Origin of the sequence: Citrobacter enshiensis (assembly GCF_029338175.1) — a bacterium.
In the GTDB taxonomy this organism is placed as follows: domain Bacteria; phylum Pseudomonadota; class Gammaproteobacteria; order Enterobacterales; family Enterobacteriaceae; genus Citrobacter_D; species Citrobacter_D enshiensis.
The window spans coordinates 3,795,683-4,026,368 of record NZ_CP119862.1; the positions used below are offsets into that span (position 1 = coordinate 3,795,683).

General features: G+C 52.2%; 174 protein-coding genes, 4 tRNA genes, 3 rRNA genes and 30 pseudogenes (2 of these 211 cut by a window edge). 71 read left to right on the forward strand and 140 right to left on the reverse strand.

Translation table 11 applies throughout. The features are described 5' to 3' along the window. The 6 genes from P2W74_RS18125 to P2W74_RS18150 all read left to right on the forward strand — a co-directional run. Positions 1-721 carry the 3' portion of a FliH/SctL family protein gene (locus P2W74_RS18125; protein ID WP_276292714.1) on the forward strand. 146 nt of this gene lie to the left of the window's left edge, so the window shows 721 of its 867 coding nt (coding positions 147-867); its start codon lies beyond the left edge, outside the window; the stop codon is at positions 719-721. A 4-nt stretch (positions 722-725) separates the two neighbouring features. After that, the gene (locus tag P2W74_RS18130) at positions 726-2,057 is read left to right on the forward strand and encodes a FliI/YscN family ATPase (protein WP_276292715.1); all 1,332 of its coding nucleotides are present in this window, start codon (positions 726-728) and stop codon (positions 2,055-2,057) included. After that, positions 2,054-2,482: a flagellar FliJ family protein gene (locus tag P2W74_RS18135; protein WP_276292716.1), complete on the forward strand. Its 429-nt coding sequence runs from the start codon at positions 2,054-2,056 to the stop codon at positions 2,480-2,482. Before P2W74_RS18130 ends, P2W74_RS18135 begins: the two co-directional genes overlap by 4 nt. Before the next feature lie 49 nt (positions 2,483-2,531). Beyond that, a complete protein-coding gene (gene parM, locus P2W74_RS18140) occupies positions 2,532-3,575 on the forward strand; it encodes a plasmid segregation protein ParM domain-containing protein (protein ID WP_276292717.1) in 1,044 nt (347 codons plus the stop codon). Beyond that, positions 3,568-4,227, forward strand: coding sequence for a hypothetical protein (locus P2W74_RS18145; RefSeq protein WP_276292718.1), 660 nt, complete (start codon positions 3,568-3,570; stop codon positions 4,225-4,227). Before parM ends, P2W74_RS18145 begins: the two co-directional genes overlap by 8 nt. 116 nt (positions 4,228-4,343) lie before the next feature. Further along, positions 4,344-4,724, forward strand: coding sequence for a FliO/MopB family protein (locus tag P2W74_RS18150; protein ID WP_276292719.1), 381 nt, complete (start codon positions 4,344-4,346; stop codon positions 4,722-4,724). A gap of 11 nt (positions 4,725-4,735) precedes the next feature. On the opposite strand, the gene P2W74_RS18155 is transcribed toward P2W74_RS18150, so the two are convergent. The 8 genes from P2W74_RS18155 to P2W74_RS18190 all read right to left on the reverse strand — a co-directional run bounded on the left by P2W74_RS18155 (position 4,736) and on the right by P2W74_RS18190 (position 12,168). Beyond that, positions 4,736-5,920: a transglycosylase SLT domain-containing protein gene (locus tag P2W74_RS18155; protein ID WP_276292720.1), complete on the reverse strand. Its 1,185-nt coding sequence runs from the start codon at positions 5,918-5,920 to the stop codon at positions 4,736-4,738. Then, a complete protein-coding gene (locus P2W74_RS18160) occupies positions 5,883-7,892 on the reverse strand; it encodes a flagellar biosynthesis protein FlhA (protein WP_412767243.1) in 2,010 nt (669 codons plus the stop codon). Before P2W74_RS18160 ends, P2W74_RS18155 begins: the two co-directional genes overlap by 38 nt. Before the next feature lie 91 nt (positions 7,893-7,983). Continuing rightward, positions 7,984-9,099 (reverse strand): flagellar biosynthesis protein FlhB, encoded by a 1,116-nt coding sequence (gene flhB, locus P2W74_RS18165; protein ID WP_276292722.1) that lies wholly within the window; start codon positions 9,097-9,099, stop codon positions 7,984-7,986. Then, positions 9,096-9,875, reverse strand: a complete 780-nt coding sequence (gene fliR, locus P2W74_RS18170) for a flagellar biosynthetic protein FliR (RefSeq protein ID WP_192611217.1) — start codon at positions 9,873-9,875, stop codon at positions 9,096-9,098. Before fliR ends, flhB begins: the two co-directional genes overlap by 4 nt. Before the next feature lie 2 nt (positions 9,876-9,877). After that, on the reverse strand, positions 9,878-10,129 hold the full coding sequence (locus P2W74_RS18175) for a flagellar biosynthetic protein FliQ (RefSeq protein WP_276295222.1): 252 nt from the start codon (positions 10,127-10,129) through the stop codon (positions 9,878-9,880). A 14-nt stretch (positions 10,130-10,143) separates the two neighbouring features. Beyond that, entirely contained in the window at positions 10,144-10,878 is a 735-nt protein-coding gene (fliP, locus tag P2W74_RS18180) for a flagellar type III secretion system pore protein FliP (RefSeq protein WP_276292723.1), read from the reverse strand. Between the two features lie 4 nt (positions 10,879-10,882). Next, positions 10,883-11,263: a FliM/FliN family flagellar motor switch protein gene (locus tag P2W74_RS18185; protein ID WP_276292724.1), complete on the reverse strand. Its 381-nt coding sequence runs from the start codon at positions 11,261-11,263 to the stop codon at positions 10,883-10,885. A 20-nt stretch (positions 11,264-11,283) separates the two neighbouring features. Further along, positions 11,284-12,168, reverse strand: coding sequence for a FliM/FliN family flagellar motor switch protein (locus P2W74_RS18190; protein WP_276292725.1), 885 nt, complete (start codon positions 12,166-12,168; stop codon positions 11,284-11,286). 746 nt (positions 12,169-12,914) lie between these two features. Between P2W74_RS18190 and pspE the strand changes: the two genes are divergently transcribed. Next, positions 12,915-13,238 carry a thiosulfate sulfurtransferase PspE gene (pspE, locus tag P2W74_RS18195; RefSeq protein WP_276295223.1) on the forward strand — a complete coding sequence of 108 codons (324 nt, stop codon included), beginning with the start codon at positions 12,915-12,917 and terminating at the stop codon, positions 13,236-13,238. A gap of 408 nt (positions 13,239-13,646) precedes the next feature. Continuing rightward, positions 13,647-15,179, forward strand: coding sequence for an EAL domain-containing protein (locus P2W74_RS18200; protein WP_276292726.1), 1,533 nt, complete (start codon positions 13,647-13,649; stop codon positions 15,177-15,179). Between the two features lie 61 nt (positions 15,180-15,240). On the opposite strand, the gene P2W74_RS18205 is transcribed toward P2W74_RS18200, so the two are convergent. From P2W74_RS18205 to P2W74_RS18225, 5 genes and pseudogenes are all read right to left on the reverse strand, one after another. Further along, complete coding sequence (locus P2W74_RS18205; protein WP_276292727.1) at positions 15,241-16,038, reverse strand: anti-sigma factor family protein; 798 nt, start codon at positions 16,036-16,038, stop codon at positions 15,241-15,243. Then, entirely contained in the window at positions 16,035-16,565 is a 531-nt protein-coding gene (locus P2W74_RS18210; protein WP_276295224.1) for a sigma-70 family RNA polymerase sigma factor, read from the reverse strand. Before P2W74_RS18210 ends, P2W74_RS18205 begins: the two co-directional genes overlap by 4 nt. A gap of 2 nt (positions 16,566-16,567) precedes the next feature. After that, a complete protein-coding gene (locus P2W74_RS18215) occupies positions 16,568-17,116 on the reverse strand; it encodes a tetratricopeptide repeat protein (protein ID WP_276292728.1) in 549 nt (182 codons plus the stop codon). 554 nt (positions 17,117-17,670) lie between these two features. Beyond that, positions 17,671-17,923: pseudogene (locus P2W74_RS18220) on the reverse strand (hypothetical protein); the annotation flags it as partial. 13 nt (positions 17,924-17,936) lie between these two features. Next, positions 17,937-18,065, reverse strand: a pseudogene (locus P2W74_RS18225) (carbon starvation induced protein CsiD); the annotation flags it as partial. A 431-nt stretch (positions 18,066-18,496) separates the two neighbouring features. Here P2W74_RS18225 and P2W74_RS18230 point away from each other — a divergent pair. Together P2W74_RS18230 and patD are read left to right on the forward strand one after the other, a co-directional pair. Continuing rightward, positions 18,497-19,978, forward strand: a complete 1,482-nt coding sequence (locus P2W74_RS18230; protein WP_276292729.1) for an APC family permease — start codon at positions 18,497-18,499, stop codon at positions 19,976-19,978. A 40-nt stretch (positions 19,979-20,018) separates the two neighbouring features. Then, the gene (patD, locus tag P2W74_RS18235) at positions 20,019-21,446 is read left to right on the forward strand and encodes an aminobutyraldehyde dehydrogenase (RefSeq protein ID WP_276292730.1); all 1,428 of its coding nucleotides are present in this window, start codon (positions 20,019-20,021) and stop codon (positions 21,444-21,446) included. 24 nt (positions 21,447-21,470) lie between these two features. On the opposite strand, the gene P2W74_RS18240 is transcribed toward patD, so the two are convergent. Further along, on the reverse strand, positions 21,471-21,773 hold the full coding sequence (locus P2W74_RS18240; protein WP_412767198.1) for a hypothetical protein: 303 nt from the start codon (positions 21,771-21,773) through the stop codon (positions 21,471-21,473). 362 nt (positions 21,774-22,135) lie between these two features. On the opposite strand from P2W74_RS18240, the gene P2W74_RS18245 reads away from it, so the two are divergent. The 4 genes from P2W74_RS18245 (at position 22,136) to P2W74_RS18260 (ending at position 26,632) form a co-directional block, all read left to right on the forward strand. Further along, positions 22,136-23,491, forward strand: coding sequence for a tyrosine-type recombinase/integrase (locus P2W74_RS18245; protein ID WP_276292731.1), 1,356 nt, complete (start codon positions 22,136-22,138; stop codon positions 23,489-23,491). Between the two features lie 30 nt (positions 23,492-23,521). After that, positions 23,522-24,211, forward strand: a complete 690-nt coding sequence (locus tag P2W74_RS18250; protein WP_276292732.1) for a hypothetical protein — start codon at positions 23,522-23,524, stop codon at positions 24,209-24,211. Between the two features lie 551 nt (positions 24,212-24,762). Continuing rightward, positions 24,763-25,032 (forward strand): helix-turn-helix domain-containing protein, encoded by a 270-nt coding sequence (locus tag P2W74_RS18255; RefSeq protein ID WP_276292733.1) that lies wholly within the window; start codon positions 24,763-24,765, stop codon positions 25,030-25,032. A 4-nt stretch (positions 25,033-25,036) separates the two neighbouring features. Next, the gene (locus P2W74_RS18260) at positions 25,037-26,632 is read left to right on the forward strand and encodes a replication endonuclease (RefSeq protein ID WP_276292734.1); all 1,596 of its coding nucleotides are present in this window, start codon (positions 25,037-25,039) and stop codon (positions 26,630-26,632) included. Between the two features lie 89 nt (positions 26,633-26,721). Here P2W74_RS18260 and P2W74_RS18265 read toward each other — a convergent pair whose 3' ends face one another. The 8 genes from P2W74_RS18265 to P2W74_RS18300 form a co-directional block, all read right to left on the reverse strand. Further along, positions 26,722-29,382 carry a DEAD/DEAH box helicase gene (locus P2W74_RS18265; protein ID WP_276292735.1) on the reverse strand — a complete coding sequence of 887 codons (2,661 nt, stop codon included), beginning with the start codon at positions 29,380-29,382 and terminating at the stop codon, positions 26,722-26,724. Continuing rightward, complete coding sequence (locus tag P2W74_RS18270; RefSeq protein ID WP_276292736.1) at positions 29,379-36,887, reverse strand: sacsin N-terminal ATP-binding-like domain-containing protein; 7,509 nt, start codon at positions 36,885-36,887, stop codon at positions 29,379-29,381. The genes P2W74_RS18265 and P2W74_RS18270 overlap by 4 nt, the downstream gene beginning before the upstream one ends. Before the next feature lie 195 nt (positions 36,888-37,082). Next, the gene (locus P2W74_RS18275; protein WP_276292737.1) at positions 37,083-38,183 is read right to left on the reverse strand and encodes a PDDEXK family nuclease; all 1,101 of its coding nucleotides are present in this window, start codon (positions 38,181-38,183) and stop codon (positions 37,083-37,085) included. A 10-nt stretch (positions 38,184-38,193) separates the two neighbouring features. Next, positions 38,194-39,963, reverse strand: coding sequence for a restriction endonuclease subunit S (locus P2W74_RS18280; protein WP_276292738.1), 1,770 nt, complete (start codon positions 39,961-39,963; stop codon positions 38,194-38,196). Further along, positions 39,963-41,435 (reverse strand): N-6 DNA methylase, encoded by a 1,473-nt coding sequence (locus tag P2W74_RS18285; protein ID WP_276292739.1) that lies wholly within the window; start codon positions 41,433-41,435, stop codon positions 39,963-39,965. The genes P2W74_RS18280 and P2W74_RS18285 overlap by 1 nt, the downstream gene beginning before the upstream one ends. A gap of 72 nt (positions 41,436-41,507) precedes the next feature. After that, positions 41,508-43,949: an EcoAI/FtnUII family type I restriction enzme subunit R gene (gene hsdR / locus P2W74_RS18290; RefSeq protein ID WP_276292740.1), complete on the reverse strand. Its 2,442-nt coding sequence runs from the start codon at positions 43,947-43,949 to the stop codon at positions 41,508-41,510. 221 nt (positions 43,950-44,170) lie between these two features. Next, positions 44,171-44,512: a hypothetical protein gene (locus tag P2W74_RS18295; RefSeq protein WP_276292741.1), complete on the reverse strand. Its 342-nt coding sequence runs from the start codon at positions 44,510-44,512 to the stop codon at positions 44,171-44,173. 543 nt (positions 44,513-45,055) lie between these two features. Continuing rightward, positions 45,056-45,400 (reverse strand): hypothetical protein, encoded by a 345-nt coding sequence (locus P2W74_RS18300; RefSeq protein ID WP_276292742.1) that lies wholly within the window; start codon positions 45,398-45,400, stop codon positions 45,056-45,058. A 201-nt stretch (positions 45,401-45,601) separates the two neighbouring features. Between P2W74_RS18300 and P2W74_RS18305 the strand changes: the two genes are divergently transcribed. Next, complete coding sequence (locus P2W74_RS18305) at positions 45,602-45,895, forward strand: helix-turn-helix domain-containing protein (protein ID WP_200041654.1); 294 nt, start codon at positions 45,602-45,604, stop codon at positions 45,893-45,895. A 459-nt stretch (positions 45,896-46,354) separates the two neighbouring features. Here the strand turns inward: P2W74_RS18305 and P2W74_RS18310 are convergent, their stop codons facing one another. From P2W74_RS18310 to proB, 7 genes are all read right to left on the reverse strand, one after another. Continuing rightward, positions 46,355-47,662, reverse strand: a complete 1,308-nt coding sequence (locus P2W74_RS18310; protein ID WP_276292743.1) for a WD40 repeat domain-containing protein — start codon at positions 47,660-47,662, stop codon at positions 46,355-46,357. After that, on the reverse strand, positions 47,659-48,852 hold the full coding sequence (locus tag P2W74_RS18315; RefSeq protein WP_276292744.1) for a hypothetical protein: 1,194 nt from the start codon (positions 48,850-48,852) through the stop codon (positions 47,659-47,661). Before P2W74_RS18315 ends, P2W74_RS18310 begins: the two co-directional genes overlap by 4 nt. A gap of 371 nt (positions 48,853-49,223) precedes the next feature. Beyond that, a complete protein-coding gene (locus P2W74_RS18320) occupies positions 49,224-49,751 on the reverse strand; it encodes a hypothetical protein (protein ID WP_276292745.1) in 528 nt (175 codons plus the stop codon). A gap of 116 nt (positions 49,752-49,867) precedes the next feature. Beyond that, entirely contained in the window at positions 49,868-50,437 is a 570-nt protein-coding gene (locus P2W74_RS18325) for a DUF4145 domain-containing protein (RefSeq protein WP_276292746.1), read from the reverse strand. A 432-nt stretch (positions 50,438-50,869) separates the two neighbouring features. After that, positions 50,870-50,945: transfer RNA gene (locus tag P2W74_RS18330), tRNA-Thr, on the reverse strand. 114 nt (positions 50,946-51,059) lie between these two features. Continuing rightward, complete coding sequence (gene proA, locus P2W74_RS18335) at positions 51,060-52,313, reverse strand: glutamate-5-semialdehyde dehydrogenase (RefSeq protein ID WP_276292747.1); 1,254 nt, start codon at positions 52,311-52,313, stop codon at positions 51,060-51,062. A gap of 11 nt (positions 52,314-52,324) precedes the next feature. After that, on the reverse strand, positions 52,325-53,428 hold the full coding sequence (proB, locus tag P2W74_RS18340) for a glutamate 5-kinase (protein ID WP_192611198.1): 1,104 nt from the start codon (positions 53,426-53,428) through the stop codon (positions 52,325-52,327). A 288-nt stretch (positions 53,429-53,716) separates the two neighbouring features. Here proB and phoE point away from each other — a divergent pair. Then, a pseudogene (gene phoE, locus P2W74_RS18345) lies at positions 53,717-54,772 on the forward strand (phosphoporin PhoE). Between the two features lie 45 nt (positions 54,773-54,817). Here phoE and crl read toward each other — a convergent pair. The 3 genes from crl to gpt all read right to left on the reverse strand — a co-directional run bounded on the left by crl (position 54,818) and on the right by gpt (position 57,076). Further along, positions 54,818-55,216 (reverse strand): sigma factor-binding protein Crl, encoded by a 399-nt coding sequence (crl, locus tag P2W74_RS18350; protein WP_276292748.1) that lies wholly within the window; start codon positions 55,214-55,216, stop codon positions 54,818-54,820. A 57-nt stretch (positions 55,217-55,273) separates the two neighbouring features. After that, positions 55,274-56,518, reverse strand: coding sequence for an esterase FrsA (gene frsA / locus P2W74_RS18355; RefSeq protein WP_276292749.1), 1,245 nt, complete (start codon positions 56,516-56,518; stop codon positions 55,274-55,276). 99 nt (positions 56,519-56,617) lie between these two features. Continuing rightward, positions 56,618-57,076 (reverse strand): xanthine phosphoribosyltransferase, encoded by a 459-nt coding sequence (gene gpt / locus P2W74_RS18360; protein ID WP_276292750.1) that lies wholly within the window; start codon positions 57,074-57,076, stop codon positions 56,618-56,620. Between the two features lie 260 nt (positions 57,077-57,336). Here gpt and pepD point away from each other — a divergent pair, with 260 nt between their 5' ends. Then, a complete protein-coding gene (pepD, locus tag P2W74_RS18365; RefSeq protein WP_276292751.1) occupies positions 57,337-58,794 on the forward strand; it encodes a cytosol nonspecific dipeptidase in 1,458 nt (485 codons plus the stop codon). A 41-nt stretch (positions 58,795-58,835) separates the two neighbouring features. Here the strand turns inward: pepD and P2W74_RS18370 are convergent, their stop codons facing one another. Beyond that, positions 58,836-59,294 carry a GNAT family N-acetyltransferase gene (locus P2W74_RS18370; RefSeq protein WP_276292752.1) on the reverse strand — a complete coding sequence of 153 codons (459 nt, stop codon included), beginning with the start codon at positions 59,292-59,294 and terminating at the stop codon, positions 58,836-58,838. A gap of 2 nt (positions 59,295-59,296) precedes the next feature. Next, positions 59,297-60,352 carry a DNA polymerase IV gene (gene dinB / locus P2W74_RS18375; RefSeq protein WP_276292753.1) on the reverse strand — a complete coding sequence of 352 codons (1,056 nt, stop codon included), beginning with the start codon at positions 60,350-60,352 and terminating at the stop codon, positions 59,297-59,299. A gap of 257 nt (positions 60,353-60,609) precedes the next feature. Here dinB and dpaA point away from each other — a divergent pair, with 257 nt between their 5' ends. Continuing rightward, complete coding sequence (dpaA, locus tag P2W74_RS18380) at positions 60,610-61,350, forward strand: peptidoglycan meso-diaminopimelic acid protein amidase (RefSeq protein ID WP_276292754.1); 741 nt, start codon at positions 60,610-60,612, stop codon at positions 61,348-61,350. Here dpaA and P2W74_RS18385 read toward each other — a convergent pair. Together P2W74_RS18385 and lpcA are read right to left on the reverse strand one after the other, a co-directional pair. Continuing rightward, positions 61,321-62,088 (reverse strand): class II glutamine amidotransferase, encoded by a 768-nt coding sequence (locus P2W74_RS18385; RefSeq protein WP_276292755.1) that lies wholly within the window; start codon positions 62,086-62,088, stop codon positions 61,321-61,323. The genes dpaA and P2W74_RS18385 overlap by 30 nt on opposite strands. Positions 62,089-62,133: 45 nt before the next feature. Further along, complete coding sequence (lpcA, locus tag P2W74_RS18390; RefSeq protein ID WP_103776897.1) at positions 62,134-62,712, reverse strand: D-sedoheptulose 7-phosphate isomerase; 579 nt, start codon at positions 62,710-62,712, stop codon at positions 62,134-62,136. Positions 62,713-62,951: 239 nt separating this feature from the next. Here lpcA and fadE point away from each other — a divergent pair, with 239 nt between their 5' ends. The 3 genes from fadE (at position 62,952) to P2W74_RS18405 (ending at position 66,869) form a co-directional block, all read left to right on the forward strand. After that, positions 62,952-65,396, forward strand: coding sequence for an acyl-CoA dehydrogenase FadE (gene fadE / locus P2W74_RS18395; protein WP_276292756.1), 2,445 nt, complete (start codon positions 62,952-62,954; stop codon positions 65,394-65,396). A gap of 110 nt (positions 65,397-65,506) precedes the next feature. Further along, positions 65,507-66,277, forward strand: coding sequence for an amidohydrolase (locus tag P2W74_RS18400; RefSeq protein WP_276292757.1), 771 nt, complete (start codon positions 65,507-65,509; stop codon positions 66,275-66,277). A gap of 181 nt (positions 66,278-66,458) precedes the next feature. Next, positions 66,459-66,869 carry a Spy/CpxP family protein refolding chaperone gene (locus P2W74_RS18405; RefSeq protein ID WP_192611187.1) on the forward strand — a complete coding sequence of 137 codons (411 nt, stop codon included), beginning with the start codon at positions 66,459-66,461 and terminating at the stop codon, positions 66,867-66,869. Between the two features lie 71 nt (positions 66,870-66,940). Here P2W74_RS18405 and P2W74_RS18410 read toward each other — a convergent pair whose 3' ends face one another. The 9 genes from P2W74_RS18410 to P2W74_RS18450 form a co-directional block, all read right to left on the reverse strand. Further along, a complete protein-coding gene (locus P2W74_RS18410) occupies positions 66,941-67,660 on the reverse strand; it encodes an EAL domain-containing protein (protein ID WP_276292758.1) in 720 nt (239 codons plus the stop codon). Position 67,661: 1 nt separating this feature from the next. Then, positions 67,662-69,329, reverse strand: a complete 1,668-nt coding sequence (locus P2W74_RS18415; protein ID WP_276292759.1) for an O-antigen ligase family protein — start codon at positions 69,327-69,329, stop codon at positions 67,662-67,664. Position 69,330: 1 nt separating this feature from the next. Further along, positions 69,331-69,873, reverse strand: a complete 543-nt coding sequence (locus tag P2W74_RS18420; protein WP_276292760.1) for a fimbrial protein — start codon at positions 69,871-69,873, stop codon at positions 69,331-69,333. Between the two features lie 9 nt (positions 69,874-69,882). Further along, positions 69,883-70,947, reverse strand: a complete 1,065-nt coding sequence (locus P2W74_RS18425) for a fimbrial protein (protein ID WP_276292761.1) — start codon at positions 70,945-70,947, stop codon at positions 69,883-69,885. Next, positions 70,944-71,549 (reverse strand): fimbrial protein, encoded by a 606-nt coding sequence (locus P2W74_RS18430; protein WP_276292762.1) that lies wholly within the window; start codon positions 71,547-71,549, stop codon positions 70,944-70,946. Before P2W74_RS18430 ends, P2W74_RS18425 begins: the two co-directional genes overlap by 4 nt. 13 nt (positions 71,550-71,562) lie before the next feature. Further along, positions 71,563-72,339 carry a fimbrial biogenesis chaperone gene (locus tag P2W74_RS18435; RefSeq protein ID WP_276292763.1) on the reverse strand — a complete coding sequence of 259 codons (777 nt, stop codon included), beginning with the start codon at positions 72,337-72,339 and terminating at the stop codon, positions 71,563-71,565. A gap of 26 nt (positions 72,340-72,365) precedes the next feature. Further along, a complete protein-coding gene (locus P2W74_RS18440) occupies positions 72,366-74,837 on the reverse strand; it encodes a fimbria/pilus outer membrane usher protein (RefSeq protein WP_276292764.1) in 2,472 nt (823 codons plus the stop codon). 42 nt (positions 74,838-74,879) lie between these two features. Further along, complete coding sequence (locus tag P2W74_RS18445) at positions 74,880-75,374, reverse strand: fimbrial protein (RefSeq protein WP_238929166.1); 495 nt, start codon at positions 75,372-75,374, stop codon at positions 74,880-74,882. 123 nt (positions 75,375-75,497) lie between these two features. Continuing rightward, positions 75,498-76,046, reverse strand: a complete 549-nt coding sequence (locus tag P2W74_RS18450) for a fimbrial protein (protein WP_276292765.1) — start codon at positions 76,044-76,046, stop codon at positions 75,498-75,500. A 642-nt stretch (positions 76,047-76,688) separates the two neighbouring features. On the opposite strand from P2W74_RS18450, the gene P2W74_RS18455 reads away from it, so the two are divergent. Then, positions 76,689-77,477 (forward strand): winged helix-turn-helix domain-containing protein, encoded by a 789-nt coding sequence (locus P2W74_RS18455; RefSeq protein WP_276292766.1) that lies wholly within the window; start codon positions 76,689-76,691, stop codon positions 77,475-77,477. A gap of 1 nt (position 77,478) precedes the next feature. Next, complete coding sequence (locus P2W74_RS18460; RefSeq protein ID WP_276292767.1) at positions 77,479-77,997, forward strand: hypothetical protein; 519 nt, start codon at positions 77,479-77,481, stop codon at positions 77,995-77,997. A 327-nt stretch (positions 77,998-78,324) separates the two neighbouring features. On the opposite strand, the gene P2W74_RS18465 is transcribed toward P2W74_RS18460, so the two are convergent. Both P2W74_RS18465 and dnaQ read right to left on the reverse strand, forming a co-directional pair. Then, positions 78,325-78,401 (reverse strand) — tRNA-Asp (locus P2W74_RS18465). Between the two features lie 133 nt (positions 78,402-78,534). Next, positions 78,535-79,263 carry a DNA polymerase III subunit epsilon gene (gene dnaQ / locus P2W74_RS18470; RefSeq protein ID WP_276292768.1) on the reverse strand — a complete coding sequence of 243 codons (729 nt, stop codon included), beginning with the start codon at positions 79,261-79,263 and terminating at the stop codon, positions 78,535-78,537. 65 nt (positions 79,264-79,328) lie between these two features. On the opposite strand from dnaQ, the gene rnhA reads away from it, so the two are divergent. Next, a complete protein-coding gene (rnhA, locus tag P2W74_RS18475; RefSeq protein WP_276292769.1) occupies positions 79,329-79,796 on the forward strand; it encodes a ribonuclease HI in 468 nt (155 codons plus the stop codon). Here rnhA and P2W74_RS18480 read toward each other — a convergent pair. Beyond that, positions 79,793-80,515 carry a class I SAM-dependent methyltransferase gene (locus P2W74_RS18480; protein ID WP_162383333.1) on the reverse strand — a complete coding sequence of 241 codons (723 nt, stop codon included), beginning with the start codon at positions 80,513-80,515 and terminating at the stop codon, positions 79,793-79,795. The two genes, rnhA and P2W74_RS18480, sit on opposite strands and share 4 nt — an antisense overlap. Positions 80,516-80,547: 32 nt before the next feature. On the opposite strand from P2W74_RS18480, the gene gloB reads away from it, so the two are divergent. Continuing rightward, positions 80,548-81,303: a hydroxyacylglutathione hydrolase gene (gene gloB, locus P2W74_RS18485; protein ID WP_276292770.1), complete on the forward strand. Its 756-nt coding sequence runs from the start codon at positions 80,548-80,550 to the stop codon at positions 81,301-81,303. Positions 81,304-81,374: 71 nt separating this feature from the next. After that, on the forward strand, positions 81,375-82,739 hold the full coding sequence (mltD, locus tag P2W74_RS18490) for a murein transglycosylase D (RefSeq protein WP_276292771.1): 1,365 nt from the start codon (positions 81,375-81,377) through the stop codon (positions 82,737-82,739). Positions 82,740-82,786: 47 nt separating this feature from the next. Here the strand turns inward: mltD and P2W74_RS18495 are convergent, their stop codons facing one another. The 3 genes from P2W74_RS18495 to P2W74_RS18505 form a co-directional block, all read right to left on the reverse strand. Continuing rightward, positions 82,787-83,554, reverse strand: a complete 768-nt coding sequence (locus tag P2W74_RS18495) for a class I SAM-dependent methyltransferase (RefSeq protein ID WP_276292772.1) — start codon at positions 83,552-83,554, stop codon at positions 82,787-82,789. A 74-nt stretch (positions 83,555-83,628) separates the two neighbouring features. Next, positions 83,629-84,429: an endonuclease/exonuclease/phosphatase family protein gene (locus P2W74_RS18500; RefSeq protein ID WP_203358844.1), complete on the reverse strand. Its 801-nt coding sequence runs from the start codon at positions 84,427-84,429 to the stop codon at positions 83,629-83,631. 131 nt (positions 84,430-84,560) lie between these two features. Continuing rightward, the gene (locus tag P2W74_RS18505; RefSeq protein WP_276292773.1) at positions 84,561-85,736 is read right to left on the reverse strand and encodes an MFS transporter; all 1,176 of its coding nucleotides are present in this window, start codon (positions 85,734-85,736) and stop codon (positions 84,561-84,563) included. Positions 85,737-85,840: 104 nt separating this feature from the next. Here P2W74_RS18505 and yafC point away from each other — a divergent pair, with 104 nt between their 5' ends. Next, positions 85,841-86,752, forward strand: a complete 912-nt coding sequence (gene yafC / locus P2W74_RS18510; protein ID WP_276292774.1) for a DNA-binding transcriptional regulator YafC — start codon at positions 85,841-85,843, stop codon at positions 86,750-86,752. Here yafC and dkgB read toward each other — a convergent pair. The 7 genes and pseudogenes from dkgB to gmhB all read right to left on the reverse strand — a co-directional run bounded on the left by dkgB (position 86,749) and on the right by gmhB (position 93,828). After that, on the reverse strand, positions 86,749-87,552 hold the full coding sequence (gene dkgB / locus P2W74_RS18515) for a 2,5-didehydrogluconate reductase DkgB (protein WP_276292775.1): 804 nt from the start codon (positions 87,550-87,552) through the stop codon (positions 86,749-86,751). The two genes, yafC and dkgB, sit on opposite strands and share 4 nt — an antisense overlap. A gap of 163 nt (positions 87,553-87,715) precedes the next feature. After that, a tRNA-Asp gene (locus P2W74_RS18520) sits at positions 87,716-87,792 on the reverse strand. A 50-nt stretch (positions 87,793-87,842) separates the two neighbouring features. After that, a 5S ribosomal RNA gene (rrf, locus tag P2W74_RS18525) occupies positions 87,843-87,958 on the reverse strand. Between the two features lie 94 nt (positions 87,959-88,052). Beyond that, positions 88,053-90,969 (reverse strand): 23S ribosomal RNA (locus tag P2W74_RS18530). Positions 90,970-91,186: 217 nt separating this feature from the next. Then, positions 91,187-91,262 (reverse strand) — tRNA-Glu (locus tag P2W74_RS18535). Between the two features lie 87 nt (positions 91,263-91,349). Then, positions 91,350-92,893 (reverse strand): 16S ribosomal RNA (locus P2W74_RS18540). The 16S, 23S and 5S rRNA genes sit together here with 2 tRNA genes alongside, the layout of an rRNA operon. A gap of 367 nt (positions 92,894-93,260) precedes the next feature. After that, positions 93,261-93,828, reverse strand: a pseudogene (gmhB, locus tag P2W74_RS18545) (D-glycero-beta-D-manno-heptose 1,7-bisphosphate 7-phosphatase). 186 nt (positions 93,829-94,014) lie between these two features. Between gmhB and metN the strand changes: the two are divergent. The 6 genes and pseudogenes from metN (at position 94,015) to proS (ending at position 99,739) form a co-directional block, all read left to right on the forward strand. After that, a pseudogene (gene metN, locus P2W74_RS18550) lies at positions 94,015-95,045 on the forward strand (methionine ABC transporter ATP-binding protein MetN). Next, positions 95,038-95,691, forward strand: coding sequence for a methionine ABC transporter permease MetI (locus tag P2W74_RS18555; RefSeq protein WP_276292776.1), 654 nt, complete (start codon positions 95,038-95,040; stop codon positions 95,689-95,691). Before metN ends, P2W74_RS18555 begins: the two are co-directional and overlap by 8 nt. 44 nt (positions 95,692-95,735) lie before the next feature. After that, positions 95,736-96,553, forward strand: a pseudogene (gene metQ / locus P2W74_RS18560) (methionine ABC transporter substrate-binding lipoprotein MetQ). Between the two features lie 118 nt (positions 96,554-96,671). Further along, positions 96,672-97,059, forward strand: a pseudogene (rcsF, locus tag P2W74_RS18565) (Rcs stress response system protein RcsF). A 13-nt stretch (positions 97,060-97,072) separates the two neighbouring features. Then, positions 97,073-97,784 (forward strand): annotated as a pseudogene (tsaA, locus tag P2W74_RS18570) (tRNA (N6-threonylcarbamoyladenosine(37)-N6)-methyltransferase TrmO). 234 nt (positions 97,785-98,018) lie between these two features. Further along, positions 98,019-99,739 (forward strand): annotated as a pseudogene (gene proS / locus P2W74_RS18575) (proline--tRNA ligase). Between the two features lie 61 nt (positions 99,740-99,800). Here the strand turns inward: proS and nlpE are convergent. From nlpE to P2W74_RS18590, 3 genes and pseudogenes are all read right to left on the reverse strand, one after another. After that, a complete protein-coding gene (nlpE, locus tag P2W74_RS18580; protein WP_276292777.1) occupies positions 99,801-100,505 on the reverse strand; it encodes an envelope stress response activation lipoprotein NlpE in 705 nt (234 codons plus the stop codon). Positions 100,506-100,537: 32 nt separating this feature from the next. Beyond that, positions 100,538-100,963: pseudogene (gene arfB / locus P2W74_RS18585) on the reverse strand (alternative ribosome rescue aminoacyl-tRNA hydrolase ArfB). Beyond that, a complete protein-coding gene (locus P2W74_RS18590) occupies positions 100,960-101,505 on the reverse strand; it encodes a YaeQ family protein (RefSeq protein WP_276292778.1) in 546 nt (181 codons plus the stop codon). Before P2W74_RS18590 ends, arfB begins: the two are co-directional and overlap by 4 nt. 199 nt (positions 101,506-101,704) lie before the next feature. Here P2W74_RS18590 and P2W74_RS18595 point away from each other — a divergent pair, with 199 nt between their 5' ends. Together P2W74_RS18595 and rof are read left to right on the forward strand one after the other, a co-directional pair. Further along, a complete protein-coding gene (locus tag P2W74_RS18595) occupies positions 101,705-101,905 on the forward strand; it encodes a YaeP family protein (RefSeq protein ID WP_203358855.1) in 201 nt (66 codons plus the stop codon). Next, positions 101,892-102,152: a Rho-binding antiterminator gene (rof, locus tag P2W74_RS18600; RefSeq protein WP_276292779.1), complete on the forward strand. Its 261-nt coding sequence runs from the start codon at positions 101,892-101,894 to the stop codon at positions 102,150-102,152. Before P2W74_RS18595 ends, rof begins: the two co-directional genes overlap by 14 nt. A gap of 91 nt (positions 102,153-102,243) precedes the next feature. Here rof and tilS read toward each other — a convergent pair. The 24 genes and pseudogenes from tilS to rpsB all read right to left on the reverse strand — a co-directional run bounded on the left by tilS (position 102,244) and on the right by rpsB (position 125,779). After that, a pseudogene (gene tilS / locus P2W74_RS18605) lies at positions 102,244-103,540 on the reverse strand (tRNA lysidine(34) synthetase TilS). Positions 103,541-103,604: 64 nt separating this feature from the next. Further along, positions 103,605-103,994, reverse strand: a complete 390-nt coding sequence (locus P2W74_RS18610; RefSeq protein ID WP_271442933.1) for a VOC family protein — start codon at positions 103,992-103,994, stop codon at positions 103,605-103,607. 61 nt (positions 103,995-104,055) lie between these two features. Beyond that, a pseudogene (gene ldcC / locus P2W74_RS18615) lies at positions 104,056-106,192 on the reverse strand (lysine decarboxylase LdcC). 98 nt (positions 106,193-106,290) lie between these two features. After that, a pseudogene (accA, locus tag P2W74_RS18620) lies at positions 106,291-107,252 on the reverse strand (acetyl-CoA carboxylase carboxyl transferase subunit alpha). 12 nt (positions 107,253-107,264) lie between these two features. Next, a pseudogene (gene dnaE / locus P2W74_RS18625) lies at positions 107,265-110,750 on the reverse strand (DNA polymerase III subunit alpha). Positions 110,751-110,786: 36 nt separating this feature from the next. Further along, a pseudogene (gene rnhB / locus P2W74_RS18630) lies at positions 110,787-111,392 on the reverse strand (ribonuclease HII). After that, positions 111,389-112,315 carry a lipid-A-disaccharide synthase gene (gene lpxB / locus P2W74_RS18635; RefSeq protein ID WP_276292780.1) on the reverse strand — a complete coding sequence of 309 codons (927 nt, stop codon included), beginning with the start codon at positions 112,313-112,315 and terminating at the stop codon, positions 111,389-111,391. Before lpxB ends, rnhB begins: the two are co-directional and overlap by 4 nt. Beyond that, entirely contained in the window at positions 112,291-112,539 is a 249-nt protein-coding gene (locus P2W74_RS18640) for a hypothetical protein (RefSeq protein WP_276292781.1), read from the reverse strand. Before P2W74_RS18640 ends, lpxB begins: the two co-directional genes overlap by 25 nt. Beyond that, a pseudogene (lpxA, locus tag P2W74_RS18645) lies at positions 112,539-113,308 on the reverse strand (acyl-ACP--UDP-N-acetylglucosamine O-acyltransferase). The gene P2W74_RS18640 and the pseudogene lpxA overlap by 1 nt, the downstream one beginning before the upstream one ends. A gap of 25 nt (positions 113,309-113,333) precedes the next feature. Beyond that, a pseudogene (fabZ, locus tag P2W74_RS18650) lies at positions 113,334-113,788 on the reverse strand (3-hydroxyacyl-ACP dehydratase FabZ). Between the two features lie 105 nt (positions 113,789-113,893). Next, a complete protein-coding gene (lpxD, locus tag P2W74_RS18655; protein WP_276292782.1) occupies positions 113,894-114,919 on the reverse strand; it encodes a UDP-3-O-(3-hydroxymyristoyl)glucosamine N-acyltransferase in 1,026 nt (341 codons plus the stop codon). 3 nt (positions 114,920-114,922) lie between these two features. Continuing rightward, complete coding sequence (skp, locus tag P2W74_RS18660) at positions 114,923-115,408, reverse strand: molecular chaperone Skp (protein ID WP_276292783.1); 486 nt, start codon at positions 115,406-115,408, stop codon at positions 114,923-114,925. A gap of 122 nt (positions 115,409-115,530) precedes the next feature. Then, positions 115,531-115,868: pseudogene (locus P2W74_RS23645) on the reverse strand (BamA/TamA family outer membrane protein); the annotation flags it as partial. A 119-nt stretch (positions 115,869-115,987) separates the two neighbouring features. Further along, positions 115,988-117,805, reverse strand: a pseudogene (gene bamA, locus P2W74_RS18665) (outer membrane protein assembly factor BamA); the annotation flags it as partial. Continuing rightward, positions 117,756-117,968: a hypothetical protein gene (locus P2W74_RS23650; RefSeq protein WP_412767199.1), complete on the reverse strand. Its 213-nt coding sequence runs from the start codon at positions 117,966-117,968 to the stop codon at positions 117,756-117,758. The gene P2W74_RS23650 and the pseudogene bamA, both read right to left, overlap by 50 nt. 29 nt (positions 117,969-117,997) lie before the next feature. Continuing rightward, complete coding sequence (rseP, locus tag P2W74_RS18670) at positions 117,998-118,504, reverse strand: RIP metalloprotease RseP (protein WP_276292784.1); 507 nt, start codon at positions 118,502-118,504, stop codon at positions 117,998-118,000. A gap of 46 nt (positions 118,505-118,550) precedes the next feature. Further along, entirely contained in the window at positions 118,551-119,351 is an 801-nt protein-coding gene (gene rseP, locus P2W74_RS18675) for an RIP metalloprotease RseP (RefSeq protein WP_276292785.1), read from the reverse strand. Between the two features lie 11 nt (positions 119,352-119,362). Continuing rightward, entirely contained in the window at positions 119,363-120,220 is an 858-nt protein-coding gene (gene cdsA, locus P2W74_RS18680) for a phosphatidate cytidylyltransferase (RefSeq protein ID WP_276292786.1), read from the reverse strand. A 12-nt stretch (positions 120,221-120,232) separates the two neighbouring features. Then, positions 120,233-120,991, reverse strand: a complete 759-nt coding sequence (ispU, locus tag P2W74_RS18685) for a (2E,6E)-farnesyl-diphosphate-specific ditrans,polycis-undecaprenyl-diphosphate synthase (RefSeq protein WP_162381150.1) — start codon at positions 120,989-120,991, stop codon at positions 120,233-120,235. A 188-nt stretch (positions 120,992-121,179) separates the two neighbouring features. Next, positions 121,180-122,378 (reverse strand): annotated as a pseudogene (gene ispC, locus P2W74_RS18690) (1-deoxy-D-xylulose-5-phosphate reductoisomerase). A gap of 95 nt (positions 122,379-122,473) precedes the next feature. Then, a pseudogene (gene frr, locus P2W74_RS18695) lies at positions 122,474-123,035 on the reverse strand (ribosome recycling factor). Between the two features lie 153 nt (positions 123,036-123,188). Then, positions 123,189-123,915: pseudogene (gene pyrH, locus P2W74_RS18700) on the reverse strand (UMP kinase). Positions 123,916-124,066: 151 nt separating this feature from the next. Further along, positions 124,067-124,917: pseudogene (tsf, locus tag P2W74_RS18705) on the reverse strand (translation elongation factor Ts). A 136-nt stretch (positions 124,918-125,053) separates the two neighbouring features. Next, a complete protein-coding gene (gene rpsB / locus P2W74_RS18710) occupies positions 125,054-125,779 on the reverse strand; it encodes a 30S ribosomal protein S2 (RefSeq protein ID WP_276292787.1) in 726 nt (241 codons plus the stop codon). Between the two features lie 321 nt (positions 125,780-126,100). On the opposite strand from rpsB, the pseudogene map reads away from it, so the two are divergent. The 4 genes and pseudogenes from map (at position 126,101) to P2W74_RS18730 (ending at position 131,049) form a co-directional block, all read left to right on the forward strand. Beyond that, positions 126,101-126,896, forward strand: a pseudogene (map, locus tag P2W74_RS18715) (type I methionyl aminopeptidase). Between the two features lie 113 nt (positions 126,897-127,009). Then, positions 127,010-129,685: pseudogene (glnD, locus tag P2W74_RS18720) on the forward strand (bifunctional uridylyltransferase/uridylyl-removing protein GlnD). A gap of 30 nt (positions 129,686-129,715) precedes the next feature. Then, positions 129,716-130,540, forward strand: a complete 825-nt coding sequence (gene dapD, locus P2W74_RS18725) for a 2,3,4,5-tetrahydropyridine-2,6-dicarboxylate N-succinyltransferase (RefSeq protein ID WP_276292788.1) — start codon at positions 129,716-129,718, stop codon at positions 130,538-130,540. Positions 130,541-130,650: 110 nt separating this feature from the next. Then, positions 130,651-131,049 (forward strand): annotated as a pseudogene (locus P2W74_RS18730) (DUF3461 family protein). Here the strand turns inward: P2W74_RS18730 and P2W74_RS23655 are convergent. The 4 genes and pseudogenes from P2W74_RS23655 to dgt form a co-directional block, all read right to left on the reverse strand. Continuing rightward, positions 130,977-131,318 carry a helix-turn-helix domain-containing protein gene (locus tag P2W74_RS23655; protein WP_412767244.1) on the reverse strand — a complete coding sequence of 114 codons (342 nt, stop codon included), beginning with the start codon at positions 131,316-131,318 and terminating at the stop codon, positions 130,977-130,979. The pseudogene P2W74_RS18730 and the gene P2W74_RS23655 overlap by 73 nt on opposite strands. Then, positions 131,292-131,537, reverse strand: a pseudogene (locus P2W74_RS18735) (sugar diacid recognition domain-containing protein); the annotation flags it as partial. The pseudogene P2W74_RS18735 and the gene P2W74_RS23655, both read right to left, overlap by 27 nt. A gap of 161 nt (positions 131,538-131,698) precedes the next feature. Next, positions 131,699-133,125, reverse strand: a pseudogene (gene degP, locus P2W74_RS18740) (serine endoprotease DegP). A gap of 133 nt (positions 133,126-133,258) precedes the next feature. After that, positions 133,259-134,755: pseudogene (dgt, locus tag P2W74_RS18745) on the reverse strand (dGTPase). A 136-nt stretch (positions 134,756-134,891) separates the two neighbouring features. On the opposite strand from dgt, the pseudogene mtnN reads away from it, so the two are divergent. The 3 genes and pseudogenes from mtnN (at position 134,892) to P2W74_RS18760 (ending at position 136,998) form a co-directional block, all read left to right on the forward strand. After that, a pseudogene (gene mtnN, locus P2W74_RS18750) lies at positions 134,892-135,544 on the forward strand (5'-methylthioadenosine/S-adenosylhomocysteine nucleosidase). Continuing rightward, positions 135,537-136,337, forward strand: a complete 801-nt coding sequence (gene btuF / locus P2W74_RS18755; protein ID WP_276292789.1) for a vitamin B12 ABC transporter substrate-binding protein BtuF — start codon at positions 135,537-135,539, stop codon at positions 136,335-136,337. The pseudogene mtnN and the gene btuF overlap by 8 nt, the downstream one beginning before the upstream one ends. 37 nt (positions 136,338-136,374) lie before the next feature. After that, positions 136,375-136,998: a TRIC cation channel family protein gene (locus P2W74_RS18760; RefSeq protein ID WP_203358879.1), complete on the forward strand. Its 624-nt coding sequence runs from the start codon at positions 136,375-136,377 to the stop codon at positions 136,996-136,998. 44 nt (positions 136,999-137,042) lie between these two features. On the opposite strand, the gene erpA is transcribed toward P2W74_RS18760, so the two are convergent. From erpA to clcA, 3 genes are read right to left on the reverse strand one after another with little or no spacing between them, the layout of a single operon-like run. Continuing rightward, on the reverse strand, positions 137,043-137,387 hold the full coding sequence (gene erpA, locus P2W74_RS18765) for an iron-sulfur cluster insertion protein ErpA (protein ID WP_006686771.1): 345 nt from the start codon (positions 137,385-137,387) through the stop codon (positions 137,043-137,045). Then, positions 137,380-137,544: a small protein YadW gene (gene yadW, locus P2W74_RS23660; RefSeq protein WP_370552279.1), complete on the reverse strand. Its 165-nt coding sequence runs from the start codon at positions 137,542-137,544 to the stop codon at positions 137,380-137,382. Before yadW ends, erpA begins: the two co-directional genes overlap by 8 nt. Then, positions 137,468-138,889 (reverse strand): H(+)/Cl(-) exchange transporter ClcA, encoded by a 1,422-nt coding sequence (clcA, locus tag P2W74_RS18770; RefSeq protein WP_276292790.1) that lies wholly within the window; start codon positions 138,887-138,889, stop codon positions 137,468-137,470. Before clcA ends, yadW begins: the two co-directional genes overlap by 77 nt. A gap of 151 nt (positions 138,890-139,040) precedes the next feature. On the opposite strand from clcA, the gene hemL reads away from it, so the two are divergent. Then, complete coding sequence (gene hemL, locus P2W74_RS18775) at positions 139,041-140,321, forward strand: glutamate-1-semialdehyde 2,1-aminomutase (protein ID WP_276292791.1); 1,281 nt, start codon at positions 139,041-139,043, stop codon at positions 140,319-140,321. Positions 140,322-140,437: 116 nt separating this feature from the next. On the opposite strand, the gene fhuB is transcribed toward hemL, so the two are convergent. The 6 genes from fhuB to hrpB form a co-directional block, all read right to left on the reverse strand. Then, a complete protein-coding gene (gene fhuB / locus P2W74_RS18780; protein ID WP_276292792.1) occupies positions 140,438-142,420 on the reverse strand; it encodes a Fe(3+)-hydroxamate ABC transporter permease FhuB in 1,983 nt (660 codons plus the stop codon). Then, entirely contained in the window at positions 142,417-143,307 is an 891-nt protein-coding gene (fhuD, locus tag P2W74_RS18785; RefSeq protein ID WP_276292793.1) for a Fe(3+)-hydroxamate ABC transporter substrate-binding protein FhuD, read from the reverse strand. The genes fhuB and fhuD overlap by 4 nt, the downstream gene beginning before the upstream one ends. After that, the gene (fhuC, locus tag P2W74_RS18790; RefSeq protein WP_276292794.1) at positions 143,307-144,104 is read right to left on the reverse strand and encodes a Fe3+-hydroxamate ABC transporter ATP-binding protein FhuC; all 798 of its coding nucleotides are present in this window, start codon (positions 144,102-144,104) and stop codon (positions 143,307-143,309) included. Before fhuC ends, fhuD begins: the two co-directional genes overlap by 1 nt. A gap of 48 nt (positions 144,105-144,152) precedes the next feature. Continuing rightward, the gene (gene fhuA / locus P2W74_RS18795; protein WP_276292795.1) at positions 144,153-146,396 is read right to left on the reverse strand and encodes a ferrichrome porin FhuA; all 2,244 of its coding nucleotides are present in this window, start codon (positions 146,394-146,396) and stop codon (positions 144,153-144,155) included. Positions 146,397-146,616: 220 nt separating this feature from the next. Then, complete coding sequence (gene mrcB, locus P2W74_RS18800; protein WP_276292796.1) at positions 146,617-149,148, reverse strand: bifunctional glycosyl transferase/transpeptidase; 2,532 nt, start codon at positions 149,146-149,148, stop codon at positions 146,617-146,619. 121 nt (positions 149,149-149,269) lie between these two features. Then, complete coding sequence (hrpB, locus tag P2W74_RS18805) at positions 149,270-151,699, reverse strand: ATP-dependent helicase HrpB (RefSeq protein WP_276292797.1); 2,430 nt, start codon at positions 151,697-151,699, stop codon at positions 149,270-149,272. 73 nt (positions 151,700-151,772) lie between these two features. Here hrpB and thpR point away from each other — a divergent pair, with 73 nt between their 5' ends. From thpR to panD, 9 genes are all read left to right on the forward strand, one after another. Continuing rightward, positions 151,773-152,303 (forward strand): RNA 2',3'-cyclic phosphodiesterase, encoded by a 531-nt coding sequence (gene thpR / locus P2W74_RS18810; RefSeq protein WP_276292798.1) that lies wholly within the window; start codon positions 151,773-151,775, stop codon positions 152,301-152,303. A gap of 13 nt (positions 152,304-152,316) precedes the next feature. Beyond that, entirely contained in the window at positions 152,317-153,021 is a 705-nt protein-coding gene (sfsA, locus tag P2W74_RS18815; protein ID WP_276292799.1) for a DNA/RNA nuclease SfsA, read from the forward strand. Between the two features lie 177 nt (positions 153,022-153,198). Beyond that, on the forward strand, positions 153,199-153,654 hold the full coding sequence (dksA, locus tag P2W74_RS18820) for an RNA polymerase-binding protein DksA (protein ID WP_003829221.1): 456 nt from the start codon (positions 153,199-153,201) through the stop codon (positions 153,652-153,654). Positions 153,655-153,726: 72 nt separating this feature from the next. Next, positions 153,727-154,623, forward strand: coding sequence for a tRNA glutamyl-Q(34) synthetase GluQRS (gene gluQRS / locus P2W74_RS18825; RefSeq protein ID WP_276292800.1), 897 nt, complete (start codon positions 153,727-153,729; stop codon positions 154,621-154,623). A gap of 59 nt (positions 154,624-154,682) precedes the next feature. Beyond that, on the forward strand, positions 154,683-156,080 hold the full coding sequence (gene pcnB / locus P2W74_RS18830) for a polynucleotide adenylyltransferase PcnB (RefSeq protein WP_276295225.1): 1,398 nt from the start codon (positions 154,683-154,685) through the stop codon (positions 156,078-156,080). Then, positions 156,077-156,556, forward strand: coding sequence for a 2-amino-4-hydroxy-6-hydroxymethyldihydropteridine diphosphokinase (gene folK, locus P2W74_RS18835; RefSeq protein WP_276292801.1), 480 nt, complete (start codon positions 156,077-156,079; stop codon positions 156,554-156,556). Before pcnB ends, folK begins: the two co-directional genes overlap by 4 nt. Before the next feature lie 119 nt (positions 156,557-156,675). Beyond that, entirely contained in the window at positions 156,676-157,467 is a 792-nt protein-coding gene (panB, locus tag P2W74_RS18840; RefSeq protein ID WP_276292802.1) for a 3-methyl-2-oxobutanoate hydroxymethyltransferase, read from the forward strand. Between the two features lie 112 nt (positions 157,468-157,579). Beyond that, on the forward strand, positions 157,580-158,434 hold the full coding sequence (panC, locus tag P2W74_RS18845) for a pantoate--beta-alanine ligase (RefSeq protein WP_276292803.1): 855 nt from the start codon (positions 157,580-157,582) through the stop codon (positions 158,432-158,434). A 93-nt stretch (positions 158,435-158,527) separates the two neighbouring features. After that, positions 158,528-158,908: an aspartate 1-decarboxylase gene (gene panD, locus P2W74_RS18850; protein WP_203358894.1), complete on the forward strand. Its 381-nt coding sequence runs from the start codon at positions 158,528-158,530 to the stop codon at positions 158,906-158,908. Positions 158,909-158,914: 6 nt separating this feature from the next. On the opposite strand, the gene P2W74_RS18855 is transcribed toward panD, so the two are convergent. The 4 genes from P2W74_RS18855 to P2W74_RS18870 all read right to left on the reverse strand — a co-directional run bounded on the left by P2W74_RS18855 (position 158,915) and on the right by P2W74_RS18870 (position 162,443). After that, entirely contained in the window at positions 158,915-160,144 is a 1,230-nt protein-coding gene (locus P2W74_RS18855) for a polysaccharide deacetylase family protein (protein ID WP_276292804.1), read from the reverse strand. 62 nt (positions 160,145-160,206) lie between these two features. Further along, positions 160,207-160,647 (reverse strand): PTS sugar transporter subunit IIA, encoded by a 441-nt coding sequence (locus P2W74_RS18860; RefSeq protein WP_276292805.1) that lies wholly within the window; start codon positions 160,645-160,647, stop codon positions 160,207-160,209. Between the two features lie 102 nt (positions 160,648-160,749). Beyond that, positions 160,750-161,520 (reverse strand): ABC transporter permease, encoded by a 771-nt coding sequence (locus P2W74_RS18865; RefSeq protein ID WP_276292806.1) that lies wholly within the window; start codon positions 161,518-161,520, stop codon positions 160,750-160,752. After that, entirely contained in the window at positions 161,517-162,443 is a 927-nt protein-coding gene (locus P2W74_RS18870) for an ABC transporter ATP-binding protein (RefSeq protein WP_203358898.1), read from the reverse strand. Before P2W74_RS18870 ends, P2W74_RS18865 begins: the two co-directional genes overlap by 4 nt. Positions 162,444-162,551: 108 nt before the next feature. Between P2W74_RS18870 and can the strand changes: the two genes are divergently transcribed. Further along, complete coding sequence (can, locus tag P2W74_RS18875) at positions 162,552-163,214, forward strand: carbonate dehydratase (RefSeq protein ID WP_192611114.1); 663 nt, start codon at positions 162,552-162,554, stop codon at positions 163,212-163,214. Between the two features lie 104 nt (positions 163,215-163,318). Here can and hpt read toward each other — a convergent pair whose 3' ends face one another. The 3 genes from hpt to P2W74_RS18890 all read right to left on the reverse strand — a co-directional run bounded on the left by hpt (position 163,319) and on the right by P2W74_RS18890 (position 166,963). Beyond that, positions 163,319-163,855: a hypoxanthine phosphoribosyltransferase gene (gene hpt, locus P2W74_RS18880; RefSeq protein ID WP_276292807.1), complete on the reverse strand. Its 537-nt coding sequence runs from the start codon at positions 163,853-163,855 to the stop codon at positions 163,319-163,321. A gap of 347 nt (positions 163,856-164,202) precedes the next feature. After that, positions 164,203-165,507 carry a glycoside hydrolase family 28 protein gene (locus tag P2W74_RS18885; RefSeq protein WP_276292808.1) on the reverse strand — a complete coding sequence of 435 codons (1,305 nt, stop codon included), beginning with the start codon at positions 165,505-165,507 and terminating at the stop codon, positions 164,203-164,205. 28 nt (positions 165,508-165,535) lie between these two features. Continuing rightward, positions 165,536-166,963, reverse strand: coding sequence for an MFS transporter (locus tag P2W74_RS18890; RefSeq protein WP_276292809.1), 1,428 nt, complete (start codon positions 166,961-166,963; stop codon positions 165,536-165,538). A gap of 325 nt (positions 166,964-167,288) precedes the next feature. Between P2W74_RS18890 and P2W74_RS18895 the strand changes: the two genes are divergently transcribed. Continuing rightward, positions 167,289-167,561, forward strand: a complete 273-nt coding sequence (locus tag P2W74_RS18895) for a SemiSWEET transporter (RefSeq protein WP_276292810.1) — start codon at positions 167,289-167,291, stop codon at positions 167,559-167,561. A gap of 171 nt (positions 167,562-167,732) precedes the next feature. Here P2W74_RS18895 and cueO read toward each other — a convergent pair whose 3' ends face one another. Then, positions 167,733-169,316 carry a multicopper oxidase CueO gene (cueO, locus tag P2W74_RS18900; RefSeq protein ID WP_276292811.1) on the reverse strand — a complete coding sequence of 528 codons (1,584 nt, stop codon included), beginning with the start codon at positions 169,314-169,316 and terminating at the stop codon, positions 167,733-167,735. A 166-nt stretch (positions 169,317-169,482) separates the two neighbouring features. On the opposite strand from cueO, the gene P2W74_RS18905 reads away from it, so the two are divergent. The 3 genes from P2W74_RS18905 to speD all read left to right on the forward strand — a co-directional run bounded on the left by P2W74_RS18905 (position 169,483) and on the right by speD (position 171,612). Beyond that, positions 169,483-169,830 (forward strand): YacC family pilotin-like protein, encoded by a 348-nt coding sequence (locus P2W74_RS18905; RefSeq protein ID WP_000846617.1) that lies wholly within the window; start codon positions 169,483-169,485, stop codon positions 169,828-169,830. Positions 169,831-169,936: 106 nt separating this feature from the next. After that, on the forward strand, positions 169,937-170,797 hold the full coding sequence (gene speE / locus P2W74_RS18910; protein ID WP_192611108.1) for a polyamine aminopropyltransferase: 861 nt from the start codon (positions 169,937-169,939) through the stop codon (positions 170,795-170,797). A 20-nt stretch (positions 170,798-170,817) separates the two neighbouring features. Beyond that, the gene (speD, locus tag P2W74_RS18915; RefSeq protein ID WP_276292812.1) at positions 170,818-171,612 is read left to right on the forward strand and encodes an adenosylmethionine decarboxylase; all 795 of its coding nucleotides are present in this window, start codon (positions 170,818-170,820) and stop codon (positions 171,610-171,612) included. A gap of 25 nt (positions 171,613-171,637) precedes the next feature. Here speD and P2W74_RS18920 read toward each other — a convergent pair whose 3' ends face one another. After that, entirely contained in the window at positions 171,638-172,636 is a 999-nt protein-coding gene (locus P2W74_RS18920) for a LacI family DNA-binding transcriptional regulator (protein WP_276292813.1), read from the reverse strand. A gap of 243 nt (positions 172,637-172,879) precedes the next feature. Between P2W74_RS18920 and P2W74_RS18925 the strand changes: the two genes are divergently transcribed. Continuing rightward, positions 172,880-174,283 carry a sugar porter family MFS transporter gene (locus P2W74_RS18925; protein ID WP_276292814.1) on the forward strand — a complete coding sequence of 468 codons (1,404 nt, stop codon included), beginning with the start codon at positions 172,880-172,882 and terminating at the stop codon, positions 174,281-174,283. 140 nt (positions 174,284-174,423) lie between these two features. Continuing rightward, positions 174,424-176,352: a glycoside hydrolase family 36 protein gene (locus tag P2W74_RS18930; RefSeq protein ID WP_276292815.1), complete on the forward strand. Its 1,929-nt coding sequence runs from the start codon at positions 174,424-174,426 to the stop codon at positions 176,350-176,352. A 104-nt stretch (positions 176,353-176,456) separates the two neighbouring features. On the opposite strand, the gene yacL is transcribed toward P2W74_RS18930, so the two are convergent. Both yacL and acnB read right to left on the reverse strand, forming a co-directional pair. Then, a complete protein-coding gene (gene yacL / locus P2W74_RS18935; RefSeq protein WP_276292816.1) occupies positions 176,457-176,819 on the reverse strand; it encodes a protein YacL in 363 nt (120 codons plus the stop codon). A gap of 220 nt (positions 176,820-177,039) precedes the next feature. Then, complete coding sequence (acnB, locus tag P2W74_RS18940; RefSeq protein WP_276292817.1) at positions 177,040-179,637, reverse strand: bifunctional aconitate hydratase 2/2-methylisocitrate dehydratase; 2,598 nt, start codon at positions 179,635-179,637, stop codon at positions 177,040-177,042. Positions 179,638-180,037: 400 nt separating this feature from the next. Between acnB and P2W74_RS18945 the strand changes: the two genes are divergently transcribed. Together P2W74_RS18945 and P2W74_RS18950 are read left to right on the forward strand one after the other, a co-directional pair. After that, the gene (locus P2W74_RS18945) at positions 180,038-181,717 is read left to right on the forward strand and encodes a DUF3300 domain-containing protein (RefSeq protein WP_276292818.1); all 1,680 of its coding nucleotides are present in this window, start codon (positions 180,038-180,040) and stop codon (positions 181,715-181,717) included. A gap of 12 nt (positions 181,718-181,729) precedes the next feature. Continuing rightward, positions 181,730-182,521, forward strand: a complete 792-nt coding sequence (locus P2W74_RS18950; RefSeq protein ID WP_276295226.1) for a DUF2950 family protein — start codon at positions 181,730-181,732, stop codon at positions 182,519-182,521. A gap of 88 nt (positions 182,522-182,609) precedes the next feature. On the opposite strand, the gene traT is transcribed toward P2W74_RS18950, so the two are convergent. The 5 genes from traT to pdhR all read right to left on the reverse strand — a co-directional run bounded on the left by traT (position 182,610) and on the right by pdhR (position 190,638). Then, complete coding sequence (gene traT / locus P2W74_RS18955) at positions 182,610-183,341, reverse strand: conjugal transfer complement resistance protein TraT (RefSeq protein WP_276292819.1); 732 nt, start codon at positions 183,339-183,341, stop codon at positions 182,610-182,612. A 194-nt stretch (positions 183,342-183,535) separates the two neighbouring features. Continuing rightward, positions 183,536-184,960: a dihydrolipoyl dehydrogenase gene (lpdA, locus tag P2W74_RS18960; protein WP_203361317.1), complete on the reverse strand. Its 1,425-nt coding sequence runs from the start codon at positions 184,958-184,960 to the stop codon at positions 183,536-183,538. A 199-nt stretch (positions 184,961-185,159) separates the two neighbouring features. Then, positions 185,160-187,034: a pyruvate dehydrogenase complex dihydrolipoyllysine-residue acetyltransferase gene (gene aceF, locus P2W74_RS18965; protein ID WP_276292820.1), complete on the reverse strand. Its 1,875-nt coding sequence runs from the start codon at positions 187,032-187,034 to the stop codon at positions 185,160-185,162. Positions 187,035-187,048: 14 nt separating this feature from the next. Continuing rightward, complete coding sequence (aceE, locus tag P2W74_RS18970) at positions 187,049-189,712, reverse strand: pyruvate dehydrogenase (acetyl-transferring), homodimeric type (protein WP_276292821.1); 2,664 nt, start codon at positions 189,710-189,712, stop codon at positions 187,049-187,051. Between the two features lie 161 nt (positions 189,713-189,873). Further along, positions 189,874-190,638 carry a pyruvate dehydrogenase complex transcriptional repressor PdhR gene (pdhR, locus tag P2W74_RS18975; protein WP_192611100.1) on the reverse strand — a complete coding sequence of 255 codons (765 nt, stop codon included), beginning with the start codon at positions 190,636-190,638 and terminating at the stop codon, positions 189,874-189,876. 593 nt (positions 190,639-191,231) lie between these two features. On the opposite strand from pdhR, the gene aroP reads away from it, so the two are divergent. The 3 genes from aroP to P2W74_RS18990 all read left to right on the forward strand — a co-directional run bounded on the left by aroP (position 191,232) and on the right by P2W74_RS18990 (position 195,117). After that, the gene (gene aroP / locus P2W74_RS18980) at positions 191,232-192,605 is read left to right on the forward strand and encodes an aromatic amino acid transporter AroP (RefSeq protein WP_276292822.1); all 1,374 of its coding nucleotides are present in this window, start codon (positions 191,232-191,234) and stop codon (positions 192,603-192,605) included. Positions 192,606-192,760: 155 nt separating this feature from the next. Continuing rightward, the gene (locus P2W74_RS18985; RefSeq protein WP_276292823.1) at positions 192,761-194,167 is read left to right on the forward strand and encodes a glycoside-pentoside-hexuronide (GPH):cation symporter; all 1,407 of its coding nucleotides are present in this window, start codon (positions 192,761-192,763) and stop codon (positions 194,165-194,167) included. Then, on the forward strand, positions 194,167-195,117 hold the full coding sequence (locus P2W74_RS18990; RefSeq protein ID WP_276292824.1) for a glycoside hydrolase family 43 protein: 951 nt from the start codon (positions 194,167-194,169) through the stop codon (positions 195,115-195,117). The genes P2W74_RS18985 and P2W74_RS18990 overlap by 1 nt, the downstream gene beginning before the upstream one ends. Before the next feature lie 82 nt (positions 195,118-195,199). Here the strand turns inward: P2W74_RS18990 and ampE are convergent, their stop codons facing one another. Next, positions 195,200-196,054: a beta-lactamase regulator AmpE gene (ampE, locus tag P2W74_RS18995; RefSeq protein WP_276292825.1), complete on the reverse strand. Its 855-nt coding sequence runs from the start codon at positions 196,052-196,054 to the stop codon at positions 195,200-195,202. Further along, positions 196,051-196,614 carry a 1,6-anhydro-N-acetylmuramyl-L-alanine amidase AmpD gene (gene ampD / locus P2W74_RS19000; RefSeq protein ID WP_276292826.1) on the reverse strand — a complete coding sequence of 188 codons (564 nt, stop codon included), beginning with the start codon at positions 196,612-196,614 and terminating at the stop codon, positions 196,051-196,053. Before ampD ends, ampE begins: the two co-directional genes overlap by 4 nt. An 86-nt stretch (positions 196,615-196,700) precedes the next feature. On the opposite strand from ampD, the gene nadC reads away from it, so the two are divergent. From nadC to hofC, 4 genes are all read left to right on the forward strand, one after another. Then, entirely contained in the window at positions 196,701-197,594 is an 894-nt protein-coding gene (gene nadC / locus P2W74_RS19005) for a carboxylating nicotinate-nucleotide diphosphorylase (protein WP_276292827.1), read from the forward strand. A 244-nt stretch (positions 197,595-197,838) separates the two neighbouring features. Beyond that, positions 197,839-198,276, forward strand: coding sequence for a prepilin peptidase-dependent pilin (gene ppdD / locus P2W74_RS19010; protein ID WP_276292828.1), 438 nt, complete (start codon positions 197,839-197,841; stop codon positions 198,274-198,276). Positions 198,277-198,285: 9 nt separating this feature from the next. Then, complete coding sequence (gene gspE / locus P2W74_RS19015; RefSeq protein WP_276292829.1) at positions 198,286-199,671, forward strand: type II secretion system protein GspE; 1,386 nt, start codon at positions 198,286-198,288, stop codon at positions 199,669-199,671. Next, positions 199,661-200,860, forward strand: coding sequence for a protein transport protein HofC (gene hofC / locus P2W74_RS19020; protein ID WP_276292830.1), 1,200 nt, complete (start codon positions 199,661-199,663; stop codon positions 200,858-200,860). The genes gspE and hofC overlap by 11 nt, the downstream gene beginning before the upstream one ends. A gap of 38 nt (positions 200,861-200,898) precedes the next feature. Here hofC and P2W74_RS19025 read toward each other — a convergent pair whose 3' ends face one another. Then, the gene (locus tag P2W74_RS19025) at positions 200,899-201,942 is read right to left on the reverse strand and encodes a GMP reductase (RefSeq protein ID WP_276292831.1); all 1,044 of its coding nucleotides are present in this window, start codon (positions 201,940-201,942) and stop codon (positions 200,899-200,901) included. 226 nt (positions 201,943-202,168) lie between these two features. On the opposite strand from P2W74_RS19025, the gene coaE reads away from it, so the two are divergent. From coaE to yacG, 3 genes are read left to right on the forward strand one after another with little or no spacing between them, the layout of a single operon-like run. Then, entirely contained in the window at positions 202,169-202,789 is a 621-nt protein-coding gene (coaE, locus tag P2W74_RS19030; RefSeq protein WP_276292832.1) for a dephospho-CoA kinase, read from the forward strand. Continuing rightward, positions 202,789-203,532: a cell division protein ZapD gene (gene zapD / locus P2W74_RS19035; RefSeq protein ID WP_276292833.1), complete on the forward strand. Its 744-nt coding sequence runs from the start codon at positions 202,789-202,791 to the stop codon at positions 203,530-203,532. Before coaE ends, zapD begins: the two co-directional genes overlap by 1 nt. Positions 203,533-203,554: 22 nt before the next feature. Beyond that, on the forward strand, positions 203,555-203,749 hold the full coding sequence (gene yacG / locus P2W74_RS19040) for a DNA gyrase inhibitor YacG (RefSeq protein ID WP_276292834.1): 195 nt from the start codon (positions 203,555-203,557) through the stop codon (positions 203,747-203,749). Between the two features lie 83 nt (positions 203,750-203,832). On the opposite strand, the gene mutT is transcribed toward yacG, so the two are convergent. The 23 genes from mutT to leuO form a co-directional block, all read right to left on the reverse strand. Beyond that, on the reverse strand, positions 203,833-204,225 hold the full coding sequence (gene mutT, locus P2W74_RS19045; protein ID WP_276292835.1) for an 8-oxo-dGTP diphosphatase MutT: 393 nt from the start codon (positions 204,223-204,225) through the stop codon (positions 203,833-203,835). A gap of 59 nt (positions 204,226-204,284) precedes the next feature. Continuing rightward, on the reverse strand, positions 204,285-206,990 hold the full coding sequence (gene secA, locus P2W74_RS19050) for a preprotein translocase subunit SecA (protein WP_276292836.1): 2,706 nt from the start codon (positions 206,988-206,990) through the stop codon (positions 204,285-204,287). A 65-nt stretch (positions 206,991-207,055) separates the two neighbouring features. Beyond that, entirely contained in the window at positions 207,056-207,562 is a 507-nt protein-coding gene (gene secM, locus P2W74_RS19055) for a secA translation cis-regulator SecM (RefSeq protein WP_276292837.1), read from the reverse strand. A 282-nt stretch (positions 207,563-207,844) separates the two neighbouring features. After that, the gene (gene lpxC, locus P2W74_RS19060) at positions 207,845-208,762 is read right to left on the reverse strand and encodes a UDP-3-O-acyl-N-acetylglucosamine deacetylase (protein WP_164563127.1); all 918 of its coding nucleotides are present in this window, start codon (positions 208,760-208,762) and stop codon (positions 207,845-207,847) included. A gap of 100 nt (positions 208,763-208,862) precedes the next feature. Continuing rightward, a complete protein-coding gene (gene ftsZ / locus P2W74_RS19065) occupies positions 208,863-210,014 on the reverse strand; it encodes a cell division protein FtsZ (protein WP_003018753.1) in 1,152 nt (383 codons plus the stop codon). 61 nt (positions 210,015-210,075) lie between these two features. After that, on the reverse strand, positions 210,076-211,338 hold the full coding sequence (gene ftsA / locus P2W74_RS19070) for a cell division protein FtsA (RefSeq protein WP_003018755.1): 1,263 nt from the start codon (positions 211,336-211,338) through the stop codon (positions 210,076-210,078). Further along, a complete protein-coding gene (gene ftsQ, locus P2W74_RS19075) occupies positions 211,335-212,165 on the reverse strand; it encodes a cell division protein FtsQ (RefSeq protein WP_276292838.1) in 831 nt (276 codons plus the stop codon). Before ftsQ ends, ftsA begins: the two co-directional genes overlap by 4 nt. Before the next feature lies 1 nt (position 212,166). Next, positions 212,167-213,087, reverse strand: a complete 921-nt coding sequence (locus tag P2W74_RS19080; RefSeq protein ID WP_276292839.1) for a D-alanine--D-alanine ligase — start codon at positions 213,085-213,087, stop codon at positions 212,167-212,169. Then, positions 213,080-214,555 (reverse strand): UDP-N-acetylmuramate--L-alanine ligase, encoded by a 1,476-nt coding sequence (gene murC / locus P2W74_RS19085; protein WP_276292840.1) that lies wholly within the window; start codon positions 214,553-214,555, stop codon positions 213,080-213,082. Before murC ends, P2W74_RS19080 begins: the two co-directional genes overlap by 8 nt. Before the next feature lie 53 nt (positions 214,556-214,608). After that, positions 214,609-215,676, reverse strand: coding sequence for an undecaprenyldiphospho-muramoylpentapeptide beta-N-acetylglucosaminyltransferase (gene murG / locus P2W74_RS19090; RefSeq protein WP_276292841.1), 1,068 nt, complete (start codon positions 215,674-215,676; stop codon positions 214,609-214,611). After that, the gene (ftsW, locus tag P2W74_RS19095; protein WP_276292842.1) at positions 215,673-216,917 is read right to left on the reverse strand and encodes a cell division protein FtsW; all 1,245 of its coding nucleotides are present in this window, start codon (positions 216,915-216,917) and stop codon (positions 215,673-215,675) included. Before ftsW ends, murG begins: the two co-directional genes overlap by 4 nt. Continuing rightward, complete coding sequence (gene murD, locus P2W74_RS19100) at positions 216,917-218,233, reverse strand: UDP-N-acetylmuramoyl-L-alanine--D-glutamate ligase (RefSeq protein WP_276292843.1); 1,317 nt, start codon at positions 218,231-218,233, stop codon at positions 216,917-216,919. Before murD ends, ftsW begins: the two co-directional genes overlap by 1 nt. A 2-nt stretch (positions 218,234-218,235) precedes the next feature. Continuing rightward, positions 218,236-219,318 carry a phospho-N-acetylmuramoyl-pentapeptide-transferase gene (gene mraY / locus P2W74_RS19105; protein WP_203358930.1) on the reverse strand — a complete coding sequence of 361 codons (1,083 nt, stop codon included), beginning with the start codon at positions 219,316-219,318 and terminating at the stop codon, positions 218,236-218,238. Continuing rightward, positions 219,312-220,670: a UDP-N-acetylmuramoyl-tripeptide--D-alanyl-D-alanine ligase gene (murF, locus tag P2W74_RS19110; protein WP_276292844.1), complete on the reverse strand. Its 1,359-nt coding sequence runs from the start codon at positions 220,668-220,670 to the stop codon at positions 219,312-219,314. The genes mraY and murF overlap by 7 nt, the downstream gene beginning before the upstream one ends. Beyond that, entirely contained in the window at positions 220,667-222,154 is a 1,488-nt protein-coding gene (gene murE / locus P2W74_RS19115; protein ID WP_276292845.1) for a UDP-N-acetylmuramoyl-L-alanyl-D-glutamate--2,6-diaminopimelate ligase, read from the reverse strand. Before murE ends, murF begins: the two co-directional genes overlap by 4 nt. After that, positions 222,141-223,907, reverse strand: coding sequence for a peptidoglycan glycosyltransferase FtsI (ftsI, locus tag P2W74_RS19120; protein WP_276292846.1), 1,767 nt, complete (start codon positions 223,905-223,907; stop codon positions 222,141-222,143). Before ftsI ends, murE begins: the two co-directional genes overlap by 14 nt. A 15-nt stretch (positions 223,908-223,922) precedes the next feature. Then, complete coding sequence (ftsL, locus tag P2W74_RS19125; protein WP_276292847.1) at positions 223,923-224,288, reverse strand: cell division protein FtsL; 366 nt, start codon at positions 224,286-224,288, stop codon at positions 223,923-223,925. Continuing rightward, complete coding sequence (gene rsmH, locus P2W74_RS19130; protein WP_276295228.1) at positions 224,285-225,226, reverse strand: 16S rRNA (cytosine(1402)-N(4))-methyltransferase RsmH; 942 nt, start codon at positions 225,224-225,226, stop codon at positions 224,285-224,287. The genes ftsL and rsmH overlap by 4 nt, the downstream gene beginning before the upstream one ends. Positions 225,227-225,228: 2 nt before the next feature. Beyond that, the gene (gene mraZ / locus P2W74_RS19135; protein ID WP_276295229.1) at positions 225,229-225,687 is read right to left on the reverse strand and encodes a division/cell wall cluster transcriptional repressor MraZ; all 459 of its coding nucleotides are present in this window, start codon (positions 225,685-225,687) and stop codon (positions 225,229-225,231) included. A 604-nt stretch (positions 225,688-226,291) separates the two neighbouring features. Continuing rightward, positions 226,292-227,296 carry a catabolite repressor/activator gene (gene cra / locus P2W74_RS19140; protein WP_203358935.1) on the reverse strand — a complete coding sequence of 335 codons (1,005 nt, stop codon included), beginning with the start codon at positions 227,294-227,296 and terminating at the stop codon, positions 226,292-226,294. Between the two features lie 180 nt (positions 227,297-227,476). Beyond that, positions 227,477-227,968, reverse strand: a complete 492-nt coding sequence (gene ilvN, locus P2W74_RS19145) for an acetolactate synthase small subunit (protein WP_162380992.1) — start codon at positions 227,966-227,968, stop codon at positions 227,477-227,479. A gap of 2 nt (positions 227,969-227,970) precedes the next feature. Further along, positions 227,971-229,695 carry an acetolactate synthase 3 large subunit gene (ilvI, locus tag P2W74_RS19150; protein WP_276292848.1) on the reverse strand — a complete coding sequence of 575 codons (1,725 nt, stop codon included), beginning with the start codon at positions 229,693-229,695 and terminating at the stop codon, positions 227,971-227,973. A gap of 316 nt (positions 229,696-230,011) precedes the next feature. Further along, positions 230,012-230,686, reverse strand: the 3' portion of a protein-coding gene (gene leuO, locus P2W74_RS19155; RefSeq protein ID WP_276292849.1) for a transcriptional regulator LeuO. 267 nt of this gene lie beyond the right edge of the window; 675 of the gene's 942 nt are visible here — the last part of the coding sequence; the start codon falls outside the window, past its right edge — the gene reads right to left on this strand; the stop codon is at positions 230,012-230,014.

Genomic DNA, 230,686 nt, shown 5'->3' on the forward strand with positions numbered 1-230,686 from the left:
AGAGGGTCGCGATGCCGGTTTTGCGCAAGGGCTGCGCCAGGGGCTGGAGCAAGGCCATCCTCTGGGCCAGGAGCGTGGATTTCAGGTGGGCATGCAGGAAGGGCGAGAAGCCGGGAGCCAGCAAGCTTACGAAGAGAGCAAACCTAAACTGGATGACGCGTTTCATCAGGTCGGCCAGCTCTATGATTCCCTTGAGGCCACACTGCAAGAGACGCTGACCGGGCAAAGGGAAACCCTCTGTCGCCTGATTTCACAGATCTGCCGACAGGTACTGCGCGCCGAACTCGCGCTCAATCCGACGCAGATCCTTGGGCTTATCGAAGAGACCCTGGCGATGTTACCGAAGCCGCAGGGCGCGATTTCCATCCGCCTGGATCCAGGCACCCACACGCTGCTCAAGGCATGTGCGCCGGACGCACTGAAACACTGGGATCTGCAATCCGATCCCCTGCTTTCCGCCGGTAGCTTCCATATTCAGACGGGGCTTGCTGAAGCGGAAAGCCAACTGGATGCACGCATCGATCTGTGTGTCGATCAGTTGCGTCGTCAGTTGGTCGATACCCCAGAGCTGAACGCGTTAGAGGCGCCCGCCATCACCGCGAAAAGCCCGACGATATCCTCCACAATCACGCCGCATAACTTGCCCTGGCGCCAGGAAGAGACCTTCTCTTCCCTTTCGCTGCCCGCAGACAAGTTCAGCGACGAAGACTTAAAAGCTTAACCCCATGCGCGCCCTGAAAACGTTGCTTAATCAACTTGAAAAGGACGAGTATCGGGTGCCTCCCGCCCGGATTTACGGGCGGCTGGTGCGCGTCACGGGCCTGCTGCTGGAGGTGACAGGGTGCCCCCTTTCTATTGGGCAACGCGCACTCGTTGAAACCAGCAATAGCACCTGGATCGAGAGCGAAGTGGTGGGTTTTAATCAGGATCGCACCTTTCTGATGCCCGTCGAGCAAGTTACCGGCCTGTTCCCTGGCGCCCGCGTCTCACCACTGCAAGAAGACAGCGAACTGGTGGTCGGGCCCGCGCTGCTCGGCCGCATCCTGGATGGTCTGGGTCGCCCTCTGGACGGTCTCGGCCCTCTGACGGGAGAACGCATTTCTTTGCATCAACCGCCGCTGAATCCGCTCGCACGCCAGCCCATCACCACCCCTCTGGATGTCGGCGTGAAGGCCATCAACGGCATATTGCCGCTGGGTCGCGGCCAACGAATCGGACTGTTTGCGGGCAGCGGCGTGGGCAAGAGCGTGCTGCTCAGCATGATGACCCGTTATACCGATGCTGACGTGGTGGTGGTCGGTCTGATCGGGGAGCGCGGACGCGAAGTTGCCGAATTCCTGCAACATACGCTCGGGGAAGCGGGACGCCGTAAGGCGGTTGTCGTGGTCGCCCCTGCCGACGTTTCTCCCTTGCTCAGACTCAGAGCCTCCCAGGTCTGTCACCGGATTGCCGAAAGCTTTCGCGATCAGGGCAAGCACGTGCTGCTGCTGATGGACTCCCTGACCCGTTATGCCATCGCCCAGCGCGAAATCGCCCTGTCGTTGGGTGAACCGCCAGCCACCAAAGGATATCCCCCTTCTGTCTTCACCCAGTTGCCGCAACTGGTGGAACGGGCAGGCAATGGCTATCACCCGGAAGGTAGCCTCAGCGCCATCTACACCGTGTTGGTCGAAGGGGATGACCACAACGATCCGATCGCGGACGCCGCGCGGGCGATCCTCGACGGTCACATTGTCCTGCGCCGTGATATCGCCGAACAGGGGATTTATCCGGCCATTGATGTCGCCGCATCGGCCAGTCGCGTCATTCCGTTAATCTGCGCCACCGCCCAGGTTCAGCAAATCCAACGGTTTCGCCGCTATTACAGCCTGTATCAACAGGTGCGCGAACTGATCCCGCTGGGCGGCTATCAGGCCGGTCACGACGAGGAAATGGACAAAGCCGTGACCCTGTTCCCGCAGATGCTGGAGTATTTACAGCAGCCTGCCCAAGAGGGGGTAAACCTGCAACAGACCCAGACGTTGCTACAGGCGCTAATGGAGGAAGATAAACGATGAAATCCTTGAATACATTGCACCGCCTGCAAAGCCACAAGCTGGACAATGAGAGCAAAGCGCTGACGACGCTGGAGACGCGCAACGTCGAACTCCAGCGTTCCCTCGACGTCCTCGGGCAGTATCGCCGCGAGATGTCGCGACTGCCCACCTACGGCTCGGCCTTTGCCCTGCATAACCGCAACATCATGCACCGCCAGTTGGGCGACCTCATTGATAAGCAGCACGAAGAAAAAGTCGCGCTCAAGCTCTCCATCGCGCAACAGAAGAAAGTCGTGCTGGATGCCTTCGTCGCCAGAAAAAGCAGCGAGATAATCCTCGAACGACAGCGGGTCCGGCAGTCCTTTGAAACGCAAAGGCAAGAACAAAAGATCCTGGATGAGCTGGCGCTCAACCAGGTGCGGCTCGCAGCGCGGGATAAGCGCTAAGCCGTAAACCCATCACAACCCTTTTTGAACCCTATTGAGACACACAACCATGCGTAAGCCACTTAAGATCGCCATCGATGACGGTTCGACCAACGTCAAGGTCAGCTGGATAGCCAACAAAACCCTGAAAAGCATCATCTCGCCCAACTCATTTCGCAAAGACTGGAAGAGTGCTGCCCTGCTCAAAGGCAAGATGGTCTACAACTACGAAATCGGGATCAACAAATACACCTACGATCCGACGTCAGAGAAGTCCCTCTCCACCACCCACATCGACTATCAGTATGGCGATCTCAACCTGCTGGCGGTGCATCACGCCCTGCTACAGACCGGTCTTCCTCCCTGTAATGTCGCGATCACCGTGACGCTGCCCATTACCGAGTACTATCAGCAAGATGACTGTCAGCGTAACGAAGCGAACATTGAGCGCAAAAAGCAGAACCTGATGCGTCCCATCAGTCTGAATAAAGGGGAGCTGTTCAGCATCGTCAGCGTTGATGTGATGCCCGAAAGCCTGCCCGCCATCCTTACCCGACTGGTGAATTCAGGGGTCAACCCGTACACCAAAACGCTGGTTATCGACTGTGGCGGAACGACCCTGGATATGGGGCTGATCGTTGGTGAATTTGACGAAGTTTCCGAGGTCTACGGCAACCGCGCGCTCGGTGTCTCCCTGATCACGGATGCCGCCCGCACCGCGCTGGCCGCCGCCGACAGCGACTCCAGCTATCTGGTGGCAAACGAACTGATCAAGCACCGCCACGATGATGTTTTTGTGCGTGAAGTGATCAACGATGAGTCGCAGATCCCCCGAATTCTGGAGAAACTTGAGCGAAAAATTGAGGAGTTGGGGCACTTCGTTGCAGAAGAGGCGAAAAAGTTTGCCCGTAACCCCAACAGGGTCTATCTGGTCGGCGGCGGCGCAAATCTGATCTACCCCACCATTCAGGCCAGTTATCCTACCCTGGGCAAACGCGTGATCCTGGTCGAAGAGTCCCAATTCGCGCTCTCTCGCGAAATCTGCCTCTACATCAGCGATGAAGATAAAGTGTTCAGCGAAACGCCGGTCGAGTCAGAGGCAAGCAATGACTAATTCAGTCAGAGAAGTCCAGGTAACCCTCACGCTGGATCCACAGCAGGCGAGTGATAATCTGGCGCTGGCGACATTACAGCGCTGGTATCAGCGCGCTGAAATCCTGAACAAAGAGACGGACAATTTTGATTTCTTCAGTCTGCCGTTGCACAAAGACATCTATCTCTCAGGGTTGCTGCTGTGCCTGCTTGACCCCAATCTGGTCAAATTTCTCTCCCGAAATCTGCAAGTTAACAATCTGAACAGCGAGTTTCTCCAGCACAGTCTGGAGGAGCACCGGCTCATCGCCGGTCGCGAGGCGTCAACGGCGGAACCGTCCGGACAGTTGACGCCGGACGAGCTGGCCACCCAGATTGCCGATAAGCTCAACCCGTTGCTCAGCGCGCTGGGTAAAGCGACGGGTCAACGTAAGCTGCGAGATGCGTTGCAAGCCAGCGTCGATATGCTGGCGCAGCAGTTGCAGGAACAAAACGGGCTTTTACAACAGCAGGCACACCTCCTCGACAAACTGACGCATGTGGGTGGGCAAGTTCAGTCAGCCCCGGCACCGGGTCATTCCCCGGCTCCCCAGGTTTCCGGAGAGGTCCAGCGGCATGATCTTTCGGAAACGGCAGCCAAAGTGCGCAAAGTCAGGGCCAAAGGCATCTTCTGATGCCCAATCCCATCAACCGCGTCGCGTGCCCTGCCGTTTGACCCCATGCGCAAGGCAAACATTGTATGACTCACGATGTTTGCCGTCGTCTCCCTACTATGATCCGGAGTTCCATCATGTATCTACTCTGTCTGTTGCTGTTACCGCTGCCCGCGCTGGCGGCGCCGCTGAACCAGGACATTAGCGCCTTCAAGCCGTGGTTTATCACCTGCCTGGCCGTTCTGCTGATCGGTGCCGTGGTATTTCTGCTGGCGAGGAAGAGAGCGCGCGCAAACTGGCGAAGCGGAGGTGAGATGCGAGTGCAGTCGGTACTTTCATTGGGCATGAAAGAGAAACTGGTGCTGGTACAGGTGGAAGACCAACGTTTACTGCTGGGAATCACCCAACAGCAGATCACCCTAATCAGCAACCTGACCCGGGAAGATCCACAGCCGCCGCCTGCGGAGTTTGCGCACGTCTTTGAAACCCTCGGCGCATCCGACAGCGATAAAAAATAGTCCAGGACGGCTCAGGGCAACTTCGTTTCCGGTGTGGCGGGGTTCTCCGTCTTCACCCGATTCCACTGACTCAGTGGCTCAATGCTGGCACGCCAACCGAGAGACGTCGTCTGCGGCAACGCCGCTTTCTTCGCCCCCTCATCCTGGGTGCTCTTTTTGTCGTTCGCCGGACGCGCTGAATAGAGATCCGCCGCCCCCGGCGTTCTCTGCCACAGCCCAACGCCCCATCCCAGGGTTTCCAGATCCTTGTCGGGGAGCGCTCGCCGCTTTGCAATCTGGGGAGGCGCTTTCTCTTGCAACTGGGGGAGATTGTCACTGCGCGCCCCCAGCACCTGACGCGCCCGTTTACCCCATCCCGCTGGCAGCAACAGGGCAATGCGGCTGCCCCGGGGCGCTACCGCATTTTCCAGCCCCGCATTGTAAAAACCCAGTTCTTCCGTGCTGCGCCCGAGTTTTCTGGCCAGCCAGGCCAGACTGACGCCATCTTCAACAGGCAGAGCGACCAGACGGGACGCCTCGGGTACTGCGGGCAACTGAAGATGACCGGTCCGGTATAAGCGCACCAACGCCAGTAACCTGGGCACATACTGTCTGGTCTCGTTTGGCAAAGAGAGGGACCAAAAATCGGTCTGTCTGCCCTTCGCTTTGTTTTGCTCGATAGCATTCTGAACCGTCCCTTCCCCGGCATTGTATGCAGCCAGTGCCAGTAACCAGTCACGTCCGAACAAGTTATACAGATAACTCAGATAATTGAGCGCTCCACGGGTGGAGGAGATCAAATCCTTGCGCCCGTCGTACCAGTCATAGCGGATCACACCATACTGCTTCGCCGTTTTGGGCATCAACTGCCAGGGGCCGACCGCCCCCGCAGGCGATTCGGCATACGGGTCGTAGCCGCTCTCGACAAGCGGCACAAACAGCAGTTCCAGCGGCAATTTGCGCCGCTGGAGTTGGGTGACGATGAAGCGGATGGAGGGGGCTGAGCGCGTCATCAGCCCCTGGATCCTGACCGCTTCTTTGCGATAAAGACCCTCATATAACGCCACGTTCGGGTGACGCGACTGCCAGTTCATGGCCTTCCCTTCCCCCTGTTGGGGAGTGACGTCCTGCGACATGAGCGGGGCTGACAGGGTCAACAGCCCCCCGGCCAGCATCGCCTTAACCCAGGATCCCTTTGACTTCAATGTGGAGTTCATCGGGAACCTCGTTAAATGACAGAACGTGCAGCCCTTTGGCAAAGGTGCGGGCATAACGGGCGAGCAGAGGACGTAATTGTGGTAGCACCAGCAAGATTGGCGACCACCCCTGCAACGACATCTGCTCCTTCACACTGGGCATACGGTTTTGCAACTGCGCCAGTAACTGAGGCTCGATGGGGAAGCTGTCAGCCGGTACGCCGCCGTTGCGTTGCGCCTGCGTCGCGGCATTGAGCAGAATGTTCTCCAGCTCGTCAGAAAGGGTGAAGACTTGTACCGTCGTCGTCGTCCCGATCAACCCGTGCAGGATCGTGTGGCGCAGGGCGCAGCGAACTTCCGCCGCCAGTAACATCGGGTCTTTGGTGATTTCGGCCCCATCCACCATGCTCTGAGCGATCGTCCGCACGTCCATCAGGGAAACCTGATCGGTCAATAAATTGCGGTAGACCTTCAACTGCTGGTTTGCCGTCAACTTAGCAGTAAGATCCTCGGCCAGTTTGGGGGCCATCTGACTGAGCCTCTGCTGTAGATGGTGCACATCGTCAAGCTGCAACAGGACGCCGATATTGCTACGGATTACCTTACTGATGTGAGTACCAATGATGGTCGCCACATCGACGACGGAATAACCTAAGTTGAGCGCTCTGGCTTTGTCGGCAGGCAGGATCCAGACCGCATCCATGCCATAAACCGGCTCCTTGGCCAGATAGCCAGGGATCTCCCCCAATAACTCCCCCGAGTTGATCGCCAGCAGTCTGTCCAGCATGACGTCCGCCACGGCGACCTTGACCCCGTTAAGGTAGATAGCGTACTGGTTTGGTTTGAGCCCCATGTTGTCCCTGACCCGGACTTCGGGCAGCAGAAAACCGGCTTGTTCGGAAAGCGTCTGGCGCACACCGCGCAGGCGTTGCAGTAATTCAGCCCCCTTGTCCCTGTCGACGAGGTAGATCAGTTGATAACCCAACTCCAGCCTGAGCAAATCGGTATACGGGATGTCCCCCCACCCCAGCTCATTCTCGATGGGGCGGGTAAAGCGCTCCATCTGCTCCTGATCGGCAGGTGCGACTTTTTCTGCTTTTTGTTTTCGACTGCGCCAGGCGGCATAACCCAGGATACCGGCAAACAGCAGGAAGACCAGGGTCGGCATTCCCGGCACCAGCCCCATCACCAGCATAACGGCGGCTGCGGTCATGATAACCGGTGGAGAAGCCAGCAACTGATCCCGGAACTGGACGGTGATATCTTCGTCAGAATCTGAGACGCGGGTGACCACGATGGCCGCAGACACAGCCAGCATCAGCGAAGGAATCTGCGCCACCAGACCGTCACCGATGGAGAGCAGGCTATAGACGCTCATGGCCTCAGAGAAGCTAAGCCCATGCTGAAAGACCCCGATGGCAACCCCACCGAAGAGGTTGATAAACAGGATCAGAAGACCGGCGATCGCATCCCCTTTGACAAACTTGGAGGCACCGTCCATCGAACCATAGAAGTCGGCTTCCCGGGCTATCTCGTCCCGTCGCTCCTTGGCCTGGCGCTGATCGATCATCCCGGCATTCAGGTCGGCATCGATAGCCATCTGCTTACCGGGTAACGCGTCGAGGGTGAAGCGGGCAGCGACTTCCGAGATACGCTCGCTGCCCTTGGTGATGACAATAAAGTTAATGATCATCAGGATGAAGAACACCACCATCCCCACCACATAGTTGCCGCCAATCACCACCTTACCGAACGACTCGACGACCTTACCGGCGGCATCGGGAGACTCATGACCAAACTGCAGCACCACGCGGGTTGATGCCACGTTCAGACACAGACGCAGCAACGTGGCAATCAGCAATACGGTCGGGAAGATCGAGAAGTCGAGTGGCCGCCGGACAGACAGGGCAACCAGCAGCACGATGATGGAGAGCACGATGTTGAAGGTGAAAAAACCATCCAGCAAAAACGCGGGCAATGGCAGCACGATCATCGCCAGCAGCGACAGGATAAGCAAAGGTATCGCAATAAAACTGCGCGAAGTACCGGAAAAAAGAGTGGTCAAACGTTTCACGGGGTCACCATCAATATCTTAATGAGTCAGGGATCTCAACTGACGAGAGCGGCGCTGGCTGGTCGCCCTTGCCCTGACGAAAGGCCTTCAGACGCAGCACATGGTGCAGCAATTGCGCCATGATGACGTACAGGCCGGGGGGGATCTGTTGGTTCACACGGGTCGTGTGATAGACGGAACGGGCCAGGGCTGGGATCTCCAGAACCTCCACGCCCAATGACTGCGCCAGAGATCGCATCTGCAGCGCCATATAGTCTTCCCCCTTGGCAATCACAAAAGGCGCATCGCAGCGCGCCGGATCGTATTTGATAGCAACCGCATAGTGGGTCGGGTTCATCAGCAGCAGATCGGCGTCGGGTAAGGTCCGACGCATTGAACGCATCGCCATCGACATCTGGATCCGCCGGATACGCCCTTTTATTTCCGGGTTACCCTGCAGATTTTTGTGCTCCTCCTTCAGCTCCTGTTTGCTCATCCGAAGGCCGCGCAGATGGTTCCATTGCTGGTAGGGAGCATCAAGAATACCGATCGCCAACATCGCCAGCGCCATATAAAAAATGCCATCGACCAGGATGGCCATTCCCATTCTGACGGAATCCTTCAACCCGATATAATAGAGGGCGGTAATGGTGTCTGATTCGGTCCTGACGTACAGCAGAACGGTGGCGGAAATCACCACTATCTTCAGTACCGACTTGGTAAATTCCGCCAACGACTGCATGCCAAAGATCCGCTTAAATCCCTTCATTGGACTTACCCTGGAGAATTGAGGAAGCAGGGGTTCCAGTGAAAAATTCCATCCTCCCATCACGATGTGCGCCAGTACGCCGACGGCAATAATGAGTCCCGCCAGCGGTAACAGCGCCAGCAGTGTCTCAATGAGACTTTGACCCAGATGGCTGAGCATCTGAGCGGGATCGTGAACCTCCTCGTGGGTCAGGGACAAATTAAACGTCAGTATCTGACTCAACGCGTTACCCAACCGGGCAAACAGCGGCAGCGCCAGAGACGCGATGACGACCAGGATAATCGCCATGCCCAAATCTTTGGAGCGTGGAATTTGCCCTTTGTCGCGCGCTTTGCCAAGCCGGTGCGACGAGGGCTTCTCGGTTTTTTCCGCACTCATCCCTCACCCCCGTAATAGCCGCGCACGCTGAGAAATATGCTGTGCGCCAGATCGGAAAATCGATCCGGTAATCCACTGATAATCAACAAAATACAAAACAACCCGCATAACAGGGCCATAGGAAAGCCCAGCACAAAAATATTGAGGGACGGCGCGACCCTTGAGAGCACCCCAAAGGTGAAGTTGACCAGATACATCGCCACCATCGCCGGCAACGACAGCATCAGCGCGGCCGCCAGCAGCCAGGAAAACAGCTGGATCACGCTGGAAGAATCCACGTTGAACGGACCAGAACCTACCGTCCAGACCCTGAAACTCTCTACCAGCACCTCCAGCATCACCAGGTGGCCGTTCATACTGGCGTAGAGCAACAACCCCATATTGCTGAAGAAACTGCCCAGCACCGGAATGGCAAGGCCATTAACGGGGTCATTCATACGCGCCATGCTCAGGCCCATCTGCATGGAAAGCAGTTCGCCAGCCATGACCAGCACCTGAATCAGACACACCGGAAAGAGCGCCATCATCGCCCCGAGAAAGATCTGCTCCAGGCTCAGCAAAACGGCATTCAACGACAGAGGATCGACAGCAGGCATGGCGGGCAGCAAGGGCGCCGCCAGCACGGCGATCAGAAACGCCAGCAAGACGCGAACCTGGATGGGGATCAGCGGGTATCCCAGCAACGGCAGGACGGCAAAGGCGCTGCCAATTCGTAAGAATGGCCACCAGACACGCCCCCATGCCTGCAATAATTCCGCAGCAGATATCTCAAGCATGGTCAGCGCAGGGAGTAAAGAATGTACTGATTGATGCTGGAGAAAAGCTCCAGCACTTGTCTGACCATCCACTGTCCCGCAAAGACGATCATCAGCATCGTCACGACAAAGCGGGGCAGGAAACTCAGGGTCTGCTCCTGGATTTGGGTTACCGCCTGAATAACGCTCACCAGCAACCCCACCAGCATGCCAGGCAGAACAATGATGCAGACCAGCATGATGATGGTCCAGGTCGCCTCCACCATCATCGCCATCAGGTTATCGGGCGTCACTGAATCCCCCCGAAGCTCATCGAGAGGGTGTTAACCACCATACTCCAGCCATCAGCAAGGACAAACACCATCAATTTGATCGGCAAAGAGATGATGATGGGAGAAAGCATCATCATCCCCATCGACATCAGTACCGTAGCCACCACCATGTCAATGACCACAAACGGAATGAACAGCATGAATCCTATCTGAAATGCCGTCTTCAATTCGCTCAGTACGAATGCGGGCATCAGAATAAAGAAATTGACCTCTTGCGCCGAGGTCGTACGCGACTCTCCCGCCACCCTCAGCATCAGATCCAGATCGGTCTTTCTCGTCTGCGCCAGCATAAATTTACGCAGCGGTTGCTCAGCCCTGGATACCGCCTGCATTAGCGTCATCTTGTCTTCGTCGTAGGGAACGAAAGCATTTTGATAAATATCCTGCCAGACGGGTTTCATCAGCAACAGGGTCATACTGAGCGCGATAGAGATCAGCAGACGATTTGGGGGAGAACTCTGCAAACCGATTGCCTGGCGCAGGATCCCCAACACAATAATGATCCGGGTGAAACAGGTCATCAACAACAGCATGGAGGGAAGCAGCCCCAGCACGGTCATCAACAGCAGGACCTGTAACTTGACCGAAAAATCCTGCTGGCCCTCGCCACCGGTAATGGTCAGGAGAGGGACGTCGCTGGCAAAGGCGGATGCTGGCACCAGGGTGAACAACAGGAGAAGCACTGTTTTCATTACATCACGCCAGCTTTGACCAGTTGATGTCATCAAACAACTCGGTCATCCGCAATCCGTAGTGACCCTCGACGATGACCACTTCGGCGGCACCGATCAACACCCCATTGACCTTCACATCCAGCGGCTGGTGGCTCAGCTTATTCATTTGAACGACAGCCCCTTCGGCCAGCGTCATCAACTCTTCCAGCGAGATCTCAACGCTTGCGACTTCGAGGGAAAGCGTCACCGGCAAGCGATGGAAGAAAGATAAAGGACGCTTTTCAACGACTCTCTCTTCAGGCGCACTCTCGTTGAGTACGTCACCTTCGCTGGCAAACAGATCGTCAAATCCCTCAACATCCAATCCGGCCATATCCAGATCCATTTTCGATTCTTTAGCCATTCAAAACCTCCAGAGGGTATTTAAGGTGTCTGTTGAGACACGTCATGCAGTTGAAATGCCAGGTGCCCATTGCGATCATAGAGTTGACCGACACCGATTGAGAAACTCCCACAGCCCAGCGTCACCCGCTCCAGCGGCGCAACGGGAAGCACCTCCCCTCGCAGGAATTGCTCCAGCTCGACCATCGTCAGTTTGGTACTGAACAATGTCGTCTTGAGCTGGACAGGAATTTTTAGCAATGATGCTTCCAGCTGTGACCTGGAGATGGACGAAACCATCTGTTTTTGTTCACTCACCTTCTCCAGGAGTTCGGAAAACGCCATGTGCCAGTGGAGGGTAAGCGGCCAGGATTGCTCCTGAAAAACCAGGCGCAACGTCAGGCATAACCCTTTTTTTTCCGGGGAATCCGTAGATTGCTGCTGCCAGTCCAGATCTTGCAAAATGGGATATTCTGTTCTGACCCCCTGGGTCAGGGCATGCCCCATCCGATTCAGAAAACGTCGCTCAGTTTCACTTGGCGGCTGATCGCCGTTCGCGTCAATCTGAGTACCCGGCTTGAGGCCCAGCGCTGTTTCCGTCATCGCGGTCACCGCAGCCCGATGCACGCCAAACCGGAACATTTTTCTGGCACGACCGCCGTGCGGCGCAAGTGCAGCGCACCACACCCACTGCTCATTCTCGACGGGGGATAATTCACGAAACTCCAGCTCAAGCGGCTCAACTCGAAGACAGCCTACGGATCGCAAAAATTGCTCCAGTATCCTCGAGATCTTCTCCATTGCGCCGTCCACATAGGCTTGCAATAAGCGGAGTTCCTGTACCTGCCCTAATTCTATCGTGGAGTAAAGATTGCCTTGCTCAGGTGCAATGACTTGACCTTTATTCTTTTGTGTCTTGTTAGCCATGAAATTTACTTATCATTAACAATGAGTATGCAATACCAATGATTCAGGAGGATAGCCGGCAAGTTTTCGCTGTTTTAGAAGTGAATAAACTCACTATCTCCCATTCCTCTTTTACTTTGAGGCCTCATGCATAGGCGCTAAAACAAACCCGCGCATCACAATGCAACCAGAGGCTCTTGAGTTCGTGCTGGAACGGTTTTAAAAACCAAACTTGCCTTGTGAACCTCATTCGGCAGGGCGTTTCTATCTTTTAAGAAATGTTGTATTGCTTAAGGTCCTGTACATGAAAAATGCCAGGTGATTGAACTGATAAAAACCACATCAAAATACATACCACCACGCAATGCTTTGGGTGCAACTTACAATATTAAAATCGGTAAATTCTGAATGACAAATACCTAACAGGAGCTGTACGGCACGTGACTTTTTCGAAATCGCTATCGATTTAAGGGGTTGCACTGATGCAAACGCCCTTTGATACATCAGCCCCTGACGGACGTGAGTTCGGAGGGCCCGAAAAGGCCTCGCAGTGTAGAGAAAAAAGGTCTGCTGTCGTGGGTCAGTCCGGCCGATAAAAGTGATTTAAAATAATCCGTGCGCCTGCAATGTTTTTTCCTTTTTGTTCCTGTAATGTTTTCATCGTCAGAATCGAGCCCGTTAATTGTTATGACATCACACTTGAATTTGATGGCAATATTTAACCTAAACCATAAAGGAAACCCATTAAGATGGTTCACCAAACCCGAATGATGAAAAAACTTCTCCTTGCCAGCAGCCTGCTGATAGCGTCCACCTCCTTGTTCGCGGCTGAGCATTGGATTGATGTTCGTGATGCCGGGCAGTATCAGGAAACCCATGTCAGCGGCGCAGTGAATATTCCCCTTTCCCAGATAGACCAACGCATCAGTGAAGTCACTCAGGATAAAAACGACACCCTGCATCTGTATTGCAATACGGGCAATAAGTCCGGCAAAGCCGAAGCCCTGCTCAAAGATATGGGCTATACCAATGCTGTGAATGAAGGTGGTCTGAAGGATGTTGAAAAAACGCAGACGATGACAAAAGAGTAATGCCGGAAATCGGTTGAATATTCCTTATTCTGGTGGTTTTTGAAGCTTATCGCTTCATAATGACCACCACTCTACCCGCCTAAAAACCCCACGTTAATTTGACCATTCCACGCATTAAAAGCTGTCTGGCCCAGCCCCCGGAAAGACGCTCCGCCCTATCGTTTGAATAAGGGGGAGCAGAGTGGCACACCAAAATTTACCGCTGAATTTAAGGAAGCAGCAGCTCGTCAAATCACAAAACATGGCTATTACCAGGCTGATATTTCTGATCCGAAGGGCGTTTTCGCCTACAGCCTGACTGAATAGCCGCACTGATAATGTTTTTTAAACAATAACAGATTCGGTCACCCTCTTTTGATGGCAAGATGGTAAAACGATAAAGTTAACTTGCGGTACAGAGACAATGTTATGCCGTTTGGTCTGCTAAAGAAGCGTCGATTCAAATACCGACTGGTTCGCGCCATTCTTGTGGGTTTATTTTGTATTCTGTTAGGGTTAATCAGCACCTTCTGGCAGACGGCATCCAATCTCAAGCGAACCACCACCCTCCGGATGACCCATGCCCGGCAACTGGTCGAAGGGACGCTGGACAGCGCCAAATATGCGGCGTTAGCTGTAAAAGATAATCTCGGCAAACCCTGTCTTGAGCCAGTGGAATTCCAGCTCAGGATGCAGGTGGCATACTCACAGGACGTGCGTAGCGTCAATCTGGCTCAGGGAAACAAAATTTACTGCTCATCTCTGTACGGTAGCAATCTAGAAAATATCAGCTTTGATAATTATACCAACGGGATGCTGTACCTGATGAGCGACACCCGGGTCAGGAAAGGACAGCCATTGATTATCTATCGGATGGTCATCGGCAATGACAGTATTGTGGTCAGGCTCTATGGCGATCATATTCTTTCTGAACTCAATGTGATCAGCATCAATTTACCGCTGAGCCTGGCTGTGGGTCGACAGCAATGGCAGACATCTGCGGTTCCTCCGTTCTCATCCAGCATGTCGGGGTATCTGGAGCAGGCCTCGACCCGATATCCTTTCCGGATAGTGACCGTTATTTCCCCGGCGAATTATGTCCATTACTTCTGGATTTTCTCCCGGTTCACGCTTTTCGCCTGGTTCTTACTGGCCGTTATTGTGGGCTTTGGCGTATTTCGCTGGTCAGGTCGATATATCACGCCAGAACATGAATTGCGTCAGGCGCTGGAACTCCAGGAGTTTATTCCCTATTTCCAGCCGGTGGTCTCCGGAGAGCATACGCACTGGGTAGGCTGCGAGATTTTGATGCGCTGGTCACATCCCACACTCGGCGTTATCCCACCGGACCGTTTCATCCCGTTGGCTGAAAGCTGTAACCTCATTATGCCGATGACCCAGATGCTGATGACCCAGGTACGTAAACAGTTTGTGCCGCTGGTACATTTGCTGCCGAAGGATTTTCATTTCGCCTTCAATATAAGCGCCAGTCAATTAAAAGACTTCAATCTGGTGGAGGACTGCCGGGTCTTCATCCAGGCATTCAGTGACAATCCTGTTAAGCTGGTTCTGGAGCTCACCGAGCGGGAATTACTGGTCACTGATGGTGCAACGGAAAGACTGGTGGCAGAGCTGCACAAACTGGGGGTACTGATCGCCATTGATGATTTCGGCACGGGTAATTCCAGCCTCAAGTATTTGCAAAGCTTCAACGTTGATATCCTTAAAATCGACAAGAGCTTTGTCAGCAATATTGGCGTTGATTCGCACTCAGTCCATATCATCGACAATATCATTGATCTGGCCACCCGATTACACCTGCAAACCGTGGCGGAAGGGGTAGAAAATGAAGTTCAGGCCGCTTATCTGAAAGCGCGCAACGTGACGTCTCTACAGGGGTATTTATACGGCAAGCCCATCCCCATGGAGGATTTCGCCAGACAATTTTACGCGTCTGTTTAAGGGGTTCTGGTGAACACGGGGCGCGAAAACACCGCCCAGAGACAACGGATGACACACGACCCTACCGCGTTTTAAAGGCATCATGAGAAAGCGCAGCGTGCAGTTGGCGCGCGCTTTTCTGTAGTTGTGGCATCGGGTTGCGACCAATCAGGACAAACTGATATCCCCATCGGCTCCACCAGGCGATATTCATGCTATGGTGTGTCTCATGGGTAATCTCCGTCGAGCTTCCTGCTTCCTGCGGCGAAATACACAGCGCCATTGGGCCGTAATCGACATGCACCCAGGCAATCTGGACGATAGGCATTTTGTCGTAGCGCAGCATCCGCACCATTTTCAGCTCCGCGCCATGAAGTTCGAGCTGCTGCTCACGCAGCTGCAGCCCAATATCCTGAGCGGCGCGGGCCAGCCCGCGCTGCAAAACCGGCGCCGAACTGTCCATATCCAGCAGCGTCTCAACACTGTAAAGCGCCATGTATTGCGCCTCAAGATCGCGAATATGTTCGTTTTCGCTTAGTACGCGGTTCACCGGACGCACCAGATAACCAAACCCCGCCCCCATCACCAGAAAACTGATCGAAGCTGCCACCAGCGCACGTCGACTAACGCCGGAAGCTGGCGCATGGGTTTTATCCAGATGCCTTTCCAGGTTTTCCTGCATCCGCGCGAGCGGAGCCTCATCGAGCAAGGGGGCAAACGCGCGTTTAAAGTCCTGATTGCTTTTCATCAGTTCCGCGGTGCGTTCGGACAGTTGCTCATCACTTCGCAGCCGCGCCTCGAACTTACGCGCATCGTCCTGGCTCATCTCACCGTCAAGCCAGGCAACAATGGCATCGTCGTTATACGGAGAATGCATCATGGACGTTTCTCCCTTGCCGGAGACAGCGCATCAGCGGATTTAGCCAGCGTTGCCCGTGCCGTCGCCAGTCGGCTCATTATCGTGCCAATGGGAACCGCTAACGTCTGGGCCGCCTCCTGATAGGTAAGCCCTTCAACATAGACTAAAAATACCGTATTGCGTTGCGCTTCCGGCAACGCATTTACCCGCTGCATGATGGTCTGGTAATGCAGGCGAGCCTCATCCTGCTCACGGTAATCCGGGGCAATTAAATCTTCGCTGGCGACGAACCCCTGCCCCATTCGCACATGCCGCGAGCGCAGTTCAGAGATCCAGATGGAATGTAGGATGGAGAACAGCCATCTATCGATACGCGTGCCAGACGTGTACTGCGCGCCCCTCTCGAGCGCGCGTACGCAAGTGGACTGAACCAGTTCTTCAGCAAGATCCCGATCGCGCGACAATACCAGTCCATAACGCCAAAGACGCGGCAGATGAGCGGTAAGCTGCTGGCGAACGTCGCTGGTGGTAATGATTTTGCCCTCAATGATCAGGATTCTGGATGACCGTTGATCGCGGCCTGAAGATCGCGATATTCCTCGCAGCTCTGCCCGCAAATTCCGGCAATTATCTTAAGCTGCTCTTTTGCCAGATCCGGACGCCCTTTCACCATCCAGGCCTCGCCGAGATATTCCCGTGCTTTAGCATAGTTGGGTTCAAGCGCCAGCGAGCGCTGATAATAGCCAATGCCTTCATCCGTGCGGCCAAGCTTACGCGTGGCGTAACCGCGATAGTTCCAGGCCTCAGCCGTATTGCTATTTTTGAGCGTATCCAGCAGGTTTAACGCCGCCTGATACTCGCCTTTTTTCGCCAGGTGATAGGCATAATTCGTTTTATCCTCGTCACTCAGGCTACCGGTTTTTTCAGGCACGCACTTCTTGCTGACGCTGTCATAGACCTGCCCTGACGGGCAGTCAGGCGTTTTGCTATTGCTATCATTATTACCCATTGCCAGCACTTGTGGCGTTTGCAGGCAAAATAGCAACAGAGGAAGAACCATAAAAGGGACATTACGACGGGGAAAAACGTTAGCGTTCATTTTCAACTCCTGGATGAGTGCGGCAGGTGAACGATGAGTAAACGCCTGAGCACCGCTTTCTATTCGTGGGAAATGAAGTCACAAGGTAAAACGCTGAATAAACTGATCGCCTACAAAAAAAGGGACTGTACGGTATTACCCCCTCAATTTAACCACTTAACCGACATTTTGGTTCCGTTACTCCTCACGCCTCTTCAGACGCATTTTTCGCGCCAGGGTGGTGAGGCGCTGGGTGCGGCAGTAGATAACAAACAGCACAAACCCCCGGCTATTGAATACCATCCGGCAACCAAGCAGAGCGAGGACGGCAATCGCCAGTGTCCCCCCCTCCTCCCTTCGGCCAGCAGGTGGTATAGCCCCTGCAACACCGTCAGCGCCAACAAGATGACGAACAGTGTTAAAAATCCTGCCAGGCCGGCGGTAAAGCCGCGAGCCAGAAGCACGCTTGCAGTAATTAGCGAGACAATCATCGCCAGCGACGGCGCAAAGAAGCTCAACGCATGTAGCGGTGGTGATAAATTTGTCAGATTGTGCAGAAAGGGCAGCAGGTCAATCGGCTGTTGGCAAACCCAGCTCTTCATTATTCTGCCAGCAGGCCAGCGCCCCATACGGAAGCCTCTGAGCATTGCTCATTGTGGCGATACTTTTTGCCCCGGTAGGGCCAAGACTAATGTTATGAAGTTCCAGCATCTGCCGACGTAACGTTATCCGTCAGCCATCTTGTTCGGATGGCATTTTCCAGTATTGTTCGACAACCAACTGAGCTGATTCACGTTTAAATTCTGCACCAAAATTTCGTCTTTTCATTGGGCCCTACTGGCGGCTGGAGCGGGTTGTCGCACATGTCGTTGAGGATCTTCGCGATTTTGAAGCGCAGAAAGGATTTGTATTCCAGCGCCTGCACGGGCCACTGCTCTACCTCCCGCAGGAATTGCTGCGTGACCTCTGCGGAGACTGCACGGATGGCGCGATACTGAAGTACGGGATAACGCATCGTCAGGCTGTTTTACGGCAGTAAGTGCATTCATCAGAATCAATCCTCTCAGAAAGTCTTCAGGAGACAGGGCAGTGCATTTCGCCGCCATAAATTAAAAATATCTACATTTTTGAGAAATGGGCATATAGCGCTCAAATTGTTTGAATTTTGTGACGCAGGTGTAAAAATTAGCGAGGAAAGGGAGCAAAAAACGCGGTTTTCTGTCGATGCAAAGGCGATAGCGTGATAAGCCTCACGGAAAAAGCAGAAAAACAATAACAAAAACGTGACATATACTTACAAATCTTAACAAATAACGACAGCGAGACTGTACGGCCTCCTGGCGCTCCTCTATACCTTGATCCGTGTTACCTGCGACACATCAACAACACAGAGAAAAACGTATGGAACAGACTTCTGGCAAGAAAAGTGAAGCAATTCATAGCGATACTAAACCGCAATTTAACCGCTCCATCGGACTCATCTCTAACTTTTCGCTCGGGTTCACCTACCTCTCGCCGCTAACGGCGGTCTATTCCCTGTTTGCGCTGGCGGTGACGCTGGCGGGGCCGCCGGCGATCTGGTGGATCCCTATTGTGGCCTGCGGGCAACTTCTCGTGGCGCTGGTGTTTGGTGAAGTGGCCTCGCAATACCCGATTACCGGGGGGCTTTACCCGTGGGCACGTCGCCTGTGGGGCAAAAAATATGCGTGGATCGCCGCCTGGATTTATCTGTGGGCGTTGGTCGTGACCATCACCTCGGTAGCGGAATATACCGCCACCTTCGTGGGCTCGCTGTTCGGTTTTGCGATCTCGGCAGGCAACATGCTGATCACCTCGGTGGTGCTGTTGCTGCTGATGATGGCGGTGAACATGTCGGGCACCAAAAACCTCGCGCGGGTCGCCCGTATTGGCTTCTGGTGTGAAATCGTCAGCGTGATTGCGCTGGGTATTTATCTGCTGCTGTTCCATCGCGCGCAGCCGTTCTCGGTGCTGTTTGACTCCATGGGCGTGCTGGCAAAGGACGGCAGCTACCAGCCTGCGTTTATGGCGGCGGCGCTGATCGGCCTGTTTATGTTCTTCGGCTTTGAAGCCTGCGGCAACGTGGCGGAAGAGGTGAAAAACCCGAGCAAGAAGATCCCGATCGCGATGATCCTGAGCATCGTGTTTGGCGCCCTTTCGGCGATGGTGTCGATCCTCGGCTACCTGCTGGCGTCGCCGAACCTGATGAACATCGTCAACGGCAAAATCACCGATCCGATCCCGGCGATCCTCAACGAAGCCCTCGGTGAAACCGGTGCCACGGTGTTTATCATCATCGCGGTGATTGCCATGTTGTCGTGCATTTTGTCGCTGCAGGCTGCTTTAAGCCGCCTGATCTTCTCCTTCTCTCGCGACCAGATGCTACCGGGTAGCACCTGGATGTCGAAACTGTCGAAAAACAGCGTGCCGGACAACGCGATGATCGTCAGCTGCCTGCTGCCGGTGACCATCTGCGTGTGGGTTTATTTCCAGCCGGATAACCTCGCGCGCATCACCGCCTTTGCGGTTATCGGGATCTACATTTCCTTCCAGATGGTGGTACTGGCTGCCCTGCGCCAGCGCCTAAAAGGCTGGAAACCTGCCGGGGAGTGGAGCGTGGGTGGCTGGGGAATGCTGGTTAACGTGCTGGCGCTGGCCTATGGCCTGTGTGGGATCTGGCTGCTGGCGCAACCTGCCGAGAGCAGCAGTTTTATCGACCGCTGGACGGTGCTGGTTGGGCTGGCGGTGGTGATGGTGTCCGGGCTGGTGTACATGGTGCTGGCGCGACCGTTCGGGCGTTCAAACGCACCGGAAGATGATGCCATTGAACATGCGAAACGACTGAACGCAGAACAATCTCTGTAACTAACTCAGAACATAACAACGATCACTGATGGAGTCGGCTATGCAACACAACTTATTGATAAATGGCGAACTGGTGGTGGGTGAAGGTGAACTGCAGCCCGTGTATAACCCGGCAACCGGCGAGGTGCTGGTGGAGATTGCCGAAGCCACCCCTGCCCAGGTGGATGCCGCCGTGCAGGCTGCCGATCGTGCGTTTCAGCAGTGGGGGCAGACTACGCCAAAAGCGCGTGCCGAGTGCCTGCTGAAGCTGGCTGATGTGATTGAACAGAATGCCGAAACTTTTGCCAGAATTGAATCGCTGAACTGCGGCAAACCGCTGCACTGCGTGCTTAACGATGAAATCCCGGCCATCGCCGATGTGTTCCGCTTTTTTGCCGGTGCAACCCGCTGCCTGAACGGCCTGGCCGCCGGGGAGTACATGGAAGGTCACACCTCGATGATCCGCCGCGATCCGGTGGGCGTGGTGGCGTCGATCGCCCCGTGGAACTACCCGTTGATGATGGCCGCCTGGAAGCTGGGTCCGGCGCTGGCGGCGGGCAACTGCGTGGTGATCAAACCCTCGGAAATCACCCCACTGACGGCGCTGAAACTGGCCGAACTGGCGAAAGATATCTTCCCTGCCGGGGTGGTGAACGTGCTGTTTGGTCGCGGTAAAACCGTAGGTGACCCGTTGACGGGCCACGAAAAAGTGCGCATGGTATCGCTGACAGGCTCCATCGCCACTGGCGAGCACATTATTTCCCACACCGCGCCGTCGATTAAGCGCACCCATATGGAGCTGGGCGGTAAAGCCCCGGTGATCGTCTTTAACGATGCGGATATCGATGCGGTGGTGGAGGGCGTGCGCACCTTTGGCTTCTACAATGCCGGGCAGGACTGCACCGCTGCCTGCCGGATCTATGCCCAGAAAGAGGTTTATAACACCCTGGTCGAAAAACTGGGTGTCGCCGTGGCCAGCCTGAAAATGGGTGCGCCAGACGATGAAACCACCGAGCTGGGTCCGGTCAGTTCCGCTGCCCACCTGGCGCGCGTCAGCGAAGCGGTGGAGCGCGCCAAAGCGCTGCCGCACATTCGGGTAGTGACCGGTGGTAACAAGGCTGGCGGCAAAGGCTACTACTACCAGCCAACTCTGCTGGCCGGGGCGAAGCAGGGCGATGAAATTATCCAGCGCGAGGTGTTTGGCCCGGTGGTGAGTGTCACTGTGTTCGACGACGAAGAGCAGGTGCTGTCGTGGGCCAACGATTCCCAGTACGGACTGGCGTCATCGGTCTGGACCCAGGATGTGGGTCGTGCCCATCGTCTCAGCGCCCGCCTGCAGTACGGTTGCACCTGGGTAAATACCCACTTTATGCTGGTCAGCGAAATGCCGCACGGCGGGCAGAAGCTCTCTGGGTACGGCAAGGATATGTCAATGTATGGGCTGGAAGATTACACCGTGGTGCGTCATGTGATGATTAAGCACGGATAACAGCTATGTGGCTGCAATAGTAAATTATATTGCAGCCACTGCTTTATGAAGTGGCAAGCCATCAGCCGCGACTCCCGCGCAATCATGGGCTAATTCCAGTAATTGTCTTTTAATTGTTTTGGCATCTACCGCCATATCTACCGTAGCAAAATGGATCTTATGTCCCTGAGTGACAACATACTCATTGAGCATATAGCCAACGGCGGGATGAAGCAGAAGGCCAGCATCAATACCATGCTGAGGATGATGTAGTGGCACACTGAATTTGGCCTGACCTGCTCCCCGTTGATTAACATAGACTGATTTAGCAACTTCCGCTTCTGGCACTCAACGGACATATAAACTTTGGTGGCTGGTGGCTGGTGGCTGGTGGCTGGTGGCTGGTGGCTGGTCAGGACTACAGGCATACATTGCGGATGCTTACACAGTGCTTACATGACTGGTTGGTATTCAGAGGAGAGTGGAATTTTAAGGGCTAACTGCTTGATTTCATGGTGCCGATAAGAGGAGTCGAACCTCCGACCTTCGCATTACGAATGCGAAGGGTCATTGTTTAACCTGCTATTACTATCTTTTATAAACCACTATAAAACAATAAATTGCAATCAAACTCACATTAATGACGTTATCTATGGTTATATGATTTTATACCTAAAACGTAACCCAGAAGTAACCCCAAGGATGGCCATATGGCGGCTAACAATCGAATATCATTCAGCAAGGAAAAGCTGTTGAATCTCCCTCTACCAGCCTCAGGACAACGATCGACCTGGCATGATACGAAAGTTGTTGGGCTTCAGCTTCGAGTCTCCCCTACAGGCATCAAAACTTACTCTGTTTATCGCCGAATTAAGGGCGGTCAGCCAGAACGCGTCACTCTGGGGCGGTTTCCAGCAATGACGATTGAACAAGCTCGTAAAGCCGCCGCAGCAGTCAATGCAGAAATTGAATCAGGGGCGAACCCCGCTCAGGTACGCAGAGCCGTACGTGATGAACCATCTTTGGCAGAAATGTTCACTCTGTTTCTCAAAAGCAAACGTAAACGCGATGGTTCAGGATTAGGGGTGAAAACAAAGAGAGACTATCAGGATGTACTGCGGTTATATCTCGGTGCAATAAGTAAATATAAACTCTCGCAGATCACGAGACACCAGGTAAAGTCAATTCACCAGAATGTATCCCGTACAAGCCCTTCTCAGGCTGACAGATGTCTGGCGCTCATTTCATCCGTATATACTTTTGCTCTTGATCAAGAGCTCTTTAGTGGCGAAAACCCAGCTAGCCGAGTTCAAAAAAATCCAGCCCCCTCCCGCGATCGGTTCGCTCAGGCAAACGAATTACCCTATCTGCTTGAAGCCATAAATGAATCAAGTAACCGCGACTATTTTCTCCTCGCATTACTGACCGGAGCACGCCGCTCTAATACCCAGTCAATGGCCTGGCATGACCTTGATCTCAATGCTGGTGTCTGGCGAGTTGAAATGACGAAAAATGGAACGCCACAGAATGTCACTTTATCTCCAGAGGTAATAGAGATATTGAAGAAGCGTAAACAGTTGGGTGGAAAGTCACCTTTTGTCTTCCCTGGAACAGGGAAAACAGGGCATTTGGTGGAACCAAAAAAAGGATGGGCAACACTCCTAAAAAGAGCCACCTTACGTAAACTACTGGATTTGCTGGTGGAAAAAAACATGATATCGCCAGACGATGAGGCAATGTACAAAGATGAATTAGTACAGAGCCCAAACAAAGCTATGGAGTTGTTACTTAGAATGGCCGATGACATCGCTTTGCCTGAATCGGCGTATAATATGTCAGACCTTAGAATTCATGACTTACGTCGCACACTTGGTAGTTGGCAGGCCAAAACAGGTGCATCTCTGAGCATAATAGGGAAAAGCCTGAACCATAAAACTCACCAGGCAACTGCCATTTATGCACGGCTGGATTTGGATCCTATAAGGCACTCAGTTAATACTGCGACCCAAGCTATGCTGGAGGCTGCTGGGATGGGGACGTATCTTTTACCTAAAGCTGAGCTTTGATTATAACATTTCACTCAAGGACGATGGTTGATGAAAATAAATGTGGCATCCAGAGAAGATGATGATTCTCTTGGAACAGATCTCGATTTTACCGGGATTCCGGACTCTCTAAAATTTACACGTTCAGACTTTTTACAAATGGCTGAGCCCGATGACAGCGGCACTATAAATTTGAATGATTTCGGTGGCTGGTTAAGAATTAAAGAAGATGGGCTGTATGTCAACATTGACCATGAGAGATCTGTGAAACTTACCCCTATGGAAGCCGGGGAACTTTCGGTTCATCCCTCAGGCAACCTTTTGGAACCTGCATTAGCTTTCCCCTTCACGATAGGTAAGTTGAAAAAATTTCTCAAATTCACAGCAAAAGAAGGCTGGGATTTTCCTTTATCAAACGATAAGTTTATGGAATTAGTTAATGAGAAGAAAAAGATACCATCTCATACGGATACATTCCCGCATGGAATTACTGGCAACTCAAATTTAATAGACAAAAATAGATCACGTAGAAAAAAATATCTCCTCAATCAAGCCAAATCAGTATGGGAGTCTAATCCAGATGATAACTTCAGAGTATCTGAAGTAGCAGATATATTATTAAATGACATAAAATCAAAAGGGCAATATGAGCCTCTTTCAAGAGAGACAATTAAAAATATCATAAGATCTTTCGCTCCTGAGCGTTGCAAAAAACCAGGAAGACCGTCGAAGAAAAAATAAATCTTCCCCATTAGCGTCAATCCGACCTTCAAATGACGCAGAACAATATGAAACCTGCTCGCTAACGGCCTAACCTCATGCGAAAAGGCCAATAAGTAAATCAGAGAGCTTCTGCGCCTTCTGAGTAAAAAGACTATGGAATCCGAGATACTTAATTCGGCCGTACATTGTACATACTGCTTGTAGCCCAAGAAGGATGAATAACCCACGTTTGCCAAAAATATCGGTGTGTCACATGCTCAGAAGAGCACAGACCCCATCGCCCCTCATACTGACAGGATCGCTGCAGCCCGATGTTACGCATAACGGGTTCATCGCATTATGAATAGGCATCATCTGCTTCTATGGTGTAAGCCTGCTGCGCATAACCGGAATCGAGAATACCTCCCCACACAGCGCGCTTGGTGTAGCTCACCATGGGAATACCATAAGTGTCCCTTAAAAACGTACCAGTCAGCGATAATCATGTTAATCAACGACTGATTACTTTTTTCTTTGTGAAACAATACCAATAATCCTCGCACTATCCTTTACCGCACCGGGGATTACCCATGAACACAATTCAACATGATGATGTATCAATAGTCATCGACGATATTCTTCTTTCACTTGGTTGCACTGAAGGTGCTCCACTACACCAGCTTACAGACAAGCAAGCAGCACAAGTGCTGGGAGTCAAAACGTCAACACTTGCAGTATGGAGGTCTACGGGTCGCTACAATCTGCCATACGTGAAAGTAGGAAGACTGGTTCGCTACCGAATACGCGATTTAGCCACTTTCCTGGCAAAACGTTCAATCACTCATACCAGTGAGGAGTAAAACTATGCACTCCTCTCAGTCCACGCCCACGGATATGGAAAGCCTTAAACTGGTATCTTTCTATCTCCAACATAAACACCCCCCAGGGGAATGGAAAAGTACAGCCTTAAATCTCAAACAGGATGCTTTATCTGATCGCCTCTCTCGCGTTCTAACTCATTTATATACGCTCAAAAAACATCCTTTTTTGCCTTTGATTAATTTAAGCGATTACGACGTATCTCACCTTGCCGAAAGATGTGCATCTCCGACAGATAAAAACCCAAATAGCTCAATCGTCATGGTGAAAGAACTCATACTAGAACAGGTATCAGAGAATAAGCGTTATTCTCCGCGATTATATTCCCCACTATGGTGGGAAACTCGATTAAGAAAAGAGATCAACAGATTAAAAGAAAAATTATTAATTTCCTTAGGATTAGTGCAAAAACGCATATCAGCTTACATTAGCCGTGATATGTATGCATCAGGTCAGCAAAAAATAAATGACAGAATACATTTCCTGAGCAACCGTTGTGTCCTTAACGCAGAAAGTCAGAAAGACATTGCAACATTGTTTCAGATGGCAATGTCTGGCATTGCTAATCCTCGAGTACAAAAAAGCGAGCTTGCACAAATATTATTCGGCACATATAAATATTCCATCCAGTGTAACCATATATCCAGATTATTCACCATCACTCTTCCTTCGAGCTACCACTCAACTAAAATTGATGGTACCCCCTGCGATAACTGGAACGGTTTATCTCCGAAAGAATCGCAAGCAAAGCTTGAAGAGCGCTGGAAAAAAGCTCGCGCAGCGCTTTCAGAAGTGTCAGTTTACGGGACTCGTATTGTTGAGCCACATCATGATGCGACACCACACTGGCATATCATTGTTTACATGCCACGGGACTATGATGAAAAGGTTATTTCAGTTTTTGAGAAATATTTCTCTGATGAGAGTGACAGCCTATCAGAAAATAGGATGTTATCTCACGAAATAGTCAGAAATGAAGCTGCCCTTCACTATTTAATGAAATATATGGTTTCTTCTATTCCCGGCTTAGCGGATGAAAAGGCTATTTGTGACTCCACTGGCGATTTGTATTCGCGGATAGCCATAAGGGTAAAAATTTGGGCATCATTGTGGGGAATAAGAAGATTTCAACATTTTGGCTTACCTGAAATTGGTGTTTGGCGTGAGTGCAGACGTATCAGAAGCACCAATATTACCCATGATTTGGGTCAAAAGGCAGAAGCAGTCAGGCACGCAGCCGACCATAGTGATTTCGCAAAGTATATTGAAATGCAGGGTGGCGCGGGGATTAAACGGTCTGGACGGACGCTGCAAGTCGCACGTGAAAAGTCTCCATTTGAAAACATTTGGGGAGAAAATAAAATTATCTGTATCGGCATAAAAACAGCTGCCTCGAATGGCTTTAAGATTTATAGAACTCGATCGGTATACTTCGCACAACAGCCAGTCAGCTATCCTGGCCACTCATTATTTTCCTCTATACCTTGTAATATTGTCAATAACTGTAGGATACCAACTATATTATCATTCTCTCCAACCGAAGAGTTTGAAGCTAAAGTAACACAGTGGGGTAATTGGTAAATGCTGATGATAATATGAACTATGGTGCCAGCGTTCTTGCTCAGCACCATTTATACAGGCATATTCATTGTAAAAAGTTATGCTGAGCACTACTGCGGCAGAAACGTTGCCGTATGGTGCCAGACTACCTGCTCATAGGGTAAATTCAGCTCAGGTATAAAGAGTTCTAATGCAGCCTCAGCCCGCCTGATATCCCTTTCCAGATTGACCTGGAATGTACTATCTAATTTTACGACTGTTGAAGCTTTAGGCATATTGTCGTATATGAAAGCCAGCCTGTTAACCAACTCATCGTTGACCAGTATCTGAATGTTATCTTCCAGAACAACGCCTACGACTGAAAATGATTGGACGTTGCTATCACCGGTAATCTGATCTCTCAATGTGTAAATCAATAAAGCAGAGGAAATACCTCGAGCTACCGCTGTAGATGCATTAAATTTTTCAGCCTGATTAATAGCATTGTTAATAATGACATGCCCTACCCCAAGCACTTCTAACGATTTCTCTGCAGGAACACGCTCAAAAGTCATGTTGCTATATTTCTTCTTGATACCAAACTGTGTGATCCAGTCTCTGGGAGTGACAAAGCTCAGAACGCCATCATCATTCTCCAGACGGTGACCGTTCAACTTCAGCATGTTCTCGAGAAAATCATACATATGGTTAAGATCCAGCTTCGGGACTTCATCCAGGTTCTGATACTCAAATTTATCAGCATGCCCAACCAGACCCTTTACAACACTAACGGCAGACTGCCCCCCAAAGGTCCCCGCTCTGGAATCAAACCATGTGTTTAGCGTCTCCGATTTCTGAGTCAGACCATCGGCAAAAAGTGAGTTGAAGAATCCTTTATCACTCATCCCCAGGATAAGCTGTAATAGATCTTCCGGTTCTTCCATTGCATCACCTAAAGAGCGCATGACCGTAGTTATTTTGCTGTTTAATAGATCCCAAATTCTGGACTCTACAGTGTCGGGGTTGCGTAAGGTAATAACTTCAACCTGATGTTTTTGGCCATAGCGGTTGAGTCGCCCTACACGCTGGTGGAGACGCATCGGATTCCAGGGCAGATCAACATGAATCATGGAATAACAGTTGTCCTGCAAATCAATACCTTCACCACCAGCTTCAGTACAAACTATAAAGCGTACCAGCCCACTCTTAAACTGCTCGGCGGCATGGTAACGATCCATACTCCATGACGTTTTGACTCCCTGTTTATTGTAAATCCCTTCCAGGCGCCCTTCGCCATTGATAAAGCTGACACAACCATAGCCAAAGCGAGCATTCAGGGTATTTATCAGCAAAGCCTGAGTCGCTTTATATTCAGTAAAGAATACGACGGTGCGATTAAGAAACGTGGTTTCCAGCACATTAAGTAGGGTCTGGATTTTCGTTTCCGATTCTACATTCCCCGCCAACGCCTGCAGCTCTTCAAGCATGGGCAGCTCATTCTGCATAAGTTGAACCGAAGCAGACATTTCAACATATTCGCTTTCAAGCGCAATGTAGGCATCATCGAGATCCGGGGCCTGAGAATCACTCATGATGGCATTCATTTCATCACTCAGCACCTGCAGCTTTTTCTGATTTTCCCCGAGCCTGGCGATACGCCCATTTATTGCGGCATAAATTGCCGCTACCGAACTTGCCGCCAGTTTCTGCATTGCCGTTAACACCAGTTGCACAGCCTGCTGGTTTGCGGAGCTCAGCGACGAAGCGTAGGCCTGCCCTGAAAGAATAAATCGTGTGAGCCGGTCATAGAATGACTGTTCAGCCTCAGAAAAATGATAGGTCTGTGAGGTCACGTTGACGGTCTTGAACAAACGCTCACCGTCCATATTCGTGACGGTTTGCTTATTATTGCGAATCACAACATCCCGAACATGATGCTGCTGAGTTTCAAATGGCTTATTCACGTCAAACAAGTCTGGACGTAAAAGCCTCAACAGGGCAAAGAAGCCGTAATTTTTCCCGCGATGCGGGGTAGCTGTGAAAAAAAGCCGCGAGGCGAACTTACCGTGATCGATAAGCTTCTGCACAAATCGATAGCCCTGAGTCGCCCCCGAATCTTCTAGCGAGTTAAGGTGATGTGCTTCATCGATGATCAGCAAGTCCCAGTCGTCTGCTTTGAGCATTCGCTCGTGCCTGCCATTAATATCTTTTCGCAGTGTCGGCAATGAAGCGACCACCCAGGGATGCGTATTCCAGTAATCTGAACGCTCAGTATCAATTTCCGCAGAGTAGAGGGACAAGCGAATATCAAACATCTGCCGCAAACGCTCCTGCCACTGCGGTACTAACGATGCAGGCGCTAAAACCAACAGACGCTGCACGCGTTTTTTGGCCAGCAGCGGCCAAAGGATCAGCCCCGCCTCTACTGTTTTCCCAAGCCCTACATCATCAGCAATTAGCTTTTGTACCGGCCATTGCCTTAACACGCGATGACATACCCATAACTGATGCGGCAACAGGTTGATACGTGATGTAGAAAACACCCCCCAACTATCATTGATGGAGCGGATCGCAAGCGCCTGGCTGCGTGCCAGGACTTCACGCAGATCGTCATAATTACCTTCAGCTAAAGCATCTTGTGCGCTGCGTACTGGTTCCAGCTCGGAAAGAGGACGCTCTTCAAAACTCGACTCGAAACGAATGAGTGCGGTATTTTCCCTCAAGAGTTCAATCGTCCCCAGCCCAAAGCGTTCATGCCGTACTTGTTGGCCCTGCTGAAATGTCATTTTCATACGTACTCCAGGGGATCCTGCCCAAATATTTCAATGCGAAGCGAGCTTTTCTCGTCACTGGTTAAAATGCGCAGCGGTATGTCGAAACAATGATTAAAGGTCGCATTTTCCTCACCAAGATGTTTGCTGAAAAACGTCCACAACAGAATAGAATCACTGGCAGACGACTGCTTAACATTTATTTCTTCAAACTCCATCGCCCACAACAGACGTCTGACGCGCTCTGGTGCAGAGAAGCAATATTGATGAATATTAGAGTCGGTAAACACGTTATTACGCACGAGTTCACGGAAAATGAAGTTCACCCCGGTTCCAAGCGTTGCACGTAATTCTGGAACGACACCTATCCCGGTTCCCGAAAGCTTGGGACTGGATGCCGGTCGCAGTAAATCGCCAATATCCTCAAGGAATACTTCCGACATATCCAATAGTTCGCGATAGGTATCTAAATGCTTGGAAAAACGATACAACGGCAGTATTTGCAACCAGATACGATACTTATCGCTATCAAAAGACTCGTTGAGATAATCATCCATCACATCCAGCCACTGCTGTGCAGCATCAGGATTAACAAACGTCTCCCACCAACCTTTCTCCTCAAAATAGTTGATCGCAGCACAATGTTGCTCTTCCTGAGTCCGGCCAATGGTCTGGCACGAACCAAGATAAAGCAGTTTCAATAACGCCATGCGCGAACGCTGATCGTCAGAGCCATTTCTCAAAGCCTCCCAGTCAAACCAACCTTCTGGGTAGAGTCGGGTATTGTATTTCGCCAACTCTTCCTGCTTGTTCTCTTCCCACCAGCGGTAAATTTTTTGCACCGCCTCACCAGGAGTCACCAACGGTTTGTATTCTTCTGGTGTCTCGCAAATTTCGCGCTCCAATGCCCTTGTTCTGTCGCTATTAGTCAGTAACCTTCCCTGCAGGAGAGAGGCAATATCATTATTGCTCCAGTGCCAGTCTGCCGGGAACGCGCCTGGGCGCAGTTTAAGTTCAAGTAACCAGCCTGGAGGTATTTCTTCCATTAGCTTACCCGCCAGTTTATCTCCTTCCAGACCTTCAATCAGAAAACGACAAAATGCTTGTTGCTTTTGATTATCAGCCGCCAGGTCATTGCGACCTGCCCATTCAAGTAAATCGTCAAAAACATATCCCTGACTTCTGCGTTTGCAATAAACAATAAATTCACAGGCCTGCTTAGAATATGATGACGAAATGATGGTACCGGCAGGTGCAAACCCAGATATCAACCGTTCATTTTTTTCGGCACAAGGAATGTTACCGAGCAAAATTTGGCTAATCGGACGTGTGGAACCTGCTTGTGTTTGCACATGAAGGTTCGCCAGCTGTTTTCTGAAAGCCTCAATTTTATCCTGCCAGCCTGTCAGTTCACCTAGTCGCTTATCGAACTCTTCGTTAAATACGACTGCCAGCTTTTCCGCATCCCGCTGTGCCAGATGCTGGATATCAACGCCCTGTTTATCCGGCAATGACGCGTTTAATAACGATTCAAGCGACAGTTTACTTTCGACTTTAAGTTTGCCTCCCGTCGTGTCTGCTACCAGGCACTGTGCACTGTGCAATGCCTGAAACGCAGGGAGATGAATCAGTGAACTCGCCAGACGAGAAACCAGTTCATCCGCACAACGCACTCTGTCACTCCACTTTATCAGCCCGGCAGCCTGCTCTTTAAATCCGTTGGGCAGCGCGGGATATGAGCGATAGAAGCTCATGATGCCGTTTTCGCTTTCGTAAAGTTGCTGTAGCAACTTTTCATTTTCCATCGCGGTAGCGTCGTTACTGATGCCTGTAGACATTACGTCCCAGATGCTTTCCCAGAACTGACTATGAGTTAATTCTGGGCTTAGTTCCCACTCAGCAACCAGCGCCTCCCAGTTATACTCAGTTTCACGCCAGAGCAATTCCAGCAGAGAATGAACTTTCGCTCCTGCTTTCTGAATGATGCCCCGGTTACGTTCAGCTTCAATAGCCAACTGGCGTCGACCAATATCAACCTCAAATCCAGCGTTAATCAAAAAACCCTGCCGGGTATCACTCATCAACGGAGACAAATTCCACAGTCGCGGAATATGAGTGTCAAAACCTCTCAGGCCCCTGCGCGTGACCTGGAAAACTAGATGGCAGCGTTCATCATCGATTTCGGTCTGGTAAACCGCCACTCGCACTGGTGACTGAACACCCTTGCTGTTCGGCAACATAACCTTGCCCAATGACAGACCAGGAATACGTTTATACTGAGCAGGCTCCCAGCGCCATTCATGCTCATCAATGACAATCTGCCGCAAGTTACGTGCATAAAGACTTAGTAAACCTGCATACAGAGTAAAATCTTTTAACACCATTTCTGCTTGCATATGCTGGCGCAGTGGCAAATACACAAGAGTTGGTGACAAGCCATTTATCGCGGCACTTTCAGTGAGTTGATTTAGTTGTTTATAGCTTTCAGCGTCACAGGACTCGGGCACAATTCCACCCGCTATTTTAGTCGCCAGCCGCCCCGACAATAGGTAAGGATGATCAGACACCAGCAGACAGCTTTTGAAGCCAAGACCGAACTTGCCGGTAACGCCCTGCTCTTTATCTGACTGGTAAAGCGCCAGCATTTTTTTCAGATCGTTTTTGTAGCCATCATGAACATTCTCGACTTGCTCATTTTTCACGCTCTGGAAGCGGTTTATTTCTCGACCCCAGTTGAAGAACGACAACCCGCCGTTTTGCTCTTTCACCATAAATTTCTGGTGCAGCCGCTCATGACGGGCATCGCTATCCAGCTTAAACAACTCTTCTACTGCATCATCGGCATTCTGGAACAGCTCAAAAGGAACGCTTGATGGCTGATACTGAGCATCCTCTATACGCTTTCTGACCGCTGTTAATATTTCAGCCTGCAGCTCAGGGCGATCCCGGATGGCATTCGCAATGTCATAGACAATTTCAGTGAGCCTCGGGCTGTGGAGCGACTTGCCGTCACTACTTTCAGCAAGAGAGTGAAGCTCACTCTCATAGGCTCTCATTAAAACGTTAAGCTGAGAGTTTTTAAGGCCCAGCGTTTTCAGGCGCTCAACGATGCTGTTCAGGATAGTGACTCGCGCGATATTCACGTCAAGTTGCTCGGCCTGCTCAAAGGATTGCCAGAGCGTATCCAGCCTTGCTCGCTGCAGATAAATGCCTTCCTGCAGCCAGCTAGTACTGCGCTTTAAAATTGCCAGGAGCTGCTGAGAGGTGTACTGGTCTGGGGAAAATCGGCGAATGAAGATTTGCGGTGCCTGGCCGGTATAAAAAGCGTAGCCGTGCTGACCCACAAAGATTGTATCCAGATCAGTTGCCAGCGCCACGGTCAAACGTTCCTGGAACAGTGAATGAACCTGCAACGTGTTTTCTTCGTAAACCTTCACGGCAAAGGCATATTTCTCAATGCACTGTAAGAGCGTTAACCCCGCAAAGTGAGCTTCATGGTTAGTTAAAGGTTTACTGTCTTGCGACAGTTCTTTCACAAACAGGGCATAACTTTGCAGCCCCAGATAGCTCTCACACAGCGTACGAACCTTACGATTCCCCGCCAGTAAAGCCAGCAGCGCAGCGATTGCCTTACGTGGAACCCAGCGTTCCCATGGAGCAAAGTAGTCCCTTAAGACATTGGCTGAATGCTCCACATGAGTGAGATGCCCTTCAGACTCAGTGCTGTCTACCGTCAAATCACTAGCCTGCAGCCAAGGCTGCAAATACGCCCAGTCGTCTTCATGCAGTACAGCACTACGCTCTGCCCCCGTTACGCCATAACAGAGATCGGCGGCTAGCGCCCAGGTATCCGCTGCCGTTCTGAGCGACATTGAACGCAATACACTAGTAGGTGCTGAATGGGTATGACACAACGAGCTCAACAGCGCTTTACGCAATTCACCGCTTTGGGCTGGACTCATGCTATCGACTAGACGCCGGTAGCTTGCAACTATCTTGTCCGTCACTGGATGCGCAAAACTCAGCGCATTGATGGCCTCATTTCCCTCAAGTGACTCAGCACCTTTAAGGCACTCAATTAAAAGCCGCCAGCCTTCAAAGTTCTCAAACGCGTAAGACCTGTCGCTGGCCTGAAGAATAACCGTATCAGTGAGACGTAAGCTGATGCCGATAGCATAAAGCGGAAGTGTGCCTGCCACATTGAGCGCTTTATAAAACGCAGACTTGCCCTGCAAGATAAATTGGCTCAGCGCGCGGTTAGCGTCTTCTGGTAGAGCAATATCCTCAAGCAGCGCTATCAGCGGTGTGGCTTCCGTCAGCTTCGCTATCTCCGGGTAGTCTGCCGCTTTGATATCCAGAATATTTTCTGGAGCTATCGCAACACCACGGTGCAAAAGCCATTTTTGACTGCGTAGGTTGTTGAATACTCTCTCTGAAGACAAGTCATTCGTCGGCTGCATTAACAACTGCAGGATAAAGTCGCAGTATCGCTCCGGGTGAAGCTCAGATAAGGCCAGCATGACCGCATGTTCAGCGTTCACCATCGGCAGGAATTTACGCTGCTGTTCCTGCACCTCTGGCTGACTGGCGGATTGGATGAACGTCACGTTGTCATTCAATTCAGTGGGCAGTTCAATGCGCCCCCCACGCAAGAAACAACGCTCATCAAGGGATATATACCCGTCTTTGCCTTCCCTACGATGAAGTGCCATCTGCCGCCACATTGTTTCGCCCATAGAGCGACCAATGTGCATCAGAACTTCTTCCGCATCTTCTGCAGATAAGTCATCAAACTCCAGATATTCAAGGCTTTCTTTGAAGCGGTGAATCACATGATCCGGCGTAACACTATCAAGCCTTAGAGCCTTCTCGAATCCGGGAGTCAGCCCAAGATTCTGCTCTATTTCTGGCGAAATAATAGTCCACTTAACCTGCTGCGAATCGGCATCAGAAAGAATTTTTGCCCATACGGGATGCGCTTTACCCGCCTTCCACAATTCAGCTTCACCAGTATCATCCGAATTACCGTGCATCAGATAGCGATACGCAAGCCGCTCTCTGGGGCCAAATTTGTCCCCATCGGCAGCCATTTTATTGAGCAGGTCAATGCGTTTTGCCGGAAAATCCAGGCGAGGATGAAGCTCAAGCAAATGGACCACGCCTGCGCTGTCACACTCCTGTGCTTCAGAATATTCAGAACCACCAAAAAGGGTCTGGTTAGTTTTATTAGCGATCAGTACGATTTCTTTTTCAAACAGTGCCTGCTGCAACAATGCACTTAAACCCATACCAAAGTTGGCGCTCCCGCCAAGTTTGAAGATCCTTCGCTTTTGTTTTAGTTCAAGCAAGTGACGGCGCGTCTCCAGGTAAGGTTTCCCTGTTGGCTGTGAAACCTTAAAGATCTTCAACGTATCAAACCGGCGGTACAATTCCTGTTGATCGGGAACTGAGAGTTTGTCGATAAAATTCTGCACCAGTTTTTCAAAGTCATCGCTGGCAGAAGCCTGCGCCTGCATCGCCTGTAGCAGGCTGCCAACCGTCTCCCAGTTCAAAGAAGCACTGGCGGGCTCTTTACTGTTATCGAGAAAAGCGGGCACCAGCAGCGTATCCATAGCAGTACGTCCAAGTGCTTCCCACAGGGCTTGCTCCTGACGATCAATGGCAATCCTGTAACGCCAGGTCGGACGAATAAGCGCCATCAACTCACCGATCGCAGTCTGGTTACGTGAGAGCTCCACCAGCGGCACGTTAAAAAACGTTTTCCTGAGCAATGCAATCAGCTCAAGCACAAAGCTGTCTGATTGAATCGGCAGTTCTTTCAGCAATTGATTGAGATAATTTGTAAGCTTTAAGCTAGTGAACACCATTGCGGGTACGCTATGCAGCAACGCCTGAATCTCTGACAATTGCCACGCATTCTTTCGCCAATTGTAGATATTTTGCTGCGTCTCATCGATGAATTTGTGCGTCACACCGAGGCTTTCCAAAGCAGGCAGCACTTCCCAGGGGCGATGCGCTTCGCTTGAAGGTGTGGCAGGCAATGGACGAATGGGGGTGTTCGCATCAATTAAACACCAAAGATTTCCATCCGGCGTCAATTCGCATACCCAGAGCTGATGCAACGTCATCCAGTCGAGCCAGGTACAATTGCGGTTTAAAACACTACGCACACCACTCGCGATTGCCGCTTTTTCCGCATCCCCGGCGTGAATAAGCGACATAAGAGAGGCAAGCGCTTTCGGTAATAACGGCAACGTTCCCTGAGTAGCAAGACAGCGGTTCCATTCCTGAACCAGTTGTTCCTGGCCTGGAGAATCTGGGGCATTGAATAACGGCGTGGCGCTGGTGAGTGTAGCCAGCCCCTGGATACCCACTCGCCCGGCATCGATGAAAAAGTAACCGTGCAGAATAATTTGATACGAGTACTGACCAGAAAGAGAGAATGTTTGTTTCTGCGCATGCTGCGCGGTGTCCTGCTCACCCAAAGGTAAAAACACCGCCCACTCCACCGTCAGCGTTGCCTCTCCTTCATGTACTTTCTCCGCCAGCATCACCACAGCGGCATGAGGCAGCGCTTTATCCGCGGTCTTCTTACCTTCTCGTGAATAACTGAATGGCCAGGTGCGTTGTGATTTCAGGGCAGAAAACTCAGGCGTATTCAGCAAAACCTCATGCCCGACGTAGAATTTTTGCTGAGGGTCCGGCAATCCAGCATGCTGAACGGTAATGTGGCCTTGCCATTCCCCAGCACCATTAAGATTGGTAAATTGTGGGCGAGTTGCCTTTTCAGGCAGCGAGATATGTATTTGACGCTGATACCCCTGCCCTGTTTTCACGACCAGCTCAATGTCCTGCAAGGTTTTCATCAGCGGTAACAGGCTGGCGAGCTTATCCCCTAATCGCCGGTCAGTGATAAAATCAGGCACCTCATAACGATAGTCTTCGCCAACAATAATAAAGTTTTCATCATCCTGGCGGGCCTGATAGATACTCTCTGAACGCAGCGGAACCCAGACAACGAAATAACCATCACACTCATTTTGGGTAATTGCGCGGACTTCATCCTCAAGACGAACTTTATCTTGCTCGCTCACCTCGGCCCAGGCAGATCTGTAACTGTCCCAGGGGTTAAAAACGTCTGATTTGGCCGAAGCGGTATGCCAGTCAAAAGACTGGTAAAAGAATACTTCACCAAGATGGAACAGGCTTTTCATACCGAGCCCAAATTTTCCCACCGCATTTTCGTCACCCGGTTTGGTGCCAATGCCAATGGAGAGGATCCCCTCTACATCTTCGAGTGTCAGCGGCGCATTATTGATAAAGAAAAGCGCGGGATCGCCCAATAAAGGATGATCTGCCCCGGTAATGCCTGGGCTCCAGCCAAAGATTAATGATGACGCCTGTGCGTCATCTGCGTTTTGCACAATTTCTTTCAGAACAGGGAAGCCGTTTTTATAACGGTCTTTTAAATTCGCAGCGATAATCGCAATATCGTTGAGCGGCGTGGAGTGCGCTTTAGCCATCATTAACCTCTGTGTGCAATTTACGCCCCTCGGTAGGACGTTAAACACGGTCAGCTCACTCCCTGCGAGCTGGCTGTCACTAGCAGAGCGCTAGCGTAAAAACAGGCGGGCGCGACTCTCCCTTGCGCGTCTCGATAAGAATCCATCCGGTGAAGAAATGACAAAAGGCCTTTTCAGGCCTCTCGTTAGTCTGGGATTTTACACTTGAACATCCCAGTTTTTAAAATAGAGCTTTAATTTTTCGACGGTGTGACGCCATTTCGGCGTTGTGGGCTTACACACTGTGTTTTGATTACCGAAGAATCCGACCTCGTTCACCGCCTCTTGCTCACTGCGGGTTTCCAGCCATTTAACGGGAACAAAATACTCGGACTTTTCGGGGTCATCTGCGTTCCGGTGATAGAGATCGCTGTACTTAAGCACATCCATCGCCCGCTTTTCACCGTCGTCAGTGTTGATGGTGAAGCTACTGGCAGGCTCAACGGCGCTCTGCACAATCCCTACGCCGACGTAACCTGTTGCCGGAATTTTCACCCAGACGCGGTTGCCAGGCTGAAGCTGTTTTAACGTCTGACTGTACCAGCTTCCGCCACCTGCGCTGATAAACCCGTAGCGTCGCGCCTCTTCCCAGACGCGACTGTTTGAATCGCCAAACGAGACATAAAACTCACCGTTCCAGGGTTCCTTCGCATTGGCACTTGTAGCAGTGGCCTGTGCGGCATTGGTTTGCGTTTCGCTCGGATCAATAAGCCAGGCACGGCTTAAGAACTGTTCGTCACCGTGCTGGAACACTTTAAAGAACAGAACGTTAATCGAGATGCCGTTCTTACTCAGATAGTCGACGATGCGTTCGGTGGAGGGATCCAGCTCCGCTGCGACAATAATGATTTGATGTGACTTGTTGATGGAATCATCTTCCAGCTCGGCGTTGAAGCGTTGTCTGAATGCGTCACCCAAGTTTCCACCACCGGAAAATCTATCGTAAATCTGCGACAGACGCTCGGCACTTAAATCATCCACCCAGGAGGCGTAATCCAGCGCCTGAGCAACCACTTCACGCGGCGTGCGGTCGCGTTTCAGTTCTATCAGAATCAGAGAGGCATCCGGCGCAATCGCCAGCAGATCGATTCGCCCTTTATCGAGCGTATTTTCCTGATGCCCAATAATCATCCACTGGTCAGAGAGAATAGTGGGGTCGTTTAAAATCATCTTCTCCAACAGTTGCTCGCTGGCGAGTTTGCTGATGGTTAGCGGCTGGGGATTCTCCCCTATCCGCCAGATTGCATGATGAACCGGCATCGTCTGTTCCTTAGTTCAATGCTGCGTCAGTAAGGGCATCCGCCAGGTGGAGCTGGGTTTGTTGGGCAGATTGCAGGCGGGATTTGAGATGGCTGCAAATATCACTCAGTTGCACGACTTTAAGCAGTATTCTCTTCTGTTCAGCGAACGGAGGAATAGCTACAAGCATATTTTTCATTATTGTGCCATTAACGTTAGCTTGCCCACATTGCTGCTTAACATATGGATTTATTTGAGTAAGTCTAAAAAATGGTGCCTGCATATTCAAATTGATAAATTCTGGCATGCTTCCATTTTTATCCGTGCGAATTCTAATTAAATAAGAGGCATAAGTGTAAGTATTATCCTTACCTAAGTAGATGCCAGCCTTTCCAACAAGCTCTGCACTGTTTGTTCGATTATATAAAATATCTCTATTTTCCAAATACAAATATGGTAATTCTTCAATATCAGAATCTATAACTTGCTGCCCACCTAACTTTACCTCCCCGCTTTGAATATCACCCATTTTTAAAACGGGTACTCCTTGCGAAGATTTAGATGTTTTATGAGATATTCCATATTCGGTAGACAAACTACAATCACCGATACGACACCATTCCCACCCCTGTGGCAACTCAAACGGTTTTTCCTCATCACTCACTGGTGGTAACGATTTTTGTTTTTTGATTTTCCCTTCTTTCACCAGTTGCAATTTTTCCTGCTCAATACGTTTAAGCAGTTCAGAAGCCGGTTCGTCGTTAGCATCTTGCGGCACCAGTTTCCCCATCACCGCCAGCTGCAGAATGGTTTGCTTAAGCGTATCGATACTCGCTTCGGTGGTAAACAGGGTGTCGAAATGCTGACTGATTCGCGCCCAGTTTCCGGCGAGCTCTTTGGCATTTTGGCTGTCGGTCAGCGTCGCCAGCAGGGTTTCCACCAGTTGCTGATGGGCATCCAGACTGGTCAGAGATTGCTGTTCTAGTTGGTCGCAGAGGGACATTAACTCTTCAACTTTTGCTACTATTCTGGCTTGCATACACTCAGATGGAAGAGCAATAACAATATTGCCAATCACGCTCTGATTTATAGCAGGTACAGATGTTCCTGATTGATACTTCGCCATATCAATGGCGTTCAGGATTAAAAAAAACCACTCAATATTTATTCGTTCAAAAGGTCTTATCCCTAAGCAGTTATTATCAATGGCTGTTTTTTTGACAAGTATCCGTCTTTTATTTGTAGCAATAGCCCCACCAATTTTAGGAAATATTACCGTTCCGGGTTCGGAAACATTTATTTTCCGCTGAATAGCCGATTCCTCGGAGATAGTATTGTTTGTAGCTTTAATATATTTTTCATTTCCTTGAAGATTCATGTCACTAACTTTACACATCAGGATATCTTCAGAGGTAATGCCTTGAATAGAAGTTGGAAACCCTGAGCCTATAGCCCATGAACCCAACTCGATCAATCTTTGCCACTCCCACCCCTCCGGCAACTCAAACGGCTTTTCATCCTCGCTAATCTCAGGCAGCGGCTTCTGTTTTTTAATTTTACCCTGCTTCACCAGCTCCGCTTTCTCGGCAGCAATACGTTTCAATAACACAGACGCCGGTTCATCATTCGGGTCCTGCGGCAGCAGTTTGCCGCGTACCGCCAGTTCCAGAATCAGCTCGCGCAGTTTCTTAATGCCATAGAGGTCGATTTTACCGTTACTACCCCGCCCGGCCGTGGAGCGGGTTTGCAGCGCAGAGGACCAGATATCGATATGGTCGGTAATCAGCTTCTCAACAGTCATCAGTTCGTCTCCTTGCTGCCCGCCAGAGCCGCACCAAGAATATCGCGTAACTGATTACGCAGCTCGCTGATTTCCATCTGCTGTGTCTGGTACTGTGCCAGCAGCTCATCCGGATCGTGGCTGATGGTTTCGCCCTGATACGGGTTCTTGATATCAAGGTTGAAGTTGCGAGCGATGATGTCGTCGATGCTGACTTTCCACGCCTGATTATTCTCTTCGCGGCTGGCAAAACCATCAGCTTCACAGCCCCACCAGTCGATTTCCGCCTGGAACTCTTCAAACTTCATCGGCTTGGTTTTACTGTAGTTCTTCACGCCGTCCGGGTACGGATGCTCGTAGAACCAGACGTCTTTGGTTGGCTGACCTTTGGTGAAGAACAGGATATTGGTTTTGATGCCGGTGTACGGGTTAAACACGCCGTTCGGCAACCGCACGATGGTGTGCAGGTTGCACTCTTCGGTGAGCAGTTTTTTGATTTTAGTTTTTACGCCTTCGCCAAACAGCGTGCCGTCCGGTAACACCACCGCCGCACGGCCTTTGTCTGCCAGCACTTCGATAATCAGTTGCAGGAACAGATCGGCGGTTTCACGGGTCTGCATCTCTGCCGGGAAGTTTTTCTCAATGCCGTCTTCTTCTGTGCCGCCAAACGGTGGGTTGGTAACAATTACATCGACCTGCTCATCCCAGGAAGAGAGCGGTTTATTCAGCGTGTTGTCGTGACGGATTTGCACCGGCACTTCAATGCCGTGTAAAAGCATATTGGTCGTACACAGCAGGTGCGGAAGTTGCTTCTTCTCTACGCCATATATCTGCTGTTGTAGGGTTTTATGATCTTCAGTCGTTTTGACGTAATTGTCTTTCACATGGTCGAAGGCGCAAGCGAGGAAGCCGCCGGTGCCGCACGCCGGATCCATAATCGACTCGCCCAACTTCGGATCTATGCGGTTGACCATAAAACGCGTGACCGCACGCGGGGTATAAAACTCACCCGCATTCCCGGCGCTTTGCAGGTCGCGCAGGATCTGTTCGTAGATATCGCCAAACAGATGGCGTTCCTGGCTGCTGCTGAAGTCGATTTCGTTGAGCTTGTTGATCACCTGACGCAGCAGCGTGCCGTTTTTCATGTAGTTGTAGGCATCGCTGAACGCCTGTTTGACCACAAAGCCACGCGGGTTCTTATCGATCGGCGCGGTGAGGTTTTTCAGGGTCGGGAACAGGTCGTCGTTCACAAATTCCAGCAACGCATCACCGGTGATGCCTTCGCTGTTCGCCGCCCAGTTACGCCATAAATAGCGCTGGGGGATCGGGAACTGGTAGTCATCCTGCTCCAGTTCCAGCTCTTCTTCCTGGGTATCAAAAATCTTCAAAAACAGCAGCCATGAAAGCTGCCCCAGACGCTGGGCATCGCCGTCCACACCAGCGTCTTTACGCATAATGTCCTGAAGGGATTTAATGACTGAGCTAATCGACATGTTTTCTTTCCATACTTAAAAAAGGATGCCACCGGTCGCAGACGCGGCCAGTGGCAATATATTTATAGGTTATCAGGCTGAGCGTGGCGGTAACTGGTAGATTTCATTTTCCAGTTCATTGATGGCTTGCTCATACGCCTTTTTGTCACCAAAGCGGGTTTTGATGATTTCTATCGGACGACCCAGCGTATCGAACGGCTTCAGTTTGAGTACCTGAACATCCTCAATTTCCTGCACGCCTTCATCGGCGTATTTATCCAACAACGTGTTAAGCACCTGCTGTGCTGGCTCGGCGTATTTGGTGAAGTAATTACGCTTACGCACATTGGCCACGCGTTCCTGACGGGTTAACGGCGGCTGACCGTACACCACATGACAGAGCAAATCAAACGGGTCGAGATCTTTACCCACCTCTTCGGCCAGCACGTCCCACAGAATCCCCAGTTGCTCCAGTTCTTCGATGATGACCTGTTTGCGTGGTGCATCCTGCCATTTGCGCACGAAGCTATCCAGTGAAGCGTATTCGCTGTCTTTGAGCATCGTTTTACGGGTGTAATCCTGGAAGGATTCGGTCACCAGTTTGCCATCAGAATCGTAATACTGAACGCGCTTAGCCAGCACTTTTACATCCACGCCATTCACATAGAATTTGCGGACTTTGTTTTCATCATCGTCATGGAACTCACCGTTGCCCGCTTGCTTATCACGATTGACCTGATAGTCAGCGACGTCTTCTCGCGCTTCACTGGCATCATTATCGTCGTCATCCGCGTTATTTTCCGCATCCAGTTGTTCATTGAAGTCTGAATCTTTGTCAGAAATATCACCGGGTTTTACCACCAGCACTTTTTCTGGCAGGCCATCAAAGCGTGGGTCGGCAAACAGTTCAGTCGCTTTTTTGAAATCGAGAATAGTGAACCACAGCTTGCCGTGTTTTTCGTTGATACGCGTGCCGCGCCCGATGATCTGTTTAAACTTGGTCATCGACTGAATGTTTTGATCCAGTACCACCAGCTTACAGGTCTGCGCATCAACGCCGGTGGTCATCAACTCTGACGTTGTCGCGATAACCGGGTAGGCTTTTTTAGGATTGATAAAGTTATCCAGTTGCGCCTTGCCGATATCATCGTCGCCGGTGATTTTCATCACGTACTTTTCGTTCTTCAACACCTGCTCGGGGTTGAGCACCACCAGCGCATGGCGCATTCGATCGGCGTGATCGATGTCGTTGCAGAAAACGATGGTTTTATCCATCGGGTTGGTACGTTTCAGGTAATCGGTGATGGTCTGCGCCACCAGCATGGTGCGCTCATCAATCACCAGCGTGCGATCAAAATCTTTCAGGTTGTAAATACGGTCCTCAATCTCTTCACCGTATTTATCCAGTTGACCTTTGACAGGCCGCCAGCCCTGGACGTCAACGTCGATATCAACGCGCACGACTTTGTAAGGGGCGAGGAAACCGTCTTCAATGCCCTCTTTCAGTGAATAGGTGTAAACCGGCTCACCGAAGTAATCGATATTGGAGACGTCTTCCGTTTCTTTTGGCGTTGCCGTCAGACCGATCTGAGTGGCGCTACCGAAATACTCCAGAATCTCTCGCCAGGCAGAATCTTCAGACGCGCTGCCGCGGTGGCATTCGTCAATCACAATCAGGTCAAAGAAATCCGGGGCCACCTGCTTATACGCTTTTTGATGCTCTTCCGGTCCGGTAATCGCCTGGTACAACGCCAGATGCACCTCATAGGCCGGATCGATGGTACGCCCGGTGACTTTAGTCATCGCCGTACCGAAAGGTTGAAAATCGTTATTTTTAGTTTGATCGACCAGAATATTGCGGTCCGCGAGGAAGAGGATGCGTTTTTTGTTTTTGGCTTTCCACAGCCGCCAGATTATCTGGAATGCGGTATACGTTTTGCCCGTACCCGTGGCCATGACCAGCAGAATACGGTTCTTACCTGCCGATACGGCATCCACCGTTCGGTTAATCGCCTGCATCTGATAGTAACGGGGAGCTTTCCCGCTACCGTCGTCAAAATAGTCCTGACTGATAACGGGCAACTGCTCCTGAGTGAACCCTTTCCAGACACAGTATTTTTGCCAGAGTTGTTCAGGTGTTGGGAAGTCGCTGAGGGCAATTTCGGATTCGAGCTGCTGTGGATTGGTTTTATCGTGGAAGATAAACCCATCACCGTTGGAGGCAAATACAAAGGGAACATCGAGCAGGCTAGCGTAGTCCAGTCCCTGCTGCATCCCTTTACTGATGGCGTGCTTGTTAGCCTTGGCTTCGATAACTGCCAATGGCAAGTTAGGCTTGTGATACAGAACGATATCGGCAGACTTAACTTTGATACGTGAGGCCAATTTTCCGCGAACCACAATCTTACCATCTCGCAGTTTCACTTCCTGACGAATCTGCGCCAAATCATCCCAGCCAGCATCCTTAACCGCAGGCAGGATAAATTTGCTGATGATATCCGTTTCAGTCAGATGCGTTTTGTTTATGCCAGCCATAGCAACTATCTCACGAAAAAGAGGAAGCATGAATTTTGACATATAACCCAGCGCTACGTCTTGGCTTAAAAGATGGTTTTAAATATTCACTAAAGAAATTAAAAGCCTCTTCAACGTTGTACGGCATGAAATAGAACATCGAGGGTCAGACAGCAGGGGGAACCCTTTTCTTATGGGAAGCTTACCCCCTTTATGGTCAGTAATACCGCATACCTGGCTTACTAAACACCAGCGACGAGAGGCCCGGGTTTGCTCAGGTCCTGCTCTTCCGGAAACGACATCAGTTGATTTACTTCCTGCATCAGCTTCGCACCCTTGTTGTTCATCGGTTCCTCGACGCCCGGTTCCTCTGGCGGAAACAGGTACTTCTCCCGCGTCATCTGCCACGCGTCCTCAGTCGAATAGCCCTGGTCCTCCAGTTCGCACATCTCGAGGTGCGTTTGCTCTGCTGCCTGTTGCAATGCTTCACCCAGCTTGTGGAGCTTCACGAGTGCCTTGTACCGCTTCGGTGTGAACTCCTTCCAGTGTTGCTTAGCTTCGCTCTTCCAACTGTTCAGGTTCATCAAATATCCCTTCATTAACTTACTGTTTTTCAATTACAACTTTGGGTTCCGTACTATAAGTAGGACGATGTAATTCGGAGTCACCATGCTGTAGGCAGCGGAACGTTATATCTATATTGTCACCGGGAAGCGAGCTACGGCCACCAGTTCCAATATTGGTCACCATCAGCTCTTTTCTTTGAGACCGGCAGTATTCAGATGCCTCCGTAAGCGCTGTTTTCCTGGCTCCAGCTTCACCTCTCACAGGTGCTGCGTGTACTGATAAGGAGTACGTATCAGGTCCAAGTGGTAGCACCCCACTCGACTGAATACAGCCTGCCAGCATCGTAGTTGATAAAATCATTAAGCAACTATATCGATTCATTTTTCCATTTCCTTATGTCATTTCGGTAGGGGTACTTCTCGCATATATCGCCAGCAAATAAACCCGACTTGATCAGGTGAAATGTGCGTTATTTAAGCAAAAACATTAGCGATCCTTAGCGAGTTGCGTATTTTTCGACCAAATCACATTTCCCTTTGCAAACATCATCAGACGCAGAGTTAGAGAATATGGATCAGCGAAATAACGTATCCTGATAGTGATGCAACAATGCCAATCAAATGGCCTGCAAACAGTATGATTGGATGAAAGAAAAGGAAACGTCGGGTTTGTATAGCAAACCAGAGGCCTGTTAGTACCCCCAGTAATACTCCCCACCAGGGAGTCGCTCCCAAAAAGATTTCGTACAAGGGAAACAACCAGGTCCCGACTGCGGCGGGAAAATAAACAACCATGAGAAACAAATGCATTCCAGGGCCATATTGCCCCGATTCATCCACAGAAAGGCACTGTGATATGGAGGCCGCTGACCACCATAAAACCATGATGAGAACAAACTGCCACATAGATCATCCCTGAAACTTTAACGTTTAAATCCTGCCCTCCAGTCAGTTCAGTGACTCGATAAGGCTCCCTTTTCTTCAAACCAGACCAGTCCCGCTAAGTCACTTATCATCAACAAAACAAAATTCCAACTATAGTTGGAAGACAAAATAGCACCAAACAGTGAGATTTCCAACAATTGTTAGAATTAACTGGAGAGATCATTGGACTTAGAAATTACGTTCGGAAAGGTGCTGCGCCAACTTCGTAAAAAGGCGGGCCTGACACAAGAGCAACTGGGTTTTGAGGCGGGTCTGGAGCGCAATTACATCAGCATGCTTGAACTCGGCCAGCGTCATCCATCCCTGGCAACTATTTTCAAACTCTCTCCCCCACTGAATGTTACGCCTTCACATATTGTTGCTCTTATGGAAACAACAATCTCTTCAGAAAGCGCAGACCTGACGACCGACCCAGAGACTGAAAGAGCTATCTCAAAGCCTAAATCACTAAGCTAATGCGGTACTATTACGATAGTGACGATTCGTCGTTTTGTAATGGATACAAACGCCTTAAGCAGAGACAGAAATGACATACACCCTGTCGCTCCTGTAAGAACAAACTGCCGACGAGGAGCTCCTGTAATAGCAAGAGCTTAAAAAGTCACCCTTTTATAACGCTCTAAATGCGATCTGCCTCAATAGAAGATGGGGGAGAAGTCAGCTAATCTCCGGGTAGGTAGCATACATGAAGAGCAGACCGCCTGATGGAACAGATGTCTGCTGTGAGCGAGAAGCAGAAGTACGAAATTGTTCTCACTACCGAGGGTTTATTACTAACATTGCTGTATTGGCAATCCCCCCCATTTTTAACGGAGGTGATAAGTAGAATCAGGTCATGCGTTGAAAATTCAGATGAAAATACCAATAAAAAAAGAGCTGTTGTTGTGTTAAGAAAAGCTCCGGTATTTACCTAATTTATTTGCAATCTGTACTCATCTTGGTTTTGGTCTTAGAGTTTCTCAAGCCAAGACGCCCACTTATCGTAAAGTCTGGCAATTTTAAAAAAAATATTTCGCCTCCTTCGTATATGGCAAGAGTACCATGTGCACGATCTATAGCGGCAACAGAGAAAAAAGCCTTATTGGTTTTGTTACAAACCCTATTAGATTCGTATATTTCACCCTTTACTATATTCCACGCAACATAATTTTTAGCATCACCCGTTACAACTAAACCACTAATAGGATCATAATCAATGTACGAATAATTTCCTCGTTCAGTTTGCCCGCCTTTCTTGATCATCGTCACATCAGTATTATCCCAGATCTGAAGAGATCCCTGGCTCGTTGTGGAAAGCGCTGTGATGAATTGAGTACCCGCTACACAAAGAAGGTCGGTACGCTCTGCATGCTCCGTAATGGCATTCTTTAAAATTCTGACATGGTTTTTACTACCGGTAGAGTTCCAGATTACAAGTCGACCACTGCCAGACACCGCGACCACATTCTGACCACAAAAACGAATTGCATCAAATTTATCCTGACCACTACTTGTGTACAAATATATGTTGCTAGCTGCCGGGCTCTTCTCAAGCCCAGTTTTTATCATAATCATAAAAGACGTCGGCGGATTCACTTCATACCGTGCCAACATATCTTCGAGCACTATCATTGAAGTCTGGTCATCACTAAAAGCCTTCGATAAATCAATAGTATATACTTCATTCATCAACGCACCAGTAATAACAAGTTTATCGGTCGCTGAGTCATAGTCTGTATCACCAAGGGTTTCAAGTTGCTGTCCCTTGAGAACTGAAAAAAATACACCCAAAGTGTTAATGAGGCTCCCATCTGACGCTTGATATAGCCGGATACCACCAAATCGTTCCGTAACTAATATCTGATTTTCATTTTCCCTAAAAAATATCCTTTGAACGGGAAGTTTATCTCGAAAAGAAGAAAGACTTTTTGGTTTTTTTTCTTGGGCCGCTATCACTATTCTGTCATCAATTCTTTTTTTACCTAATTTGATAGCAAGCGGCTGCGTTTGCTGCCAATTACTATCTGCTTCCCATATTTTTTTTTGATTTTTAACATCCCAAAATGTTATCTTACCACTTGCAAAACCGACAACTAAGCGGGAACCATCAGCATTGAAATGAAGCGCTGTCACAATCGATACTTCATCTCTCTTTGCTTCGGCTAACGTAGGATAAGATGACACCACGAGCGCCATAATCACTACAGAAAACCATGCATGCAATAACAGCCTTATTAGTTTCACTTGATCACACCTTCACGATTCAAATAAAGTTGAAAAAGCGATGTTTCAGCAACCTCACCGCTAGCCCCAATGATTTTGACCCTAAGTAACCAGCCAAGTCCTGGTTGCTCCTCTTCTGTGGAGAGGCGGATATTAAAAGAACGTGTCTCACCTGGAGGAATATTGAAAGGCGGACGCAGATCCATTGACTGATCACCGCGTACATGCACCAATCTATGATCATAGGTATGCTCGGGATACACTGGCCCACCCGGCCCCAGACCTAATACTTGTCCAACTTTCTCGATTACATAAACAACTTTCACTATGTCTATTCCAGCTTTACCTGAGTTTTTTAGCACGATGGTAAAAACAGGCTGATAAATACCAATACACTCAAGAATATATTTTTTTGCAATTTCATAATCCTTCGGCACAGTATCTCGAAGATTATCAAGTTCACCTGTTGTAAAAATCACCTTCTGAAATATGTCCCCACGCTCTCGTGCTAATCTCCCTAGAGAATCCGAGTCTGTTAAGTATGATAGTAGCTGAGGAGTATTACGTTCTTGAACAAGACGTCGAAGAATTGGAAAAACATCGCTTTGCGGTTTTTCACCATCAACCCCAGAACATTGACCTTGCTTGAATGCTTGATATACATCTCTGGATGCAGAGTAAGTTTTGTACTTCTTTCCAAAACCAAATAGTGGCTCATTAGTCTCAACAAAACTGGAGAGATCTTCATTCAAGTAGAATGTAACTAATTTAAGAGAAGGTGAAACCGGAGCTGCAAATGCTTCAGACAATCCAAAGAAGCTCCCTAACTTTAAAATTGGGGGGTTAGCGGGAAATGTCACTCTAATATTGTGCTCATAATAAGTCCACGAATTGGCAATGATATACCCAGCCGTCAAGGCAATCTGTACAATAATTTTTGGCGCAACTGTCTTAATTGCAAAAACCTTTGGGGTATAACGGCCAGCTAGCACTAGACCAGCAAGCCATAGAATAGTTGTCGCTAAATAGAACTGTACTTCAATTAGATTTAAGATTTTTAGCAAGTTGTCGATAGCAGCTAAAATAATTCCCAAAGCACTAGCCGCCAATGCAATTGGACCTAGCACTTGTTCAGCCGATAAGTGGGGATTGCCATTTGATTCTTTCTTGCTGGTTTGTAATTTTTCCTTTTTTCCTAGGCACCTGAACATTTTGACTCCCTTGCGACTGTGACATGGAGGGCATAATAAATGTAGATTAGCCGGAAAATCGTAACGGCGAGGTAATACGTTTGATGTAGTTAGGACATGGGAACATCAGTCAACTATAGGGCAGTTTCATCTACCGGGGCGGGGGAGTCCAAATGTAAGTATCCCACCCAAGCGGACCATGCGCTTTTAGATATCGGACCTAACGTGCCCTAACGTTCACAATGTCTGCTGATGGCACTAAATCGCCCGCAGGAAGGACTTCGGTCAGTGATGAGCGAAGAGCGGACCCAAAACTTATGGTGTGTTGAGTAATTGAAAATGAGTCAATCGAATACAATGTGCATTTAAGACATGATCATTATGTAACCCTGTTAAAGGATAAAGTCAGGGCGTTGTGTTGCAATGCATACAGAGACTTTTTCAATGAGTTCAAGGCAGTTTTCAATAAAATCATCATCGACTCTTACAAGTCCAATAACACCGGAAACATCACCCTCTTCAAAAGTTGGTGTAGACGGTGTTTCCACAACGAAATTAAGCGTACTAATTTTACCAACAAGTTTCGCGTAACTTACACCATCTCCATGTTTTAACGCATTGATTGCAAGGTAACAGTTATGGAAATCTTCTTTTAAAGTTTGCTTACCTGCCTGATCAAGTATCAACTCAGCTTCTATAAAACCATTTTTGCAATTAAGTCCTCGTTGCAAGTGTGCTTCAAAAATTGAAAACATTCCTACTGCATGAATGATCCTTTGTAGATTTAGTGCTTGGAGATTTTTGACGGGGGGAGTTGAGCCAGTTTTCGACAGTTCATTCGCTGTTTTTTCATAGGCTTCGTTTATCATGCTTAACGAAAAATGAGTACATCTGTATGCGAGATCATGGAAGTGGTGCATCTTTTTGAGTTCCTTTAGATGTGGGCAATGTCAGTATCTGGCACACCCAGCCCTGCAGGAGGCAAGATGCTATCATTTCCGGTGGCCACCATTAGAATCTGGCTATTATAGCTATTTTACATGTCGGGCAATTCCGGCTCGATAATAAGTAGAGAGATTTGAACGGCTATTTTTAGATATCGTTCAGCTTCATCTTTTGTGAGTTCGAAATCTCCTAGGTGAGCCGCTTCATTTCGTAGCTTTCTCATCTTGTCCACCAAGATAGCTGTGGATTTCTCAATTTTTCCTTCTCTCACTAACCAGTCAATAAACAATGCAGGATTAATTCGCGGAACAGATGCACCTTGGACAAATCCCGCCCTTCCTGCCGCTTCTTCAATCAGTAACCATGACTCCATAATCGCAGCTCTGGGTGAAACATCAGCAATTCGTTCCAGTTGTGCCATCCGTTTAGAAAATTCAATATCTTCCTCAGGTAAATTGGTTGATGATTCAACCAAGGGAGACTCGTTCGCTAAGTCTTCAACAGCTTTTAATCCCAAAGTAAATTCAGCTTCAGCATTTCCAAGTTTTACCTTAGATAATCGTAGGATCAACTCCTTTACATCATTACCATATTTATGAACAAACCATACAAAAGCCAATGGCCAAGCTAAAGCTGATACCAATTCTGCAACAGTAGACATTTTAATCTCTCACGCTCTCGATTCTCTTATGCATTAGATTACATAGTATTGAAATAAAACAATATGAGTTCAAGCGCCCATTCTGGACAACCCTAACCAGTAGCATTTTGTAGCCAGCGCGATAAACGTCCGCACTTGGCACTCAACGGACATATAAACTTCGCTGGCAACGGTGTTTGAACTATCCATCCATCGGAATACTTCAGCATCACAAATCATCACTCTTATTCGGGTCTTGAACGCCTCTCAGAGCCCAGAATATAGAGCGGACGATGGTGAACAACAGAAGTTCGCTTTCAGGTAAGAGTGTAAAATGCAAAAAGCCAAGTCGTCGGAGTGTTTATACGAGGCGGTGGAGCGTGGGAAAAGTAACCCCAGCGTAACCCTGAGCATTTAGAAAGGAAGAATTAAAACTGTAACTGCTTGATATCATGGTGCCGATAATAGGAGTCGAACCTACGACCTTCGCATTACGAATGCGCTGCTCTACCAACTGAGCTATATCGGCCCTGATGAGGACATGTCCACAAGTGTGAACACGGGGTAGAAGGTTAAAACTAACCGGGCGATGCGTCAATGGCCTTGCGAATCAAACGCCTATTTTTGCATCACCCAGCATCAATTATGCACGAATGGTGTCGTCACCAATGCCAATCCACTTGTAAGTGGTCAGTGCTTCCAGTCCCATCGGACCGCGCGCGTGTAATTTTTGCGTGCTCACGGCCACTTCCGCACCGAGACCAAACTGGCCGCCATCAGTAAAGCGTGTCGAGGCGTTAACATACACAGCAGATGAATCCACCTCGTTTACGAAACGATCGGCGTTGCGCAGCGTACGCGTCAAAATGGCGTCGGAGTGCTGGGTGCCATGCTCACGAATATGGGCAATAGCATCATCGAGGTCAGTCACGATTTTGACATTCAGGTCCAGCGACAAAAACTCGTCGTCGTACTCTTGCTCTTTCACCGCTACCACGTTCGCCGGTCCCGCGTTCAGCAATGCCAGCGCCACAGGGTCAGCGTGCAGCGTAACGCCGCTCTGCGCCATCTGCTGGCTCAGGGCAGGCAGAAAGCGCTCCGCGATATCCTGATGCACCAGCAGCGTTTCCACCGTGTTACAGGTGCTCGGGCGCTGGGTTTTGGCATTGACGATGATCTTCAGCGCCGGAGCAATTTCTGCGCTGTCATCAACATAGATATGGCATACGCCAATCCCGCCCGTGATCACCGGGATCGTGGCGTGCTCGCGGCACAATTTGTGCAGCCCTGCGCCGCCGCGCGGGATCAGCATGTCGATATATTTATCCATGCGCAGCATTTCGTTCACCAGCGCACGATCCGGGCTGTCGATCGCCTGTACGGCGGCTTCTGGTAGACCGCAGGCTTTTAATGCCTGCTGGATCACGCGTACCGTTGCCGCATTGGTGCGATACGTCTCTTTCCCACCGCGCAAAATCGCGGCATTGCCTGTTTTCAGGCACAGAGACGCAACATCAACGGTGACGTTAGGACGCGCTTCGTAAATGACGCCAATGACGCCCAGCGGCACGCGACGGCGCTCCAGACGCAGGCCGCTGTCCAGCAAACCACCGTCGATCACCTGTCCGACCGGATCGGCCAGATTACAAACCTGACGAACGTCATCGGCGATAGATTTCAGGCGTGCAGGCGTTAACGCCAGACGATCCAGCATGGCTTCGCTGAGACCATTTTCGCGCGCCTGGGCAACGTCCAGCGCATTCGCACTCAGGATACTTTCAGTTTGCGCTTCCAGTTCATCGGCTATTTTTTCCAGCACGCGGTTTTTTTCACGACTGGAAAGCAGCGCCAGCTTATACGACGCTGCTTTGGCAGCAATACCCATTTGTTCCAGCATACGTCGGCTCCTTAGCGGGTGATCATGTCATCACGATGGACGGCAACCGGGCCATATTCATAGCCAAGAATAGCGTCAATCTGTTGGGAATGGTGACCCGCAATACGGCGCAGCGCGTCGCTGTTATAGCGGCTAACGCCATGGGCGATATCACGCCCTTCCAGATTGCAGATGCGGATCACTTCACCACGCGAGAAGTTACCTGTCACGCTTTTAATGCCTTTTGGCAATAATGAGCTGCCGCGTTCCAGAATCGCTGAAGAGGCCCCTTCATCAACGGTAATTTCACCGGCGGGCGGCGCACCGAAGATCCAGCGCTTACGGTTCTCCAGTGGAGAGGCTTGCGCGTGGAAGCGTGTGCCGACGGAAACGCCTTCCATCACATCGCCAATCACCCCCGGTTTGCTACCTGCGGCAATAATCGTGTCAATGCCTGCGCGGCAAGCCACATCCGCCGCCTGCAGCTTGGTTCCCATTCCGCCAGTGCCAAGGCCAGAAACGCTGTCCCCGGCAATCGAACGCAGCGCGTCATCAATACCGTAAACGTCTTTGATTAACTCGGCTTGCGGGTTGGTGCGAGGATCGGCGGTGAACAGCCCCTGCTGATCGGTCAGCAACAGCAGTTTATCGGCACCGGCCAGAATCGCCGCCAGCGCAGAAAGATTATCATTGTCGCCGACTTTAATTTCAGCGGTAGCGACCGCATCGTTTTCATTAATAACAGGGACGATATTGTTGTCCAGCAACGCACGCAGCGTGTCGCGGGCGTTAAGAAAACGCTCTCTATCTTCCATATCCGCACGCGTCAGCAGCATCTGCCCGACATGAATGCCGTAAATAGAGAAAAGCTGTTCCCAAAGCTGGATCAGTCGACTCTGCCCTACCGCCGCCAGCAGCTGTTTAGACGCAATGGTCGCCGGGAGCTCGGGATAACCAAGATGCTCACGTCCGGCGGCAATCGCCCCCGAGGTAACGATAACAATACGATGCCCCGCGGCATGTAGCTGCGCACATTGGCGAACAAGTTCAACGATATGGGCACGGTTCAGGCGGCGCGATCCGCCTGTTAGCACACTGGTGCCAAGTTTTACCACCAGCGTCTGACTGTCACTCATGATTCTCTGCCGTTCAAAGTGGGAAAAATGATATCAAACGAACGTTTTAGCAGGACTGGCGGCGGTTGCCAATAACCAGAACACAAAGCATGAGACTTTGTTGAGCAGGATCAGCAAGCGTAGCGGCAGTTTTTGACGTTTTTATTGCTGCAATAATAAATCACTCTTTTTTAAAAATAGTCTTAATTTGTCATAAATCCTTCACTGCCAGACGTTAAAAATCCTTCTGTTTTTTCACGGGGATCGCACCCAGCAAATTTTAGCGCGTTATTTAAATCAGGAATGAAAATGAAAAAGAGCTCTCTGGCATTAATGGTGATGGGTATTGTTGCATCGGCATCCGTACACGCAGCAGAAGTCTATAACAAAGACGGAAATAAACTGGATGTGTATGGCTAAGTGAAAGCGATGCACTATATGAGCGACAATGACAGTAAAGATGGCGACCAAAGTTATGTGCGTTTTGGTTTTAAAGGTGAAACGCAAATTAATGACCAGTTGACCGGTTATGGTCGCTGGGAAGCGGAATTTGCCGCCAACAAAGCCGAAAGCGATTCATCACAACAAAAAACGCGTCTGGCCTTCGCGGGGTTGAAATTAAATAATATGGGTTCCTTTGATTACGGCCGTAATCTGGGTGCACTGTATGATGTCGAAGCCTGGACAGATATGTTCCCGGAGTTTGGCGGTGACTCTTCCGCACAGACCGATAACTTTATGACCAAGCGCGCCAGCGGTCTGGCGACGTACCGGAATACGGACTTCTTCGGCGTAGTTGATGGCCTCGATATCACCCTGCAATATCAGGGGAAAAACGAAGACCGTGATGTGAAAAAACAGAACGGCGACGGTTTTGGCACGTCTCTGACCTATGATTTCGGCGGCAGTGATTTCGCTATCAGCGGCGCGTATACCAACTCTGACCGGACTAATGAGCAAAATCTGCAAAGCCGCGGTACCGGTGATAAAGCGGAAGCCTGGGCGACCGGTTTTAAATATGATGCCAACGATATTTATCTGGCGACCTTCTATTCCGAAACCCGCAATATGACTCCCATTTCGGGTGGTTTTGCGAATAAGACACAAAACTTTGAAGCCGTGGCCCAGTATCAATTTGACTTTGGTCTGCGCCCGTCTCTGGGGTATGTCCTGTCAAAGGGTAAAGATATTGAAGGTGTAGGCGATGAAGATCTGGTGAATTATATTGATGTCGGCGCGACATATTACTTCAACAAAAATATGTCCGCATTTGTTGATTATAAAATCAACCAACTGGACAGCGACAATAAGCTCGCGATCAACAACGATGATATCGTTGCTGTGGGGATGACCTACCAATTCTGATGAGATGGCCGGATGGCGACGCGAAGCCATCCGGCAAAATATCTATTACGCTGATAATTTAACCGGCTCTTTAAAATTCTCAGCAGGTTCCAGCGCCAGATTTAAAGACTTCAGCAACCCTCGTAATTTTTCATGAAACTCGCGTAAGGTGTATTCCAGTCGGTCTTCAACCTCTGCCTCTTTTATGGGTACGGCGGTCCAGTTACCGTCTTTGTCAAACAGACCAAACTGGTAGCTGTAGGTAAAGCGCTTCTCTTGCGCTTCCAGTTCCATCCACCATCCCCAAAACTCACGCTTTTCAGGCGCGGGCTTCACGTTGACGCAAACTGCCAGACAATCGAAAAAAAATCGATTATCTTCGCACTGCCCTTCACGGATGTAAGGGCCGAGCGCGGTGAATTTCTTAATCAACCTACTTCTCGGGTGTCCACTCGGTAACGTCATTGCGATCTCCTTAGGTGAAGCAACTGTTTTACCAAATCGATAAAATTTAGCAATCTCTTAACACAATCTCTGATTGATCCACTCAGCAATTTCTTTCAGTGCTTTGTCAAAATTGCGATACACCGGATTAAACGGGATCTCCATCAACTTACCATCCGTAGATGAAGACGTGATTAAGCGCGATTCCTCTTCCGGGCTAAACGGATCGTTTTTCCAGAAACCCGATAACATCGGTGTAGGACAACGTCTGCCCAACAATCCCTGAACCTTCAGGGAGTAGCGATTCAGTTCGACCCGCAGTGCGTCATCGGACGCATCGTGCATTCCTAAACGGCTGGCCAAAACGTCAAGATACATTTCCGGTACTGCGCCCTGCCGTTGCGGATCGCTCAACAGCGCATGTACCACTGGCCCCAGACACGCCACCGCTTTGAGACGAGGTGCTTCGAGATAGGCCAGGCGCACCGCGACGTTAGCGCCAAAGCGAAAACCAAATGCCGCTACGCGGGTGTGATCAACCCAGGCAACGTCAGGCAACGCTTTCAGGACATGCTGATGCAATTGACTGGAGTCCTGCGTCAATTTCCATTTTGAGGAGAAGCCAACCGAGGGCATATCCAGCGTTAACATGGCGATGCCGCGCGGAGCGAAATAGCGCTCATACAACGTGTAATAATCGGTTTGCATGGCATCGAGGCCCCCACACATCAACACCGTTGGAAACGGACCTTCACCTTGTGGCATATGCAAAAAACCCGTTATCGGCGCGCCGCCGGGAATGGCAAATTCCATTTCACGTAATGTACCGGGTAATCTTTGCGCGGCCTCTTCATAGGCACGGTTCGCCAGAGCCTGAGCCTGCTCCGCCAGATCGTCGCCTTTCAAATGCGGATAGGCGGCAATATTGTATAAGGTGGCCGCATGTAACCAGTGGCGGCCGCTAAGCTGCGCGTCCTGCTCCTGGCAGGCCTTCTGCTGCCACTCCATCGCCTGTTTTGCCCATTCATAGATCCAGTTGCCGCCACGATAGCCGATCACCGTGTCGTACAACTCCTTGTCCGTCCGCTCAGCCTCGCTCATGACAATGCGGGCCTGCACGTCCAGGATTTCACGCGGATCAACACCGCGCCAGATCCACATCAGACGGTTAATCATGCGATACCAGTGTGGGATGGTTTTACCATCCAGCGTGGACTGCACAGACGACGACGGCCCGTTATTGAATCGACGGACAAGCGTTGACGTTTCAGGGTGTTTGAAGCGGGGTTTAAACAGGGTTTCGCTGAGGTTAGCCTGTGACATTCGTGCAGCCTCCATAAATACTTACTGAGGCCTATTGTAACGCGTGTGTGAGTAAAAAGAACAACGCCCGGCATTACCGGGCGTTGAAAATGTCAGGGATTAGCGACCGGAAATCGGCGGAATGAACACTACGCCCATATCCCACGGCTGCTCAATCCAGGTATCCTGAGGAATATCAACGACATAATCGTTCACCAGCGGACGACCAGCCGGTTTCGCGAAGATGGTGACAAAATGTGCCTTAGGATACATTTCACGGATCGCCACGGCGGTGCCACCGGTGTCGACCAGGTCATCGATCACGATGAAACCTTCGCCGTCGCCTTCCGCACGTTTCACCACTTTCAGCTCGCGCTGGTTGTCGTGGTCATAGCTGGAAATGCAAACGGTATCGACATGACGAATACCCAACTCACGTGCCAACAATGCGCCCGGTACCAGACCACCACGGCTAACGGCAATAATGCCTTTCCATTGTTCTGAAGGCATCAGGCGGCTTGCCAGTTTGCGTGCGTGAATCTGCAACATGTCCCAAGTGACGACGTATTTTTCGCTCATGTGAAGTGTCCCAGCCTGTGTATCTACGGCTTAAAAAGTGTTCGAGGGGGAAATAGGTTGCGCGAGATTATAGAGATCTGACGCGCTAAAAACCAGTGTTTCGCTGAATCCGCCCCTCTTTTACGTGCTTTCTACTACCCGCCGCCGGATAAAGTGGTATTCTCAATTGCATCTCGCAAGCCTGACTTGTGGTGTTTTTTATTCTGCTAACCCTGTGGCCTGCAAGAAAGTTTCGCAGGACATCGCCAAGGAGACTCATCGTGTCTGAACTGTCTCAATTATCTCCACAACCGTTGTGGGATATTTTTGCAAAAATTTGTTCTATTCCTCATCCTTCTTACCATGAAGAACAACTCGCTGAGCACATTGTCGGCTGGGCAAAAGAGAAAGGCTTGCACGTAGAGCGCGATCAGGTCGGGAATATCCTGATCCGTAAACCTGCCACTGCAGGGATGGAAGACCGCAAGCCGGTTGTTCTGCAGGCGCACCTCGATATGGTACCGCAGAAGAACAACGACACCGTACACGACTTCGCCAAAGATCCTATTCAGCCGTATATCGACGGCGAATGGGTGAAAGCGCGCGGCACTACGCTTGGGGCAGATAACGGCATTGGTATGGCTTCCGCTCTGGCGGTGCTCGCCGATGATACTGTGGCGCACGGCCCGCTGGAAGTGCTGCTGACCATGACCGAAGAAGCGGGTATGGATGGCGCATTTGGCCTCCAGGCGAACTGGCTGCAGGCAGACATTCTGATCAACACCGACTCCGAAGAAGAAGGTGAGATCTACATGGGATGCGCCGGTGGTATCGACTTCACTTCTAACCTGCCACTGACCCGTGAAGCGGTTCCGGCGGGTTTCCAGAGCTTCAAACTGACCTTAAAAGGGTTGAAAGGCGGTCACTCCGGCGGCGAAATCCACGTCGGTCTTGGCAACGCCAACAAGCTTCTGGTTCGCTTCCTGGCGGGCCATGCTGAAGAGTTAGATCTGCGTCTGGTCGATTTCAACGGCGGTACTCTGCGTAACGCTATCCCGCGTGAAGCCTTTGCTACCGTTGCCGTTGCCGCTGATAAAGTCGATGCCCTGAAAACCCTGGCGAACACTTATCAGGAAATCCTGAAAAATGAGCTGGCGGCAAAAGAGAAAAATCTGGTTGTTCTGCTGGATGCCGTTGCCACCGAGAAAGCGGCGCTGACCACTTCCTCTCGCGATGGCTTCATCCGTCTGTTGAACGCCACGCCAAACGGCGTGATCCGTAATTCCGACGTGGCGAAAGGCGTCGTCGAAACCTCCCTGAACGTGGGTGTGGTTACCATGACCGACGACAACGTGGAAATCCACTGCCTGATCCGCTCGCTGATCGACAGCGGCAAAGACTACGTGGTCAGCATGCTGGATTCTCTGGGCAAACTGGCTGGCGCGAAAACGCAGGCGAAAGGCGGCTACCCAGGCTGGCAGCCGGATGCAAACTCCCCGGTTATGCACCTCGTGCGTGAAACCTATCAGCGTCTGTTTAACAAGACGCCGAACATCCAGATCATTCACGCCGGTCTGGAATGCGGTCTGTTTAAGAAACCGTACCCGGATATGGACATGGTTTCTATTGGGCCAACCATTACCGGTCCGCACTCCCCGGATGAACAGGTTCATATCGAAAGCGTGGGTCACTACTGGACCCTGCTGACCGAACTGCTGAAAGCGATTCCGACTAAGTAAGTTGCTCTCCTGCCCGGTAGGTTCCGCTTACCGGGCAGTATTCACATCGCGGCTTTTCGCATGACGAAATTGGTAAAAACCGCACCTCTCGCCTCTACCTGTTGCTGTTTGACTATCTGATAACCTTGCCCAATAAAAAATGGTCTTGCGGTGATGCTGGCCTCGACCCGAAAAGCCGTGTCAGGGTGCCGTTGTTCCAGATGGTGAAGCAAACGGGTCGCGACGCCCTGGCGTTGTGCGATCGGTGAGACAAATAGCAGGTCGATATAATCCTGTCTGGCCGTGATGAATCCCACAATTCTCTGCTGGCAAACCGCCACCAGCCCCTCCGATTGCAGCAGTTTTCGGTGCCAGGCAATCTCATCAATTTGCGCCCACGCGGCTATCTGTTCCGGCGAGTAATCCTGGCTAGCGATCTCCTTGATAGCACTGAGGAAAATCTCGCACAGCGCATCGAAATCATCAGGGTGGTATTCCCGAATGCATACGTCAATCGTCATTATTAAAGTCCCAGCAGCAGTTGTCTTTCCAGTTGCGGATCCAGCAGCGTCACGTGTAATCCGACCAGCCGGACGCCGCGTCCGCCCCGACGTTCGTCCCAGGTTTTTCTGGCCGTGGCGATCAGGTCTTCTTTATTTAACCGCGGCCAGACATGTTCCTGCGTGGTCTGCTGAAAATCATTAAACTTTAATTTGATGCCCTGGCGGGCGATGAGCAAATCCGGTTTTACCTTTGTCAGACGTCGTTCGAGTTCAGGATACAGTCGTTCAATGATCGCCTCGCACTCGGTCCACTCATGAATATCTTCAGCCAGCGTACGCTCAACGCCTACCGATTTACGCAGCCGTTCATTGTTCACATCCCGCTCATCAATGCCCTGACTGCGCTCCCACAGCACCCGACCAAACTTGCCGAAGCGTTTGAGTAACATCGCCAGATCGTAGCACTGCACATCCCCACAGGTGCGTAGCCCCATCGACTCCAGTTTGGCGGCAGACACCTTCCCGACTCCCGGAATTTTTGCCAGCGGCAACGTTTTGAGAAAAGCAGGCACATCGGTGGGAGCAATCACATATTGCCCATTCGGTTTATTGAGATCGGAGGCGATTTTAGCCAGGAATTTCACCGGGGCAATTCCCGCAGAGGCCGTCAATTGCAGCTCGTTAAAGATCGTCTGACGAATTTCCTGGGCAATCAGCGTGGCGGAACCCTGGCAGTGGGTGCTGTCGGTAACATCCAGATAGGCCTCATCCAGCGAAAGCGGTTCGATCAACGAGGTATAACGCGAGAAGATCGCCTGAATTTGGCGAGAGGCCTCTTTATAAGCCTCATAGCGCCCCGGCAATAACGTGAGATGAGGGCACAGTTTAAGCGCCATTCCGGTGGGCATGGCGCTACGCACACCAAATTTACGCGCCGGATAGTTCGCGGTGCTGATCACTCCCCGGCGCTCACGACTGCCGCCGATAGCAACCGGAATATCGCGCAGCGCAGGGTTGTCGCGCATTTCAACCGCAGCGAAAAAGCAGTCCATATCGACATGTATGATTTTACGCATCTCCCCTCTCCCACGCATATTACTGTTTAAGTATACAGTATTAATGAGCAATAAAAAGAGAGTAAATCCGTCCGTTTCCGACTGAACTTTCCTTTAGTGTCTTATATAAAGGAATACTAAATTGTAAACGCAGCACGAGAGACTTGCGAAAAACTTCCGTGGTGCTAATGTGAGCGCTCCAAATCCAGATTAGTCCGATTTGGGGACTCTTTTTGCCGTTCTGGCATGTGTAACCGTTTTATCAAGGAAAAAGCAGTATGCGTAAAATCGCATTATTTATTGCGATGCTTTTGATCCCGTGCGTCTCATTCGCCGGTTTGCTGAGCAGCAGCAGCCCAACCATGCCAGTCAGCAAAGAGTATAAGCAACAGTTGATGGGGTCGCCGGTCTATATTCAGATCTTCAAAGAAGAGCGCACCCTTGATCTCTACGTCAAGATGGGCGAGCAGTATCAATTGCTCGACAGCTACAAAATTTGTAACTATTCCGGTGGATTAGGCCCTAAACAACGCCAGGGCGACTTCAAAAGTCCTGAAGGCTTCTACAGCGTTCAGCGCAGTCAGCTCAAACCGGACAGCCGCTTCTACAAAGCCATCAATATCGGTTTCCCCAATGCTTATGACCGCGCTCACGGTTATGAAGGGAAATATTTGATGATTCACGGTGCCTGCGTTTCCGTCGGCTGTTATGCCATGACCGATAGCAGTATTGATGAGATTTTCCAGTTTGTCACCGGCGCTCTGGTCTTCGGCCAGTCCAGCGTTCAGGTCAGCATTTACCCGTTCCGCATGACCGATGCAAACATGGAGCGCCATAAGTACTCCTATTACAAAGATTTCTGGGCGCAGTTAAAACCGGGATACGATTACTTTGAACAGACCCGCAAACCACCGACTATTTCGGTTACCGGTGGCCGTTACGTGGTCAGCAAGCCGTTGAGCCACGAAGTGGTCCAGCCGCAACTGGCATCAAACTACGCGCTCCCCGAGACAAAATAATCGCCATTCGCCTGGCATGATCTTTTGCCAGGCTTCATTCCCTGTCAGCGGTTGGGTGGCAATCACGGTGACCACATCATTGGGTGTGGTTTCCGAGCTAAAGTCGATCTCAACGTCCTGATCTAACAATGTCGCCACGCCAAACGGCGCACGACGCGTGATCCAGTATAAATTCGTTGAACAGAACGCCATCACATAGCGCCCGTCTGACAGCAGCATGTTAAAGACGCCCTTCTCGCGTAATTCCCCTGCCAGCGCGGCAATATATTTAAAGACTGACGTCATATTGCCCGGCGTTCGCGGGTAGCGGGCGGTCAGTTTGTGTAACAGCCAGCAAAACGCCTTTTCGCTGTCAGTTTCGCCGATGGGGCGGAAATTGCCGGTCTCAAGAGATTTATACCCGTTGAGTTGCCCGTTGTGGGCGTAACTCCAGTTTCTCCCCCACAACTCACGCGTAAAAGGGTGGGTATTTTCCAGCGCCACTTCCCCACGATTCGCCTGACGAATATGCGCAATCACGGAACACGATTTAATCGGGTAGTCTTGCACCAGTTTCGCAATGGGAGAATTAAAGCTGGGTTGCGGATCTTTGAAGGTGCGACAGCCTTTACCCTCATAGAAGGTAATTCCCCAGCCGTCTTTATGCGGCCCGGTTCCTCCACCACGCTGAACCAGCCCGGTGAAACTAAAACAGATATCGGTGGGCACATTGGCGCTCATCCCGAGCAGTTCGCACATACTTCACCTCTACAACAGCGGGGGCACAACGCCCCCAGCGAAGATTTATTTAACCATCTCTTTTTCGATTAACTGAATCAGGATATGGATAACTTTGATATGGATTTCCTGGATACGATCAGCATAGCCAAAATGCGGTACGCGGATTTCGATATCCGCACTGCCCGCCATTTTGCCGCCGTCTTTACCGGTCAGGGTGATGACTTTCATTCCCTTTTCACGCGCCGCAGCAATCGCCTTGATCACGTTGCCTGAATTTCCTGACGTGGAGATCCCCAGCAGAACATCACCTTCGCGCCCAACGGCTTCAACGTAGCGGGAGAAGACATAATCGTAACCAAAATCGTTACTGACGCAGGAGATATGGCTGACATCAGAGATAGCAATGGCCGGATAACCCGGGCGGTTTTCACGATAACGACCGGTCAACTCTTCAGCAAAATGCATTGCATCGCAATGGGAGCCGCCGTTACCACAGGAAAGTACCTTGCCGCCCGCTTTGAAACTGTCTGCCAGCAGGACCGCTGCGCGCTGAATGGCGTGAATATTGGCATCATCTTTTAAAAAATTAGCCAGCGTTTCCGCCGCTTCGTTCAGTTCGTTACGAATAAGATCCTGGTACATGAGGATATCCTTCAGCATAAATGTAAATGACAGGATGCAGTGTACCGGATACCACAGAAAGCGAGAAGTCCAGGCCACCGGAAGCCCCCTGTCTTTTGATTTTTTGTGCCGGAGAAAACGGCAACAATGTGAGCTTTGTTGTAATTATTTTGTAAAAATATTGCTAAAAGAAATGACATCCACTACAACCATATCATCACAAGTGGTCAGACCTCCTACAAGAAAGGGAGCTTTTCGTTATGATGATTTTGAGTATTCTCGCAACAGTTGTTCTGCTCGGTGTACTGTTCTATCACCGCGTAAGCTTATTTCTCAGCAGTCTTATCCTGCTCGCCTGGACAGCCGCGCTTGGCGTCGCTGGCCTGTGGTCAGTCTGGCTGCTGGTTCCTCTGGCCATTATCCTCGTACCGTTTAACTTTACGCCGATGCGTAAATCGATGATTTCTGCCCCGGTGTTTCGCGGTTTTCGTAAAGTGATGCCGCCAATGTCACGCACCGAGAAAGAAGCTATCGACGCGGGTACGACCTGGTGGGAAGGCGATTTATTCCAGGGCAAACCCGACTGGAAGAAACTGCACAACTATCCACAGCCTCATTTAACGGCTGAAGAGCAGGCGTTCATTGATGGTCCGGTGGAAGAAGCCTGCCGCATGGCGAACGATTTCCAGATCACCCATGAACTGGCCGATCTTCCTCCCGAGCTGTGGGCCTATCTGAAAGAACATCGCTTCTTCGCGATGATCATCAAGAAAGAGTACGGCGGCCTCGAGTTCTCCGCCTATGCGCAATCTCGCGTACTGCAAAAACTCTCTGGTGTCTCCGGGATCCTGTCGATCACCGTGGGCGTCCCTAACTCGTTAGGCCCGGGCGAGCTGCTGCAACATTACGGTACTGAAGAACAGAAAAATCATTACCTGCCGCGTCTGGCGCGGGGTCAGGAGATCCCTTGCTTTGCGTTGACCAGCCCGGAAGCCGGTTCTGATGCTGGCGCGATTCCAGATACGGGAGTGGTTTGCATGGGCGAATGGCAGGGCCAGCAGGTGCTGGGTATGCGCCTGACCTGGAACAAGCGTTACATTACGCTGGCGCCTATCGCCACGGTGTTGGGTCTGGCGTTTAAACTCTCGGACCCGGAAAAACTGCTGGGCGGCGAAGAAGATTTGGGCATCACTTGTGCACTGATCCCCACCACCACGCCTGGCGTTGAAATCGGTCGCCGCCACTTCCCGTTAAACGTTCCGTTCCAGAACGGTCCGACACGCGGAAAAGATATTTTCGTGCCGATCGATTACATCATCGGTGGACCGAAAATGGCCGGTCAGGGCTGGCGTATGCTGGTGGAATGTCTGTCGGTTGGCCGTGGCATTACCCTGCCGTCTAACTCTACCGGTGGTGTTAAATCGGTAGCCCTGGCGACCGGCGCCTACGCGCATATTCGCCGTCAGTTCAAAATTTCTATCGGTAAAATGGAAGGGATTGAAGAACCGTTGGCGCGTATTGCAGGCAATGCCTACGTGATGGACGCGGCGGCGTCGTTGGTTACGTACGGTATTATGCTGGGTGAAAAACCCGCCGTGCTCTCTGCCATCGTGAAGTACCACTGTACCCACCGCGGACAGCAGTCTATTGTCGACGCAATGGACATCACGGGCGGTAAAGGCATCATGCTGGGCGAAAGCAACTTCCTGGCACGTGCTTATCAGGGCGCCCCTATCGCCATTACCGTTGAAGGCGCGAACATTCTGACCCGTAGCATGATGATCTTCGGACAAGGCGCCATTCGCTGCCATCCTTACGTCCTCGAAGAAATGGCTGCTGCGCAGAAAAACGACGTCAATGCCTTCGATAAATTGTTGTTCAAACACATTGGTCATGTCGGCAGCAATAAAGTGCGCAGTTTTTGGCTGGGCCTGACTCGCGGGCTGACCAGCCAAACGCCGACAGGGGATGCCACGAAGCGTTACTATCAGCATCTGAACCGCCTGAGCGCCAACCTGGCACTGCTTTCCGATGTCTCAATGGCGGTACTGGGCGGTAGCCTGAAACGTCGTGAACGCATCTCTGCACGCCTGGGCGATATTTTAAGTCAGCTGTATCTCGCCTCTGCCGTGCTGAAGCGTTATGACGATGAGGGCCGTCACGAAGCCGACCTGCCGCTGGTTCACTGGGGCGTCCAGGATGCGTTGTACCAGGCTGAACAGGCGATGGACGATCTGCTGCAAAACTTCCCGAACCGTTTGGTGGCAGGTTTGCTGAACGTAGTGATCTTCCCGACAGGTCGCCACTACCATGCACCTTCCGACAAACTGGATCATAAAGTCGCGAAGATTCTGCAAACGCCGAGCGCAACCCGTACCCGCATTGGTCGTGGCCAGTATCTGACGCCAAGCGAACATAACCCGGTCGGCTTGCTGGAAGAAGCTCTGCTGGATGTCATGGCCGCAGATCCTATCCACCAGCGTATCTGCAAAGAGCTGGGTAAAAACCTGTCCTTTACCCGTCTGGACGAGCTGGCGCATAACGCACTGGCAAAAGGGTTGATTGACAAAGATGAAGCGGCGATTCTGATCAAAGCCGAAGAAAGCCGCCTGCGCAGTATCAACGTTGATGATTTTGAACCCGAGGAGCTGGCGACACAGCCGGTAAAGTTGCCAGAGAAGGTGCGTAAAGTCGAAGCCGCATAAACATCCGCTCACCGTTCCAGCCCCGCTTTTAGCGGGGCTTTTTTATTGCCACCTATCCGTCGTGGCGCATGCTACAGTGTAAAAATGCTGCTTAACGAGGAACCACGATCGTGCCCGGTTTGAAAATCACGCTTTTGCAACAACCTCTGGTCTGGATGGACGGCCCTGCCAATTTGCGCTACTTTGACCGGCAACTGGAAACCATCGCCGGACGTGACATCATCGTATTACCCGAGATGTTTACCACTGGCTTTGCCATGGAAGCGGCAGCCCGCTCACTCTCTCAGGACGCCGTCATCGAGTGGATGCGCACAAGGGCTGAACAGACCAATGCCCTGATTGCAGGCAGTGCGGCACTACAGTCAGAACGCGGGCCGGTTAACCGGTTTTTACTCGTTGAACCGCAAGGAACCGTTCATCATTATGATAAACGCCACCTGTTTCGAATGGCGGAGGAACATCACCATTATGAACCGGGTACTGAACGCGTCATTGTGAACTGGCGCGGCTGGCGTATCCTGCCGCTGATCTGTTACGACCTGCGTTTTCCGGTGTGGTCCCGCAATCTCAACGATTATGATCTGGCATTGTTCGTGGCTAACTGGCCTGCTCCGCGTTCATTACACTGGCAGGCGTTGCTTACCGCGCGGGCGATTGAAAATCAGGCATATGTTGCAGGCTGTAACCGGGTTGGTACTGACGGCAACGGTCACCACTACCGAGGAGACAGTCGGGTGATTAGCCCGCAGGGTGAGATTATCGCTACGGCCGAACCCCATCACGCAACACGCATTGACGCAGAGTTATCACTCAGCACACTGCGGGAATACCGGGAGAAGTTCCCGGCATGGCAGGACGCCGATCCGTTCACGCTGCAATAAATCCGTTCCCCCCTTCCGCTATGGCGAAACGTTTCCCATAGCGGGGATTGTTTCACTCAGTAACCTCCCGTAAAACAAATTCGCGTGGCGCCCCTCACCTTTCAACGTATCCTGAGCGAGATATTCACTCGTCGTTTACGATGGTAAGCACAGTTCAAAATTTCTTTATCAGGATGAAATAATGAAGAATTTCGTACGTATGACCTTAGTCGCTGCCGCGCTGGCCGGTGCCTCTTTTAGTACTTTTGCATCAAACGTGTCTGATACACCCGTTCCTTCCCAGGATCCGGTGGTGCAACAGCTTAAGCTGACCGACGCTCAGGTTGAGCAAATTAAAAAGTTGCACAGCGAGCTGGAAGCAAACGTGAGCAAGATTTCCATGAAGGACATTAAAGACGGCGAACTGATCAATGTCATTAGATCCGGGAAATGGGACGAGTCCGCAATAAAAAAACAGCTGACGGCGATCGGCAGTGTTGAACAACAGTCCCGCTACTACCGCGTGAAATACTACTTTGAGCTGAACAAAGTCTTAACCCCGGAACAGCGTAAACTGGTACAAAATGAGATTGCCCAGACGCTGAGCGAATAATGTCGATAGCCCGTTGCGCCAGGTAGCGGGCTTTCCTGATTTTATTAGCATGAAAATAACGAAGCCCTGCCTCATTGCGGATTAAAGTCTTCAGGCAAAACTTCCTGCTCAAACAGATATCCCTGTACGGCATCAGCGCCGCTTACACGGCAAATGGCATAATCCTCTGGTGTTTCAACCCCTTCAATCACCACCCGTCCCCCCAGTCCACGAAACTGATTGACCAGAATAGTCAGCTGCGATCCCGATGTCCTGAACTGATGAAACAATCCGGTTTCGATTTTGACCGCATCAAATTGAATGCCAGCCTGCCGCCAGATAAAAAACTGCGCCGGTGAAACGTCATCCAACCAGATGCGAAACCCATACCGTATGAGAGTGTTTAATGCAGCGCACACCACCTGCTGTTCTGCCTTTTCCAGACGCATCATCGTGCCAGGATCCTGAATTTCGATAATGATCCGCCCCTCATGCGCCTGTTCAGTAAGCAGGCTTACCCACCGCTGGCAAGTCAGCATCCTGACAGATAAATTCAGCGAAAAGCATCCCCGCAGCGCCAGTACCCGCTGCATTTGCCACAGAAAGAGCTGCTGCTTCGCCGTGACGGAAAGGCGCTGGAAAAACAGATCCAGATGCATCGGTGTCTGTACCAGGCTCAGCACTTCACGGACATCCCGCGCTGCATCATGAAAAAAATGGATACGCTGCAGGCGGATCCCGGTGATCTGCGTCAGTTCGGCATTGCGGGGAAGCTCTGGCGTATAAAGAGCCGGTTCACTGAGTCTGTTCATGTCATTCCATTTTTTGATTAAAAGGGCGTCGTGCATCCTGCAACCAGGGGATACGGCGATCGTTCGGGTAGTCGAGGTAAAAGCGTGCCGCCAGACGACGCGCCGCGGGCATGTCGCGCTGCTGCTGCGCAAGCAAGATTTGCGTGAAAGAGATATTCGGGTCCGGGTGAACACGCACGTATTCAGGCGCCCAGCAGCGAACCGGCGTCAGCCAGCGGGCGTCCCGGGTTCGCTGATAACGTTGCAGATAACCCATTTCGACATCAAACCGGTAACGCGTGGCCAGTAGCCAGCCGCCCACAGGAAGCGATTCGGCAAGACGCCACTGTTCTGACTGCCGCTCCGCCGCCGTCAGTCGTTGTTGCGTTTGCAGCGTGAGGAGCAACAACGGCGTCAAGGCCAGCGTCGCGATAAACGCCGCCACGCGAACAAAGTCCGTCGCCGGAAGCGCCAGTCGGCGCCTGCTCACCGCACTGTCTGCACAACGTAGCAACAGAATCAGCAGCAGCCAGTGAGGTGTCGACTGTCTGACAGGGTATTCCGTCAGCATATGAATCACCACCGGCAGCGCTGCCACCAGGCATGCACGCCGCCAGTGATTTCCACTGATCCAAAGCCAGAAACCGCCCGCAATAAAACAGACCGCGCCAGGCAGACCGACCAGGCCGCCCTCCACCATCCACAGCACCAGTTCATTGTGCGGATGCGACATACTGCTCAGCCCAAAACGTCCCGCTCGTTCAAGAAAGACGGCGGCAAAACTGCCCACACCCCAGCCGATCCACGGTCGTTCTACAAACAGCGCCAGAGACGTTTTCAGCACCGACCAGCGAACATGAGATGACGTCAGGTGATCCACTGTCGCAACAGAGAGAAAATGGCGAGTGACTTCCCCCATCGCCATTCCCGCCGCCAGCAGCACCAGGAGTCGAAGCAACGTCCGCCGTTGCGAAGGAAAAATGGCCAGCAGCAATACTTCGCCAACGGCCAGAGACAAATAACCGGTTTGCGACTGACATTCATGCAGCACAAATCCCATCAACACACAGGCAAACCCAATGACTATCCGGGATCGGCCATGGATCCGTAAAAAGAGTAGCGCTGACAGCAATACGCCGCAGGCGGTAAAACTGGCCATCAGATTGACCTGCTGAAAAATGCCGTAAGGCCGCGTACTGCGCCACCAGGCAAACTCCCAGTACTCCACGCCCGGCAGATGCAAATACTGATACACGAACGCGAGGCATTCGAGGAGACAGGCACCCCATATCAGGGTCAGCAACGCTGTCAGGACGTGGGTCGTTAGCGGGATTTGCAGCACAGCCAGGTATAAAAGTGTGCCCCCCAACAATGCGCCAGCCACCAGAAATGCCTCCGTTTTCCAGACCACGGGCGTCAGCAGGCAAAGCAGTGTCAGAATGAGCGCTCCCGCCATAAACCCGGCGGCAGGCAAAGTAAGCCGCCAGCGTCGACGGGGCAGCAACACGGACACGCTCCCTGCCAGCACAACGGCGTAGACCCAGGACAGAATATTGAGCGGTAACGACAGACCGCTGCCGCCGTTATTCGGCCAGTAAAGATGCATACCCCCACACCAGAAAAGCAGACTGGCAGCGAGTAAGAATTTCTGCGCGGGCAACGGGACCAGGCGATTGAGTGTGTTCATCATGCTACTGGTAATTCAGCGTCCAGGTTCCGCTGGCGCTGAACGGACCGTATTCCAGAGACTGGTTTTTTATCGCCGTCGGCTCTGCCGCGACCCATGCCAGAAAATTCAGCGTCATCGACCCTTCAGTAATCTCTTTCACTGACGTGCTCTCACCGAGCCGGATTGCCGTACCATTCTCTTCACTCATCCCTATGCCGATCCCCGACGCACCGCCTTGCTCACTGCTGTCCAGCGCCAGATGATCGGGCAACTCCGCATCTTCGGTGCCACCGAAGGTGACGGAGATCCCGCGAAAAACCTCTGGGTTACAGTCGCGCAACTGAATACTGAATTTTTCTGGCTTACTGCGCCCTGACGAATAGAGATCCTGGGTGGCTATCTGCCCAAAATCGACCTCGATTTTGTCGCCGCCCGGAGGAAGGCTGCAGGCGAGCGCCACGACGGTGCCGTGGAAATACATATCGCCGCCGACCAGTTTAGTGTCAGCTTGCGTCGTACCGCTGAGCAACAATGCACTAGCCGCAATTAACGTCCTGAATCTCATGACATCATCCTACTGAAACTGCGCAACAACGGTGGCAGAGGCTTCAAACTCACCCTCCTTAACGCTACCCACGCCCGGCTTTGCCACCGGTGCGGCAGTGAGATTCCAGTCGCCCTGGTTCTGGTAGAAGCCCTTCACGTTGTAAAACTGATTCGGCACCACGGGGCTTCCGCTCTCGTCCTTAATGACGATCCCGAGATCGTCGCGTTTTTGCCCATTGCTGAGAGTACCGAGTAAATGATCGTTAAACCCCGCGGTACCTGAGGCCGTGCTGGTTTGTACGCCGAGATCGATATTCAGCGCGCCCTTGTCAAAGCTGCCGCCTTCACAGACCACGTGTATGGGGATCGACTTGCTGAAATTGGTGCCGTTGAGTTTTGCGGCGGAACCGGGCAGATCGCCAAATTCAATACTGATCTTGTCGCCCCGGTTAAAGGTGCATTTATCCGGCACGGTAATCAGCCCGGATTTAATCACCACGCGGGAAATCGCTGTTGTTGGCGTTGGGCCAGCGTTACCCATGCGCCCGGCAACCTCCAGCAGGGACTGCGAAGCAATATTGATGCCGTTAATTATTGGTTTGGTGACAATAAACGTCACTTTTCCTTTCGAACCACTTTTAACGTTAGTGGCGCGTACGTAGCCTTTACGCTTCTTGCAACTGTTATTGCTGTTGCGGTTAGAAACATTGGTAAAAGGTGCCTGAGCATAATTGTTATAGCGTCCGGCGACCCACACCTGCACTTCCACATCCAGATACTCGTTCAGACGAAAACGGTTCGGTCCCTGGTTTGAGAGAGGCATCGTCGAGGTCGTGGTGTAGTAAATCGGCTGTCGGGAGATATCCGCCTGCTCGCAGTGAAAATCCACCACATACAAGCTTCCCAGATTCCAGGTAAACGGGTTCGTTCTTCCGCCCGCGTGGTTTTTGCTCACATCCAGCGACTTCAACTCAATTTCATATTGATGTGGCACACCCCCTTGCGGCTCCCCTTCCCCCTGAGTAAACGCCTGCGCTGCCAGCGGGCAGCCTGCCAGTGCTAGCCACAACAGCGTTTTGTGCAATACGCTCATAGATACTCCAGCTTAAGTCTGACCAGACCGTTAAATTCGCCAGCGGTCACCTCGCGCCCGATGGATTCCAGCGCCGCGAGAAAGTGTATGGCGTTGTCTCCCGGTTTAAGGATCCACATACGCTGCGGTTGGCTGAGGTGGATCAACTGATTACGTTCAGTCAACAACCGGATGCCCGCTCCCCGCACATCGCCATGAATACGGCCCAGATCGCTGTTTTCCGGCGCGCTTTCGGCCATCAGCGTCATCGAAACGCCGCGTTCCACCGTGCTGTGCGTCCGTTCAGGCATTTCACTTGTCTGCCCGGGGAAATCCCGCAGGGGATGACCGGAACCTTTTAAGCAGTCGTTCAGGTACAGCGTGACCAACACCGGATCGCTTCGATCGCCGCCCTGGCGAAACCGGCTGGCGGAAATATCACCAAGATCGATGGTCTGGTCGCGTGACGCCATATCCAGCACACACGGCGAAACGAAGACCCGACCGTGAAAACGGACGTTGCCATACTCGCCGGACACGTTGCTCATATCCTGGCGCCCGCCTTTGGCCTGAACCGTACAGGCCACTCCCGCCATCAGCAGAGCGCAAAGCATCTTTTTCATTTACCGAGTCCTGTTACCGGGGCTGCTTCTCCATTGGCAATGCCTTACACACATTGCCTGTGCAGCTGAAATTCAGTTCGGGATGACCACCAAAATCGTTCACGTACATCATGCTGAACTGGCTGACGCTGCCGTCAGTGACGATGAAATCGTGAGAGGATTTTGGCGATACCATAATTCCGGGGAAGTCCGTCAGCTTGCCGCCACCTTGCGCTTCCGGCTTACGGCTCAGGCCGATGAGGGTGACGAAATAAGGTGTTGGGTTATCCACGGTCCAGTGGGTGCCCTGCTTGCGAAAGACCACCCAGTTCTGCCACACAGCACCGGGGGTTTCCGGCACGATGGCGGTCGGACGGTAAAACAGCTTGATACGCGACTGCATCGCCAGCTGCAGTACGTTCGGCTTGTCCGGTTTGGGCGGAATTTCGCGAACGTTCAGGTAGAAGAGACTCTCGCGATCCTGCGGCAACGCGTTAATGCCACCGGTTTTTGTGACGCGGGCAATGCCCTTTTGCCCGCCGTTGATGCGTTGCAGCGGCGGCAGGACCATCAACGGCGAGGTGATTTTTGTCCCGCTGGCATCTTCCACCCACGACTGCGCCAGAAACGGGATACTCGGGCTGGTGTTGGTTAAGTTCGCACTGACGGAGCGGGCATCACCGGTGATGATCAGCCGGGTGCGGTCGAGTGCAATGCCCGCCCATGAGGTATTGATCTCTGCGGCAAACAGCAGGCCGCAGGCCACAGGTTTCAGCCAGCGCTGCACGGAGTAAAAAGCTTGGTTTTTCATGACACGATTCATTCAAGTTATGGAAGTTATTCACAAGGCAACAGCACGTTGCCTTCCGGATTGAGTTGTTGCGGCACCTGTAAGTGGCACTGCGCACGACCGCCCCAGGCAACGGAAAGACGTTCGGCAGGATTCACACCGGCAATCCAGGCCATGCCGTTCTCCATCACCATGGCGACGCTGACGCCATTAGCGTTAAACACTTCGGCGCCAAACGGCGGTACCGAACCATCTTTCAAACGCAGCAGCGCCATCATTTTTTCCCCCTGCGCCACGGCAAAGCGCTGATAACCAATCGCCCCTTCCGTCAGGGTATTGGTGACGATGGCTTTGGTGGCGGAAATGTCTTCATCCATCGCGTCCACGTCGATGCGGGTATCAAAGCTGTGATAACTCACGACATCCGGCACCACGGCAATGCCGAAGCGGTTGGAGTGCGCCTGCTCGCCGTTCAGCGGCACGTTAGCGACACCGTCGGTATCAACCATCACGCGGGCGGTGTTCATCGACGCCTGGCTGTTGTGCAGCGCCGCGCCGTGACGCGTTGCGGTAAAGCCGCCACGCATCGTGCCGCCAACTGAGAGGTAGCGTGACTGCTGCCAGCTGACGTTCGATTCCAGCTCCGCCATCATGCTGCGGTGCTTGTAGTAGCCATCAAACGCAGTGCGTCCTTCACCAGAGACCCCGGCGCGCAGACGCCACGGGTTGTTGCTGTCGCGGTTATCGGAATACGAAACCATCTGGCTGGTATGGTTGCCGCTGTTTTGCAGCTCATAATCCATTGAACGGCCATCGCTCCACGGAATTGAGAGGGAGAGCGAGAGGCTGTCATCCCGTTTTCCCTGATACTCAGAGCGGTATGCCGCGAGGTTGGCGCTGATACCCCGAATCCCGGCGAACGAAAAGCTGTGACCCATCGACATCCCGTAGCGATCCTGTGAACGGCGATCCCAGTAGTTCTGGTGGGTGTAGGTCAGGTACAGCGTCGTGGCTAAGCGCGGGTCATCAGCAAAAAAGGTCTTGTTGCCGGTGATGGTGTACATCTCTTTCTCGTTCCCGACGCTGTCGTTATTCTCATATTGTTCGTCGAGGAACTGCGAGAAAGAGCGGAAGTTTCGCTGCGAAAAGCGGTAACCCGCAAAGGTGATAGCACTGTTATATTCATCAAAGGTTTTGGCATAGCTGAGCTTAAAGGACATGCCTTTTTTCTCATTCTGATGCTTCACCCGGCTCACGGATTGCGTCGCATCAGCCGACAACGCGCCCAGCCAGCTCAGATCCCGCCCGATACCCATCGACCAGGCGTTATAGCGCTCACCGGCCAGCAGCGCGCCGCCATACAGAGACCATGCATTGCTGACCCCCCATGAAAAATCGCCGCTGTAAAACGCCGGTCCCTGAACGTCGTGGTTATAACGCGAAGGTTTACCGACGGCGGTGTTATAACGCACGTAACCCGGACGCGTCAGATAGGGAATATCGGCCGTGTTGACCTGAAAGGTTTGTACGGCGCCATCTTGCTCTTCGACACGCACATCCAGCGTGCCGCGTACCGAGCCGTGCAGATCCTGAATATTAAACGGCCCCGCAGGGACGGTGGTTTGATAGATGACTCGCCCCTGCTGGCTGACGGTCACTTTTGCGTTGCTGCGGGCGATACCGTGAACTTCAGGCGCGTAGCCCTGCAAATTCGGCGGTAGCATGCGCTCGTCGCTGGCGAGGTTAACGCCTGTGAAACGCACCGAATCAAATACCTGAGAATTCAGGTAGATTTCGCCTACCGTCAGCTTAGCGGCCTGCATCGGCAACGGGCGATAGGCGTAGATCTGGTCCCAGTCAATACTTCCCCGATTATTATCCGAGGAGTAATCAGCCTGATACTGTCCGCGAAAACGCCAGCCGCCGAGGTTAAACCCTGTCTGCCCGTAGCCCGACAGAGAGCGGTAATGACCGCCGCCTTGTTCGTAGTGTGTGGTCTGACCCGAGATGCTGTAGTCAAATATCAGCCCCGCCACGCCATTATCCCAACGTTCCGGCGGCGTCCAGTCAGGATCGGTATATTTCATCCATGCCTGCGGCACGGTAATGTCCAGCACCCCGGCGCTGTTATTTAATGCCGCCCCCGGCAAACGGGAAATGTCATAGCAGGTCGCAGTAACCGGACGAATATGCACCAGCGCCTCTTCTTTGAGCGCCAGTAATTCGAGCTGTTCCGGCGTCAGGCATGCCATGGATTTATGTTTATTTTCAGGATCGACGATATAGCGGATCGACTGCTGTGGGATCTCCTGACCATTAATGCGAACATCCAGAAGATATTCGCCGGGTGTGACAAAGTTGCCTTCAGAAAAGCGCTGCAAATCTACATTCTGCCTGTCGCTGGCATCCAGAACGTCGGTATTAAATTCAATTGACTCATCCGCTTCAACCCATGAAGAAGCGCAGACCAGAGCAATAAAAAGCGCCAGACGTGTTTTATCTGTTTTCAGCGTAATCATTTTCGTTCGCAAACCTTCAGATACCCGAATTGCCAGTGCGGCTCAGAGATAATTCACAACAAAATGCGTGGCCGCGGTAAATTCACCGGATGTCATTCGTCCGTCGCGGGAGATCAAATAAGCCGTAAAATTGAGCGTATTTTTTCCTGGGTTAAGCGCATAGTCCGGTGACGGTTCGCCCAGATGAATTTGCTGTCCTTTGCTGTCATATATTTCTATCGCTAAATTTTCAGTTTCCGACTGCACGCTCAGATAATCGGGATTATCGCGATCGGATGCGCCGGAAAAGGTAATGTTTGCGCGTTGAAACACATTCCCTGGGTGTTGAGAATCCCCTAATGAACATCCCAACAAATGAATACTGAAATCGTGCGCCGATACTTTTTCGGGCTTCCCGGAAATATCCCTGGCGGATAGGTCGTCAAATTCGACTAGCAGCGAGCGGTCCCGCGGATCGACATAGCAGGCAGCCTCAATAATATTTCCCCGCATCCGCATTTTGCCGGGCGTACTGGCGATATGATCTGTGCCAGCCATAACCCATGCAGGCGATATAAAGATAAAAAGCAGTAACGTTCGCCATCCAGGCATAACCGCATTTCCTTTCAGTGAATCGCAGGAAGGGTTAAGCAGGCGCAATAATGCGCCCGCAGCAGATCATTACTGATAGTCGATCTGGAAATTAACGGTGGATTCGAAATCACCTGGAGTCACCACAGCAGAGGCGTTGCTCGCCTGCAGGTAAGCCACGAAATCGATATCGGTTTCGCCGTCGGTGATGTTGACCTCGGAAGCGGCTTCGCCCCATTTCACTTCCTGGTTGCCGCTGTCAATCATACCGATGCCCGCACCCTGCGCAGTACCAGAGGTGAATGCAGCCAGCGCGTTGTTGTCCTTGTCAATTGTTGCCGGGGTGTAGGTCACGGTAGCGGTTTTCGCGACTGTCGTATCACAACCCTGCAGAACGATTTTGGCATGCTTAACACCGGCACGCTGATTGTCTTTTAACTGAGACGTCGGGATCTCGCCAAAATTTACCTGTACTGGGCTAGATTCAGGAGCCAGACCGCATGCGGAATTCACCAAAGAACCGGTGAAATGAATTTTACCGTTAGTCGGTTCTACCTTCTCAGCAGCAAAACTAGAAGCGGCAGTAAAAGTCATTCCCGCCATCAGCGCACAGGCCATAGCCACGTTTTTCATTTTCATATTAAATCTTAACCTTATATCTATTTTTGGTTATTTCGACGTTCTATTCCCGCAGACGATTTTTGTCTGGGAAATCCTGATATTCAGGTAGCAGCGGTGCATTTCCTTGCAGATAATCCCTCTCAAGCTACTCCTTATTTTGAACTTCACAGGCATTACATACGGAATACCCTCCACAGCCGTTCACGCTGTTTCGGGGTTTATATTAATTCGTTGAAAAAATGAGACAACGAGAAAACCTGCTCTCCATCAAACTCAGGGAATCGTGTTGTTTCACAGCCACTGAACGGATCGATCACGAAAAACAGACCAAACAAAACACAAAAACTAGCATAAAACACTACTTTTTATATTATTTATAATATTTTTATCTGTTCTGTATTTTTTAATTTAGCTTAAATGATAAAAAAAAGTATTTATGAATATTTTGTAAAAATGACAATGGATATCAAATGTGAGCCATGACAATAAGATAGCGAAGACGAGAAGAAGAATTGGTAATTTCAGAAAGGGATATTAAAATATTGTTATGAAAACATTAAAAAAACGTTCTTTGGTACAACCATTTTTTATAAATGAATTATGTTATGCTATTGCCTTAACCACTCGAATGCGAGATTTCCTGCCTTAAAGGAGACATCAGTGATTTCTCATATACCAATAAAAAAAATCAAATCCGTAATTATCGGTGATGGCCTTATTTTTAGACCGCATAAAAATACGCTAAAAGACCTAACCTCTGGTGAAACGGCCACACTGAATAATGTAGCATCACTATTACTGCTGTATTTATTGCAAAATGGTAAAGAGATTTCCACGCGCGACGAGATTCTGCTGAATGTTTTCCAGCGCAATGGAGCCAGAGCGACAGATGCTAATCTCAACCAGCATATTTCATTTCTACGCAAAGCAATAACGTCAACGGGACACCCTGCAGAATTCATCGTGACGATTCCCCGTATGGGATTTCGAATGGGCGATGTCAGTATCAATATTCAGCAACGGGAAGAGGTACAGATTCCTGACAAAACTCCCACCTCGATGCCGGCACAAAAGAAGAAGAAGCATAACCGATGGCCTGTTGCGATAACCGCATTAATTACCGGCATTGCTGTGCTGGCGACGGCCTGGTTGACCTGGATACCTAATGAAATCTACATGACGGATGCTTCTATTCTCAGGACGATCAACTATGAGAAATGCCGTGTGCATATTTTAGGTAATGCCCTCACCGACACCATTACCGAAAAGAAGGCGCGTGATATTTTCCAGTCCGTTGGCATTAACCCGGACTGTTCACACACGAAAGATCTCTATCTCAATACCTGGTCGAGCAACCATAACCTGATTGACTGGTCGTTTGCTGCTGAATGCGGTCTTAACCTCGGCTATTACCACTGTGCCAGCCTGTATCGTCATCATGAGGAATGATATGAAGCCGGAAAGCGATCACTCTCCTCTATTGTGGTCAGTCGTGATTACCATTTGTGGGCTGGCGGCTATCGCCTTCCTCATCATTACCGGAGATGCTAAGAAAAAAGAGATCAGTTTTTCCTGCTCTTCGGAATTCACGTCGATACTCGACGTCCATAACTCGAAAAAGGTACTCAATGGGATCCTGTTGATAACCAGCTACAACTCCGGGCACCTTTCACTGTCAGTGCAAGGGAAGTTCAAAAGCGATGAGGGCGAGTTCACTGTTGACCGTAAACTGTTCTTTCGCTACACCAGCCCACTCGGCCATACCGCAGGCGTTTTCACTCTCACCCCCGACGGACGTGAAAAAGCCCCCGATGATGATGCAGCAGATGAAATCGATTATCTTTTTTTCGACGCCTACAAACGCGTCGACAAACTGTACATGCTGAAACGTATTAATAAAGAAACGATCATTATCGGTGATAGCTTTTCACCCCGCTTAGCCTGCGTGATGAATCGCTTTTCAGGTTAACCGCTCAGCAATCTTCGTCAGATTAAAGATGACATGATGTGCTGTCTTTACCAGCGCCTTCCCTGCCGTGTTCGCTGGCAGGAAGTCGTCGGGCGAGAGTCTACTCCATGAAAGCGCAACAATTGTTTTAAGGGATAGATCGGCACGACAATAACGTTAGTCAGCAGAGAGGAAACCCGAAATGCATCTGCGCGATGGTGTTGCCGAGTTCAGTGAGCGGCTCCAGGAGGAAGGTAACAAACCAAAGGGGAATGGCATACCGGAGGAAAATACAAATATGAAAACGACGAAGGCCTGAATCATTTCTGATTCAGGCCTTCTGAATAGTGGCGGAATGGACGGGACTCGAACCCGCGACCCCCTGCGTGACAGGCAGGTATTCTAACCAACTGAACTACCACTCCGCGTTGTGTTCCGCTTGGGAACGAAGCGAATATTACGGATTGCTTCGCACCTCGTCAACGCTTTTTCTCACGTTTCGAATCGTTTGCTGTAAAAATCGCCCGAGCGGTTATTTTTAGCGCGTAAAAAGGCGAACTAGGCTCGCCAGAGGCAACTTCCGCCCTTCTTCTGAACAAGGTCAAGACGCGACTCATGCGCCGCCAGCTCTTCATCAGTGGCTAAAACAACGCGTAACCCACTGGCCTTGCGAACAATACGCTGGATCCCCGCCTCACCCTGCTGCTGGCTTTCCCCTTCCATCGCAAAAGCCATCGTCGTCTGGCCGCCCGTCATCATCAGATAAACGTCGGCCAGAATCTGGGCATCGAGCAATGCGCCGTGCAGGGTTCGTTTGCTATTGTCTATTTCATAACGTGAGCACAACGCATCGAGGCTGTTACGCTTGCCTGGAAACATCTTCCTCGCCAGCGCCAGGCTATCGGTCACTTTGCAGAAGGTATTCGTTTTCGGGATGTCGCGATTGAGTTTACTGAACTCATAATCCATAAAGCCGATATCAAACGACGCGTTATGAATAACCAGTTCAGCGCCCCGAATGTAATCGAGGAACTCATCGGCTACCTCGGCAAACGTCGGTTTATCGAGCAAAAATTCATCTGCAATACCGTGTACCCCAAACGCTTCCGGGTCCACCAGCCGATCGGGTTTAAGATAGACGTGGAAGTTATTCCCCGTCAGACGACGATTGACCACCTCGACAGCACCAATTTCAATAATCTTGTGCCCTTCGTAATGCGCGCCGATCTGGTTCATACCCGTGGTTTCGGTATCCAGGACGATCTGTCGTGTAATTGCAGTGCTCATAGCGGTCATTTATGTCAGACTTGTCGTTTACAGTTCGATTTCAAATTACAGGAAGTCTACCAGAGATGCTTAAACAGGTAGAAATTTTCACCGATGGTTCTTGTCTCGGCAATCCAGGACCTGGCGGTTATGGCGCTATTTTACGCTATCGCGACCGCGAAAAAACCTTTAACGAAGGGTATACCCTCACGACGAATAACCGCATGGAGTTGATGGCGGCCATTGTCGCGCTGGAAGCACTGAAGGAGCACTGCAACGTTGTGCTCAGTACTGACAGTCAGTACGTTCGCCAGGGGATTACGCAGTGGATCCACAACTGGAAAAAACGTGGCTGGAAAACCGCAGATAAAAAACCGGTGAAGAACGTTGATCTCTGGAAACGTCTCGACGCGGCGTTGGGCCAGCACCAAATTAAATGGGAATGGGTAAAAGGCCATGCCGGTCATCCGGAAAACGAACGCTGCGATGAGCTAGCTCGTGCTGCCGCAATGAATCCCACTCAGGAAGACACCGGGTATCAGCCGGAAGCTTAGGCGTCGGGTTTACGGTAATGGCGGGTCGCACCGACGGCTTGCCGAATCCGCGCGGTGTTTTTATTTTGTTTCATTGGGTTAAGCGTGAGCGGAATGGTTCGCTTGCGCGCAACAATAAGCTGCAGACAACCTAATGCCGGAACATGCGCACTCAACAGTTTCCCTCCCTGCTTTGCCCAGGGCAAGACGTGAAAGCGGCTATAATGCAACACTTCAAAATTCAGCAGGGATAACCAGTCGAACTGACGCATAAGCGTAAACATCCGGCTGTTATAGGGGCTCGTTTTACGTAATACCGGCACCAACTTGCGTAATCCCATCAGGCTTACAGGATTGAACCCGCTTAAGACAAGCCAGCCATCATCAATTAACACGCGGTCGGCTTCATGAAGTAAACGATGCGGATCGGCGCACCAGGGCAACGTATGCGCCAACAGGCACACATCAACAGACTTGTCGGCAAAGGGAAGATGCAATGGGTCGGCCTGAACCTGTACCGGTGAACCTTGTGCGGAAACATTTACCTGGTGGGAGACAGCGCACGCTTCCGAGTTGATTTCTGCGCTTAAATTGCCAACCTTAAGCAGGTGAAAACCATACATTTTAGCGAACCACGGGTTAAGTTGTTGTTCCAGCGCCTCACGATAGTACTCACCCCAGGGCAAATCGCCCCAGCATTCAGGTGCTATAGCAGTTTGAGGGATCCTTGCCGGTTTCATCACGACCTTCCGCTACGTTTGAGAGGTAATCTATGAATCTTAACAGTATTCCCGCGTTTCAGGACAATTACATCTGGGTTCTTAGTAATAATGAAGGACGTTGCCTGATTGTCGATCCTGGTGATGCAAAACCGGTGTTAGACGCGATTGCGGAACATCACTGGCAACCGGAAGCGATTTTGCTCACTCACCATCATCAGGATCACGTGGGTGGCGTGGAAGAACTCTGTGAGCATTTTCCTAATATTGTGGTTTACGGACCGGCAGAGACACAAGATAAGGGAACGACCCACGTAGTCAAAGATGGCGAAACTGCCTTCATTTTAGGTCATGAATTTAGTGTATTTGCTACACCGGGTCACACTTTAGGACATATCTGTTACTTTAGCCACCCTTACCTATTCTGCGGTGACACTCTGTTTTCAGGGGGATGTGGGCGTTTGTTTGAAGGCACTGCACTTCAAATGTATCAATCACTTAAAAAAATATGTGCACTTCCTGATGATACTCTGGTGTGTAGCGCGCATGAATATACTTTATCAAATATTAAGTTTGCACTAAGCATCCTACCGCACGATTCGTTCATTAATGAATATTATCGTAAAGTTAATGAGTTACGCGCAAAAAACCAAATGACACTACCCGTAATTCTGAAAAATGAGCGGCAAAACAATATTTTTCTCAGAACGGAAGATATTGATTTAATTAACGAAATAAACAAAGAAACAATATTGCAACACCCTGAAGAACGTTTTGCCTGGTTAAGGTCAAAGAAAGACAGGTTCTGACAATTCCTACTTGTCATTCGCAAACTTCACCGTTATGATCGGTCGTCTTTTAAGCAACTATTGACACACACATGAAGGCAAAAGCGATATTACTCGCCTCTGTCCTGCTCGTGGGGTGCCAGTCGTCTCAGAACGCTGGTGTCCAACAACACGCACAGAGCCTTTCTGCAGCTGGTCAAGGGGAAGCAGGAAAGTTTACGAGTCAGGCTCGATGGATGGACGATGGGACGTCTATCGCGCCAGATCAAGACTTGTGGGCTTTCATTGGTGACGAGCTAAAGATGGGAATTCCGGAAAATAACCGGATTCGCGAACAGAAACAGAAATATTTACGCAATAAGAGCTATCTCCACGATGTAACTTTACGGGCAGAGCCGTATATGTACTGGATAGCCGGGCAAGTTAAAAAACGTAACATGCCTATGGAACTGGTACTACTACCCATAGTGGAGAGCGCTTTTGATCCTCACGCGACGTCTGGCGCCAATGCAGCTGGCATTTGGCAGATCATTCCGAGCACGGGGCGCAATTATGGTTTAAAACAGACGCGCAGTTATGATGCTCGTCGCGATGTTGTGGCATCCACAACGGCGGCGCTGGACATGATGCAACGTCTGAACAAAATGTTTGACGGCGACTGGCTGTTGACCGTAGCGGCTTATAATAGCGGCGAAGGTCGCGTGATGAAGGCGATGAAAGCGAATAAAGCTCGTGGCAAAGCGACGGACTTTTGGTCACTTCCATTACCTCAGGAAACGAAGCAGTACGTGCCAAAAATGCTGGCTTTGAGCGATATTCTCAAAAACAGCAAACGCTATGGCGTGCGTCTGCCTACGACAGACGAAAGTCGGGCGTTGGCGCGTGTTCGCTTGAGCAGCCCGGTAGAAATGGCACAGGTTGCAGATATGGCGGGTATTTCCGTCAGCAAGCTAAAGACGTTTAATGCTGGCGTGAAAGGCTCTACGTTGGGTGCAAGCGGCCCGCAATACGTGATGATCCCAAAGAAGCATGCAGCACAACTGCGTGAATCTCTGGCTTCCGGCGAAATTGCGGCAGTACAGTCAACGTTAGTTGCAGATAATACGCCACTGAACAGCCGTAGCTACACTGTTCGCTCTGGTGACACGCTTTCGGGCATCGCTTCACGTCTTGGCGTGAAAGCAAGCGATCTGAAGCAGTGGAACAACCTGCGTGGTTCCAGCCTGAAAGTTGGGCAAAGTTTGACGGTTGGCGCGGGCAGCAGTGCGCAGCGACTGGCCAACAACAGCGACAGTATTACCTATCGTGTGCGTAAAGGGGATTCTCTTTCGAGCATCGCTAAACGTCACGGCGTCAACATCAAAGATGTGATGCGCTGGAACAACGATACGGATAATCTGCAGCCCGGCGATCAACTAACGTTGTTTGTGAAAAACAACGGTATGCCAGACTCCTGATCAGCATGATGCGAAAAAGGCACCGATTCCCCCGGTGCCTTTTTTATTTACGCTTTACGCGCTTCAATCATGATGGTGTCGCTGGTAAAGGAACCATCCTCCTGCAACGCAAAGTAGCCCTTCACCTCCCCCGATGCGCTCTCCTGATACATGCGTATGGCTTGTGCTAATGCGGCCGGTGTGCGCATCCGTGCTACCCATGAGCTGAATTCCAGGGGTAAACGATCGGTCAGCAGCGTGTCGACGACCAAATTCGCGTTATTAATGAAAGACAGCCACTCGCCGCTTGAATAGTTACGCACGTGCGAGGTATCGCGTAACGCTTCAACCGTCTGCAACCAGATGTCACGAACCGGATGCCCCGGCGACATCACATCCATCATTATCAGCCTGCCGCCCGGTTTCAATACACGGCCCACCTCACGCAGCGCTATGCCAACATCATGCCAGTGATGGGCAGAATAGCGGCTGATAACCACATCAAACGATTGATCGTCGAAGGGTAACTTTTCGGCATAGCCCTGCCGCGTAGAAATATTGCGCAACCCTTTCTCGCTCGCGGCTTGCGCAACCACATCCAGCATTTGCGAGGATAAGTCGTACGCCACCACGTGCTGCACATTCTGCGCGGCAATAAAACTGGCATGTCCCGCCCCGCACCCCATGTCCAGAACGTGAGCCAGAGGAAACGCAGACAGTCTTTCTGCCAGACGCTGCAAATCGCGGCCAGTGGCGTGTACGGCGCTGGTTAAATAGGCATTCGCCTGCGAGCCGAACTGCTTTTCGACGTTGTCATGATGAGAGTGTGTTGTCATTGTGTTGCCCTTTGCTGGTTGGAAGGTAAAGGGCAGTACCGCTACAGGCCTGCCCTACGGCAGACCTGACACACCTATTGCTCAGGTTTGCCGGGACTGAATTCAACGAGTAGTGGGTTATGATCGGACGCGCGCGTGACCAGCACAGAGGCTTCGCTAACGTTCAGACCACGATAAAAGACAAAATCGAGAGGACGGCCAAAGGCCCGACGGCGCTGATCATCCGTAAAGCGCACCTGACGAAGCGACATTTCACGCGCAAAGCGGTACAGCGCATTCATACGCTGGCGGCTCCAGGCATTGAAATCGCCCGCCATTATCACCGGGCCGCTGTGATGTGCAATCTGGTCGCCGATAGGAAGTAACTGCTTACTGTATACATCGACCCCCAGGCTGAAATTAACCGCATGGATATTTACGACCATCAATAATCGCGAGTCAGGCAACGGATAGACCGTTACCAGCGCAGATTTCGCCAGGCGTAAGATCGGCTCACGTTCGCGCAGTGGGCAGCAGTAAACAGGGTGAGCGGCTGAAAGCGTCATCACGCCAGAAGGATGTTGAGGCAGAACAAACGCCGGAACCTGGTCGGCTGCCAGATAGTTCGCCGTTGCAAACTGCACCAGCTCTGGCGTGGTTTGCGCTTCTTGCAGTAAAACAAGATGCGCATCTTTGCCGAAGTTCTTCAGCACCGACAGCCATTCGGCACGCTGCTGTTTGAAGATATTCCACACCAGGATCCGAATGCGGTCTTCACTGCTTAACGGTTCACCGGCGGGTAATGCCTGGCCGATACTCGCAAACGACCCTGGCGGTAAAATCCGTTCTGCAGGTTGTCCGGCGACATAGCGCATGGCATAGGTGTTTTTTCGCACTTTTGACTTTCAAACCTCTATAACGTCAACCAGCCCGGATCCGGACTGGTTCTTCTGTTATAGGGATTTTAGCTCACACTTTCAACGGACAATTGCATATTGTTTTGTAAGCGAGCGCTCACATCAATAGCTTAGCCCAGGGCAATGCGTGACGGTTTATCCAGTCTTCCACTCACCCCCATGAGTAAGAAGGCCCCCAGGACGATCACCGCGCCAATCCACGGTGTTTGCGCTAACCCAAAGTGCTGTACGGTTTGCCCACCCACGACGGACCCTATTGCAATCCCAATGTTGAATGCCGCAATATTCAGGCCTGAAGCGACATCCACGACACTTGGCGTAAATTGTTCCGCTTTTTGTACCACATACACCTGTAATCCTGGCACGTTGCCAAAAGCAAAGATCCCCATCACCAGAATGGTCGCCAGCGCAGCATATTGCACTGATGCCGTGAACTGGAAGACCATCAACAACACAACCAGTGCGGCAAAGATAAATTTCAACGCCGGAACTGCGCCATGCTTATCCGCCAGCTTGCCGCCCCAGATATTGCCGATTGCAACAGAAACACCATACCCCAGCAAAATCCAGCTCACGGCTGCCGGTGAAAAACCTGCCAGATTCTGCATCATTGGCGCCAGAAAGGTAAACGCGGTAAATACGCCACCGTAACCTAAAGCGGTGATGGCATAGATAATCAGCAGGCGTGGGTGCGTTAACACGCATATCTGATCTCGAATCGTCGCGGCAGCACGGCCTGGTATATTCGCCGGAATCAGAATCAGACTGCTGATAAGGGCGATGATACCGAGCATTGAGACGGCAAGGAACGTTTCACGCCAACCAAAATGCTGACCGATAAATGTTCCCAGAGGAACGCCGGTGACCAGGGCAACCGTTAAGCCGCCAAACATAATGGCAATGGCTGACGCAGCTTTCTCTTTTGGCACCAGACTCGTCGCAATTGTCGAGCCAATAGAGAAGAACACCCCATGCGCCAGTCCCGTCAGCAGACGAGCAACGACCAGTGTCATGTACCCAGGAGCCTGCCATGCCAAAATATTCCCGGCAGTAAACAGAACCATCAATGCAACCAGTAACTGTTTACGCGGCAAATGTCCGGTTAATGCTGTCAGCACCGGAGCGCCTATCGCAACTCCCAGAGCGTAGATTGAGACCAGCAACCCCGCAGAAGGCAACGAGATCGACAGTTGTTCGGCAATGGTAGGCACCAGACCCACGATCACAAATTCGGTTGTGCCAATTGCAAAGGCACTGATTGTCAGTGCAAGTAACGCCAAAGGCATAAGTCACTCCATATCATCAGTAAGTAGATGACACGTAGTATGCAGTGGTGCTTTAATAACAAAAATATCCAAAATTTCAATATAATTTTGCTTCAGGTGCAAAAATGAAAGCAACATCGGAAGAACTCACGATTTTTGTTGCTGTGGTGGAAAGTGGTAGCTTCAGCCGCGCCGCAGAGCAACTTAGCCAGGCTAACTCTGCCGTTAGTCGTGCAGTCAAAAAACTGGAAATGAAATTGGGTGTGAGTTTGCTTAATCGCACAACACGCCAGTTAAGCCTCACGGAGGAAGGCGAACGTTATTTCAGGCGCGTACAGTCAATATTGCAGGAAATGGCCGCCGCCGAGACGGAAATTATGGAAACGCGCAATACCCCACGTGGATTGCTGCGTATAGATGCTGCAACGCCAGTGACGCTTAACTTTCTGACGCCGCTGATCAAGCCTTTCCGCGAGCGTTATCCGGAGGTAACTCTTTCGCTGGTCTCCTCGGAAACGTTTATCAATCTTATCGAGAGGAAGGTTGATGTGGCGATCCGCGCCGGTACGCTAAGTGATTCCAGCCTTCGCGCTCGTCCGCTGTTTACCAGTTACCGTAAAATTATCGCTTCGCCGGATTACATTGCACAGTATGGCAAGCCCGAAACCGTCGCCGATCTGAAAGATCATCTCTGTTTGGGCTTTACCGAACCGGCTACGCTGAATACCTGGCCGGTCTCCTGCTGCGATGGGCAGCTTCATGAGATTACCAGCGGACTTTCTTCTAATAGCGGAGAGACGATAAAGCAGCTGTGCCTGAGCGGCAACGGGATCGCGTGTCTGTCAGACTATATGATTGCGAAGGAGCTGAAGCGGGGAGAATTTGTTGAACTGCTTACCGAACATCGTGTTCTGGTCGAGATGCCGTTTAGTGCGGTGTACTACAGCGATAAGGCGGTCAGCCCGCGTATTCGCGCGTTTATCGATTTTCTCAGTGAACATGCGGGTAGCTTTGCCACCCGCACGCAGGTGAGTTAATCCCAGTTCGGCGCCAGTCCTTCCGGGCTCACCAGGCGATCGTTGCAATCCAGTGCGGCGATCGCTTTTTTGTCCTCAGCATCCAGTTGCAGATCCAACGCCTGTAGGTTGCTTGCCAAATTTTCACGCCGGGTTGAGGACGGGATCACTGAATAACCTTCACCCATCGCCCATGCCAGAATCACCTGAGCAGGAGTGGCGTTATGCTTCGTTGCAATACGGGTAATCGTCCCATCTTTCAACGCCTTGCCATAAGCCAGTGTCATGTAAGAGGTAATGTGAATACCGTGTTCGCTCGCCCAATCCACCACTTTACGGTTTTGCAGATACGGAGAGAGTTCGATCTGGTTCGTTGCGATATTCCCGGCACCGATCGCGCTAATCGCTTTCTCCATGAGTGGAATAGTGAAGTTCGAGATACCAATTTCGCGAGTCAGCCCTTGTTTTTTCGCATCCAGCAGCGCCTGCATAAACTCTTCTACTGACACCGCATCATTAGGTGACGGCCAGTGAATCAGGGTTAAATCAACATAGTCCGTGCGCAGTTTTTTCAGGCTCTCTTTGAGGCTTGGGATCAGCCTCTCTTTGCTCAGGTTTTCTGTCCAGATCTTGGTGGTGATATAGAGTTCGCTGCGCGGTACATTGCTTTCTGCGATTGCCTGGCCAACAGCGGCTTCATTATCATAGATTTGTGCGGTATCGACCGCACGATAACCCAACTCAATGGCGGTTTTTACGGATGCGATTACAACGTCGTCTTTCAGGCGAAAAGTGCCTAAACCAAATGCAGGGATTGTCATTGAATTCCTCTTTATTAATGTTGTTCATTAGCAGAGGAAAATTATCGCTGTGGCAGATATGAGGAAAAAGGGGGTAAAACGCAGAAGATTTTTGCGAATTTAGCAATAATCAAATCGCAGATAAAGAAAAAGCCCTGAGTGTTAACTCAGGGCTCTTAATAAGTGGCGGAACGGACGGGACTCGAACCCGCGACCCCCTGCGTGACAGGCAGGTATTCTAACCAACTGAACTACCGCTCCACCGAATTTTTCTACAACTACCGGAGACTCCGGTTACTGCTTAATTTGATGCCTGGCAGTTCCCTACTCTCGCATGGGGAGACCCCACACTACCATCGGCGCTACGGCGTTTCACTTCTGAGTTCGGCATGGGGTCAGGTGGGACCACCGCGCTACAGCCGCCAGGCAAATTCCTGTTTATTAACCCGCTTTTCGCCGGTTAATCTTATCTGTATCAAGCTGAATCTGATGTCTCTTCGCCAAAACACCTTTGGCGTTGTAAGGTTAAGCCTCACGGTTCATTAGTATCGGTTAGCTCAATGTATCGCTACACTTACACACCCGACCTATCAACGTCGTAGTCTTCAACGTTCCTTCAGGAGACTTATAGTCTCAGGGAGAACTCATCTCGGGGCAAGTTTCGTGCTTAGATGCTTTCAGCACTTATCTCTTCCGCATTTAGCTACCGGGCAATGCCATTGGCATGACAACCCGAACACCAGTGATGCGTCCACTCCGGTCCTCTCGTACTAGGAGCAGCCCCCCTCAATTCTCCAGCGCCCACGGCAGATAGGGACCGAACTGTCTCACGACGTTCTAAACCCAGCTCGCGTACCACTTTAAATGGCGAACAGCCATACCCCTTGGGGACCTACTTCAGCCCCAAGGATGTGATGAGCCGACATCGAGGTGCCAAACACCGCCGTCGATATGAACTCTTGGGCGGTATCAGCCTGTTATCCCCGGAGTACCTTTTATCCGTTGAGCGATGGCCCTTCCATTCAGAACCACCGGATCACTAAGACCTGCTTTCGCACCTGCTCGAGCCGTCACTCTCGCAGTCAAGCTAGCTTATGCCTTTGCACTAACCTCCTGATGTCCGACCAGGATTAGCTAACCTTCGTGCTCCTCCGTTACTCTTTAGGAGGAGACCGGCCCCAGTCAAACTACCCACCAGACACTGTCCGCAACCCGGATTACGGGGTCTACGTAGAACACCAGCCATTAAAGGGTGGTATTTCAAGGTTGGCTCCATGCAGACTGGCGTCCACACTTCAAAGCCTCCCACCTATCCTACACATCAAGGACCAGTGTTCAGTGTCAAGCTATAGTAAAGGTTCACGGGGTCTTTCGTCTTGCCCGCGGGTACACTGCATCTTCACAGCGAGTTCAATTTCACTGAGTCTCGGGTGGAGACAGCCTGGCCATCATTACGCCATTCGTGCAGGTCGGAACTTACCCGACAAGGAATTTCGCTACCTTAGGACCGTTATAGTTACGGCCGCCGTTTACCGGGGCTTCGATCAAGAGATCTTCTCCTTACGGATAACCCCATCAATTAACCTTCCGGCACCGGGCAGGCGTCACACCGTATACGTCCACTTTCGTGTTTGCACAGTGCTGTGTTTTTAATAAACAGTTGCAGCCAGCTGGTATCTTCGACTGATTTCAGCTCCACGAGCAAGTCGTTTCACCTACATATCAGCGTGCCTTCTCCCGAAGTTACGGCACCATTTTGCCTAGTTCCTTCACCCGAGTTCTCTCAAGCGCCTTGTATTCTCTACCTGACCACCTGTGTCGGTTTGGGGTACGATTTTGTGTTACCTGATGCTTAGAGGCTTTTCCTGGAAGCAGGGCATTTGTTACTTCAGCACCGTAGTGCCCTCGTCATCACACCTCAGCGTTAATAAACGACCGGATTTACCTAATCGTTCCGCCTACATGCTTAAACCGGGACAACCGTCGCCCGGCCAACATAAGCCTTCTCCGTCCCCCCTTCGCAGTAACACCAAGTACAGGAATATTAACCTGTTTCCCATCGACTACGCCTTTCGGCCCTCGCCTTAGGGGTCGACTCACCCCTGCCCCGATTAACGTTGGACAGGAACCCTTGGTCTTCCGGCGAGCGGGCTTTTCACCCGCTTTATCGTTACTTATGTCAGCATTCGCACTTCTGATACCTCCAGCAACCCTCACAGGCCACCTTCAACGGCTTACAGAACGCTCCCCTACCCAACAACACATAGTGTCGCTGCCGCAGCTTCGGTGCATGGTTTAGCCCCGTTACATCTTCCGCGCAGGCCGACTCGACCAGTGAGCTATTACGCTTTCTTTAAATGATGGCTGCTTCTAAGCCAACATCCTGGCTGTCTGTGCCTTCCCACATCGTTTCCCACTTAACCATGACTTTGGGACCTTAGCTGGCGGTCTGGGTTGTTTCCCTCTTCACGACGGACGTTAGCACCCGCCGTGTGTCTCCCGTGATAACATTCTTCGGTATTCGCAGTTTGCATCGGGTTGGTAAGTCGGGATGACCCCCTAGCCGAAACAGTGCTCTACCCCCGAAGATGAATTCACGAGGCGCTACCTAAATAGCTTTCGGGGAGAACCAGCTATCTCCCGTTTGATTGGCCTTTCCACCCCCAGCCACAAGTCATCCGCTAATTTTTCAACATTAGTCGGTTCGGTCTCCCAGTTAGTGTTACCCAACCTTCAACCTGCCCATGGCTAGATCACCGGGTTTCGGGGTCTATACCCTGCAACTTAACGCCCAGTTAAGACTCGGTTTCCCTTCGGCTCCCCTATTCGGTTAACCTTGCTACAGAATATAAGTCGCTGACCCATTATACAAAAGGTACGCAGTCACCCCATAAAAGAGGCTCCCACTGCTTGTACGTACACGGTTTCAGGTTCTTTTTCACTCCCCTCGCCGGGGTTCTTTTCGCCTTTCCCTCACGGTACTGGTTCACTATCGGTCAGTCAGGAGTATTTAGCCTTGGAGGATGGTCCCCCCCATATTCAGACAGGATACCACGTGTCCCGCCCTACTCTTCGAGTTCACAACACATGCAGTTTGGTGTACGGACTATCACCCTGTACCGTCGGACTTTCCAGACCGTTCCACTACCACACATGCTGATTCAGACTCTGGGCTGCTCCCCGTTCGCTCGCCGCTACTGGGGGAATCTCGGTTGATTTCTTTTCCTCGGGGTACTTAGATGTTTCAGTTCCCCCGGTCGCTTCATTACGCTATGTATTCACGTAATGATAGTGTGACGGATCACACTGGGTTTCCCCATTCGGAAATCGCCGGCTATAACGGTTCATATCACCTTACCGACGCTTATCGCAGATTAGCACGTCCTTCATCGCCTCTGACTGCCAGGGCATCCACCGTGTACGCTTAGTCGCTTAACCTCACAACCCGAAGGTGTTTCGTAAAACACATCGTGTTGCGAAAATTTGAGAGACTCGAACACACCGCTTATCTGTTCTTATTACGGAGAACAGACACAGTGTGTCGTTTCAATTTTCAGCTTGATCCAGATTTTTAAAGAGCAAATATCTCAAACATGACTCGGAAGTCAGTTTTGAGATACTGAGGCAGGGTGACTTTCACTCACGAACCAGCAAGTGGCGTCCCCTAGGGGATTCGAACCCCTGTTACCGCCGTGAAAGGGCGGTGTCCTGGCCTCTAGACGAAGGGGGACACTTAAGTCTCAATCGCAAGACGCCTTGCTTAATTTACTTTTCATCAGACAATCTGTGTGAGCACTACAAAGGCAGGTTCTTTAAGGTAAGGAGGTGATCCAACCGCAGGTTCCCCTACGGTACCTTGTTACGACTTCACCCCAGTCATGAATCACAAAGTGGTAAGCGCCCTCCCGAAGGTTAAGCTACCTACTTCTTTTGCAACCCACTCCCATGGTGTGACGGGCGGTGTGTACAAGGCCCGGGAACGTATTCACCGTGGCATTCTGATCCACGATTACTAGCGATTCCGACTTCACGGAGTCGAGTTGCAGACTCCGATCCGGACTACGACATACTTTATGAGGTCCGCTTGCTCTCGCGAGGGTCGCTTCTCTTGTATATGCCATTGTAGCACGTGTGTAGCCCTACTCGTAAGGGCCATGATGACTTGACGTCATCCCCACCTTCCTCCAGTTTATCACTGGCAGTCTCCTTTGAGTTCCCGGCCGAACCGCTGGCAACAAAGGATAAGGGTTGCGCTCGTTGCGGGACTTAACCCAACATTTCACAACACGAGCTGACGACAGCCATGCAGCACCTGTCTCACGGTTCCGAAGGCACTAAAGCATCTCTGCTAAATTCCGTGGATGTCAAGAGTAGGGTAAGGTTCTTCGCGTTGCATCGAATTAAAACCACATGCTCCACCGCTTGTGCGGGCCCCCGTCAATTCATTTGAGTTTTAACCTTGCGGCCGTACTCCCCAGGCGGTCGACTTAACGCGTTAGCTCCGGAAGCCACTCCTCAAGGGAACAACCTCCAAGTCGACATCGTTTACGGCGTGGACTACCAGGGTATCTAATCCTGTTTGCTCCCCACGCTTTCGCACCTGAGCGTCAGTCTTTGTCCAGGGGGCCGCCTTCGCCCACCGGTATTCCTCCAGATCTCTACGCATTTCACCGCTACACCTGGAATTCTACCCCCCTCTACAAGACTCTAGCCTGCCAGTTTCGGATGCAGTTCCCAGGTTGAGCCCGGGGATTTCACATCCGACTTGACAGACCGCCTGCGTGCGCTTTACGCCCAGTAATTCCGATTAACGCTTGCACCCTCCGTATTACCGCGGCTGCTGGCACGGAGTTAGCCGGTGCTTCTTCTGCGGGTAACGTCAATCGACACGGTTATTAACCGTATCGCCTTCCTCCCCGCTGAAAGTACTTTACAACCCGAAGGCCTTCTTCATACACGCGGCATGGCTGCATCAGGCTTGCGCCCATTGTGCAATATTCCCCACTGCTGCCTCCCGTAGGAGTCTGGACCGTGTCTCAGTTCCAGTGTGGCTGGTCATCCTCTCAGACCAGCTAGGGATCGGTCGCCTAGGTGAGCCGTTACCCCACCTACTAGCTAATCCCATCTGGGCACATCCGATGGCAAGAGGCCCGAAGGTCCCCCTCTTTGGTCTTGCGACATTATGCGGTATTAGCTACCGTTTCCAGTAGTTATCCCCCTCCATCGGGCAGTTTCCCAGACATTACTCACCCGTCCGCCACTCGTCACCCAAGAAGCAAGCTTCTCTGTGCTACCGTTCGACTTGCATGTGTTAGGCCTGCCGCCAGCGTTCAATCTGAGCCATGATCAAACTCTTCAATTTAAGTTTGATGCTCAAAGAATTAAACTTCGTAATGAATTACGTATGTTCACTCTTGAGACTTGGTATTCATTTTTCGTCTTGCGACGTAAGAATCCGTATCTTCGAGTGCCCACACAGATTGTCTGATAAATTGTTAAAGAGCAGTGCGACGCGCTTCAGCGCTCTGTCGCGAGGTGGCGTATATTACGCTTTCCTCTTTCAGAGTCAACCCTGATTTTCAGGATTTTTCTCTTCAACCGAACCGGCTGTTTGTGTGAAGTGATTCACATCCGCCGTGTCGATGGAGGCGCATTATAGGGAGTTATTTCGGGCTGACAAGTCAAAAATAGAAAAAAAACGTCAACCGTTCACCTTTTCACCATAACGCCTATTTTTGCTGCTTTTTGATGGCCTGAGGCAGGTCTGCAAGGCTATTTATCACCCAATCTGCTGCATTTTCCGCTTCAGGGGTGACAGGTTTACCTGTACGCACCAAAACTTTTGTCCCTACATTAGCTGCAGCCGCTGCCTGCATGTCTTCTACTTTATCGCCGACCATATAAGAAGCAGCCATATCGATGTGCAGGAAATCACGAGCGGAGATAAACATACCTGGATGCGGTTTACGGCAGTCGCAGACCTGGCGGAACTCGTTCTACACTCCCCTGCGGGTGATGCGGACAATAATAGATACCGTCCAGTTCAACATCCCGGTCGGCCAGAGACCAGTCCATCCATTCAGTTAACGTTTCAAACTGCGCTTCGGTAAACTTACCGCGTGCAATACCCGACTGGTTGGTGACAACCACAAGCGCATAACCCATCTTCTTAAGTTCACGCATTGCGTCGATAACGCCATCGATAAACTCAAACTCGTCTATTTCATGTACGTAGCCATGATCCACATTGATTGTGCCATCGCGGTCGAGAAAAATTGCAGGTACTGATTTTGCCACCGGTTTACTCCTGAATAAGGTATATGCCGCTAGTATCGCATGTTTCCGCAAGCAAGAAAGTGCTCATCGTCGAAAGCCGGATTGATTTAGACGTCTGGATGCCTTAACATCCATCTGTTGACGGCTTCGACCGTATCAGGCAGAAGAAAATGCCACGGCTAACTTAATTACGATAATAAATAATCAATGATTAAACTTTCGAATATCACCAAAGTGTTCCAACAGGGGACTCGCACCATTCAGGCTCTGAATAATGTCAGCCTGCATGTCCCTGCCGGGCAAATTTATGGCGTTATGGCGCCTCCGGTGCGGGTAAAAGTACATTAATTCGCTGTGTTAACCTGCTTGAGCGTCCAACCGAGGGCAGTGTTCAGGTTGGCGGCCAGGAACTGACTACGCTGTCAGAATCTGAGCTGACAAAATCCGTCGCCAGATAGGCATGATTTTCCAGCATTTTAACCTGTTATCTTCACGTACCGTATTTGGTAACGTCGCTCTGCCGCTGGAACTGGACAATACGCAGAAAGACGAGATTAAGCGTCGGGTGTCAGAACTGTTAGATCTGGTTGGACTCAGTGATAAACATGACAGCTACCCGGCCAATCTCTCCGGCGGTCAAAAGCAACGTGTCGCGATTGCCCGCGCACTGGCCAGCAATCCGAAAGTTTTACTGTGCGATGAAGCCACCAGCGCACTGGATCCGCGACGACGCGCTCCATTCTGGAGTTATTGAAAGACATTAACCGTCGTCTCGGTCTGACTATTCTTCTTATTACGCATGAAATGGACGTGGTTAAGCGTATCTGTGACTGCGTTGCGGTGATCAGTAACGGCGAGCTGATTGAACAGGACACGGTGAGCGAAGTGTTTTCACACCCGAAAACCCCGCTGGCGCAGAAATTTATTCAGTCCACCCTGCATCTGGATATTCCGGAAGATTATCTGGAGCGTTTAAAACCCGAGCCGCATGCAGACAGCGTCCCAATGCTGCGTATGGAGTTTACCGGTCAGTCGGTTGATGCCCCTCTGCTCTCAGAGACGGCCGCCGCCGCTTCAACGTGAATAACAACATTATTAGTGCGCAGATGGATTACGCAGGCGGTGTGAAGTTCGGCATCATGCTGACGGAAATGCACGGTACGCAAGAAGAAACGCAAGCCGCCATTGCCTGGCTGCAGCAACACCATGTAAAAGTAGAGGTACTGGGTTATGTCTGAGCCGATGATATGGTTGCTGGTGCGTGGAGTATGGGAAACGCTGGCGATGACTTTTGTGTCGGCCTTTTTTGGTTTTGTCATTGGACTGCCAGTAGGTGTGCTGCTGTATGTCACACGTCCAGGGCAAATTATTGAGAACGCAAAGCTTTACCGTACGCTTTCTGCGCTGGTCAATATTTTCCGTTCCATCCCTTTCATTATCTTATTAGTGTGGATGATTCCATTCACGAGAATGATTGTTGGCACCTCAATCGGTCTGCAGGCGGCCATTGTACCGCTGACGGTTGGCGCCGCGCCGTTCATCGCACGTATGGTAGAAAACGCCCTGCTGGAAATCCCTGCCGGGCTGATTGAAGCCTCGCGTGCAATGGGCGCTACGCCCTTGCAGATCGTGCGTAAAGTGTTACTGCCTGAAGCGTTACCGGGCCTGGTGAATGCGGCGACGATTACGCTGATTACGCTGGTCGGCTACTCGGCAATGGGCGGTGCAGTCGGCGCAGGTGGCCTTGGGCAGATTGGCTATCAGTACGGTTATATTGGATACAATGCTACCGTGATGAATACGGTGCTGGTATTACTGGTGGTTCTGGTTTATTTAATTCAGTTATCCGGCGATCGCATCGTCCGGACTGTCACGCACAAGTAACGTTGCACACAACACAAAAAACTCATTAAGAAAAGGAAATAAGCATGGCGTTCAAATTCAAAACCTTTGCGGCAGTAGGAGCCTTGATCGGATCTCTGGCACTTGTGGGTTGCGGTCAGGATGAAAAAGATCCGAACCACATCAAAGTGGGCGTGATTGTCGGCGCGGAACAACAAGTAGCTGAAGTGGCCCAGAAAGTGGCAAAAGAAAAATACGGTCTGGATGTTGAGCTGGTCACGTTCAACGACTACGTTCTGCCAAACGAAGCGCTGAGCAAAGGTGATATCGATGCTAACGCGTTCCAGCATAAACCTTATCTGGATCAGCAGATCAAAGATCGTGGCTACAAACTGGTGGCAGTAGGCAACACATTCGTTTACCCGATTGCAGGCTACTCCAAAAAAATCAAATCGCTGGATGAGCTGCAGGATGGTTCACAGGTTGCTATCCCAGAATGACCCGACTAACCTTGGTCGTTCCCTGCTGCTGCTGCAAAAAAGTGGGCTTGATCAAGCTGAAAGAGGGTGTTGGCCTGTTGCCGACGGCGCTGGACGTTACCGAAAACCCGAAAAACCTGAAACTGGTTGAGCTGGAAGCGCCACAGCTGCCGCGTTCTCTGGACGATGCACAGATTGCACTGGCAGTGATCAATACGACCTATGCAAGTCAGATCTACCTGACCCCAGCAAAAGACGGTATCTTTGTTGAAGACAAGGACTCCCCGTACGTTAACCTGGTCGTCACTCGCGAAGATAACAAAGATGCTGAAAACGTGAAGAAATTCGTTCAGGCTTACCAGTCTGACGAAGTCTACGAAGCAGCAAATAAAGTCTTCAATGGCGGCGCGGTTAAAGGCTGGTAATTTTTAGGCTGTTTGCACAATCTGTAATATTATTCAGGACGGGCGAAAGCCCGTCTTGTCATTTATGCAGGCAACTGATTCAATATCTGACAATTAGATCATTCATTGAGGAAATATTATGCGTGCTTTACCGATCTGTTTAGTAGCACTCATGCTGAGCGGCTGTTCTATGTTAAGCAGATCCCCTGTTGAACCCGTTCAAAAGCACCGCAACCCCGCCTAAAGCGGAGCCGGAAAAACCAAAAGCACCGCGCGCGACACCGGTCAGAATTATTACCAATGCTGAAGATTTAGTGGGTAAACCGTTCCGCGATCTTGGCGAAGTCAGCGGAGAATCCTGCCAGGCATCAAATCAGGACTCCCCTCCGAGCATTCCAACCGCACGCAAACGCATGCAGATTAACGCATCTAAAATGAAAGCTAATGCGGTACTGCAGCACAGCTGCGAAGTCACCAGCGGTACGCCAGGTTGCTACCGTCAGGCGGTTTGTATTGGTTCGGCCTGAACATTTCGTCTAAATGAGCCATTTTCAGTTCGAGCAAATAGGCGTTATCCGCTCTCCTTATAAAGAAAAGTTCGCTGTTCCGCGCCAGCCGGGTCTGGTGAAAAGCGCCAACGGCGAACTGCATTTGCTCGCACCTTATAACCAGGCCGATGCTGTTCGCGGCCTGGAAGCGTTTAGCCATTTGTGGGTAATTTTTTGTCTTTCACCAGACAATGGAAGGTGGATGGCGCCCCACAGTGCGGCCACCTCGCCTGGGCGGCAACGCCAGAATGGGTGTTTTCGCCACGCGTTCCACTTTTCGTCCGAATCCCATCGGGATGTCGCTGGTCGAGCTAAAAGGAATTCATTGCCAGAAAGACAACGTCATCCTGAGATTAGGCAGTCTGGACCTGGTGGACGGGACGCCAGTCATCGACATCAAGCCCTACCTGCCGTTTGCTGAGGCGCTGCCGGATGCCACAGCCAGCTATGCGCAACATGCGCCCATAGCCGAAATGAAAGGTCAGCTTTACTGCCGAGATTGAGCAGCAACTTCTGTCACACGAAAAGCGTTATCCGCACTTAAAAGCGTTTATTCGTGAAGTGCTGGCGCAGGATCCGCGGCCCTGCCTATCGTAAGGGTGAAGAGACGGGCAAAACTTACGCCGTGTGGCTACACGATTTCAAACGTGCGCTGGCGCGTCACTGAAGAGGGTTTTGAAGTCTTTGCGCTGGAACCACGGTAATTTCGCGGCCTTCTCTTTTGACATCCCTTTCTCGCTGGTAAACTAGCCCCTAAATAATTCGAGTTGCAGCAAGTTAGCGACGCAGTGAATCCCCTGGAGCGTACACCGGTACGTGACTGGGGTGAACGAGGAAAGCCAACGCACATGCAACTTGAAGTATGACGGGTAAATCACTTTTTTTGTGTCAGGCTCGCGTTGGAGCCTGTTCGATCGTTCAACTGGAACCGTAACAACATGCGTACTAGCCAATACCTGCTCTCCACTCTGAAGGAGACACCTGCCGACGCCGAGGTTATCAGCCACCAGCTGATGCTGCGCGCCGGGATGATCCGCAAGCTGGCCTCCGGGTTATACACCTGGCTGCCGACCGGCGTGCGCGTCCTGAAAAAAGTCGAAAATATCGTGCGTGAAGAGATGAACAACGCCGGTGCCATCGAGGTGTTAATGCCGGTTGTTCAGCCATCTGAACTGTGGCAAGAGAGTGGTCGTTGGGAACAGTATGGCCCGGAACTGCTGCGTATTGCAGACCGTGGCGATCGTCCGTTCGTACTCGGTCCGACTCACGAAGAAGTGATCACCGACCTGATTCGTAACGAACTGAGTTCTTACAAACAGCTGCCGCTGAACTTCTACCAGATCCAGACCAAATTCCGTGACGAAGTTCGCCCGCGTTTCGGCGTGATGCGTTCTCCGCGAATTCCTGATGAAAGATGCTTACTCTTTCCATACATCTCAGGAATCCCTGCAGGAAACCTACGGACGCCATGTACGCGGCTTACAGCAAAATCTTCAGCCGTATGGGTCTGGATTTCCGTGCTGTGCAGGCTGACACCGGTTCTATCGGCGGTAGCGCATCCCATGAATTCCAGGTGCTGGCGCAGAGCGGCGAAGATGATGTGATCTTCTCTGACTCTTCTGACTACGCAGCAAACATCGAATTCGCTGAAGCCGTCGCGCCGAAAGAGCCACGCGCTGCGGCGACTCAGGAGATGACGCTGGTTGATACGCCGAACGCGAAAACCATCGCTGAACTGGTTGAACAGTTCAATCTGCCGATCGAAAAAACCGTGAAAACCCTGCTGGTAAAAGCAGTGGAAGGAAGCGCTTACCCGCTGGTTGCGCTGCTGGTTCGTGGCGACCACGAGCTGAACGAAGTAAAAGCAGAAAAACTTCCGCAGGTTGCCAGCCCGCTGACCTTCGCGACCGAAGAAGAAATTCGTGCCGTGGTGAAAGCAGGTCCGGGTTCTCTCGGTCCGGTGAACATGCCGATTCCGATGGTTATTGACCGTACCGTGGCTGCGATGAGCGACTTCGGCGCAGGCGCGAACATCGACGGTAAACACTACTTCGGCATCAACTGGGATCGCGACGTTGCGACCCCGGAAGTCGCGGACATCCGTAACGTGGTCGCTGGCGATCCAAGCCCGGACGGTAAAGGCACGCTGCTGATTAAACGCGGTATCGAAGTCGGCCACATCTTCCAGTTGGGTACGAAGTACTCTGAAGCAATGAAAGCGGCCGTGCAGGGCGAAGATGGCCGTAACCAGATCCTGACCATGGGTTGCTACGGTATCGGGGTCACTCGCGTTGTGGCGGCGGCGATTGAGCAGAATTACGACGATCGCGGCATCGTATGGCCTGACGCCATCGCCCCGTTCCAGGTCGCGATTCTGCCAATGAACATGCACAAATCCTACCGCGTGCAGGAGCTGGCCGAGAAGCTGTACGCAGAGCTGCGTGCGCAAGGTATCGAAGTGCTGATGGACGACCGTAAAGAGCGTCCGGGCGTGATGTTCGCCGACATGGAGCTGATTGGTATTCCGCACACCATCGTGCTGGGCGACCGTAACCTCGACAACGACGATATCGAATATAAATATCGTCGTAACGGCGAGAAGCAGCTGATCAAAACCGGTGACATTCTTAACTATCTGGTGAAAGCCATTAAAGGTTAAGCCATAAAAAAACCCCGCAAGTGCGGGGTTTTTTCTATCGTTATTAGCAAGGGGTCACGCGTTATTTACTGCCGCAATCCTGACCAGGAATAAATTTCATCGCTTTATCCGCCATCAGTGTTTTTACCTTCTCACCCGTATCCGGATTGGCTTCCAGCGTAAAGTGACCTTCAACCGTCAGTAGAACGGGTTTGCCCGTTTCCCCACGCGCCGATAAATAGTCTCGTTCCAGTTGGGCATTATTCGCTACCGGCATCCGTTTTCCGGTTGCACAATCGGTAAAGGTCGCCGCGTCAGCCATATAGAAATACATGCCGCGCATGGGCATTGGCGTTACCGGCAGACTGGCAGACACAAACTCAAGCGTGTAGTTGAACTGCGACTCAATCGGATTACCTTCACGATCGAGCATCTCCAAGGCATCGCCTTTCGCGCGATAGTAAGACTTCTCGCCTTTACTGTCCGTCAGCACCAGCTTATCAGCGGTACGTGCCCATGTGCCGTATGAAGCAAATGATGACGGCTCTTTACGCACGCCCTGATAGCGTTCGTTCATCACCCATGTTCCGTCTTTTTCAAGAAACAGAGACGTTTCAATACCTTCGCAATCCGCGCAGGGCAATACACCGCGCCAGCTTTGCTGCATTGGTTTTAATTCTGCTGCCTGTGCGGGCTGTAACGCCTCCACGTCGTGACGATTATTACACCCCATTAATGAAAAGAGTGTACAGGCTGCCACGACGGACAAAATCGCTGTTTTCACCATGAATTCCTTATAAAAATTTTCAATCTCGCTCGTCAATCCTGAGAATGGCGAACTTTACCGCGTAGCGCTTTCACTGAAGACTTTTGCGCCTTCGACGACAACCGACGCTCCTTTGCAGCGCGCCCAGGGTCGCGTCGCCCAGACGGCTTTTCTGTACTGCGGTTAATTCTTTTATGACCGCCACTAACCGGGCAATTGCGGCTTCCCGATTTAGCTCCTGGCTGCGGTATTCCTGCGCCTTGATAATAATGACACCCTCCTGACTAATCAGATGGTGACTGGCGCTTAAACAGGCGTTCCTTATAATACTCTGGCAGCCCGGAGGCCCGAATGTCAAAACGCAAATGGATAGCCGTCGACGTCTTATTAACGTGCTGCCCACCCGCTCCCTGAGCACGAATCGCCGTGATCTCCAGCTCATTGTCGGGAATAGAGACGTTTCGGGAGATAACGATCATGAAGCCTGTTGCCACGCAGTCAGATGAATTTCCAGATTATTCTGAGCATCCGACAGCCAGATAGCACCATCTTGTATGGTCGCCTGCAATGTCATGGTACGACCGGCAAAATCGCTCAGTTGCGCTAGCTGTTCATCATCCAGATACCACACGGACAAGTTAGAGAACTGCGCGCACTTACTCTGGTTTTGTTGCCACCAGATTTGTGCAGCGCGGCTATTGTAAGTAAACAGCGCGACCTCTGCGGCCTGAGTACAGGCTTTCTTGACACGGCGCTCATCGGGGAGTCCAAGCTCAATCCACAGATCAACACCGAGGTGATCGTTACGCAGCCACGCTTCAGGCTCATCTTCCGCACTCAGGCCGCGCGTAAACTGTAGCCGTTCGTCGGCATATTTAATCCACGCCAACAAGCGCAGCATCATGCGCTCCTGCGTTTCAGAGGGGTGACGCGCCAGCGTTAATGTCGCATCAAGGAACTGGTTGCGATCCAGGTCCGCCACATTGACAACAGCTTTATAAATTGTCGCTTTAAGCGCCATGAGAGAGCTCCTTTCGAATCAGGCGCACATTGTAACGAAATCGGCGCCAAAAGGCTGTTAACGGATGCCTTATGTCTCCGCTATCAAGACGCTGATATTGCTTGAATGAGTATGGTATAGTCACCTTGCTAAACAGAGTTTATCTTCGTAGGCTTAGACTTGCATCCACGGTTAAGTCAGAATGCTGACAGGAGGGCATGTGGAAAAATATTGTGAGTTAATACGCAAGCGGTACGCGGAAATCGCCAGCGGAGACTTAGGGTATATCCCGGATGCGCTGGGTTGCGTATTAAAAGTGCTTAATGAAGTGGCGGAAGACAGCGCCATTTCAGAGTCGGTCAGGGAAAAGGCGGCCTATGCTGCCGCGAACTTACTGGTGAGCGATTATGTCAATGAATGAAACATATCAACCCATCAATTGCGATGACTACGACAATCTCGAGCTCGCCTGCCAGCATCATTTAATACTGACGCTGACGCTGAAAGATGGCGAAGTTCTGCAGGCAAAAGCCAACGATCTGGTCTCTCGTAAAAATGTGGAATACCTGGTTGCAGATGTCTCAGGCGAAACGCGTGAGCTACGTCTCGACAAAATTTCCAGCTTCAGCCACCCACAAATTGGAACCGTGGTGGTCAGCGAATCCTGAATATGTGTTGCCGGATGGCGGTGCAAGCACCTTATCCGGCCTACTCTCCATGCGATATGTAGGCCTGATAAGCGCAGCGTCATCAGGCATTTCAGATGCTCTTATTCCACACCAATTTCACCCCCGATTCACCCTCTGCAAACCCCTCACGCGTCACAAATACTCCAGCAGCCGCAATCAGCATTTCGCCGTAAAACAGCATCGGCGTTGTATCCCGTCGCCAGGAGGGAACGCCCAGCTCCTGCCAGATTTTCTTCAACTTGCGTCCACCGTTGCGTCCCACAATGTGCAGCAGGCCCGGGGCTTTGAAGCGCACAGTAACCGCCTCACCAGCGTGCGGTGCGCGGAGATCGCCGCCAGGGAGCAACGCTATACTCCCCAGCCCGGCGGGTAATTCCAGCGGCGTTTGCCACGACAACCAGCTCAGAACCGTATCACTTTGCCCTGCAATGGATTTAACCCACCACAGTTGTGACTGGTAACGACGGATTTCATACTCGCCAAAACGCAAACACGGGGACGCATCCTCACGCGCCAGCGCCGCTTCCTGCCAGATTCGCTCCAGCCCGTCACGCGAGGGCATCGGCGCCATTCTGCCCCGCCAGCCAACGACGTAATATTGCAGCTCGTCGGGCATCGCTCATCGCCATGAGCGGTTCCAGTTGTAGCGAGCCCTGCGGCGTGGTGCAGTCAGCGACCTCGTCAGCTAACAACTCATCCAGCAGGCTCTCCTGCTCAGCGCACAATGCCGCGCTACGGGCTGTCGCCCCGGCAAAGTGCGGCCAGCGTTGTTGCAGGAGCGGAATGATGCGCAGCCGTAAAAAATTACGATCGTAGGCATCATCCTGATTGCTTTCATCTTCAATCCAGCGCAGCTCATGCGCTTGCGCCCACTGTTCAAGCGCGCCACGCGTTTCCATCAGCAGCGGACGAATAAGAGACGAACCAGCAAACGACGAACGTTCCCCCATCGACGAAAGACCTGCCGGGCCGCTGCCGCGTTTAAGCGCCAGCAGAAAGGTTTCGCACTGGTCGTCGAGGTGTTGGGCGGTCACCAGCACTTCACCGGGCAGTAATGTCCGGGCAAAAGCGTCATATCGCGCGCGGCGAGCCTGCGCCTCAATCCCTAGCCCTTCATCCTGAAGCTGGACGCGTTCAACCACCAGCGGCACCTGCCATTGCTGGCAAACTGCTTCACAGTGTGCCACCCAGCTGTCGGCATGGGGACTGAGTCCATGATGAACATGAATCGCGCGCAGAGTGAGACCTGGGCTCTGTTGCCGCCACTGCACCAGTTGATGCAGAAGCACTGTGGAATCCAGACCACCGCTAAAAGCCACCAGAATCTGGCGGCAGGTCAGGAGTGAAGTGTTCAGGGTGAGTGTCATCATGATGCTTACTTACTGTGGCGTTGCCCGGCACGTTACCGGGCAGAAGCCGTAATGACAAGTCTTACTGCTCGTACAACTCAAGCGGCAACCCGTCAGGATCATTAAAAAAGGTAAAACGTTTGTGGGTAAACGGATCAATACGCACTGGCTCGCATTTCACGCCGTTTTCCTCCAGATGCGCAATGGCTTTTTCCACATCATCCACGCTAAAGGCAAGATGACGCAAGCCACAGGCTTCTGGTCGACTGGGGCGCGCTGGCGGGAAGGGAAACGAAAACAGTTCAATGACATACTGCCCGTTTAACGCCAGGTCACCTTTCCAGGAGTCTCGCTCCTCTCTGTACGCTTCGCTCATCAGCGTAAATCCCAGCACATCGCAATAAAATGCCTTACTGGCGGCATAGTTTGTCGCGATAATCGCAATATGGTGAACCTGTTTTAATCCCAGCATAGCGTCTCCTTTAGGCATGTTATCAGCACGTTACCCGTCAAACACCGGCGAAAGCAAGCGGTTAGACCGTTTTTAGGACTCTCACACGGTATACCCCATCGTCATCCTGCTTCGCACCATGAATATCCGTTTCGAACCCAGGATAATGATGGCCGATTGAACACAGCATGAACAGAAAATCGAGCACTGCCCGGCTCTCTTCAGTGATCATTTCCCCCGGCATCAGGAGCGGTACTCCCGGTGATAAGGCAACACCATATTGGCCGAAATTCGCCCCACCAGTTGATCAATCGCGATAGTTTCGACTTCACCTTTGATTTGCCGCTGCCAGGCTTCGTGAGGCGTCATTTTCACTTCAGGCAATGTATCGAACGCCCGCAGCATCAGGCCAGAAAGATCGTGCTGACGGATCAGGGTATGGATCCCCTGAGCCAGATCCTGAATCCGCATATTTCGATAAAAATCGGGATCTTCCGCGTACAGATCCGGCAGCATATTTTTAACGCGAAGGTTAAGATCATAGGAGCGCTTGAACTCCGTCAGACCACGCAGCAATCCCATCGCCCGCGTTTTATCGATACCGATGCTAAACAAGAACAACAGGTTATACGGTCCTGTTTTCTCAACGACCACACCGCGTTCATCAAGGAATTTCGCCACCAGCGCCGCCGGTATCCCTTCCTCGCTCATGGTGCCCTGCTCATCCATCCCCGGCGTCAGGATCGTGACTTTGACCGGGTCGAGAAACATGTGATCGCTATCGGCATCGGAAAATCCATGCCACGCTTCCCCTGGCGCGACGGGCCAGCACTGCGCGTCATCAACTTCTTCCGGCTGCCAGATATCAAAGAACCAGCTATCCGATTCTTCCCGTAGTCGCTGCACCTCTTTACGGAAATGGAGCGCGCGTTCCACAGAACGGTTGATTAACCGCTTGCCCGGGTTTCCGCGCAGCATTGCCGCCGCCGTCTCGATGGATGCCACAATGGGATAGCTGGGTGACGTTGAGGTGTGCATCATAAACGCTTCATTAAAGGTGTCCTCATCGTACTCACCTTTAATATGGATGAGGGATGCCTGAGATAAGGCCGCTAACATCTTGTGCGTAGATTGCGTTTCGAAAATCACTTTCCCTGGTACCCGCTCACCGCTCATTCCGCTTTTACCCTGATAGATCGGATGAAAATGGGTGTACGGTACCCAGGCAGAGTCAAAATGAATCGAAGGCACCTCCAGCGTTTGCTTAATCCAGTTAGTGTTATACAGCAAGCCGTCGTAGGTCGAGTTGGTAATGACCGCATGCACCGGCCACTGCGCCCGTGCCGTTTCGGCACTTTGCGTTCAATGTTCGTACGGGTGAACTCTCGTCGGGGATCCCCACCGAGGATGCCGAGCGCATTTCGCGTAGGTTTCAACCAAATGGGGACCACATCGCTCATCATCAGCAAGTGAGCGAGGGATTTATGGCAGTTGCGATCGATAAGCAGCGTACTGCCTGCCGGAGCCGCATACATCCCGACAATTTTATTCGATGTCGAGGTTCCGTTCGTCACCATGTAACTCTGTTCTGCCCCAAATGTGCGGGCAATATATTCTTCAGCTTCCAGATGTGGGCCCGTATGATCCAGCAAAGATCCTAACTCGGTAACAGAGATAGAGACGTCGGCTTTCAGCGTATTGCCGCCGAAGAAATCATAGAACAGGCAGCCTACAGGACTCTTTTGGTATGCCGTCCCCGCCATATGGCCTGGCGTACAGAAGGTGTACTTCCCCTCTTTCACATACGTAAACAGCGCTCGGGTAAACGGCGGCGTAATGTTTTCCAGGTATTCGTTAGTGTACTGGCGAATGCGCGTTGCGATATCGTCGGACTGACCAAGCGCATACTCAAAAAACCACAGCGCCATACGCATATCCTGCGCACTCACATCCATGGTCGAGTGCGTATTAATAAACGCGTAAAGGGGAAGATATTCGTTCAGTTGATTTATATCGCTACACAGATCGAGGCTGTACTCATCCCAGTCAAAAATTACGCCGCAGATCCGTGGGTTGTGTTCGATAAACTTGAGCAGGTCAACGCTATTTTGTGGCCAGATAATCTGGAACCCCAGTGATTGCAGGGAGTGTTCAAGTTCCTTGATCGGCTCGTCTTTATAAAAAACCCCGTGCGGTCCCATTATGGCAATGATATTCATGCGTTCCTCCTGGAAAATCCTTAGCTAATCATAGCCTGGTCAAACCGCAGGTAAAAAAAGGGCCACAGAAAGTGGCCCTTTTCCAGAAAAGTAGCGAGTTACGCGTAACCGTAGCTCATCAGACGCTGATAACGACGGTTTTTCAAATCTTCTTTGCTCAACACATCGAGATCGGCCAAATCAGACAGCAATTGCGCTTTCAAAGAAGCCGCCATTGTTTCTGGGTTGCGATGCGCGCCGCCCAGCGGTTCTGGAATGATCGAATCAAATCAGCTTCAGCTCTTTCAGACGCGGGGCGATGATGCCCATTGCTTCTGCAGCCAGCGGTGCTTTGTCTGCGCTCTTCCAGAGGATAGAGGCGCAACCTTCCGGAGAGATAACGGAATAGGTGCTGTACTGCAGCATGTTAACCTTATCACCCACGCCAATCGCCAGTGCGCCGCCTGAGCCACCTTCACCGATAACGGTACAAATCACCGGAACGCTCAGACGCGACATTTCACGCAGATTGCGTGCAATGGCTTCAGACTGACCGCGCTCTTCCGCACCGACGCCAGGGTATGCGCCTGGGGTGTCGATAAAGGTAATGATCGGCATGCTAAAACGCTCGGCCATTTCCATCAGGCGTAGCGCCTTACGGTAGCCTTCTGGCGCTGGCATACCGAAGTTACGACGGATTTTCTCTTTTGTCTCGCGGCCTTTCTGATGACCAATGATCATCACTGGACGACCTTCCAGACGTGCGATGCCGCCGACGATAGCTTTATCATCTGCATAAGCGCGATCGCCCGCCAGTTCGTCAAATTCATCAAACGCCAGACGGACATAATCCAGGGTATATGGACGCTGTGGATGGCGTGCCAGTTGGGCAACCTGCCATGCGCCAAGATCGGCGAAGATTTTGCGCGTCAGCTCTACGCTTTTTTCACGCAGACCGATGTACTTCTTCATCGATGTTAATATCCAGTTTCTCGTCCAGGCGGCTCACCGCAGTCAGAGAATCGATTTTCGCTTCCAGCTCTGCAATCGGCTGTTCAAAATCAAGGAAATTCAGACTCATAGTATTCCTGTATTAGTCAAACTCCAGTTCCACCTGCTCCGAACCAATGAGGCACGGAGATCGTTTAGCAAACGATCGCTCGGAGAGACACGCCACGACGCGCCAAAGCGCAACCGCGCACGTGCATCCGCCCTCTGATAGTAGAGATGTACTGGAATTGTCCCCGAGCGGTGGGGTTCCAGAGACTGACGGAGTCGGTTTAAAAGCTGGTCATCAATTTGCCTGTCCGTCAGCGAGATAGCAAGCCCGCGAGCATATTTTTTCCCGGGCTTCGTCAATATCCATCACTTCGCGGGCGGTCATTTTAAGCCCCCCACTGAAGTCATCAAAGCTGACCTGTCCGCTGACGATAAGTATGCGGTCTTTTTCCAGCAATTGCTGGTATTTATCCAGAGCATCGGTAAACAACATCACTTCCAGACGTCCGGAACGGTCATCCAGGGTACAGATGCCGATACGATTGCCGCGCTTGGTGACCATAACCCTTGCGGCAATGACGAGCCCCGCAGCCGTAGTGACTTTACCACGTTCTGTCGGATGCATGTCTTTCAGCCTGTAGCCTCCGACATAGCGCTCAATTTCTTTTAAATACTGGTTGATGGGGTGTCCCGTCAGGTACAAACCTAACGTTTCTCGCTCCCCATCTAACACCACCTGCTCAGGCCATGGCTGGCAGCTGGCGTAGGATTGCTCAATTTGTTCCGGTTCTTCCGCCAGAACGCCAAACATATCCGCCTGGCCGATGCTTCCTGCTTTCGCATGCTGATCGGCGGCTTTCAGGGCATCGCCCAACGCGTTCATCAGTGCGGCGCGATGCGGCCCAAGGCGGTCAAACGCCCCGGACATGATCAGCTTTTCCAGCACCCGGCGGTTAAGCTTTTTGGTGTCCGTACGCGCACACAGATCAAACAGCTCCCGGAAATAGCCGCCTTCGTTACGCGCTTCAATAATAGCTTCAATCGGGCCTTCACCCACACCTTTAATCGCACCGATACCGTAAACGATCTCACCGTCATCATTGACGTGGAAATGATACAGTCCGGAGTTGATATCCGGCGGCAGGATCTTCAGCCCCATGCGCCAGCACTCATCCACCAGGCCAACCACCTTCTCGGTGTTGTCCATATCAGCGGTCATTACCGCGGCCATAAACTCAGCCGGGTAGTGTGCTTTCAGCCACAGCGTTTGGTACGAAACCAGTGCATAGGGCGCGGAGTGAGATTTGTTAAACCCGTAACCGGCGAATTTCTCCACCAGGTCAAAGATTTTCATTGCCAGTTCGCCGTCGACGCCGCGTTTTCTCGCACCTTCTTCAAAGGTACCGCGCTGCTTGGCCATCTCTTCCGGCTTTTTCTTACCCATCGCACGACGCAGCATATCCGCGCCGCCGAGCGTATAGCCAGAGAGTTCCTGGGCAATCTGCATCACCTGTTCCTGGTACAGGATGATGCCGTAGGTTGGCTCCAGAACCGGTTTCAGACACTCATGCTGCCATTGAACATCCGGATAGGAAATCTCTTCGCGGCCGTGCTTACGGTCGATAAAGTTATCTACCATCCCTGATTGCAACGGACCAGGGCGGAACAGCGCCACCAGAGCGATCATATCTTCAAAGCAGTCAGGCTGTAGACGTTTGATCAGGTCTTTCATGCCGCGCGATTCAAGCTGGAAGACCGCGGTGGTCTCCGAGCGCTGCAGCATGTCGAAGCTTTTCTTGTCGTCTAACGGAATCGCGGCGATATCCAGCGGCGGCTCGCCGTTTTTCTCGCGGCGGGCGTTGATCATCTCCAGTGCCCAGTTGATGATAGTGAGCGTACGCAGGCCAAGGAAGTCGAACTTCACCAGCCCGGCATATTCCACGTCGTTTTTATCAAACTGGGTGACCGGATGCAGCCCCTGTTCATCACAATACAGCGGTGCAAAATCGGTAATTTTGGTTGGCGCGATCACCACACCACCGGCGTGTTTACCGGCGTTACGTGTGACGCCTTCCAGCTTACGCGCCATATCAATTAGCGCTTTAACCTCTTCATCTGCCTCGTAAATTTCCGGCAGCTGTGGTTCGGCTTCAAACGCTTTTTCCAGCGTCATGCCCGGATCGGGAGGCCACCAGCTTAGAAATTCGATCCACAAATCCGTACGGATGCCCCAGCACGCCGGCCGACATCGCGGATAACCGCTTTTGCCGCCATCGTACCGAATGTAATGATCTGCGAGACCGCATCGCGACCATACATATCCGCCACGTGCTCGATCACCTGATCGCGTTTCTCCATACAGAAGTCAACGTCGAAGTCAGGCATGGAGACAACGTTCCGGGTTAAGGAAACGTTCGAACAGCAGGTCAAATTCCAGCGGATCAAGGTCGGTAATTTTTAGCGCATAGGCCACCAATGAGCCCGCACCGGAACCACGTCCTGGCCCGACCGGCACGCCATTATCTTTCGACCACTGGATAAATTCCATAACGATCAGGAAGTAACCCGGGAACCCCATCTGTTGATAACCTGAAGTTCAATATCCAGGCGTTCATCGTATTCAGGGCGCTTTTCCGCGCGCACGGCGGGATCGGGGAACAGGAACTCAAGACGCTCTTCCAGCCCCCTCTTTCGATTTTTTGACCAGATAATCTTCGGTGGTCATGTCTCCGGTCGGGAACTGCGGCAGGAAGTATTCGCCCAGGCGCACCGTGACGTTACACCGCTTGGCTATCTCAACGGTATTTTCCAGCGCTTCCGGGATGTCGGCAAAAAGCTCGCACATCTCCTCTTCGGTACGCATATATTGCTGCGGCGAATAGTTACGTGGACGCTTTGGATCGTCAAGGGTAAAGCCATCGTGGATGGCGACGCGAATTTCATGCGCGTCAAAATCGTCGCTGTTGATAAAGCGCACGTCATTTGTCGCCACGACCGGCAAGCCGCGCGTTTCAGCCAGCCCAACCGCCGCATGCAGGTACGTCTCTTCATCGGGTCTGCCGGTGCGAATCAGCTCAAGGAAGTAGCGATCGGGAAAATGTTCTTCGTAAAACGCAACACATTCGTCAGCCAGCGCGCTGTTACCGCGCAGCAGGCAACGTCCTACATCGCCCATCCGCCCGCCAGAAAGCAGGATCAATCCCTCTTTTAATTCGACCAGCCAGTCACGATCGATAATCGGCCCGGCTGCGCCATAACCGCGCTGGTACGCTTTAGAGATCAACAACGTCAGATTCTGATAACCCGTATTGTTCGCCGCCAGTACCGTTAGTTGGGTGAGTTCATCGCCCAACTGCTCGCTCTGAACGTGAAAATCAGCGCCGATGATAGGTTTTATCCCCGCGCCGTGGCCCGCTCCGTAGAACTTCACCAGACCGCAAAGGTTTGTGAAATCGGTGATCGCCAGCGCAGGCATGCCCAACGCGGCCGCCTTTTTCACCAGCGGTCCGGTTTTCGCCAGCCCATCGATCATAGAGTAGTCGCTGTGCACCCGCAGGTGGACGAAACGTGGTTCAGACATCTTCAGATTCCGGTTTACTTATTCTCGACGCAAGAATCAGGACGCAAGTCCCAGTGCACGTTTGACAGGAGCAAAGCTGCGTCGGTGATGCTCCGTCGCACCATGTTCAGCAAGCGCCTCCAGATGAAAAGCGGTTGGATAACCTTTGTGTTGCGCAAAGCCATATTGGGGAATTACGGCGTCCAGCGCGGTCATCTCAGCATCTCGCGTGACTTTTGCCAGAATGGATGCGGCACTTATTTCCGCCACCCGGCTATCGCCTTTCACCACTGCCATAGAGGGCACCGGCAGCGCCGGACAGCGATTACCGTCCTATCAGCACATATTCCGGCCACAATATGCAGGCCCGCAACGGCCTCGCTGCATCCGCCAGCATGGTCGCGTGCAAAATATTCCAGCTCATCGATTTCATGCGGCTCCGCACGTCCCAGGCTCCAGCTCTTAACGCTTTTTCTTTAATTTCGTCATACAAGCGCCAGGCGGCGCTTTCTGAAAGCTTTTTTGAGTCGTTGAGCCCTACAATTGGGCGAGCCGGATCAAAGAATGACGGCGGCGGTAACGACCGCGCCGACCAGCGGTCCGCGCCCAACTTCATCCCACACCGGCCACTAAATGGGTATGCGGATAAACAAATTCAATCATCGTGCTAACTCCAGAACTGCATCCGCCGCCTGCTCATCGGCATTGCAACGGATCTGCTGATGCAGTGTGCGGGAACGTGTCGTGCATTGCGTGGCTGTTTTACCGTTTGCCAACAGGGGCAATAATGCTTCCGCCAACGCATGCGGTTCACACTCTTCCTGCAACAGCTCTTTGACTAACTCTCTTCCTGCCAACAGGTTAGGCAGCGAAACATAGTCGGTTTTTACCAGTCGTTTCGCTAACCAGAACGTGAAGGGCTTCATGCGATAGCCCACCACCATCGGACATTTCGCCAGCATACACTCCAGCGCCGCCGTACCCGAAGCCAGCAGGGCTGCGTCGCTCGCCACCATGGCTTCACGTCCCATCCCATCAAGCAAGTGAACAGACAGCTCAGGTGCCACTTCAGCTTTGATTCGCTCGAACTGCTCGCGGCGTTTAGCATTGACCAACGGCACCACGACTTCAAGATCGGGATAGTGCTGTCGCAACAGCTGCGCGGTTTTCAGGATAGTCAGCACTGAGCATTTCGACTTCACGCGCACGGCTGCCAGGTAACAATGCGAGGCAATGGGCATCATGAGGGATCCCCAGCACATCGCGCGCCGCATTTTTATCCGGGTCCAGCGGCATGGCATCCGCCATCGTGTGACCAATAAAGCGGCACGGTACATTAAATTTGTCGTAAAACGCTTTTTCGAAAGCAGAAACGCCAGCACCATATGGGTGGATCTGCCTATTTTGAAAACGCGTTTCTGTCGCCACGCCCAGACGGACGGACTGACGTAATGAATGGTTTTAATACCCTGCTTTTTGAGGTTGCCCTCAAGGGTGATGTTAAAATCCGGGGCATCAATGCCAACAAAGACATCCGGCTGCAGTTCAGTAAAACGCGTCGTCAGATCGGCTCGAATGTGCAGCAAAACGGCGCAGGCGTCCCGAGCACTTCAACAATGCCCATCACCGCCAGCTCTTCCATTTCGTACCAGGCTTCGCAACCTTCGGCCTGCATCAGCGGGCCAGCAACCCCCACAAAACGGGCGTTGGGCACACGTAATTTGAGAGCACGGATTAAACCTGCACCAAGAATATCGCCGGAGGTTTCTCCGGCGACCAGGGCAATCGTTAAAGGGCGCTGCTCAGCCATTAACGAATCAGACCGCGCGTTGAGCGGGCAAAGAAATCGCTGAATAGCTGAACTTCCGGGTACTGCTTCGCCAGTTCGGCGATTTCCGGTTTGGCTTCTTCCAGCGTTTTGCCGCTACGGTACAATGCTTTGTAGGCGTTGCGGATCGCAGTGATCGCTTCGCGGGTGAAACCGCGGCGCTTCAACCCTTCGATGTTGACGCCAAACGGCGTCGCGTGGTTGCCCTGAGCAATAACATACGGCGGAACGTCCTGAGCAACGCCAGAACAACCGCCAACCATCACGTGCGCACCGATAATGCAGAACTGGTGCACAGCGGTCATGCCACCGATGATGACAAAATCATCCAGCGAAACATGACCCGCAAGGGTGGCGTTATTGGCCAGAATACAGCGGTTACCTTATCGTACAATCGTGCGCCACGTGGGCATTGATCATCAGTAAGTTATCGCTGCCCACCTTCGTCAACCCACCGCCCTGCACTGTGCCACGATGAATGGTGACGCTTTCGCGAATGCGGTTACGATCGCCAATTTCCACACGGGTCCGGTTCACCCGCATATTTCAGATCCTGGTTAACTTCACCGATAGAGGCGAACTGATAAATCTCATTATCGCGACCAATTTTAGTATGGCCATTCACGACAACGTGAGACTTCAGTACGGTACCCTCACCAATTTCTACATGGGGTCCAACAATACAAAAAGGACCAATGTGAGCGTTAGCGCCAATAGAGGCGCCTTCTTCCACAATGGCGGTAGGATGAATAAAGGCGGATTTATCAAATCACGTATCAGGCCTCCCGGCTACGGGCACACATCATAGTTGCTTCGCAAACGACTTTACCGTCAACCAGAGCAACCCCTTTAAAGCGGGTCAGGCCACGGCGTGTTTTCTCGAAGTGACTTCCATGATCATCTGATCGCCTGGCACGACAGGACGCTTAAAGCGTGCTTCGTCAATACCCGCGAAGTAATACAGCTCACCCGGCTCCAGTTTTCCTACGCTTTTAAATGCAAGGATACCTGTTGCCTGTGCCATCGCTTCCAGAATCAGCACGCCCGGAAAAATCGGTTTGCCAGGGAAATGCCCCTGGAAAAATGGCTCGTTAACGGAGACATTCTTCACTGCGCGCAGAAAACGACCTTCTTCAAAATCCAGCACACGATCAACCAGCAAAAACGGAAAACGGTGCGGCAGAAGTTCTAAAATCTCTTCAATATGCAGAGTATGAGTGTTAGTAGTCAAAATACTCTTCCTGTCTAAATATACTAAAAGGCAATAATAACACGGCCTGCCGCAATCGAAAGAATGCTGACAGGCCGGAAAGTTTGGCACGCAAAAGGTGAAGCGTTAGTCTTGCTGATTAACCTTGCGCTCAATCGCTTTGAGACGCTTGCTCATATCATCAATGTTCAACACCAGCGCAGCGGTTTTACGCCATACTTTATTAGGTTGCAACGGAATGCCTGAGGAATAGACGCCAGGTTCAGTGATGGGACGCATCACCATACCCATGCCAGTCACCGTGACTTTGTCGCATATTTCCATATGCCCGTTGATCACGCTGGCGCCGCCAATCATGCAGTAACGGCCAATCTTCAGGCTGCCCGCCATAATGACGCCACCGGCAACCGCCGTATTGTCGCCAATCACGACGTTATGTGCAATCTGACACTGATTATCAATGATCACACCATTCCCGATAATGGTATCGTCCAGCGCACCACGATCGATAGTAGTACAAGCGCCGATCTCCACGCGATCGCCGATAATAACGCGACCAAGTTGCGGGATCTTCACCCAATTACCACGATCGTTGGCATAGCCAAAACCGTCTGCACCCACAACCGTACTGGACTGGATCAAACAATTTTCGCCAATCTGAATGTCGTGATAAATCGTCACATTCGCCCACAAGCGTGAACCTGCGCCGATTTTTGTATTCTTTCCAACGAAGCAACCCGGACCGATAACCACGTTATCGCCGAGCGTTACGCCAGATTCGATCACCGCGTTTGCACCAACGGAGACATTACTACCCAGCGTTGCCGTCGCATCAATCACTGCACTGGGTGCAATGTTTTGCGCGGGCTGCGGCGTGGTATCCAAAATTTGTGCCATTCGCGCATACGTCAGGTAGGGATTCTTCACTACCAGGGCGGCACTCTTAGCAAAAGGAAGATCATCCTGCGTCATCACGACAGCAGAAGCCTGACATAAAGCCAGATGTTCACGGTACTTAGGATTCACCATGAACGTGATATTACCTGTTTGCGCAGATTGCATGGACGCAACGCCGGTGATGACGATATCGCCATCACCGTGTAATTCTGCATCCAACTGCTCTGCTAAATCAGCCAGTCGAATTGAAGGCATTACTTATTTAACCTGTTTCAGTACGTCAGCGGTGATATCTTTCACTTCATTGCTGTTGTAAGCAACGGTGTTAGCATCAACGACCAGATCGATATCCTGGCTGTTAGCGACGGATTTCACAGCAGTCTGGATACGGGTAACCAGTTTGCCACGTTCTTCGTTGGAACGGCGCGCACGATCCTGCTCAAAAGCCTGTGCTTTCTGAGCAAAAGTCTGGCGTTGAGCCATTACTTCTTTTTCCAGCTTAGTACGATCGCTACCTGCTTTCATAGACTGCAGACGTTGCATTTTAGATTGCAGATCGGATTCCATACGCTGCAGTTCGCTGGCGCGGCCTTTGAACTCATTTTCCAGCGTGCTGGAAACACCCGTCTTCTGCGCAACCTGCTGGAACAGACTGCCCATGTTGACGATTGCAATTTTGTCAGCAGCCTGTGCGGACGTAACCATCGCTAAACCGAGACCTGCAGCTAATAACCACTTTTTCACAATAAACTCCTTACCATCCCATTTGCACCCGAAGGTACAGTTCTTTGCGTGGCCAGGCGATCCTTGATGAGATCGCCAAAAGTCATCGCTACACTACACTTACATTCCTTTGCGAAGAACAGTTACCAGGTTTTACCAATGTTAAACTGGAACTGCTCTTTTTTGTCTCCATCGTAATCCTTAAACGGCTGGGCATAGGAGAAGACCAACGGCCCCAATGGGGACATCCATTGTAATGCGATACCTTGCAGACATACGGATATTGCTTGGGATCGCTGTAGTCCGGATAACGGCATACTTGCTGGAATCCCAAGTTAGTATCCCACACGGTACCCATATCCCAGAAGAACGAGGTACGGACCGAGTTGGCGTATTTTTCACTAATGAACGGCGTTGGGGTAATGAACTCCAGGCTGGCGACAGCCATCGCGTTACCGCCCACTGCATCATCAGATTCGCACGGCGCTGTGTTAGTGCTTGCGCACTCATTTTCGAAATCATCGTCGCCGTCATGACGGCTGTTTGCTGGTAAAATACAGTGCCTTCGGGACCAATGGTATTGGACTGGAAACCACGCACGGTGCTTGAACCACCCGCATAGAAGTTCTCATAGAACGGCATTTTCTTTACCGCCTAAGCCATCACCATAACCCAACGGGTACGCCCCCAGGAACCACCCATTTGTGATCATCATCAATCGGGCACATAGGTCGCCGTATCCAATGTCGCTTTGTAGTATTCGTTGTCAGAACCCGGAATGGTCACTTTACCGTTCAGGTTGATACGCGTCCCTTCCGTCGGGAAGTACCCGCGGTCAAGTTTGTTGTACGTCCAACCATAGTTGAAGGTGAAGTCATCTGCAGCAAAACTGTTGTTATCATTCGTCGGGTCTGGATTTTCTCCCATCGAATCAAGATAACGCCACATCGCTACCTGCGGCTGCATGTTAGACAGTTTGTTATGCACATAGCCTAACCCTGCACGCAGCGTGTTGTATTCGTTGATTGGGAAGCCCAGCGTGACGTCCGTACCATAACTTTTGTTGGTATAGTCGGACAGGTCAGCATCATCAGCTTCAAAGTCGTTATAGAAGACACGACCACCGAGGCTAACGCCATCAACGGTGAAGTACGGGTTCGTTACAGACAACTCAGTATAGGTTTGATAGTCGTTTTTGGTACCGTTAATCCCAACGGAATAACCCGTACCCAACCAGTTGTCCTGCTGAACGCCGGCCTGGAAGCTGACGCCGCTTTCCGTACCGTAACCCACACCGAAGTTGAAGCTACCGGTATTACGTTCTTTGACCTTGTAAACCACATCAACCTGATCCGGACTGCCCGAAACACGCTGTGTATCAGTGTCGACGGTTTCAAAGTAACCCAGACGGTTCAGACGCTCTTTACCCTGATCGACCAGATCGCTACCTAACCATGCCCCTTCCATCTGACGCATTTCACGGCGCAATACGGAATCTTTGGAGGTATCGTTACCTTCAAAACGGATCTTACGCACATAGAAACGGTTACCCGCATCCACGTTCACACGTAATTTTACGGTTTTGTCAGCGTCGTTGATTTCAGGCTGCGACTGTACACGCGGATATGCATAACCATAGCGACCCAGAAGCTTCTTGATATCATCTTCCATTTTGGTCACTTTGGTGCCGTTATAGAGTTCGCCCGGCTCGATCTTCGTCAGGCTCTCAATTTCAGCTGAATGCCCCGCCAGGTTACCGCTCACCTCAACGCCCGAAAGCTTGTACTGATCGCCTTCAGTGATGTTAACAGTGATGTAGATCCCTTTCTTGTCCGGGGTCAGACTTACCTGGGTAGAGTCGATGTTGAAACGCGCGTAACCGCGATCCAGATAGTAGCTGCGCAGCGTTTCGAGGTCGCCCGCCAGTTTCTGTTTCTGGTACTTACGATCACCCACGACGTTCCACCACGGTACTTCATCCCGCAGTTGGAAGTGAGAAATGAGTTCGTCAGTGCTGAAGGCATGGTTACCGACGATATTGATCTGTTGGATCTTCGCCGATACGCCTTCCTGGAACACCAGTTTGAGGTCAACACGGTTACGCGGCAACGGTGTGACAACCGCTTTCACGCTGGCACTGTATTTACCGACGCTATAGTAGAAGTCTTCCAGTCCTTTTTCGATATCAGCCAGAGTGGTGCGATCCAGAGATTCGCCAACACGCACGCCAGACGCCTCGAGGTTTTGCTTAAGCATTTCTTCTTTCACCGATTTGTTACCGGAGAAAGTAATGCTGGCAATCGTCGGACGTTCTTTTACCTGAACCAGAAGGGTATCACCGTCGCGCAGGACACGGACATCCTCAAAGTTACCGGGTGGCAAACAGAGCGCGAATGGTATTACTGATATCTTCATCATTAACCGTGTCGCCTGTGCGCACCGGCATACTTAGGAGGGCCGCACCAACAGCGACTCGCTGCAGGCCTTCGAAATGAATGTCCTTCACTACGAACCCTTCAGCACCGTATACGGTGGCGCTGCTAAACAGCAGCGACGCTATGAGCAACTTTTTCATCGCCATCGTTATTATGCGTTCTTCCTAACACTCTCTTACAACCGAGAGAAATCATTGAAAAGTGCAAGCCCCATTAACAACACCAGCAAAATCGAGCCAATGCGATAACTAAAGTCTTGAACCCGCTCGGATACCGGACCGCCCTTCAGCTTTTCAATCGCCAGGAACAGCAGATGCCCCCCGTCAAGAACGGGCAACGGAAACAGGTTGATTATCCCTAAGTTCACGCTGATAAGCGCAAGAAACATCAGGTAATAAATGCCCCCAAACTCCGCTGACATCCCAGCCCCCTGGGCGATAGAAATCGGCCCACTGAGGTTGTTCAGTTTCACATCACCGGTAATCAATTTTCCCAGCATACTGACCGTCAGCTTCATCAACTGCCACGTTTTGTCCGTGGCCTCGAGGATGGCGCTGAATGGCCCATACTGGCGTACTGTCTTGTACTCATCTGGCAGAGGAATAATTTTAGGCACCACGCCCGCAAAACCTTCTGCTTTACCGTTAACCGGTTTTGTATCCGGAATTAACGTCAAAGACAAGGAACTCCCCTGTCTTTCGATTTCGAGTGCTAACGGCTTACCTGGATTATCGCGCACCAGCGTCCACGAACATCATCCATTGCGTTAGCGATTGACCATCGACTTTAACGATCCTGTCGCCAGCTTGCAAACCCGCCTTACTTGCTGCGGAGTTCGTTTGCACTTCTGACAACACGGGTTCAATCTGCGGACCGCGTGGTCGAATCCCTAAAGACGATACAGGATCTTCTTTGTCTGGCTCAAATGCCCACTGACGCAAATCCAGCGTTTTGTCCCTGTCGTTGGTTGCTACCAAACGGCGCCACGCTGATTGTCGTATGCTCATCACCGATTTTCGACACCAATTGTAAACGGACGCATCCCAATCAGGGTTTCGATACATCAACGGCTTTAAGTTTCCGTTCCTGGATGAATTTGCGCAATGGGCAGCAATTGAATTGGGCGTTATTTCGCCAACCACCGGACGCACACCAGGGACACCGATGATAAAGACCAGCCAGTAAGCAAATATAGCGAAAAGGAAGTTTGCAATCGGACCTGCGGCGATAATCGCCGCCCGCTTGTCCAACGGTTTTATTGTTGAATGCATGATGACGCAGTTCCGAATAACCGGCTCTGCACGCTCATCCAACCATTTTGACGTAACCGCGAGGGGGATAAGAGCGATGACATACTCAGTGCCAAAACGATCGGTGCGCCGCCAAAGCGCTTTACCAAAACCAATGGAACAGCGCTCGACACGAACGCCGCAGCGCCGGGCAACCCAGAAATGACCAAATTCATGCACGGTGATAAGCACACCCAGTGCGATGATGAATGCAGCCAGATTCCAGAGAATACTCAGCATAATACCTTCCGTTAAAGCGTCCTGAATACCAGCAACAGCAGGCACGCAAAGACCGGTACTGCAGCCGTCAGGCTATCAATACGATCCAGAATACCACCATGTCCAGGGATCAAATGACCGCTATCCTTAATTCCCGCTTCACGCTTAAACATACTCTCAGTTAAGTCACCCAGCACAGAGGCCAACGCTGCAACAATAGAGCATATGAACAAGGTTGAAGGCGCGACATCAAGGTTAGCCCACATACTGTAACCCCATGAGATCACCGCAGCGGTCACCAGACCACCAATGAAACCTTGCCATGTTTTACCGGGAGAAACCTTTGGTGCCAGCTTATGTTTGCCAAACAGTTTGCCAAACATATACGCCCCGGAGTCTGCTCCCCAGACGAGGATCATGACATAGAGCAGCCACACGGCGCCACTGTAATGATTCTCATCATAGTGCCAGGCGCGAAGCGCCAGCATTCCCCAAAAGAAGGGAACGATGGTCAATACGCCGAAAATAACGCGTAATGTCTTCGAATTACGCCACATTGCGGCTGAGCCCGGATAAAATAACACCAGCAACAACGCCACAACCCACCAGCCTAACGACAGCCAAAGCGAGGCTTCAACCAGCGGTTGGCGAATATTGTGATGATATTCGGGTAATAAAAATAGCATTAGTGCCAGCAATAACCCGCACAGCACCGCCAGCCAGACCCGTTGTGTACGAGTGGCAAAACCGCTTAACTGTCCCCATTCCCAGGCGGCCAGCATACAAACGACCAGCGTAACATGGGCGAACCCCACCGGCGGCAACAAAAAAAGCGCCGCGATGACAACAGGTATTAAAACAAAAGCAGAAATCAGGCGATACTTCAGCAAAAGCGACCCCCATCAGGCTTTGTCATCACCGGGCTCGGTGCCGCCGAAACGACGCTCTCGATTAGCAAAGGCATGCAGCGCACCTTCAAAGTCTTGTTCATCGAAATCGGGCCAAAGAACATCAGTAAAGTAAAGTTCGGCGTAGGCAATTTGCCACAGCAAAAAATTACTGATGCGATGCTCTCCCCCAGTCCTAATTACTAAATCCACAGGAGCCAGCTCATGCATGCAGATTTGCTGACTTAGCATTTCTTCATCAATCTGATCAGGGCGCAGCAGACCTTCCTGCACCTGTTCTGCCAGTTGCCTGACTCCCTGGACAATATCCCAACGTCCGCCGTAGTTCGCGGCAATATTCAGCGTCAGCCCGGTATTCTGGGCCGTTAGCGCTTCAGACTTGCGAATACGTTCTTGCAAACGCGAGTTAAATCGACTGGTATCTCCAATAATGCGCAGTCGAACGTTATGGCGATGCAGGCTTTTTACTTCACTATCAAGCGCCCACACAAACAGCTCCATTAACGCACTGACTTCCTGCGCTGGTCGGTTCCAGTTCTCACTACTAAAGGCATACAGCGTTAACGCGTCAATACCGTTATTGGCAGCGAAAGACACAGCACGGCGGACGGATTTTGCTCCGGCCTTGTGCCCAAAGGCTCGAATCTTCCCTTGTTTCTTCGCCCAGCGACCATTGCCATCCATAATGATCGCAACATGACGACAGCCATGTGCTGGCAAATTTTCGCTTAATGGTTGAGTAGCAGACAACATAACGCGTTTTTGGTCCCTGAAAGGATTTAATGGTACTCAGGAATACTGAAGCCTTTACAAAAAAAAACCGTGTCAAACCACGGCTTACCTGACCCAAAAAAGCCAAATACCTCCGATCAGGTGGCGCAGACTATATCACTGAAGCACAACGCTAACAAATAGCACGATTTACTGTAGATGGATTATCGTCATACGGAGAGTCGCTTCACGTGTTTTCTGGCGACGTCACGTGCGACTGCATCAACCCTCAGCACATCGTCTACGCTTTGCGGCTCCTGCAGATCCATGTTATCCAGTACCGATAAATTCAGATCGGCAATATCGGTAAAACGGATCTGCTGTGCAAGAAATGCGGCGACCGTTACCTCATTCGCCGCATTAAGCGCGGTTGTGGCAGCCTGCCCCTGCTCGAAGGCGTCCATGGCCAGTTTCAGGCACGGATAGCGCTGATAATCCGGCGCGGAAAACGTCAACGCACTGAGCGAGCAAAAATCAAGCGGCTTCACGCCAGAGGAAACACGATTCGGCCATGCCATCGTATGGGCAATTGGCGTGCGCATGTCCGGTTCTCCCAATTGCGCCAGGGACACTACCGTCCTGATAACGCACCATGGAGTGAATCACAGACTGCGGATGAATCAGCACTTCCATCTGGCTTGCGCTGGCATTGAATAACCAGCGCGCTTCAATGTATTCCAGACCTTTATTCATCATAGTGGCCGAATCGACAGAGATTTTTCTCCCCATCGACCAGTTCGGATGACGGCATGCCTGATCGGGCGTCATCGCTGCCAGATCGTGCAATGCCGTTTCACGGAACGGGCCACCAGACCCGGTGAGCCAAAATCGACATCACGCCATTTTGCTCCAGGTCAGCGTATCCCAGGTTGTGCTGAATAGGTTGCGGTAAACTCTGAAAAATCGCGTTATGTTCGCTATCTACCGGTAAAAGCTGGGCTTTACTGTGTTTCACCGCATCCATAAACAGACGCCCGCAGGTCACCAGCGACTCTTTATTCGCCAGCAGGATAGTTTTCCCCGCGTGGATAGCCGCCAGCGTTGGCAACAGACCGGCAGCGCCGACAATCGCCGCCATCACCTGATCAACGTCATCAAGCGCCGCCATATCACAGGCCGATTGTTGCCCGCTCAGCACCTCAGTACGGCTGCCATGCTGCAAAAGCGCAGCTTTCACCTGACGGGCGCTATTCTCATCGTCCATCACTGCGTAACGCGGGGTGAATTCCAGGCACTGCTCGACCATACGGGTAATATTTTTCCCCGCCACAAGTGCAACAATACGGAAATTGTCTGGGTTATGGCGCACCACATCCAGTGTGCTGCAACCAATAGAGCCGGTTGAGCCCAGAATGGTTAAATGCTTCATAAGACGTCCAGAAGAATTGAGATACGATAAAAAGCAAAACGCCGCCAGCCAACCCTTACAGGTTTTCTGTGCGGCGTTTTAGTCGTACAGGGAAATCAGAACTGCATCAGTTCTGTTTCTTTTTCTGCCAGCGCCGCATCAACTTTCTTGATGGCTGCGTCAGTCAGTTTCTGCACGTCTTCCTGAGAACGACGATCGTCATCTTCGCTGATCTCTTTCTCTTTCAGCAGAGCTTTCACTTTGTCGTTCGCATCGCGACGTACGTTACGTACGGCAACACGTGCTTGTTCCGCTTCACCACGAACGATTTTCGTCAGATCTTTACGACGTTCTTCCGTCAGCGGCGGCAGCGGGACACGAATATCGCTGCCTGCAGAGCTTGGGTTCAGGCCGAGGTCAGAAGCCATAATCGCTTTCTCAACAGCAGGCCCCAAAGAACGGTCAAACACGTTGATTTTCAAAGTACGGGGAAATCTTCTACCGTTACGCTTGCCAGCTGACGCAGCGGCGTCGGCGTGCCGTAATATTCCACGACAATGCCATCCAGCAGGGCTGGGAGAAGCAACGACCCGTGCGTATTTTGCTGATTTGGTTTTTGAACGCTTCGACGCATTTGTCCATGCGTACTTCAGCATCTTTTCTGATTTCGCTAATCACGTTACGAATCCTTGAAAACTTGTCTCAGTCAGACCAGACAAGTCGCACACAGTGGCAGTGTGCTAAGTATAGCCCTGATTAATTCATATACGGGTAAGAGCCTCTCCCGCGACGGTAAAGCGGAATATTACCTGTATTTGGACATCACGGGAATTATTCCGTGATTAAAGTCCCTTCTTTTTCGCCCATCACAACACGACGCAGCGCACCAGGCTTGTTCATGTTGAATACACGAATCGGCAATTTGTGGTCACGAGCCAGCGTGAACGCGGCCAGATCCATCACTTTCAGCTCTTTATCCAACACTTCATTGTAGGTCAATTGCTCGTACATGGTCGCGGTTGGATCTTTCGCAGGATCGGCAGTAAATACGCCATCCACTTTGGTGGCTTTCAGTACAACATCGGCTTCAATTTCAATACCGCGCAGGCACGCCGCGGAATCGGTAGTGAAGAACGGATTACCCGTACCGGCAGACAAAATAACCACACGGTTATTACGCAGGCAGACTAATCGCTTCTGCCCAGCTGTAATTGTCACATACGCCGTTCAGGGGAATTGCAGACATCAGGCGGGCGTTCACATAGGCGCGGTGAAGCGCATCGCGCATTGCCAGACCGTTCATTACGGTGGCCAGCATGCCCATGTGGTCGCCCACAACGCGGTTCATACCCGCTTTCGCCAGACCAGCACCACGGAACAAGTTACCGCCACCAATCACCACACCAACCTGAATACCCAGTTCAACCAGCTCTTTGATTTCCTGAGCCATACGATCCAGTATGCTTGCGTCGATACCGAAGCCTTCCGTACCCTGCAGAGCTTCGCCACTCAATTTAAGCAGAATGCGTTTATAGACGGGTTTTGCATTGTAAGCCATGTTTCTTTCCTGAGACTGTCAACGATTAAGATGGGGGTTAATTCTGGCGACATATGATATGTCGCATATCAGCACAGAAACGCCTGGAGTCTGTCTGAATTTTGCATGACGGACACAAAAAGAAGCCGCCCTCAGGCGGCTCCTTATGAAATTAAGACTGCTTGGACATCGCAGCAACTTCTGCTGCAAAGTCAGTCTCAACTTTCTCGATGCCTCGCCCACTTCAAAGCGGATGAAGCCAGTAACGTCAGCGTTGTGCTCTTTCAGCAGCTGAGCAACAGATTTGCTCGGCTCCATGACGAACGGCTGGCCAGTCAGAGAAACTTCGCCGGTGAATTTCTTCATGCGGCCTTCAACCATTTTCTCTGCGATTTCTTTCGGCTTACCGGACTGCATCGCGATATCCAGCTGAACCTGGTATTCTTTCTCTACCACTTCAGCAGACACGTCTTCCGGCTTAACGAATTCAGGTTTGCTTGCAGCAACGTGCATTGCCAGCTGTTTAACCAGTTCTTCGTCAGCGCCAGTTGCAGCAACCAGAACACCGATACGCGCACCGTGCTGGTAGTTACCCAGAACTTCGCCTTCCAGGGAAGCAACGCGACGGATGTTGATGTTCTCACCGATTTTAGCAACCAGAGCAACACGTTCTTCTTCGAACTGTGCTTTCAGAACTTCAACGTCAGTGATTTTGCCAGCAACGGCAGCGTCCAGTACTTTGTCAGCAAATGCCTGGAAACCAGCATCTTTAGCAACGAAGTCAGTCTGGCAGTTAACTTCCAGAATGAAAGCGATGTTGCCGTCGATTTTGGTTTTGATCACGCCGTCAGCAGCAACGTTGCCTGCTTTTTTCGCCGCTTTGATCGCGCCGGATTTACGCATGTTTTCGATTGCCAGCTCGATGTCGCCATTAGCTTCAGTCAGTGCTTTTTTGCAATCCATCATGCCTGCGCCGGTACGCTCACGCAGCTCTTTTACCAGGGATGCGGTAATTTCAGCCATTCTAAAATCCTCGGAAGATTTGATCTGCCCGGCCATAAACCGCACAGATTTAAAAGTGAAAAAGGGGGCCATATACAGGCCCCCTAACCAAACGTGATACTACCTGGTCTATAAGGGCTCTAACGAGCGTGCCTTATTATTCAGCTTCTACGAAGCTTTCTTCCGCCTGGGAAGCCAGATCCTGAGAACGGCCTTCACGAACGGTTGCAGCTACAGCGCCCAGGTACAGGCTAACAGCACGGATTGCGTCGTCGTTACCCGGGATAACGAAGTCAACACCGTCCGGATCAGAGTTGGTATCACGATAGCAAATACCGGAATACCCAAGGTTGTTTGCTTCTTTGATAGCAATGTGCTCGTGGTCAGCATCGATAACGAACAGAGCGTCCGGCAGACCGCCCATGTCTTTGATACCGCCCAGGCTGTTTTCCAGTTTCTCAAGCTCACGAGTGCGCATCAGCGCTTCTTTCTTGGTCAGCTTTTCGAAAGTACCGTCCTGAGACTGAGTTTCCAGGTCTTTCAGACGTTTGATGGACTGACGAACGGTTTTCCAGTTAGTCAGCATGCCGCCCAGCCAGCGATGGTTCACGAAGAACTGGTCGCAGCTATTAGCAGCGTCTTTCACCGCTTCGCTTGCAGCGCGTTTAGTACCAACGAAAAGGATTTTGCCTTTGCGAGAAGAGATCTTGTTCAGTTCAGCCAGAGCTTCGTTGAACATCGGTACAGTTTTCTCAAGGTTGATGATGTGAACTTTGTTACGCGCACCGAAGATGAATGGCTTCATTTTCGGGTTCCAGTAACGGGTCTGGTGACCAAAGTGAACACCAGCCTTGAGCATGTCGCGCATGGAAACAGTTGCCATGATTAAAACCTCTATATATAAAGTTGGGGTTATGCCTCCACGTATCCCATATTACCGACCCCAAAGGGCACCCCGGAATATGTGCCGATACGTGTGTGTTGTTACACAAAGTGAGATTTGTCGCTTCCGTCTATCTTGTGTATCTGAGAGAGAACGGAAGTCCGGCGCGCTTTATACCACAAATACGCCGCAGACACCAATAATTGTTGGCAGTCCGTGCTGTTAATGATTCTCAATTTGGCAGCGTGTGCCCCAGACTGATACCATTGGCAGCACTTACACAATTATTGTCGAAATAATCGACACTGATGGACAGAATTCATGGCTATCTCAATCAAGACCCCTGAAGAAATCGAAAAAAATGCGCGTCGCTGGTCGTATGGCCGCTGAAGTGCTGGAAATGATCGAACCGTATATCAAACCGGGCGTCAGCACCGGTGAACTGGATCGTATCTGTAACGACTATATCGTCAATGAGCAGCATGCTATTTCCGCATGTCTGGGCTATCACGGCTACCCGAAATCCGTCTGCATCTCCATTAATGAAGTGGTGTGCCACGGGATTCCGGATGACGAAAAACTGCTGAAAGATGGCGATAATCGTCAACATCGACGTGACCGTCATTAAAGACGAATACCATGGCGATACCTCAAAAATGTTTATCGTCGGCAAACCTACCATTCTGGGTGAACGTCTGTGCCGTGTGACTCAGGAAAGCCTGTATCTGGCGCTGCGGATGGTAAAACGGGCATCCGTCTGCGTACGCTGGGCGCCGCCATTCAGAAATATGCGGAAGGCGAAGGCTTCTCCGTGGTGCGTGAATACTGCGGTCATGGCATTGGTCGTGGTTTCCATGAAGAACCGCAGGTTCTGCACTACGATGCTGATGACGGTGGCGTTGTGCTGCAAACCGGGATGACATTCACCATTGAACCGATGCTGAACGCCGGTGATTATCGTATCCGTACCATGAAAGATGGCTGGACGGTAAAAACGAAAGATCGCAGCTTGTCCGCACAGTATGAGCATACTATTGTGGTGACAGAGAATGGCTGTGAAATTCTGACGTTACGCAAGGATGACACCATCCCGGCGATCCTCTCGCACGACGAATAATTTTTTGCCTGATGGCGATGCTCCCGCATCTTATCAGGCCTACAAATTGCTCTATCCCGTAGGCCGGATAAGGCGCTCGCGCCGTCATCCGGCTTTTTAATGGGTGGCATACGATGAATACTCTTCCAGAACAACATGCGAACACGGCCCTCCCCCACCCTACCTGGCCAACCGCAAAACCCGGGCGTCTGGCCTCAGCACGAGCTAACCTGCGCCGACATCAAAGCGCACCTTGATGTCTTTCAGCGTTGGCTGGGCGAGGCCTTTGACGAAGGCGTTTCCGCCGAAATGCTCCATTGAAGCCCGTACCGAATTTATCGACCAGCTCCTGCAGCGACTGTGGATCGATTACGGTTTTGGGCAAATTAGCGATGTCGCGCTGGTGGCGGTTGGCGGCTACGGTCGCGGCGAACTTCATCCGCTTTCCGACATCGACCTGCTGATCTTAAGCCGTAAAAAGTTGCCCGACGCGCAGGCGCAAAAAATTGGTGAATTGCTGACCCTGCTGTGGGACGTCAAACTGGAAGTTGGGCACAGCGTGCGGACTCTGGAAGAGTGCCTGCTGAAGGTTTGTCGGATCTCACCGTCGCCACCAACCTGATCGAAACACGTTTGCTCATCGGCGATGTCGCGTTATTTCTTGAATTGCAGAAACACATCTTCAGCGAAGGGTTCTGGCCGTCTGAAAAATTTTTCGCCGCAAAAGTTGAAGAGCAACACCTGCGCCATCATCGCTATCACGGTACCAGTTACAATCTGGAGCCTGACATCAAAAGCAGTCCCGGCGGTCTTCGCGATATTCATACTCTGCAATGGGTGGCGCGTCGCCATTTTGGCGCGACATCGCTAGATGAGATGGTCGGTTTCGGCTTTTTAACGCAGGCGGAACGCGCCGAGCTAAACGAGTGCCTGCATATTCTGTGGCGCATTCGCTTTGCACTGCACCTGGTGGTCAGCCGTTACGATAACCGCCTGCTCTTTGATCGTCAGCTGAGCGTTGCGCAGCGTCTCAACTACCGTGGCGAAGGCAACGAGCCGGTCGAGCAGATGATGAAGGACTACTTCCGTGTGACCCGGCGGGTCAGCGAGCTGAACCAGATGCTGCTGCAACTGTTTGATGAAGCGATCCTCGCGCTGCCTGCGGATGAAAAACCACGCCCCATTGATGACGATTTTCAGTTACGCGGTACGCTGATCGATCTGCGCAATGAGGATCTGTTTATCCGTGAACCGGAAGCGATCCTGCGGATGTTCTATACCATGGTGCGCAACAGCGCGATCACGGGCATCTATTCCACCACGCTGCGTCATCTGCGCCACGCGCGTCGCCATCTCAATCAGCCACTGTGCCTACATCCCGGAAGCGCGATCGCTGTTTCTGAGTATGCTGCGCCATCCCGGCGCCGTCAGTCGCGGTCTGTTACCAATGCACCGCCACAGCGTACTGTGGGCCTATATGCCGCAATGGTCGCACATCGTCGGTCAAATGCAGTTTGACCTGTTCCACGCCTATACCGTGGATGAGCACACATTCGGGTCATGCTGAAGCTGGAGAGCTTCGCCAAAGAAGAGACGCGTCAGGCTCACCCGCTGTGTGTGGATCTCTGGCCTCGCCTGCGACAACCCGAGCTGATTTTTATCGCCGCGCTGTTTCATGATATCGCCAAAGGACGCGGCGGCGACCACTCGGTGCTGGGCGCGCAGGACGTGCTAAAATTCGCCGAGCTGCACGGTCTGAACTCACGCGAAACGCAACTGGTTGCCTGGCTGGTACGTCATCACCTACTGATGTCTGTCACCGCGCAGCGACGCGATATTCAGGATCCGGAAGTGATCAAGCAATTCGCCGAAGAGAGAGTGCAAACAGAACACCGTCTGCGTTTCCTGGCCTGTCTGACGGTAGCCGACATTTGCGCCACCAATGAAACGCTGTGGAATAGCTGGAAGCAGAGCCTGTTGCGTGAACTCTATTTCGCCACCGAGAAACAGCTCCGCCGGGGAATGCAGAATACGCCAGATATGCGCGAGCGTGTGCGTCATCACCAGTTGCAGGCCCTGGCGTTGCTGCGTATGGATAATATTGACGAAGAGGCGCTGCATCACATCTGGTCACGCTGTCGCGCCAACTATTTTGTCCGCCATACCCAAAATCAGTTGGCCTGGCACGCACGACATCTGTTGCAGCATGACCTCAATAATCCATTAATTCTGCTCAGCCCGCAGGCCACGCGCGGCGGAACCGAAATTTTTATCTGGAGTCCGGACAGACCGTATCTGTTTGCCGCCGTCTGTGCCGAGCTGGACAGGCGCAATCTGAGCGTTCACGACGCGCAGATTTTCACCACTCGCGACGGCATGGCGATGGATACGTTTATCGTTCTGGAACCCGATGGCAGCCCTCTTTCGTCGGATCGCCACGAAGCCATCCGTTTTGGACTGGAACAGGCGATCACGCAGCGCAGCTGGCAGCCGCCGCAACCGCGTCGACAACCGGCCAAGCTCCGCCATTTCACCGTCGAGACCGAAGTGAATTTCCTTCGACTCATACCGACCGGAAATCGTTCCTGGAATTGATAGCACTCGATCAACCGGCCTGTTGCGGCGGGTCGGGCAAATTTTTGCCGATCTGGGAATTTCGCTTCATGGCGCCCGAATTACAACCATTGGTGAGCGAGTAGAAGATTTATTCATAATCGCCACAGCCGACCGGCGTGCGCTTAATAATGAGCTGCAGCAGGAAGTGCATCAACGGTTGGACAGAGGCCCTCAATCCAAACGATAAAGTGTAGTGTGTTTATTTATATGGAAAGAGTTTAACAATGCAGCAGTTACAGAACGTTATTGAGTCAGCTTTCGAGCGTCGTGCCGACATCACTCCGGCAAATGTAGATACCGTGACCGTGAAGCGGTTAATCAGGTCATTTCTCTGCTGGATTCCGGCGTGCTGCGTGGTCGCAGAAAAGATTGATGGCCAGTGGGTCACCCATCAGTGGCTGAAGAAAGCGGTACTGCTCTCTTTCCGTATTAACGATAACCAGGTTATCGACGGTGCGGAAAGCCGCTACTTCGATAAAGTGCCAATGAAATTCGCCAACTACGATGAAGCGCGTTTCCAGAAAGAAGGCTTCCGTGTGGTTCCGCCTGCGGCAGTGCGTCAGGGCGCGTTTATCGCTCGCAACACCGTGCTGATGCCATCCTACGTGAACATCGGTGCTTACGTTGACGAAGGCACCATGGTTGATACCTGGGCGACCGTCGGCTCCTGCGCGCAGATTGGTAAAAACGTTCACCTGTCTGGCGGCGTTGGCATCGGTGGTGTTCTGGAGCCGCTGCAGGCAAACCCAACCATCATCGAAGACAACTGCTTTATCGGCGCGCGTTCAGAAGTCGTTGAAGGGGTGATCGTGGAAGAAGGTTCCGTGATCTCCATGGGCGTGTACATCGGTCAAAGCACCCGTATTTATGATCGCGAAACCGGTGAAGTGCATTACGGTCGCGTACCTGCCGGTTCTGTTGTCGTTTCCGGCAACCTGCCGTCTAAAGACGGGAAATACAGCCTGTACTGTGCCGTGATTGTGAAAAAAGTGGATGCGAAAACCCGCGGCAAAGTGGGCATCAACGAGCTGCTACGCACCATCGACTAATCATGATTAGAAAAAGCGGGGGCAACCCCGCTTTTTTTATATCTTCTGGTGGCGGAAAAAGAACTTTTCGTTAATTATTCAAAGGTTATGTTGAGATTAAGGGTACCGCTATGTACGACAATCTGAAAAGTCTGGGCATTACCAAATCCTGAAGAAATCGAATTCGGTTACAGCCTGCGGGCAAGAAGCCAGACAACGATATCCTGAAAATCTAGTTTCCAGAAGGGATAAAGGGCGAATCTTTGCCAAGAGGCGGTGTAGAGTTAAATATCCTCGCCAGCGCAAAACGGTCGTCGCTGATGGTGTGGGTCAAGGGTACAAAGAGGTTCAGGAGATCAGCCCGAATCTACGTTATGTGATCTGACGAACTGGATCAGATCTGCCAGCGTGACCGCACCGAAGTCGATCTTAAACGTAAGATCCTCGACGATTTACGTCACCTGGAATCGGTAGTGACCAATAAGATCAGCGAGATTGAAGCCGATCTAGAGAAGCTAACTCGTAAGTAACAGCGTGTGGATACATTCACAGGCCGGGTACGGCGAAGCCGCACCCGCTTTATTTTGCTGATGGCACTACGTTTATCAGGCCGACAAAACAAATCCCGCCTACCGTTGTTCATCCAGTTGCAATGCACATACAACAACAACCGATCGTCAAAATTCCCCAAATCCAGCCGGTTTAATTCAGAGATACGATTCAGGCGATACCCCAGCGTATTACGGTGGATAAATAACCCTTTTGACGTCGCCAGCGGCAGGTTTATCCCCAGACGCACGCCATGCATATGCCGGGCCTCCGCATCATCAATATCGACAACGCGCCCTTGCGACAACACCAGCAATGCACCTTCGTGCAATTCACCAATACGTTCGCGATCGCCGCTGCCGATAAGTACGCCACGGGCATCCATTACGCTGATATTGGTATCAATGATGCGCATGGTCCGCGACACGATACCCTGCGCCATGTTGGTATCCAGATGCCAGCCATAAATCCTCCGGTGAGCGGAACTCAAGCATAGGGAAGATGTTAGCCTGCAACATTGTGCAAATGCACAAACTGACCGGGGGATATATGGAGCTGTGGGAAACTTCACAAAACGAGGGAGAACCCTTTCCCGGCGGGGAAAGGGGTTTTTGCGAGAGCGTTACTGCATCAGCAGGTATAGATGGAGCTATCGCCACGCTGAATGTTCAGCGCCAGCACCGACGGTTTGCTGTCGAGGATTTTACGCAGTTCAGCGATGTTTTTAATCGACTGCTGGTTTGCCCCAACGATCACGTCCCCTTTCTTCAGGCCAATCATGGCAGCCGGAGAATTTGCTTTGACGTTATTCACGACAACGCCCTTATCCTGGCCTTTATTACTCATCTCAGCACCTTCAATACCGCTGAAGATAGTGCTGGAATCGACCTGATTCTGGCTGCTTTGCTGCAGTTCCAGGCTTACCGTCACTGGCTTACCTTCGCGCAGCAGGCCAAGGCTGATTTTGCTACCGATCGGCATTGTTCCTACCTGAGCGCGCAGTGCGGCAAAGCTGCTGATCGGCTTTACCGTTCAGCGACGTAATGACGTCACCCGCTTTAATGCCCGCTTTCGCCGCCGAAGAATTCGGCAGGACCTGGCTCACGAATGCGCCACGCTGAGCATCGACTTTCATTGCTTTTCGCCAGCTCAGAGCTCAGTTCGGTCCCCAAAAATCCCCAACTCGCCGCGTTTCACCTGACCGTATTCCCACCATCTGGGCCGTCAGGTTTTTCACCATGTTGCTTGGGATGGCAAAACCGATACCGATATTGCCGCCGTCCGGCGCAAGAATTGCGGTATTAATACCGATCAGTTCGCCGTTCAGGTTCACCAGCGCCCCACCGGAGTTACCCCGGTTGATGGCGGCGTCAGTCTGGATAAAGTTTTCATAGTTTCTCTGCGTTCAGACCGCTACGGCCCAGCGTACCGGACGTTACCGTTCTCACCCAGCCCGAACGGGTTACCGATAGCAACGGTATAATCCCCCACGCGCAGCGCGTCAGAGTCCGCCAGCTTAATCGCCGGTCAGATTTTTCGGATCCTGAATCTGGATCAGCGCGATATCGGAGCGCGGATCTTTACCGACGACCTTTCGCATCGAATTTGCGGCCATCGCTCAGTTGTACTTTGATTACGCTGGCTTTGTCGACCACGTGGTTGTTGGTCACAACATAGCCTTTTGCAGCGTCAATGATGACACCGGAACCCAGCGCCATGAATTTTTGTTGCTGAGCGCCGCCGTTACCGCCGCCCTGCACCCCGCCATGACAGAAAGGCGAGCTCTGGAATGGCGAACCATCCTGACAGAACGGAGAATCTTCACCGAAAAACTGCTGGAAGTTACGCGGCATACGCGGCGTATTCACCGTCGTGCTGCCTTCCACGTTAATACTCACCACCGATGGCATCACTTTTTCGAGCATCGGCGCCAGACTTGGCATCTGCTGGGCTGTTGTTGCTGAAGACGCTGTCTCAGCCGCCGTTGCAGACAGGGGGGACAACGCCAAACCTAAACTCAGAGCCAGTGCACTCATTGCTAATGTGGTTTTTTTCATGGTGTTTCGATCTCGATTAACAGATAACGCAAAATTGCTGTGTACATCAGATTCGTTTTATAGCGCGAAGTTCCGGTATAAAGTTTCTGGAAACGGTAAATATTTATTGTTCATCTTTACAAAAGGTTGAATATTATTCAACCGCCATCAGACGGCGGTATTCATCCCAGGCATACAAATCGGTCATCCCGCTGATATAATCCTGGATCAGACGGCAACGATAATAATATTCCAGCGTGGCGTATTCCGGTGAATCTGATGCTAATTTACCCACCACCTCAACATAGGCCAGACGGTGACGCGTAGAGAGCTTCTGGAATAGTCTGGACTCAATAGGAAATCGTTTCCAGTCGTTCGTTATCCACCAGCTCAGAAAAATCTAATAGCGGACATTTTTAATAGCGGCTGATAAATCTCCAGCAACCCGCTGATCACCCGATATCCTTGTAATTCCAGCTGTTCGACATCCGGGTGGCTAAACACGTGCTTTACCGCGACATTTTTATATAATTCAAGCAACTGACTGAAGCTACTGGCATCTTCCAGCAATGCGTGATTGAAATTCCCGTCAAAGATTTGCGGCAAATTATCAATAAAGCGTTGGGCAGCATACGGCACCAGTTTATTAAGTGTATTCACGCGTAAATACATAAAAAACTGGTCTTCCGTGCTGCGACTTAATGAATTCGAGCGCGATTTCTCCCAGGCATTCTCAACCACCTGTGTGAACAGTGAGCCTTTTTCATGATGGCCCCAGGCCTCATAAAGATGATGATAAAGCTGCTCCACGCTGAAGATTCTTTTCTCAACAGCATCCTCAAGATCGGCCACGCAATATGAAATGTCGTCAGCTGCCTCCATAATCCACGCCAATGGGTATCGGCTGTAAGGTGCCATTTCAAGCTCTTTAACGGTAACCTCTCAATATAGGGTTCTTCAGAAAGATAGTAGCCCGGTTTTTTCATTAAATAGGTATGCGAAGACGGTGTTTCCCCCCGCCACCAGGCGGGTCGCGTATATTTTAAAATACCGCCCACCTGCGCCCAGGTCAGATTCATTCGCATCAATGTATGAACCAGACGTGATCCCCTGTGCATTACCTTTCAAACTGACATAAGTCCTGGCGCACTTTACGACGAAGATGATTCACTGACTCTTCGCCCTCACGTAATCGCAGCGCCGCAACTAACACAACGATCGTCACTGAGTGGCTGGCTTTCCGCATCTGCCGGGAACAAGCGCTGGCGAAACCAGTCGTTAATCGCCGCCTCGCATAAATGCCCAAACGGCGGATTGCCAATATCATGCATCAGGCAAGACATCTCCACGATGCTCTCAAAAGGGCCGTGTCAACTCATCAGAGCCGTACTTCTCTAAGAGTTTCAGCTCTTTGAGGCGACTCAGTATCTCTTTAGCGATATAACGCCCAACCTGTTGCACTTCCATAGAGTGCGTCAGTCGCGTCCGCACACGCCGCATTGCGGCTCAAGGGGGAACACCTGGGTTTTCTGTTGCAGACGGCGAATGGGCGGAGAATTGATGATCCGACACGATCGCTCTCAAAGATCCGTAGAATTTCATGCTCAGACTTCGTGCCCTGCGGTGAGCGATAACGACGGTGCCAGTTAATTTATTTCGGAAATCGTGATCTGTGCCATGTTCTCTCCCGCCTGAGCAATGCGCTTCACCTTAACGGCATGATAGACTATGCCCTCAAATCTGGCTTATCGCGAGTAAATCTATGAAAATCCGGCATCATTGGTGCAATGGAAGAAGAAGTTACGCTACTGCGTGACAAAATCGAAAACCGTCAGACAATTACCCTTGCGGGTTGTGAAATTTACACCGGCCAACTGAACGGAACCCGAGGTTGCGCGGCCTGTCGCTTGGGAGCGCAACCCTGCTTCTCGAGCGCTGCAAGCCGGATGTCATTGTTAACACCGGCTCTGCGGGCGGCCTGGCGCCGACGCTGAAAGTCGGTGACATCGTGGTTTCTGACGAAGCGCGTTATCACGACGCCGACGTCACCGCGTTTGGTTATGAATTTGGTCAGCTTCCGGGTTGCCCGGCAGGTTTTAAAGCGGATGACAAGCTGATCACGGCTGCCGAATCCTGCATCGCAGAACTGAACCTGAATGCGGTTCGCGGGTTGATCGTCAGTGGTGACGCCTTCATTAATGGCTCAGTCGGTCTGGCGAGGATCCGCCAAAACTTCCCGAACGCGATTGCCGTGGAGATGGAAGCGACCGCTATCGCGCACGTTTGCCATAACTTTAACGTGCCTTTTGTGGTGGTTCGCGCCATTTCTGACGTCGCCGATCAGCAGTCTCACCTCAGCTTTGACGAGTTCCTGGTGGTTGCCGCCAAACAGTCCAGCCTGATGGTGGAAACGCTGGTCCAGAAACTGGCACATGGCTAAATCATTCCCCAGGGCGCTGGCCGCCCTGCTTTTCGCTCTTCCGGTGTGGCTGTCTGCCGCACCGCGTGTCGTTTCTCTGTCCCCCGCCAACACCGAGCTCGCCTTTGCCGCAGGCATTACCCCCGTTGGCGTCAGCAGCTACTCCGACTATCCCCCGGAAGCGAAAGACATCGATGAGGTTTCCACCTGGCAAGGGATGAATCTGGAACGGATTGTGGCGCTAAAGCCCGATCTGGTTATCGCCTGGCGTGGCGGGAATTCAGAGCGGCAGGTCAATCAACTGACCTCTCTGGGCATCGACGTCATCTGGATAGACGCGGAGACCATCGAGCAGGTCGCTGGCGCGTTGCAACAGTTGGCTGCCTGGAGCCCCGATCCCGAGAAAGCCAATCGTGCGGCGCAAACCTTGTTGGATGAGTATGCTCAGCTAAAATCTCAGTATGCAGAGAAACCGAAAAAACGGGTGTTTCTCCAGTTTGGCATCAATCCGCCCTTTACCAGCGGAAAAAACTCGATTCAGAACCAGGTTATTGAGCTTTGTGGCGGAGAAAATGTCTTTGCCGATAGTCGGGTTCCCTGGCCGCAGGTGAGTCGCGAACAGGTGCTGGCAAGGGCTCCCCAGGCGATCGTCGTCGCAGGAGATTCGGGCGAAATTCTCAAAATCAAACAATACTGGGGAAATCAGCTAAAAATTCCGGTTATTCCACTCACCAGTGACTGGTTTGAACGCGCAAGCCCGCGTATTATCCTCGCCGCAAAACAACTCTGTAATGCGCTTTCACAAGTGAAATAGAGCCAGGCCCCGCCAGGCTCTCAGTGGGGATTCGACAATGCTCGTCTATTGGCTCGATATTGTAGGCACAGCGGTATTTGCTATCTCTGGCGTATTACTGGCCGGAAAACTGCGCATGGACCCTTTTGGCGTTCTGGTTCTCGGCGTTGTCACGGCCGTTGGCGGGGGAACCATTCGCGATATGGCGCTGGATAACGGGCCGGTATTTTGGGTAAAAGATCCGACCGACCTGGTGGTGGCGATGATCACCAGCATGCTCACCATTGTGCTGGTGCGTCAGCCCAGACGACTGCCTAAATGGATGCTCCCGGTGTTGGATGCCGTTGGCCTTGCGGTGTTTGTGGGTATCGGCGTGAACAAAGCCTTTATTGCCGGAAGCGGTCCACTGGTTGCCATTTGCATGGGCGTGATTACCGGCGTCGGCGGCGGGATTATTCGTGATGTGTTAGCCCGCGAAGTCCCCATGATTTTACGTACCGAAATTTATGCAACGGCCTGCATCATCGGCGGTATTGTGCATGCTACTGCGTATTATACGTTTGATATTCCACTGGAGACGTCCAGTATGATGGGGATGGTCGTGACATTGCTCATTCGGCTTGCCGCCATTCGCTGGCACCTGAAGTTGCCGACCTTTGCACTGGATGATCGCACCAGATAGCAAAAAGCCGTGTCTATGACACGGCTTTTTCATGTTCAGTACAATCAGATACTGAAGGACGAGCCACACCCGCAGGTGCTTTTTGCGTTCGGGTTGGTCACGACGAAACGAGAACCTTCCAGACCTTCGGTGTAGTCAACGGATCCGCCCACCAGATACTGCAGGCTCATCGGATCGACAACCAGACCGACGCCCTGTTTCTCAATGGTCATATCGCCATCGTTCACCTGATCATCAAAGGTGAAACCGTACTGGAAACCGCTGCAACCACCACCGGTGATATACACACGTAATTTCAGATTCGGGTTATCTTCATCAGCGATCAGGCTTTTTACTTTATTGGCTGCTGCTTCAGTAAATTGCAGTGGCAGCGCTACGTCATCACTCATTTTTTGCTCCAAACGACATTGGCAATTGGGCAAATTCTAACCCAATACTCTTGTCATTATCTAATACCCTGGTATTTCGTTCAAGTATTCTCGCCAGCGGTAACGCCCTGGCTTTTTGCCGCCTGCTCTGCGTCCTGCTTTGCCAGCGTGCGGGCAAGGATTGTAGAGTATAGCGGCTTTCCGCCCATAAATTGCGCTAACAGTGTTGCGCCAAGACAGGTAATAATCATTGGCAAAATGAGCTGATAGTTATCGGTCATTTCCAGCACCAGCACAATCCCCGTCAACGGCGCACGCACAGATGCCGCCAGCAGAGCTCCCATTCCGGCAATCGCAAACGTCCCCGCCTCAAGATGATATTGCGGGAAAAATACCGCCGCCGCCATGCCAAACGCGGTGCCCAGTAACGTCCCCAACGCCAGCATCGGCGCAAAAATACCGCCAGGCGCGCCAGATGAAAAACAGAGCAGCGTGGTAATGACCCGGGCGATAAAAATAAACAGCAGGAGTCCAACGCTGAAATTACCGGCTGCGGCAATGGGGATCAGGTTAAATCCTCCGCCGGCCGCCTCCGGTTTAATCAGCCCGAGAATACCGCACAGCCCGCCGATAGCGCCGCCCATCAATACCCATTTTTTGATATCGCCGCCATGAAAGCGTTGGAACATATCCTGGGTACGCAACACCAGGGTATTGAAGACCGGCCCCACGCAGCCAAAAACCATCCCGAGGATCAAATAGAGCCACAGGGTGTTAACCGGCGCATTCGACAGTTTCCCCACCTCAATGATCGGCGCTTCACCGTTGAAGATTCGAAACACGATGCTGGACATGATAACCCCAGTGAACACCGCCTTGATCGAAATAAGGTTGTAACGAAACTGCGGACGCATCTCTTCAATAATGAATAAAATGCCCGCCAACGGCGCGTTAAAAGCGGCAGACAGCCCCGCAGCCGCACCGGTTGCCAACAACGTGTGGCGCGCTTCGGCGCTGCGCATGCGAAACACATCCAGCACCATGCGACCAATATTACCGCCGATCTGCACCGTGGGCCCTTCGCGTCCGAGCACCATCCCTGCGCCGAGCGTCCCCATGCCTCCAACAAACTTAACGGGCAGTACGCGCCACCAGCGCACGGGACGCAGCTCTTCCAGAGCGCCTTCAATTTCTGGAATACCTGAACCACCGGCCTCCGGCGCAAATTTACGCACCAGAAAATAACCGACCATCGCCAGCAACGCAGAGAGAATAAAGGCCAGCGGCCAGACCAGCAACGCATGGTCTGCGACATGGGCTAATGACCCGAGACGCTGGTTCTGGACCCAGGTCACCGCTTTTTCGAACGCCACGCCAACCAACCCAGTGACTGTGCCGACAACGGCCGCCATCAACAAAATCGCCAGCGGCGTTTTATCGCGCTCAACGAGTCGGCGGATCAGATCCCTGCGCCGTAAGCGCAAAACGTGCTGTGCTTCAAAAGAGGGAGTGTCTGTTTTCATTGGATGATCATTAATTGGTAATACAAATGCAGAGACGGCATTCTACTCGCCTCTTCAGTGAAAATCCCCTGTAAATCGTGTTGTTTCAAATGCGGATAACTTTACATAGAATAGCGGGCATTCACTTTTTCTACGAACCAGGAACCCATCCATGAGTAAGTCTGAAAACCTCTACAGCGCAGCACGCGAGCTTATCCCCGGCGGCGTTAACTCCCCTGTTCGCGCCTTTACTGGCGTGGGGGGAACGCCGCTGTTTATCGAAAAAGCAGACGGCGCGTATCTGTATGATGTCGATGGCAAAGCCTACATCGATTACGTCGGTTCCTGGGGACCGATGGTGCTGGGTCACAACCATCCGGCGATCCGTAACGCGGTGATTGAAGCTGCCGAACGAGGTCTGAGTTTCGGTGCCCCTACCGAGATGGAAGTGAAAATGGCGGAGCTGGTCACCAATCTGGTGCCAACCATGGACATGGTACGTATGGTGAACTCAGGTACCGAAGCCACCATGAGCGCCATCCGTCTGGCTCGCGGCTTTACGGGCCGCGACAAGATCATCAAATTTGAAGGCTGCTACCACGGTCACGCCGACTGCCTGCTGGTCAAAGCCGGTTCCGGCGCGCTGACGCTGGGTCAGCCGAACTCACCGGGCGTACCGGCAGATTTCGCTAAACATACCCTGACCTGCACTTACAACGATCTGGACTCTGTTCGCGCGGCGTTCGAACAGTATCCGCAGGAGATTGCCTGCATCATCGTTGAGCCTGTCGCAGGTAACATGAACTGCATCCCGCCACTGCCGGAATTCCTGCCAGGCCTGCGCGCATTGTGCGACGAATTCGGCGCCCTGCTGATTATCGATGAAGTGATGACCGGTTTCCGCGTCGCGCTGGCTGGTGCACAGGATTACTACGGCGTGACGCCGGACCTGACGTGCCTGGGCAAAATCATCGGCGGCGGTATGCCTGTCGGCGCTTTCGGCGGTCGCCGCGATGTGATGGATGCGCTGGCCCCGACCGGTCCGGTTTACCAGGCGGGCACGCTTTCCGGTAACCCTATCGCGATGGCAGCCGGTTTTGCCTGTCTGACCGAAGTCGCCCAACCGGGGATCCATGAAACGCTGAATGAGCTGACCACGCGACTGTCAGAAGGTCTGCTGGAGGCGGCACAGGAGGCGGGAATTCCGCTGGTGGTGAACCATGTTGGCGGTATGTTCGGGATTTTCTTCACCGATGCCGAATCCGTGACCTGTTATCAGGACGTGATGGCGTGTGATGTGGAGCGCTTTAAGCGTTTCTTCCATCTGATGCTGGATGAAGGCGTTTATCTGGCGCCGTCAGCGTTTGAAGCGGGCTTTATGTCCGTGGCGCACAGCATGGACGATATCAATAACACCATCGATGCCGCGCGTCGGGTGTTCGCGAAGCTGTAAGTTTCGCTGCAACATCGTAGGCCTGATTAGTGTCAGCGCCATCAGGCAATAAAATGCCGGGTGGCGGCTGACGCCTTACCCGGCCTACAGATACAACATTTAAGCGTGTCGCATTATTATCGGCTCTGCTTTCTCAACAAATAAATAAAGTACGGCGCGCCAATAAACGTCGACAGTAATCCCGCCGGGATCTGATACGGGAACAGTACCATCCTGCCGCACCAGTCAGCGAAGACTAACAGCACGCCCCCCGCCAGCGCCGACATAATCATATGCGGCATCGTCCGACGAAAACCTAACATCCGCGCAATGTGTGGCGCCATCAGTCCGACAAAACTCAGCGGACCAATGGTCATCGTCGCCGTCGCCGTCAGACACGCGGCCAACATCAGCAAGCCAATGCGCGAAGGCGTCAGCGCCATCCCCACAGCCCGTGCGGTATCGCCGCCTAACGGTAAGATAGTCAGCCAACGACGGCACAGCGGCGCAATCGCCAGCAAAATCACCATCACGATCCCGGTATGCAGCACTTGCTCACCCGAGGCGTTATAAGTCGAACCTGAGATCCAGGTTAACACTTCCGCCATTCGCGGATCGCCGCTTGCCTGCAACATCATCAATAGCATGGTGAATGCCGTACTGAGCGCCATCCCCGCCAGTAACATACGGTGTGGAGAGAACCCTCCGCGCCCCGCGGCGATCATAATGATCAGCAACGTCACTGCCGCGCCAACACTTCCGGCAGGCAGTAGCCAGCCGAACGCATTTCCCGGCACCAGAAACAGCATTAATACCACGCCAAACGCCGCACCGGAGCTGATCCCCAACACTTCCGGGCTCGCCATCGGGTTTCCGGTCAGGCGTTGAATAATGCACCCGGCGACCGCCAGCATCACACCGGCAATCATTGCGGCCAGAATACGTGGCCAGCGCCAGGGCATTAACTCATCCAGCATTGCGCCACTGGCCCACGTCCAGCCGTGTACATCACGCCCTAGCGAGAGCGCCACAATCACCACCGCCAGCAACACCACGCCGCCAGCCAGTGCAAAACCCAGCACATGCTGTCGTTCGGCTGCAATCCTGTCATTCGCATTCATCGCCGGCATGCTCATGCTACGCAGGCGCGGCAGCAGCCACAGAAGCAGCGGCGCGCCAATCAGCGCGGTTGCCGACCCGGTGGACACTTCCATCCACACCCGCGTCAGCCAGAGAATGATTTGATCGGAAAGCCAGAGGATCAGCGCCCCAATCAGCGGTGCCAGCATCAGACGCGCCAGCAGACGCCGCGCGCCGAGCATTTTCGCGAGCAGCGGCGCAAACAGACCGATGAAACCGATAATCCCCACCGCGTTCACCAGTAGCGCACTGAGCACAATCGCCAGTGACAGCACCGCCAGCCGCGCCAGCGACAAGGCCAGTCCCAGATTACGCGCCACGCCATCGTCTAACCCCATCAGGGTCATAGGGCGTAACAGCAGCAAGGTGAGCATCACCCCGCCTAACAACTGCGGCCACAGACGCTGCACGCCGCCCCAGTCCGTTTGCGTCAGCGTCCCGGAACTCCAGAGAAACATACTTTGCAGTTGATCATGATGGAAAAGGACCATCAGTTGATTGATTGCCCCGCAATACAAGCTGACGACCAGCCCGGCGAGGATTAACGTTACCGGGGACAGACGTTTACCCCACGCGACGCCAAACACCACGGCACCGACGACACAGGCTCCCGCCAGTGCGGCGAATTGCGTTGTCAATGCGCCGGGGAGCGCCCACAGGGTGGTGATGGTGATCCCCAGTTGCGCACCGGTTGCCACACCCAACGTCGTCGGCTCCGCCAGCGGGTTACGCAGCACCTGTTGAAAGAGTACGCCCACCAGACCCAGCCCGGCGCCCACCAGCAAAGAGATCGCCAGACGCGGCAGCAAGCTGTAGTGGAACAACATCTGCTCAACCACATCAATATTGGGTGACCACACAGCCTGCAGCCACTGGCTACGCGGTAGCGCAATCGAGAAGTTAGTCCAGGTTAGTCCGGCGGCGACAATCAGCAGCACCGACAGAAATAACGCCGGAAACAGCGCAAAACGTTTACTCACGCCTTGCCTCCCAGCGCATTACCCAGAATACGAACAAAACTCATGGTTGAAAGCGTTGCACCATAGAACCAGACCGCAGGCACCTGCTGAAAACGCCCGGCACGCACAAACGGCATCGCCTGCCACAGCGGTGTGGCAATCAATGCTTCCATCTCACGGTGATTACCGTGATCAAAGCAGACAACATCAGCCTCTTTATAGGCCGCCAGACGATCAATACCTACCACGGTGCTTCCCCAAAAATTGGTTTCACCCTGCCAGGCATTACGAATGCCATACTCGTCCAGCACCGGTTGAAAGAGGCAGTTCGGCCCGAAGATCAGCATATGACGCGAATCCAGCAGGCTCGTGATCAGCAACGGTCTCTCCCCGCGCTGCGTAAAGCGTGTTTTCTGGCTTTCAATAAAGCTGTCGAACTCCGCCAGATGGCGTTGGGCTGCGGGTTCTACATTGAGAAGTTGCGCCATCTCCGTGAGCGACTGGCGCGCCACTGATAAGGGATTTTTGCCGTCGCTGAAGTTAAACCCACGCCCTGGCGCAATACGAGCCAGCTTCTCAGGCGAAGGGCCGTATCCTGCCGACCAGACCATAAAGGAGGGTTTCATCTCGGTCAGCAGTTCCAGATTCGGCTCAGTACGCAGGCCCACATCAATCACGGAATCCGGCAACGGCGGTTCGTTAACCCACAAACGGTAGTTAGGAATATCTGCCACGCCGTAAGGTGTAATACCCAGCGCCAACAGAAGCTCTACCGGCAGCCATTCCAGCGCCACGATACGCTGCAGATCGACTGAGGCGGCGCGCGCCTGCCCCATTTTCCAGAGCAACGGAGAAAGCGCCATCGCGGTTAATAAGCGACGGCGAGAAAGAGGATATAACCCACTCATTAATAAACAAAACTCACAGGTGCGGCGCCCGCAGGGTGCGGTAAAATCCCCATCGGGATGCCGTAAATCTGTTCCAGCGTTTCACCACGCATCAGTTCGGCAGGCGTTCCCTGCGCAATCATTTCACCGCCACGCAGCGCGACCAGATAGTCGCAGTAGCGCGCAGCCATGTTGATATCATGAAGCACGGCAATCACGGTCAGGCCGCGCTGCTGGCTTAAACGGTGCACCAACGCCAGCACATCAACCTGATGCGCAATATCCAGCGCCGAGGTGGGTTCATCAAGCAACAGGCAGCGACTATCCTGCGCCACCAGCATCGCTATCCATGCCCGCTGACGTTCGCCACCGGAAAGACTATCCACCAGCCGATGCGCCAACGGTTTTAAACCGACCAGCGCAATGGCTTCTTCCACTTTCTCTCTGTCGGCCACGCCAAAACGACCCAATGCGCCATGCCACGGATAACGCCCAATCGCGACTAGTTCACGCACCGTCATCCCTTCAGCCTGCGGCAACTGCTGGGGCAGGTAAGCGACTTTGCGCGCAAACGCTTTACTGCTCCAGTTTTCGAGCGGCAGCTCATCCAACAGAATCTCACCTTCCGAAGGCGGCTGATGTCGCCCCAGCATTTTCAGCAGGGTGGATTTACCTGAGCCGTTATGCCCGATAAGTCCGGTCACTTTGCCGACAGGAAAAGTAAGAGAAAGAGGATGCAGCAGCGTGCGCCCAGGCACGCGAAAGGAGACACTGCGTAACGCAAACGTCGTGTCGGGATGGGTTGTGTTTTCCTGCATAGCGGCCAACTTGTATAGCGGGCACGGAAAGCCGTGCCCTAAGAGAAATTAGAAACGGAAGGTTGCGGTTGCAACAACCTGACGTTCCGCGCCCCAGAAGCAACCATACGTGTTGAAGCAGCTGGCAACGTATTCACGATCAAGCAGGTTGTTGACGTGGAGCGCCACGTTGGAACCCGCCATACCCACGCGAGCCAGGTCGTAGCGTACTAACGCATCCATAACGGCATAACTCCCCACTTTAAAGGAGTTTGCCGGGTCACCATAGCTTGAGCTGCTAAAACGTCCCCCGGTACCCAGCGTCAGACCAGACAATGCGCCATCATAAAAGGTGTAATCCCCCCACAGTGACGCCATGTGTTCCGGCACCTGTGCAGGCGTGTTGCCTTTGTATTTGGTGTCTGTCGTGTATTCAACATCGGTATAGGTGTATGAACCGACGATGTTGACACTCGCTGACAGCGCCGCTTTCGCTTCGATCTCAACGCCACGCGCACGAATCTCACCACCGTCAACCGAGAAGAATGAACCCGACGGGTCAGCCATCAGGTTGTTGGTTTTCGTCAGTTGATACAGGGCACCGGTAATCACGATCGGGCGATCTTTCGGTACATACTTCACGCCGACTTCGTACTGTTTGCCTTTTGAAGGGGCAAACAGATTGCCTTGCGCATCAGTCTGTGAAGACGGTTCAAACGATTCGCTATAACTGAAGTAAGGTGTCACACCGTTATCGAACAGGTAGTTTACACCGCCACGCCAGGTGAACTGGTTGTCATCACGCTCAGAGGTCGTTCCGGAAACGCGGTTGAACGACTCCTGATCGGCCCAGTCATAACGACCGCCCAATGTTACCAGAACTTTATCCCACTGAGCCTGATCCTGAATATACAAACCCGTCTGTTTCTGCTTGTTCAGCACCTGATAAGGACCAGAGGTGGCCGGATCTTTCGAATTAAAATCGAAGTCGCCGTTCACCGGATTGTACAGGTTCAGCAGCGGAACAGAGTCGTCATAACCGAACCAGGAGTTGATGTCATTACGCATACGCATAAAGTCAACACCAGTCAGCAGGACATGATCGACGTCGCCGGTCGCGAAGTTGCTCTGCAACTGGGTATCAACAGCGAAGTTCTGTAATTTCTCATCATCAACAACGTACTTACGCGCGAGGTAGTGGCCTTTGTCTGCCGGTGCCAGCGCCGCACATTGTTTGCTGCCCGCGTTCGCAGGGTCGGAGCAGACGCCATAGCCGTAGACACTGTTTTGCGAGGTTTTATTTTCCGCAAAGCGCAGGTTCTGACGCACGGTAAAGGTGTCGTTAAATTCGTGATCGAAGCTGTAGCCAACCATTTTCTCGTTACGAGAGTAGGTATTGTTGTCAGCACCTTCGTTGAAATCGGTAGGCAGACGTTTACCGTTAGGCAATTCAGACACGGTCCCCTCTTTTGGCAACCAGCCGTAGTAACCGGTCTCCGGCTCGTTCTGGAAGTAAGAGAGGAAAGTGAAGTTGGTCTTGTCATCCGGACGCCAGGAGAAAGACGGCGCGATGGTATAGCGCTGCTCTTCCGCGCCCTGCTGCTGCGCATCGGCGGAACGCGCCAGGCCGGTTAAACGATAGGAGTAAACGCCATCGTCATCCAGCGCATCGCTGAAGTCAAACCCGGTCTGGAACAGGTTGTCGGTGCCCATTTTAAACTGAACTTCTTTCAGGGGCTCCGTGGTTGGACGCTTGCTGACCATGTTCAGTAAGCCGCCCGGGTTGCTCTTTCCGTACAGAACGGAAACCGGACCGCGCATCACTTCCGCGCGCTCCAGCATATAGGGGTCGATCACCGCATCGTTGTAGAAGTTACCCTGCATCTTCAGGCCATTCAGATAGTTATTCTGGCTTTGGCCATCGGCTGCGAAACCGCGGATAATCAGGTAGTCATAGGTGTTGGACGCGCCACGGGTGCCCACGGCAACGCCAGGCGTGTAGCTGAGCGCCTCTTTTACAGATTTAGGCTGATGCAGCGCCATCTCTTCGGCGGTCACCACGGAAATAGACTGAGGCGTCTTTTCAATCGGGGTATCCGTTTTGGTCGCCGTAGCGGACTGTCGTGCTGCGATGGTGGCTGCAGGCCCCCATGCGCTTTCTTGCGGAGCAGGTGCGGCAGTAACAGTAATGGTTTCTTCTTTCGGTTGAACCGCTGCCTGTGCATAGACAGACATGCCGCTAACCGCTGTGGCTACTACGACTGCGATTTTACGCAGCGAGTAGGTTGGCTGAGCAGTTTTGAAACGCGCCATTGGTATATCTCTGATGAAAAGTGAATGATAACGTAAACGAGAATTATTATTATGCCGCAGCATAATATTCGAAATACTGGCGAGATCGCAAGCGATACGCGACCCTAAGAAAACTGAGGGGTTAAGAAATAACCAGATGAAAAGAAGGGGTTAATAAATCAGGCGATATCGCCTTGCCGTGCGGCAAAGAAAAAACCCGCCGAAGCGGGTTTTAGGAGCCTTAATTACTGCCAAACATATCCTTTATCCAGCCTGCTACGCCGTCACCGTCTTTCTTCTCCTGCTGCGGCGGTTGCTGTTGTTGCTGCTGCGGTTGAGAGGACTGGTCAAACGGATTGCCCGTTTGCGGTTGTTGCATCATCTCGCCCTGCTGGCACAGCGCATCCGGATCGGTGGTCCAGACCGGAAGCGTACGCATTCCGCCGCCGCACACAAAGTTGCCGTCGTAATCCACGCCCATATCCACAATGTCTTCCGGCGGTGTTAGCACCAGCGGAGTTGGCGTCTGGTTGGCCAGGTAACGCTGATAAATCGACATCGCACCGCTGGCGCCGTACAGTTTAGTTGGCTGGTTATTATCACGGCCCACCCAGGTAATCGTGACCTGGCTACCGTCAATACCGGCAAACCAGGTATCCACGTTATTGTTGGTGGTCCCGGTTTTACCGGCCAAATGCAGTCCCGGATATTTCGCGCCCAGCTGACGTCCGGTACCACGCTGTATAACCTGCTGCATGGTCCACAGCGTCATATAGGCCGCCTGCGCCGGAACCGCGCGTTCCGCCTGCGGGAAGCTCTGATAGAGCACCGAGCCATCTTCAGCAATCACCGAACGTAACGCCGACAACGGCGCACGGTTGCCGCCGCTGGCGATCGTCTGGAATGCTTGCGCGACTTCGATTGGCGTCAGGTTCAACGCCCCAAGCAGCATCGCCGGCACCGGATTAAGCTGATCTTTCGGCGCGCCCAGCTTCAGCCAGGTATCGGTGACGGCAGGCAGTCCCAGCGCCATCCCCAGATTTACCGTCGGCACGTTCATTGAACGCGTCAGCGCATCCACCAACATCACTTTACCGCTCTCGCTGTAGCGACGGTCATCGTTCTGCGGCGACCAGACCTGGCCGTTTGGCTGACGCAGGGCAATCGGCGCATCGGCAATCCAGGTATTGAGACGATACAGTTTCGGCTGACTGAGCGCGGTCAGGTAGGTCGCCGGTTTCGCCAGCGAGCCAATGGAACGGCGCGCCTGCATTGCACGGTTATAACCGGCAAACTGCGGTTCCGCCCCGCCGACCATCGCACGCACTTCGCCACTGAAGCGGTCAACCACCACAATGGCGGTTTCCAGATCGCTGAGTTTACGTTGTTTCTTCAGTACCGGAATCCCCTCAACGGCGGCTTTCTCAGCGGCATCCTGCGCCACAGAGTCAAACGTCGTGAAGATTTTCACCCCGGAGAGATCTTTAACCTTGTCACCCAGCTTCGCCTGTAGCTCCTGACGCACCATCTGCATGAACGCCGGTTGCGGAGAGATCACCCCACCGCGCGGCTGCACGCCCAATGGACGCGCGCTCAGCATTTCGTAAAGTTCCTGGTCGATGATCTGCTGTTGCTGCAGCAGACGTAATACCAGGTTACGACGCTCCAGCGCCAGTTTCGGGTTACGCCACGGGTTATAGATGGACGCCCCTTTCACCATCCCCACCAGCAAGGCCTGCTGATCAAGACTCAGTTCCTCAACCGGACGACCAAAATAGTACAAACTCGCCAGCGGGAAGCCGCGAATTTCATTGTCGCCGCTCTGACCGAGGTACACTTCGTTCATGTACAGCTCGAGAATGCGGTCTTTGCTGTAACGCGCATCCATCAGCAGCGCCATGTAGGCTTCGTTGGCTTTACGCCAGTAGGAACGTTCGCTGGAGAGGAAGAGGTTTTTTACCAGCTGCTGAGTCAGCGTACTCGCCCCTTGTACCGTCCGTCCGGCCGTCAGGTTCGCCAGCACCGCGCGCCCGATGGAATACAGGCTGACACCATCATGCTCATAGAAGTGGCGGTCTTCGGTCGCTAACAGCGTATCCACCAGCAGATCCGGGAAGCCGTTGCGCGGTACAAACAGACGCTGTTCGCCGTTCGGTGAAGAGAGCATGGTGATCAGGCGCGGATCGAGACGGAAGAAACCGAACTGGCGGTTGTTGTCCATGTTCTCGATGGTGTCGAGATGATCGCCATCAAACGTCAAACGCGCCCGTACCTGCCCTTCTTTGCTATCCGGGAAGTCAAACGGACGACGAATCATCTCAATGCTGTTCGCCTGTACGGTGAACTCGCCAGGGCGCGTCATTTTCGACACCTGACGATACTGGGTCGCTTCCAGCAACTTCACCATTTCGTTTTTGCTGACCGGCATTTCCGGCTCAAGGTTTACCATGCGGCCATAGACCGCCGCGGGCAACTGCCAGACTTTGCCATCAATACGGCTACGGATTTTTTGATCCAGATAGACGCCGTAAATGGCAATCAGCACTACAAAAACAATCGACAGTTTTAGCAGCAGCCAGACCCAGCCGCGCTTACCACGAGGCTTACCGCCTTTGCCTTTACCCTTACGCGGCATCGGTTCTTCATCCTCATAGTCATCATCATAATCGTCGTCATACTCTTCATCTCTGAGTCGACGACGGCTCACCTTTTGTTTCACCGGACGCGTCGGTTTCCCTTTACGCCCGATTGGCTCGCGGTCATTCCCCGCCATGCTTTTTCTCCGCAACGTTCAGGCGCAAAGGCCTGATTCTCTGTTCTTCCGCCAGAGGACAGAAGAAGAAATCTCTCAATTTTTGCCGCTCTTGTGCCGGATGGCATCCGGTCTACAAATACTACGAATACTTTTTGGTGCGCCGCGTCGGCGCGGTATTCGCCGGATCGTCCGGCCACACATGTTTGGGATAGCGTCCTTTCATCTCCTTTTGCACCTCACGGTAGGCGCCCTGCCAGAACGCGCTTAAATCCCGCGTGATTTGCAGCGGTCGCTGCGCCGGTGATAATAACTCCAGCACCAGCGGAACGCGCCCCTGAGCAATAGTAGGTGTTTGCGCTTCCCCAAACATCTCCTGCATTCTGACGGCCAGCGCAGGCGGGTTATCGTCATGATAGCGAATGGCTATCCGGCTTCCCGTCGGCACAGTGTAATGCGCAGGCAGTTCACTATCCAGACGTTGCAGCATAGACCAGTCCAGTAAACTGCGTAACGCCAGACCGACATTCACTGCTTTCAGCCCACGCAGAGAGTGCACACCGGTCATCTGCGGCAGTAACCAGGACTCCAGGCTAGCCAGCAAAGAGGCCTCATCCACGACAGGCCACGCGTACTCCGGCAGCCATTTTGCCGCGCAGTGCAAACGCAGCCGTAGCTGCTCTGCTTCCGGCGTCCAGTTGAGCACACTTAAGCCTTTATCGCGAATGCCATTCAGCATCGCCTGATGCAGTTCGTCTTCAGAAGGTTTGGCAAGCGGCTGAACTTTTACCGTCAGTTGCCCAATACGCAACCGTCGTAGCGCTTTCAGCGTGCCTTGCGCGTCATCCCACTCAACCGTGTCGGATTGCTGTAAAAGTGTGGGGCACGCCTGAATAAGCGCATCGATCTCCAGCGGCAGCGCCAGCAAAATACGCGCATCCGGTGAGGCGCTCCCTTGTAACAAGAGCGGCGCAATCAGCCACTCATGGCGACCCAGCGCGTCATCGGCATCCAGTTTTGCCCCCATCCCGTTCGCCAGTTGGTAGCGTCCGTCCAGCCCTCGCCGACGCGCAATGCGATCGGCAAATGCGTGGGCAAGCAACGGGGCTATCAGACGGCTGTCCGGTTCCGTGGCGCGCACGTTGAGGCGTTTCAGAAGTTGCTGACTGCGCTGCTGCCAGCCAGGATGATGACGTGAAAACGCGACGCTTAAATCGCTGCTCCCTCCCCGCGGCGGCTCTTCAAGTATCGCCGCGAGCTTCGCCGCCGTTGCAGCTTCACTGCTGTTGCTGGCGCTAACCAGCATCGCCGCCAGTCGGGGATCGTTGCCGAGCGCCGCCATTTTTTGACCGGTTGCGCTCAGGCGATCGCCCTCGAGCGCGTTCAGCATCTGTAACAGCCGCTTAGCCGCCAGCAGATGGGTCGCAGGCGGAAGATCTAACCAGGTGAGCTGGGCGGGATCGTGGCATCCCCATTGCAACAGCTCCATCAGCACGCCCGACAGATCGCTTTGCAAAATCTCCGGCTCGCTTTGCGCCGCCGCTCTCTGTGCCTGATCTTTAGGCAGTAGGTGAAGACAGATACCGGGTTCCAGTCGCCCCGCACGTCCCGCCCGCTGCGTCATGGAGGCCTGACTGACGCGCTGGGTAATCAGGCGCGTCAGCCCCGTTCGCGGGTCAAAACGCGCCACGCGCTCCTGCGCGCTGTCCACCACCAGACGGATCCCTTCGATCGTTAAACTGGTTTCGGCAATATTGGTTGCCAGCACCACTTTGCGCATACCAGTCGGCGCGGGCAAAATGGCTTTCCGCTGATCATCCAACGACAATGCTCCGTAGAGCGGGCACAGCAGAACATCGCTCCCCACGCGTGACGTCAGGTGTTCCTGTACGCGTTGGATCTCCCCTACGCCGGGTAAAAACAGCAGCAACGATCCCGACTCGCTGCGCAGTAAATCCGCCGTGGCAATGGCCACTGCCTCATCAAAACGCAGTTGAGCCGCCAGTGGCTGGTATCGGCGCTCGACAGGAAAAGCGCGCCCTTCGGAGACCACCACCGGCGCATCCGGCAGCAGCTGTTGTAAGCGGTCGTTATCCAGCGTCGCGGACATGATCAGCAGTTTTAAATCGTCGCGCAGTCCCTGCTGCACATCCAATAGCAACGCCAGCGCCAGGTCAGCCTGCACACTGCGCTCGTGAAATTCATCGAGGATCACCATCCCTACGCCGTTAAGCTCCGGGTCGCGTTGGATCATTCTTGTCAGCACGCCTTCGGTGACCACTTCAAGCCGCGTCTGCGGCCCCACGCAGCTTTGCGCCCGCATCCGGTAGCCGACCGTTTCACCGGTTTTTTCGTTCAGGAGTTCCGCCAGTCGCTGCGCCACATTGCGCGCCGCCAGACGGCGTGGTTCCAGCAGGATAATCCGCCCCTGGATGTCTTTATGCGTCAGGAACTGCAGCGGTAGCCAGGTTGATTTCCCGGCACCGGTCGGCGCGGTCAGTAAGACCTGGGGGGCGCTATCAAGGGCAGTGAGCAGTTCAGGCAGTACGGCGGCAACAGGCAACGACGTCACAAATGACTCCAGAGGGTTAACTTTCTTCGCGCTGCATTGTAGCATCGCGTTAATTCATAACCGAGTACCCATCATGACTGAGCCAAAACGGCTGTTCTTTGCGATTGAATTGCCCGGCCCTGTTCGTGAGCAAATTATCACCTGGCGCGCCGCCCATTTTGCCCCTGAGGATGGTCGCCCGCTGGCCAGTGCAAATCTGCATCTGACGCTGGCCTTTCTGGGCGAGGTAAGCCCGGATAAACAACAGGCGCTGTCACAGCTTGCCGGACGCATTCGTCAACCGGGGTTTACGCTCAAACTGGATGACGCGGGCCAGTGGCTACGTTCGCGCGTCGTCTGGCTGGGAATGCGCCAGCCGCCGCGGGGACTGCTGCAGCTGGCCAACATGCTGCGGGCGCAGGCTGCGCGTAGCGGCTGTTATCAAAGTCCTCAACCTTTTCACCCGCATATCACCCTGCTGCGCGACGCCAGTCATGCTGTGGCGATTCCGCCGCCAGGTTTTTGCTGGTCGTTTCCGGTGACAGAATTTTCCCTTTATGCCTCTTCGTTCGAGCGAGGACGTACACGATACTCCGCACTACAACGCTGGACGCTTGCCGAATAACCAAGGAAATCAGATGAAATTCTCTCCCCCTTTACAGCGCGCGACGCTGATTCAGCGCTATAAGCGTTTTTTAGCCGATGTGATCACGCCAGACGGCGCCGAATTAACGTTACATTGCCCTAATACAGGGGCAATGACCGGCTGTGCGACAGCTGGCGATACCGTTTGGTATTCGGCGTCAGAAAATACGAAACGAAAATATCCTCATACCTGGGAATTAACTGAAACTCAGTCCGGGGCATTCATTTGCGTTAATACACTGTGGGCAAACAGATTAACGAAAGAGGCAATAGAAAATAACCACCTGCCGGAATTGTCAGGCTACAGTGTATTGAAAAGCGAAGTAAAATACGGCGTCGAACGTAGCCGTATTGATTTTATGTTACAGGCAGATTCCCGACCCGACTGCTATATTGAAGTAAAATCGGTTACGTTGGCGGAAGAAGAGCAGGGTTATTTTCCCGATGCCGTTACTGAACGAGGTCAGAAACATCTTCGGGAACTGATGAGCGTAGCGGCTGCGGGCCATCGCGCGGTGGTATTATTTGCGGTGCTGCACACAGCCATTACTCGGTTTTCACCCGCGCGGCATATCGATGCAAAATATGCGCGACTCCTGATTGAAGCACAACAAAAGGGGGTAGAAATTCTGGTTTATAAAGCGGAACTTTCTGCCGAAGGCATGACTCTTAAGGAACCGTTGCCCATCACATTGTAGTGGTAAAAACAACTGGTTAATTAGTATTCTGGCCGCGTGCGCAAATACGCTTTTCCTCACAGGGTTGTCAAGTGTTAGGTATAGATAATTGCTATCCGGAAAAGCATCTGCTATTTATAGCGACCTGATTTTTCCCCCGAACATGGGGATCGATAGTGCGTGTTAAGGAGAAGCAACATGCAAGAAGGGCAAAACCGTAAAACATCGTCCCTGAGTATTCTCGCCATCGCTGGGGTGGAGCCGTACCAGGAGAAGCCGGGCGAAGAGTATATGAACGAAGCCCAGCTGTCGCACTTCAGACGTATTCTGGAAGCATGGCGTAATCAACTTAGGGATGAAGTCGATCGCACTGTAACTCATATGCAGGACGAAGCAGCGAACTTCCCTGATCCGGTGGACCGTGCCGCACAGGAAGAAGAGTTCAGTCTTGAACTGCGTAACCGCGATCGTGAACGCAAATTGATCAAAAAGATCGAGAAAACGCTGAAGAAAGTAGAAGACGAAGATTTCGGCTACTGCGAATCCTGCGGTGTAGAAATTGGTATTCGTCGTCTGGAAGCGCGTCCGACAGCCGATCTGTGCATCGACTGCAAAACGCTGGCTGAGATTCGCGAAAAACAAATGGCGGGTTAATCCCGGCCATTTTTACCACCTTCAATCCAGGCGGGAGTCACTCCCGCCTTATTTTTTTATTTTCCTTAACACATGACAGAGTCACACTATATTGGCCGCTTCGCCCCTTCCCCTTCCGGCGAGCTACACTTTGGTTCGTTGATCGCGGCGTTGGGCAGCTACCTACGGGCGCGCTCGCAAGACGGCATCTGGCGAGTGCGCATTGAGGACATTGACCCTCCTCGTGAAGTTCCCGGTGCCGCAGAAACCATCCTGCGTCAGCTGGAACATTACGGTTTGCACTGGGACGGCGACATACTATGGCAATCCCAGCGCCATAATGCATATCGGGAAGCGCTGGCCTGGCTCTTTGAACAAGGTCTGAGCTACAACTGCACCTGCTCGCGCGCCCGGATCCAAAGCCTTGGCGGGATTTACGACGGCCATTGCCGCACTCTGGCCCATGGACCAGAACACGCTGCCGTGCGTATTAAACAACAGCATCCCGTCACCCAGTTTTATGATGGGCTGCGCGGGGATATCCAGGCGGACCGTCATCTGGCGCAAGAAGATTTTATTATTCATCGCCGCGACGGCCTGTTTGCCTATAACCTGGCCGTGGTGGTGGACGATCATTTTCAGGGCATCACTGAAATCGTGCGCGGCGCGGACTTAATCGAACCCACCGTTCGACAAATCTCGTTGTACCAACAATTCGGCTGGCAAGCGCCTGACTATATTCATCTTCCGCTGGCGCTCAACGAACAAGGCGCTAAACTCTCCAAGCAGAATCATGCACCTGCGCTACCGCAAGGCGATCCGCGCCCCGTACTCATTGACGCGTTACGCTTCATGGGTCAGAACGTCGCGTTAGAATGGCAGGACATGAATGTGGAAGAATTGCTGCAATATGCGGTGAAAAACTGGACGCTTGAGACAGTGCCTGCATCGTCTATTGTAAATTCAGCGTTCTCAAACGCGTCATGCTGAGCTATGATTAGCCGCTATTTTTTTGTCCTGATTGAAGTTTGACATTACCGAGGTGCACTATTTTTACCCGAGTCGCTAATTTTTGCCGCAAAGTGCTAAGTCGCGAAGAGAGCGAGGCCGAACTGGTCGTCGCCCGTCCACATATGACGGTGATCCCGCGTGAACAGCACGGAATTTCCCGCAAAGATATCAGTGAAAATGCCCTGAAGGTAATGTACAGGCTCAATAAGGCGGGTTACGAAGCCTGGCTGGTCGGCGGCGGTGTGCGCGATCTTCTGCTCGGCAAAAAGCCGAAAGATTTCGACGTAACAACCAACGCCACCCCTGATCAGGTACGTAAACTGTTTCGCAACTGTCGTCTGGTCGGTCGCCGGTTCCGTCTGGCCCACGTTATGTTTGGCCCGGAAATCATCGAAGTGGCCACCTTCCGTGGTCATCACGAAGGCAGCGACATTGACCGCACCACGTCTCAGCGCGGACAAAACGGCATGCTGCTGCGTGACAACATCTTCGGTTCTATTGAAGAAGATGCGCAACGTCGCGATTTCACGATCAACAGCCTCTATTACAGCGTGGCTGATTTTACCGTGCGTGATTATGTCGGCGGCATGAAGGATCTGGAAGACGGCGTGATCCGCCTGATCGGTAATCCGGAAACGCGTTACCGCGAAGATCCCGTACGTATGTTACGTGCTGTCCGTTTTGCGGCAAAACTCGACATGCGTATCAGTCCGGAAACCGCAGAGCCTATTCCACGCCTGGCAACACTGCTCAACGATATTCCTCCTGCGCGTCTGTTTGAAGAATCGCTGAAACTTCTGCAGGCGGGTTATGGTTTTGAAACCTATAAAAAACTGTGCGAGTACAGCCTGTTCCAGCCGCTGTTCCCGACCATTACGCGCTACTTCACCGAAAACGGCGATAGCGCAATGGAACGCATCATCGCGCAGGTACTGAAGAACACCGACAGCCGTATCCACAATGATATGCGCGTCAACCCGGCATTCCTGTTCGCCGCCATGTTCTGGTATCCGTTGCTTGAGATGGCGCAGAAAATTGCGCAAGAGAGCGGTCTGGCTTATTACGACGCGTTTGCATTAGCCATGAATGATGTGCTGGACGAAGCGTGCCGCTCGCTGGCGATCCCCAAACGCCTGACGTCGCTCACGCGTGATATCTGGCAGCTCCAGTTGCGTATGTCGCGCCGCCAGGGTAAACGCGCCTGGAAGCTGATGGAACATCCTAAATTCCGAGCAGCTTACGATTTACTGGCTCTGCGCGCAGAAGTGGAAAACAACGCAGAACTGCAACGTCTGGCGCAGTGGTGGGGAGAGTTCCAGGTCTCTGCGCCCCCTGAGCAAAAAGGCATGTTGACCGAGCTGGATGAAGAACCGGCCGCCCGTCGACGTCATCGTCGCCCACGCAAACGCGCTCCGCGTCGTGAGGGCAGTGCATGACCCTTGCGTATATCGCAATTGGCAGTAATCTGGCCTCTCCGCTGGAGCAGGTCAATGCGGCAATTCAGGCGCTGGGAGAGATCCCGGAAAGCCGGATTGTCGCACTCTCCTCGTTTTACCGCACTCCGCCACTGGGACCGCAGGATCAGCCCGACTATCTGAACGCCGCCGTGGCGCTGGAAACGACGCTTCTGCCGGAAGCGCTACTGGACCATACCCAACGTATTGAGTTACAGCAGGGACGCGTCCGTAAAGCGGAACGCTGGGGCCCGCGCACGCTGGATCTCGATATCATGCTGTTTGGCGATGAAGTGATTAACACTGAACGTCTGACTGTTCCCCACTATGACATGAAAAACCGTGGCTTTATGCTGTGGCCGCTGTTTGAAATTGCGCCTGAGTGGGTGTTTCCAGATGGCATCACCTTGCGTCAACAACTCACCCTGCTGGCAGCAGAAAAACCTTCCTACTGGTAAATTAGGCTCTCCGCTTAACATGTTCTGCGGACGCGTTAATCATTTCCTTAAAATAATTGCCCCCCTGACTGCGGCTGTTAGAATGCCGGATAATGATACTTTCATTATCCGGAAATGTTATGAAACCGACCACCATCTCCTTACTGCAGAAATACAAACAAGAGAAGAAACGCTTCGCCACCATTACCGCGTACGACTACAGCTTCGCCAAACTGTTTGCCGATGAAGGGCTGAATGTGATGCTGGTGGGCGACTCTCTTGGCATGACGGTACAAGGCCACGATTCCACCCTGCCAGTGACCGTCGAGGACATTGCCTATCACACCCGCGCCGTACGTCGCGGCGCGCCGTACAGCCTGTTGCTGGCTGACCTGCCGTTTATGGCTTACGCCACGCCAGAACAGGCGTTTGAGAATGCTGCAGTGGTCATGCGCGCGGGCGCGAACATGGTCAAAATCGAGGGCGGTGCGTGGCTGGTGGATACCGTAAAAATGCTGACAGAACGCGCGGTACCGGTTTGCGGACATCTGGGTTTAACGCCACAATCAGTCAATATCTTCGGTGGTTATAAAATTCAGGGGCGCGGCGATGCCGGTCAGACGCTGTTCGACGACGCACTGGCGCTGGAAGCGGCAGGCGCACAGTTGCTGGTGCTGGAGTGCGTTCCGGTCGAACTGGCGAAGCGGGTAACGGAAGCGCTCTCCATTCCGGTGATCGGCATCGGCGCGGGCAACGTCACCGACGGGCAGATCCTCGTGATGCATGACGCGTTTGGTATCACCGGCGGGCATATTCCAAAATTTGCTAAAAATTTCCTGGCAGAAGCGGGCGACATCCGCGCCGCCGTGCGGCAGTATATTGCCGAAGTGGAGTCCGGCGTCTATCCGGGCGAAGAACACAGTTTCCATTAAGCAACGTTTGGATCGTGTAGGCCGCGTTGCCAGCCGGCATTTGTGCAGAGATGCCTGATGGCGCTGCGCTTATCAGGCCTACGGATAATCAGGCCACTAAAGGAGTCCTGTTGTGTTAATTATTGAAACCCTGCCGCTGCTACGCCAGCATATCCGTCGTCTGCGTCAGGAAGGCAAACGTGTTGCACTGGTGCCAACCATGGGCAACCTGCATGATGGTCATATGAAACTGGTTGACGAAGCCAGAACGCGCGCTGACGTCGTGGTGGTCAGTATTTTCGTTAACCCGATGCAGTTTGACCGTCCGGACGATCTGGTGCGTTATCCCCGTACGCTGCAGGAAGACTGCGAAAAGCTGAACAAGCGCAAAGTCGATCTGGTATTTGCTCCCGCCCCTGACCAAATTTACCCGCAGGGCACTGAAGGCCAGACCTACGTTGACGTACCCGGTCTCTCTACCATGCTGGAAGGGGCCAGTCGCCCAGGCCATTTCCGCGGCGTTTCCACTATCGTCAGCAAACTGTTCAACCTGGTGCAGCCAGACGTCGCCTGCTTTGGCGAGAAGGATTTTCAGCAACTGGCGCTGATCCGCAAAATGGTTGCCGATATGGGTTACGACATTGAAATCGTGGGCGTTCCCATCATCCGTGCCAAAGATGGTCTGGCCCTGAGCTCCCGCAATGGCTACCTGACGGCCGAACAACGTAAAATCGCCCCGGGCTTACACAAAGTCATGAAGGGGATTGCCGGGAAATTACTGGCCGGAGATCGGGACTGCGAAGAGATGATCGCCATTGCCGAGCAAGAGCTGAACGAAAAAGGCTTCCGCGCTGATGATATTCAGATCCGTGATGCTGACAGCCTGCTGGAATTAACGGATACCAGCAAACGTGCGGTCATCCTCGTTGCGGCATGGCTGGGTCAGGCGCGTCTGATCGACAATCAGAGCGTTGCATTAACCCAGTAGACAGTGGTTAAAAATCGGGCAATACTGCCTGGAATTTCCTGAAGCTGTTAGAAATATCAGCTTTGTTATCGTTATGGTAGAAAGGTAGACGTTATGATTCGCACTATGTTGCAGGGCAAACTCCATCGCGTGAAAGTGACTCAGGCGGACCTGCATTACGAAGGCTCTTGCGCTATTGACCAGGATTTTCTCGACGCGGCGGGCATTCTTGAAAACGAAGCCATTGATATCTGGAACGTCACCAACGGCAAGCGTTTCTCAACCTATGCTATTGCGGCTGAACGCGGCTCTAAAATTATCTCTGTAAACGGTGCGGCGGCACACTGCGCCAGCGTGGGCGATATTGTGATTATCGCCAGTTTCGTGAGCATGTCCGACGAAGAAGCGCGTCGCTGGCAGCCAAAAGTGGCCTACTTTGAGGGCGACAACGAAATGAAACGCACGGCGAAGGCGATCCCGGTACAAGTTGCCTGAACAGAGTTACCCCTGCGGCTGATTGCTGATCAGCCGTGACATTGTTTCCAGCGAATCCGTTCTTAAGATGTACAGACGTTTCAATAAGAACGGATTATCCCCCGGCTTTACCTTCCCTTTCACCGTCGTGACCGCCATATGGAATCCCGCATCATTAGCCGCTTTTACCGCCGTGGCGTTATAGCCGCCGAACGGATAAGAGAGATAAAGTACGTGTGGGTTAAACTGCGCCAGCGCGCGGCGTGAACGTGAAAAATCCATAAAAATGTTGTGATAGCTGCGGCTGAGCAGAATCGGCCGATGATTACCGTCTACCCGGTGCAAAAAGTGCGTATGCGACTGGAAATCAAAGGTATCTCTGATCTCCTGCAGTTCAGAAACACTCATAAATTGCAGTGATTTGGGGTCCCATTTCTGCGGTCGACCCTTAATACGGGATGAAACAATAAAGGCGGTCGCCTTAAAGCCATACTGCTTCAATACCGGATACGCATAGCGACTGACCGATTTCAGCCCATCATCAAAGGTAATGACCACCGCGCGCGCCGGAAGATTCATCTTATTGCGCACATACCCTTCCAGTTGGTACAGCGTCAACGTGGTATATCCCATGTCCCGCAGCCAGGTCATCTGGTTACTAAAAGCACGCACGGATGTCGTCGTAGAGGTATGGCGAAAACGGGTATTCTCTTCGTCGCGTAAAATATGGTGGTAGGTGAGCACGGGGATACCGTGATCTTCCTGCGCATCCAGCGCGCTGACATAGGCAAGCCGGTTACCGATTCGGACCTGATACCAGGTTTGCTTGAGTCGATCTTTTAGCTTACTCAAAATGGGATAACGTAGATTTTCTGCGAGTATGCCGAAAGGCGCGCTTCCCGCATCCGGCGCAATATAGACGGGCGTATCTTTCCAGGTGACCAGGTTCTGGTTGCTGAGGGGTTTATTAAGATCGCCCAGACCATCTTCCACTTTCTGATGACCCTGCACCGGCTCCAGGTGGCCTTTATCGATAAACCCGGTGCCGAAACCAAATTTGAATTCGTAATAATCTGCGGCGATCGGTTCAACAGAGATTATCTGCCCCGCACGAAGCGTTCCCACGTTCTTCATGTTGTTGCCAATCTGCGCCCAGATGGCGGCATCTTCCGTTGTCTGCATATAACGCGCAGGCAACGCAGCGCCAGCCCCCATTGAAATCAGCAGCAACAGGAGAACAAAACCGTGTTTGATCATGAGAAATAGCCGGGAGGTGAACACCCTGTCTATTGTAACAAAACCCCCCTCAATACCAACGGCTAATACTCATACAAATCATGCAGCAACACAAAAGGGGGATTTTTTTGCTGCTGATGCCAGAGACTTGTCACCTCAGACGTGCCACGAGCAACGATTTGATTGCGAAACTCAACGCTGCTCATTGTCTCTCGCGACGACAGCATTTTTTCCAACAATGGCAGAGTGACGCCGGAAATCACCTCGCACTGAGCATGTTTATGACTCAACAAAGACGCGACGCGATAAGGCGCAGCGCCCGACGTGTCGGTTAAAAAGATCACGCCCTCGCCGGAGTCCGTTTGATGCAACGCGTCACACAACGTGCGGCTCAACATATTTGTGCTTAATCCGCGCCAGAAATTCACTGCGCGGCATTGCGCCTGCGGGCCGTGTTTCTTTTCCAGACGATACAGCAGTTCCTCTGCACGATCGTCATGACAGGTAATGACCCAACCTAACATTGCCTACCTCCTTAGCAAGAAAGTAGTTTATCAGGGGAATCAATAGGTAATGGTGACAACCGTCAAAGGATTCCCCTCCCAAAATGGGAGAGGAATGTGAAATCAGCTACGCAGCCCACGTCCACGCTGGATCAAATACCAGCACAACATGTAGAAAGCGACGGTGAAGATCACCAGTACGCCAAACGTAGTGATCAACGGAACATCATGAATACCGAGGAAACCATAGCGAAAGCCACTGATCATGTAGACGATCGGGTTCAGATGCGACAGCCCCTGCCAGAACGGCGGCAGCAGCGTCAACGAGTAAAATACCCCGCCGAGATAGGTCAGCGGCGTCAGTACAAACGTGGGAATCAGGCTGATATCATCAAAGGTTTTTGCGAACACGGCATTCAACAACCCGGCCAGCGAAAACAACACCGACGTCAATGCCAGCGTTAACGCAACGAACAGCCACGAATGAACCTGAAACGGCACAAAGAACAACGAAATTGCCGTCACCAGCACACCGACGCACAGCCCGCGCGCCACACCGCCGCCGACAAATCCGGCAATGATGACATGTGTCGGTACCGGGGCAACCAACAACTCTTCAATGTTGCGCTGAAATTTGGCGCTAAAAAACGACGACGCCACGTTGGCGTAAGAGTTGGTAATCACCGCCATCATGATAAGACCCGGCACGATAAACTGCATGTAGCTAAAGCCATGCATTTCACCTATCCGCGAACCGATCAAGTTGCCAAAAATAATGAAGTAGAGCGTCATGGTGATGACGGGCGGAACCAGCGTTTGTACCCAGATGCGCATAAAGCGCTGGATCTCTTTGGCCCAGATGCTTTTCAGCGCGACCCAGTAAAGCTGCATCATGCGCGATCTCCTTGTTTTTCATGAACCAGTGAAACAAACAGCTCTTCCAGACGGTTCGCCTTATTGCGCATACTCAGCACCTGAACCCCCTGCTCGCTGAGCTGGCTGAATACGCTGTTGATCCCCTGCTCGCGCAGCACTTCCACTTCCAGGGTGGCGGTATCCACCAGGCGATACTGATAGCCTTCGAGCTTCGGCAGCGGGCTTTTAGCCGCCAGATCGAGAATGAAGGTTTCTGATTTCAGCTTCGAGAGCAGGTTTTTCATGGAGGTGTTTTCCACCAGCTCTCCGTGCTGAATAATCCCGATGTTGCGGCACAGCATTTCCGCTTCTTCCAGATAGTGAGTCGTCAGAATGATCGTGGTGCCTTTGTCGTTTAAATCCTTCAAAAAACCCCACATTGAGCGGCGAAGTTCGATATCGACGCCTGCTGTTGGTTCATCAAGGATTAACAGTTTCGGTTCATGCATAAGCGCACGTGCGATCATCAGGCGCCGCTTCATCCCCCCCGACAACATGCGCGCGCGTTCGTTACGTTTTTCCCACAAATCGAGCTGCTTTAGGTACTTTTCGCTGCGTATGATGGCTTCATTTCGTTCGACGCCATAGTAACCCGCCTGATTCACCACGATCTGCTGGACGGTTTCAAACGGGTTGAAGTTAAATTCCTGCGGCACTAAACCCAGCTGGCGTTTGGCATTGACCACATCTTTCGCCAGATCGTAGCCAAAAACGCTGACGCGGCCGGAGGTTTTGTTTACCAACGAGCTGATAATGCCGATCGTGGTGGATTTTCCTGCCCCATTCGGCCCCAGAAGCGCATAAAAATCACCCGCTTCGACTTGTAAATCTATCCCACGCAACGCCTGAACGCCGCCAGGGTAGGTTTTTTTAAGTTGTTGAAGTTCCAGTGCAATGGTCATAAATTTTTACTTACCTTACGTTCCTACACTTTATATGTGGTTTAAATAATCCCGGAGTTGACCTATATTAGCCCAACGCGTTTATTTGGTTACAGGTCGTTAACCTCCATGAAAGACATAGATACACTCATCAGTAACAATGCACTATGGTCAAAAATGCTGGTGGAAGAGGATTCCGGATTTTTTGAGAAACTGGCGCAAGCACAGAAGCCGCGCTTTCTATGGATTGGATGTTCCGACAGTCGCGTTCCCGCAGAACGTTTAACCGGGCTTGAACCGGGCGAATTATTTGTGCACCGTAATGTGGCCAACCTGGTCATCCACACCGACCTCAACTGCCTCTCTGTCGTTCAGTATGCCGTTGATGTGTTAGAAGTTGAACATATTATTATTTGTGGTCACTACGGTTGCGGTGGTGTTCAGGCTGCGGTTGAAAACCCGGAGCTGGGGTTGATCGACAACTGGCTGCTACACATCCGTGATATTTGGTTTAAGCATAGCTCCCTGCTGGGTGAAATGCCTCAGGAGCGTCGTATGGATACCCTGTGCGAGCTGAACGTCATGGAACAGGTGTATAACCTGGGCCACTCCACCATTATGCAGTCTGCCTGGAAACGCGGTCAGAAAGTGACGATCCACGGTTGGGCGTATGGTATTCACGATGGCCTGCTGCGCGATCTCGACGTGACCGCCACCAGCCGCGAATCCCTTGAACAGCGTTACCGTCAGGGAATTTCCAATCTCAAACAGAAGCACATCAACCACAAGTAAGTTCGCAATAAAATGCCGGGCGGAGGTGTCGCCTTACCCGGCATGTGGGCCTACCTTTGCGTAGACCTGATAAGCGAAGCGCCATCAGGCGCTTCTCTTGTTGATTACTCGTCCAGCAGTACTACCTTCCCAACATACGGCAGATGGCGATAACGCTGTGCGTAATCAATGCCATAACCCACCACAAATTCGTCCGGAATAGCAAAGCCCACGTATTCGACCGGCACGTCCACTTCACGACGAGTCGGTTTGTCCAGCAGCGTACAAATCGCCAGTGATTTAGGCTCACGCAGGCTCAGGATTTCACGCACTTTTGACAATGTGTTACCGGAGTCGATGATGTCTTCGACGATCAGCACGTCTTTGCCACGAATATCTTCATCCAGGTCTTTGAGGATTTTAACATCGCGGGTCGTGGACATGCCGCTACCGTAGCTGGAGGCGGTCATAAAATCGACTTCATGAGATACCTGAACTTCACGGCACAGGTCCGCCATAAACATAAATGAACCGCGCAGCAGACCCACCAGCACCATATCACTGCCGCTGTCTTTATAACGCTCAGTAATCTGACGACCCAGTTCAGCAATACGTGCTTTGATCTCCGCTTCGGGGATCATGACTTCTACAGTATGTTTCATATCTCTAACCATATGATTTAAAAACAAATCACTCAATGCCTTCTCGGAATTGCACAGCATCGAAGCGCAAGGCACGCAGTATACCAGCAAAAGTAATTGTTCGCGGCATCCGTTAATAAGTCTAATTTTACAATTAGGATCCCGCCTCTTAAATCCAAAAATCGACTACCATAAAAATCAATAAATTGAGATAACGTATTGTTATAGCAGAAAATAACACACGATGGTCGCGGCTCGTTTGGCAAAAAAATAGGCGACTCATTGTCGCCTATGCACAGCCGGATGATGAAAAGTAGCTGCCTATTTTTTACAAAAGCAGCGTGGGGTCACCACGCTGCTTTTCTGTTTTAACGGTTATCAAACGTATCGTTAGAGCCGTCATTTTCTGCGGCAACAGACACAACAACGTCATCAAAGCGCAAATCATTCACAGCAACAATACGCCCAAACTCTCTGGCTTCAATCCGACAGTGGCTAAAACTAATGTTCTCCATCGGTTTTTCTGGGAAGGCGACCAGATCGAACGCGCGTGCCGGTAAAGCATAATCGGCATCCAGAGTGGCATTAACGTGACTAATGCGGATATTACGCACTTTGGTCATCTGTAAATGCTCCGGAACCTGCCTTGCTACGGCCTGCCAGTCTTCCGGCAGTTCATCAATATTGTCAAAGAGTTTGCGGTTGTAGGAATTGTGCCAATCCATAATCCAGGAGAATGGGAATTGCACATTGCGCATCTGCAAATTTTCCACCACCACATCTTCCATAAAGCCGCCGCGCTCTTTCGACGACTTCATGCGCAAGCCGCAATCAGAGTTTTCAAAGGTAATGTCATGGACATAGACATCCCGAATGCCGCCGCTGACTTCACTGCCCAGCGTCACGCCGTAACCTGAGCGAATATGGCAGTGGTCGATTTCAATATGTTCCGCAATCTTATTGACCCGATAACCATCGCCATCACGGCCTGATTTGATGACAATACAGTCATCGCCGCACGACACATCACACTCAGTGATTCGTACATGGCTGGATGAATCAATATCAATGCCATCGGTGCTTGGCCCATGGTTATCACGAATGGTTAAACCACTCACCAGAACATGTTTCGCATAGGTAATCTGTAAATTCCAGAACCCGGCACGCTCAAAGGTCAAATCGGAGATGGTGACGTGCTCTACCTTGTAAATCAGGCAGGCGCGCGGACGTTTAACGAGGTAGTCCGCAATCCACCGCAGCCCTTTTTTGTCGTAGTCGACACGCAGTCCACTCTCTTTGTCCGGACCACAATAGAGATCCCACCAATGCGAGCCCTGGCCATCAATCTTGCCATGACCGGAGATCTCAATGTTGTTAACCTCAATGGCATTGAGTACCGCAGCGGGCCACATCATCTCAACGCCCGCAACCCGCGTTGGGATCTCCGGATAGTCAGAAAGATCGGTAGAACCCAACAGGGTCGCGCCTTGCGCGAATCTCAGTTTGCTTCCTTCTTTCAGAAAGAGCGAACCGACCAGGTAGGTCCCCGGCGAAATCACGACGGGAAGCCCCTGTTCAGCACCGGCATCAATCGCCTGTTGAATCGCCAGGGTATCTTTCACAATACCGTCGCCAATCGCACCAAAATCTTTCACTTCGAGTTGTAAGGGCATCAATTCAATCCTTCTCTCATTCTCGGGTTTATTTGCTAATACCATTTAATTTATTCAACGTTTCTTCCATTTTGAGCGTTTGCTTACGGTTCAATGGATAGAAATAAATCAGCGTTATCGCAGCCAAAAACAGGCATAAAGCAGGTAAGAGGTTCGCCATCATGTAGATATTTTCCTGCACGGCACTACTCTGGACCATGCCCCCCGTCGAAGAGGACTGATAACCGATAATTGCCAGCATAAAGCCGCCAATTGCACCAGCACACGCCTGACCCACTTTGCGGGCAAAGAAGTTCACGCCATAAACAGTACCGTCTTCGCGGTCGCCGGTGACATATTGGTGATAATCACAAACATCAGTCATAAATGCCCAAATCATCAGGTTGAATAACCCGGCCCCCAGCGTCGCCAGGAACAGGAAGACCAGATAGGTTTTCGCATCCGTGATATGGCAGAAGTACATAACCAGATACATACCCACCGAAAAGAGCAGTGCGCCTACGCTGGCCTCTTTTTTACCAAACCGCTTCGTGAGCCAGGACGCCGATGGCGCCAGCAGGACCAGAGAACCGAAGGTAAACAGTAATGCGACAGACATCGCCTCTTTGTTGTGGAAGTAGTCATTAAACAGATAGGTCATGTTGGTACCAGAGAGCCCCTGGTTAATAACAATCAGCAGATCCACAATGACTAAAACGATCAGCGCTTTATTACGCAACAATCCCTTCAGTAAAACAGAAATCGGCACGCTCCCTTTTGTCTCCACGCGCACACGTTCCGTCGTTAACTGGCACGTCAGTGTTAAGAAGATGAAAGCCAGTACTGAACAGCCAATCGAAATCCACAAGAAGCGTTCACCAGAAATAACCTGGCTACCGTCAACAAGGGTGGTATACATCAGGATAGGAATAAAAAAGCCGGTCGCCCCACCGCCGATAGCGGAGCCAATGCTGCGATACGTAGAGAGCGAAACACGGTCTGCCGGATTGGAACTGATAGCCGCCGACATTGCGCCATACGGTATATTCACGGTCGATAACAGCGCACCGTAAACAAAATAGGAGCCGCAAATGTAAATGATTTTCGCGGTATATGAAAATTCACTCACAAATGGCAGGAACAGCAATACCGCAACTGCGCAGAAAGGATACTTCATACGACTAACCCAGGGGTTAAAACGCCCTTTGGCGGTTAGCTTAGAGGTATCGCATAAACGCCCCACGGCCACATCGACAAACGCATCAAAGAGTTTTGTCACAAAATAGAGTGACCCGACGATAACGCCAGAAATACCCAGAACATTGGTGTAATAAATCATTAAAAAACTGTTCACTAACCCAAGGATAAAACAGTTACCCAGGTCACCGCACATATAACCAAATTTATCTCTAAACCCGAAAGGCCTGATATTAATACTTTTATTACTTTCGATGATATGTTCATCTCGAACCGTCATACCAACTCCTTACACGTATTATTCACAAAAATTATGTATACATTCTGATAGTCTGGGTAATAGAAAGATGTACTATCGCTAACCATTTTTGGTACGACACATTTTCGCTGTAAAGAATAATTGGTATGACATCAAGATGGAGTGCTGGAGATCACACAATCTCAATATCCCCCTCAGCTACCGCACGAAAGGTATATATTTCAAATAAAATTGGTGTAATAACTATAATGCAGTAAAACCTGTCCACGCTTTGTAGAACTATACGTTTTACATATAAAATGGTTTCAGGAAGTTAACAACACATATACATTCGCGGAAGTTATAGATGGATTACATTAATATCATTGGTTTTATTGGCGGCGGTTGCACTACCATTTCTTTTATTCCGCAGGTGGTTTTAGTGCTAAAAACAAAGTCAACGAAAGATATCTCGTTGATGATGTACTCCGTTTTTGTTTTCGGTATTTCTTTATGGCTGCTATACGGGATTTTGTCGGATGCACTCCCCGTCATCATCCCCAATTTGATTACTTTCGTACTGGCAGGTTCAATTCTCTTTATGAAGGTAAAAAACGAAATTATTCAAAAGAATCGGTAATGGTAGCGACAGGTAGTAAAGTGAGCGCGGATAATGCTTGCTACTTTTACTACCTGGATAATGATAGGTCAGGTCTTTCCCCTGTACACCGCCTCAGAGGTAAAATATCTCAGGCATGAGGCTGGGAAAATTTCGGCGTCGCGCACGTCTGCAACCAGCGGGCGCGAAGTATTACTGAGTGGTAAATCCAAGCATCATTCCCGTATCTTCATGCTCTAACAGATGGCAGTGCGCCATATAGGCATGCTCTTTCGGGGCCTCATGATCAAACTTGACCAACACCTCGCTAACACCGCCTTCGACGCGTACCGTATCTTTCCAACCTGTACGATGCGCTGCCGGCGTTTTGCCGTTTTCCGACAGAATGCGGAACTGGGTGCCGTGGATGTGGAACGGATGCAGCATCATGTCGCCCTCGCCGGAAATTACCCAGCGCTCGTACTGCCCTTTCGCCACCGCAAACATCGGCTTGCTCATATCGAATGACTGACCATTGATCTTGTTGGCGTTATGGAAATCAAACTGCCCACCGTGATTCATATGCCCCATGTTGCCATGATTCATATTGCCGTGATTCATTTTTCCATTGCCCATATGCCCCATCATTTGCCCACTCTTCATCCCCGCCATCGCTTGATCGCCGTATTTTTGCATCAGCATTTGCATGCCCATCATGTCGAGCATGGGGTCCATCGAGAGCTGCAACTTGCGTACCGTCAGGCCATCAAGCGACGGTAATGTCGGCATGCTGGTTAACGTATCCGGCAACGTACCGGAAGCGCTCACCAGCAGCGGCTGGATGTGCATCACCGGGTGCGGTTGATCAAAAGGCGCAACCGCCATTCCCATCTGGCTGACCGGCAGAGTCACTAAATCAAACGCTTTGCCATCGCTGATATCCACCAGCACTTCGAACCGTTCCCCCATCAACATGGGCAGTTCATTCACTTTGACAGGCTCAGCCAGCAATCCACCGTCGCTGGCGATCACATACAGAGGGCGACCATCGCTGGCGGCGATGTTGAGCGAACGCGCGTTACAGCCATTGAGTAAACGCAACCGCAGCCAACCTTTTGGCGCGGCGTGTTGAGGGTAAATCGCCCCGTTGGTCAGCAGCGTGTCGCCAAACCAGCCCACCGCGGCAGTCATCATATCCAGCTGGTAATCTATCTGTCCGTCAGCGGAAAACTGTTTGTCCTGGATGATCACCGGTACATCATCGATGCCCCACTGTGTAGGGAGCAGCAGCTTACGGATATCCTCATCTTCAATGAGTACCAGTCCCGCCAGCCCCATCGCGACCTGGCGCCCCGTTTTCCCATGCTGATGTGGGTGGAACCAACAGGTGGCGGCTCGCTGCTCAGGTGTGAACGTAACAGTGCGCGAACCACCGGCAGGAATAACGCCTTGCGGACCGCCATCCACTTCACCGGGAATTTCCAGGCCATGCCAGTGTAATGTGGTCTCTTCAGCGAGCTGATTATGGATGTCGACGGTAACCGCTTTTCCTTTGTACAGTTTTAACGCGGGTCCCAGCAGATTACCGTTGTAACCCCAGGTCGCGGCAGTCTTACCCGCGAAGGTGGATTGCCCGGTTTTGACGATCAGCTGCATATGATTGCGTGCATCGGCGGTTAACAGATCGGGAATGGGTAACGCGGGGCGCTCGGCGGCAAATACACTCCGGCTCCACAGCGGCAATGCAGATGCAACCCCAAGTGCGACAGAATATTTTAAGAAATCACGACGTTGCATTTTCACTTCCTTATTCTCAGCAGGCGGGACACAGCCTAAAACTTGAGCATAGACCCTCCCCCTACAGGAAGGTCAAGTCAGGGACTGCATCGAATGTAATAATAAAAGTCGTCGCCTCGCTCGCAGTATGCTAACGTTTAATTTCCGTGATGCAGTGGTAGAAGCAATGAAGACGTTTTTCAGAACCGTGTTGTTCGGCAGCCTGATGGCCGTATGCGCAAACAGCTATGCGCTCAGTGAGTCCGAAGCCGAAGATATGGCCGATTTAACGGCAGTTTTTGTGTTTCTGAAAAATGACTGCGGATACCAGAATTTACCCAATGGGCAGATTCGTCGCGCACTGGTCTTTTTTGCCCAGCAAAACCAGTGGGATCTCAGTAATTACGACACCTTCGACATGAAATCCCTCGGCGAAGACAGCTACCGGGATCTCAGCGGTATTGGTATTCCCGTCGCAAAAAAATGCAAAGCTCTGGCACGTGATTCCCTCAGTCTGCTGGCCTACGTCAAATAAATTCCCCGATACCAAATTGCTGAAGTAATGACCGTGCAACACCGGTCATTGTTAGCTATGATGTTGCGCCCTTTTTCACGGGCGTCAACAATGGAGGTATCAACCAATGGCCGAAAATACCCCGTGGCATGAAACGCTACACGACCAGTTTGGTCAGTACTTTGCCGTGGATAACGTGCTGTATCATGAGAAAACCGACCATCAGGATTTGATCATTTTCGAGAACGCCGCGTTTGGTCGCGTGATGGCGCTGGACGGCGTGGTGCAAACCACCGAGCGCGATGAATTTATCTATCACGAAATGATGACCCACGTGCCCTTGCTGGCGCACGGTCACGCGAAACATGTGCTGATTATCGGCGGCGGCGACGGTGCTATGCTGCGCGAAGTGACACGCCATAAAAACATCGAAACCATTACGATGGTGGAGATTGACGCAGGCGTGGTCTCATTTTGCCGACAGTATTTGCCGAACCACAACGCAGGCAGCTACGACGATCCGCGATTTAAACTGGTGATCGACGACGGTGTCAACTTCGTGAATCAGACCCGCCAGACCTTCGATGTGATCATTTCCGACTGCACCGATCCTATTGGTCCCGGCGAAAGCCTGTTCACCTCGGCATTCTATGAAGGCTGCAAACGCTGCCTGAACCCTGGCGGGATTTTTGTCGCCCAAAATGGCGTCTGCTTCCTGCAGCAAGATGAAGCCCTCGACAGCCATCGCAAACTCAGCCACTACTTTGGCGATGTCGGTTTCTATCAGGCCGCTATTCCGACCTATTACGGCGGGATCATGACCTTTGCCTGGGCGACCGACAACGAAGCCCTGCGCCATCTTTCGACCGAGATTATTCAGGCCCGGTTCCACACTTCTGGTCTGAAATGCCGTTACTACAATCCGGCAATTCACACGGCTGCCTTTGCCTTACCTCAATACTTGCAAGATGCACTGTCCGCGCAGTGAATCTAAGGATGTGATAAAAATTGAAAAAGCTGAAACTGCATGGCTTTAATAACCTGACCAAAAGCCTGAGTTTTTGTATTTATGATATCTGCTATGCCAAAACCGCCGAAGAGCGTGACGGCTACATCGCCTATATCGATGAACTCTACAACGCCAACCGTCTGACTGAGATTCTCTCGGAAACCTGTTCCATCATCGGCGCAAACATCCTGAATATTGCCCGTCAGGACTACGAACCACAGGGCGCCAGCGTCACCATTCTGGTGAGCGAAGAGCCGATGGACCCAAAATTTATCGATAAAACCGAACATCCTGGCCCTTTGCCGGAAGCGGTCGTCGCTCACCTTGATAAGAGCCATATCTGCGTACATACCTATCCGGAAAGCCACCCGGAGGGCGGGTTGTGTACTTTTCGCGCCGACATTGAAGTATCAACCTGCGGCGTGATTTCACCGCTGAATGCGCTGAATTACCTTATCCACCAGCTTGAGTCCGATATCGTGACGATTGATTATCGTGTACGGGGTTTTACACGTGATATCAATGGCATGAAGCACTTTATCGATCATGAGATTAATTCAATCCAGAACTTTATGTCCGAGGATATGAAGTCGCTGTATGACATGGTGGATGTGAACGTCTATCAGGAAAATATCTTCCATACCAAAATGTTGCTGAAAGAATTCGACCTTAAGCACTACATGTTCCACACCAAACCGGAAGATCTGACAGAAACCGAGCGCAAAGAGATTACCGCTGCGCTGTGGAAGGAAATGCGCGAGATTTACTACGCGCGCAATATCCCTACAGTGTGACTGAATAGGGCAAGGACGCCCCTTTCTAACATGGGTTCGCCGGGAAGCTCAGCAGTACGGATGCAACTGACTCTTCTTCTGCAATAACCCGCAGCGCCGCGTCTCCCAATCGGCGGCCGATAACTTCATGATCAACCGTAAAAAGACAAGGCGATGAGATGATCCTTGAGGAAAAGTCGCTGCTGGCGGCGGCGCACAGCATCGATTGATCATTTAGCTCGCAGTCCGTTAACGTCGACAAGTAATGGCTGGCGCCCATTAACAAAAAATCGTTTATAAAAATAATAAAATCAGGACGCTTCTTCTGCTGCATAAACTGGCGCGCGGCCATTTCGCCCGAAAACTCCGTCACAGAACCATAGAAAATCAGCGCCTCATCGACGTCGAGATTATTTCTGCGCATTTCCTCAAGGCAACCGTCCAGGAACTGCTGGCCGTGCATGCTATCTGCGCCTAATGTGGCAACCGCCAGGCGCTGCGCCCCTTTAGCTAACGCATAGCGAACGCAGCGCCGTCCCATCTCCTCGTGGTGAAAATCGACCCAGTTAAAATGGCCATTCAATGCAAGGCTCTGACCCATAGTGACAAAGGGAAACTGCAATTCATTCAGTAACTCAATGCGTTCATCATTAATGCGGGTATCGGTCAGAATGATGGCATCAGCACGATTTTGCTCGATTATCTTGCGCAGTAATTGGCGCTCGCCCTCACGGTCCGTCGTAATATGGATAACCGGATCGAGCCCGCTCTCTTTCAGGCTCGCCTGTAATCCTCGGGCAATGCGCATAAAAAAGGAGGCGGTATGGATGTTGCCGCCGTCGGATGCGGGTAGCAGCAGGGCAACGACCCCAACCTTACCGCTGCGTAGATGCCGCGCGGAAGCGTTCGGTCGATAGCCAAACTTTTCAGCTGCAGCGAGGACCTTTTTCCGGGTATGACTGCTGATATCGCTTTTATTATTTAACGCCTTCGACACCGTTGCCGTTGAAAGACCAAGGGACGCTGCCAGTTCTTTAATATTCATCGTTCATTATGGACTAAATAGCTTCCAACAAGGATATTCCTGCCAATCTAAACCATTAATATTTTTCTGACAATAAAAAAACCTCAACAGGCCAATTAATTGTGCAACGACGATCACAGTTATGCTGAGAAGGTCATTGATTACAATATTTTTCAGATCTAGCATAAAACAATACGAAATCGATTAAGTATTTTTTAAAAGAATCGCCATTTATAACTTAACCGCTGACAAAGGCCGTCTCCAATGCAATTAGATAACACCCTTTCAGTCTCAGCACCACGTAATAAAACCCGACCGCAAGTTATCTGGATATGTCTGCTTGCCGCGCTGGCTGGCCTGCTGTTTGGTCTGGATATCGGCGTCATTTCCGGTGCCCTGCCGCTTATCGCCAAAGAGTATCATTTGCTCGATCGGCAACAGGAGTGGATCGTCAGCTCAATGATGGTCGGCGCAGCGGCGGCTACGCTATGTAGCGGGTTTTTAGCTTATCGCTTCGGTCGCAAATATGCGCTGCTGATTGCCGCCGCTTCCTTCTGCATCGGCGCTATTATCTGTACCTGCGCAGTCAGTGCCAATATGCTGATTATCGGCCGCCTGGTACTGGGGGTTGGCCTCGGTGTCGCCTCCTACGCTACACCGCTTTATCTTTCCGAAATAACACCGAAAAACATTCGCGGCGCCATGATTTCCGCCTACCAGTTGATGATCGCCCTCGGTATCCTCATCGTTTTTCTTACGAATACCGCCTTCAGCTACAGCGGGAACTGGCGCGGAATGCTGCTTGTAGTGGCGGTTCCTTCGTTAATCTTTCTGTTTGGCGCGCTATTTCTTCCTCGCAGCCCCCGCTGGCTTATGATCCACAATCGGGAGGAAGATGCCCGCAACGTACTGCTGCGCCTGCGCAATAGTCGTGAAGAGGTGGAAACGGAGTTGCAGGATATTAAAGAGCAACTCAAGGTCAAACAGCAGGGTTGGCATTTATTCAAAGAGAACCGCAACTTCCGCCGGAGCGTTGGTCTGGGTATCGTCCTGCAAGTTATGCAGCAGTTTTCCGGCGTTAACGTCATGATGTACTACGCGCCGCGTATCTTCCATGAAATCGGCTTTGCTTCAACGGCAGATCAGATGTGGGGAACCGTGATCGTCGGTTTTGTCATGACCATCGCTACCTTTATCGCCGTGGGTTTCGTTGACCGCTGGGGGCGTAAACCCATGCTGTATACCGGCTTCATCACGATGGGGATCGCCATGGCCGTCGTTGGAACGCTGTTGGGAGGCGAGTCGCTATCGGGCGTGGAAAAAGGGATCACCGTGACCATGCTGCTGCTGTTTATTGTCGGATTCTCAATGTCAGCCGGTCCGCTTATCTGGCTGCTATGTTCAGAAATTCAGCCGCTGAAGGGTCGGGAGTTCGGCATCACCTGTTCCACCTTTACCTGTCACATTGCCGGTATGATCGTAAGCGCCACGTTCCTATCGTTATTAAATTCATTAGGAAGTGCGCAGACCTTTTATTTATATTCCCTGTTAAACATCGTCGCATTGGCTATTATCTTCCGCTTTGTCCCCGAGACGAAAAATATCTCTCTGGAGCAGATTGAACAAAACCTGATGGCGGGTAAGCCGCTGCGTGATATTGGCCGATGAAAGATGGAGTCCCGGACATGAGTTTTCTGGAATTTAACCAAGATGATTTTTATATTTCTTTCGAAATTAACCATAACAGAAATATATATATCAACCGATTTTCAACACATCAGCATGCTGAAACGCACGGCGAATTCCCTTTGCTGCAGGTACACGCCAGCGGTTACAACCAGAATGATCACCATGCACGTAAGCATACTGGTAGCGAACCCGGCTCCTCGCTTCGCTATCAGACCCATCGCGAAACCGAAAACGCGATGGGAAGAAAGCTGGAGATCGACCTACAGGGTGATGAGCTCCATGCCCGCTGGCATCTGCAGCATTTTCGCGGGCTGGCGGCCGCCCGCATCTGGTGTGAAATAATCAACCATAGCAATGAGCCTGTCGGACTCGAGTATGTCAGTTCCCTGTCGCTCTATGCTATCGGCAGCCTGCCGTGGGAAAAAAGCGGTCGCCTGCATCTGGCGCACAATAACTGGTATGGCGAAGCACAATGGAAAAAAAACTCGCTTCCCGAGCTAGGTCTGGAAAAGGTTAACCACTTCTCACTCGACCGTATCTCAATCGAAAATACCGGCACCTGGTCAAGTATTGGTTATCTGCCCTGCGCCGCCTTTGAAGATACCATCGCGGGAACCACGCTACTCTGGCAAATCGAGCATAACGGCTCCTGGCAGTGGGAGATTGGCGATTATCGTGACCAACTCTATTTGCAGGTTAGCGGTCCGACCGAAAATGAGAGTCACTGGTGGAAGAAGCTGGCGCCAGGAGAAAGCTTTACCTCCGTCCCCGTCGCCATCACGCTGGTCACCGGAGGGCTTGATGCGGCTCTGCGCGAAATAACCCGCTACCGTCGACGAATCCTGCGTCCCTCGGCCGACAATATCGAGCTACCGGTTATCTTCAACGACTATATGAACTGCCTTTCCGGCGATCCGACCACCGAAAAACTCTTCCCGTTAATCGACGCGGCAGCAGAGGCTGGCTGTGAGTATTTCTGTATCGACTGCGGCTGGTACTCGGATGGTGAATGGTGGGACGGCGTCGGCGAATGGCAACCTTCAGCTGCCCGTTTTCCCGGCGGGATCCGCGAGCCGCTGGAGTATATCGCCGCCAAAGGGATGAAATCGGGTTTGTGGCTGGAGCTTGAAGTCATGGGCACCGCCTGTCAGTTAGCGAACACCCTACCCGATGCTTGCTTTTTTATCCGCCACGGCAAAAGAGTCATTGACCATCAACGCTATCAGCTTGATTTTCGCCACCCTCTGGTGCAGGCGCACGCCGACCAGGTCATCACGCGACTGGTGGAAGACTATGGCATTAGCTATATCAAAATGGATTACAACATTAACGCAGGGAGCGGTACTGAACTTGCCGCAGATAGTCCCGGCGACGGACTATTGCAACATAACCGCGCGTGGCTGGCGTGGCTAAAAAAAACGCTGGATCGCTATCCGAATCTTGTCATTGAGAACTGCGGTAGCGGAGGGCTGCGGATGGATTATGCCTTGTTGCAGCAGCACAGCATTCAATCGGTATCGGATCAAACCGACTATCGGCTGATGGCCTGCATCGCCGCAGCCTCCGCTTCCGCAGTTACGCCAGAACAGGCGGCAATCTGGTCCTATCCGCTGCGTGAGGGCGATCGGGAAGAGGTCGTCATGAATATGATCAATAGTCTGCTACTGCGGGTTCATCAGAGCGGTCACCTGGCAGAACTCAGCAAGGAACGTTTTGCGTTGGTTCGCGAAGGGATAGCTTTGTATAAAACCTATCGCCAAAAAATCCCTCATCTGGAACCTTTCTGGCCTCTGGAGATGCCTTCCTTCACTTCTCCCTGGCTGGCATTTGGGCTGCGTAATGAACAGGAAGCATGGTTGGCGGTGTGGCGTATGGAGAGCGAACAGGAAGCTATCACGCTGCCCGTTCCCTTCGTTGAGACGATGACCTGCATTTATCCACAAGCCGAGCAACGGCGCTGCCAGCCTGTTCTTCAGCCACAAAACGTCAGCGTTTCTCTGCCAGATAAGATGACAGCCAGGTTATTCCACCTTACATTCGCTGACTAATACTGCACCCCGGAGTAGCCCGGATGAAGTGCGTTAGCACCGACTCCGGGGAAGTATACCCGGCGTCACTCCGTTCGTCCGGGCGACTTTATCAGCAGTCTGAATTAGCGCTGCTGCATAAACTCCCGATAGGCGTTCACCACCTGAAGAAAATCCTCCACGCCGCAGAGTGACAGGCTCTCTTCGTCGTAGTAGTTCATCCCTTCTTCCATTTCGTCACCAGAAAACTCAAGCTGATTAGCGCGAACCATCACCTCTTCGCCATCCATCCAGAGTGTGTATTCATGCCCTACCCGTTGCCAGGAACGTTCGCTGCCTTTCACCGCCTGCGCTGCCTGTTCCACTTCATCAAGCAAGGCCAGGTTTTCTTTCACTTCTTCATTAAACCAGTGCCCCACCACTTCGTGGCCCATGGACATCCGCACCTTTACGACTCCGGTAATATCACGCAGAAATTCGTAATCCATAATGTGTTCCTCTGCTCCCGGCAATGCGTCATTCCCGCACTGCGCCATGTTGTAATTATCGCAGCCTGGTCGCAGAAAAAAAGCGCCACGAGTGGAAGGAATGAAAATAAAAAACCCCACTTCCAGGGAAGTGGGGTTTTATCGGCCGGTAAGCGGAGCGCTTCCAGCCATATTGCCGGGCGGTAGTGAATTCACCCGGCCATTAACAGCGTGTAACGCCTTATACCGCAGTCTGGAAAATCACGCCGTCCGCTTTCTCGGTGTACTGAGAGAGCTTATCGAAGTTCAGATAACGGTACGTGTCGACAGCGGTTTTATCTACCTGCGCCACATAGGTCTGATACTCTTCCGGGGTCGGCAGTTTGCCGAGAAGCGAAGCAACGGCAGCCAGCTCTGCAGAGGCCAGGAAGACGTTCGCGCCGGTACCCAGACGGTTCGGGAAGTTACGGGTGGAGGTAGAAACCACCGTCGCACCGTCCGCCACACGTGCCTGGTTACCCATGCACAGTGAACAGCCAGGGATCTCGATGCGCGCGCCGCTCTTACCAAAGACGCTGTAGTAGCCTTCTTCGGTCAGCTGCGCGGCGTCCATACGGGTTGGCGGAGCCACCCACAGGCGCGTCGGCAGTTGGCCTTTGTGCGCATCCAGCAGTTTGCCTGCGGCACGGAAGTGACCGATGTTGGTCATGCAGGAACCGATAAACACTTCGTCGATCTTCTCGCCCTGCACGTCAGAGAGCAGACGCGCATCGTCCGGATCGTTCGGCGCGCACAGAATCGGCTCTTTGATATCGGCCAGATCGATGTCGATCACCGCTGCGTACTCTGCATCTGCATCGCCTTCCAGCAGCTCAGGGTTCGCCAGCCATTTTTCCATGCCCTGAACGCGACGTTCCAGGGTGCGGCGATCGCCGTAACCTTCTGCGATCATCCACTTCAGCAGAACAATGTTAGAACTCAGGTATTCAACGATCGGCTCTTTGTTCAGCTTGATGGTACAACCGGCAGCGGAACGCTCAGCGGAGGCATCGGTCAGCTCAAACGCCTGCTCGACTTTCAGATCCGGCAGACCTTCAATTTCCAGGATACGACCAGAGAAGATGTTTTTCTTCCCTTTCTTCTCAACGGTCAGCAGACCCTGTTTGATAGCGTACAGCGGGATGGCATGAACCAGATCGCGCAGAGTGATGCCCGGCTGCATTTTGCCTTTGAAGCGCACCAGCACGGATTCCGGCATATCCAGCGGCATCACGCCGGTCGCAGCAGCAAACGCCACCAGACCAGAGCCCGCCGGGAAGGAGATACCAATCGGGAAACGGGTATGCGAGTCACCACCGGTACCGACGGTATCCGGCAGCAGCATACGGTTCAGCCAGGAGTGGATAACGCCGTCGCCCGGACGCAGGGAAACACCGCCACGGTTCATGATGAAGTCTGGCAGCGTATGGTGCGTGGTGACGTCAACCGGCTTCGGATAGGCCGCAGTGTGACAGAAAGACTGCATCACCAGGTCAGCAGAGAAGCCCAGGCACGCCAGGTCTTTCAGTTCATCACGGGTCATTGGGCCAGTGGTATCCTGGGAACCGACGGAGGTCATCTTCGGTTCGCAGTACGCGCCCGGACGAATCCCTTTCACGCCGCAGGCGCGGCCGACCATTTTCTGTGCCAGCGAGAAGCCACGGTTGCTTTCCGCTACGTCTTTCGCCTGACGGAACACATCGCTGTGCGGCAGGCCGAGAGACTCACGCGCTTTGGTGGTCAGGCCGCGACCGATGATCAGCGGGATACGACCACCGGCACGCACTTCGTCAATCAGCACGTCGGTTTTCAGTTCAAAGCTTGCCAGCAGCTCGCCGGTTTCGTGGTTACGCACTTCGCCTTTGAACGGGTAAACGTCAATCACGTCGCCCATATTCAGGTTGTTCACGTCCACTTCGATCGGCAGCGCGCCCGCATCTTCCATGGTGTTAAAGAAGATAGGTGCAATTTTGCCGCCGAGGCACAGACCGCCGCCGCGTTTGTTTGGCACGTGCGGGATGTCATCGCCCATGAACCACAGTACGGAGTTGGTTGCGGATTTACGTGAAGAACCGGTCCCCACAACGTCGCCGACATAGGCCAGCGGGAACCCTTTCTTATTCAGTTCTTCGATCTGTTTGATCGGACCAACCACACCCGGTTGATCCGGCTCGATCCCTTCACGGGCATTTTTCAGCATCGCCAGCGCGTGCAGCGGAATATCAGGACGCGACCACGCATCCGGTGCCGGGGAGAGATCATCGGTGTTGGTTTCACCGGTCACTTTGAAGACGGTAACGGTAATTTTTTCGGCAAGCGCAGGGCGGTTCAGGAACCACTCGGCATCGGCCCAGGACTGGATCACCTGCTTAGCAAAGGCGTTGCCCGCTTTCGCTTTCTCTTCGACGTCGTAGAAGTTATCGAACATCAGCAAGGTGTGGGAGAGCGCTTTCGCGGCAATTGGCGCCAGTTTCGCATCGTCGAGCGCGTCGATCAGCGGATGAATGTTGTAACCACCCTGCATGGTGCCCAGCAGTTCAATGGCCTTTTCAGGGGTAACCAGCGGGGAAGTCGCTTCGCCTTTGGCGACAGCAGCAAGGAATCCGGCTTTGACGTAGGCAGCTTCGTCAACGCCCGGCGGTACACGGTTAATTAACAGGTCTAACAGGAATTCTTCTTCGCCAGCAGGCGGGTTCTTCAGCAGCTCGACAAGCGCAGCCATTTGGGTAGCATCCAGGGGCTTGGGTACAATCCCCTCAGCGGCACGCTCAGCTACGTGCTTACGGTATTCTTCTAGCACGACGGTTCTCCTCGCTCTCATTGTCATAGTGCGGCGCTTTTGTATATGGGCGATTCTCTTCACGCTCCTGTGAGACAGCAGTTAGTAGGGTAAATGCCCGATACCGCAATCGGCAGAATAGCAGGATTTTAGTGGGGTGTTAATGCGTTTACAAAAAAGCAACATAAAAAAGTGGCTGAATCGTTACGTATGGTCTAATGCCCTTCATCATGAGGACAAGAAATTATTTTCCCCCGTTACGTTTGGTCACATAATTTCCCCTGCTGATAATCATCTTGCGGTACCGATCCCAAGATAAGTTAAAAATTAAACTATTGTCTCTCTATACTCATGCCACACCGCAACGTCATGCGGCAGGTATTATGACCCTGACGATTCCGCAGGAATCGGGAGAGAGAAGATGAAGTTGCCCTTTAAGCCCCATGTGATTGCTCTGGTGTGTTGCGCTGGATTACTCGCCGCTTCGGGTGTTCTGTATATCAAAAGCCGGACCCCGGAAGCGCCTGCGCCTGCCCCTGTTCAGGCCGCCCCAGCCCCTGTAGCGACGCCGCCTCAAGCCCCCACTGCCGCCGCGCCTGACGCAAAACCGACGTTCACCACTGCCCAAATTGATCAGTGGGTTGCCCCGATAGCGCTTTTCCCTGATCCGCTGCTTTCTCAGGTACTGATGGCTTCTACCTACCCGGCGAACGTGGTTCAGGCTGTACAATGGTCGCGTGATAATCCGAATTTGCAGGGAGATGCCGCAATTCAGGCGGTAGCAGGTCAACCGTGGGATCCGAGCGTCAAATCTCTGGTCGCGTTTCCTCAGCTGATGGCGATGATGGGCGAGAATCCACCGTGGGTACAAAACCTGGGTGACGCCTTCCTGGGGCAGCCGCAGGATGTGATGGATTCCGTTCAGCGACTGCGATTACTGGCGCAACAAACCGGTGCGCTGAAATCTTCACCGCAACAAACGGTGACCAGCGAACCGAAGAAAACGGTTGCCGCGACACAGACCACCACAACCACCAACAACACCACAAATACGACAAATACGACGACGCAAGCCCCGGCACCGACCGTCATCAAAATTGAGCCCACCGACCCGCAGGTCGTCTATGTCCCGAGCTATAACCCTTCAACGGTTTACGGCACCTGGCCAAATACGGCCTACCCGCCGGTGTATATGCCACCGCCTCCGGGGCAACAGTTTGCCAGCAGTTTTGTTAACGGGTTTGGTTTTAGTCTGGGTGTTGCCACCACTTATGCCTTGTTCAGTGACATTGACTGGGATGATGACGACGACGATTATCACCACGATCACGATAACCACGGCGGTTACGAACGTAACGGGGACAATAACATCAATATTGATGTGGAAAACCTCAACCGTATCTCCGGTCAAAATCTTAAAGACAGGAATATGAACTGGCAGCACAACCCTGCTTATCGCGGCGGCGTGCCTTATCAGAGCAACGCGGTCTCGCAACGGTTTAATCAGACCAATGCCAGCGGTGGATTACGTACAACACAGCAATCAACTGCCACAACAGCATCCCGCGACAGCCAGCGCCAGGCGGCAATGACGCAGCTCCAGCAGCGCAACAACACGTCGACCAAAACGGCCCAGCAGTCGCTCTCTTCCCGCGATATGCAACGCAAAGCCGCTTCACAGCAACTGAATCAAGTTGCCCAGCGTAACAACTATCGCGGTTACGATACCCCGCAAAACAGCTCGCGTCGGGAAGCCGCACAAAAAACGCTACAAAAATCGACAACGCCGAAACAACAGCAGAATCGCAATGAGCAGAGAGCAAAAGCCCAACAGCAGGTTTCTCAGCAGCAACGCGATAACGCTCGCCAGCGCGTGGAGTCGTCCACAACGCAGCGGAGAAGCACTGCCTCGTCAGATCAACGTCAGGCACGCGTACAGAGTAACCGTTCTAACGCATTCAGTGGGAACGACAGCCGTTCACCCTCCTGGCAATCTCAGCAATCGCGAGGTCAGGAAAGCCGCCGTGTGAGCCGCGCGAATACCCAACAGCGCGCCGAGGCGCGTGGAAATATGTCTGAGCGTCACGAACGCCGTCGTTAATCGGAGCAAATGATGAAAAGAATCATGTTAAGTGCCCTGCTGCTGTCATTGCCTCTGATGAGCCACGCGCAGCAGCTGTTCTCTTCCCCCGAGGAGGCGGCAAAGGCCTTTGCTGATGCTGTTGCTCAGCAAAATGAAACGCACCTTAATGCCGTGTTAGGCGACAACTGGCAACAGTATCTCCCGCCGGAAGGGGCCGACCCGGAAGCGGTCGCTCGCTTTAACCGTGACTGGAAGGTCAGCCATCGCATTGTAAAAAAAGAGAACATAGCGCATCTGAATGTCGGCCAGGAAGACTGGCAACTGCCCGTTCCTATCGTCAAAACCAGCAAAGGCTGGCATTTCGATATGGCAGCCGCAGAGGATGAGATCCTCACCCGCGCCATTGGTCGCAATGAACTGTCTGCTATACAAGCGATGCGGGCCTATGTTGACGCCCAGTACGACTATTGGGAGCGCAAGCAGGCTTTCGCGACCAGGTTGATCAGCAGTGAAGGCAAGCAGGATGGCCTGTACTGGCCGGTGCAACCCGGAGAAGTCCCAAGCCCATTGGGGCCGGCATTCAGCCCGGTAGTCCCTGGAACGGGTTATCACGGCTACCACTTTCGCATCGTCAAAAACCATGATGAGAAAGGATTCGCGTTACTGGCCTGGCCGGTGGAGTGGGGAGAAACGGGCGTGATGAGCTTTATAGTGAATCAGGACGATCGGGTTTATCAGGCCGATTTAGGCAAAGATACCGTAGAGAAAGTGACGACTATCACCCAATACAGCCAGGATGCGCCCTGGACACCGGTAGAATAACCGACATAAAAAAAGCAGCGTATCGCTGCTACAAACTGCTCATAATCCCCGTGTTTTTACACGGGGATTATTGTCTATAGACGCCAGATTACAGAATGTTGGCAACAGATTTTGCCAGTTGCGCTTCCAGCACCGGTTTCGCCTCTTCAAACTTCAGGTTAACTTTGTTGGCGTTAGAGACGACGCGAGTCTGATATTTTGCGCGATCGCCCTTCTCACTGCTGGTTTGCAGCTTGATGCCGGACGTACCCTGACGCAGCGCAGCAACGTTATCCGTAGTGACTTTCGCTTTGCTACGCTCGGAAATTTGCAGGTCGGTGACCATCGTGTAGTTCACGTCTTCTACCATCGCATCAGCGGCCATCCCGATCAGACCCGCCGCCAGTCCCACACCCAGCGCCGCGCCGGAGGAATTACTGTTATAGGCGGTGATACCTGCGCCCAGAGCCGCCCCCATCGCAGCGCCTTCATAACCGGTTTTCAGGAATCCCTGAGCCTCGCGCAGATCCATTTTGTCCGCTTTCAGCACGTTCGCCTGTACCCAGTAGTATGCGCTGTCCGGTGAACTGGTCACTTTATAGCCCTTCGCTGACAGATCATTTGCCAGCAAGGTTTGCAGGTTGCTCATGTCTTTATCAGAAGTGTTTTTTACCTGAATGTAGACGGTCTTCTCGCTGGAAGGCTCCAGCCAGATGGTTTCACTCATCTGCGTTTTCACTTCAAGGTTACGTTTTTTCACTGCGGTGGTCATTGCGCCGCACCCGGTCAGCGTCATTGCCGCGACGACCATACCAACAACCGCGATTTTTTTTAAAGACATGTTTATTCCTTTCTTCGTGTAATGAGAGTCCAGATCCCAGTAACCGCGCAGCCAGAAGCCACACAAGAGTGAAAGGGTTATCGGCAGAAGAAAGATTTTTTTTAGGGAATAAATCAATAAGATGACTACCAGAACAGGTAGCTTTCAGGCAAAAAAAACGCCTCCGAAGAGGCGCTTTCACAAAAGTCAGAAGATTACTTCTTCTTCGCTTTCGGGTTTGGCAGGTCGGTGATGCTACCTTCGAATATTTCTGCGGCCAGGCCAACAGACTCGTGCAGAGTCGGGTGCGCGTGAATGGTCAACGCGATGTCTTCTGCATCACAGCCCATTTCGATCGCCAGACCGATTTCACCCAGCAGCTCGCCGCCGTTGGTGCCGACAATCGCGCCACCGATCACACGGTGAGACTCTTTGTCGAAAATCAGCTTGGTCATACCGTCTGCGCAGTCAGAAGCGATAGCACGGCCAGAAGCAGCCCACGGGAAGGTGGCGGTTTCGTAGCTAATGCCTTTCTCTTTCGCTTCTTTCTCGGTCAGACCTACCCATGCAACTTCTGGTTCAGTGTATGCAATGGAAGGGATAACTTTCGGGTCGAAGTAGTGTTTCTTACCGGCGATAACTTCAGCGGCAACGTGACCTTCGTGAACACCTTTATGCGCCAGCATCGGCTGACCGACGATATCGCCGATTGCAAAGATGTGCGGTACGTTGGTACGCAACTGTTTGTCGACGCGGATGAAACCACGGTCGTCCACTTCCACGCCCGCTTTACCGGCGTCGAGGTTTTTACCGTTCGGTACACGACCGATAGCCACCAGCACGGCATCATAACGCTGTGCTTCAGCAGGCGCTTTTTTGCCTTCCATGGAAACGTAAATACCGTCTTCTTTCGCTTCAACGGCAGTCACTTTGGTTTCCAGCATCAGGTTGAATTTCTTGCTGATACGCTTGGTGAAGACTTTCACGACATCTTTGTCTGCGGCCGGGATAACCTGGTCGAACATTTCAACCACGTCAATCTCTGAGCCCAGCGCATGGTATACGGTACCCATTTCCAGACCGATGATACCGCCGCCCATAACCAGCAGACGTTTCGGTACGGATTTCAGCTCCAGTGCGTCGGTGGAATCCCATACGCGCGGATCTTCGTGCGGAATAAATGGCAGTTCGATCGGACGGGAACCCGCCGCGATGATAGCGTTGTCGAAGTTGATAACGGTTTTGCCGTTCTCGCCTTCCACTTCCAGGGTGTTCGCCCCGGTAAATTTACCCAGACCGTTGACCACTTTCACTTTACGGCCTTTCGCCATACCGGCCAGACCGCCAGTCAGCTGAGTGATCACTTTCTCTTTCCAGGTACGAATCTTGTCGATATCGGTTTTCGGCTCGCCGAAGACGATACCGTGGTCAGCCAGCGCTTTGGCTTCTTCGATAACTTTTGCAACGTGCAGCAGCGCTTTAGAAGGGATACAGCCAACGTTCAGACAAACACCACCGAGGGTGCTGTAACGTTCTACGATTACGGTTTCCAGACCTAAATCAGCGCAACGGAAGGCCGCGGAATAACCTGCCGGACCTGCCCCAAGTACCACGACCTGAGTTTTGATTTCAGTACTCATCATGACCTCTTAATTTATTTCCGGCGATCCCTGGTCTTGTCGCCCATCATCCACCGGGTCGTTCTATCCGCCCGTAGTTTACAAAAATGTTAACAATTTTGAAACAACAAACGGCAAACGAATTGTCTTTGTCACCCAATAACCTCACAACATACATGAGATTACCAGAAAAAAGCCGGCCGTCAGGCCGGCTTTTCGATTACATCACCAGGCGGCGAATATCAGACAGCGTGTTGTTGATGATGGTGATAAAGCGCGCACCATCAGCACCGTCGATCACACGGTGGTCGAAGGAGAGAGAGATTGGCATCATCAGACGCGGTACAAACTCTTTCCCGTTCCATACCGGCTCCATCGCCGATTTGGAGACACCGAGGATAGCCACTTCCGGCGCGTTCACAATCGGCGCGAAGTGGGTGGTACCCAGGCCGCCGATGCTGGAGATAGTGAAGCAACCGCCCTGCATTTCGCCAGCCGTCAGCTTACCATCACGCGCTTTCTTAGAGATCACCGTCAGTTCACGGGACAGCTCAGTAATGCTCTTCTTGTTCACGTCTTTGAAGACCGGAACAACCAGACCATTTGGCGTATCAACCGCCACACCGATGTTGATGTATTTCTTCAGCGTCAGACGCTGACCATCTTCGGACAGAGAGCTGTTGAAGCGAGGCATCTGCTCAAGAGCCGCCGCAACTGCTTTCATGATGAAGACAACCGGGGTGAATTTCACGTCCAGTTTACGCTTCTCAGCTTCGGCGTTCTGCTGTTTACGGAACGCTTCCAGATCGGTGATATCGGTTTTATCGAAGTGCGTAACGTGCGGGATCATCACCCAGTTACGGCTCAGGTTAGCACCAGAGATTTTCTGGATACGACCCAGTTCTACTTCTTCGATTTCGCCGAACTTGCTGAAGTCAACCTTCGGCCACGGCAGCATGCCCGGGATACCGCCACCCGCTGCGGCAGCCGGAGCCGCTTCAGCGCGCTTGATAGCGTCTTTCACGTAAGTCTGAACGTCTTCGCGCAGGATACGACCTTTACGGCCAGTGCCCTTCACTTTCGCCAGATTCACACCGAACTCGCGCGCCAGACGGCGAATCAGCGGGGTCGCATGAATGTAAGCGTCGTTCTCAGCAAACTCAGATTTGCCTTCGGCTTTCACGGCCGGTGCCGCTGCTTTAGCAGCAGGAGCAGGAGCGGCGGCAGCAGGTGCAGCAGCCGGAGCCGCGGCAGGCGCAGCGCCTTCCACTTCGAAGACCATAATCAGAGAACCGGTTTTCACTTTATCGCCGGTGCTGATTTTGATTTCTTTCACGGTGCCCGCGAACGGTGCCGGAACTTCCATAGAGGCTTTGTCGCCTTCTACGGTGATCAGAGACTGCTCAGCGGCAATTTTGTCGCCCACTTTGACCATCACTTCGGTAACTTCAACTTCGTCACCGCCGATGTCTGGAACGTTCACTTCTTTAGAACCTGAAGCCGCAGGAGCCGCCGCTGCTGCTGGTGCAGCCGCCTGAGCTGGAGCAGCAGCGCCCACCACTTCGAAGACCATGATCAGAGAGCCGGTAGACACTTTGTCGCCGGTGTTGATTTTGATCTCTTTAACCACGCCCGCGAACGGAGCCGGGACTTCCATAGAGGCTTTGTCGCCTTCAACGGTTACCAGGGATTGTTCAGCGGCAACGGTGTCGCCCACTTTCACCATGATCTCAGTCACTTCAACTTCGTCACCGCCGATGTCCGGTACATGAACATCTTTCGCCGCTGCAGCAGCAGGTGCTGCTGCCGGAGCCGCTTCTTTTTTCGCTTCTGCCGGAGCAGGTGCAGCGGCTGCTGCACCGTCGGCGGAATCGAAAATCATGATCAGTTTACCGGTCTCGGTTTTGTCGCCAACAGAGACTTTGATCTCTTTAACAACGCCAGCCTGCGGAGACGGAACTTCCATAGAGGCTTTGTCGCCTTCTACGGTGATCAGCGACTGTTCAGCTTCAACTTTGTCGCCCACTTTGACCAGGATCTCGGTGATTTCAACTTCATCTGCGCCGATGTCCGGTACTTTGATTTCGATAGCCATTATTCTTTTACCTCTTACGCCAGACGCGGGTTAACTTTTTCTGCATCGATGTTGAATTTGGCGATTGCGTCCGCAACCACTTTCTTATCGATTTCGCCGCGTTTAGCCAGTTCGCCCAGTGCCGCTACAACCACGTATGAAGCATCAACTTCGAAGTGGTGACGCAGGTTTTCACGGCTGTCAGAGCGACCGAAACCGTCGGTACCCAGTACGCGGTAATCATCAGCCGGTACATAAGTACGAACCTGTTCGGCAAACAGTTTCATATAGTCAGTAGATGCCACAGCCGGAGCGTCATTCATCACCTGAGCGATGTACGGAACGCGCGGAGTTTCCAGCGGGTGCAGCATGTTCCAGCGTTCACAATCCTGGCCATCACGCGCCAGTTCAGTGAAGGAAGTGACGCTATACACGTCAGAACCTACGCCGTAGTCGTTCGCCAGGATCTGTGCTGCTTCACGGACGTGACGCAGGATAGAACCGGAGCCCAGCAACTGAACTTTACCTTTGCTACCTTCGAGGGTTTCGAGTTTGTAGATACCTTTACGGATACCGTCCTCGGCACCTGCTGGCATTGCCGGCATGTGGTAGTTTTCGTTCAGCGTGGTGATGTAGTAGTAAACGTTCTCTTGTTTCTCACCGTACATACGCTCCAGACCATCGTGCATGATGACCGCAACTTCGTACGCGTAAGACGGATCGTAAGAGATACAGTTCGGGATAGTCAGAGACTGAATATGGCTGTGACCATCTTCGTGCTGCAGACCTTCGCCGTTCAGCGTCGTACGACCGGAAGTACCACCGATCAGGAAGCCGCGAGCCTGCTGGTCACCTGCTGCCCAGCACAGGTCGCCAATACGCTGGAACCCGAACATGGAGTAGTAGATGTAGAACGGGATCATCGGCAGATCGTTGGTGCTGTAAGAGGTTGCAGCGGCCAGCCACGAAGAACCTGCGCCCAGCTCGTTGATACCTTCCTGCAGGATCTGACCTTTCTCGTCTTCTTTGTAGTAAGCAACCTGCTCACGGTCCTGCGGGGTGTACTGCTGGCCGTTCGGGCTGTAAATACCGATCTGACGGAACAGACCTTCCATACCGAAAGTACGCGCTTCGTCAGCGATGATCGGCACCAGACGATCTTTGATCGACTTGTTCTTCAGCATCACGTTCAGGGCACGAACGAAAGCGATAGTGGTGGAGATCTCTTTGTTCTGCTCTTCCAGCAGCGCACCGAAGTCTTCCAGGGTCGGCAGTTCCAGCTTCTCAGTGAAGTTCGGCTGGCGGCTCGGCAGGTAGCCGTGCAGTTTCTGACGCTGAGCGTGCAGATAGGTGTGCTCTTCAGAACCTTCCGGGAAGGTAATGTAAGACAGTTTTTCAACCTGCTCATCGGTGACTGGAACGTTGAAACGGTCGCGGATATGACGCACGCCGTCCATGTTCATTTTCTTCACCTGGTGCGCGATGTTTTTACCTTCGGCGGTGTCGCCCATGCCGTAACCTTTAATGGTATGGGCGAGGATGACAGTGGCTTTGCCTTTGGTGTCCTGCGCTTTTTTCAGTGCAGCGTAAACTTTCTTCGGATCGTGACCACCACGGTTCAGTGCCCAGATCTGCTCATCAGTCCAGTCAGCGACCAGCGCTGCGGTTTCCGGGTATTTACCGAAGAAGTGCTCGCGAACGTAGGCGCCATCTTTGGATTTGAAGGTCTGGTAGTCACCGTCAAGGGTTTCGTTCATCAGTTGGATCAGTTTACCGCTGGTATCTTTACGCAGCAGCTCATCCCAACGACCGCCCCACATCACTTTAATCACGTTCCAGCCAGCACCTGCGAAGATGCCTTCCAGTTCGTTGACAATCTTGCCGTTACCGGTGACCGGGCCGTCAAGACGCTGCAGGTTACAGTTGATAACAAAGACCAGGTTGTCCAGTTTTTCACGGGTAGCGATGGTGATCGCACCTTTGGATTCCGGCTCATCCATCTCACCGTCACCCAGGAAGGCGTAAACGGTTTGTTTGGAGGTATCTTTCAGGCCACGGTGTTCCAGATATTTCAGGAATTTAGCCTGGTAGATCGCACCGATTGGGCCCAGACCCATAGAGACGGTCGGGAACTGCCAGAATTCCGGCATCAGTTTCGGGTGCGGATAGGAAGACAGGCCTTTGCCATTCACTTCCTGACGGAAGTTGTCCATCTGCTCTTCAGTCAGACGGCCTTCGAGGAATGCACGTGCGTAGACGCCCGGGGAGATGTGGCCCTGGAAGTATACCAGGTCGCCGCCATCTTGCTCGTTGCGCGCACGGAAGAAATGGTTGAAACACACATCATAAACGGTTGCGGAAGACTGGAAGGATGCCATGTGGCCACCCAGCTCAAGGTCTTTTTTAGATGCACGCAGCACCGTCATGATGGCGTTCCAGCGGATAGCAGAACGAATACGACGTTCCAGCTCCAGATTGCCCGGGTATTCCGGCTCATCTTCAACGGCAATAGTGTTTACATAATTGCTGGCCCCTGCACCTGCCGCTACTTTCACGCCGCCTTTGCGGGCTTCAGAAAGAAGCTGGTCAATCAGATACTGAGCGCGCTCAACACCTTCTTCACGGATGACCGATTCGATCGCCTGTAGCCAGTCGCGAGTTTCGATCGGATCCACGTCATTTGGGAAACGTTCTGACATGGGGGTATTCCTTATCTATCTAATACGTTGAGTTATCTGGAACCTGTCCCATTGCATTTTCGCTGGAAAACGCAATAAGACAGGTTCTGCGTTTAGTTGCCGCGCGTTAAATAGCGCTTGATTTACAACATCTTCTGGTTAACTTTCTACCAGAAAAATCACTAATTCTTTCGTTGCTCCAGGCGGCGTAAGGCGCGTTCACGACGGCTTTCCTCACGGCTTCTGTCCAGGAGAATCTCTTCGATAAACGCCAGGTGGCGGTGCGACGCTTCACGCGCCTCTTCCGGATTACCGGCGATAATCGCTTCAAAAATACGGGTACGGTGACTGCTTACCAGCGGCAGCATCTCCCGACGCGCGTACAGTAATTCAAAGTTTTGGCGAACGTTTTGCGCCAGCATCGGCTCCATGCATCTCAGTAAATGGAGCAACACCACATTGTGCGCCGCTTCGGTGACCGCAATTTGATACTGGAGAACGGCGTCGGACTCTGCATCCAGATCGCCTGACTGTTGCGCCAGTTCAATGGCATGGTGGAGTTCACGAATACGAGTCTTGTCTTCATCCGTGCTGCGCAGTGCCGCGTAGTATGCAGCAATGCCTTCCAGCGCATGGCGCGTCTCGAGCAGGTCAAACTGGGATTCAGGGTGATCGGAGAGCAGTTCTACCAGTGGGTCGCTAAAACTCTGCCACAGGCTGCTCTGAACAAAAGTTCCGCCGCCCTGGCGACGAAGCAGCAGACCCTTCGCTTCGAGACGTTGGATCGCCTCGCGCAAGGAGGGTCGGGAAACATCGAACTGTTTTGCCAGTTCGCGTTCCGGTGGGAGTTTTTCGCCGGGGCGCAAGGTCCCCTCAAGAATTAAAAACTCCAGCTGCTGCTCAATCACATCGGATAATTTAGGTTGGCGAATTTTGCTGTAGGCCATGATTCCCTGTCTTAAGCCATTTGCCCGGAGTCAATTGGTCTTACCAATTTCACGTTCGTGACGCTAAAGTAACAAAGTATTCACCTTCTGTCCATACAGGTTTTGATTGAAATCAGTAAACCAAGCACATTTTAACAAGATTACAGAAATAACGTTTCAAACATGTAACTATGCACAAATGTTAAATTTACCCATGAGAAAGCAGATTTAACGTAATTGAAACGAAAAAATATCCCATCTGAACCGATTCACCTGCTTAATTATCGATTTTTACCGCCTAAATATTGAATAAACATTCATGTGACAAGCAACGTCTGCGGTGAAATGGCATTTACAAATGGTTTCTTTTTATTCAAGTCGTCACCCACTCTTCATAAAGCAGGTGCATTCGCGCTCACATACCATTATTCTGAATAAGACAAAAGTCTTTGTGTAACATTTTAGAATTCATAACCGTAAACAAATTAATACAACAAACGGAATTGCAAACTTACACACGCATCACTGCGTAGTTCAAAAATAATGACTCAAAATAGTGCGGGCAGCGCCACAGCAGCCTGGAATATGAAGAGTAAAACCACACACGAGGTTTCATGATGGATGGTCAACAGCATGGCGAACAGCTAAAGCGCGGCCTTAAAAACCGCCATATCCAGCTCATCGCTTTGGGTGGCGCGATAGGCACCGGGCTGTTCCTGGGTAGCGCTTCCGTTATTCAGTCTGCAGGACCCGGCATTATTCTGGGTTATGCGATCGCCGGTTTTATCGCTTTTTTAATCATGCGTCAGTTAGGTGAAATGGTCGTTGAAGAGCCGGTTGCGGGCTCCTTCAGCCATTTCGCCTACAAATATTGGGGCGGATTCGCCGGTTTTGCCTCCGGATGGAACTACTGGGTGCTGTACGTTCTGGTTGCGATGGCGGAACTGACCGCCGTTGGTAAGTATGTCCAGTTCTGGTGGCCGGAGATCCCGACCTGGATCTCAGCTGCGGTCTTCTTTATTGCCATCAACGCCATTAACCTGACCAACGTCAAAGTGTTCGGTGAAATGGAGTTTTGGTTCGCCATTATTAAGGTTATCGCTGTTGTAGCGATGATCCTGTTCGGCGGCTGGTTGCTGTTCAGCGGTAACGGTGGTCCGCAGGCCAGCGTCAGCAACTTGTGGGATCAAGGTGGCTTCCTGCCACACGGCTTCACCGGTCTGGTCATGATGATGGCCATCATCATGTTCTCCTTCGGTGGGCTGGAATTGGTCGGGATCACCGCTGCTGAAGCAGATAATCCAGAGCAAAGCATTCCGAAAGCCACTAACCAGGTTATCTACCGTATCCTGATTTTCTATGTGGGTTCGCTGGCCGTCCTGCTCTCTCTGATGCCATGGACGCGTGTTACCGCTGACGTCAGCCCGTTCGTCCTGATCTTCCACGAACTGGGCGATACCTTTGTGGCGAATGCGCTTAACGTCGTGGTGCTGACCGCCGCCCTTTCTGTCTATAACAGCTGCGTGTACTGCAACAGCCGTATGCTGTTCGGCCTGGCTCAACAGGGCAACGCGCCGAAAGCGTTGATGACTGTCGATAAACGCGGTGTGCCGGTGAACACTATTCTGGTTTCTGCGCTGGTCACCGCCCTGTGCGTACTGATCAACTACCTGGCGCCAGAATCTGCGTTCGGTCTGCTGATGGCGCTGGTGGTTTCTGCGCTGGTCATCAACTGGGCCATGATAAGCCTCGCGCATATCAAGTTCCGTCGCGCTAAAGAGCAACAGGGTGCAACCACCCGCTTCCCGGCGCTGTTTTATCCGTTAGGTAACTGGATCTGCCTGATTTTCATGGCGGCAGTGCTAGTGATTATGCTGATGACGCCAGGCATGGCGATCTCCGTGTGGCTGATCCCGGTCTGGCTGGTGATCCTTGGCATCGGCTATCTGTGCAAACAGAAAACCGCTAAAGCCGTCAAAGCGCATTAATCTTCTCCACCCTCACCCGCCCGGGTGAGGGTTGTTACCTGCCTCACACTTTCCCGCGCATAGCTATTTTGTCCATATCACTGACGTTTTACTGCAACGTAATTACCCACGCCGGGGCGAATAATCCTCTTCACACCTGATGGGGAGAATTCTCAATGGAAACGCGTAAGCTGTCTGTAAGAGAAAAGATCGGTTATGGCATGGGTGACGCCGGATGTAACATCATCTTTGGCGCTATTATGTTGTTTGTTAACTATTTTTATACGGATATTTTTGGTCTGGCTCCGGCACTGGTCGGCGTGTTGTTGCTTTCTGTACGCGTCATTGATGCCGTCACTGACCCGATTATGGGGGCTCTGGCAGACCGCACGCGCAGCAAATACGGGCGCTTCCGCCCCTGGCTGCTGTGGATTGCCTTCCCCTATGCCCTGTTTAGCGTACTGATGTTTACCACGCCTGAGTGGAGCTACAACAGCAAGGTTATCTATGCGTTTGTCACCTATTTCCTGTTATCTATCACTTACACCGCCATCAACATCCCCTATTGCTCATTAGGCAGTGTGATCACCAACGACCCGAAAGAACGCGTCGCCTGTCAGTCTTATCGCTTTGTGATGGTGGGTATCGCCACCCTGCTGCTGTCGCTCACGCTCTTGCCGATGGCCGACTGGTTTGGCGGCGAGGACAAGGCCAAAGGTTATCAGATGGCAATGACCGTGCTGGCCTTTATCGGCATGTGCATGTTCTTGTTTTGCTTCGCCACCGTGCGCGAGCGTATACGCCCGGCGGTCCCGACCAACGACGATTTAAAAGCGGACCTCAAAGACGTCTGGAAGAACGATCAGTGGGTTAAAATCCTGCTGTTAACCCTGTGTAATGTTTGTCCGGGGTTTATTCGCATGGCGGCAACCATGTATTACGTCACCTGGGTTATGCAACAGAGTACCCATTTCGCGACGCTGTTTATCAGCCTGGGCGTGGTCGGAATGATGGGGGGCAGCATGCTGGCGAAAGTGCTGACGGACCGCTGGTGTAAACTGAAGGTGTTTTTCTGGACCAATATCGTACTGGCGATTTTTTCCTGCGCCTTTTACTTCCTCGACCCGCATGCGACAACACTGATTGTCGTACTGTACGTACTGCTCAATATTCTCCATCAAATCCCTTCCCCGCTGCACTGGTCGCTAATGGCGGACGTGGATGACTACGGCGAATGGAAAACAGGTAAACGTATTACCGGGATCAGTTTTTCCGGCAACCTGTTCTTCCTGAAATTGGGGCTGGCGATTGCCGGGGCGATGGTGGGTTTCCTGCTCTCCTGGTACGGCTACGACGCTGGAGCGAAAGCGCAAAGTGAAAATGCCATCAATGGCATTATGCTGCTGTTCACCATCATTCCAGGCATTGGTTATCTGATCACTGCGGGTGTGGTCCGTTTGCTGAAAGTCGATCGCGAATTTATGCAGCAGATTCAGGCCGATCTGGAGAAACGTCGCATCAACTACCGCGAGCTCAACGAGTATCAGGACATTCACTCTGCAGAAACAGTAAGGAAAGCCTAATGCACACCTGGCCAAATCCGTTTATTGAGCAGCGCGCCGATCCGTTTATCCTGCAGGACGGCAACCATTACTACTTCATTGCTTCCGTACCGGAATACGATCGCCTGGAGATCCGTCGGGCCAATTCACTGGAAGGATTGCGCGATGCCACGCCCGTTGTGGTTTGGCGCAAGCCAGAAAGCGGCCCAATGAGCGAACTGATCTGGGCGCCAGAACTGCACCACATTGAAAATAAGTGGTACATCTATTTTGCCGCCGCGCACACCCAGGCACTCGACAGTTTGGGCATGTTCCAGCATCGCATGTTCGCCCTCGAGTGCACAAATGACGACCCACTCACTGGAGTTTGGGTTGAAAAAGGCCAGATCAAAACACCGTTTGACACCTTCGCGCTGGATGCCACCACGTTTAACCATCAGGGGAAACAGTGGTATCTGTGGGCGCAAAAATCGCCTGACATCGCCGGGAACTCGAACATCTATCTCGCTGAACTGTCCAATCCGTGGACGCTCAAAGGTGAGCCGGTCATGCTCAGCAAACCCGAATATGACTGGGAATGTCGCGGCTTCCTCGTTAACGAAGGCCCCGCCGTTTTACGACACGGCGACACGCTGTTTATCAGCTATTCGGCCAGCGCCACGGATGAAAACTACTGTATGGGGCTGCTGTGGATTGCGGCAGATGCCGATCCGCTGAACCCGGAAAACTGGCAAAAATCACCGCATCCGGTCTTTACCACCAGCGATGAAAACCGCCAGTACGGCCCAGGGCATAACAGTTTTACAACAACACCGGACGGAGAAGATGTGCTGATTTATCACGCACGTAACTACACTGAAATCGAAGGCGATCCGCTCTACGATCCTAATCGTCACACACGTCTGAAGTTAGTTCACTGGAAGGAAAACGGGATGCCTGATTTTGGCATCCCACCTGCGGATACACCTTAACTTATCGCCCGGTGGCGCTGCGCATGCCGGGCCTACACTTGCCGTAGGCCGGATATGCGCAGCATCATCCGGCAATACGATGCTAAATCAGCGTCCCATAAATCGTCAGCAGTGCTATCACCACCACCACCAAACACGACGTCTTCTTCGCCATCGAAACAGCGGCTTTCGGCGTATCCACTTTACCCGTGTGTGACTCCCGCGCCAGTGAGAACTGCGCCAGACGCGTCAGCACCTGATACTGCGAGGTGCGCAGATCCGCCAGCGAAGCAAACCAGGCAGGCAACGCCTTCTCACCGTGTCCCAACAAGGCATAAACCACACCGGCAAGACGCACAGGGATCCAGTCCACCACATGCAGAATGGCATCAACCCCCGATTGCAGACGCTGATGCGGGTTTTGATAACGCGCCAGCCAGGATTGCCATGCACGTAAAAAGGCGTAACCAATGAGCGTCACAGGCCCCCACGAACCACCGACAATAAACCAGAACAGCGGCGCCAGATAGAAACGAAAGTTAATCCATAACAGCGCATTTTGCAGTTCACGCAGAAACTCGCGCTCATTGCACTCCGGCGGAACGCCATGGATCAGCGTCAACTCGCTGGCCATCGCATCACGCGCATGCACGTCATCGCGAGAAGCCGCATTCAGATAGGCGTGATAATGCAGGCGCACTTTACCTGCGCCGACACAGAGCAGTCCGATCAGGATCCAGACCGCAAGCGTTGGAGCATTGAACAGTAAACCTTCCAGCGCGCGCAGCAGCAAAAAGGTGATGCCCATCGCAATCGCCGTCATTCCCAGCGTTCGCAGCATCGAAAAATGCTTAATGCGGCGGAATAACGCCTCCAGTCGATGATCGAGGTGCCAGTGTTCACCCAGCTTAAACAGGCGCTCAACGATCAGCACCAATAATGTTGTAAACAGCGTCATGTCATCTCCTTGTGCGACGAGGGGGTGACCAGGGCGCGAAACTTCGCCCAGTCAAACGACGTGCCAGGATCGGTTTTACGCTCAGGCGCGATATCGCAGTGTCCGGTCATGTTGTTGGCTATTGCCGGGTAAAGCGCGATTAGCGTACGCGTCACCGCGGCCAGTTGCTGATACTGCTCATCGCTATAGGCCAACGTGTCCGTACCTTCCAGCTCAATACCGATGGAAAAATCATTACAGCGCTCACGCCCGTGATAATTCGACACCCCGGCATGCCATGCTCGCTTATCGAAAGGCACATACTGCACGATTTCACCGTCACGGCGAATCAGACAATGGGCAGAAACACGCAGGTGAGCTATCCCGGCAAAAAAAGGGTGGGCATTGGGATCCAGTGTTCCCGTGAATAACGCATCAATCCAGGGACCACCAAACTCACCGGGCGGTAAGCTGATATTGTGCACCACCAATAATGAAGGGATTTCGTCATCCGGGCGGCAATCGAAATGCGGAGAGGGGACGCGTCGTGCCTCTGCCAGCCATCCCTTGTCTAACAACATGCAAGATCTCCTTAAATGTGGTGCTGATATCCGGTTCAGAGTAGCATGTTTCTACATTATGATTCGTTAGCAATTGGAGTTTTATCATGCCGCCTCGCCGCTATAACCCTGACTACCGACGTGACGCGCTGTTGGAACGCATAAATCTGGATATCCCTGCCGCTGTTGCCCAGGCGCTGCGCGAAGATTTAGGCGGAGAAGTTGACGCCAGTAACGATATTACCGCGCAACTTCTGCCGGAGAACACACGTTCTCACGCCATCGTTATTACACGCGAAGACGGCGTATTTTGCGGCAAACGCTGGGTTGAAGAGGTCTTTATTCAACTGGCGGGCGACGATGTAAGCCTCACCTGGCATGTCGCAGATGGCGACAGCATCAAAGCCAACCAGCCGTTATTTGAACTTGATGGCCCGTCTCGTATCTTGCTGACGGGTGAACGCACTGCGCTAAATTTTGTTCAAACGCTCTCTGGCGTTGCCAGTGTTGTCCGCGAATATGTCGATCTGCTTGCCGGTACGAACACCCAGTTGCTGGATACGCGTAAAACGCTGCCAGGTCTGCGCACTGCGCTGAAATACGCGGTACTCTGCGGTGGCGGAGCGAACCATCGGTTAGGTCTTTCTGACGCATTCTTGATCAAAGAGAACCACATTATTGCCTCCGGTTCCGTACGCCAGGCCGTTGAAAAAGCGTTCTGGCTGCACCCGGATGTTCCGGTAGAAGTCGAAGTTGAAAATCTGGATGAGCTGGACGACGCGCTAAAAGCGGGCGCGGATATCATCATGCTGGACAATTTCGAAACAGAACAAATGCGCGAGGCAGTTAAACGCACTAACGGTCAGGCGCGACTGGAAGTTTCAGGTAATGTGACCCATAAAACCCTGCGTGAATTTGCCGAAACGGGTGTCGATTTCATCTCCGTAGGCGCACTCACCAAGCACGTGCGCGCACTGGATCTCTCCATGCGTTTTCGTTAATAGCGGATTGCATTGCTCGATGGCGCTTCGCTTATCGGGCCTGCCGCCCTTGCTTCTTTTGTAGGCCGGATAAGGTGTTTACGCCGCCATCCGGCATTTTCTTCGAGCCTCTTCACAAATGCTCTGTCTGGCTTTGAAACCAACATAAATACGCCTGAACTCGCCTTCCCGTTTTGCTTTTTGCCTCTCGTATACACAGCCCTGTGTTTGCCACAGTAGCGCCAGCTAACTCAAGGAGCAGACAATGGACAAGCAACGCGGCTTCACGCTTATCGAACTGATGGTCGTCATTGGCATCATCGCCATTTTAAGTGCAATTGGTATTCCGGCTTACCAGAACTACCTGCGTAAAGCGGCACTAACCGACATGCTGCAAACCTTCGTCCCCTATCGCACAGCGGTGGAACTGTGCGCGCTGGACCATGGTGGGATGGATACGTGCAATGCCGGTACCAATGGTATTCCGTCCCCCACGACCACCCGCTATGTCTCAGAAATGAGCATAGCGAAAGGCATCGTCATCCTCACCGGACAAGAAAGCCTCAATGGTCTGAGCGTCACCATGACGCCTGGCTGGGATAACGCTAACGGTATTACTGGCTGGACACGCGTTTGCGCGATCCAGAATGACAGCGCATTACAGCAAGCCTGCGAAGACGTTTTTCGCTTTGATACCCATTGAGGTTCAACAATGAAAGACGCACAACTCCAGGCCTTGTGCCAGCGCCATCAGGCCGTACTCATCAATGTGGACAGCGATACTGTCCATATCGCCGTGGTCGACTCGCCCTCTCAGGGCTTGTTGGATGCTTTGCGATTCGCGACGCAAAAACGGATCGAGCTCGTGTGCTGGACCCAACAACAAATGGAAAGCCATTTGCACAACCCCCGACAAGCGCCGTCGGCAGTTATCCCGGAAAACGGCCCCACTGCCGCCGGATTGCTGCATCAGACTTTACAGACGGCACTGGCAAAACGCGCCTCTGATATTCACATTGAACCGACGGAACACCATTACCGAATCAGACTGCGCGTGGACGGCGTACTGCACGCCTTGCCGAACATTTCGTCGGACACGGGTACGGCGCTGACCGCGCGACTAAAAGTGCTGGGTCATCTGGACATCGCAGAACACCGTCTCCCACAGGACGGGCAGTTCACCATCGACTTAACCGGTAGCGCAGTCTCATTTCGTATCGCCACGCTTCCCTGTCGGGGCGGAGAGAAAGTGGTGCTCCGTCTGCTACACCAGGTCAATCAGGCGCTGGACATAAAAACACTGGGGATGCAGGAACCCCAGCTAACCGAATTCATGCAGGCGCTACAGCAACCGCAGGGACTGGTGTTGGTCACAGGCCCGACAGGGAGCGGAAAAACCGTCACACTCTACAGCGCACTGCAAACACGCAACATGCCAGACCTTAACCTCTGCAGTGTGGAAGATCCGATCGAGATCCCCATTGAAGGTCTCAACCAGACACAAATTCACCCTCGTGCGGGTCTCACCTTTCAGGGCGTATTACGTGCATTGCTGCGTCAGGACCCCGATATCATCATGGTTGGAGAAATCCGCGACGGAGAAACGGCGGAAATTGCCATTAAAGCGGCGCAAACCGGTCATTTGGTTCTCTCTACGCTACATACCAACTCAACCATTGAAACATTGGTCCGTTTGCAGCAAATGGGCGTGGCGCGCTGGATGCTTTCCTCTGCGTTGACGCTGGTGGTTGCCCAGCGTCTGGTGCGAAAACTGTGCCCGCACTGCCGGCATACCACCGGAGATTCCATCGTCCTCCCAGCCGCACTATGGCCCACGTGGCTACCGCGCTGGCAGGCGCCCGGCTGCGAACATTGTCACCATGGGTTCTACGGGCGTACGGCACTGTTCGAAGTTCTGCCCGTCACGCCAGCGATCAGGCAACTCATCGCTAACGGAACCGACATTGAGACCCTTGAATCCCATGCCCAGCAGGCCGGTATGCGTTCGCTTTTTGACAATGGCTGCCAGGCCGTTGAACAAGGATTAACGACATTTGAAGAGTTGATCCGTGTACTGGGTATGCCTCATGGCAGCTAAACAACTTTGGCATTGGCAGGGCCTTAACGACGAAGGCGTCTGTGCAGACGGCACGTTGTGGGCTGAGAACCGGGTGTTGCTGCTTGTGGCTCTGGCGCAACAACGGATTACCCCGCTTCGTGTCAGGCGTATCAGCGTAAAAGCCTCCCAATGGCGTGCAGAAAAAACCGCCGAACTTATCTACCAACTGGCAACGCTCCTCAAAGCCGGATTGACACTATCTGAAGGACTGGCGTTACTTGCGGGGCAGCATCCCAGCGGTCAGTGGCGAGCATTGCTACAGGTTCTGGCTCACGACCTGGAACAGGGGATACCGTTTTCCCGCGCGCTGTCGCAATGGTCAAATGTCTTTCCCCCGCTCTATCAGGCGATGATTCGTACCGGAGAATTAACGGGTAAGCTTGATGAATGCTGTTTTGAACTTGCCCGCCAACAAAAGGCGCAGCAATTGCTTACGGAAAAAGTGAAAAAAGCACTGCGCTATCCCATCATCATTTTAACCATGGCGGTACTGGTGGTTCTCGCCATGCTGCACTTTGTTCTGCCGGAATTTGCTGCCATCTATAAAACGTTCAATACACCGCTGCCCACCCTGACGCGAGGGGTTATGGTATTCGCTGATTTTATGGCGTCCTCGGGATGGCAACTGGCGCTGCTTTGCATCCTGTTAGCAATAGCAAATACGCTGCTACGGCGAAAACCGTCCTGGCAGATCTTGTGCCAGCGTCTTCTGCTGCGAACGCCGGTGATTGGTCATCTGGCGCGGGGCCAGAAGCTCACTCAAATATTTACCATTCTGGCGCTGACGCAAAGTGCGGGTATCACTTTTTTACACGGGCTGGAGAGCGTGAGAGAAACGATCGTTTGCCCCTGGTGGTCGCAACGACTGATGCAAATTCAGCACGAAATTACTGCCGGACACCCCATCTGGCTGGCGTTCAAAAATGCCGGAGAATTTAGTCCATTATGCCTGCAGCTGGTGAGAACCGGAGAAGCCTCTGGCTCGCTGGATTCGATGCTGCATAACCTTGCCCGACATCACAGTGAAAATACGCTCTCCCTGGCAGATAACCTGGCGGCACTGCTGGAACCCATGCTGTTGGTGATAACAGGGTTAATTATAGGAACGCTGGTGGTGGCAATGTATTTGCCCATTTTCCATCTTGGGGATGCAATGAGCGGAGGGTAGTGAGAGGCTGGCGCTGCATGCAGCGCCAGCACAGGCGATTACAGGCTATTGAAAACGCGGTTTTCTTGTTCCTGAACGCGAATAAAGGTGGTGCGCTTGGTCAGTTCTTTCAGACGGGATGCCCCAACATAAGTACAGGCTGAACGTAAACCGCCAAGGATATCACGCGCGGTGTTTTCAACCGGGCCACGCAGCGGCAGCTTAACGGTTTTACCCTCTGCGGCACGGTATTGCGCAACGCCACCTACGTGGCGAGTCATTGCAGACTCTGAGCTCATACCGTAGAACAGCATGAACTTCTCGCCGTTCTCTTCAACAACTCTCCCGCCGCTTTCTTCATGACCCGCCAGCATTCCGCCCAGCATCACAAAGTCCGCGCCGCCGCCAAAGGCTTTGGCAACATCGCCTGGCATCGTACAACCGCCATCGCTGACAATCATGCCGCCCAGACCATGTGCCGCATCGGCACATTCAATCACAGCGGAAAGCTGCGGATAGCCCACGCCGGTTTTCACTCGGGTTGTACACACAGAACCAGGACCAATCCCGACCTTCACGATATCCGCGCCGGAAAGAACCAGTTCTTCACACATTTCACCGGTGACCACATTACCTGCACAGATGGTTTTTGTTGGCCATGCTTCACGCGCTTTCGCCACAAACTGCACGAAGTGTTCAGAGTAACCGTTTGCCACATCAATACAGATAAAGTTCAGCGCCGGGTTCAGCGCCAGAATCTGATTCGTTTTTTCAAAATCAGCGTCAGAAGTCCCGGTAGAGACCATCACGTGCTTAATGACATCTGCAGATGCTTCACTGACAAACGCGCTCCAGTCTGCAACGGAGTAGTGCTTGTGAACAGCAGTCAGAATACCGAAAGAGGCCAAAGCGGCAGCCATCGAAAATGTGCCAACGGTGTCCATATTCGCAGCAATAACCGGGACGCCAGACCAGGTCTGACCTGAGTGTTTAAAGGTAAATTCACGTTCCAGTTCAACATCGGAACGACTTTTGAGAGTAGAACGCTTAGGGCGGATAAGAACGTCTTTGAAACCTAACTTCAGATCTTCTTCGATACGCATGTGCGGATTCCTGGGGTTAATGGCTATGAGAATGAGAGCACAACTCCAGTGACGCTATCATACGCACTAATCATGGCTTCGCAAGACTGCGAAATTCTCTTTTTTTACGCTACAATCCCATAAATTTACCTGGCGAACAGTGGGCAACCCCCATGACAGCCTCGCCTTCGCATGTTTAACTTTTAACCATTTGATTATCAAACTCAATTTCCCGGGATCAAATTATATGAGGTATACGGTAGCCTTAACGGGCGGCATCGGCAGTGGTAAAAGCACCGTTGCAAATGCATTTGCTGACCTCGGAATAAACGTGATTGATGCAGATATTATTGCCCGCCAGGTGGTTGAACCCGGCCAACCCGCCCTTAACGCGATTGCCGAACATTTTGGTTCAGACGTTATCGCTGCGGACGGTTCGTTGCAGCGGCGAGTTTTGCGCGAACGCATATTTGCCGCCCCAGAAGAGAAGTCCTGGCTAAATGGCCTGTTGCACCCGCTCATCCAGCAGGAAACTCAGCGGCAATTTCAGCAAACCACGTCGCCTTACGTGCTTTGGGTGGTACCGCTGCTGGTTGAGAACGCGCTGTACAAAAAGGCCGATCGCGTGCTCGTGGTCGATGTCTCCCCGGAGACACAGCGCCTTAGAACCATGCAACGCGATAATGTGACGCGTGAGCATGTTGAACAGATTTTGGCTGCCCAGGCGACGCGTGAAGCGCGTCTTGCCGTGGCGGACGATGTTATTGATAATAACGGCGCACCGGATGCCATTGCATCGGATGTCGCACGCCTGCACGCGCGCTATTTGCAACTTGCGTCGCAGTTTGTCTCACAGGAAAAACCGTAATGCACACCCAGGTCCTTTTTGAACACCCTCTCAATGAGAAGATGCGTACATGGCTGCGCATTGAATTTCTGATTCAACAACTTTCCATCAAACTCCCTATTGCAGATCATGCAGGGGCACTGCATTTCTTCCGCAATATCGGCGACTTGCTGGATGTGTTTGAGCGTGGTGAAGTGCGTACAGAACTTCTCAAAGAACTTGAGCGCCAGCAGCGTAAGCTTAAGGCCTGGATGGAAGTGCCTGGTGTTGATCAAAGTCGAATCGATGCCCTTCGCCAACAATTAAAAACGGCTGGCAGCATTTTGATTTCAGCGCCGCGAATTGGCCAGGAACTGCGTGAAGATCGTCTTGTCGCCCTGGTACGCCAACGCCTGAGCATTCCAGGCGGCTGCTGCAGTTTTGACCTGCCAACGCTGCACATCTGGCTGCATCTTCCGCAATCGCAACGCGATGCCCAGGTTGAAACATGGCTTACAAGCCTGAATCCACTCAATCAGGCGTTGACGTTGATCCTGGATCTGATCCGTAACTCCGCGCCTTTCCGTAAACAAACCAGCCTGAATGGTTTCTATCAGGATAACGGTGATGATGCGGATCTGTTGCGTCTGCAACTGACGCTGGACTCACAGCTTTATCCGCAAATTTCAGGGCACAAGAGCCGTTTTGCGATCCGTTTTATGCCGCTGGACAGTGAAAATGGCCTGGTTCCTGAACGCCTGGACTTTGAGCTGGCATGTTGTTAAGAAGTGAGTTTAAGGAGCGAAAATGTCTGAACAAACCATCGTAAACTGCCCAACCTGCGGTAAAAATGTTGTCTGGAGCGAAGCCAGTCCATTTCGTCCGTTCTGTTCCAAACGCTGTCAGTTGATCGATTTAGGTGAATGGGCCGCCGAAGAAAAACGCATTCCCAGTTCTGGCGATCTGTCAGAGAGTGATGACTGGAGCGAAGAACAGCAGTAGTTCTACTGCTGATCCGGGCGGCCAGGCGCAGCGCCCCCGCCATTCTTTGCCGGATGGCGGCAGCGCTTTATCCGGCCTACGAACTACATATTCTGCTTTAACTTCGTAATAACAGGTTCATTTGCTGGCGGAAAATCTTTCGCATCCAGCTCGCTCTGAGCAATCCACTGACCGGGTTGTCCTTCCCTTCCCCACGGCTCCCCTTCCCAGCTTTCGACCAGCCAGAACCAGAGGGTGATATGCCGATCCGGGAACTGGTATTCCAGCGTATCAAATAACGTCGCACCTTGAGGCGTAATGCCTACCTCTTCCTGTAGTTCGCGAATCAGCGCCTGTTCCGGCGTTTCACCCAATTCAATTTTCCCACCAGGAAATTCCAGCTTATTTGCCATATGGGCATCTGCGGCGCGTTGAGTAATGAAGATCTCCCCCGCGTCGTTGCGAATAATGCCCACCGCGATTTGCAGTATTTTCATATTATCTCGTCCATAAAAAAGGCGCAGATATCTGCGCCTTTACCATTTTTATTCAGACCTTAGCTCAGACGACCATGGCACTGTTTGTATTTTTTACCGGAACCGCAAGGACATGGATCATTACGACCCACTTTGCGATCGCCCGTTTGCGCAGCCAACTCTTCTGCCACAGCGGAATCATCACCTTTATGGCTCAGCTGTTGCATTTGCGCCAAACGTTCAGCTTCTTCACGACGCTGCTGTTCCATGGCTTCAACTTCTTCCGGCATGCGAACCTGAACTTTGCTCAGCGTACTGATCACTTCGTATTTCAGTGACTCCAGCATAGAGGCAAACATGGCGAAAGATTCACGTTTATATTCCTGCTTCGGATCTTTCTGCGCATAGCCACGCAGGTGGATACCCTGACGCAAGTAATCCATCGCCGCCAGGTGCTCTTTCCACAGCGAATCGAGTGTTTGCAGCATAACGCCCTTCTCGAAGTGGCGCATCATTTCTGCACCGACCACCTCTTCTTTACGCTGATAAACATCGATAGCATGCGCCAGGATACGTTCACGCAGCGTTTCTTCGTGCAGTTCAGGTTCTTTATCCAGCCACTCTGAAATCGGCATGTCGAGATCAAAATCGTTTTTCAGGCGTTCCTGCAGCCCTGGAACATCCCACATCTCTTCCAGCGACTGCGGCGGAATATAGGCATCGATGGTGACTTTGAACACATCTTCGCGGATGCTGTTGATGGTTTCGCTTACGTCACTCACATCCAGCAGTTCATTACGCTGGCTGTAGATAGCGCGACGCTGATCGTTCGCCACATCATCATATTCCAGCAGCTGCTTACGAATATCGAAGTTACGGCTTTCCACTTTACGCTGGGCGTTAGCAATCGCTTTAGTTACCCACGGGTGCTCAATGGCTTCGCCCGGTTTCATGCCGAGTTTACGCATCATGCCTGAAACACGGTCAGAGGCGAAGATACGCATCAGCGCATCTTCCATCGACAGATAGAAACGAGAAGAACCGGCGTCGCCCTGACGACCAGAACGGCCACGAAGCTGGTTATCGATACGACGAGATTCGTGACGTTCGGTACCAATGATGTGTAAACCGCCCGATGCCAGCACCGCATCATGACGCACCTGCCAGTCTGTTTTAATCTGCGCAATCTGTTCCGGCGTTGGATTTTCCAGCTCAGCCACTTCAGCCTGCCAGCTACCACCCAGCACGATATCGGTACCACGACCCGCCATGTTGGTCGCGATGGTCACTGCAGCCGGGTAACCCGCCTGTGCAACGATCGCCGCTTCGTTGGCATGGAATTTGGCGTTCAGAACGTTATGTTTGATACCCGCTTTAACCAGCTCATTAGAAACCACTTCGGATTTCTCGATGGAGATAGTACCGACCAGCACCGGCTGACCATTCGCAGTACGCTCTTTGATATCTTCAATGATCGCCTGAATTTTTTCCGCTTCCGTCATGTAGACCAGGTCTGGCATGTCTTTACGGATCATCGGGCGGTTGGTCGGAACCACAACGGTATCCAGCTTGTAGATAGAGCTGAATTCAAACGCTTCGGTATCTGCTGTACCGGTCATACCGGCCAGTTTCTCGTACAGACGGAAGTAGTTCTGGAAAGTGATGGAGGCCAGCGTCTGGTTTTCGTTCTGGATATCCACGCCTTCTTTCGCTTCAACGGCCTGGTGTAAACCGTCAGACCAGCGACGTCCCTGCATGGTACGCCCGGTGTGTTCGTCAACGATGATAACTTCACCGTCTTTCACGATGTAGTCTACATCGCGGGTAAACAGCACGTGCGCACGCAGCGCGGCGGTTACGTGGTGCATCAGCATAATGTTGCCCGGAGAGTACAGCGACTCACCTTCGTCCATGATGCCTTCGTTCACCAGCAGTTCTTCAATCAGTACCAGACCACGTTCGGTCAGGTTCACCTGACGGGCTTTCTCATCGACGGAGAAATGGCCTTCACCCTGGAAGGTGTCGGAGTCTTCTTTCTCCTGACGTACCAGACGCGGAATGATTTTGTTCACTTTCTTATACATTTCCGAGCTGTCTTCAGCCGGACCAGAAATGATAAGCGGCGTACGTGCTTCATCGATCAGGATGGAGTCCACCTCATCCACCAGCGCATAGTACAGTTTACGCTGAACGCGTTCTTCAGGGCTGAACGCCATGTTGTCGCGCAGGTAGTCAAAGCCGTATTCGTTGTTGGTACCGTAAGTGATGTCCGCCGCGTACGCTTCACGTTTTGCAGGAGCAGGCAGGCCAGACATGTTGATGCCGACGCTCATGCCGAGGAATTCAAACAGTGGACGGTTGTTTTCGGCGTCACGCTGCGCCAGATAGTCGTTGACGGTAACGACGTGAACGCCTTTGCCCGTCAGCGCATTCAGGTACGCAGGCAGCGTTGCGGTCAGTGTTTTACCTTCACCGGTACGCATTTCTGCGATGCAGCGATCGTTAAGGACCATACCGCCGAGCAACTGAACGTCGAAGTGGCGCATACCGAAGACGCGCTTACTGGCTTCACGGACAACAGCAAAGGCTTCCGGAATCAGGCTTTCCAGGCTTTCACCTTTCTCCAGACGAGCACGGAACTCTGCTGTTTTCGCTTTCAATTCGTCATCGGAGAGTTTTTCCATCTCCGGTTCCATGGCATTAATCACGCCGACCGCTTTGCGCATGCGACGCAACGTACGATCGTTACGACTACCGAATACTTTCGTTAATAATTTGATTAGCATAATAATAAAATCTCAAACGCCCCGCGAAGCGGAGTCATAATAATGTGTTAAAGGTTTTTTTGTTGTTAACTGAGGCGTTGAGGGCCGGCACGTATTCCTTGCGCCTGGCTAATCCAGACAGACACGCTAAATGCGGCCTGAGGTGTAAAATGGGCGTACGTCAGATGGCGCACGATCGCAGGCGGTTGGCCTTCCTGCGTCAGCATGGCGCTGAGCGTATTCAGTAAAGCAAGATGATGCGCCTGAAGCGGTAACGGTTCTTCAGCAACGGGCAGCGCTTGTGGCGCCATTGCGAAGGAAAGATGGCGAATAACCGTTCGAATCGCATGCTGATGCCAGTAATCGACGGTAAAATTCGGGCGACGGTTGGTTGCTTCCAGCAACGCAAGCTGGCTAAAGTTTACCTTCGCAGATTGATCGTGGTTGCTGGCTGTCGCTTTTGCTGGCGTATTAGGCTCGGCAGCGTTACTGAGAGCGGGCAGACCAAAGCTCGCCGCGACCATCCCCAATAAGAGATGCGGCCAGAAGTACCGTCTGCCTAACTGTCGCCAGCGCGTCAGTATTCCACTCACGTCATTGCCACCTTAAAAGCTCGATCGTCGGGTTTATGCTTTCTAAACGTTATTTTTGCGCACAAATCTTATCACTAATACCGCTGTACTACAGCAGGAATGACAAAAAGCTAAGGGTAAAAATGCTTAAGAAAGCAGCGAACGCGCTGCATTTCGATTCAGCAACACATAAAAAATCGCATCAGGAAAAATGACGGGCACGTGACAAAAAAAAACGACTGGCTTACCTGGCCGGAGAGAGTGCCAGATTAACCAGTCGAATTTATGCGACAGGGTGTGTCGTTATGCCAGTACAGTCGAAGGCGCTTTGAAAGCCAACGGCAGTTCTGCGTCGTCCTGGAAGGTCACAAATTCCCAGGCTTCCTGTTTAGCCAGGACTGCCTGCAGCAGTTTGTTATTCAGCGCATGACCGGATTTATACGCGGTAAATGCACCGATAATGTTGTGACCACACATGAACAAGTCACCGATAGCATCAAGCATTTTGTGACGAACAAATTCATCTTCAAAACGCAGGCCGTCTTCGTTCAATACGCGATAATCGTCAACAACGATGGCACAATCGAAGCTGCCGCCCAGGCACAAACCACGGGACTGCAGATATTCGATATCACGCATGAAGCCGAAAGTACGCGCACGGCTGATCTGGCGCATGAACGCATCCGCAGAGAAGTTCATCGCATAGCGCTGTGTACTGGAGTCGATCGCCGGATGGTTAAAGTCGATGGTGAAATCCAACGTAAAACCATTGTACGGCTTGAACTCAGCCCACTTGTCGCCATCTTCGACACGAACAGTCTCTTTGATGCGTACAAATTTCTTCGCGCTACTCAGTTCTTCGATACCCGCATCAAGCAGCAGGTAGACGAACGGGGCAGCACTGCCATCCATGATCGGGATTTCCGGAGCATTGACTTCGATAACAATGTTATCGATGCCCAGGCCCGCCAGAGCAGCGTTAAGGTGCTCAACGGTTGAAATCCGTACATCATGCTCATTAACCAGACACGTACAGAGCATGGTATCACGCACAGATTTGGCATCGGCCGGGAAATCTACCGGTGGATTCAAGTCGGTGCGACGATAGATGACCCCGGTGTTGGCCGGCGCAGGTCGTAATGTCAGGGTGACTTTTTTGCCGGTATGTAAACCGACGCCAGTCGCCTGAACGATACGTTTAAGTGTCCTTTGTTTGATCATCGTATAATCTCGCCAAATTACCTATCCAACCGAAGTGTACTATACATTCGGCGGGCCAGTTTAGCACAAAGAGCCACGATACCCAAATTCCAGCTAATTCTTAGTCAGCTTGCTTGCGCAGGAACGCAGGGATATCGAGATAATCCGGCTCTTTAGTGGTTTGCGGCGTGTTGTCGTTAACCACTTTAGCAACTGGTTTTTGCTCTTGCGTCAACGGCGCCATGCCGTGCTGCTGGTAGCGATCCATCACTGGCTGCTGCACCTGCTTGTTGGTGACCAGGGTGATTTCCGGACGTTTGTCCATACCAATTCCAGTGGCAACAACGGTGACGCGCAGTTCGTCATTCATATCCGGGTCAAGAGACGTACCGATAACCACGGTTGCGTTATCCGAGGCAAATGCACGGATAGTGTTACCCACGGTTTCAAACTCATCCAGACGCAGATCGAAGCCCGCCGTGATGTTGACCAGTACGCCGCGAGCGCCAGACAGGTCGATATCTTCCAGCAGCGGAGAAGAGATAGCCATTTCAGCCGCTTCTTCCGCACGGTCTTCACCGCTCGCCACGCCGGAGCCCATCATCGCATAGCCCATTTCGGACATCACGGTGCGCACGTCGGCAAAGTCGACGTTCATCAGGCCAGGACGGGTGATCAGCTCTGCGATACCCTGTACCGCGCCTTTCAGCACGTCGTTTGCTGCGCCAAATGCGTCCAGCAGGGAGATACCGCGTCCCAGCACTTTCAGCAGTTTGTCGTTCGGGATAGTGATCAGAGAGTCCACATGTTTGGACAGCTCGGTGATACCCTGCTCCGCGAATGCCATGCGCTTCTTGCCTTCAAAGTTGAAAGGCTTAGTCACGACAGCGACGGTCAGAATACCTAAATCTTTTGCGACTTCAGCAACCACTGGCGCTGCACCAGTACCGGTACCGCCACCCATGCCTGCTGCGATAAACACCATGTCTGCCCCGTCAAGCGCTGCACGCAGTGCTTCACGATCTTCGTCAGCCGCATTGCGACCCACTTCCGGGTTTGCGCCCGCCCCCAGACCTTTAGTAATACCGCTACCGATCTGAATGGTCTGGCCAACAGCAGTTTTACGCAACGCCTGAGCGTCGGTATTGACTGCGAAGAATTCAACACCTTCAATGCGCTCGCGCACCATGTGTTCAACGGCATTACCGCCGCCGCCACCGACGCCGATGACTTTAATCACCGCGTCGTTGGTCAGTTCCATAGGTTCAAACATAGTTTCTCTCCGTTTTGTGCCTGTCGCCTGAGACCGTTAATCTTCTCCGGTCTCATAAAAATTAAAACTCTTTTCGCAGCCAGCTATTAAGTCGCTTGATCCACGAGCCAACTGAAGCCGTAACACGTTTTTCTACTTCTGCTTCACCACTCAAATGGGACTCTTTCCCGTAGTGAAGCAACCCCACCGCCGTTGAGTAATACGGCTCCTGAGCATAATCCGTCAGCCCGGTGATATTCAGCGGCGCACCAATACGTACCTGCGTATGGAACACGCGCTGGGCGCAGGCTGCAAGGCCTTCAATTTGCGCCGCACCACCGGTTAAGACAATCCCCGCCGCCAGATGATGTTTCACACCCTGCTGGCGAAGCTGTTCTTGTAATTGCAGTATCTCTTCGTTGACCAGATTGAGCAGTTCGGTATACCGCGGCTCAATGACCTCTGCGAGCGTCTGACGCTGCAGACTGCGCGGCGGTCGACCGCCCACGCTGGGTACTTCCACGCTCTCGTCTTTCCCAACGATGGAGCCTAACGCACACCCGTGGCGCACTTTAATGGCTTCGGCGTCGCTCGGCGGCGTACCAAAGGCATAGGCGATATCACTGGTCACTACGTTTCCTGCGTAAGGGATCACTTTGGTATGGCGCAACGCCCCGCCAGTATAAACGGCGATATCCATTGTACCACCACCAATATCCACTACGCAGACGCCCAGTTCACGTTCATCTTCCGTCAACACGGAATAACTGGCCGCCAGTCCGGCAAATATCAATTGGTCAACTTTCAGGCCACAACGTTCCACGGCTTTGACAATGTTTTTCGCCATATCGTTGTGACACGTAATCAAATGCACTTTTGCCTGCATACGCACGCCGGAAAGACCGACAGGATTTTTGATGCCTTCCTGGTAGTCAATCGCGTACTCTTGCGGAATAACGTGCAGAACACGATGTTCGTCACGAACACGTACCGACTTTGCGGTATGAACCACGTTTTCCACATCTTCCTGCGTCACTTCCTCTTCGGAGATCGGCACCATGCCGATTTCATTCTGACAGCTAATATGCTTCCCAGAAAGCGCCAGATACACCGAGGAGATCTGGCAATCCGCCATCAGTTCAGCCTGGTCAATGGCGCGCTGTACGCACTTTACCACTGACTCAAGGTCGTTCACTCCGCCTTTATCCATACCGCGCGACGGGCAACTGCCCACGCCAATGATATTGACCATACCATCGGGCAGAACTTCCCCTACTAAAGCGGCAACCTTCGCGGTGCCAATCTCCAGTCCAACTACCAGTTTTCTGTCCGTCGCCTTGATCATTGTTGTTCTGCCTGTGCCTGATTCTGTTGCTGATTAGATTCCTCAGGAGGTAAGGGAACCCACCCTACTGCCGCCCCCGAGTCATAACGCAAATCAACGTAGCTAATCCGTTTGCCATCGGTTTGCGCCTGCTGCTGTAAAACCGGATAAAGTTCTACAAAGCGAGCCAAACGTTTCATGGTGTCGCCCCGACCCAGATTGAGCTTAATATCGTTATTCAGCGTCAACTGCCAGGAACGACGTGCGGTCATTGCCGCTTCCTTCAGGGTGAATCTATCCTTAGCCAGCACCTGCCCCATTTCACGGTACCCTTGCAACACTTCACTCGCGCTGCCTTCCGGGCCGTATAACATGGGTAAAACCTGCTTGCTGGTCCGATCGGTGGGTACGCTGAAGGCATTACCTTCCACATCCACCATATGTTGATCATTCCAACGCGCAATCGGCACATATTCAACCAGATGAATCTTCAATTCATCAGGCCACTGTTTTCTGACACTGGCCTGTTTAATCCACGGCAAACGTTCAATCTGACTCTGAATGATGTTCACGTCCTGGGTCATAAAGGTGCCAGGCGACCCGAGAGCCAGAATTGACTGCCGGATATCATCATTGCGCGTGTAATGCCGCTCGCCGGTCAGCACCAGTTTCGACAAGGGCAAACGCTGCGCGTCTTCCATCCAGCCCAACACCACCCAGCCGCTGACAAACACGGTGCACAACACTGTCAGCAGGAAAAGAATACCTGCAAGACGCGTTCCATTACTGCGGCGTGAAGATGAGAGTTCTTCTTCACTGTTTCGCGTGTTCAGCGCAGCCTGCGACATATCAGTCCGCCAACTCCAGAATTCGTACCACCAACTGCGAGAAGCTCATGCCCGCCTGACGTGCCGCCATAGGCACCAGACTGTGGCTGGTCATACCCGGAGAGGTATTGGCTTCCAGCAGATAAAACTGGTCATCGCTGTCCTTCATGACATCGATACGACCCCAACCTTTGCAGCCCAGCGCGGTCCACGCTTTCAGGACTAATGCCTGTAACGCGGCCTCTTGCTCCACTTCCAGACCAGCAGGGCAGAAATATTGTGTCTCATCAGACAGATACTTCGCCTCATAATCATAGAAGGTTCCAGCGGGTTGGATACGAATTGACGGTAAAATTTCTTCACCGAGCATCGCTACCGTAAATTCTGGACCGCTGAGCCATTTTTCAATCAATACTTCTTCATCATGATGAAAAGCCAATGCTAATGCGCTTTGCAAAGCATTTTGTTCTTCAACTTTCGACATTCCCACGCTGGAACCTTCACGGCTCGGCTTCACAATCAGCGGTAAACCCAGCGCAGAAATTTGCGTCATGACGTCATCGCTAGGCCCTTTTTCGAACTCAGCGCGCGTTAAAGCCACCCACGGCGCGACCGGTAATCCAGCCCCTTGCCACAGTAATTTGCTGCGCAGTTTATCCATTGAAATGGCAGATGCCATCACGCCACTGCCGGTGTACGGCAGGCCGATCAGATCCAGCATCCCCTGCAAAGTGCCATCTTCACCACCGCGCCCGTGCAACGCAATGAACACCTTCTGAAAACCCATCGATTTCAGAAGGGTGATGTCAACCTCTTGCGGATCCACCGGATGCGCATCCACGCCGCCCTCGCGCAACCCAGCCAACACGGCGGCGCCGGAGTTCAGCGAAACTTCACGTTCAGCGGAGGTTCCCCCCAACAAGACCGCAATCTTATCAGCCATGTTGTTCTTCCTCCCGAGTTTGCGGCTTCAGTTTGATTTCAGCTAAGGAACGTGCGATTTTGCCGATATTTCCCGCACCCTGCACCAGAATCAAATCATTGCCGGTTAATACCGGTGCCAGCATTTCCGCCACCTGAGCAGGGTCGGATACCAGAATCGGGTCAATCTTGCCGCGTCCACGAATGGTACGGCACAGTGAGCGGCTATCCGCGCCAGGGATCGGGGCCTCTCCCGCCGCATAAACATCCAGCATCAGTAGCGTATCGACCTGGGTCAATACGTTGGCGAAGTCATCGTACAGATCGCGCGTACGTGTGAAACGGTGCGGCTGGAACAACATAACCAGATTTTTCTCCGGCCAGCCAGCCCGAGCGGCTTTGATGGTCGCGTCAACTTCCGTTGGATGATGGCCGTAATCATCGACCAGCATGGCCGTACCGGTTTTACCGTTTACCGGCTCAAGCGGAAACTCACCAAGAACATCAAAACGGCGTCCGGTTCCCTGGAAGCTCTCCAGCGCACGCAGGATTGCCTCGTCTTCAATGTCTTCTTCCGTTGCCACCGCTACGGCAGCCGCCGCATTCAGCGCATTATGACGACCTGGGGCATTCAACGTCACGCGCAGCGCAGGTTTGTCCTGGCGCAGTAGCGTGAAGTGCCCCTGCGGGCCAATCTGCTGATAGTCTTCAATACGCACATCCGCGTCATCGCTAAAACCGTAGGTCGTGGTCTGACGCCCCACACGCGGCAGCAGCTCACGGATCACCGGGTCGTCAACGCACATCACTGCACGACCATAAAACGGCAAATTGTGCAGAAAATTAATGAACGTCTGCTTTAAATTTTCGAAGTCGCCCTGGTAGGTATCCATATGGTCAGCTTCGATGTTGGTGACAATCGCCACCATTGGCTGCAGGTGCAGGAACGACGCATCGCTCTCGTCTGCTTCAGCAATCAGATAACGGCTATGGCCAAGACGCGCATGCACGCCCGCCGCTTTGACCAGACCACCGTTCACAAAGGTCGGATCCAGTCCCGCTTCGGCATAAATACTGGAAACCATTGCCGTGGTTGTGGTTTTGCCATGCGTCCCGGCAATGGCGATACCGTGACGAAAACGCATTAATTCCGCCAGCATCTCTGCACGGCGAATCACCGGAATGCGCGCTTCATGTGCGGCGACAATCTCCGGGTTATCCGCCGAAATAGCGCTGGAAACTACCACCACACTCGCATCACGGACGTTCTCCGGGCGATGGTTGAAAAAGATAGTGGCGCCAAGACTCGTTAACTGTTGCGTAACTGGATTCGGTGCCAAATCGGAACCACTGATCTGATACCCTTCATTGGCCAAAACCTCGGCAATACCGCCCATACCAGCACCGCCGATGCCGACAAAGTGAATGTGCCGAACGCGACGCATTTCGGGCACGATGGAACGCAGTTTTGCCAATTGTTGTGTATTCATTCTTTACGCCATTAACTTCAAAATTTCATGCGATGCAAAAGGCACCGCCACAATTACACCCGGGCAGCCCGGTTCACTTCATTTGCGACACGTTCTGTGGCATCAGGAATCGATGCCGCGCGAGCACGCTCTGCCATGGTGAGTAAAGTTTCTCGCGACCACCCGGAAAGGGTGCTGGCGACGGCATCCACGGTAAACTGTGGCTGCTCAAGAATTTTTGCTGCACCTGCTTTTTCCAGCGGCAGCGCATTCCAGTACTGTTGCCTGTCTTTATGCTGGAACGGGACAAACAGCGCGGGTAAACCCGCGGCGGCAATCTCGCTCACGGTTAATGCGCCCGAACGACAAACCACCACATCCGCCCACGCATAAGCGTCAGCCATGTCGTCAATAAATTCCGTCACCTTATGCTGCGGTTGCCCCGCCTGTGCATAAGCGTGTTCAACCGTTTGCTGCGCGCCTTTACCGCTCTGATGCCAGATCGTTACCGCATCGCCAAGTTTGGCGGCAACCTGCGGTAGCGTCTGGTTCAGGACGCGAGCGCCCTGAGAGCCGCCAACCACCAGCAGACGAACCGGGCCTTCACGCCCCGCCAGACGCTCCTGCGGCAGCGGCAGCGCCAGCACGTCCGTACGCACCGGATTACCCACGACTTCCGCGTTCGGGAAGGCGCCAGGAAAAGCCTGCATAACCGTGGTCGCGATCTTCGCCAACCATTTATTGGTCAAACCGGCGATGCCGTTTTGCTCATGCAGGACCACCGGGATCCCTAAAGACCAGGCGGCAAGACCGCCGGGACCTGAAACATAGCCACCCATGCCCAGCACCACGTCGGGTTTGAACTGTTTCATGATGGCGCGCGCCTGACGCCAGGCGTTAAAAATACGCAGCGGGGCGGCAAGTAATGCCTTGATCCCTTTGCCACGCAAACCGGAGATACGAATGAAGTCAATCTCAATGCCATGTTTTGGCACTAAATCCGCTTCCATACGATCGGCGGTGCCCAGCCAGCGAACCTGCCAGCCCTGGGCCATTAAATGGTGAGCAACGGCCAATCCCGGGAACACATGCCCGCCGGTACCACCTGCCATCACCATTAACCGCTTCGGTTGACCACTCATCGTGAACCTCGTGTAAACGCCTGCGCTTTTTCCAGACGCGTTTCATAATCAATACGTAACAAAAACATGATGGCTGTCGACATAATCAACAAACTCGAACCACCGTAGCTGATCAGCGGCAGCGTCAGACCTTTGGTCGGCAGCATACCGGCAGCCGCGCCAACGTTGACAAGTGCCTGGAAACTAAACCAGATACCGATCGAACAGGCGAGAAAACCGGAAAAACGGTGGTCAATTTCCAGCGCTTTACGCCCGATCGACATCGCACGAAAAGCGACGAAGAATACCATTAAAAGCGCCAATACCACACCGATATAACCCAGTTCTTCCCCAATAATGGCGAAGATAAAGTCGGTATGCGCCTCCGGCAAGTACTCCAGTTTTTGGACCGAATTTCCCAGTCCTTGCCCCCAGACTTCACCGCGACCAAATGCCATCAACGATTGCGTCAACTGGTAACCACTGCCAAAGGGATCTTCCCATGGGTTCCAGAAAGAGGTCACACGGCGAATACGATAAGGCTCGGCGAGGATCAGCAGAACAACCGCCGATATCCCCATCCCGATGATGGCAATGAACTGCCACAGTTTCGCCCCGGCAAGAAACAGCATTGCCAGCGTGGTCACAAATAACACCACCACCGTACCGAGGTCGGGCTGCGCCAGCAAAAGCACCGCCAGCACCAGGATCACGCCCATCGGTTTTAAGAAGCCGCGCAGGTTATTACGTACCTCGTCGACCTTACGCACCAGGTAGTTTGCGAGGTAGCAGAACAGCGACAGCTTGGTGAATTCCGCAGGCTGAATACGCAGCGGTCCCAGCGCAATCCAACGCGATGCCCCGTTAACGGAACTCCCCACCACCAGTACGATCAGCAGCATGATGATTGACGCAATCAGCATCGTGGTGCTGTACTTTTGCCAGAACTCCATCGGCAAACGCAGCGTGATCATCCCCAGGCAAAATGCCAGGAAGATATACAGCGCATCACGCTTGGCAAACAGGAACGGATCGTTTGCCAGTCTTTGCCCCACGGGCATCGACGCTGACGTCACCATCACGAAACCGATAGCCGCAAGCCCCAGGGTCAACCACAACAACATGCGGTCGTACATAATCAGGCTGTCCGCGTCTTTGTCACGCGAAGCCATCACCCAGCCCTTAAGCGCAGCAAAGCCCCCAGCCAGGAGTCCAAATCCTGGCAGGCGCGGCATTCTCAGGCGAGGGAGAGAAAAACGCATCAACCCAACTCCTTCGCCAGGCGGGTAAATTCATCACCCCGCTGCTCAAAATTCTTGAACTGATCGAGGCTGGCGCAGGCTGGCGACAAGAGCACCATATCACCCGGCTTCACGCGCGGAGCAATCAAACGCATCGCCTCTTCCATCGTTTCCGTCTGTTCACCCACTTCCGGACGCAGTGCCGCCAGCTGCGCACCGTCGCGGCCAAAGCAGTACAGACGAACACGATCGCCGTTCAAATAACGCCCCAGCGAAGAGAAATCCGCTGATTTACCATCTCCACCGAGCAGCAGATGCAGCGTGCCATCGACATGTAGCCCCTTCAACGCCGCTTCGGTACTGCCTACATTGGTCGCTTTAGAATCGTTGATCCAGCGAACGCCGTTATGCTCCAGCGCCAGTTGGAAGCGATGAGCAAGACCGGTAAACGTCGTCAACGCTTTCAGGCTGCTGGCACGCGGTAATCCTGCTGCGTCCGCCAGCGCCAGCGCCGCCAACGCGTTGGTGTAGTTATGCTGACCGGAAAGCTTCATCTCCTTCACGTTCAGTATTTTTTCGCCTTTGACCCGCAGCCAGGTTTCGCCCTGCTGACGGTTAAGGTGATAGTCACCCATATTGACGCCAAAACTCACGCAGCGCTCATCCGCGCCGCGTACCGGCATGGTTAGCGCATCATCTGCATTGACCACGCACACTTTCGCATTCTCGTACACGCGCAGTTTCGCCGCGCGATACTGTTGAAGACCAAATGGATATCGGTCCATATGATCTTCCGTGACGTTCAAAATTGTTGCGGCAACGGCCTGCAGGCTGGACGTGGTTTCCAGTTGGAAACTGGACAGTTCAAGCACATAGAGTTCACGATCGTCATCCAGCAGCATCAGAGCCGGAAGGCCGATATTGCCGCCCACGCCGACGTTAACGCCCGCCGCTTTCGCCATTTCGCCGACCAGCGTCGTTACCGTACTTTTACCGTTCGACCCGGTGATAGCGACAATGGGAGCCTGCGCTTCGCGACAGAACAGCTCAATGTCACCCACAATTTCAATGCCCGCATCGGCGGCGGCACGTAATGAGGGGTGCGCAAGGGCAATACCAGGGCTGGCAACCACCAGATCGGCGGCTAACAGCCACTCGTCGTTCAGGCTGCCAACGTGATGTTCAACCGCTTCAGGCAATTTTTCCAGTCCCGGCGGCGTTGCGCGGGTATCCATCACGCGCGGCGTCACGCCACGCGCCAGGAAAAAGTCCACGCAAGAAAGTCCGGTTAGACCCAGACCAATGATGACGACGTTTTTACCCTGGTAATCAGCCATGATTAACGTACCTTCAGCGTTGCCAGGCCAATCAGCACCAGCATCAGCGAAATAATCCAGAAGCGCACAATAACGCGCGGCTCCGGCCAGCCTTTCAGTTCATAGTGATGGTGAATCGGCGCCATGCGGAAAATACGCTGTCCGCGCAGCTTAAAGGAACCGACCTGCAGGATGACCGACAGAGTTTCCACCACGAACACCCCACCCATAATCACCAGCAGGAATTCCTGGCGCAGCAGCACGGCGATAATCCCGAGCGCGCCGCCCAATGCCAGTGAACCGACGTCACCCATAAAGACCTGTGCCGGATAGGTGTTAAACCACAGAAAGCCTAACCCCGCGCCGACAATCGCCGTACAGACAATCACCAGTTCACCGGCATGGCGTAAATAGGGAATGTGCAGGTAGCTGGCGAAGTTCATGTTACCGCTCGCCCACGCCACCAGCGCAAAACCGGCCGCAACAAACACGGTCGGCATAATCGCCAGGCCATCAAGACCATCGGTCAGGTTAACCGCATTACCCGTACCTACAATCACGAAGTACGCCAGCAGAACGTAGAACAGCCCCAGCTGAGGCATCACGTCTTTAAAGAACGGCACCACCAGTTGAGTGGCTGGCGTATCTTTGCCCGCCAGATAGAGGGCAAACGCCACGCCTAATGCAATGACGGACATCCAGAAATACTTCCAGCGCGCAATCAGGCCTTTCGTGTCTTTGCGGACCACTTTGCGATAGTCATCGACGAACCCAATAATGCCGTAGCCAACCAGCACGACCAATACACACCAGACATACGGGTTAGACGGGTAAGCCCACAGCAGCACAGAAACGACAATCGCTGTCAGGATCATAATGCCGCCCATGGTCGGCGTACCGCGCTTGCTGAAGTGCGACTCCGGACCGTCGTTACGCACAACCTGGCCAAACGACAATTTTTGTAAACGGGCAATCATGCGCGGGCCCATCCACAAAGAGATGAACAGCGCGGTCAGCAGGCTGACGATGGCACGAAACGTCAGATACGAAAAGACGTTAAAGCCGGAATAATATTTGACCAAATGTTCGGCCAGCCAAACTAACATGTCCCATTCTCCTGTAATGCGCGTACTACCTCTTCCATGGCGGCACTACGTGAACCTTTCACTAAAACAGTCATTGTCTGATGCTCTGCAACCAGCGCCTTAAGACGCGTCACCAACGCAGATTTGTCAGCAAAATGTTCGCCGACGCCGCTGGCGTTACTGATGGCCTGGCTCAGTTTCCCTGTACTCAATACACAATCGATATCTGCCGCTTTCGCCGCCTCACCAACCTGCACATGGCACGCTTCGCTTTCCGCTCCCAGTTCCGCCATATCGCCAACCACCAACACACGGAAGCCCGGCATTTCAGAAAGGACCTGTACGGCGGCGGTCATCGACCCCACATTGGCGTTGTAGGAGTCATCAAGCAGCAGTTGGTTTTCTGCCAGTTGGATAGGGAACAAACGGCCAGGTACGGCCGTTAAATTAGCCAGACCCGCTTTGATAGCCTCGAGCGGCGCACCAACCGCCATCGACAGCGCGCTGGCAGCGAGCGCGTTAGCGATGTTGTGGCGACCGGGTAACGGCAGCAGCACATCAATGCTGCCCATCGGCGTTTGCAGAGAAAACGTCGTGCCGTGCATCGTCACGTGGATATTGGTTGCCGTAAAATCACTGTTGGCGGCATTGGGCGAAAAACGCCAGATAGTGCGATCGCCAATGATGCTCTGCCAGTTCAGCCAGTCGTTGTTATCGGCATTCATGATGGCAATGCCGTTTTCCTGCAGACCGGTAAAGATTTCGCCTTTGGCTTTCGCCACGCCCGCCAGCGAGCCGAACCCTTCCAGGTGCGCCGCAGCGAGATTGTTCACCAGTGCCGCTTCCGGACGCGTCAGGCCGACGGTCCAGGCAATTTCACCCTGGTGGTTAGCGCCTAATTCAATCACCGCATAGTCATAATCATGATTCAGACGTAGCAGCGTCATCGGCACGCCGATGTCGTTATTAAGATTGCCGGCGGTGTATAAGGTGTTTCCGCACTGGCTCAGAATGGCCGCAGTCATCTCTTTAACCGATGTTTTACCGGATGAACCGGTTAACGCCACCACGCGAGCCGGAACCTGTGCGCGTACCCACGCCGCCAGTTCGCCAAACGCCAGACGCGTGTCTTTGACAATCAGTTGTGGGAGGGAGATATCCAGCGGACGGCTGACCAGCAGCGCCCCCGCCCCACCTGCTTTCGCTTTATCGGCAAAATCGTGGGCGTCGAAGCGTTCGCCTTTCAGCGCCACAAACAGGCAGCCCGGCGTCAGTTTACGCGTATCGGTCGTTACCGCGTCCAGCGTCAAATCGGCACCTTGCAACTCGCCGTGCAGAATCTCAGCCAGTTGGCTGAGCGTTACGTTAATCATGCGATAACCCCCAGCAGGCGCGCGGCGGTCACACGGTCGGAATAGTCGAGACGCTGGGAGCCGACGATCTGATAATCTTCATGACCCTTACCCGCGATCAGTACAACGTCGTCTTCTTTCGCCTGCATAATGGCGTTGGTGACGGCTTCGGCACGGCCTTCCATCACCTTCGCATGCCCGGCATCCAGCATTCCGGCAAGAATGTCGTTGATAATGGCGCGCGGTTCTTCGGTACGCGGGTTGTCGTCCGTCACCACCGCCACATCAGCAAATTGCTCAGCAATCGCGCCCATTAACGGACGTTTGCCTTTATCGCGATCGCCGCCGCAACCGAAGACGCACCACAGTTTGCCTGCGCAATGCAGGCGTGCCGCTTCGAGCGCTTTTTCCAGCGCGTCCGGCGTATGGGCGTAGTCAACAACGACGGTCGGTTTACCCGGCGCACTGAAGACTTCCATGCGGCCGCAAACGGGCTGCAGGCGGGAGGCTGTTTTCAGCAGTTCTGCCAACGGATAACCCAACGCCAGCAGCGTAGCCAGCGCCAGCAGAAGGTTGCTGACGTTAAACGCGCCCATCAGGCGGCTTTCAATCTCGCCTTCGCCCCAGCTGGAAGCAAAGCGAATGGTCGCTCCGCTGTCGTGGTAATTCACCTCAACGGCTTTCAACCAACGGCCATGGCAGTTGGGATTAATACGGTCTTCCATCGAAACGGCAACCGCGTCCGGCAGTTTCGCCAGCCAGCGACGACCCGCGTCATCATCAGCATTAACAATCGCCTGACCGCAGTGATGCGTGGAGTACAGCAGCCATTTCGCCGCTTCGTAATGCTCCATGTCACCGTGATAGTCGAGGTGGTCGCGGCTTAAATTTGTAAAGACTGACGCCGCAAATTTCAGCGCAGCGACGCGGTGTTGCACCAGGCCGTGAGAAGAAACTTCCATCGCGCCGAGTGTCGCGCCCTGCTCAACCAGTCCCGCCAGCACATGCTGGACATCCACCGCTGAACCGGTGGTATTTTCCGTCGGGATCACTTTGCCCAGCAGACCATTACCTACCGTACCCATCACTGCGCTGGTTTCGCCGAGCAATTGGCTCCATTGCGCCAGCAGTTGGGTGGTCGTGGTTTTACCGTTCGTGCCGGTCACGCCCACCAGACGCATTCTTTCAGAGGGTTCGTGATAGAAGCGGCCAGCCAGTGCAGATAAACGCTCGTTGAGCTGGCTAAGATAGATGACCGGAACGCCGTGCATTTCACGGATCTCACCGTCGGTCGCCTCATCTTTTGCCTCTGCAATAATGGCAGCCACACCTTGCGCTATCGCCTGCGGGATATATCGACGCCCGTCCGCCTGATGACCTTTTACTGCCACAAAGAGATCGCCCGATGCAGCCACACGGCTGTCGAGTGTCATCTCCCGCAGTGCTCGCTCCGGTGCGCCCGGCACCCATGGAGCAAGAAGGTCGCGCAAATTACGATCTGCCACCTGTTCCCTCGCCTTGATTAATTACGAATTCACTTTTCTCGCCCGTTGCCAATGCGTCCGGTTCGATGTTCATGGTGCGCAGTACGCCGCCCATGATGGCACCAAAGACCGGCGCGGAAACGGCGCCGCCGTAGTATTTACCCGCCTGCGGATCGTTGATAACAACAACCAGCGCAAAGCGCGGCTGACTCGCAGGCGCAACGCCTGCGGTATACGCAATGTATTTATTGATATAGCGCCCGTCCGGCCCGACTTTTTTTGCCGTACCGGTTTTAATGGCGATGCGATAACCTTTGATCGCGGCCTTCACGCCGCCGCCGCCCGGTAACGCCACGCTTTCCATCATATGCACGACGGTACGAACGGTAGATTCCGGGAAGATACGCTCGCCCGGAACGGGCGGGTCAACTTTGGTAATTGACAGCGGGCGATAGACGCCGTAGCTGCCAATCGTTGCATAGACTCGCGCTAACTGTAACGGCGTTACCATTAGCCCATAGCCGAAAGAGAAGGTGGCCCTCTCTATGTCAGACCACCGTTGTTTTTGAGGATATAAGCCACTGCGTTCTCCGACCAACCCCAAATTGGTCGCTTTTCCCAGCCCAAAACGTGAGTAAGTATCTACTAACGCTGAGGACGGCATCGCTAACGCCAGCTTAGAAACACCGACGTTACTCGACTTCTGTAAAACCCCGGTCAGGGTCAGTTCGCTGTAACGCGCCACGTCTTTGATTTCGTGACCGTTAATTCGGTAGGGAATGGTGTTGAGTACAGTATTTTCACGCACGACGCCGCGTTGTAGCGCGGTCATCACCACCATCGGTTTGACGGTTGAACCTGGCTCAAACACGTCGGTAATGGTACGGTTACGCATGACATCTTTCTGCGTACCGGTCAGGTTGTTCGGGTTATAAGACGGGCTGTTCGCCATCGCCAGCACTTCGCCAGTGCTCACATCCACCAGCACGGCGCTGCCCGACTCCGCCTTGTTAAAGGCGACGGCGTTATTCAGTTCGCGATACACCAGCGCCTGTAAGCGTTCATCAATGCTCAACGCCAGGTTATGCGCCGCCTGGCTGTCGGTAGAAGAGATATCCTCAATGACGCGACCATAGCGATCTTTACGCACAACACGTTCGCCCGGCTGACCCGTAAGCCACTTATCAAAGCTCTTTTCAACGCCTTCAATACCCTGACTGTCGACGTTGGTAAAACCAATGAGGTGAGCGGTCACTTCTCCGGAAGGATAGTAACGGCGGGATTCTTCACGCAGATGAATACCAGGAAGCTTCAGCTTTTTGATGTAATCGCCAAGATCCGGGTTTACCTGACGCGCCAGATAAATAAAGCGGCCTCTTGGATTCGCGTTAACCCGCGCCGCCAGCTGATCGAGCGGCATTTTCAGCGCATCAGCCAGCGCTTTCCAGCGATTATCCAGCGTAATGCCGCCGGCATCATGCAGTTCTTTCGGATCGGCCCAAATCGCTTTTACCGGGACGCTCACGGCCAGCGGACGACCAGAGCGATCGGTGATCATCCCGCGTGATGTCGAGACTTCCTGCACACGCAGAGAACGCATGTCCCCCTGGCGCACCAGCATATCCGGAGCGATGATTTGCAGCCAGGCCACACGCCCCAGCAGAAAACACAGTGCCAGTAAAATGCAGCCGCACAGCAACGCAAAACGCCAACTGATAAAGTTGGCCTGTTCTTCCTGACGTTTTGGTTTGAGCGTTTTTGCCGCTGCTTTCATGCGTCGCGTTTATCCTTATTTTTGCACTACGATATTTTCTTGTGAGGGATCAACATGCTGCATCTGCAGTTTTTCCGTTGCGATCCGTTCCACCCGGCTATGATCGCCGAGCGCATTCTCTTCAAGGATCAGGTTGCGCCATTCGATATCCAACGCATCCCGCTCCAGAACCAATTGCTCACGCTGCGCGGTCAATAGTCGCGTGTGATGCGCCGTGGTGACGACAGTCACCGCCGTCAAAATGATGCAAATGAACAGGCAGAGTGGCAGCTTCCCGAACCGCAAAAGATCATCACCGATCACGCCAGGCAAAGCATGGCGCTCGTTGCTTCCTATTGATTCTTTAACTTTGCTGAGGGCATCTGTCACTCTGCTGATCATGCGTTCGTCCTCTCTGCAATACGCAGAACTGAACTACGGGCACGTGGATTCTCTGCCACTTCTTCTTCGCCCGGCATCAACTTGCCTAACGCTCGCAACTCGCGGCCACCCAGCTTTTTGAGCTGATCTTCCGTCATCGGCAACCCTGCTGGTACTTGCGGACCGCGACTTTGCTCACGCATAAAGCGCTTCACAATACGGTCTTCCAGCGAGTGGAAACTGATGATGGAAAGTCGCCCTCCCGGGGCCAGCACGCTGAGCGAGCTTTTTAGCGCCTGCTCTATCTCCTCCAGTTCACTGTTCACCCAAATGCGCACCGCCTGGAAGGTACGGGTCGCGGGATGTTTATGTTTGTCCTTCACCGGCGTCGCCGCCGCAATCACCTCTGCAAGCTCTTTGGTACGCGTCATCGGTTCAATGCGGTTACGCTCAACAATGGCGCGGGCAATGCGTTTACCAAAACGCTCCTCGCCGAAGGTTTTGATCACCCAGGCGATGTCCGCTTCTTCAGCGGTTTGCAGCCATTCGGCAGCAGACTGACCGCGCGTCGGGTCCATTCGCATATCCAACGGACCGTCACGCATGAAGGAAAAGCCGCGCTCGGCATCATCGAGTTGCGGAGAAGAGACGCCAAGATCGAGAAGTATTCCGTCAATCTTGCCCGTCAGTTCACGCTCGGCGACATACTCAGCCAGCGCAGAGAAAGGTCCATGAATGATGGAGAAGCGAGGATCATTGATGGTTTCGGCAACGGCAATAGCCTGCGGATCGCGATCGATTGCCAGTAAACGTCCGTTGTCGCCAAGTTGCGACAGGATCAGACGTGAGTGACCACCGCGACCAAATGTCCCATCAATGTAAATGCCGTCAGGGCGAATGTTCAGACCGTTTACGGCCTCGTCCAGCAGCACCGTTGTATGTTTAAAATTTTCCATCATCATTATAGAGACAAGTCCTGCAGTCGCTCCGACAAGGTTTCGGTAACAGACTGCTCAGCGTCGATATCTTCCTTGACCCGTTGATACCAGGTCGTTTCATCCCACAGTTCAAATTTGTTGAACTGTCCAACCAGCATCACTTCTTTCGTCAGTGCGGCATGTTGCCGCAGAATCGGCGCGATCAATAGACGACCAGCACTGTCCATCTGACATTCGCTGGCATGTCCCAATAGTAAGCGCTGCACGCGGCGCTCAACCGGATTCATGCTCGACAGACGCGATAATTTTTGCTCGATAATTTCCCATTCAGGCAGGGGGTACAGCAGCAGGCACGGGTGATGAATGTCAATGGTACACACCATTTGACCGGTAGCGCTCTCGAGCAGTTGTTCCCGATAACGGGTGGGCACAGATAAGCGCCCTTTACTGTCGAGATTGACTAACGTTGCTCCCCGGAACATGCCAGCCTCACCCCCAATTACCACTTTATCCCACAAAATCCCACTTAAAGGAGTTTACGGAGCGGAGGAAAAGCTTGTCAAGCCAGTAGCAACGCTTACCAGAGCAAAAAACCCAATGTTTACGGCTAATATCAGCGTTGATTAAATTACGTCCAACGAACGAAGCAAATTAACGTCATGAATATTTGTAAGAAAAAAAAACAAAAACTCATCACCGTTTAAAACGACTCAATACCACCTGAAGAAAATATAAAGTGTCAGTTTGCGACGCGAGCGGCATTTTAGGACATATTGCAGCGGGATAACAGTACCTGTTTATCGGTCGCTATGCCCCTTACAGCCAAGGAGTGCGATGCATTACCGCATCAGAGAAGGAAAGTGTTTGTTAATTCGGCAAATCCCCACAAGCATGTAACAAAATAATACAAGAGTAACCTGCCGTTACCGCCCAATAACCTGAAAAAGGTTTGTGAGGGTGCAATCAGGATTATTTATAAGACATCTCAACGAGATTTTAAGGAATAATCTTAATTCTGATACGGTTATTGATTTCCGTTTTTTATTTCCCCCGCACCTAAGCATTTTCTGGCACGGGGGGATTAACTCAGCTACGGCTAAGGACGCCACGGCGATACAAATTACGTTTGATCCGTGTTAAACCCGGTTTTGGCTTACGGGGTTCATCCAGACTCGCCAGAACAATCTCAAGAACACGCTCGGCGACATCACGATGGCGTTGCGCCACTGCAAGCACCGGACATTGCAGAAAATCGAGCAGTTCATTATCGCCAAAAGTGGCGATAGCCAGTTCGGAAGGTAATTTTCCGTCACGACGCAATGTCACATCCATCACGCCCTGCAACAGCGCAAAAGAGGTAGTAAACAGTGCCTGCGGCATCGGGTGCGTTTCCAGCCATTTTTCAAACAACTGCGCTGCGGCGGCCCGCTCATAGCTGTTGGCATACAAGAAATGCACTTCACGCGGATCATCTTTCCACGCGGTACGGAATCCCTGTTCACGCAGGAAACTCACCGACAGTTCTGGCAGCGCGCCCAAATAGAGCACCGTTTCCCCAGGAAATTTGCGAAGCTCCCCAGCCAGCATTTCTGCATCGTCCTGGTCGGCGCCAACAACACTGGTAAAATGTTCGCGATCGAGGGCACGATCCAGCGCAACAATCGGGAACGCGTCATTTGCCCAGCGCTGATAGAAAGGATGCTCCGGCGGCAAAGAGGTCGACACAATAATCGCATCCACCTGGCGCTGCAAAAGGTGTTCAATACAGCGCATTTCGTTATCCGGCTGATCTTCAGAACAGGCGATCAGCAGTTGATAGCCCCGCTGGCGCGCCTGACGTTCCAGATAGTTTGCAATGCGGGTATAACTTGTATTCTCAAGGTCAGGAATGACCAGACCAATAGAGCGAGTGCGTCCCGCACGCAGCCCGGCAGCCACAGCATTGGGGTGATAATTATGCTCGCGCACCACCGCCATGACTTTTTCAACGGTCTTGTCGCTCACGCGATACTGCTTTGCTTTTCCGTTAATAACGTAGCTTGCAGTTGTTCGCGATACACCGGCTAGCCGAGCGATTTCATCCAGTTTCACAATTGCCCCTTGCGTAAAAAGTACAAACCATAACCACTGAGACGGCATGGGTAAAATTAATTAACATCTAATCGCAGAATAAGCACTGCGGCAACCGCTTTTGTCTCTGGTTATTGCGGATTTCGCAAAAAAAGGCCCAACCGGTAACGTTAGGCCTGTGAAATCGACGTAAGGTATTCCTTAGCGCATGATTTTATCGCCGCGCGAAAGACCGACTACACCTGAACGCGCAACTTCGACAATCTTCGCTACTTCGCGCAATGTTGCCAGGAAAGCATCCAATTTTTCACTGGTTCCCGCCAACTGGACGGTATAAATAGACGGGGTGACGTCGATGATCTGCCCACGGAAGATCTCGGTGTTGCGCTTGACCTCTTCGCGCCCGTAGCCGCTGGCCTGGATCTTCACCAGCATGATTTCACGTTCAACATGCGCCCCTTGCCCAAGCTCGCTCACCCGCAACACATCGACCAGCTTGTGCAATTGTTTTTCGATTTGTTCGAGGACTTTTTCATCGCCGACGGTCTGGATGGTCATACGCGATAATGTCGGATCGTCAGTCGGCGCGACGGTCAGGCTTTCTATATTGTAGCCACGCTGCGAAAAGAGGCCGATTACGCGCGACAACGCCCCTGACTCGTTCTCCAGCAGTACAGATAATATCCGGCGCATAATCAGGTCCTCTCCGTTTTGCTTAACCACATTTCATCCATCCCGCCCCCGCGAATCTGCATAGGGTAGACATGCTCACTGCCATCCACCGTCACGTCGACGAACACCAGGCGATTATTATGGACGTGCTCAAGGGCCTCGCTCAGTTTGCTTTCCAGCTCGCCCGGATGGTTAATCTGGATCCCAACATGACCATAGGCTTGCGCCAGACGCACAAAATCAGGCAATGACTGCATGTAAGATTGTGAATGCCGCCCCGAGTAGATCATGTCCTGCCACTGTTTGACCATCCCCAGATATCGGTTATTCAGGTTAAGCACCAGAACAGGCAATTCGTACTGCAGCGCAGTCGACAGCTCCTGAATGTTCATCTGGATACTGCCATCACCGGTCACACACACGACCGTTTCTTCGGGCAGCGCCATCTTCACCCCCAGCGCCGCAGGCAGACCAAACCCCATGGTGCCGAGCCCGCCGGAGTTAATCCAGCGGCGCGGTTTATCAAACGGATAGTAAAGCGCGGCAAACATCTGGTGTTGGCCTACGTCGGAGGTGACGTACGCCTCACCTTTGGTGAGACGCCAGATAGCCTCGATCACCGCTTGCGGTTTGATGCTTTCACTTTGCGTGTCATATTTCAGACACTGGCGGGCACGCCAGCGCTCAATCTGTTGCCACCAGTCGCGAATATCATCCAACGGCTGCGCTGCGGACTCCTGCGGCAGCAATTCCAGCATCTGCTCCAGCACCAGACGCGCGTCGCCCACAATAGGAACATCTGCCGTCACCGTTTTTGAGATAGACGTAGGGTCGATATCAATATGTAAAACGGTCGCATTCGGACAATATTTTGCCAGGTTATTGGTTGTACGATCGTCGAACCGCACACCCACCGCAAAAATCACATCAGCGTTATGCATGGTCATATTCGCTTCATACGTACCATGCATACCCAACATACCTAAGGACTGTTGATGTGTTGCCGGGAATGCGCCAAGTCCCATCAATGAAAAGACAACCGGGAGATTAAGCGTCTCAACCGTCTGACGTAGCTGCTCGTGGCAGGCTGAATTTATCGCCCCGCCGCCCACGTAGACCACCGGTTTTTTCGCTGCCACCAGGGTTTGCAATGCTCGCTTAATTTGCCCTTTATGCCCCGTCGTCGTCGGATTATACGAACGCATACTGACGGTGTCCGGCCAGACATAAGGCAGTTTTTTCGCCGGGCTGAGAATATCTTTTGGTAAATCCACCACCACAGGGCCGGGCCGCCCGCTCGCCGCCAGCCAAAATGCCTTTTTAAGCACCTGAGGAATATCTTCCGTCTGCTTGACCAGGAAACTGTGTTTTACCACCGGGCGGGAGATCCCCACCATGTCGCATTCCTGAAACGCATCGTAGCCAATTAACGAGGTCGCCACCTGTCCGGAAAGGATCACCAGCGGAATAGAATCCATGTAGGCCGTAGCGATACCCGTAATAGCATTTGTCGCTCCGGGACCTGAAGTCACCAGCACCACGCCAACCTCACCGGTCGCCCGCGCTAAACCATCCGCCATATGCACGGCAGCCTGTTCATGACGTACCAGGACGTGATCGATCCCCCCCACCGTATGCAGTGCATCATAAATATCGAGAACTGCGCCCCCGGGATATCCGAAAACCTGTTTCACGCCCTGATCGATGAGCGATCGCACGACCATCTCGGCTCCAGACAACATCTCCATGGCTTGCCTCACTGTATGATGAATAACATTTGCTAAACACATTAACCGCTCGCCCTGATGCAGGCAATTCGGGCAGATGCCCGTAAACAGAGTGAGATTAGAATAAATGAGATGAATGAAAGGATTTAATGGCGGATTACACCATGATACGCATTCGCGGTGACAATTAATCGCTTAAAAATGAGGAGTTACAGCAATTCCTCTATTTTTTAGGATGTTCAACATGAAGTCCGACGGTGAATTCAGTATAAAGTTTCACACTTATCAAAAAACGCAGAATAAACCAGATGTCATTCCCTGATTTATTCTGCCCGTTTTATCGCTTGCAGACAGAAACCAATAACTCTTCCATCCACTGATGTCCTTTATCGCGACCCGCTGCTTCATGCCAGGAAAGATAACACGTCCGGTTATTCAGTTTTAAAGGTAAAGGCAATATTTGTAATTCTAATGAGTCTGCGAATTCTTCTGCCAGCCAGCGGGGGGCAATAGAAACCAAATGCGTTTGCGAAACAACATTAAGCACGCTAATCATCGCCATACCTTGATAGGCGACGCAGGCTTGTTTATCTGCCGTCTCATACCAGGGTTGGCTAAAGGAAGCAAAACGATCGAGCGAAACAACAGCATGTTGTTCATTATAAACATCGCTTTCCAGCAATGGGCCACTGATATGCGGGTGTTTTTTGCTGGCAACTAATACCATTTCATCATTAAACAACGCAATGCTGGTGAACTCGGGACGACGAAATTCTTCATAACTAATAACAAATTCCGTTTCCTGGTAACGTAATTGATGTTCTGTGTTCTGATTTAATGATGATTTAAAAACAACATGTATATTCGGGGCAATTTGTTCTACACGATTATAAATAAGGGATGTCAGAATATTATCCAACGGGCTGCAGACACAAAGATTGAACACACGTTCGCTGCTGGTCGGTTCAAAGCCCGAACCCGGTAATTCATTCTGCACCAGCTGCAGCGCCTG

Bases quoted from the DNA above. Each gene is read 5' to 3' on its own strand.
- P2W74_RS18130 (WP_276292715.1), top strand. From the start codon at position 726: ATGCGCGCCCTGAAAACGTTGCTTAATCAACTTGAAAAGGACGAGTAT.
- P2W74_RS18135 (WP_276292716.1), top strand. From the start codon at position 2,054: ATGAAATCCTTGAATACATTGCACCGCCTGCAAAGCCACAAGCTGGAC.
- parM (WP_276292717.1), top strand. From the start codon at position 2,532: ATGCGTAAGCCACTTAAGATCGCCATCGATGACGGTTCGACCAACGTC.
- P2W74_RS18145 (WP_276292718.1), top strand. From the start codon at position 3,568: ATGACTAATTCAGTCAGAGAAGTCCAGGTAACCCTCACGCTGGATCCA.
- P2W74_RS18150 (WP_276292719.1), top strand. From the start codon at position 4,344: ATGTATCTACTCTGTCTGTTGCTGTTACCGCTGCCCGCGCTGGCGGCG.
- P2W74_RS18155 (WP_276292720.1), bottom strand. From the start codon at position 5,920: ATGAACTCCACATTGAAGTCAAAGGGATCCTGGGTTAAGGCGATGCTG.
- P2W74_RS18160 (WP_412767243.1), bottom strand. From the start codon at position 7,892: ATGATCGTGCTGCCATTGCCCGCGTTTTTGCTGGATGGTTTTTTCACC.
- flhB (WP_276292722.1), bottom strand. From the start codon at position 9,099: ATGAGTGCGGAAAAAACCGAGAAGCCCTCGTCGCACCGGCTTGGCAAA.
- fliR (WP_192611217.1), bottom strand. From the start codon at position 9,875: ATGCTTGAGATATCTGCTGCGGAATTATTGCAGGCATGGGGGCGTGTC.
- P2W74_RS18175 (WP_276295222.1), bottom strand. From the start codon at position 10,129: ATGGCGATGATGGTGGAGGCGACCTGGACCATCATCATGCTGGTCTGC.
- fliP (WP_276292723.1), bottom strand. From the start codon at position 10,878: ATGAAAACAGTGCTTCTCCTGTTGTTCACCCTGGTGCCAGCATCCGCC.
- P2W74_RS18185 (WP_276292724.1), bottom strand. From the start codon at position 11,263: ATGGCTAAAGAATCGAAAATGGATCTGGATATGGCCGGATTGGATGTT.
- P2W74_RS18190 (WP_276292725.1), bottom strand. From the start codon at position 12,168: ATGGCTAACAAGACACAAAAGAATAAAGGTCAAGTCATTGCACCTGAG.
- pspE (WP_276295223.1), top strand. From the start codon at position 12,915: ATGATGAAAAAACTTCTCCTTGCCAGCAGCCTGCTGATAGCGTCCACC.
- P2W74_RS18200 (WP_276292726.1), top strand. From the start codon at position 13,647: ATGCCGTTTGGTCTGCTAAAGAAGCGTCGATTCAAATACCGACTGGTT.
- P2W74_RS18205 (WP_276292727.1), bottom strand. From the start codon at position 16,038: ATGATGCATTCTCCGTATAACGACGATGCCATTGTTGCCTGGCTTGAC.
- P2W74_RS18215 (WP_276292728.1), bottom strand. From the start codon at position 17,116: ATGAACGCTAACGTTTTTCCCCGTCGTAATGTCCCTTTTATGGTTCTT.
- P2W74_RS18230 (WP_276292729.1), top strand. From the start codon at position 18,497: ATGGAACAGACTTCTGGCAAGAAAAGTGAAGCAATTCATAGCGATACT.
- patD (WP_276292730.1), top strand. From the start codon at position 20,019: ATGCAACACAACTTATTGATAAATGGCGAACTGGTGGTGGGTGAAGGT.
- P2W74_RS18245 (WP_276292731.1), top strand. From the start codon at position 22,136: ATGGCGGCTAACAATCGAATATCATTCAGCAAGGAAAAGCTGTTGAAT.
- P2W74_RS18250 (WP_276292732.1), top strand. From the start codon at position 23,522: ATGAAAATAAATGTGGCATCCAGAGAAGATGATGATTCTCTTGGAACA.
- P2W74_RS18255 (WP_276292733.1), top strand. From the start codon at position 24,763: ATGAACACAATTCAACATGATGATGTATCAATAGTCATCGACGATATT.
- P2W74_RS18260 (WP_276292734.1), top strand. From the start codon at position 25,037: ATGCACTCCTCTCAGTCCACGCCCACGGATATGGAAAGCCTTAAACTG.
- P2W74_RS18265 (WP_276292735.1), bottom strand. From the start codon at position 29,382: ATGAAAATGACATTTCAGCAGGGCCAACAAGTACGGCATGAACGCTTT.
- P2W74_RS18270 (WP_276292736.1), bottom strand. From the start codon at position 36,887: ATGATGGCTAAAGCGCACTCCACGCCGCTCAACGATATTGCGATTATC.
- P2W74_RS18275 (WP_276292737.1), bottom strand. From the start codon at position 38,183: ATGCCGGTTCATCATGCAATCTGGCGGATAGGGGAGAATCCCCAGCCG.
- P2W74_RS18280 (WP_276292738.1), bottom strand. From the start codon at position 39,963: ATGACTGTTGAGAAGCTGATTACCGACCATATCGATATCTGGTCCTCT.
- P2W74_RS18285 (WP_276292739.1), bottom strand. From the start codon at position 41,435: ATGTCGATTAGCTCAGTCATTAAATCCCTTCAGGACATTATGCGTAAA.
- hsdR (WP_276292740.1), bottom strand. From the start codon at position 43,949: ATGGCTGGCATAAACAAAACGCATCTGACTGAAACGGATATCATCAGC.
- P2W74_RS18295 (WP_276292741.1), bottom strand. From the start codon at position 44,512: ATGAACCTGAACAGTTGGAAGAGCGAAGCTAAGCAACACTGGAAGGAG.
- P2W74_RS18300 (WP_276292742.1), bottom strand. From the start codon at position 45,400: ATGTGGCAGTTTGTTCTCATCATGGTTTTATGGTGGTCAGCGGCCTCC.
- P2W74_RS18315 (WP_276292744.1), bottom strand. From the start codon at position 48,852: ATGTTCAGGTGCCTAGGAAAAAAGGAAAAATTACAAACCAGCAAGAAA.
- P2W74_RS18320 (WP_276292745.1), bottom strand. From the start codon at position 49,751: ATGCACCACTTCCATGATCTCGCATACAGATGTACTCATTTTTCGTTA.
- P2W74_RS18325 (WP_276292746.1), bottom strand. From the start codon at position 50,437: ATGTCTACTGTTGCAGAATTGGTATCAGCTTTAGCTTGGCCATTGGCT.
- proA (WP_276292747.1), bottom strand. From the start codon at position 52,313: ATGCTGGAACAAATGGGTATTGCTGCCAAAGCAGCGTCGTATAAGCTG.
- proB (WP_192611198.1), bottom strand. From the start codon at position 53,428: ATGAGTGACAGTCAGACGCTGGTGGTAAAACTTGGCACCAGTGTGCTA.
- crl (WP_276292748.1), bottom strand. From the start codon at position 55,216: ATGACGTTACCGAGTGGACACCCGAGAAGTAGGTTGATTAAGAAATTC.
- frsA (WP_276292749.1), bottom strand. From the start codon at position 56,518: ATGTCACAGGCTAACCTCAGCGAAACCCTGTTTAAACCCCGCTTCAAA.
- gpt (WP_276292750.1), bottom strand. From the start codon at position 57,076: ATGAGCGAAAAATACGTCGTCACTTGGGACATGTTGCAGATTCACGCA.
- P2W74_RS18370 (WP_276292752.1), bottom strand. From the start codon at position 59,294: ATGACGATTGACGTATGCATTCGGGAATACCACCCTGATGATTTCGAT.
- dinB (WP_276292753.1), bottom strand. From the start codon at position 60,352: ATGCGTAAAATCATACATGTCGATATGGACTGCTTTTTCGCTGCGGTT.
- dpaA (WP_276292754.1), top strand. From the start codon at position 60,610: ATGCGTAAAATCGCATTATTTATTGCGATGCTTTTGATCCCGTGCGTC.
- P2W74_RS18385 (WP_276292755.1), bottom strand. From the start codon at position 62,088: ATGTGCGAACTGCTCGGGATGAGCGCCAATGTGCCCACCGATATCTGT.
- lpcA (WP_103776897.1), bottom strand. From the start codon at position 62,712: ATGTACCAGGATCTTATTCGTAACGAACTGAACGAAGCGGCGGAAACG.
- fadE (WP_276292756.1), top strand. From the start codon at position 62,952: ATGATGATTTTGAGTATTCTCGCAACAGTTGTTCTGCTCGGTGTACTG.
- P2W74_RS18405 (WP_192611187.1), top strand. From the start codon at position 66,459: ATGAAGAATTTCGTACGTATGACCTTAGTCGCTGCCGCGCTGGCCGGT.
- P2W74_RS18410 (WP_276292758.1), bottom strand. From the start codon at position 67,660: ATGAACAGACTCAGTGAACCGGCTCTTTATACGCCAGAGCTTCCCCGC.
- P2W74_RS18415 (WP_276292759.1), bottom strand. From the start codon at position 69,329: ATGATGAACACACTCAATCGCCTGGTCCCGTTGCCCGCGCAGAAATTC.
- P2W74_RS18420 (WP_276292760.1), bottom strand. From the start codon at position 69,873: ATGAGATTCAGGACGTTAATTGCGGCTAGTGCATTGTTGCTCAGCGGT.
- P2W74_RS18425 (WP_276292761.1), bottom strand. From the start codon at position 70,947: ATGAGCGTATTGCACAAAACGCTGTTGTGGCTAGCACTGGCAGGCTGC.
- P2W74_RS18430 (WP_276292762.1), bottom strand. From the start codon at position 71,549: ATGAAAAAGATGCTTTGCGCTCTGCTGATGGCGGGAGTGGCCTGTACG.
- P2W74_RS18435 (WP_276292763.1), bottom strand. From the start codon at position 72,339: ATGAAAAACCAAGCTTTTTACTCCGTGCAGCGCTGGCTGAAACCTGTG.
- P2W74_RS18440 (WP_276292764.1), bottom strand. From the start codon at position 74,837: ATGATTACGCTGAAAACAGATAAAACACGTCTGGCGCTTTTTATTGCT.
- P2W74_RS18445 (WP_238929166.1), bottom strand. From the start codon at position 75,374: ATGGCTGGCACAGATCATATCGCCAGTACGCCCGGCAAAATGCGGATG.
- P2W74_RS18450 (WP_276292765.1), bottom strand. From the start codon at position 76,046: ATGAAAATGAAAAACGTGGCTATGGCCTGTGCGCTGATGGCGGGAATG.
- P2W74_RS18460 (WP_276292767.1), top strand. From the start codon at position 77,479: ATGAAGCCGGAAAGCGATCACTCTCCTCTATTGTGGTCAGTCGTGATT.
- dnaQ (WP_276292768.1), bottom strand. From the start codon at position 79,263: ATGAGCACTGCAATTACACGACAGATCGTCCTGGATACCGAAACCACG.
- rnhA (WP_276292769.1), top strand. From the start codon at position 79,329: ATGCTTAAACAGGTAGAAATTTTCACCGATGGTTCTTGTCTCGGCAAT.
- P2W74_RS18480 (WP_162383333.1), bottom strand. From the start codon at position 80,515: ATGAAACCGGCAAGGATCCCTCAAACTGCTATAGCACCTGAATGCTGG.
- gloB (WP_276292770.1), top strand. From the start codon at position 80,548: ATGAATCTTAACAGTATTCCCGCGTTTCAGGACAATTACATCTGGGTT.
- mltD (WP_276292771.1), top strand. From the start codon at position 81,375: ATGAAGGCAAAAGCGATATTACTCGCCTCTGTCCTGCTCGTGGGGTGC.
- P2W74_RS18495 (WP_276292772.1), bottom strand. From the start codon at position 83,554: ATGACAACACACTCTCATCATGACAACGTCGAAAAGCAGTTCGGCTCG.
- P2W74_RS18505 (WP_276292773.1), bottom strand. From the start codon at position 85,736: ATGCCTTTGGCGTTACTTGCACTGACAATCAGTGCCTTTGCAATTGGC.
- yafC (WP_276292774.1), top strand. From the start codon at position 85,841: ATGAAAGCAACATCGGAAGAACTCACGATTTTTGTTGCTGTGGTGGAA.
- dkgB (WP_276292775.1), bottom strand. From the start codon at position 87,552: ATGACAATCCCTGCATTTGGTTTAGGCACTTTTCGCCTGAAAGACGAC.
- P2W74_RS18555 (WP_276292776.1), top strand. From the start codon at position 95,038: ATGTCTGAGCCGATGATATGGTTGCTGGTGCGTGGAGTATGGGAAACG.
- nlpE (WP_276292777.1), bottom strand. From the start codon at position 100,505: ATGGTGAAAACAGCGATTTTGTCCGTCGTGGCAGCCTGTACACTCTTT.
- P2W74_RS18590 (WP_276292778.1), bottom strand. From the start codon at position 101,505: ATGGCGCTTAAAGCGACAATTTATAAAGCTGTTGTCAATGTGGCGGAC.
- rof (WP_276292779.1), top strand. From the start codon at position 101,892: ATGTCAATGAATGAAACATATCAACCCATCAATTGCGATGACTACGAC.
- P2W74_RS18610 (WP_271442933.1), bottom strand. From the start codon at position 103,994: ATGCTGGGATTAAAACAGGTTCACCATATTGCGATTATCGCGACAAAC.
- P2W74_RS18640 (WP_276292781.1), bottom strand. From the start codon at position 112,539: ATGGCTGAGCAGCGCCCTTTAACGATTGCCCTGGTCGCCGGAGAAACC.
- lpxD (WP_276292782.1), bottom strand. From the start codon at position 114,919: ATGCCTTCAATTCGACTGGCTGATTTAGCAGAGCAGTTGGATGCAGAA.
- P2W74_RS23650 (WP_412767199.1), bottom strand. From the start codon at position 117,968: ATGGCGATGAAAAAGTTGCTCATAGCGTCGCTGCTGTTTAGCAGCGCC.
- rseP (WP_276292785.1), bottom strand. From the start codon at position 119,351: ATGCTGAGTATTCTCTGGAATCTGGCTGCATTCATCATCGCACTGGGT.
- ispU (WP_162381150.1), bottom strand. From the start codon at position 120,991: ATGTTGTCTGCTACTCAACCATTAAGCGAAAATTTGCCAGCACATGGC.
- rpsB (WP_276292787.1), bottom strand. From the start codon at position 125,779: ATGGCAACTGTTTCCATGCGCGACATGCTCAAGGCTGGTGTTCACTTT.
- dapD (WP_276292788.1), top strand. From the start codon at position 129,716: ATGCAGCAGTTACAGAACGTTATTGAGTCAGCTTTCGAGCGTCGTGCC.
- btuF (WP_276292789.1), top strand. From the start codon at position 135,537: ATGGCTAAATCATTCCCCAGGGCGCTGGCCGCCCTGCTTTTCGCTCTT.
- P2W74_RS18760 (WP_203358879.1), top strand. From the start codon at position 136,375: ATGCTCGTCTATTGGCTCGATATTGTAGGCACAGCGGTATTTGCTATC.
- erpA (WP_006686771.1), bottom strand. From the start codon at position 137,387: ATGAGTGATGACGTAGCGCTGCCACTGCAATTTACTGAAGCAGCAGCC.
- clcA (WP_276292790.1), bottom strand. From the start codon at position 138,889: ATGAAAACAGACACTCCCTCTTTTGAAGCACAGCACGTTTTGCGCTTA.
- hemL (WP_276292791.1), top strand. From the start codon at position 139,041: ATGAGTAAGTCTGAAAACCTCTACAGCGCAGCACGCGAGCTTATCCCC.
- fhuD (WP_276292793.1), bottom strand. From the start codon at position 143,307: ATGAGTGGGTTATATCCTCTTTCTCGCCGTCGCTTATTAACCGCGATG.
- fhuC (WP_276292794.1), bottom strand. From the start codon at position 144,104: ATGCAGGAAAACACAACCCATCCCGACACGACGTTTGCGTTACGCAGT.
- fhuA (WP_276292795.1), bottom strand. From the start codon at position 146,396: ATGGCGCGTTTCAAAACTGCTCAGCCAACCTACTCGCTGCGTAAAATC.
- mrcB (WP_276292796.1), bottom strand. From the start codon at position 149,148: ATGGCGGGGAATGACCGCGAGCCAATCGGGCGTAAAGGGAAACCGACG.
- thpR (WP_276292798.1), top strand. From the start codon at position 151,773: ATGACTGAGCCAAAACGGCTGTTCTTTGCGATTGAATTGCCCGGCCCT.
- sfsA (WP_276292799.1), top strand. From the start codon at position 152,317: ATGAAATTCTCTCCCCCTTTACAGCGCGCGACGCTGATTCAGCGCTAT.
- dksA (WP_003829221.1), top strand. From the start codon at position 153,199: ATGCAAGAAGGGCAAAACCGTAAAACATCGTCCCTGAGTATTCTCGCC.
- gluQRS (WP_276292800.1), top strand. From the start codon at position 153,727: ATGACAGAGTCACACTATATTGGCCGCTTCGCCCCTTCCCCTTCCGGC.
- folK (WP_276292801.1), top strand. From the start codon at position 156,077: ATGACCCTTGCGTATATCGCAATTGGCAGTAATCTGGCCTCTCCGCTG.
- panB (WP_276292802.1), top strand. From the start codon at position 156,676: ATGAAACCGACCACCATCTCCTTACTGCAGAAATACAAACAAGAGAAG.
- panD (WP_203358894.1), top strand. From the start codon at position 158,528: ATGATTCGCACTATGTTGCAGGGCAAACTCCATCGCGTGAAAGTGACT.
- P2W74_RS18855 (WP_276292804.1), bottom strand. From the start codon at position 160,144: ATGATCAAACACGGTTTTGTTCTCCTGTTGCTGCTGATTTCAATGGGG.
- P2W74_RS18860 (WP_276292805.1), bottom strand. From the start codon at position 160,647: ATGTTAGGTTGGGTCATTACCTGTCATGACGATCGTGCAGAGGAACTG.
- P2W74_RS18865 (WP_276292806.1), bottom strand. From the start codon at position 161,520: ATGATGCAGCTTTACTGGGTCGCGCTGAAAAGCATCTGGGCCAAAGAG.
- P2W74_RS18870 (WP_203358898.1), bottom strand. From the start codon at position 162,443: ATGACCATTGCACTGGAACTTCAACAACTTAAAAAAACCTACCCTGGC.
- can (WP_192611114.1), top strand. From the start codon at position 162,552: ATGAAAGACATAGATACACTCATCAGTAACAATGCACTATGGTCAAAA.
- hpt (WP_276292807.1), bottom strand. From the start codon at position 163,855: ATGAAACATACTGTAGAAGTCATGATCCCCGAAGCGGAGATCAAAGCA.
- P2W74_RS18885 (WP_276292808.1), bottom strand. From the start codon at position 165,507: ATGCCCTTACAACTCGAAGTGAAAGATTTTGGTGCGATTGGCGACGGT.
- P2W74_RS18890 (WP_276292809.1), bottom strand. From the start codon at position 166,963: ATGACGGTTCGAGATGAACATATCATCGAAAGTAATAAAAGTATTAAT.
- P2W74_RS18895 (WP_276292810.1), top strand. From the start codon at position 167,289: ATGGATTACATTAATATCATTGGTTTTATTGGCGGCGGTTGCACTACC.
- cueO (WP_276292811.1), bottom strand. From the start codon at position 169,316: ATGCAACGTCGTGATTTCTTAAAATATTCTGTCGCACTTGGGGTTGCA.
- P2W74_RS18905 (WP_000846617.1), top strand. From the start codon at position 169,483: ATGAAGACGTTTTTCAGAACCGTGTTGTTCGGCAGCCTGATGGCCGTA.
- speE (WP_192611108.1), top strand. From the start codon at position 169,937: ATGGCCGAAAATACCCCGTGGCATGAAACGCTACACGACCAGTTTGGT.
- P2W74_RS18920 (WP_276292813.1), bottom strand. From the start codon at position 172,636: ATGAATATTAAAGAACTGGCAGCGTCCCTTGGTCTTTCAACGGCAACG.
- P2W74_RS18925 (WP_276292814.1), top strand. From the start codon at position 172,880: ATGCAATTAGATAACACCCTTTCAGTCTCAGCACCACGTAATAAAACC.
- yacL (WP_276292816.1), bottom strand. From the start codon at position 176,819: ATGGATTACGAATTTCTGCGTGATATTACCGGAGTCGTAAAGGTGCGG.
- P2W74_RS18945 (WP_276292818.1), top strand. From the start codon at position 180,038: ATGAAGTTGCCCTTTAAGCCCCATGTGATTGCTCTGGTGTGTTGCGCT.
- P2W74_RS18950 (WP_276295226.1), top strand. From the start codon at position 181,730: ATGAAAAGAATCATGTTAAGTGCCCTGCTGCTGTCATTGCCTCTGATG.
- traT (WP_276292819.1), bottom strand. From the start codon at position 183,341: ATGTCTTTAAAAAAAATCGCGGTTGTTGGTATGGTCGTCGCGGCAATG.
- lpdA (WP_203361317.1), bottom strand. From the start codon at position 184,960: ATGAGTACTGAAATCAAAACTCAGGTCGTGGTACTTGGGGCAGGTCCG.
- aceF (WP_276292820.1), bottom strand. From the start codon at position 187,034: ATGGCTATCGAAATCAAAGTACCGGACATCGGCGCAGATGAAGTTGAA.
- aceE (WP_276292821.1), bottom strand. From the start codon at position 189,712: ATGTCAGAACGTTTCCCAAATGACGTGGATCCGATCGAAACTCGCGAC.
- pdhR (WP_192611100.1), bottom strand. From the start codon at position 190,638: ATGGCCTACAGCAAAATTCGCCAACCTAAATTATCCGATGTGATTGAG.
- aroP (WP_276292822.1), top strand. From the start codon at position 191,232: ATGATGGATGGTCAACAGCATGGCGAACAGCTAAAGCGCGGCCTTAAA.
- P2W74_RS18985 (WP_276292823.1), top strand. From the start codon at position 192,761: ATGGAAACGCGTAAGCTGTCTGTAAGAGAAAAGATCGGTTATGGCATG.
- P2W74_RS18990 (WP_276292824.1), top strand. From the start codon at position 194,167: ATGCACACCTGGCCAAATCCGTTTATTGAGCAGCGCGCCGATCCGTTT.
- ampE (WP_276292825.1), bottom strand. From the start codon at position 196,054: ATGACGCTGTTTACAACATTATTGGTGCTGATCGTTGAGCGCCTGTTT.
- ampD (WP_276292826.1), bottom strand. From the start codon at position 196,614: ATGTTGTTAGACAAGGGATGGCTGGCAGAGGCACGACGCGTCCCCTCT.
- nadC (WP_276292827.1), top strand. From the start codon at position 196,701: ATGCCGCCTCGCCGCTATAACCCTGACTACCGACGTGACGCGCTGTTG.
- ppdD (WP_276292828.1), top strand. From the start codon at position 197,839: ATGGACAAGCAACGCGGCTTCACGCTTATCGAACTGATGGTCGTCATT.
- gspE (WP_276292829.1), top strand. From the start codon at position 198,286: ATGAAAGACGCACAACTCCAGGCCTTGTGCCAGCGCCATCAGGCCGTA.
- hofC (WP_276292830.1), top strand. From the start codon at position 199,661: ATGGCAGCTAAACAACTTTGGCATTGGCAGGGCCTTAACGACGAAGGC.
- P2W74_RS19025 (WP_276292831.1), bottom strand. From the start codon at position 201,942: ATGCGTATCGAAGAAGATCTGAAGTTAGGTTTCAAAGACGTTCTTATC.
- coaE (WP_276292832.1), top strand. From the start codon at position 202,169: ATGAGGTATACGGTAGCCTTAACGGGCGGCATCGGCAGTGGTAAAAGC.
- zapD (WP_276292833.1), top strand. From the start codon at position 202,789: ATGCACACCCAGGTCCTTTTTGAACACCCTCTCAATGAGAAGATGCGT.
- yacG (WP_276292834.1), top strand. From the start codon at position 203,555: ATGTCTGAACAAACCATCGTAAACTGCCCAACCTGCGGTAAAAATGTT.
- mutT (WP_276292835.1), bottom strand. From the start codon at position 204,225: ATGAAAATACTGCAAATCGCGGTGGGCATTATTCGCAACGACGCGGGG.
- secA (WP_276292836.1), bottom strand. From the start codon at position 206,990: ATGCTAATCAAATTATTAACGAAAGTATTCGGTAGTCGTAACGATCGT.
- lpxC (WP_164563127.1), bottom strand. From the start codon at position 208,762: ATGATCAAACAAAGGACACTTAAACGTATCGTTCAGGCGACTGGCGTC.
- ftsZ (WP_003018753.1), bottom strand. From the start codon at position 210,014: ATGTTTGAACCTATGGAACTGACCAACGACGCGGTGATTAAAGTCATC.
- ftsA (WP_003018755.1), bottom strand. From the start codon at position 211,338: ATGATCAAGGCGACGGACAGAAAACTGGTAGTTGGACTGGAGATTGGC.
- ftsQ (WP_276292838.1), bottom strand. From the start codon at position 212,165: ATGTCGCAGGCTGCGCTGAACACGCGAAACAGTGAAGAAGAACTCTCA.
- P2W74_RS19080 (WP_276292839.1), bottom strand. From the start codon at position 213,087: ATGGCTGATAAGATTGCGGTCTTGTTGGGGGGAACCTCCGCTGAACGT.
- murC (WP_276292840.1), bottom strand. From the start codon at position 214,555: ATGAATACACAACAATTGGCAAAACTGCGTTCCATCGTGCCCGAAATG.
- murG (WP_276292841.1), bottom strand. From the start codon at position 215,676: ATGAGTGGTCAACCGAAGCGGTTAATGGTGATGGCAGGTGGTACCGGC.
- ftsW (WP_276292842.1), bottom strand. From the start codon at position 216,917: ATGCGTTTTTCTCTCCCTCGCCTGAGAATGCCGCGCCTGCCAGGATTT.
- murD (WP_276292843.1), bottom strand. From the start codon at position 218,233: ATGGCTGATTACCAGGGTAAAAACGTCGTCATCATTGGTCTGGGTCTA.
- mraY (WP_203358930.1), bottom strand. From the start codon at position 219,318: ATGTTAGTTTGGCTGGCCGAACATTTGGTCAAATATTATTCCGGCTTT.
- murF (WP_276292844.1), bottom strand. From the start codon at position 220,670: ATGATTAACGTAACGCTCAGCCAACTGGCTGAGATTCTGCACGGCGAG.
- ftsI (WP_276292846.1), bottom strand. From the start codon at position 223,907: ATGAAAGCAGCGGCAAAAACGCTCAAACCAAAACGTCAGGAAGAACAG.
- ftsL (WP_276292847.1), bottom strand. From the start codon at position 224,288: ATGATCAGCAGAGTGACAGATGCCCTCAGCAAAGTTAAAGAATCAATA.
- rsmH (WP_276295228.1), bottom strand. From the start codon at position 225,226: ATGATGGAAAATTTTAAACATACAACGGTGCTGCTGGACGAGGCCGTA.
- mraZ (WP_276295229.1), bottom strand. From the start codon at position 225,687: ATGTTCCGGGGAGCAACGTTAGTCAATCTCGACAGTAAAGGGCGCTTA.
- ilvN (WP_162380992.1), bottom strand. From the start codon at position 227,968: ATGCGCCGGATATTATCTGTACTGCTGGAGAACGAGTCAGGGGCGTTG.
- ilvI (WP_276292848.1), bottom strand. From the start codon at position 229,695: ATGGAGATGTTGTCTGGAGCCGAGATGGTCGTGCGATCGCTCATCGAT.